This window comes from Alteromonas sp. ABH4_454, assembly GCF_056311775.1.
The window spans coordinates 3,171,926-3,402,611 of record NZ_CM149972.1; the positions used below are offsets into that span (position 1 = coordinate 3,171,926).

General features: G+C 43.5%; 215 protein-coding genes and 3 pseudogenes (2 of these 218 cut by a window edge). 128 read left to right on the forward strand and 90 right to left on the reverse strand.

What is annotated here, in order from left to right; genetic code table 11:
• A protein-coding gene (dapA, locus tag ACYX4W_RS13845; protein ID WP_476073570.1) for a 4-hydroxy-tetrahydrodipicolinate synthase crosses the window boundary here: on the reverse strand, positions 1-781 show its 5' portion. It extends 104 nt beyond the left edge of the window; the window shows 781 of its 885 coding nt (coding positions 1-781); it begins with the start codon at positions 779-781; its stop codon lies beyond the left edge, outside the window.
• A 178-nt stretch (positions 782-959) separates the two neighbouring features.
• Between dapA and ACYX4W_RS13850 the strand changes: the two genes are divergently transcribed.
• Together ACYX4W_RS13850 and bcp are read left to right on the forward strand one after the other, a co-directional pair.
• A complete protein-coding gene (locus ACYX4W_RS13850) occupies positions 960-1,523 on the forward strand; it encodes a glycine cleavage system transcriptional repressor (RefSeq protein WP_474806570.1) in 564 nt (187 codons plus the stop codon).
• Positions 1,501-1,965, forward strand: coding sequence for a thioredoxin-dependent thiol peroxidase (bcp, locus tag ACYX4W_RS13855; RefSeq protein ID WP_476073571.1), 465 nt, complete (start codon positions 1,501-1,503; stop codon positions 1,963-1,965). The genes ACYX4W_RS13850 and bcp overlap by 23 nt, the downstream gene beginning before the upstream one ends.
• A gap of 67 nt (positions 1,966-2,032) precedes the next feature.
• Here the strand turns inward: bcp and ACYX4W_RS13860 are convergent, their stop codons facing one another.
• Complete coding sequence (locus ACYX4W_RS13860) at positions 2,033-3,106, reverse strand: AI-2E family transporter (protein WP_474806566.1); 1,074 nt, start codon at positions 3,104-3,106, stop codon at positions 2,033-2,035.
• A 412-nt stretch (positions 3,107-3,518) separates the two neighbouring features.
• Here ACYX4W_RS13860 and bepA point away from each other — a divergent pair, with 412 nt between their 5' ends.
• Complete coding sequence (gene bepA, locus ACYX4W_RS13865) at positions 3,519-4,982, forward strand: beta-barrel assembly-enhancing protease (RefSeq protein WP_474806564.1); 1,464 nt, start codon at positions 3,519-3,521, stop codon at positions 4,980-4,982.
• A gap of 53 nt (positions 4,983-5,035) precedes the next feature.
• On the opposite strand, the gene ACYX4W_RS13870 is transcribed toward bepA, so the two are convergent.
• The gene (locus ACYX4W_RS13870; RefSeq protein ID WP_474806563.1) at positions 5,036-5,551 is read right to left on the reverse strand and encodes a TlpA family protein disulfide reductase; all 516 of its coding nucleotides are present in this window, start codon (positions 5,549-5,551) and stop codon (positions 5,036-5,038) included.
• A gap of 215 nt (positions 5,552-5,766) precedes the next feature.
• On the opposite strand from ACYX4W_RS13870, the gene arsC reads away from it, so the two are divergent.
• The 3 genes from arsC (at position 5,767) to ACYX4W_RS13885 (ending at position 7,225) form a co-directional block, all read left to right on the forward strand.
• On the forward strand, positions 5,767-6,120 hold the full coding sequence (arsC, locus tag ACYX4W_RS13875) for an arsenate reductase (glutaredoxin) (RefSeq protein ID WP_474806561.1): 354 nt from the start codon (positions 5,767-5,769) through the stop codon (positions 6,118-6,120).
• The gene (gene wrbA / locus ACYX4W_RS13880; RefSeq protein WP_474806559.1) at positions 6,120-6,728 is read left to right on the forward strand and encodes an NAD(P)H:quinone oxidoreductase; all 609 of its coding nucleotides are present in this window, start codon (positions 6,120-6,122) and stop codon (positions 6,726-6,728) included. The genes arsC and wrbA overlap by 1 nt, the downstream gene beginning before the upstream one ends.
• Positions 6,729-6,802: 74 nt before the next feature.
• Positions 6,803-7,225: a DUF2069 domain-containing protein gene (locus ACYX4W_RS13885; RefSeq protein WP_474806558.1), complete on the forward strand. Its 423-nt coding sequence runs from the start codon at positions 6,803-6,805 to the stop codon at positions 7,223-7,225.
• 138 nt (positions 7,226-7,363) lie between these two features.
• Here ACYX4W_RS13885 and hda read toward each other — a convergent pair whose 3' ends face one another.
• A complete protein-coding gene (hda, locus tag ACYX4W_RS13890; RefSeq protein ID WP_476073572.1) occupies positions 7,364-8,152 on the reverse strand; it encodes a DnaA regulatory inactivator Hda in 789 nt (262 codons plus the stop codon).
• Positions 8,109-9,506, reverse strand: a complete 1,398-nt coding sequence (locus ACYX4W_RS13895; protein WP_474806554.1) for a DUF2066 domain-containing protein — start codon at positions 9,504-9,506, stop codon at positions 8,109-8,111. Before ACYX4W_RS13895 ends, hda begins: the two co-directional genes overlap by 44 nt.
• 314 nt (positions 9,507-9,820) lie before the next feature.
• On the opposite strand from ACYX4W_RS13895, the gene purM reads away from it, so the two are divergent.
• From purM to ACYX4W_RS13920, 5 genes are all read left to right on the forward strand, one after another.
• Positions 9,821-10,861: a phosphoribosylformylglycinamidine cyclo-ligase gene (gene purM, locus ACYX4W_RS13900; protein ID WP_474806552.1), complete on the forward strand. Its 1,041-nt coding sequence runs from the start codon at positions 9,821-9,823 to the stop codon at positions 10,859-10,861.
• Positions 10,858-11,508, forward strand: a complete 651-nt coding sequence (purN, locus tag ACYX4W_RS13905; protein WP_474806551.1) for a phosphoribosylglycinamide formyltransferase — start codon at positions 10,858-10,860, stop codon at positions 11,506-11,508. The genes purM and purN overlap by 4 nt, the downstream gene beginning before the upstream one ends.
• Positions 11,468-12,220 (forward strand): DUF3108 domain-containing protein, encoded by a 753-nt coding sequence (locus ACYX4W_RS13910; protein WP_474806549.1) that lies wholly within the window; start codon positions 11,468-11,470, stop codon positions 12,218-12,220. Before purN ends, ACYX4W_RS13910 begins: the two co-directional genes overlap by 41 nt.
• Positions 12,221-12,604: 384 nt before the next feature.
• Positions 12,605-15,067, forward strand: a complete 2,463-nt coding sequence (gene fadE, locus ACYX4W_RS13915; RefSeq protein ID WP_476073573.1) for an acyl-CoA dehydrogenase FadE — start codon at positions 12,605-12,607, stop codon at positions 15,065-15,067.
• Positions 15,051-15,749 carry a CAP domain-containing protein gene (locus ACYX4W_RS13920; protein ID WP_476073574.1) on the forward strand — a complete coding sequence of 233 codons (699 nt, stop codon included), beginning with the start codon at positions 15,051-15,053 and terminating at the stop codon, positions 15,747-15,749. The genes fadE and ACYX4W_RS13920 overlap by 17 nt, the downstream gene beginning before the upstream one ends.
• Positions 15,750-15,798: 49 nt before the next feature.
• Here the strand turns inward: ACYX4W_RS13920 and ACYX4W_RS13925 are convergent, their stop codons facing one another.
• On the reverse strand, positions 15,799-16,434 hold the full coding sequence (locus ACYX4W_RS13925) for a response regulator transcription factor (RefSeq protein WP_179983573.1): 636 nt from the start codon (positions 16,432-16,434) through the stop codon (positions 15,799-15,801).
• 174 nt (positions 16,435-16,608) lie between these two features.
• On the opposite strand from ACYX4W_RS13925, the gene cmoA reads away from it, so the two are divergent.
• From cmoA to ACYX4W_RS13970, 9 genes and pseudogenes are all read left to right on the forward strand, one after another.
• Entirely contained in the window at positions 16,609-17,340 is a 732-nt protein-coding gene (cmoA, locus tag ACYX4W_RS13930; RefSeq protein ID WP_474806543.1) for a carboxy-S-adenosyl-L-methionine synthase CmoA, read from the forward strand.
• A gap of 57 nt (positions 17,341-17,397) precedes the next feature.
• Entirely contained in the window at positions 17,398-18,396 is a 999-nt protein-coding gene (gene cmoB, locus ACYX4W_RS13935; RefSeq protein ID WP_474806541.1) for a tRNA 5-methoxyuridine(34)/uridine 5-oxyacetic acid(34) synthase CmoB, read from the forward strand.
• 94 nt (positions 18,397-18,490) lie between these two features.
• A complete protein-coding gene (locus tag ACYX4W_RS13940) occupies positions 18,491-19,363 on the forward strand; it encodes a kinase (protein ID WP_474806539.1) in 873 nt (290 codons plus the stop codon).
• Positions 19,360-20,169, forward strand: a complete 810-nt coding sequence (locus ACYX4W_RS13945; RefSeq protein WP_474806537.1) for an HAD-IIB family hydrolase — start codon at positions 19,360-19,362, stop codon at positions 20,167-20,169. The genes ACYX4W_RS13940 and ACYX4W_RS13945 overlap by 4 nt, the downstream gene beginning before the upstream one ends.
• 12 nt (positions 20,170-20,181) lie before the next feature.
• Positions 20,182-21,405 carry a glycosyltransferase family protein gene (locus ACYX4W_RS13950; protein ID WP_474806535.1) on the forward strand — a complete coding sequence of 408 codons (1,224 nt, stop codon included), beginning with the start codon at positions 20,182-20,184 and terminating at the stop codon, positions 21,403-21,405.
• Between the two features lie 5 nt (positions 21,406-21,410).
• Positions 21,411-23,166 (forward strand): annotated as a pseudogene (locus ACYX4W_RS13955) (sugar phosphorylase).
• A gap of 94 nt (positions 23,167-23,260) precedes the next feature.
• Positions 23,261-23,932, forward strand: a complete 672-nt coding sequence (locus ACYX4W_RS13960; RefSeq protein WP_476073575.1) for a phosphoglycolate phosphatase — start codon at positions 23,261-23,263, stop codon at positions 23,930-23,932.
• 152 nt (positions 23,933-24,084) lie between these two features.
• Positions 24,085-25,299, forward strand: coding sequence for a molybdopterin molybdotransferase MoeA (moeA, locus tag ACYX4W_RS13965; RefSeq protein WP_476073576.1), 1,215 nt, complete (start codon positions 24,085-24,087; stop codon positions 25,297-25,299).
• Positions 25,300-25,452: 153 nt separating this feature from the next.
• On the forward strand, positions 25,453-26,826 hold the full coding sequence (locus ACYX4W_RS13970; protein WP_476073577.1) for an MATE family efflux transporter: 1,374 nt from the start codon (positions 25,453-25,455) through the stop codon (positions 26,824-26,826).
• 45 nt (positions 26,827-26,871) lie between these two features.
• Here ACYX4W_RS13970 and ACYX4W_RS13975 read toward each other — a convergent pair whose 3' ends face one another.
• The 3 genes from ACYX4W_RS13975 to ACYX4W_RS13985 all read right to left on the reverse strand — a co-directional run bounded on the left by ACYX4W_RS13975 (position 26,872) and on the right by ACYX4W_RS13985 (position 29,829).
• Positions 26,872-27,672 (reverse strand): nucleotidyltransferase family protein, encoded by an 801-nt coding sequence (locus ACYX4W_RS13975; RefSeq protein ID WP_476073578.1) that lies wholly within the window; start codon positions 27,670-27,672, stop codon positions 26,872-26,874.
• Between the two features lie 139 nt (positions 27,673-27,811).
• The gene (locus tag ACYX4W_RS13980; protein ID WP_476073579.1) at positions 27,812-28,993 is read right to left on the reverse strand and encodes a vWA domain-containing protein; all 1,182 of its coding nucleotides are present in this window, start codon (positions 28,991-28,993) and stop codon (positions 27,812-27,814) included.
• A complete protein-coding gene (locus ACYX4W_RS13985) occupies positions 28,993-29,829 on the reverse strand; it encodes an AAA family ATPase (RefSeq protein WP_476073580.1) in 837 nt (278 codons plus the stop codon). The genes ACYX4W_RS13980 and ACYX4W_RS13985 overlap by 1 nt, the downstream gene beginning before the upstream one ends.
• Positions 29,830-30,100: 271 nt before the next feature.
• Between ACYX4W_RS13985 and cysK the strand changes: the two genes are divergently transcribed.
• The 9 genes from cysK to ACYX4W_RS14030 all read left to right on the forward strand — a co-directional run bounded on the left by cysK (position 30,101) and on the right by ACYX4W_RS14030 (position 36,539).
• On the forward strand, positions 30,101-31,066 hold the full coding sequence (gene cysK, locus ACYX4W_RS13990) for a cysteine synthase A (RefSeq protein WP_014949690.1): 966 nt from the start codon (positions 30,101-30,103) through the stop codon (positions 31,064-31,066).
• A 229-nt stretch (positions 31,067-31,295) separates the two neighbouring features.
• Positions 31,296-31,754 carry a nuclear transport factor 2 family protein gene (locus ACYX4W_RS13995; protein WP_476073581.1) on the forward strand — a complete coding sequence of 153 codons (459 nt, stop codon included), beginning with the start codon at positions 31,296-31,298 and terminating at the stop codon, positions 31,752-31,754.
• A gap of 221 nt (positions 31,755-31,975) precedes the next feature.
• Complete coding sequence (locus ACYX4W_RS14000) at positions 31,976-32,392, forward strand: hypothetical protein (RefSeq protein WP_476073582.1); 417 nt, start codon at positions 31,976-31,978, stop codon at positions 32,390-32,392.
• A gap of 281 nt (positions 32,393-32,673) precedes the next feature.
• Positions 32,674-32,916 (forward strand): hypothetical protein, encoded by a 243-nt coding sequence (locus ACYX4W_RS14005; RefSeq protein ID WP_476073583.1) that lies wholly within the window; start codon positions 32,674-32,676, stop codon positions 32,914-32,916.
• A 541-nt stretch (positions 32,917-33,457) separates the two neighbouring features.
• Positions 33,458-33,838, forward strand: coding sequence for a hypothetical protein (locus ACYX4W_RS14010; protein WP_476073584.1), 381 nt, complete (start codon positions 33,458-33,460; stop codon positions 33,836-33,838).
• Between the two features lie 63 nt (positions 33,839-33,901).
• Positions 33,902-34,342, forward strand: a complete 441-nt coding sequence (locus ACYX4W_RS14015) for a hypothetical protein (RefSeq protein WP_476073585.1) — start codon at positions 33,902-33,904, stop codon at positions 34,340-34,342.
• 144 nt (positions 34,343-34,486) lie between these two features.
• Positions 34,487-34,966, forward strand: a complete 480-nt coding sequence (locus ACYX4W_RS14020) for a hypothetical protein (protein WP_474806507.1) — start codon at positions 34,487-34,489, stop codon at positions 34,964-34,966.
• A 304-nt stretch (positions 34,967-35,270) separates the two neighbouring features.
• Positions 35,271-35,858 carry a hypothetical protein gene (locus tag ACYX4W_RS14025; protein WP_474806505.1) on the forward strand — a complete coding sequence of 196 codons (588 nt, stop codon included), beginning with the start codon at positions 35,271-35,273 and terminating at the stop codon, positions 35,856-35,858.
• Between the two features lie 174 nt (positions 35,859-36,032).
• On the forward strand, positions 36,033-36,539 hold the full coding sequence (locus tag ACYX4W_RS14030) for a hypothetical protein (RefSeq protein WP_474806503.1): 507 nt from the start codon (positions 36,033-36,035) through the stop codon (positions 36,537-36,539).
• 430 nt (positions 36,540-36,969) lie between these two features.
• Here the strand turns inward: ACYX4W_RS14030 and ACYX4W_RS14035 are convergent.
• Positions 36,970-38,125: pseudogene (locus tag ACYX4W_RS14035) on the reverse strand (IS110 family RNA-guided transposase).
• A gap of 103 nt (positions 38,126-38,228) precedes the next feature.
• Here ACYX4W_RS14035 and ACYX4W_RS14040 point away from each other — a divergent pair.
• Entirely contained in the window at positions 38,229-38,681 is a 453-nt protein-coding gene (locus tag ACYX4W_RS14040) for a hypothetical protein (RefSeq protein ID WP_476073586.1), read from the forward strand.
• A gap of 970 nt (positions 38,682-39,651) precedes the next feature.
• Here the strand turns inward: ACYX4W_RS14040 and ACYX4W_RS14045 are convergent.
• A complete protein-coding gene (locus ACYX4W_RS14045) occupies positions 39,652-40,806 on the reverse strand; it encodes an IS110 family RNA-guided transposase (protein WP_476073587.1) in 1,155 nt (384 codons plus the stop codon).
• A 132-nt stretch (positions 40,807-40,938) separates the two neighbouring features.
• Here ACYX4W_RS14045 and ACYX4W_RS14050 point away from each other — a divergent pair, with 132 nt between their 5' ends.
• From ACYX4W_RS14050 to ACYX4W_RS14085, 8 genes are all read left to right on the forward strand, one after another.
• A complete protein-coding gene (locus tag ACYX4W_RS14050) occupies positions 40,939-41,346 on the forward strand; it encodes a GNAT family N-acetyltransferase (RefSeq protein WP_474806495.1) in 408 nt (135 codons plus the stop codon).
• Positions 41,347-41,473: 127 nt separating this feature from the next.
• Positions 41,474-41,770 carry a hypothetical protein gene (locus ACYX4W_RS14055; protein ID WP_476073588.1) on the forward strand — a complete coding sequence of 99 codons (297 nt, stop codon included), beginning with the start codon at positions 41,474-41,476 and terminating at the stop codon, positions 41,768-41,770.
• Between the two features lie 132 nt (positions 41,771-41,902).
• Complete coding sequence (locus ACYX4W_RS14060; RefSeq protein WP_474806491.1) at positions 41,903-42,322, forward strand: hypothetical protein; 420 nt, start codon at positions 41,903-41,905, stop codon at positions 42,320-42,322.
• A 358-nt stretch (positions 42,323-42,680) separates the two neighbouring features.
• Positions 42,681-42,989: a hypothetical protein gene (locus ACYX4W_RS14065; RefSeq protein ID WP_474806488.1), complete on the forward strand. Its 309-nt coding sequence runs from the start codon at positions 42,681-42,683 to the stop codon at positions 42,987-42,989.
• A 106-nt stretch (positions 42,990-43,095) separates the two neighbouring features.
• Positions 43,096-44,082 carry a hypothetical protein gene (locus tag ACYX4W_RS14070; RefSeq protein ID WP_474806486.1) on the forward strand — a complete coding sequence of 329 codons (987 nt, stop codon included), beginning with the start codon at positions 43,096-43,098 and terminating at the stop codon, positions 44,080-44,082.
• Positions 44,083-44,764: 682 nt separating this feature from the next.
• On the forward strand, positions 44,765-45,013 hold the full coding sequence (locus ACYX4W_RS14075; protein WP_474806484.1) for a hypothetical protein: 249 nt from the start codon (positions 44,765-44,767) through the stop codon (positions 45,011-45,013).
• Positions 45,014-45,029: 16 nt separating this feature from the next.
• The gene (locus ACYX4W_RS14080) at positions 45,030-45,461 is read left to right on the forward strand and encodes a hypothetical protein (protein ID WP_474806482.1); all 432 of its coding nucleotides are present in this window, start codon (positions 45,030-45,032) and stop codon (positions 45,459-45,461) included.
• A gap of 117 nt (positions 45,462-45,578) precedes the next feature.
• On the forward strand, positions 45,579-45,944 hold the full coding sequence (locus ACYX4W_RS14085; protein ID WP_474806481.1) for a hypothetical protein: 366 nt from the start codon (positions 45,579-45,581) through the stop codon (positions 45,942-45,944).
• 97 nt (positions 45,945-46,041) lie between these two features.
• Here the strand turns inward: ACYX4W_RS14085 and ACYX4W_RS14090 are convergent, their stop codons facing one another.
• Both ACYX4W_RS14090 and ACYX4W_RS14095 read right to left on the reverse strand, forming a co-directional pair.
• Positions 46,042-46,323, reverse strand: a complete 282-nt coding sequence (locus ACYX4W_RS14090; protein ID WP_474806477.1) for a type II toxin-antitoxin system RelE/ParE family toxin — start codon at positions 46,321-46,323, stop codon at positions 46,042-46,044.
• Positions 46,320-46,604, reverse strand: coding sequence for a type II toxin-antitoxin system TacA family antitoxin (locus ACYX4W_RS14095; RefSeq protein WP_013783738.1), 285 nt, complete (start codon positions 46,602-46,604; stop codon positions 46,320-46,322). The genes ACYX4W_RS14090 and ACYX4W_RS14095 overlap by 4 nt, the downstream gene beginning before the upstream one ends.
• A 193-nt stretch (positions 46,605-46,797) precedes the next feature.
• Between ACYX4W_RS14095 and ACYX4W_RS14100 the strand changes: the two genes are divergently transcribed.
• The 20 genes from ACYX4W_RS14100 to ACYX4W_RS14195 all read left to right on the forward strand — a co-directional run bounded on the left by ACYX4W_RS14100 (position 46,798) and on the right by ACYX4W_RS14195 (position 58,983).
• Positions 46,798-47,097: a hypothetical protein gene (locus tag ACYX4W_RS14100; RefSeq protein WP_474806472.1), complete on the forward strand. Its 300-nt coding sequence runs from the start codon at positions 46,798-46,800 to the stop codon at positions 47,095-47,097.
• Between the two features lie 134 nt (positions 47,098-47,231).
• Positions 47,232-47,870 (forward strand): LysE family translocator, encoded by a 639-nt coding sequence (locus ACYX4W_RS14105; RefSeq protein ID WP_474806470.1) that lies wholly within the window; start codon positions 47,232-47,234, stop codon positions 47,868-47,870.
• Positions 47,871-48,058: 188 nt separating this feature from the next.
• A complete protein-coding gene (locus tag ACYX4W_RS14110; RefSeq protein WP_163111832.1) occupies positions 48,059-48,277 on the forward strand; it encodes an addiction module protein in 219 nt (72 codons plus the stop codon).
• Between the two features lie 3 nt (positions 48,278-48,280).
• On the forward strand, positions 48,281-48,577 hold the full coding sequence (locus ACYX4W_RS14115; protein WP_474806467.1) for a type II toxin-antitoxin system RelE/ParE family toxin: 297 nt from the start codon (positions 48,281-48,283) through the stop codon (positions 48,575-48,577).
• 118 nt (positions 48,578-48,695) lie between these two features.
• Positions 48,696-49,052, forward strand: coding sequence for a DUF2750 domain-containing protein (locus tag ACYX4W_RS14120; RefSeq protein WP_474806465.1), 357 nt, complete (start codon positions 48,696-48,698; stop codon positions 49,050-49,052).
• 127 nt (positions 49,053-49,179) lie between these two features.
• The gene (locus ACYX4W_RS14125) at positions 49,180-49,527 is read left to right on the forward strand and encodes a DUF6404 family protein (protein ID WP_474806463.1); all 348 of its coding nucleotides are present in this window, start codon (positions 49,180-49,182) and stop codon (positions 49,525-49,527) included.
• Between the two features lie 110 nt (positions 49,528-49,637).
• Entirely contained in the window at positions 49,638-50,003 is a 366-nt protein-coding gene (locus tag ACYX4W_RS14130; RefSeq protein ID WP_474806461.1) for a DUF7674 family protein, read from the forward strand.
• A gap of 369 nt (positions 50,004-50,372) precedes the next feature.
• A protein-coding gene (locus tag ACYX4W_RS14135; RefSeq protein ID WP_476073589.1) for an IS3 family transposase occupies positions 50,373-51,577 on the forward strand; the annotation gives its coding sequence in 2 pieces (ribosomal slippage) (positions 50,373-50,745 and positions 50,745-51,577; 1,206 coding nt in all).
• 237 nt (positions 51,578-51,814) lie between these two features.
• Complete coding sequence (locus tag ACYX4W_RS14140; RefSeq protein ID WP_476073590.1) at positions 51,815-52,231, forward strand: hypothetical protein; 417 nt, start codon at positions 51,815-51,817, stop codon at positions 52,229-52,231.
• Positions 52,232-52,234: 3 nt separating this feature from the next.
• A complete protein-coding gene (locus tag ACYX4W_RS14145) occupies positions 52,235-52,684 on the forward strand; it encodes a hypothetical protein (RefSeq protein WP_476073591.1) in 450 nt (149 codons plus the stop codon).
• Positions 52,685-52,914: 230 nt separating this feature from the next.
• Positions 52,915-53,151 carry a hypothetical protein gene (locus tag ACYX4W_RS14150; RefSeq protein WP_474806453.1) on the forward strand — a complete coding sequence of 79 codons (237 nt, stop codon included), beginning with the start codon at positions 52,915-52,917 and terminating at the stop codon, positions 53,149-53,151.
• Between the two features lie 211 nt (positions 53,152-53,362).
• Positions 53,363-53,902, forward strand: a complete 540-nt coding sequence (locus ACYX4W_RS14155) for a TlpA family protein disulfide reductase (RefSeq protein ID WP_476073592.1) — start codon at positions 53,363-53,365, stop codon at positions 53,900-53,902.
• 838 nt (positions 53,903-54,740) lie between these two features.
• A complete protein-coding gene (locus tag ACYX4W_RS14160) occupies positions 54,741-55,037 on the forward strand; it encodes a hypothetical protein (RefSeq protein WP_476073593.1) in 297 nt (98 codons plus the stop codon).
• Positions 55,038-55,588: 551 nt separating this feature from the next.
• Positions 55,589-55,903 carry a hypothetical protein gene (locus ACYX4W_RS14165; RefSeq protein WP_476073594.1) on the forward strand — a complete coding sequence of 105 codons (315 nt, stop codon included), beginning with the start codon at positions 55,589-55,591 and terminating at the stop codon, positions 55,901-55,903.
• Positions 55,904-56,103: 200 nt separating this feature from the next.
• Complete coding sequence (locus ACYX4W_RS14170; RefSeq protein ID WP_474856858.1) at positions 56,104-56,373, forward strand: hypothetical protein; 270 nt, start codon at positions 56,104-56,106, stop codon at positions 56,371-56,373.
• 95 nt (positions 56,374-56,468) lie between these two features.
• Positions 56,469-56,783, forward strand: coding sequence for a hypothetical protein (locus tag ACYX4W_RS14175; protein WP_474806445.1), 315 nt, complete (start codon positions 56,469-56,471; stop codon positions 56,781-56,783).
• Between the two features lie 444 nt (positions 56,784-57,227).
• Positions 57,228-57,596 carry an MmcQ/YjbR family DNA-binding protein gene (locus tag ACYX4W_RS14180; protein ID WP_474806443.1) on the forward strand — a complete coding sequence of 123 codons (369 nt, stop codon included), beginning with the start codon at positions 57,228-57,230 and terminating at the stop codon, positions 57,594-57,596.
• A gap of 14 nt (positions 57,597-57,610) precedes the next feature.
• The gene (locus ACYX4W_RS14185; protein WP_476073595.1) at positions 57,611-57,988 is read left to right on the forward strand and encodes a DUF3703 domain-containing protein; all 378 of its coding nucleotides are present in this window, start codon (positions 57,611-57,613) and stop codon (positions 57,986-57,988) included.
• Positions 57,978-58,769, forward strand: a complete 792-nt coding sequence (locus ACYX4W_RS14190; protein WP_476073596.1) for a PhzF family phenazine biosynthesis protein — start codon at positions 57,978-57,980, stop codon at positions 58,767-58,769. Before ACYX4W_RS14185 ends, ACYX4W_RS14190 begins: the two co-directional genes overlap by 11 nt.
• A gap of 37 nt (positions 58,770-58,806) precedes the next feature.
• Positions 58,807-58,983, forward strand: a complete 177-nt coding sequence (locus ACYX4W_RS14195; RefSeq protein WP_476073597.1) for a DUF4177 domain-containing protein — start codon at positions 58,807-58,809, stop codon at positions 58,981-58,983.
• A 146-nt stretch (positions 58,984-59,129) separates the two neighbouring features.
• Here the strand turns inward: ACYX4W_RS14195 and ggt are convergent, their stop codons facing one another.
• Together ggt and ACYX4W_RS14205 are read right to left on the reverse strand one after the other, a co-directional pair.
• Positions 59,130-60,887, reverse strand: a complete 1,758-nt coding sequence (ggt, locus tag ACYX4W_RS14200) for a gamma-glutamyltransferase (protein WP_476073598.1) — start codon at positions 60,885-60,887, stop codon at positions 59,130-59,132.
• Between the two features lie 14 nt (positions 60,888-60,901).
• Entirely contained in the window at positions 60,902-61,666 is a 765-nt protein-coding gene (locus tag ACYX4W_RS14205; protein WP_476073599.1) for an enoyl-CoA hydratase, read from the reverse strand.
• Positions 61,667-61,778: 112 nt separating this feature from the next.
• On the opposite strand from ACYX4W_RS14205, the gene rrtA reads away from it, so the two are divergent.
• Positions 61,779-62,363, forward strand: coding sequence for a rhombosortase (gene rrtA, locus ACYX4W_RS14210; protein WP_476073600.1), 585 nt, complete (start codon positions 61,779-61,781; stop codon positions 62,361-62,363).
• Between the two features lie 208 nt (positions 62,364-62,571).
• Here rrtA and ACYX4W_RS14215 read toward each other — a convergent pair whose 3' ends face one another.
• Positions 62,572-65,067 (reverse strand): S9 family peptidase, encoded by a 2,496-nt coding sequence (locus ACYX4W_RS14215; protein ID WP_476073601.1) that lies wholly within the window; start codon positions 65,065-65,067, stop codon positions 62,572-62,574.
• Positions 65,068-65,246: 179 nt separating this feature from the next.
• Between ACYX4W_RS14215 and ACYX4W_RS14220 the strand changes: the two genes are divergently transcribed.
• Positions 65,247-65,801, forward strand: a complete 555-nt coding sequence (locus ACYX4W_RS14220) for a glutathione peroxidase (protein ID WP_476073602.1) — start codon at positions 65,247-65,249, stop codon at positions 65,799-65,801.
• 167 nt (positions 65,802-65,968) lie between these two features.
• Here ACYX4W_RS14220 and ACYX4W_RS14225 read toward each other — a convergent pair whose 3' ends face one another.
• The gene (locus ACYX4W_RS14225; RefSeq protein ID WP_476073603.1) at positions 65,969-66,571 is read right to left on the reverse strand and encodes an FMN-dependent NADH-azoreductase; all 603 of its coding nucleotides are present in this window, start codon (positions 66,569-66,571) and stop codon (positions 65,969-65,971) included.
• Between the two features lie 239 nt (positions 66,572-66,810).
• Between ACYX4W_RS14225 and ACYX4W_RS14230 the strand changes: the two genes are divergently transcribed.
• The gene (locus tag ACYX4W_RS14230; RefSeq protein WP_476073604.1) at positions 66,811-69,276 is read left to right on the forward strand and encodes a CHRD domain-containing protein; all 2,466 of its coding nucleotides are present in this window, start codon (positions 66,811-66,813) and stop codon (positions 69,274-69,276) included.
• 107 nt (positions 69,277-69,383) lie between these two features.
• Here the strand turns inward: ACYX4W_RS14230 and ACYX4W_RS14235 are convergent, their stop codons facing one another.
• Both ACYX4W_RS14235 and ACYX4W_RS14240 read right to left on the reverse strand, forming a co-directional pair.
• Entirely contained in the window at positions 69,384-70,625 is a 1,242-nt protein-coding gene (locus ACYX4W_RS14235) for a cystathionine gamma-synthase family protein (protein WP_476073605.1), read from the reverse strand.
• A 96-nt stretch (positions 70,626-70,721) separates the two neighbouring features.
• Positions 70,722-71,357 carry a 1-acyl-sn-glycerol-3-phosphate acyltransferase gene (locus ACYX4W_RS14240; RefSeq protein WP_474806422.1) on the reverse strand — a complete coding sequence of 212 codons (636 nt, stop codon included), beginning with the start codon at positions 71,355-71,357 and terminating at the stop codon, positions 70,722-70,724.
• A gap of 312 nt (positions 71,358-71,669) precedes the next feature.
• Here ACYX4W_RS14240 and ACYX4W_RS14245 point away from each other — a divergent pair, with 312 nt between their 5' ends.
• The 4 genes from ACYX4W_RS14245 (at position 71,670) to ACYX4W_RS14260 (ending at position 76,593) form a co-directional block, all read left to right on the forward strand.
• Positions 71,670-72,452, forward strand: a complete 783-nt coding sequence (locus ACYX4W_RS14245) for an NRDE family protein (RefSeq protein WP_476073606.1) — start codon at positions 71,670-71,672, stop codon at positions 72,450-72,452.
• Positions 72,453-72,599: 147 nt separating this feature from the next.
• Positions 72,600-73,790 carry an amino acid aminotransferase gene (locus ACYX4W_RS14250; RefSeq protein ID WP_476073607.1) on the forward strand — a complete coding sequence of 397 codons (1,191 nt, stop codon included), beginning with the start codon at positions 72,600-72,602 and terminating at the stop codon, positions 73,788-73,790.
• 309 nt (positions 73,791-74,099) lie between these two features.
• A complete protein-coding gene (locus ACYX4W_RS14255; protein WP_476073608.1) occupies positions 74,100-76,265 on the forward strand; it encodes a S46 family peptidase in 2,166 nt (721 codons plus the stop codon).
• Positions 76,266-76,335: 70 nt separating this feature from the next.
• Positions 76,336-76,593, forward strand: a complete 258-nt coding sequence (locus ACYX4W_RS14260; protein ID WP_476073609.1) for a hypothetical protein — start codon at positions 76,336-76,338, stop codon at positions 76,591-76,593.
• Positions 76,594-76,748: 155 nt separating this feature from the next.
• Here the strand turns inward: ACYX4W_RS14260 and ACYX4W_RS14265 are convergent, their stop codons facing one another.
• From ACYX4W_RS14265 to ACYX4W_RS14280, 4 genes are all read right to left on the reverse strand, one after another.
• Positions 76,749-77,207 carry a YaiI/YqxD family protein gene (locus tag ACYX4W_RS14265; protein ID WP_118494392.1) on the reverse strand — a complete coding sequence of 153 codons (459 nt, stop codon included), beginning with the start codon at positions 77,205-77,207 and terminating at the stop codon, positions 76,749-76,751.
• A gap of 25 nt (positions 77,208-77,232) precedes the next feature.
• Positions 77,233-77,994, reverse strand: coding sequence for an SDR family oxidoreductase (locus ACYX4W_RS14270; RefSeq protein ID WP_474826012.1), 762 nt, complete (start codon positions 77,992-77,994; stop codon positions 77,233-77,235).
• A gap of 150 nt (positions 77,995-78,144) precedes the next feature.
• Positions 78,145-78,912 carry an SDR family NAD(P)-dependent oxidoreductase gene (locus ACYX4W_RS14275; protein WP_476053968.1) on the reverse strand — a complete coding sequence of 256 codons (768 nt, stop codon included), beginning with the start codon at positions 78,910-78,912 and terminating at the stop codon, positions 78,145-78,147.
• A gap of 78 nt (positions 78,913-78,990) precedes the next feature.
• Complete coding sequence (locus ACYX4W_RS14280; RefSeq protein ID WP_476073610.1) at positions 78,991-80,793, reverse strand: acyl-CoA dehydrogenase; 1,803 nt, start codon at positions 80,791-80,793, stop codon at positions 78,991-78,993.
• A 142-nt stretch (positions 80,794-80,935) separates the two neighbouring features.
• Here ACYX4W_RS14280 and ACYX4W_RS14285 point away from each other — a divergent pair, with 142 nt between their 5' ends.
• Positions 80,936-81,925, forward strand: a complete 990-nt coding sequence (locus tag ACYX4W_RS14285) for a GlxA family transcriptional regulator (protein ID WP_476073611.1) — start codon at positions 80,936-80,938, stop codon at positions 81,923-81,925.
• 260 nt (positions 81,926-82,185) lie between these two features.
• The gene (locus ACYX4W_RS14290; protein ID WP_476073612.1) at positions 82,186-84,462 is read left to right on the forward strand and encodes a TonB-dependent receptor; all 2,277 of its coding nucleotides are present in this window, start codon (positions 82,186-82,188) and stop codon (positions 84,460-84,462) included.
• Between the two features lie 90 nt (positions 84,463-84,552).
• Here ACYX4W_RS14290 and ACYX4W_RS14295 read toward each other — a convergent pair whose 3' ends face one another.
• The 4 genes from ACYX4W_RS14295 to ACYX4W_RS14310 form a co-directional block, all read right to left on the reverse strand.
• On the reverse strand, positions 84,553-84,909 hold the full coding sequence (locus ACYX4W_RS14295; protein WP_476073613.1) for a hypothetical protein: 357 nt from the start codon (positions 84,907-84,909) through the stop codon (positions 84,553-84,555).
• Positions 84,910-85,062: 153 nt separating this feature from the next.
• A complete protein-coding gene (locus ACYX4W_RS14300) occupies positions 85,063-87,225 on the reverse strand; it encodes a prolyl oligopeptidase family serine peptidase (RefSeq protein ID WP_476073614.1) in 2,163 nt (720 codons plus the stop codon).
• Between the two features lie 48 nt (positions 87,226-87,273).
• Positions 87,274-90,408: an efflux RND transporter permease subunit gene (locus ACYX4W_RS14305; RefSeq protein ID WP_476073615.1), complete on the reverse strand. Its 3,135-nt coding sequence runs from the start codon at positions 90,406-90,408 to the stop codon at positions 87,274-87,276.
• Positions 90,408-91,640, reverse strand: coding sequence for an efflux RND transporter periplasmic adaptor subunit (locus ACYX4W_RS14310; protein ID WP_474806398.1), 1,233 nt, complete (start codon positions 91,638-91,640; stop codon positions 90,408-90,410). Before ACYX4W_RS14310 ends, ACYX4W_RS14305 begins: the two co-directional genes overlap by 1 nt.
• Before the next feature lie 381 nt (positions 91,641-92,021).
• Between ACYX4W_RS14310 and ACYX4W_RS14315 the strand changes: the two genes are divergently transcribed.
• On the forward strand, positions 92,022-92,330 hold the full coding sequence (locus tag ACYX4W_RS14315) for an isoamylase early set domain-containing protein (RefSeq protein ID WP_474856886.1): 309 nt from the start codon (positions 92,022-92,024) through the stop codon (positions 92,328-92,330).
• A gap of 105 nt (positions 92,331-92,435) precedes the next feature.
• Here ACYX4W_RS14315 and ACYX4W_RS14320 read toward each other — a convergent pair whose 3' ends face one another.
• A complete protein-coding gene (locus ACYX4W_RS14320) occupies positions 92,436-93,362 on the reverse strand; it encodes an electron transfer flavoprotein subunit alpha/FixB family protein (protein ID WP_476073616.1) in 927 nt (308 codons plus the stop codon).
• Positions 93,359-94,111, reverse strand: coding sequence for an electron transfer flavoprotein subunit beta/FixA family protein (locus ACYX4W_RS14325; RefSeq protein WP_039216447.1), 753 nt, complete (start codon positions 94,109-94,111; stop codon positions 93,359-93,361). Before ACYX4W_RS14325 ends, ACYX4W_RS14320 begins: the two co-directional genes overlap by 4 nt.
• Positions 94,112-94,481: 370 nt before the next feature.
• On the opposite strand from ACYX4W_RS14325, the gene ACYX4W_RS14330 reads away from it, so the two are divergent.
• From ACYX4W_RS14330 to fldA, 5 genes are all read left to right on the forward strand, one after another.
• Positions 94,482-96,131, forward strand: a complete 1,650-nt coding sequence (locus tag ACYX4W_RS14330) for an electron transfer flavoprotein-ubiquinone oxidoreductase (RefSeq protein ID WP_476073617.1) — start codon at positions 94,482-94,484, stop codon at positions 96,129-96,131.
• 122 nt (positions 96,132-96,253) lie between these two features.
• Positions 96,254-96,652 carry an H-NS histone family protein gene (locus ACYX4W_RS14335; protein ID WP_474806390.1) on the forward strand — a complete coding sequence of 133 codons (399 nt, stop codon included), beginning with the start codon at positions 96,254-96,256 and terminating at the stop codon, positions 96,650-96,652.
• A gap of 103 nt (positions 96,653-96,755) precedes the next feature.
• Positions 96,756-97,535 (forward strand): alpha/beta fold hydrolase, encoded by a 780-nt coding sequence (locus tag ACYX4W_RS14340; RefSeq protein ID WP_476073618.1) that lies wholly within the window; start codon positions 96,756-96,758, stop codon positions 97,533-97,535.
• A 124-nt stretch (positions 97,536-97,659) separates the two neighbouring features.
• Positions 97,660-97,878, forward strand: a complete 219-nt coding sequence (locus ACYX4W_RS14345; protein ID WP_012519093.1) for a DUF2788 domain-containing protein — start codon at positions 97,660-97,662, stop codon at positions 97,876-97,878.
• Positions 97,879-97,904: 26 nt separating this feature from the next.
• Positions 97,905-98,429, forward strand: coding sequence for a flavodoxin FldA (fldA, locus tag ACYX4W_RS14350; RefSeq protein WP_014949739.1), 525 nt, complete (start codon positions 97,905-97,907; stop codon positions 98,427-98,429).
• Positions 98,430-98,576: 147 nt separating this feature from the next.
• On the opposite strand, the gene ACYX4W_RS14355 is transcribed toward fldA, so the two are convergent.
• A complete protein-coding gene (locus tag ACYX4W_RS14355; protein ID WP_476073619.1) occupies positions 98,577-100,583 on the reverse strand; it encodes a methyl-accepting chemotaxis protein in 2,007 nt (668 codons plus the stop codon).
• A gap of 312 nt (positions 100,584-100,895) precedes the next feature.
• Here ACYX4W_RS14355 and fur point away from each other — a divergent pair, with 312 nt between their 5' ends.
• Positions 100,896-101,324, forward strand: a complete 429-nt coding sequence (gene fur / locus ACYX4W_RS14360; RefSeq protein ID WP_179983643.1) for a ferric iron uptake transcriptional regulator — start codon at positions 100,896-100,898, stop codon at positions 101,322-101,324.
• Between the two features lie 51 nt (positions 101,325-101,375).
• Here the strand turns inward: fur and ACYX4W_RS14365 are convergent, their stop codons facing one another.
• The 4 genes from ACYX4W_RS14365 to ACYX4W_RS14380 all read right to left on the reverse strand — a co-directional run bounded on the left by ACYX4W_RS14365 (position 101,376) and on the right by ACYX4W_RS14380 (position 104,788).
• Positions 101,376-102,242, reverse strand: coding sequence for a D-amino acid aminotransferase (locus tag ACYX4W_RS14365; protein WP_476073620.1), 867 nt, complete (start codon positions 102,240-102,242; stop codon positions 101,376-101,378).
• Entirely contained in the window at positions 102,239-103,186 is a 948-nt protein-coding gene (locus ACYX4W_RS14370) for a 5-oxoprolinase subunit C family protein (protein WP_476073621.1), read from the reverse strand. The genes ACYX4W_RS14365 and ACYX4W_RS14370 overlap by 4 nt, the downstream gene beginning before the upstream one ends.
• Positions 103,183-103,923 (reverse strand): 5-oxoprolinase subunit B family protein, encoded by a 741-nt coding sequence (locus tag ACYX4W_RS14375; RefSeq protein ID WP_474856895.1) that lies wholly within the window; start codon positions 103,921-103,923, stop codon positions 103,183-103,185. Before ACYX4W_RS14375 ends, ACYX4W_RS14370 begins: the two co-directional genes overlap by 4 nt.
• 127 nt (positions 103,924-104,050) lie before the next feature.
• Positions 104,051-104,788 (reverse strand): 5-oxoprolinase subunit PxpA, encoded by a 738-nt coding sequence (locus ACYX4W_RS14380; RefSeq protein WP_476073622.1) that lies wholly within the window; start codon positions 104,786-104,788, stop codon positions 104,051-104,053.
• A 65-nt stretch (positions 104,789-104,853) separates the two neighbouring features.
• Between ACYX4W_RS14380 and ACYX4W_RS14385 the strand changes: the two genes are divergently transcribed.
• The 5 genes from ACYX4W_RS14385 (at position 104,854) to ACYX4W_RS14405 (ending at position 114,190) form a co-directional block, all read left to right on the forward strand.
• Positions 104,854-105,738, forward strand: a complete 885-nt coding sequence (locus ACYX4W_RS14385) for a CvfB family protein (RefSeq protein ID WP_476073623.1) — start codon at positions 104,854-104,856, stop codon at positions 105,736-105,738.
• A gap of 85 nt (positions 105,739-105,823) precedes the next feature.
• Complete coding sequence (locus tag ACYX4W_RS14390; protein ID WP_476073624.1) at positions 105,824-106,216, forward strand: OsmC family protein; 393 nt, start codon at positions 105,824-105,826, stop codon at positions 106,214-106,216.
• Between the two features lie 213 nt (positions 106,217-106,429).
• Positions 106,430-107,563 carry an efflux RND transporter periplasmic adaptor subunit gene (locus ACYX4W_RS14395; RefSeq protein WP_476053950.1) on the forward strand — a complete coding sequence of 378 codons (1,134 nt, stop codon included), beginning with the start codon at positions 106,430-106,432 and terminating at the stop codon, positions 107,561-107,563.
• 25 nt (positions 107,564-107,588) lie between these two features.
• Entirely contained in the window at positions 107,589-111,014 is a 3,426-nt protein-coding gene (locus ACYX4W_RS14400; RefSeq protein WP_476073625.1) for an efflux RND transporter permease subunit, read from the forward strand.
• A complete protein-coding gene (locus ACYX4W_RS14405; RefSeq protein WP_476073626.1) occupies positions 111,011-114,190 on the forward strand; it encodes an efflux RND transporter permease subunit in 3,180 nt (1,059 codons plus the stop codon). The genes ACYX4W_RS14400 and ACYX4W_RS14405 overlap by 4 nt, the downstream gene beginning before the upstream one ends.
• 125 nt (positions 114,191-114,315) lie before the next feature.
• On the opposite strand, the gene ACYX4W_RS14410 is transcribed toward ACYX4W_RS14405, so the two are convergent.
• Both ACYX4W_RS14410 and ACYX4W_RS14415 read right to left on the reverse strand, forming a co-directional pair.
• The gene (locus ACYX4W_RS14410) at positions 114,316-114,645 is read right to left on the reverse strand and encodes a hypothetical protein (RefSeq protein WP_476073627.1); all 330 of its coding nucleotides are present in this window, start codon (positions 114,643-114,645) and stop codon (positions 114,316-114,318) included.
• A 416-nt stretch (positions 114,646-115,061) separates the two neighbouring features.
• A complete protein-coding gene (locus tag ACYX4W_RS14415) occupies positions 115,062-115,856 on the reverse strand; it encodes a DUF2189 domain-containing protein (protein ID WP_179983653.1) in 795 nt (264 codons plus the stop codon).
• 272 nt (positions 115,857-116,128) lie between these two features.
• Between ACYX4W_RS14415 and ACYX4W_RS14420 the strand changes: the two genes are divergently transcribed.
• From ACYX4W_RS14420 to ACYX4W_RS14430, 3 genes are all read left to right on the forward strand, one after another.
• On the forward strand, positions 116,129-117,349 hold the full coding sequence (locus ACYX4W_RS14420) for a pyridoxal phosphate-dependent aminotransferase (protein ID WP_474806368.1): 1,221 nt from the start codon (positions 116,129-116,131) through the stop codon (positions 117,347-117,349).
• Position 117,350: 1 nt separating this feature from the next.
• Entirely contained in the window at positions 117,351-117,950 is a 600-nt protein-coding gene (gene yfbR, locus ACYX4W_RS14425) for a 5'-deoxynucleotidase (protein WP_012519109.1), read from the forward strand.
• Positions 117,951-118,027: 77 nt separating this feature from the next.
• Positions 118,028-119,371: an anti-phage deoxyguanosine triphosphatase gene (locus tag ACYX4W_RS14430; RefSeq protein WP_476073628.1), complete on the forward strand. Its 1,344-nt coding sequence runs from the start codon at positions 118,028-118,030 to the stop codon at positions 119,369-119,371.
• 64 nt (positions 119,372-119,435) lie between these two features.
• On the opposite strand, the gene ACYX4W_RS14435 is transcribed toward ACYX4W_RS14430, so the two are convergent.
• Positions 119,436-120,263, reverse strand: a complete 828-nt coding sequence (locus tag ACYX4W_RS14435; protein WP_476073629.1) for a hypothetical protein — start codon at positions 120,261-120,263, stop codon at positions 119,436-119,438.
• Between the two features lie 298 nt (positions 120,264-120,561).
• Here ACYX4W_RS14435 and msrP point away from each other — a divergent pair, with 298 nt between their 5' ends.
• Positions 120,562-121,569 (forward strand): protein-methionine-sulfoxide reductase catalytic subunit MsrP, encoded by a 1,008-nt coding sequence (msrP, locus tag ACYX4W_RS14440; protein ID WP_476073630.1) that lies wholly within the window; start codon positions 120,562-120,564, stop codon positions 121,567-121,569.
• 97 nt (positions 121,570-121,666) lie between these two features.
• Positions 121,667-122,326 carry a protein-methionine-sulfoxide reductase heme-binding subunit MsrQ gene (locus ACYX4W_RS14445; protein WP_476073631.1) on the forward strand — a complete coding sequence of 220 codons (660 nt, stop codon included), beginning with the start codon at positions 121,667-121,669 and terminating at the stop codon, positions 122,324-122,326.
• 21 nt (positions 122,327-122,347) lie between these two features.
• On the opposite strand, the gene ACYX4W_RS14450 is transcribed toward ACYX4W_RS14445, so the two are convergent.
• Positions 122,348-122,779, reverse strand: coding sequence for a YqaA family protein (locus ACYX4W_RS14450; RefSeq protein WP_476073632.1), 432 nt, complete (start codon positions 122,777-122,779; stop codon positions 122,348-122,350).
• Between the two features lie 294 nt (positions 122,780-123,073).
• Between ACYX4W_RS14450 and ACYX4W_RS14455 the strand changes: the two genes are divergently transcribed.
• From ACYX4W_RS14455 to ACYX4W_RS14465, 3 genes are all read left to right on the forward strand, one after another.
• Positions 123,074-123,484, forward strand: a complete 411-nt coding sequence (locus ACYX4W_RS14455) for a deoxyguanosinetriphosphate triphosphohydrolase (RefSeq protein ID WP_476073633.1) — start codon at positions 123,074-123,076, stop codon at positions 123,482-123,484.
• A 267-nt stretch (positions 123,485-123,751) separates the two neighbouring features.
• The gene (locus ACYX4W_RS14460; RefSeq protein ID WP_476073634.1) at positions 123,752-124,234 is read left to right on the forward strand and encodes a YchJ family protein; all 483 of its coding nucleotides are present in this window, start codon (positions 123,752-123,754) and stop codon (positions 124,232-124,234) included.
• Between the two features lie 90 nt (positions 124,235-124,324).
• Positions 124,325-125,590, forward strand: coding sequence for a GGDEF domain-containing protein (locus ACYX4W_RS14465; protein WP_476073635.1), 1,266 nt, complete (start codon positions 124,325-124,327; stop codon positions 125,588-125,590).
• 28 nt (positions 125,591-125,618) lie between these two features.
• On the opposite strand, the gene ACYX4W_RS14470 is transcribed toward ACYX4W_RS14465, so the two are convergent.
• Entirely contained in the window at positions 125,619-126,242 is a 624-nt protein-coding gene (locus tag ACYX4W_RS14470; protein WP_476073636.1) for a DUF6515 family protein, read from the reverse strand.
• A gap of 241 nt (positions 126,243-126,483) precedes the next feature.
• Between ACYX4W_RS14470 and ACYX4W_RS14475 the strand changes: the two genes are divergently transcribed.
• Positions 126,484-127,212 carry an SDR family oxidoreductase gene (locus ACYX4W_RS14475; protein WP_476073637.1) on the forward strand — a complete coding sequence of 243 codons (729 nt, stop codon included), beginning with the start codon at positions 126,484-126,486 and terminating at the stop codon, positions 127,210-127,212.
• 361 nt (positions 127,213-127,573) lie between these two features.
• Positions 127,574-128,338: a DUF6174 domain-containing protein gene (locus ACYX4W_RS14480; protein ID WP_476073638.1), complete on the forward strand. Its 765-nt coding sequence runs from the start codon at positions 127,574-127,576 to the stop codon at positions 128,336-128,338.
• An 88-nt stretch (positions 128,339-128,426) separates the two neighbouring features.
• On the opposite strand, the gene ACYX4W_RS14485 is transcribed toward ACYX4W_RS14480, so the two are convergent.
• The 4 genes from ACYX4W_RS14485 to ACYX4W_RS14500 form a co-directional block, all read right to left on the reverse strand.
• Positions 128,427-129,401, reverse strand: a complete 975-nt coding sequence (locus tag ACYX4W_RS14485) for an NADPH:quinone oxidoreductase family protein (protein ID WP_476073639.1) — start codon at positions 129,399-129,401, stop codon at positions 128,427-128,429.
• Between the two features lie 74 nt (positions 129,402-129,475).
• Complete coding sequence (locus tag ACYX4W_RS14490) at positions 129,476-130,534, reverse strand: phosphotransferase family protein (protein ID WP_476073640.1); 1,059 nt, start codon at positions 130,532-130,534, stop codon at positions 129,476-129,478.
• Positions 130,535-130,543: 9 nt separating this feature from the next.
• Positions 130,544-131,773 (reverse strand): acyl-CoA dehydrogenase family protein, encoded by a 1,230-nt coding sequence (locus ACYX4W_RS14495; RefSeq protein ID WP_474856910.1) that lies wholly within the window; start codon positions 131,771-131,773, stop codon positions 130,544-130,546.
• Positions 131,774-131,784: 11 nt separating this feature from the next.
• Entirely contained in the window at positions 131,785-132,471 is a 687-nt protein-coding gene (locus ACYX4W_RS14500; protein WP_474806347.1) for a histidine phosphatase family protein, read from the reverse strand.
• Positions 132,472-132,807: 336 nt separating this feature from the next.
• Here ACYX4W_RS14500 and ACYX4W_RS14505 point away from each other — a divergent pair, with 336 nt between their 5' ends.
• Positions 132,808-135,420, forward strand: coding sequence for a TonB-dependent receptor (locus ACYX4W_RS14505; RefSeq protein WP_476073641.1), 2,613 nt, complete (start codon positions 132,808-132,810; stop codon positions 135,418-135,420).
• Here ACYX4W_RS14505 and ACYX4W_RS14510 read toward each other — a convergent pair.
• From ACYX4W_RS14510 to ACYX4W_RS14520, 3 genes are all read right to left on the reverse strand, one after another.
• Positions 135,417-136,409 (reverse strand): XdhC family protein, encoded by a 993-nt coding sequence (locus tag ACYX4W_RS14510; protein WP_476073642.1) that lies wholly within the window; start codon positions 136,407-136,409, stop codon positions 135,417-135,419. The two genes, ACYX4W_RS14505 and ACYX4W_RS14510, sit on opposite strands and share 4 nt — an antisense overlap.
• A gap of 27 nt (positions 136,410-136,436) precedes the next feature.
• Positions 136,437-137,105, reverse strand: a complete 669-nt coding sequence (locus ACYX4W_RS14515; protein WP_476073643.1) for a DsbA family oxidoreductase — start codon at positions 137,103-137,105, stop codon at positions 136,437-136,439.
• A gap of 107 nt (positions 137,106-137,212) precedes the next feature.
• On the reverse strand, positions 137,213-138,037 hold the full coding sequence (locus tag ACYX4W_RS14520) for an SGNH/GDSL hydrolase family protein (protein WP_476073644.1): 825 nt from the start codon (positions 138,035-138,037) through the stop codon (positions 137,213-137,215).
• Between the two features lie 47 nt (positions 138,038-138,084).
• Between ACYX4W_RS14520 and hemN the strand changes: the two genes are divergently transcribed.
• Positions 138,085-139,458, forward strand: a complete 1,374-nt coding sequence (gene hemN, locus ACYX4W_RS14525) for an oxygen-independent coproporphyrinogen III oxidase (RefSeq protein WP_476073645.1) — start codon at positions 138,085-138,087, stop codon at positions 139,456-139,458.
• Between the two features lie 2 nt (positions 139,459-139,460).
• Here hemN and ACYX4W_RS14530 read toward each other — a convergent pair.
• The 7 genes and pseudogenes from ACYX4W_RS14530 to moaB all read right to left on the reverse strand — a co-directional run bounded on the left by ACYX4W_RS14530 (position 139,461) and on the right by moaB (position 144,500).
• Positions 139,461-140,702, reverse strand: a pseudogene (locus ACYX4W_RS14530) (ATP-binding cassette domain-containing protein).
• A gap of 1 nt (position 140,703) precedes the next feature.
• Positions 140,704-141,399 carry a molybdate ABC transporter permease subunit gene (modB, locus tag ACYX4W_RS14535; protein ID WP_476073646.1) on the reverse strand — a complete coding sequence of 232 codons (696 nt, stop codon included), beginning with the start codon at positions 141,397-141,399 and terminating at the stop codon, positions 140,704-140,706.
• Positions 141,400-141,401: 2 nt separating this feature from the next.
• On the reverse strand, positions 141,402-142,658 hold the full coding sequence (gene modA / locus ACYX4W_RS14540; protein WP_476073647.1) for a molybdate ABC transporter substrate-binding protein: 1,257 nt from the start codon (positions 142,656-142,658) through the stop codon (positions 141,402-141,404).
• Complete coding sequence (locus ACYX4W_RS14545; protein ID WP_476073648.1) at positions 142,640-143,113, reverse strand: molybdenum cofactor biosynthesis protein MoaE; 474 nt, start codon at positions 143,111-143,113, stop codon at positions 142,640-142,642. The genes modA and ACYX4W_RS14545 overlap by 19 nt, the downstream gene beginning before the upstream one ends.
• A 2-nt stretch (positions 143,114-143,115) precedes the next feature.
• Positions 143,116-143,364, reverse strand: a complete 249-nt coding sequence (locus tag ACYX4W_RS14550; RefSeq protein WP_269918022.1) for a MoaD/ThiS family protein — start codon at positions 143,362-143,364, stop codon at positions 143,116-143,118.
• A 153-nt stretch (positions 143,365-143,517) separates the two neighbouring features.
• The gene (moaC, locus tag ACYX4W_RS14555; protein ID WP_474856919.1) at positions 143,518-143,997 is read right to left on the reverse strand and encodes a cyclic pyranopterin monophosphate synthase MoaC; all 480 of its coding nucleotides are present in this window, start codon (positions 143,995-143,997) and stop codon (positions 143,518-143,520) included.
• Positions 143,994-144,500: a molybdenum cofactor biosynthesis protein B gene (gene moaB, locus ACYX4W_RS14560; protein ID WP_476073649.1), complete on the reverse strand. Its 507-nt coding sequence runs from the start codon at positions 144,498-144,500 to the stop codon at positions 143,994-143,996. The genes moaC and moaB overlap by 4 nt, the downstream gene beginning before the upstream one ends.
• 124 nt (positions 144,501-144,624) lie before the next feature.
• On the opposite strand from moaB, the gene ACYX4W_RS14565 reads away from it, so the two are divergent.
• The 4 genes from ACYX4W_RS14565 to ACYX4W_RS14580 all read left to right on the forward strand — a co-directional run bounded on the left by ACYX4W_RS14565 (position 144,625) and on the right by ACYX4W_RS14580 (position 147,911).
• On the forward strand, positions 144,625-145,407 hold the full coding sequence (locus ACYX4W_RS14565; RefSeq protein WP_476073650.1) for a HesA/MoeB/ThiF family protein: 783 nt from the start codon (positions 144,625-144,627) through the stop codon (positions 145,405-145,407).
• A gap of 511 nt (positions 145,408-145,918) precedes the next feature.
• The gene (locus ACYX4W_RS14570; RefSeq protein ID WP_476073651.1) at positions 145,919-147,037 is read left to right on the forward strand and encodes a peptidase M14; all 1,119 of its coding nucleotides are present in this window, start codon (positions 145,919-145,921) and stop codon (positions 147,035-147,037) included.
• Between the two features lie 350 nt (positions 147,038-147,387).
• The gene (locus ACYX4W_RS14575; RefSeq protein ID WP_476053926.1) at positions 147,388-147,618 is read left to right on the forward strand and encodes a type II toxin-antitoxin system ParD family antitoxin; all 231 of its coding nucleotides are present in this window, start codon (positions 147,388-147,390) and stop codon (positions 147,616-147,618) included.
• Complete coding sequence (locus ACYX4W_RS14580; RefSeq protein ID WP_474806320.1) at positions 147,615-147,911, forward strand: type II toxin-antitoxin system RelE/ParE family toxin; 297 nt, start codon at positions 147,615-147,617, stop codon at positions 147,909-147,911. Before ACYX4W_RS14575 ends, ACYX4W_RS14580 begins: the two co-directional genes overlap by 4 nt.
• Before the next feature lie 118 nt (positions 147,912-148,029).
• On the opposite strand, the gene ACYX4W_RS14585 is transcribed toward ACYX4W_RS14580, so the two are convergent.
• Together ACYX4W_RS14585 and ACYX4W_RS14590 are read right to left on the reverse strand one after the other, a co-directional pair.
• Entirely contained in the window at positions 148,030-148,686 is a 657-nt protein-coding gene (locus ACYX4W_RS14585; protein ID WP_476073652.1) for a hypothetical protein, read from the reverse strand.
• A gap of 15 nt (positions 148,687-148,701) precedes the next feature.
• A complete protein-coding gene (locus ACYX4W_RS14590; protein WP_474806316.1) occupies positions 148,702-151,149 on the reverse strand; it encodes a zinc-dependent metalloprotease in 2,448 nt (815 codons plus the stop codon).
• A 222-nt stretch (positions 151,150-151,371) separates the two neighbouring features.
• On the opposite strand from ACYX4W_RS14590, the gene ACYX4W_RS14595 reads away from it, so the two are divergent.
• Complete coding sequence (locus tag ACYX4W_RS14595) at positions 151,372-151,614, forward strand: HP1242/YdcH family protein (RefSeq protein ID WP_474806314.1); 243 nt, start codon at positions 151,372-151,374, stop codon at positions 151,612-151,614.
• A 71-nt stretch (positions 151,615-151,685) separates the two neighbouring features.
• On the opposite strand, the gene ACYX4W_RS14600 is transcribed toward ACYX4W_RS14595, so the two are convergent.
• Positions 151,686-151,931 carry a hypothetical protein gene (locus ACYX4W_RS14600; RefSeq protein ID WP_474806312.1) on the reverse strand — a complete coding sequence of 82 codons (246 nt, stop codon included), beginning with the start codon at positions 151,929-151,931 and terminating at the stop codon, positions 151,686-151,688.
• Between the two features lie 47 nt (positions 151,932-151,978).
• A complete protein-coding gene (locus ACYX4W_RS14605; protein WP_474806310.1) occupies positions 151,979-152,206 on the reverse strand; it encodes a type II toxin-antitoxin system CcdA family antitoxin in 228 nt (75 codons plus the stop codon).
• 160 nt (positions 152,207-152,366) lie between these two features.
• On the opposite strand from ACYX4W_RS14605, the gene ACYX4W_RS14610 reads away from it, so the two are divergent.
• A complete protein-coding gene (locus ACYX4W_RS14610; RefSeq protein WP_476073653.1) occupies positions 152,367-153,590 on the forward strand; it encodes an aminotransferase class I/II-fold pyridoxal phosphate-dependent enzyme in 1,224 nt (407 codons plus the stop codon).
• A 136-nt stretch (positions 153,591-153,726) separates the two neighbouring features.
• Positions 153,727-154,902, forward strand: a complete 1,176-nt coding sequence (locus tag ACYX4W_RS14615) for a saccharopine dehydrogenase family protein (RefSeq protein WP_476073654.1) — start codon at positions 153,727-153,729, stop codon at positions 154,900-154,902.
• Between the two features lie 196 nt (positions 154,903-155,098).
• Here ACYX4W_RS14615 and ACYX4W_RS14620 read toward each other — a convergent pair whose 3' ends face one another.
• Entirely contained in the window at positions 155,099-156,280 is a 1,182-nt protein-coding gene (locus ACYX4W_RS14620) for a pyridoxal phosphate-dependent aminotransferase (protein WP_476073655.1), read from the reverse strand.
• A 374-nt stretch (positions 156,281-156,654) separates the two neighbouring features.
• On the opposite strand from ACYX4W_RS14620, the gene ACYX4W_RS14625 reads away from it, so the two are divergent.
• Complete coding sequence (locus ACYX4W_RS14625; RefSeq protein WP_474856928.1) at positions 156,655-156,918, forward strand: DUF7218 family protein; 264 nt, start codon at positions 156,655-156,657, stop codon at positions 156,916-156,918.
• Between the two features lie 188 nt (positions 156,919-157,106).
• Here the strand turns inward: ACYX4W_RS14625 and ACYX4W_RS14630 are convergent, their stop codons facing one another.
• Positions 157,107-157,649, reverse strand: coding sequence for a hypothetical protein (locus tag ACYX4W_RS14630; protein ID WP_476073656.1), 543 nt, complete (start codon positions 157,647-157,649; stop codon positions 157,107-157,109).
• Positions 157,650-157,916: 267 nt separating this feature from the next.
• Here ACYX4W_RS14630 and ACYX4W_RS14635 point away from each other — a divergent pair, with 267 nt between their 5' ends.
• The 5 genes from ACYX4W_RS14635 (at position 157,917) to ACYX4W_RS14655 (ending at position 166,316) form a co-directional block, all read left to right on the forward strand.
• Positions 157,917-158,432, forward strand: coding sequence for a GrpB family protein (locus ACYX4W_RS14635; RefSeq protein WP_476073657.1), 516 nt, complete (start codon positions 157,917-157,919; stop codon positions 158,430-158,432).
• Between the two features lie 213 nt (positions 158,433-158,645).
• Positions 158,646-159,635, forward strand: coding sequence for a DUF1852 domain-containing protein (locus ACYX4W_RS14640; protein WP_476073658.1), 990 nt, complete (start codon positions 158,646-158,648; stop codon positions 159,633-159,635).
• Between the two features lie 152 nt (positions 159,636-159,787).
• Complete coding sequence (locus ACYX4W_RS14645; RefSeq protein WP_476073659.1) at positions 159,788-160,828, forward strand: methionine synthase; 1,041 nt, start codon at positions 159,788-159,790, stop codon at positions 160,826-160,828.
• A gap of 541 nt (positions 160,829-161,369) precedes the next feature.
• Positions 161,370-162,872 (forward strand): GGDEF domain-containing protein, encoded by a 1,503-nt coding sequence (locus ACYX4W_RS14650; RefSeq protein ID WP_476073660.1) that lies wholly within the window; start codon positions 161,370-161,372, stop codon positions 162,870-162,872.
• A 603-nt stretch (positions 162,873-163,475) separates the two neighbouring features.
• A complete protein-coding gene (locus tag ACYX4W_RS14655; RefSeq protein ID WP_476073661.1) occupies positions 163,476-166,316 on the forward strand; it encodes a TonB-dependent receptor domain-containing protein in 2,841 nt (946 codons plus the stop codon).
• Between the two features lie 16 nt (positions 166,317-166,332).
• Here ACYX4W_RS14655 and ACYX4W_RS14660 read toward each other — a convergent pair whose 3' ends face one another.
• On the reverse strand, positions 166,333-167,208 hold the full coding sequence (locus tag ACYX4W_RS14660) for a hypothetical protein (RefSeq protein WP_476073662.1): 876 nt from the start codon (positions 167,206-167,208) through the stop codon (positions 166,333-166,335).
• 198 nt (positions 167,209-167,406) lie between these two features.
• Positions 167,407-167,856, reverse strand: coding sequence for a GyrI-like domain-containing protein (locus ACYX4W_RS14665; RefSeq protein WP_474826154.1), 450 nt, complete (start codon positions 167,854-167,856; stop codon positions 167,407-167,409).
• 277 nt (positions 167,857-168,133) lie between these two features.
• On the opposite strand from ACYX4W_RS14665, the gene ACYX4W_RS14670 reads away from it, so the two are divergent.
• The 3 genes from ACYX4W_RS14670 (at position 168,134) to ACYX4W_RS14680 (ending at position 170,066) form a co-directional block, all read left to right on the forward strand.
• Positions 168,134-169,018, forward strand: coding sequence for an EamA family transporter (locus ACYX4W_RS14670; protein WP_476073663.1), 885 nt, complete (start codon positions 168,134-168,136; stop codon positions 169,016-169,018).
• A 173-nt stretch (positions 169,019-169,191) separates the two neighbouring features.
• A complete protein-coding gene (locus tag ACYX4W_RS14675; protein WP_334059984.1) occupies positions 169,192-169,416 on the forward strand; it encodes a hypervirulence associated TUDOR domain-containing protein in 225 nt (74 codons plus the stop codon).
• Positions 169,417-169,433: 17 nt separating this feature from the next.
• Positions 169,434-170,066, forward strand: a complete 633-nt coding sequence (locus tag ACYX4W_RS14680) for a DNA-3-methyladenine glycosylase (RefSeq protein ID WP_476073664.1) — start codon at positions 169,434-169,436, stop codon at positions 170,064-170,066.
• A gap of 49 nt (positions 170,067-170,115) precedes the next feature.
• Here ACYX4W_RS14680 and ACYX4W_RS14685 read toward each other — a convergent pair whose 3' ends face one another.
• Positions 170,116-170,451 (reverse strand): hypothetical protein, encoded by a 336-nt coding sequence (locus ACYX4W_RS14685; protein WP_476073665.1) that lies wholly within the window; start codon positions 170,449-170,451, stop codon positions 170,116-170,118.
• 29 nt (positions 170,452-170,480) lie between these two features.
• Positions 170,481-170,861, reverse strand: a complete 381-nt coding sequence (locus tag ACYX4W_RS14690) for a VOC family protein (RefSeq protein ID WP_476073666.1) — start codon at positions 170,859-170,861, stop codon at positions 170,481-170,483.
• Positions 170,862-171,145: 284 nt separating this feature from the next.
• On the opposite strand from ACYX4W_RS14690, the gene ACYX4W_RS14695 reads away from it, so the two are divergent.
• On the forward strand, positions 171,146-171,541 hold the full coding sequence (locus tag ACYX4W_RS14695; RefSeq protein WP_474806277.1) for a hypothetical protein: 396 nt from the start codon (positions 171,146-171,148) through the stop codon (positions 171,539-171,541).
• Between the two features lie 54 nt (positions 171,542-171,595).
• Here the strand turns inward: ACYX4W_RS14695 and recD are convergent, their stop codons facing one another.
• Genes recD through recC form a run of 3 tightly spaced genes read right to left on the reverse strand, consistent with a single transcriptional unit; the run spans position 171,596 to position 181,273 of the window.
• A complete protein-coding gene (recD, locus tag ACYX4W_RS14700; RefSeq protein ID WP_476073667.1) occupies positions 171,596-173,770 on the reverse strand; it encodes an exodeoxyribonuclease V subunit alpha in 2,175 nt (724 codons plus the stop codon).
• Between the two features lie 31 nt (positions 173,771-173,801).
• Positions 173,802-177,659: an exodeoxyribonuclease V subunit beta gene (gene recB / locus ACYX4W_RS14705; RefSeq protein WP_476073668.1), complete on the reverse strand. Its 3,858-nt coding sequence runs from the start codon at positions 177,657-177,659 to the stop codon at positions 173,802-173,804.
• Positions 177,656-181,273 (reverse strand): exodeoxyribonuclease V subunit gamma, encoded by a 3,618-nt coding sequence (recC, locus tag ACYX4W_RS14710; RefSeq protein WP_476073669.1) that lies wholly within the window; start codon positions 181,271-181,273, stop codon positions 177,656-177,658. The genes recB and recC overlap by 4 nt, the downstream gene beginning before the upstream one ends.
• 638 nt (positions 181,274-181,911) lie before the next feature.
• Here recC and ACYX4W_RS14715 point away from each other — a divergent pair.
• Positions 181,912-182,565 carry a dUTP diphosphatase gene (locus ACYX4W_RS14715; RefSeq protein ID WP_474856951.1) on the forward strand — a complete coding sequence of 218 codons (654 nt, stop codon included), beginning with the start codon at positions 181,912-181,914 and terminating at the stop codon, positions 182,563-182,565.
• Positions 182,566-182,776: 211 nt separating this feature from the next.
• Here the strand turns inward: ACYX4W_RS14715 and ACYX4W_RS14720 are convergent, their stop codons facing one another.
• From ACYX4W_RS14720 to ACYX4W_RS14750, 7 genes are all read right to left on the reverse strand, one after another.
• The gene (locus ACYX4W_RS14720; protein ID WP_476073670.1) at positions 182,777-184,456 is read right to left on the reverse strand and encodes an AMP-binding protein; all 1,680 of its coding nucleotides are present in this window, start codon (positions 184,454-184,456) and stop codon (positions 182,777-182,779) included.
• A 217-nt stretch (positions 184,457-184,673) separates the two neighbouring features.
• Positions 184,674-188,846 carry an EAL domain-containing protein gene (locus ACYX4W_RS14725; protein WP_476073671.1) on the reverse strand — a complete coding sequence of 1,391 codons (4,173 nt, stop codon included), beginning with the start codon at positions 188,844-188,846 and terminating at the stop codon, positions 184,674-184,676.
• A 245-nt stretch (positions 188,847-189,091) separates the two neighbouring features.
• On the reverse strand, positions 189,092-190,480 hold the full coding sequence (locus ACYX4W_RS14730; RefSeq protein ID WP_476073672.1) for a ribonuclease J: 1,389 nt from the start codon (positions 190,478-190,480) through the stop codon (positions 189,092-189,094).
• Between the two features lie 68 nt (positions 190,481-190,548).
• Entirely contained in the window at positions 190,549-190,782 is a 234-nt protein-coding gene (locus ACYX4W_RS14735) for a DUF2789 domain-containing protein (protein WP_014949810.1), read from the reverse strand.
• 165 nt (positions 190,783-190,947) lie between these two features.
• Positions 190,948-191,298, reverse strand: coding sequence for a DUF2750 domain-containing protein (locus tag ACYX4W_RS14740; RefSeq protein ID WP_474806266.1), 351 nt, complete (start codon positions 191,296-191,298; stop codon positions 190,948-190,950).
• A gap of 72 nt (positions 191,299-191,370) precedes the next feature.
• Positions 191,371-192,201 carry a LysR family transcriptional regulator gene (locus tag ACYX4W_RS14745; RefSeq protein WP_474856955.1) on the reverse strand — a complete coding sequence of 277 codons (831 nt, stop codon included), beginning with the start codon at positions 192,199-192,201 and terminating at the stop codon, positions 191,371-191,373.
• Between the two features lie 126 nt (positions 192,202-192,327).
• Positions 192,328-192,495 (reverse strand): hypothetical protein, encoded by a 168-nt coding sequence (locus tag ACYX4W_RS14750; RefSeq protein WP_474806263.1) that lies wholly within the window; start codon positions 192,493-192,495, stop codon positions 192,328-192,330.
• A gap of 399 nt (positions 192,496-192,894) precedes the next feature.
• On the opposite strand from ACYX4W_RS14750, the gene ACYX4W_RS14755 reads away from it, so the two are divergent.
• Positions 192,895-193,251: a MaoP family protein gene (locus tag ACYX4W_RS14755; protein WP_474856956.1), complete on the forward strand. Its 357-nt coding sequence runs from the start codon at positions 192,895-192,897 to the stop codon at positions 193,249-193,251.
• A 201-nt stretch (positions 193,252-193,452) separates the two neighbouring features.
• Positions 193,453-194,196, forward strand: a complete 744-nt coding sequence (locus ACYX4W_RS14760; RefSeq protein WP_476053895.1) for a PRC-barrel domain-containing protein — start codon at positions 193,453-193,455, stop codon at positions 194,194-194,196.
• A 103-nt stretch (positions 194,197-194,299) separates the two neighbouring features.
• Here ACYX4W_RS14760 and ACYX4W_RS14765 read toward each other — a convergent pair whose 3' ends face one another.
• On the reverse strand, positions 194,300-194,611 hold the full coding sequence (locus ACYX4W_RS14765; protein WP_474806257.1) for an ArsR/SmtB family transcription factor: 312 nt from the start codon (positions 194,609-194,611) through the stop codon (positions 194,300-194,302).
• 189 nt (positions 194,612-194,800) lie between these two features.
• Between ACYX4W_RS14765 and ACYX4W_RS14770 the strand changes: the two genes are divergently transcribed.
• Together ACYX4W_RS14770 and ACYX4W_RS14775 are read left to right on the forward strand one after the other, a co-directional pair.
• Positions 194,801-195,151, forward strand: a complete 351-nt coding sequence (locus ACYX4W_RS14770; RefSeq protein WP_474856958.1) for a rhodanese-like domain-containing protein — start codon at positions 194,801-194,803, stop codon at positions 195,149-195,151.
• 55 nt (positions 195,152-195,206) lie between these two features.
• Positions 195,207-196,118: a LysR family transcriptional regulator gene (locus ACYX4W_RS14775; RefSeq protein WP_474806254.1), complete on the forward strand. Its 912-nt coding sequence runs from the start codon at positions 195,207-195,209 to the stop codon at positions 196,116-196,118.
• 19 nt (positions 196,119-196,137) lie between these two features.
• Here the strand turns inward: ACYX4W_RS14775 and ACYX4W_RS14780 are convergent, their stop codons facing one another.
• Entirely contained in the window at positions 196,138-196,761 is a 624-nt protein-coding gene (locus ACYX4W_RS14780) for an exopolysaccharide biosynthesis protein (RefSeq protein WP_476073673.1), read from the reverse strand.
• A gap of 468 nt (positions 196,762-197,229) precedes the next feature.
• Between ACYX4W_RS14780 and ACYX4W_RS14785 the strand changes: the two genes are divergently transcribed.
• From ACYX4W_RS14785 to ACYX4W_RS14840, 12 genes are all read left to right on the forward strand, one after another.
• Positions 197,230-198,564 carry a sigma-54-dependent transcriptional regulator gene (locus tag ACYX4W_RS14785; protein ID WP_476073674.1) on the forward strand — a complete coding sequence of 445 codons (1,335 nt, stop codon included), beginning with the start codon at positions 197,230-197,232 and terminating at the stop codon, positions 198,562-198,564.
• A 12-nt stretch (positions 198,565-198,576) separates the two neighbouring features.
• Complete coding sequence (locus ACYX4W_RS14790; protein WP_474806248.1) at positions 198,577-198,801, forward strand: hypothetical protein; 225 nt, start codon at positions 198,577-198,579, stop codon at positions 198,799-198,801.
• Positions 198,802-198,805: 4 nt separating this feature from the next.
• Positions 198,806-200,323, forward strand: coding sequence for a sensor histidine kinase (locus tag ACYX4W_RS14795; RefSeq protein ID WP_476073675.1), 1,518 nt, complete (start codon positions 198,806-198,808; stop codon positions 200,321-200,323).
• Positions 200,313-200,765 carry a response regulator gene (locus ACYX4W_RS14800; RefSeq protein ID WP_039216546.1) on the forward strand — a complete coding sequence of 151 codons (453 nt, stop codon included), beginning with the start codon at positions 200,313-200,315 and terminating at the stop codon, positions 200,763-200,765. Before ACYX4W_RS14795 ends, ACYX4W_RS14800 begins: the two co-directional genes overlap by 11 nt.
• Before the next feature lie 12 nt (positions 200,766-200,777).
• Positions 200,778-202,871 (forward strand): response regulator, encoded by a 2,094-nt coding sequence (locus tag ACYX4W_RS14805; protein ID WP_476073676.1) that lies wholly within the window; start codon positions 200,778-200,780, stop codon positions 202,869-202,871.
• A 180-nt stretch (positions 202,872-203,051) separates the two neighbouring features.
• Entirely contained in the window at positions 203,052-203,381 is a 330-nt protein-coding gene (locus tag ACYX4W_RS14810; protein WP_474856963.1) for a DUF883 domain-containing protein, read from the forward strand.
• A 4-nt stretch (positions 203,382-203,385) separates the two neighbouring features.
• The gene (locus tag ACYX4W_RS14815; RefSeq protein ID WP_476073677.1) at positions 203,386-203,910 is read left to right on the forward strand and encodes a hypothetical protein; all 525 of its coding nucleotides are present in this window, start codon (positions 203,386-203,388) and stop codon (positions 203,908-203,910) included.
• Positions 203,911-204,003: 93 nt separating this feature from the next.
• On the forward strand, positions 204,004-204,261 hold the full coding sequence (locus tag ACYX4W_RS14820) for a hypothetical protein (RefSeq protein WP_476053889.1): 258 nt from the start codon (positions 204,004-204,006) through the stop codon (positions 204,259-204,261).
• Between the two features lie 24 nt (positions 204,262-204,285).
• Positions 204,286-204,864 (forward strand): CC0125/CC1285 family lipoprotein, encoded by a 579-nt coding sequence (locus ACYX4W_RS14825; RefSeq protein WP_474856965.1) that lies wholly within the window; start codon positions 204,286-204,288, stop codon positions 204,862-204,864.
• A 550-nt stretch (positions 204,865-205,414) separates the two neighbouring features.
• Complete coding sequence (locus ACYX4W_RS14830) at positions 205,415-206,059, forward strand: phosphoribosyl-AMP cyclohydrolase (RefSeq protein ID WP_474806234.1); 645 nt, start codon at positions 205,415-205,417, stop codon at positions 206,057-206,059.
• 307 nt (positions 206,060-206,366) lie between these two features.
• Positions 206,367-206,543, forward strand: coding sequence for a DUF1328 domain-containing protein (locus tag ACYX4W_RS14835; protein ID WP_049587611.1), 177 nt, complete (start codon positions 206,367-206,369; stop codon positions 206,541-206,543).
• Positions 206,544-206,573: 30 nt separating this feature from the next.
• The gene (locus tag ACYX4W_RS14840; RefSeq protein ID WP_025255565.1) at positions 206,574-206,768 is read left to right on the forward strand and encodes a hypothetical protein; all 195 of its coding nucleotides are present in this window, start codon (positions 206,574-206,576) and stop codon (positions 206,766-206,768) included.
• An 83-nt stretch (positions 206,769-206,851) separates the two neighbouring features.
• Here the strand turns inward: ACYX4W_RS14840 and ACYX4W_RS14845 are convergent, their stop codons facing one another.
• The 7 genes from ACYX4W_RS14845 to ACYX4W_RS14875 all read right to left on the reverse strand — a co-directional run bounded on the left by ACYX4W_RS14845 (position 206,852) and on the right by ACYX4W_RS14875 (position 215,422).
• Entirely contained in the window at positions 206,852-207,070 is a 219-nt protein-coding gene (locus ACYX4W_RS14845; protein ID WP_049587608.1) for a hypothetical protein, read from the reverse strand.
• Positions 207,071-207,082: 12 nt separating this feature from the next.
• A complete protein-coding gene (locus ACYX4W_RS14850) occupies positions 207,083-210,025 on the reverse strand; it encodes a DUF349 domain-containing protein (RefSeq protein WP_476073678.1) in 2,943 nt (980 codons plus the stop codon).
• The gene (locus ACYX4W_RS14855; protein WP_474856967.1) at positions 210,015-210,308 is read right to left on the reverse strand and encodes a YeaC family protein; all 294 of its coding nucleotides are present in this window, start codon (positions 210,306-210,308) and stop codon (positions 210,015-210,017) included. Before ACYX4W_RS14855 ends, ACYX4W_RS14850 begins: the two co-directional genes overlap by 11 nt.
• A complete protein-coding gene (locus tag ACYX4W_RS14860; protein WP_014949837.1) occupies positions 210,309-210,635 on the reverse strand; it encodes a zinc ribbon domain-containing protein in 327 nt (108 codons plus the stop codon).
• A gap of 265 nt (positions 210,636-210,900) precedes the next feature.
• Entirely contained in the window at positions 210,901-212,559 is a 1,659-nt protein-coding gene (locus ACYX4W_RS14865; RefSeq protein ID WP_476073679.1) for an alanine/glycine:cation symporter family protein, read from the reverse strand.
• A gap of 109 nt (positions 212,560-212,668) precedes the next feature.
• The gene (locus tag ACYX4W_RS14870) at positions 212,669-213,808 is read right to left on the reverse strand and encodes a M14 family metallopeptidase (protein ID WP_476073680.1); all 1,140 of its coding nucleotides are present in this window, start codon (positions 213,806-213,808) and stop codon (positions 212,669-212,671) included.
• Positions 213,809-213,976: 168 nt separating this feature from the next.
• Positions 213,977-215,422, reverse strand: a complete 1,446-nt coding sequence (locus ACYX4W_RS14875) for a glyceraldehyde-3-phosphate dehydrogenase (RefSeq protein WP_476073681.1) — start codon at positions 215,420-215,422, stop codon at positions 213,977-213,979.
• A gap of 192 nt (positions 215,423-215,614) precedes the next feature.
• Here ACYX4W_RS14875 and ACYX4W_RS14880 point away from each other — a divergent pair, with 192 nt between their 5' ends.
• Positions 215,615-216,499 (forward strand): DUF2989 domain-containing protein, encoded by an 885-nt coding sequence (locus ACYX4W_RS14880; protein ID WP_474856972.1) that lies wholly within the window; start codon positions 215,615-215,617, stop codon positions 216,497-216,499.
• A gap of 152 nt (positions 216,500-216,651) precedes the next feature.
• Here the strand turns inward: ACYX4W_RS14880 and msrB are convergent, their stop codons facing one another.
• The 5 genes from msrB to malQ form a co-directional block, all read right to left on the reverse strand.
• Positions 216,652-217,080, reverse strand: coding sequence for a peptide-methionine (R)-S-oxide reductase MsrB (msrB, locus tag ACYX4W_RS14885; RefSeq protein WP_039216559.1), 429 nt, complete (start codon positions 217,078-217,080; stop codon positions 216,652-216,654).
• A gap of 99 nt (positions 217,081-217,179) precedes the next feature.
• A complete protein-coding gene (gene gndA, locus ACYX4W_RS14890) occupies positions 217,180-218,733 on the reverse strand; it encodes an NADP-dependent phosphogluconate dehydrogenase (RefSeq protein WP_476073682.1) in 1,554 nt (517 codons plus the stop codon).
• A gap of 458 nt (positions 218,734-219,191) precedes the next feature.
• Entirely contained in the window at positions 219,192-221,291 is a 2,100-nt protein-coding gene (gene glgX / locus ACYX4W_RS14895) for a glycogen debranching protein GlgX (RefSeq protein ID WP_476073683.1), read from the reverse strand.
• A gap of 48 nt (positions 221,292-221,339) precedes the next feature.
• Positions 221,340-223,514: a 1,4-alpha-glucan branching protein GlgB gene (gene glgB / locus ACYX4W_RS14900; protein WP_476073684.1), complete on the reverse strand. Its 2,175-nt coding sequence runs from the start codon at positions 223,512-223,514 to the stop codon at positions 221,340-221,342.
• Positions 223,515-223,671: 157 nt separating this feature from the next.
• Positions 223,672-225,870: a 4-alpha-glucanotransferase gene (gene malQ, locus ACYX4W_RS14905; protein ID WP_476073685.1), complete on the reverse strand. Its 2,199-nt coding sequence runs from the start codon at positions 225,868-225,870 to the stop codon at positions 223,672-223,674.
• A gap of 236 nt (positions 225,871-226,106) precedes the next feature.
• Here malQ and gap point away from each other — a divergent pair, with 236 nt between their 5' ends.
• Positions 226,107-227,102, forward strand: a complete 996-nt coding sequence (gap, locus tag ACYX4W_RS14910; RefSeq protein WP_179983752.1) for a type I glyceraldehyde-3-phosphate dehydrogenase — start codon at positions 226,107-226,109, stop codon at positions 227,100-227,102.
• Positions 227,103-227,276: 174 nt separating this feature from the next.
• Positions 227,277-228,128 carry a D-hexose-6-phosphate mutarotase gene (locus ACYX4W_RS14915; protein WP_476073686.1) on the forward strand — a complete coding sequence of 284 codons (852 nt, stop codon included), beginning with the start codon at positions 227,277-227,279 and terminating at the stop codon, positions 228,126-228,128.
• 126 nt (positions 228,129-228,254) lie between these two features.
• On the opposite strand, the gene ACYX4W_RS14920 is transcribed toward ACYX4W_RS14915, so the two are convergent.
• The 3 genes in view from ACYX4W_RS14920 to edd are tightly spaced (at most 3 nt apart) and all read right to left on the reverse strand, a layout consistent with a single transcriptional unit that may run on beyond the window.
• Positions 228,255-228,899 carry a bifunctional 4-hydroxy-2-oxoglutarate aldolase/2-dehydro-3-deoxy-phosphogluconate aldolase gene (locus ACYX4W_RS14920; RefSeq protein WP_179983754.1) on the reverse strand — a complete coding sequence of 215 codons (645 nt, stop codon included), beginning with the start codon at positions 228,897-228,899 and terminating at the stop codon, positions 228,255-228,257.
• A 3-nt stretch (positions 228,900-228,902) separates the two neighbouring features.
• Positions 228,903-229,856 (reverse strand): glucokinase, encoded by a 954-nt coding sequence (locus ACYX4W_RS14925; protein ID WP_269918098.1) that lies wholly within the window; start codon positions 229,854-229,856, stop codon positions 228,903-228,905.
• Positions 229,856-230,686 carry the end of a phosphogluconate dehydratase gene (gene edd, locus ACYX4W_RS14930; protein WP_476053868.1) on the reverse strand. It continues 996 nt past the right edge of the window, so the window shows 831 of its 1,827 coding nt (coding positions 997-1,827); its start codon lies beyond the right edge, outside the window; it ends in the stop codon at positions 229,856-229,858. Before edd ends, ACYX4W_RS14925 begins: the two co-directional genes overlap by 1 nt.

Genomic DNA, 230,686 nt, shown 5'->3' on the forward strand with positions numbered 1-230,686 from the left:
TTCCCATTTTGTATAACGCCCACTTAGGCATTACAGGGTTTGGTTCAATGAAAAGCTCACTGTGCAATAGCTTGATTGTTTCGTCGATCTCTCGACATTTATCGAAATCTTTATTGAGGGCAGTTTCGCACATTTGTGCAATAGCTTTAGGTACTATATTAGCGGTAACTGAAATGACACCATGCCCCCCCTCGCACATGAATTCAGCACTTGTGCCATCGTCGCCACTTAAAATAACAAAGTCTTCCGGAACAAGAGGCTGGGTTTCTTTTAATCGAGCAATATCACCAGTTGCATCTTTAAGACCAACAATATTTTTGTGGGTAGATAATTCTGCAACGGTTTCAGGAAGCATATCAGCTACGGTTCGGCCCGGAACATTGTATAGGATCACAGGCAAGTCGCTAGCATCGGCAATGGCGTTGAAGTGGGCAATCATACCCGCCTGTTGCGGCTTATTATAGTAAGGCACCACGCTTAAGAAACCATCAATACCGGTAGCACCTAATTGCTCGGTAAGAAAAATCGCTTCGGCAGTAGAGTTTGCACCACTTCCTGCAATAACGGGAATAGCACCTGATGCCATTGCTACTGTTTCTTTAACCACGTTGATATGTTCATCAAACGGTAGCGTTGCTGACTCACCTGTAGTGCCAACAGACACAATACCATGAGTGCCCTGCTCTACATGAAACTTCACAAGTTTCTCTAAAGACTTGTAATCGATATCGCCGTTTTCGAGCATCGGCGTGACGAGTGCTACGTAACTACCAGTAAACATAATCTCTCCGCAAAATGTGAGCGCACATGGTAATTATGTCAGTGCTTAAACACAAGTAATAGCGCATGTAAAATGACAAGAATTTGACAATATCTTATTCAAAGGCGGGAAAAAGGCGCTGACTTCTAAAAAAACTCTGTGCTAACATCCCGACATTATTACCATTGAAGTGAAGTAGATGTCGAAACAACAACTTATCGTTACCATTTTAGGTACAGACAACACTGGCATCCTAAGCGAAATTGCAACAACGGTATCAGAAGCTCAGTGCAATATTTTAGATAGCAGGCAAGCTATATATGGCAAAGAGTTCTCGTTGACTATGATCATAGAGGGAACGCAAACGGCTATTACAAAAGCTGAGTGCATACTACCAGCGTTATTTCAGCGCCTTGATTTGCTGTCGATGATGAAGCGAACAAGCCACCATGAAAAGCAAAATCTCGCGCACCTCTTTAATGTTGAATTTAGTGGCGAAGACGAAACGGGCCTGATTAAAGCCGTTACCGGCTTTTTCGCAGAGCGAGATGCCATGATTAGTGCGTTTAGACAGCGCACTTACAAAGACAAAGCCACAGGTAAAGACAACATGCGATGCAAATTTATTGTTTCGCTTACTTCAGATGAAAATATCGATGTTTTAGAATCTGATCTAATGTCCCTGTTCGAATCGTTAAACGTGACAGGCAAAGTAGTAGACAAACACAAGAAGGATCCCAATGAAAACGTTACAAGCTGGTGATAAAGCTCCACAATTCTCATTGCAGAACCAAAATGACGAATCCGTATCTTTAACTGATTACGCAGGTAAAAAAGTACTCGTGTACTTTTACCCTAAGGCAATGACGCCAGGCTGTACAACTCAAGCACAGGGATTACGTGATGTTAATGATGAACTTACCGCGAAGAACGTGGTTGTACTAGGCGTGAGCCCAGATGCGGTTAAGCGACTGCCTAAGTTTATAGAAAAAGAAAACCTTAATTTCACCCTGCTTTCTGATGAAGACCACGCTGTCGCCGACGCATTTGGTGTGTGGGGACCTAAAAAGTTCATGGGTAAGGAATATGATGGCATTCACCGTCAAACTTTCTTAATAGATGAGAACGGTGTAATTGAGCATGTTTTCAATAAGTTCAAAACAAAAGAACACCACACAGTTGTTCTTGATTATCTGAACAGCTAAATTTCTTACATAGCAAAAAAGCCCCGATAACGTGCAGTTATCGGGGCTTTTTTATACTTAGCGTTAGCTACTTTGCCTCTTCGGGAATTGCAACAGGATTACTTGACCATGCAGTAACCACAGCTTTTACCAATGTAGCAAGTGGTATAGCGAAAAACACACCCCAAAAGCCCCAAAGACCACCAAAGACTAAAACAGCAACAATTATATAAAGCGGGTGAAGACTAACCGCTTCAGAGAATAATAACGGAACCAATAAATTACCATCTAATGCTTGAATAATGCCGTAGGCAATCATTAGATACCAAAACTCTGGCGATATTCCCCATTGAAACATTGCAACAACTGCCACAGGTATTGTGACCACTGCAGCACCGATATAGGGAATGAGTACAGAAAAGCCGACTAAAACGCCAAGCAAAATGGCGTAGCGCAAGTCCATAAGAACAAAAGTCACACAGCTCACTACGCCTACTATAATAATCTCAATCACCTTGCCGCGAATATAGTTAGCGATTTGAGAATTCATTTCGTGGCCCACTTGGGTAATTAAGCGGCGCTCTTTTGGCAATAACCGAGAAATGCTGTCTAGAAAGAAAAGCTTGTCCTTCAACATGAAAAATACCATCAAAGGTACCAGCACCATATAGACTAGCAGTGCGGCTAAATTGGCGATATTACTGAACGAAGCGGAAATCAGGGTTTCTCCTACTTCTACCAGCTTTTCATTTAACCCTTCCATCATCTGATGGATTTGATACACCTGTACGTAATCTGGGTATTTATCAGGTAGCGTTAAGATCCATTCCTGGGCCTTTTGCCAAATTAACGGCGTTTCTTGAATAAGGTTCACGCTCTGTTTTGAGATAATTGGAACCAATCCAATTAAGGTTAAAATTGTGATAGTGATAAATGCGAGCATTACCACGCCACATGCCAGAGTACGGCTAACTCCCACACCCACCAAACGACTTACCGGCCAGTCAAGCAGATAAGCTATGACCGCAGCAACCAGCACAGGCATAATTAGTTCGCCCCACAACAGCAATACTGTGGTGGTTAAAAGAATCAAAATGAGCAGCATTGCCGCGTCAGGGTCAGAAAATTTGCGTCGGTACCATCGACCAAAAACGCTAATCATAGAAACGCCTAGAAATAACCAAGAATAGGACACGCATCATAGTTGATAGCACTAGCAATTAGCAATAAGTAGTAGTTAAGAATCTTTCAAAATCAAACTGGTATGATGTTTTTACAGTATAACTATTAGCGTGTAGAGTGAGAGTTTAAATAGTTGTTAAACAATGCAGAGCAACTTGTCGTAATATTTGCCCAGCGTGAGGCTAGAGTAGTCAGAAGCGTATTGTGAGAGTAGTCAATTGCTGGAAACTCGGTCAAGTAATTGTCTAACTCTTGTCATTAAGACAACTATGAATTTTAAACTTCGTCTACTGGAAAAGTAGACATAAGAAAATAATAAATTTTGAAACTGTTTAGCAACTTAGTGCTCTAAGCGTTATGCAGTATTAAATATGTATAATAATTGTAGGTTCATGAGAAAACATTTTTCAGCATTCTTGGTTGCCCTTTCCTTCGTGCTCACATCGAGCCTAACGGCTGTTGCACAAGATGCCAATTACAGCAATAAAAATGCACTACCTGAAATAGGTGTGGTTGCTTCAGATGCTATATCACTTGATAAGGAAATGATTGTTGGCGATGCAGTCATGCGCCAAATGCGCGGACAAAGCCCGGTTATCTCAGACCCAGTATTGGATGAGTATTTGCAAGATGTTGGCAACCGTTTAGTCGTCCATGCCGACAACGCAAAGTTCCCCTTCGAGTTTTTCTGGGTTAACAACGATGCCATAAATGCATTCGCATTTTTCGGTGGTCATATCGGCGTACATACGGGCTTAATGCGTAGAGCTAAAAACGAAAGCGAGCTGGCTTCAGTGCTTGCTCACGAAATCTCTCACGTTACCCAACGCCATATTGCGCGACGCATGCAAGCCCAACGGCGCTCATCGCCATTAGCATTGGCTTCGCTTATTGGTGGCGTACTCATAGCTATGGCTAACCCTGAAGCTGGCATTGCAGCCATGCAGGCAGGTTCTGCAGCATCGGCACAACTTCAAATTGACTATACGCGGACAAATGAACAAGAAGCAGACCGAATCGGTATTGCTATGCTTGCAAGAGCAGGTTTCGATCCAAACGCTGCTGCGTCTTTCTTTTCTACAATGGCGGAAGAATACCGTATGGTTTCTAGACCGCCTGCACGACTTCTAACTCACCCCCTAACTGAAACCCGTATTGCTGACGCGAGGAACCGCGCTGGGGATTACCCTAGACGTTACCTTCCTATCAACAAACAGTTTGAATTAGCGAAAGCACGAATAAAGGCGCGGTATTCGTTTAAAGCAGATTACGCAATGGAGTATTTTGAAGCAGCGGTAGACCAAGATGTTCAGCGAAGTAAAGAAGCATCCCTTTACGGTTTAGCTCTCGCCTACATGCGAAACGAACACATTGATAAAGCAAAAAAAATAATGGATAAGCTTATTGCCGGCGATAGCGATAACCTTTTCTATCTCGATGCAATGACTGACATTTACATCTCTTTGGGGCAACCGTTAAAAGCGGTAGAAATGCTAACGCCTCACGTTAATCACAATCCGAGAAATCAGGTTCTTGCGCTAAATCAGGCGAACGCCTACATCAGTGCACAGAAGTACGACGACGCTATTTCGTTGCTTAAAGATTTTCTACTGGTTAGGAAGGATTATCAAATAGCCCACCAATTAATGAGTGAAGCGTATCAAAAAGCTAAGCAGTTCTCGCAAATGCATCAAAGCAAAGCGGAAGTCTATGCCCTTTATGGCGCATACAATCGCGCAGTGGATGAACTTCAATATGCCTACAATTTTGCAGGCGACAACCACCTTGCAAAGCAACGAATTAGGGCGCGTATAAAGCAGTTCCGAGATCAGGAAGAACGCTTGGAACGGCTATAGTGCGTTTATAGTGCGTTAGTGTGCAGCGTTACGGGCGTCTATACACTGTTGACTTAATCTCGCTCAGCGCTTTTTAGTTGTTTAAGGCGCTGACGCAAGCCGTCAGCTGTCACTTCACCCATTATCGTCTCTTTGATGTTTCCATCTGGGCCTACAATGAAAGTGGCAGGTAAATATGGAGGCTTTGCCATGGGTAGCTTAGTATCGGAAGAGCTAACAATAACTGGCACAGCAATGTCGTGCTTCTTTGTCATCGCCTTCAATTCAGCCTTTGTTTTGGGGTCGTAATTAATTGCAAACAGCTGGGTATCACTCGGCAAAGACTGATGAAATAACGCTAATTCAGGCATTTCGCGAAGGCATGGTGCACACCAAGGCGCAAAGTAGTTCACAATTACCCATTGTCCTTTAAGACCGTTCCAGCTATATGCTTGACCATCCAAGGTTTCAAAGTCATTTTGAAGACTCTGATAGGTTAAGAAACCGGCTAAAGCTGCTGTAATAAAAAGGATGATAAGAACAAACGGATTAGTTTTACCCACATTGCTGTTTAATGGTGAGAACGACATGCAACCCTCTAATTACATTTGTTTTTGTCATAGTGCCAGATTCTTCCTCCCTTCTCTAACAGATTTTGAAATACTATTCTAAGCATTTTGCTGATTAGGCACGATGTAGAGGTATATTGCGCACTTTATTAACAACTAAGCGTAAACTGCTTGATATTAAGAAGTAAAAACGCAATAGTTCGCGCCAAAAGTAACAACCTTAAAAAGGGGCTTATATGTCAGATATTACTATTATTCATAATCCGCGCTGTTCTAAGAGCAGACAAACGCTTGCGCTACTTGAAGAAAAAGGCGAAGCGCCAGTAGTGGTTGAATATTTAAAACATCCCCTAGATGCACAAGCGCTTAAAGCGATATTTAAAAAACTTAACCTTGAATCGGTTAGGGATATGATGCGTACAAAAGAGACAGAGTACAAAGACGCTAATTTAGGGGACGATGCATTGTCTGATGAAGCACTTTTTGACGCCATGGCTCAGACGCCTAAGCTAATCGAACGCCCAATTATTATTAAAGGCGAGAACGCACGTATCGGTCGACCGCCTGAATCGGTATTGGACATTTTGTAGTGCAACCCGTTCTTGTACTTTATTACAGCCGACATGGCAGCACCAAGCGTTTAGCTGATGCTATTGCCCAGGGTATTTCGTCACAAAATGTGCCGGTTATAGTGCGCACAGTTAAAAGTATTAACGAATCGAGCAGCACTTCTGAAGATGTCTCAAATGATGCTTCTAGTACAGTCCCTGAGGTTACACTTCAGGAACTTGAGCAATGTAGCGCGTTGGCCCTTGGTAGCCCTACTCGCTTTGGCAATATGGCCGCGCCGGTTAAACACTTTTTAGACTCGACAAGCAGCCAATGGCTGAAGGGTGCATTGATTGACAAGCCGGCCTGCGTGTTCACATCGTCATCGTCCATGCATGGCGGCCAAGAGTCCACGCTGTTGTCTATGATGATACCGCTTATCCATCACGGCATGGTAATTTGCGGTATTCCTTACAGCGAGCCAGAATTGCACAACACAAACATGGGTGGTAGCCCCTATGGCGTAACACATGTCGCGCACCACAGTTTAAGTGCTCCACAACAATTGAGCGCAGATGAAAAAGCGCTGTGTTTTGCTCAAGGTAAGCGCCTGGCTACGTTTGCAAAAAGACTAGCAGATAACGATTGATTCGCGATACGACAAACGCGAATAGAGACAACGTTTAGATAAATATTAAAACCTGATTTCTTCGGAGAATAAACATGGCACCAGATACGCGTTTCTTTCGCTATCTAGCACTTATCAGCCACACTGGGCTAATCATATGGATAACACTTTGGCAATTTACATTTACTAAAGAGCATACTTACTCCCCAGTATTTATTGCCCTGTTTTATATTTTACCCTTGTTGTTACCCTATTGGGGTGTATTGAAAGGCAAGCCATATACTCACGCCTGGGCGAATTTTGTTGTTTTATTTTACCTTATACACGGGTGTACCGTTGCCTACGCCGTGCCTGCTGAGCGCTGGTATGCAGTAGTAGAAATAGTTTTGTGCACCGGCATGTTTGTTGGATGTAGCGCTTTTGCCAGAAAACGTGGTCGCGAATTAGGGTTAGGCCTTAAAAAGCTAAAAGAAGAAATGAAAGAAGAAAAAGCACGTTTTGAGCAAGGACAACAGTAACGCTTAGCTAATCCAGGTTAAACTCACGTTTGGCTAATTCAGGTTAAGCTCACGCTTTAGCTAATTTAGGTTAAGCTCACGCTTTGCTAATTTAGGTTAAGCTCGCGCTTGGCTAATTTAAGTTAAGCTCGCGCTTTGTTAATTTAGGTTAAGCTCGCGCTTAACCATGCCCACCGACAGGCGTTTTTGTTCTTGGAGTGAGCGGGTGTCTAGGCGGGCTAGCAAAGACATGAGGCTTTTTAAATCGCGTTCACTATGGTGCAAAAGGAACTGTAGTGCTTGATTTGAAAGCTTAAGGCCCCGCTCTTCAGCGCGCAGGCGTACCGCCTCCTCACGGCCGCTATCATCAAGCTGATTCACGTGATAAATAACGCCCCATGCTAAACGGGAACGTAAATCAGGTAGCACGAAAGCCGGGTTTGATGGGCCTAAATGGCTGGTGCAAATCACCATCGCTTGTTTAGCTTCCATAACGCGATTAAACAAATCAAACAGCGCTTCTTCCCAGCGTTTATCACCCGCTATGGCGTGTATGTTATCTAGCGCTATCAGCGACAGGTTTTCCAACCCTTCAAAGATATCTAAAGACCAAGCTTTAAAGTCATTAAGATTTAAGTACAGGTGATTGACAGATCGGCCTGCTAACTGATGACAGGTGGCAAATAGCAAATGACTTTTGCCAACCGCACTGCTGCCTAATAAGGTGAGTAATGGAAGTTGCAATGACGCTAAAGCGCTCAATTTCGAGTCATCTCGCCAAAGCGGTAGCGCTTTTGAAATCTGCTCAAGCACTGAAACCACTTCTTCGTTACCCGTAGAAACGAAACTATCGAAGTTTTCATCTACAGGTAACGTTACTGGCAAAGGCAGTCTGCATGCTAATTTAATTGCTCCAATAGAAACTATTTTCGTTAACGGTTTGTCCATAGGCGTCGGTTACTGGGCGTAGTTTATTTTCTAACTTGAAGCTGTTGAGTAAATCGTCAACCGTGCCTATTAACGTTAAAGAATAAGTGGCCACGGTACCTGATTGCTCTACGAGGATCGCGTTTTCAATCACACTTAAGCTGTTCAAATAGTCTGTGGCACTGGCATAGCTTGCAATGGAACCAACGTTGGCGATTGAGACTTTTATCACCTCTCGTTCAGACTTCTCAATACCCACAACCGCATAAAGCGATGACAAATAATTTGAATACGCGTCTACCAGTGCATTACCCAATTCTTCCGGTGAGTCTCCATAGATGCTGCCGTAGCTTACTTTACCACCGCCAATAAAAATCCAATCCAGCGCAAAGTCGCCTTCATCTGCTCTTTTCGCGTAATTCGCAAATTCGTCCATAGTAAATGGTTCAATTGTATTTGCGAGTTGTCCTGCAGGCGATGTTTCTTCGACGTTTTCACTAGGCTGACCAGTAAGAGCATCGTTCTCGTTTACTAAGCTTTCACTATTTCCTAGTAACGGGTTCGATTCAGCGTCAGCTGAGTCGTTTAGTTGGTCATCGTAACGCTTAGTCTGTGCTTCATCATTAAGCACGTTATCTATAGACTCAACGGTACCAGACGGCACAACGTTTTCGGGTAAATCTGGTATTGCATTTGGGTCATTGCGATATACCCTGGCACCGATAATGTTATCAACGCTATAACGCAAAGAAGCCTTACGAAGCGGCTCTGCAAATCGTCCCCACACATCGTAGGTAGATATATTAACGCTGTCTGTTAAGTCCATTAGAGGAAGGCTGAGAGGTACGCCGCGTTCTTTAGCAGTTTGTTTAAGTGCACGCTGTAGTTCAGTATCGAGTGATTCTTCAAGAATGGCACGAGTTTCGTTTTCGTCCTCTTGAGCCAGCCACACTATAGTCTCAGGGCGTCTGTCACCCCAAAGCGGAAGCAGTTCTCGCTGCAAAATTTCATTGAGTTTCGCTTGGTCGAATTCAGCAATGTAATAGGTTCTGTTGTTATCAAACGCAAAGCGATATGAGCGTAATAACGACTGAGGCGATGTTAATGCCGCTCTCACACCCGCATTATCGAGTACACTCTCGCTGCCTGACATTTTAATAAATACTTGCTTTAACGCTTTTTTGAGCGCTGCTTGCTGAGTGCGCTGTGTTTGATCCTCAACTTGAATTTGCGCTTCATTAACAACAACGCGCTGAGCAGCGTGCGTGACTGCACTGTAATTTAGCATTGCAACAAGGGAGACACTCAGTATTCGTTTCAAACCTACTCTCTGCTTATTTGCCTTGTTGGTGTTACCCATTACTGCCGTCAACATTAACACTCCATACACTCTAAAAATCAATTCCTTGCCTACCCTTTCATGAGCAAAACACTTTTCATATAAAGCTTGAAAGCAGCCCCGACATTCACGTTGTTTACGCTTAATATCCGAGCAAGACATTTTATTTGCCAAGATTTAGCAAGATATTCACCAAAAGATAGCGCTCTATTGTCTTTTATATTCAATTTAATTTCACCCTTAAAATAAAAAAGATCAAAAAGCGCATAAAATAGCCGTCACAAATTGGACTTGTGCCGACTTGCTGGTAGAATCCGCGGTTTTCTACCTCTTAGTTTCAGGGCCCAACCGTGAGCGAAAATAAAACCTCTTTAAGTTACAAAGATGCAGGCGTAGATATCGATGCAGGCAATCAACTTGTTGAACGCATCAAATCAGTTACCAAGAAAACCCACAGACCAGAAGTAAAAGGTAATTTGGGTGGTTTTGGTGCACTTTGCGAACTACCTACAAAATACAAAAAGCCGCTACTTGTTTCAGGTACTGACGGCGTAGGTACTAAACTAAGAGTGGCAATGGATGCGAATCGTCATGACGGTGTAGGCATTGACCTTGTAGCAATGTGTGTTAACGACCTAATAGTGCAAGGTGCTGAACCGCTATTTTTCCTAGACTATTACGCAACAGGTAAGCTTGATGTTGACGTTGCGGCTTCAGTTGTTACTGGTATTGGTGCAGGGTGTGAACAGGCAGGATGTGCACTTATAGGCGGTGAAACCGCTGAAATGCCTGGTATGTATCACGATGGCGATTATGACATTGCGGGCTTCTGCGTTGGTGTAGTTGAGGCCGATAACGTTATTGACGGCACGAACGTTAAGCCAGGCCAAAAGCTCATTGCGTTAGGTTCCTCGGGCCCTCACTCAAACGGTTACTCGTTAGTAAGAAAAATTATCGAAGTAAGCGGCGCTGATGTAAATGCAGACCTAAACGGTAAGCCAATCATTGACCAGTTGCTTGAGCCTACTCGCATTTACGTTAAGTCGGTATTGGCTTTGCTTGAAGAGGTTCAAGTTAGTGCAATTTCACACATAACAGGTGGCGGCTTCTGGGAAAACATCCCTCGCGTACTTCCTGAAGATGCGAAAGTGGTAATTGATGAAAGTTCGTGGGAATGGCCTGCTATCTTCTCTTGGCTTCAAGAAAACGGTAACGTAACGCGTCATGAAATGTACCGCACCTTCAACTGTGGTGTTGGCTTAGTTATCGTTGTTGACGAAAGCGATACCGATGCAGCCCTAAACATCCTTAAGCAACAGGGTGAAAATGCGTGGGTTATTGGTGACATCGCTGCAAAAGACGGCGAAGAGCAAGTAGAGATCAACGCGTGAGTAGTAGTGTAACTAAAATATGCGTACTTATTTCTGGTAATGGCAGTAACTTGCAGGCCATTATTGATGAAATAAAAGGCGGGCGTCTTAACGCTAAAATCAGCGGCGTAATTAGCAATCGCCCTAGCGCTTATGGTCTTGAGCGCGCTAAAGAAGCAGGGATCGAAGCCGTGTGCCTCGATCACACTAATTTTGATACTCGCGAGTCTTATGACGAAGCACTTAAAGCACAAATTGATGCTTTTGGCGCTGACTGTGTTGTACTTGCTGGCTTTATGCGCATCTTAACTCCAGAGTTCGTCGATAGCTTTGCTGGAAAATTAGTGAACATTCATCCATCTTTGTTGCCGAAGTACAAAGGTTTGAATACGCATCAGCGAGCCATCGACAATGGAGATAAAGAGCACGGTGTAAGTGTGCACTTTGTTACACCGGAGCTTGATGGTGGTCCGGTTATCATTCAAAGTCGTGTGCCTGTATTTGATGAAGATACAGCTAGCGACTTGGCTGAGCGTGTTCAAGAACAAGAACGCCGCATCTATCCGCTAGTACTATCATGGTTTAGTGCTGGTCGATTAACGATGCGAAACAATAAGGCAGTTTTAGATGAGCAAGAACTACCAGAATCTGGTTATGCAAGCGATTAAGCCTTTTGCTGTTGGTGCACTGTTTGCGATATCCCTCTCCGGAAACGCGCAAACAACGTCCAGTGCAGAGAAAGCTGAGCTTCCGCTTCAGCCTTACAAGGCTACGTATACCGCTTACAAATGGGGTGACGATGTAGGCGAGGCGAATATTGAGCTTTCAAAGTTAGGCAACCAACAATATTCATTAATTTACACCTCCAAGGTCTCGAAGTTTTTCTTATCAGATAAGCGTAGCGAGCACTCGATCTTCACGGTAAGCGAAGATACGGTTGTACCTTCTGAGTATTACTATAACCGCTCGGGAACTGGGCCGGATAAAGAGCTCAAAGTTACGTTTAGTCAACAAGGTCAAGGGAAGATTAAAGTCGAAAATGGCGAGACCTTTGAATGGAACGGTGAATTTGATAATCAAATTTATCGAATAGATTTGGCCAAGCAGCTAGCCGAAGGTAAAACGTCTCTAGACTATAACTTTGTTAACTACCGCGGCGAGCTACGCCACTACGGCGTTCAAGTTGTAGATGAAGAAGTGTTATCGTTACCTTTCGGAAAAATAGAAACGGTAAAAGTGAAGCTTATTCGTGACTCTAAGAAACGTGAAACTTTTGCATGGTTCGCACCTTCGCTTAACTATACGCTAGTCAGACTTCAGCAGTTTAAAGAAGGCGATGAGCAAGGCGATATCAAGCTAAAGTCGTTTGAAACACTGTAAGTGAGCTAAAGCGCTCCAGCTCTCTTTGTAACAACTTATTTAAATATTAAAAAAGCACGCTTTAAATTAGATTTAGGCGTGCTTTTTTTATTAACAAATTGCGACGTAACCTAACTGCGGTAAGCACCATATAGATAACGTAATTCACGTTTCCAATCACGTTATATAAGTAACGTCTATACTTATAAGTAGTGAGGTCCACTACCCTATTATTTATGTCGTTGTTAATAGAATATTCATGTAAAAATCTTGATCTTTGCCCTATTAAATAATAGGTTTACAGCATGCTGGTCAGACCTCGATCGCTAACGACTTTTTTTGAAGCGTTTTTACAGCATCGAGAATATGACAAGCGTAACGTTTAACGCCTTTCAGGAGTGAAGTATGGCAGATTTTATATGGTTTTTACTGGTCGTTCTGACACTAGCGATTGCTAGCTATCAGCGTACCAGCTTGGTAACGGCTGTTGCCATGGGCGCAGGTGTTATGATTTTAGGCACCCTTTTCGGTGATATCGGCCTGCTAGGCTGGGTAGTGTTCCTTGCTTTAACACTGCCGTTCACACTTGCTAATATCAGACAACAGCACATCTCTAAAAAGTTGCTAGCCTTCTATCGCAAGGTTATGCCGGAAATGTCGAGCACAGAACAAGAAGCTATTGATGCGGGTACCGTTTGGTGGGACGGCGATATCTTTAGCGGTAAGCCAGACTGGGACAAGCTTCATCGCATTCCTAAAGGCCGCTTAACCGCAGAAGAGCAAGCGTTCCTAGATGGCCCTTGTGACAAAGTTTGTTCTATGGTCGATGAATGGCAAATAAACCACAAAGATGCAGACCTACCTCCTGAAATCTGGCAGTTCTTAAAAGAACACAAATTCTTCGCCATGATCATCAAGAAAGAATATGGCGGTCTTGAATTTTCAGCCTACGCGCAATCACGTGTCCTACAAAAACTGGCCGGTGTAAGTGCGGTGCTATCAAGCACAGTTGGTGTACCAAATTCACTAGGCCCGGGTGAACTACTGCAGCACTATGGTACTAAAGAGCAGCAAGATCACTATTTACCTCGCCTTGCAGAGGGTGAAGAAATTCCGTGTTTCGCATTAACTGGTCCTGAAGCAGGTTCAGATGCTGGCGCAATTCCAGATGTTGGTGTTGTTTGTAAAGGCGAATGGAACGGTGAAGAAGTACTGGGTATGCGCCTTACTTTTAACAAGCGCTATATCACTCTTGCACCTGTGGCTACAGTAATCGGCCTTGCTTTCAAACTTCAAGATCCTGAAGGCCTTCTTGGCGATAATAAAGAGCCGGGTATTACCTGTGCGCTTATCCCTCGCGACACTAAAGGTCTAGAAATTGGCCGTCGTCATTTCCCTCTTAATACGCCATTCCAAAATGGCCCTATCAAGGGTGAAGAAATCTTTGTACCTATCGATTACATTATCGGTGGTCCAGCGATGGCGGGTCGCGGATGGCGCATGCTTGTAGAATGTTTATCAGTAGGACGTTGTATTACCCTGCCTTCTTCTGCTGCTGGTGGCGCAAAATCTGTTTCACTTGCAACCGGTGCATATGCACGTATTCGTCGTCAGTTCCGTATGCCGGTAGGTCATATGGAAGGTGTTGAAGAAATGCTTGCGCGTATTGGTGGTAATGCTTACTTAATGGATGGCGTAACGCGCTTTTCAACAGTGGGTGTTGACCTAGGCGAGAAACCTTCTGTTATCTCGGCAATCTGTAAGTACCATTTAACTGAGAAAATGCGTCAAGTCATCAACGACTCGATGGATGTTCACGGTGGTAAAGGCGTAATGCTTGGGCCAAACAACTACTTGGGCCGCGGCTATCAAGGCGTACCTGTATCAATTACGGTTGAAGGTGCAAATATCCTTACTCGTAACATGATGATATTTGGTCAAGGCGCAATGCGTTGTCACCCATACGTGCTTAAGGAAATTGAAGCTGCATCTATCGAAGATAAGAAAGAGGCTCTTCAAGCATTTGATAAGGCAGTATTCGGTCATATCGGTTTTGCAGTTGCTAACACAGTGCGCAGTATTTGGTTCTCGTTAACTAATGGTGCGTTTAGCAGTGCGCCATTTACTGATGAAACAGCGCGTTACTATAAACTGCTTCAAGGTTATAGCGCTAACCTTGCACTTCTTACTGATGTTTCTATGGGCGTACTTGGCGGTGACCTTAAGCGTCGCGAGCGCTTGTCTGCGCGTTTAGGTGACATTTTAAGTGGCCTTTACATGGGTAGTACTACTTTGAAGCGCTTTGACGAAGAAGGTCGTTTGAAAGAAGATCTTCCGCTTCTTCATTGGGCGATGCAAACCACATTGCACGACATTGAAACTGCAATTGATGACTTCTTAGCGAACTTCCCTAACCGCGCAATTGCGGCAGCACTTCGCGTTATGGTTATTCCTTTTGGTCGTCGTATTGGCAAGCCTTCTGATAAAACAGAGCACGCTATTGCGCAAATGCTTCAAACGCCTTCAACTGCCCGTAGCCGTTTAGGCTATGGCCAGTATCTAACTCGTGAGGAAGGCAGTTTGTTTGGCGACCTAGAACAAACACTTGACGATGTATTAGCAAGTGAACCTATCTTCGAGCGCATTTGTAAGCACAAGAAAGCCAAGCTACCGTTCACTCGATTAGACGTACTGGCTGATGAGGCATTAGCTGAAGATGTTATTAACGAAGAAGAAGCGAACTTGCTACGCAAGACGGAAGCAGGACGACTTCGCACCATCAACGTTGATGATTTCGATCACGAAGAGTTAGTAGCTAAAGTTAACTCAACGTCAGCTACTAAGAAACGAGGTGGTAAAGCTGCTTAGTTCAAACCCTAGAAAAAAAGGCCGCGAAAGCGGCCTTTTTTGTCAAAAATTCATTATAGCTACGCTGATTGCTCTGACTGCACAAAGTACTAGCTTCGCCAACCCAGCAACCTGCGGTAGTACTGAGCAAGCACAAGCTTTGTCTTTACTTATTGCTAACGATAAAGGTCAAAAACGCAATCTGTTGCAGTGCAACCCTACACTCGTTGAATTAGCTGAAGTTAAAGTCAAAGATATGGCCGATAGAGGCCTAGTTTCACATTTTTTAGGTGGTAGCCCTAACACTCGCATTCGAGATGCGGGGCTCTCTCTACCTGACTATTATGGTAAGGCTATGAGCAACCAAGTTGAAGCGTTAGCGGGCGGGTACACTACGGCTGATGATGTTTGGTATGCGTTAAAAAAATCCACCTCTCATCGACAGCACTTATTAGGCGAACTTCCGTTTTATGAAGAACAAGACCAAATCGGTATCGCGTTTCATAAAGACTATTCAACACCGCATGTTGAATATTGGGCGATTTATGTTACTAAGTTAGCGGACAATGCGACTTCTTTAGAAGACGATAACTCATCAGCGACGTTACTCTTGAAACGCCAAAAGAAGTTTGATCATGTACCTGATAAAGGTTTAGACATAGTGACCAAGAACGGCAACATTACTTTAAAGACAAAATTTTAGAGACAAAAAAACCGGATGAATCATCCGGTTTTTTTAAAGTGAAGTGCGCTTAGCTAAGCTGAAGCTTATCCATTAATAACACAGCCTGCGTACGTGTATTAATCTCTAGTTTACGCAGTATGGCACTGATATGTGCTTTGATAGTTGCTTCAGTAACATTCATTTCATGAGCAATTTGCTTATTCATCAAACCGGCTCTTAAGTACGAAAGCACCTGAATTTGTTTTGGCGTTAGCTCACGGAAGCGCTGAAGTAACACTTTCAATTCATCATCAACTTTTTCAAGCTCTTCTTCCATACCTTCTGGAAGCCATTTCTTACCGCCGATGATATCTACGATAGCTTGTGCAATTTCTCGCGTTTGCGATACTTTAGGGATGAAACCCTGTGCGCCTAAGCTCATCACTTGTGCTACCACTTCTACCGTATCGCTACCTGAGACTACACCGATAGGGATGTTTGGATACTGTTCGCGTAATGTGATAAGGCCGTTAAAATATTCACCGCCTGGCATGTTAAGATCAAGAAGCACTAGTTCAACGCCGTCGAATTCGTTAAGTTTTGCTAATGCATCGTCCAAACTTCCGGCTTGAATTATTTGTGCATTTTCAAAGTAAGGTTCCAACGCGCCGCTCAATGCCTCGCGAAACAATGGGTGATCGTCTGCTACTAGAATTCTCGTCATTAGCGTTACTGCTTCCTTTTTGTATTATGACTATAGATTAATACTTTAGACCAGTAACGAAAAGACCTAAAACCCAAAAATCCTGTAAAAAACTAACAAATTTAGCGTTTTCCATTGGCATTTACGTATCAGACGGTAAAATTGCGCCCCAAATTGGCTAATAGAAGATTCACAGTGAAGAAACACGACAATATTTATGCAAAGGCACTCAATAAAGTAGATGACTTTAAATTTGATGAGTCTGTCGTTGATGTGTTTCCTGATATGATTCAGCGTTCAGTCCCCGGGTACGAAACGATTGTTCACACCATAGGTGAATTGGCTAAAACTGCAGTCACTTCAAATTCTGTGGTTTACGACCTTGGCTGTAGTTTAGGTGCTGCGAGTCTATCTGTAGCTAGGGCGCTGCCTAGCGAAACATGTAAAATCATAGGTGTAGATGCATCTGAAGCCATGGTTGAACGCTGTAAGCGTGTTGTTCAAACGTTTTCACTTCCAAATCCTATTTCTATCCAGCATGGCTTTGCACAAGATATTGAGATAAGTAACGCGTCCATGGTTGTAATGAACTTTACTTTACAGTTTATTCCACCAGCTGACCGCGAAGCACTATTAAAGCGCATTTACGATGGGTTAAACCCAGGCGGTTTTTTAGTATTGTCAGAAAAAATTCGTCACCCTACCCTCAATGGAAACGAATTACTTGTAGACTTACACCACCAATTTAAACGCGACAATGGATACAGCGAGCTAGAAGTAAGTCAAAAACGCGCAGCGCTAGAGAAAGTCATGTTAACCGACACCTTCAGTGAACATGAAACGCGCCTGAAAAAAGTAGGGTTTACAGATGTAGTGATGTGGTACAAGTGCTATAACTTTACGTCCATGGTCGCCATTAAAAGTTAGGCACTAGCGCATTTCAAGCTTCGTGTTATTTCGATTTCAATACATATAAAGAAGACTATGAGTAAACTAGAACAGACTTGGTTTAACGATTGCTACAAATCGTTGATAGACAGCCCTCTTTCGCATTGGCTGCAAACCCTTCCAGCTCAAATGGACGACTGGCAGCGAAACGCAAAGCACGGCGAATTTGATAAATGGTGCCGGATGCTTGGAAAACTGCCATCGACCTCTCCAAGCCATGTTGACCTTTCATCGAGCGTTTCGATAGGCACAAAAGACGACGTTGACGAATATACGCAAAAGCAAATAGAAGGTTTGCTAAAACAATTTATGCCATGGCGTAAGGGCCCTTTCCACCTGCATGGCATTCACATAGATACCGAGTGGCGTTCAGACTGGAAATGGGACCGTGTAGCGCCTCACATTACCTCTTTAGAAGGCCGAAACGTTTTAGACGTAGGTTGTGGTAGTGGCTATCACATGTGGCGTATGCTTGGTGAAGGGGCCGAAAAAGTAGTGGGTATAGATCCTACTCAATTGTTTCTTATCCAGTTTCACGCCATTAAGCAATTTATCAGTAATTCCACAACACCCTGTGACAACATCCACTTTTTGCCATTGGGCATTGAAGAGATGCAGCCATTGAAAGCCTTTGACACTGTATTTTCAATGGGTGTGCTTTATCATCGCAAAGATCCTATTGCCTTTCTACAGCAGCTTAAAGATCAGCTAAGGAAAGGTGGAGAGTTAATACTTGAGACCCTTGTTGTTGATGGTGACGAAAACACTGTACTAATGGCCGGTGAGCGCTATGCGCAAATGCGAAATGTTTGGTTTTTACCCAGTACCGCCGCTCTTTCTGTATGGCTAGGGCGCCTGGGATTTGAAAATATCCGCGTTGTGGATGTTAACCACACTACCCTAGACGAACAACGTGCAACGTCATGGATGGAATCACAATCTTTGAAAGATTTTCTCGATCAAGAAGATATTACTCGCACCATTGAAGGTTATCCTGCACCACAACGGGCCGTAATCGTAGCAAATAAGAAGTAACTCTTCGGGTGCCTACCAAGTTACCCGATTGGCACAAATGTTGTTATCTTAATCAAGAAGAACGTGCGAATTCTGCATTGATTAAGGTGACAACATGGATATACATAGCTTTTTAACGACGCACCAATTGCCAAGTAGCTATGCAGAAACTGCACAAAAATGGTTCACACCATTATGTAAGCAGCTGCTAAAGCACCAAGAAGGTGCAACAAAACCCTTTATTGTTGGTATAAATGGAAGTCAGGGCTCAGGTAAATCTACTCTGACCAGTTTTATCGAATCTTTCCTCTCATCAGTACATAATAAACAAGTTGTTTCACTGTCTATTGATGACTTTTACTACGACCAATCTCAGCGAAACGCGCTAGCAATTAAAGTGCATCCGCTACTCGCAACACGCGGTGTACCGGGTACACATGACGTAACTTTAGCTTTAAATACGCTTCGTAGTTTAGCCAAGGGAACGCGAACATCCCTACCTCGTTTTAACAAGGCAACAGATAACCCATTCCCGCAAGAGCAGTGGCCTGTCATAGAATCTTCACCTGATTTCATCATACTAGAAGGATGGTGTGTAGGTGCGCCTCCTCAGGCGTCGAACGAATTAAAACGACCCGTGAATCACCTTGAAGAAGTTGAAGATCCACTAAGCATTTGGCGTTCGTTCGTTAATACTGAATTAGCGGGTGATTACCAAACACTCTTCGATAAAATTGACTATCGCATCATGCTTAAAGCACCCAGTTTCGATTGTGTTTATCAATGGCGGTTAGAACAAGAACACAAACTTGCCCAAAAAGCTTCCATTGATAGCGACGGCGTCATGTCTGATGAAGAAGTGGCAAACTTTGTGCAACACTATCAGCGCATCACTGAACACGCATTAGCGCATTTGCCTGAAAAGTGCGATACCGTGTTTTATCTTGATGAAACAAGAACGATAACTAAACAGGACGTAAAACGATGACGAAAACGCTTGTTTTCACCGATATGGACGGCACGCTGTTAGACCACCATACCTACTCTTTTGAGGCGGCGAAACCGGCTTTAACGGCATTAGAAGCACAAGACATTCCCGTTATTCCCACCACCAGTAAAACCTTTGCTGAATTACAGCCATTACGTGAACGAATTGGCTTAAATGGGCCGTTTATTATTGAAAATGGTGCTGCTATTTTCATCCCCCATGGCTTTTTTAAACAAAAGCCTAGTGGCACGGTTTGGATAGATGGCTATTGGTGTAAAGCGTTTATATCCAATAAAAATTACTGGATTAAATTATTGGAAAAAATTGGCAGCGAATTTGAGGGAAAATACAAGCAATTCTCAAAAATGTCGAACGCAGAAATTCAAGAATGTACAGGCCTAGACGAGCGTTCTGCATCACTTGCAGCTAAGCGTCAGTTCGGCGAACCCGTTTTATGGTTGGGCAGTGACGAAGAGAAACAGCGATTTTTAAAGGTTGTAAAAGATCGCGGTGCCTTTCCACTAGAGGGCGGCCGTTTTATTCATATTTCAGGTAATTGCGATAAAGGCCAAGCGCTAAAATGGCTGGCTAGTGAATATCAAAAGCAACATACCACTAAAGTAAAGACTATTGCCCTTGGCGATGGTAAAAATGATGTTGCAATGCTTGAAGCAGCGCACGTCCCAATTCGCATTTTATCACCGGTAAATCCTCCGCCAGCTGTAAAAAAAGAAGAGGTCTATACCAGCACCCTAACCGGCCCTGAAGGCTGGAACGAAATGCTTACCCAATTATTATCCCTATGATCAGGAGGACACATGGCTGATTTTTATCAAAATGGTGTGGTTACTACGTTACATAACTTGGCTCGTCGTCCTACCGAAGAGTTAGAAACAGAGCTATTACAGTTTGCACAAAAGCGCCCTATGGCACTTATTCTTCCTTCGCTGTTTTCAGAACTAGAAGGTGATGCACTTCCGCATATTGTCAACGAACTCACTGGCGTTCCCTATTTATCAGAAATTGTTATTGGCTTAGACCGAGCCAATGAAGAACAGTACAAACACGCGCTCAAGTTCTTTGGAAAGCTACCTCAGCATCACAGAGTACTTTGGAACGATGGTCCGCGTCTTAAAGCGCTTGACGAAGAACTTCAAGCACAAGGTCTAGCACCTAAAGAGTTAGGTAAAGGCCGTAATGTTTGGTACTGCATGGGCTATGTATTAGCCTCTAACAGAGCAGAATCTGTAGCATTACACGATTGCGACATTGTTACTTACAACAAAGACTTGCTTGCCAAGCTTATTTACCCTGTCGCTAACCCTATGTTCAACTATGAATTTTGTAAGGGGTATTACGCACGTGTAGCAAACGGCAAAATTAACGGTCGTGTTTCACGTCTTCTGGTCACCCCCCTACTTCGTGCACTAAAACGTATAATGGGTGATAACGAATACTTGGAGTTTATGGACAGCTTCCGCTACCCACTTGCGGGTGAATTTTCGTTTAGAAGAGATGTATTAAACGATATTCGTATACCAAGTGACTGGGGCTTAGAGATTGGCGTGTTGTCGGAAATGCACCGCAACTATTCACACAATCGTCTGTGCCAAGCAGATATATGCGATATTTATGACCATAAACACCAAGACCTTTCGCTTAATAATGACCAGGGTGGTTTGTCTAAAATGTCTATCGACATTACAAAGGCAATTTTCAGAAAGCTCGCTACGCAAGGTTACACGTTTAGCAATGAAATGTTCCGTTCGATTAAAGCGACCTATTTCAGAATTGCGCTAGACTTTATAGAAACTTATCACAATGACGCGGTAATGAATGGACTGAACTTAGACATTCATAGCGAAGAAAAAGCGGTAGAGATGTTCGCCAGCAATATAATGAAAGCGGGGCAAAACTTCTTAGAAAACCCGATGGAAACACCGTTTATACCAAGCTGGAACCGCGTAACCAGTGCGGTGCCAGATATTTTAGAACGATTATTAGAAGCGGTTGAAGCCGATACTGCAGAATATATGGAGTAAGTAATATGGCATGGGATCATCTCCATGACAAAGTAAAGCACCATTTAGAAAGCATTTATGCTGATGTAGCGCTAGACGTCTCTTATGAGACGCTAGCGACGGATTTAATGAATACAATAGGCATTCAGCAGCAAACCGACATTGCGTCACCTAAGTCACACCACAATTATTGGGATGAAGACGACATCATCATGATTACCTATGGTGATAGCGTTATTGACGACGGTGAGCGCCCTCTGGTTACATTAAACAAGTTTCTGCATCGCTACTGTAAGAATACGGTGAACAACGTGCATATCTTGCCATTTTTTCCGTACAGTTCAGACGATGGGTTCTCGGTTATCGATTATTCCACCGTGAACGAATCTTTAGGCTCATGGGACGATATTGAAGCCATAGCCGCTGATTACGGACTGATGACAGATTTAGTAATCAATCATTGTTCTGCAAGAAGCGTGTGGTTCGATAACTTTATCAAAGGTGAAGGTCCGGGATCTGACTTTTTCTTCACCGCCGACCCGAGCGATGACTTATCTATGGTGACGCGCCCTCGCGTGTCGCCATTACTTCGCGAAACAGAAACTGCGAACGGTACTAAACACGTTTGGTGTACCTTTAGTCATGACCAAGTTGACTTTGACTTTAGAAACCCGAAAGTACTGTTGGCCTTTATTGATATTATTAAGCTTTACATCGACAAAGGCGCAAAGATTTTCCGCCTGGATGCCGTTGCATTTCTTTGGAAAATTGTAGGTACAAACTGTATCAACTTATTCCAAACCCACGAGGTTATTCGCTTAATAAGAACCCTTATTGAGCATGTAGACCCATCCATCATCATCATTACCGAGACCAATATTCCTAACAGGGAAAATTTAACGTATTTTGGTAATGCAAACGAAGCTCACGCTATTTACAACTTTTCACTTCCCCCGTTACTTGTTAACACCTTGGTGACTGGTGATTGCTCGTACTTGAAAAGTTGGATGATGAGTATGCCGCCGGCTCAAAACGGCACGGCTTATTTCAACTTTATTGCATCCCACGATGGCATTGGACTTCGCCCAGCAGAAGGCTTGCTTTCTGAAGAAGAAATATCTGACTTAGTGCATGCCATGCAGCATTTTGGTGGAAAAGTATCGTGGCGCGCATCTGAGCACGGGCAACAAAAGCCTTATGAAATAAATATAACGCTGTTCGACGCTCTGCAAGGCACTATTAAGGGCCCGGACAAATATCAGGTTGACCGTTTTATCTGTGCGCATGCCATTATGTTAGGTATGGAGGGTATTCCAGGTATTTACATTCACAGTTTACTTGGTACATCTAACGATTATGAGAAGGTTGCTAATACCGGCCAAAATCGCTCTATAAATAGGAAACGTTGGGACTTCAGTGAACTAGAGGCTCAGTTAGACTCGCCTTTTTCTCAGCACCATAAAGTATTAACGCGAATCTCGCAGCTTATACGCATACGTAAAGCACAGCCTGCATTCCACCCCAATGCTACGCAGTTTACTTTGCAGTCTTGGTGACCAATTATTTGGCTACTGGCGCCAAAGCTTGGACAGAAAACAAAGTATTTTCTGTATTAGTAATATTTCAGATGAAGAACAAACTATTCTGCTGTCTGACATTAATCTTATTGGTACTGATAACTGGATTGACCTTATCACCCGTGATGAAATAGCGCTATCCAGCGGTTTCTTACAAATGAAGCCTTATCAAGTACTTTGGATCAGCAACCAAGATTTTGAGTAAATAGTTGAAAAAAGTCTAGATGGTTAAAAAATCTACCGCGGTATGGATACTGCGGTGTTATGCTTCTTACACTAGTTAGTTAATCAAGTTTGTAATGCAAGAAATTAATACCTTTCTTTTCGACTTAGACGGAACGCTTGTCGATTCTGTGCCTGATTTGGCAACCGCCCTAAATAAGATGCTAAGCGATTATCAACTGCCTACTTATGACGAGCACGTTATACGACACTGGGTGGGAAATGGTGCCCGGGTTTTAGTGGAACGCGGGTTGAGTGGGGGTACGAAAATTAACCACAACCGTGAACAATTAGAGGTTGATACTGCGTTAGATAAATTTCTTTTCTATTATCGAACGTTAGAAACTAAAAGCACTGTGCTTTACGATGGTGTTTTTGACACGCTACATGCGTTAAAACAGCGTGGTTATACGCTAGTATTGATAACTAACAAGCCTTCAGAGTTTATTGAGCCTATTTTGTCTTCGTTCTCGTTGTTGTCTCTGTTTTCACTTACTATCGGCGGTGACAGTTTACCGGAGAAAAAGCCGTCTGCCCTGCCCCTCTTAAACGCCTGTGAACAGCTTAATATTTCACCTTCACAATGTGTGATGGTAGGCGATTCCAAGAATGATATTCTTGCTGCAAAGGCCGCCAACATAAAAAGTATTGGCCTTACCTATGGCTACAATTACGGCGAAAGTATTTCTACCTATCAACCTGACTGGGTGTTCGACAGCTTTAGTGAAATCCCGACACTGCGTTATTGATAAAATTCTATAGATGTCACTTGGGTAGAATCCGTGACTGCGCTTTACACGCATTGCTAGCTACTTTCTTTTATTTCACGCTTTAACCTTTGGTATAAGGATGTTTTTTTCTGTAATATCCGCCTGTTAAATAATTAATTGGAGTTGTTGGTATGTCATCTAAATGGCTTTCACTTGAAGAAGCCCTTACTAAAGCGCTTAACGCTGCAGAAACGATAAGCGACATTGAACATGTGAGTATTTTTGACGCCAACAACCGCATCTTAGCAGAAGATGTTATCGCTCACATCAATGTTCCACCGTGGGACAACTCTGCGATGGACGGCTACGCCGTTAACACCGAAGACCTTTCTAATAGCGCAGAGCTAGAAGTACAAGGTGTTATTACCGCAGGTATGAGCGCTGACGAGCCGCTTGAAAATGGCAAAGCGTTTAAAATCATGACTGGCGCGCCAATTCCGGATAATGCCAATGCCGTCGTGATGGTAGAAAATACTGAAACCCGCGACAAGGCTGTAGTCATAAACAAAGTTCCTTCTGCCAAAGAGAATATTCGCAAGAAAGCCAATGACATTGCCTGTGGCGATACGCTAATTAGTGAAGGCACCCGCCTTCACGCCGAGCATCTTATGTTGCTTTCCTCTCAAGGAAAAAGCACCGTAGCAGTTTACCGAAAGCTCCGCGTTGGTGTGGTAGCAACCGGCTCTGAACTTGCCGGCCCTGGTTACGCCCTTAAACCAACTCAAATTTTTGAGTCGAACCGCGTTGGCGTGAGCAGTATATTACGCAATGAAAACGTAGAACTTGTAGATTTCGGTATTGTGGAAGATGACGAAGCTTCTTTGCGTACGCTATTTTTTGAAGCCAGCGAGCGTGTTGACGTGATGGTAAGTAGCGGTGGTGTTTCAGTTGGTGACGCAGACTACGTAAAAGATATCATCGCTGAACTAGGCACTATCGATTTTTGGAAAGTCGCGGTTAAACCGGGAAAACCTTTCGCTTTAGGCAAAATTAATAACACCTTGTTTTGTGGTTTACCGGGCAACCCCGTATCTTCATTTGTTACCGCCAAGTTATTGGTTGTGCCCGTTATCAAGAAAATGCAAGGCCAAGCACAAAGCCACGAGCCGTTTTTTGTGAACGCGACTATTACCACACCGCTTAAACGCCGTGCGGGTCGACGAGATTTCCAGCGCGCAACAATGGTAAGAAACGGCCAGGGAGATTGGGAAGTCACGCCGTTTAAATCACAAAGTTCTGGCGTGATGACGTCAATCACCTCTGCCAACTGCCTTATGGTAGTGCATGAGGATATAAGTGAGTTAAACATTGGCGACACTGTTCCCGTTATGCCGCTTCATTTTTAAAATGGCTGTAGTTTAAACGCTTTACGTTAGATCACTTTTTTCGCGATTCGGTTTTGTTTCTGTATTTACCAAGAAACAATTATCAAAGCACTACGCGAAACAATTAGCCATTATCCTCGCCGCTCTTGGCGACTTATATAGAGACACATTGCCGTGAATAAGAAACGCTTTCTTGTAGAAGGAAGAGATATTTTAAAGCTTGCGTGGCCATTGCTAGTTGCGCAAATTACACAGATGCTAATGGGCGTAAGCGATACCATTATGGCAGGACGTTACAGTGCTACCGACATGGCAGCGGTGGCCCTAGGGTTTAGCATAACCGTACCACTTCTGTGTTTTATACAAGGCATAGCCCTTGCGCTTCCCCCTATTATTTCGCGGTTACAAGGCAACAAAAGTATTAGCAGCATTGCTGATGCCAGTCAGCAAGCCGGCTACCTGATCTTCTCTGTAGGACTGGTAATAGCAGGGTTAATTCCCTTCACTGAAAATATGGTAGCGCTTTTTCCTATGGCGCCTGAGCTGCACAGCATAACGGTAGACTATGTGCTTTACGTGCTATTTGCCATGCCAGGTTTTGCTTTGTACCAATGGCTTAGAAACTATTGTGAGGGCTTAGGTAAAACCAAACCAACGATGATCATTACTGTAATTGGCTTGATGGCTAATATTGTTGGAAACTACCTATTTATTTACGGTTTTGGCCCGCTGCCTGCCATGGGCGGCGCTGGTTGTGGTATTGCTACTTGCATTGTTATTTACACTATGCTGATTGCAACCTTTATCTATGTGCGCTTCGCACCTGCCCTGCAAAAATACAATTTGTTTAGTCAGCTGTACAAGCCAAACATGGTAACCATAAGCCGAACTTTTAAAATGGGCTTACCTATTGCCATGACAATTTTGTTCGAAGTAACGCTGTTTTCAGTAGTTGCATTGTTATTAGCACCATTTGGCGCTACCACGGTAGCGGCCCACCAAGTAGCCCTGAATTTCTCGGCGCTCATGTTTATGTTTCCTATGAGTATTGGGATGGCTGCCGCGATCCGTATTGGGTATCGCATTGGGCAAAGAAATCAGCGTCAGGCCAAAATAGCAGCCCGTACCGCTATTCTTATCGGCTTTTTCACCTCTGCGTGTACAGCGAGCTTCACTCTGTTGGCTAAAGGTTTCATTATTGGGCTATACACCAGCGACCATGCAGTTTACACACTAGCCAATGCGCTACTTATATACGCTGCACTGTTTCAGCTGTCAGACGCTGTTCAGGTTATCTCTGCCAATGCATTACGCGGATACAAAGACACTACGGCGATGTTTATCATTACCTTTGTGTCGTACTGGTTAATAGGTCTCCCTACGGGTGTAGTTTTAGGAAGAACAGACTGGGTCACGGCTGAGCCGATGGCGGCAGCGGGGTTCTGGATAGGATTCATCGTAGGCTTAAGTGCAGCAGCCGTGATGCTTGGAGCGCGACTTCTTTATATTCAAAGGCCAAGTGCAGCTCATCGCTTAGCGAGTGCTTAAGCAGAATTGTTTGCGAAGACTGCCTAAAACGCGATAGAAAAAGGGCTAATTTCGCTGTTTAAGTTTTTCCCAATCTTGCGGGGTGTCTATATCAATTTGTGCATTGGGTATAGACACAGCCGTTACTTTCCCTAACTTCGCATACTTTTTAATGATTGGCTTAGCACCGGTATCGCCCTGTAGTGCTAATAATTCGCTAAACATTGCCTCTGGGAAAATGGCAGGCACCGTTAACCGACTATTAGGCTTTCCATCCTTCTGGTCGTCTTTCTGCCCATCCCTCTGCCCATGCTTCTGCCACTCGCTACACACTATGTGGTTTGGGTAAGCTTTAGAAGCATCAATAAGGCGGATAAGATCCTGTGTGTTAAGACTTGGCAAGTCTGCAAGGGTAACAAGCACATGTGAAGGATTGGTGCCCGAAGATGTTCCTTCTAATAACGACGATGTTTGTAGAGGCGATTTTGGAAGCGAAGTGGGTGAAAGCGACGTTTTAGGTTGTAATGCCAGGCTTAGTAAATGTGAAAGCCCATTGCGAATACTTGATGCTATCCCCTCTTCCCACTGCGTGTTGTGTATCACCTCAACGGGTGTTTCAGGTAGACCAGAAAAAGCTTCAGCTAACTGCGAACTCACGCTGTCGTGCCATTTGCCTGTAACAACCGTAACTGGATGTTTGCTGATCGACACTATTTTATCGCGAGCGTGAATAACTTCGTTAGCACTGTGCTGAACAAGCGGCAATTTTGTAATCGGATGCTCTGATAAGAGTTTGTTGCCGTTATAGCGGGAACTTTGCCCGCCAGCAAGTAAAACGAAAGCTAAGCGATAAACATCCGAACTCAATGTAACACCTTTTGGTCAACGCGCTTTATCAAGACAAACGCAAAATCATTAACGTCGCAATCTGACCCGTTTGTAGTTAGCAAAGCAAGAGCCAGCGCTGTATTCGCGTGTGCAAAAAAGCCTTTTTCCCTTAAATGACTCAACGGCTTCTGCTAAGCCCTTTTATCGCTTCCGTTAACCCTTCAAGGGTCAGCCCATACATTCTGTCTTCCATTATTTCGCGAATAATTTTAATAGACGAATAATACGGCCAATAATTTTCAGGCTGTGGGTTAAGCCACACCGCGTTATTAAAGTGGTTTAACAAACGCTGCATCCATACACTACCTGGCTCTTCATTCCAATGCTCTACACTGCCCCCTGGGTAGGTAATTTCATACGGCCCCATGGTTGCATCACCTACAAAAATAACTTTATAGTCTTTCCCATAGCGGTGAATGATATCCCAAATAGGAATGCGCTCTTTATTGCGACGAAGGTTATCTTTCCACACTTCTTCATACACGCAGTTATGAAAATAAAAGTACTCAAGGTATTTAAACTCGGTCTGCACGGCTGAAAAAAGCTCTTGGGTGCTTTTTACGTGAGGGTCCATAGAGCCACCCACATCGAAAAACATTAACACTTTAACCGCATTATGACGCTCTGGCGCCATATGAATATCAAGCAAGCCACCTTTTTTTGCGGTTTCGCCTATCGTCGTAGGCACATCTAAATGCTCGCTAGCACCCGTGCGAGCAAACTTGCGCAGCTTCCTTAGCGCCACCTTAATGTTACGCGTACCCAGCTCAACATCTGAACTTAAGTTTTTGAACTCACGCTTATCCCACACTTTAGCCGCCGAGAACTTTCTATTCCCTTTTTGCCCTATTCGCACGCCTTCTGGGTTGTCGCCATACGCGCCAAAGGGCGAGGTGCCGCCCGTGCCAACCCATTTGTTTCCACCCTGGTGGCGCTTTTCTTGTTCTTCTAAGCGCTTCTTCAAGGTTTCCATCAGTTCGTCGAGGCCGCCCGCTTTACGCAGTGCCTCGCGCTCTTCAGGGCTTAAATTTTTCTCGATTTCCTTGCGAAGCCATTCTTCAGGAATGTCTTTACCGAATAAGTCGATAGACTCTACCCCTTCGAAATACTCAGCAAACGCCCTATCGAACTTATCGTACTGGGTTTCGTCTTTCACCATAATGGTACGAGACAAGCTGTAGAAAGCTTCGATGTCGGCGTACACCACGTGATGCTCTAACGCTTTCAGTAAATCAAGCATTTCGCGTAGCGTAGTTTTGACCTGATATTTTCGCAGCGTATAAAAAAACTGAATAAGCATTAGCGACGCGCCATAAAGACCAGTTTTTCAAACAAATGGATGTCTTGCTCATTTTTAAGCAATGCGCCGTATAACGGCGGTATAGCTGCTTTACCGTCTTTTGAATGCAGCGCCTCAGGTGGAATATCTTCAGCAACTAAAAGCTTAAGCCAGTCGATAAGTTCAGAGGTAGAAGGTTTTTTCTTAAGCCCTGGTACATCGCGAATTTCAAAGAAAGCTTTTAACGCTTCATCAAGCAGCTTTTTCTTTAAGTCTGGGAAATGCACATTGACGATTTCTTGCATTTCGTCTGGGTTAGGGAATTGGATGTAGTGGAAGAAGCAGCGGCGCAAGAAAGCATCTGGCAGCTCTTTTTCGTTGTTCGATGTAATAATAACAATCGGACGCTGCTTCGCGACTACGCGTTCTTGAGTTTCGTATACGAAGAACTCCATCTTATCAAGCTCTAACAGCAAGTCGTTGGGAAACTCAATGTCAGCTTTATCAATTTCATCAATTAATAGTACCGGGCGCTTTTCTGCGCTAAGCGCCTCCCACAACTTACCTTTAACGATGTAGTTACTGATATCGTGAACGCGATCATCGCCAAGTTGAGAGTCGCGAAGCCGTGATACTGCATCGTATTCGTACAAACCCTGTTGCGCTTTGGTGGTTGATTTAATGTGCCACTGAATTAATTCGGTGCCTAAACTCTCTGCCAACTCTTCAGCTAGCATGGTTTTACCCGTGCCTGGCTCGCCCTTAATTAGAAGCGGACGCTCTAGCGTGATGGCAGCGTTAACCGCCAGCTGTAAGTCTTTGGTTGCGATATAATTAGACGTGCCACTGAAAGCCATTATTGTTGTACTCCGTATAATTTTTCGTCTTTGCAATTTTAACTATAATATCAAGGCCTTCTCACGATTGCCCATAGATATAACATATAGCTAAAAAGCACTTTGCATTTTACTGATTGGGACCAATGATATAGGGGTATGACGAAATCCCCTAATTCAGGCTGTGAATTATTAACTATCACACGCGTTGAATTATTAACTACTAAAAAGGTCGTACAGATCACGACAGACGGGGTTTCCTATAAAATAAGGAACGAGGTAAGGATTTATAATGAACGTATTTGACGACAATTCCCTATCTATTGGCCGCACGCCACTAGTTAAGCTAAATCGCGTAACATCAGGTAATGTATACGCAAAAATTGAATCGCGTAACCCAAGTTTCAGCGTTAAGTGCCGTATTGGCGCTAACATGATTTGGGATGCTGAAAAGCGCGGCGTCCTTACCGAAGGTAAAGAAATTGTAGAGCCTACCAGTGGTAACACGGGTATTGCTTTAGCGTTTGTTGCTGCTTCTCGCGGTTATAAGCTAACGCTAACCATGCCTAGCAGCATGAGCCTTGAACGCCGTAAGCTATTAAAAGCATTAGGCGCAAACCTTGTTCTTACTGAAGCACCAAAAGGTATGAAAGGTGCCGTTGCTGCTGCACAAGAAATTGTTGCGTCAGACCCAGACAAATATGTATTGCTTCAACAATTCGACAACCCGGCTAACCCCGCTATTCACGAAAAAACAACGGGCCCAGAGATTTGGGAAGATACCGATGGTAAAGTTGATGCATTCGTAGCAGGTGTAGGTACTGGCGGCACTATAACGGGTGTAAGCCGCTACCTTAAGAACACAAAAGGTAAAGCAATTACGTCTATTGCCGTTGAGCCAACAGACTCACCAGTAATTACACAAGCGCTTGCGGGTGAAGAACTAACCCCTGGTCCACACAAAATTCAGGGTATTGGCGCAGGTTTCATTCCAGGTAACCTAGACTTAGACCTAATTGACGAAGTTGAGCAAGTAACCAACGAAGAATGTATGGACATGGCGCGCAAGCTAATGACCGACGAAGGCATTCTTGCGGGTATTTCTTCTGGTGCTGCCGTTGTTGCCGCTAAGCGTTTTGCTGAACGCCCAGAAAATAAAGACAAAGTGGTTGTGGTACTGCTAGCAAGTGGTACAGAACGTTACTTAAGCAGCCCACTATTTGCTGGTGCATTCGACGAGCAAGAAGAAGTGCAATAACTGCCCTTCAATTTCAATAATGCTAAAACGAGGCCCGGTGCCTCGTTTTTTATGCTTCAAATAAAACCTCTTTATAACAACAATTTGTAAAATCCTATCGTCGCTTTGCTTTTATACAGGTTTTTGTGAATAATCCGCTTAGTAAACTTCTTGGCAGTCGTTACATTGACTTAGTTAAGATATGAAACTATCAATAAGAAACGGACCTCTTTATATTAAGGTAACCCAAATGAAAACGCGTATGTGGTACGTCCTATTAGGGCTTTTTACAGTTTTGATTTTATCGGCTTGTGGTGAGAAAAAAGAAGGAATTGGGCGTTATGGCATGCTTGATGAAAGCACACCTGAATACACCACAGTTATGTTCCTAAAAAGTGTTTACGAAGACGACAATCTTGACACAGCAATACGCCTATCCAGTGAAAAAATGTCGCGCATACTGACGCGATACCACACCAATAGTAACGTTCAACGACATCTGCTTAATTTAATGTACGACACTGTGACCGTAACCCCGCAAAGTGCAGGTAAGATTGGCAGAAACGAATTTTCAGAAAAGTCGACCATTACGGTGTTTTTAAGCGGGAACTACAATGGCGACAAGGTAGAAGACCTTCGAAGCCTTGATTTGATTAAAGAAGATGGTGAATGGAAGGTAAACAAAATTCACCCCGATGCTTACTTATAACAAGTAAAGCAGGTACTGTTTTTATATACAGCCCTTGCCAATTTTACGATAAGTAAAAATAAAAAGGATGTTTTCCGGCTTTTGAGCTCGGATACATTTATTTTTGGTTTAATGTGTTGTTTTAAGGTGATAATTTAAAACAACACAAAACTGATATACGGATATTTTCCACTTTGCATAAAGGATTTTTTCCGTACACTAAATTGTTAGGTGCTCTCAGAATGTTTAACCTTCATGGAATGAAATGGCCAAAATCGAAAGAGTTTGTTCAGTCTGAACGGGCTGTTAGTGAGTTAAAGGTTTTAAATTTTTCTTTGGGTGTGCCACTAATTATTCTAACTTTTCTTCTCAAACAACCAGATTTAGCATTGCCGGTAATTGGTAACTTTAAGTTTCTCATTTTCTTTTGTGGCGTCCTATTTTTATTAGCCAGTTGGATGGAGGACTATCCCATGTTTTCTCTAGCTGCTGCGCTTGCATCTTGTTTTGCCACGATCGGCTTCACCTTATTTTGTATACTTAAATTCACTCTGGTTCACGGTTTTACATCTTCAACCGCAGTATCTTGTTTTTTTATTATTTATGCTGGTATCGTTTCATTTATGGTCGTTCGGGCGTTTAAAGCTCAACGCACCTAACAATCGCATAAACTCGCTCGCAAGCTCGCTGGGACAAAAACACGTAGGCTCCCCTCGCTTCGCTCGGTATTATAGCCTACGTATTTTTGCCCGTTATGCGGGCCGTTAGAAGGCGTCAGCCAAACTGCGTTTGCTTAATTAAATAATCAGTTCAACTACCCTCACCTGTTTTCACCAGCATCGCTTTAGCTTTTGGTAGTTTTAATGTCACCGCATTAACTTCAAAGGTTGCGCATTAGGCGCTTTACCGCCAAGTTCTTATTTACCGCTAGTAAGCGCCAATGCGTTTGGCAGTTCAAATGGCGGCTTGCTTCAGTCAAATCAAAAACATCATCGCGCTGTCGTTTTACTTGTTTGTGTTAATAATCAATCGTATGCTGGCATCAGTAGTTTTTAATAAGGCCGAAGGAACAGGCTCTGCTTCTAACAAAGCGCTCAAGTTCACTCCCTTCGGTCGCTGGGACGCTAACATGTGGGCTGACTCACTTCGTTCGGATTTTAGCCCACATGCTAGCGCCCCTTAGCTTAATGTTAGCTATTTTGGTGAACATGCTATTTTCATTTGCTATTTTTTTACTCTATTTGTCGCCAATTGCCTTTGTATTCCTTTACTCAAAATATGAATATCAGCATTCATTAGCGACCAGTTTTAAAAGGTGGAGAAACTCCAAGATTATTGGCATTGTATTCTTCACTGTGTTGACCTTTTTCATAGCTACAACTGAAGGGACTAGCTGGAGATTATCAACTTATTGGTATTTGCTATGGGAACCAGGTTTAAGTATTAGTCTTATCGTGTTTTCCAAACCTGCCAGTGAAATCATTGAAGGCTTTTCGTCACTAGATAATTTCGGCGAGGACTTTGGGCATATTTTAGGGTGGTTCGGCCTTTTATCCGTATCATGTGTATTTGGGATTGAAATTTTAAGACATAGCTAACAAACGCATAAACTCGCTCGCGGGCTCGCTGGGACAAAAACACGTAGGCTCCCTTCGCTTCGCTCAGTATTATAGCCTACGTATTTTTGCCCGTTATGCGGGCCGTTATGCGTCAAGGACACTTCTATGAGTAACCATGCTCAATATGGGTTTATAGCCATCCTACTGGGTTTATTAATGTGTTTCGCGTACCTTTCTTTCATGCCAAAAGAACAAGCACTCGTAGTGAATACAGTTAATCATGACCGGGTTATTTGTGGGTTAGCCACATGTGGTCACCATGCGATCATTTTAAAATCTAACACAGTGGTTAATTTAAACGGCGAAGACATTTTACTAAGCGAATTCATTTCTCGCTTGGGTAAAGGACTAGACCAATGTGAGGCTAGAACGCTATTTATTGCAGCAAATCCGGACTTAGACAGCGGGTTGGTAATCGAGCTTTCTAACTTAATCACCGCTAAGATTCCAGACATCAAAATTGGCTGGGGCAGCAATGACGCATAACAACTCAATAAACTCGCTCACTGCGTTCGCTGGGACGCATACACGCAGGGCGGCTTCGCCATTATGCCCTACGTGCCTGCGCCCGTTATTGAAAAGTTAGCTATTTTGGTGAACATGCTATTTTCATTTGCTATTTTTTTACTCTATTTGTCGCCAATTGCCTTTGTATTCCTTTACTCAAAATATGAATATCAGCATTCATTAGCGACCAGTTTTAAAAGGTGGAGAAACTCCAAGATTATTGGCATTGTATTCTTCACTGTGTTGACCTTTTTCATAGCTACAACTGAAGGGACTAGCTGGAGATTATCAACTTATTGGTATTTGCTATGGGAACCAGGTTTAAGTATTAGTCTTATCGTGTTTTCCAAACCTGCCAGTGAAATCATTGAAGGCTTTTCGTCACTAGATAATTTCGGCGAGGACTTTGGGCATATTTTAGGGTGGTTCGGCCTTTTATCCGTATCATGTGTATTTGGGATTGAAATTTTAAGACATAGCTAACAAACGCATAAACTCGCTCGCGGGCTCGCTGGGACAAAAACACGTAGGCTCCCTTCGCTTCGCTCAGTATTATAGCCTACGTATTTTTGCCCGTTATGCGGGCCGTTAGGTACTAGTGCTAAAGGAAACAACAAGGACGTATCAATGACCTATTATGAAATGTTATCAGTCGGAGTCGCATGTATCGCTGCTTTTATTAGCTTGGTTGTTTGGAATGGACAAAGAAAGCTGCAAAAAGAAAGTAACGAACTTCAAAAAGCCACTTCTGAACTGGCAAAGAAGCAGCTTGAGGTACTAGTTAAAGAAGATAATGCTAAATCATCGGCTAGGCTTAAATTAGACTTAATTTCATCAGGTCGCAGCCATAAATTTGTTGTCACAAATATTAGCTCGGTTGATGCTCTCAACGTAAACTTTCAACTATTATTGTCGCCAAATGATTCCAGTCCTTTAATAGCGTCAGACGTCGATGAAAAGCTTCCAGCACCTAAACTTCCACCTGGAAACAGTATTAGTCTTCTTGCAGCAATACATGATGGAACCCCACTGGCTTATAACGCCAAGTTAATGTGGACAAACCCTGATGGCAAAGTAATGAATGACAGTACGTATGTTTGTTTTTAATTCGCACCTAACAAAAAAATTAAGTTCGCCCGCTGCGCGGGCTGGGACGCAAACATGCGGGGCGGCTTCGCCATTATGCCCCACATGCCTGCGCCCCTTATTTAAAAGTTATAAGGCGTCAGCCTAAACTGCGTTTGGTTTTATACAAATCCTAGTGCAACTGCCCTCTCCTGTTTTCATAAGCATCGCTCTGGCTTGTGGTAGGTTTAAATCCGCCGCTCATAACTCAAAGGTGGTGTAATAGGCGCTTTATCACCAAGTTATTAGTTGAACCTCGCAAGCGCCATTACACTCGATAGCTTAAATGGCGGCTAGATTCGGTCAAATCAAAAACATCACCGCACAGTCGTTTTGCTTGTTTGTGTTAACAATCAATCGTATGCTGGCTTCAACAGTTTTTAAAAAGACCAAAGGAACTGGCTCTGCTTATAACAAGGCGCTCAAGACCACTCCCTTCGGTCGCTCGGACGCATTTACGCGGGGCGGCTTCGCCATTATGCCCCACGCAACTGCGCCGCTTAGCTTAATGTTAGGTACTTCAATGATTGTCAAAGGCTTTCAAATTATCGGCTTACTATTTCCTATCTTTGTAGTCGCGCTTGGTAAGTACTTTTTTAGAGATATATCTGCCGATACGCCTCTTTATACTGGTGCTGCGGTAACTATGGGATTTTTCGGTATGCTTGTTATAGTTTTTGCGGTGTATTCCACTACCGTAATTCCTACTTCATTGATATTGCTTGAAAAGCAGAATAGAGAGCACTTTAGGTTTAAATCTGTCGGTTGGCAGGCAGTACTGTATTTTAATTGGGCCGTTATAGCTATTTGTGGTCTTTGTGTTTTTTTAGTTGCAGTGCTTAGTTTCATTAAAACTCTCATGTGGTTTTATTGAAGGACTCTCAGTCTCCGATGTAGCCAAAACAAATATGGCTCTTTTAGACACGTACCTAACAAAAAAATTATGTCGCCCGCAGGCGGGCTGGGACACAAACAGGCAGGCGGCTTCGCCATTGTACCCTGCCTGTTTGTGCCCCATATTTAAGTGTTATAACCACAAGGAAGGTTCGTGGAAGAATTCTCACCATTTATATCAAGCATCATCGGTTCTGTTTCAACAATCGGTATTATCAGTGGAATCGCATTTTTTTGCCGAAAGTGGCTTTTAGAAAGAGTAAAAGCATCAATAAAGCACGAATATGACTTAAAAATGCTTGAGATAGAAAGTCAAAAGGAAATAAGACTTAAAGGCGAAATCGTTTCAGAGCTTTTAGCTGAGTGGATAAGAAAAGAAGGTAAACTTGACTACAATCTTTTAAACAAGCTTTCCTTTCAGGCATACATTTGGCTTCCAAGAGACTTAGCTGAAGATTTATCTAGTTCCCTCGCACACCAAAAGGGAGCGAAAGACGTTCGATTACTTTTAAAAGATATTCGTACTTACCTTCAAGGCGAAGATGATGGCCTTGAGTCAAAGCATGCTATTGTTTTCGATGAACCTGACATATACAACCGTTCTTTACACAACAGTCAGGTTACAAGTAGTGCGAAAGCAAAACCTAAACCTTTGCGGTAAGTGCTTATAACAAACACATTAAGCCGCTCGCAGGCTCGCTGGGACAGTAACACATGGGCTCTGTCGCTTCGCTCGGATTCTAGCCCATGTGTTACTGCCCCTTATGTGGGTGTTGGTATGACTCCCTTTGTCAACCCTGAGCGAGTGCATCCCTGACATTCTTTCAGTCCATAATTAGCTTTGTTTCTCACTTAAAATAAATGAGCTAACGCACCGGATGAGGCAGTAATGTCGTCGGTTGGTATGCTGGTATTCGTAGATTACTTATTCATTGAATAAGCAGAGCTGACCTTACGTGTTCCGCCGTAGCACCTTCTCATCAGTCTATGCTCGTGGGTCAATCACGAATAAGTGATTGCCATCATAACGCCCTCGTAGGTTGTGCCACATTCCGCGGCCTGATCCGAATGCGTTAGCTCAAACTCGTTTATCATGCAGGTACTCGGCTCAGTCTTAGTTTTGGGTTAACCGGTGTAAGTACCACTTCCTTTGCAATAGCCCAGATGTATGCCGCCATTTCTCTAGCTATTGCGGTAATAATTAAATTGTAGTGTTTTCCCTTTTTACTCATGCGCTGATAGCGTTTGCACAAACGCAATTGTGCTTTCCAGGCAATATCAACGATGTCTTTAGGTAAGCCTTCCTGCCTTAACTGTAATTCGGTAGAGACATTGGCCGGATAACGATAGCTGTGTGCACCTTCAATCAGTAAACGCCTTGCTCTTCCATTTCCCGCTTTAGTAATGGCGCCTAAGTGTCGCTTTCCACCTGATGATTGTTCACTGGGAACTAAGCCCAGATAAGCCATGAGCTTTCTAGGATGGTCGAAGCGGTGTAAATCACCGAGACTCTGCCACCACACCAACAGCAACGAGCAATCGAACGCCTCGCATCGCCTGAACGGCTTTCACTACTGGATAATAACGCCATTGATGTACATGGTGGGTTAACTCATTGTCGAGCCTTTCCAGTCGCAGGATACGTTCCTCAATGGTTTGCAGTTGTTCCTGCAAGACAATTTGCTGGGCTGGATGAGGTAAAATAAGTTCGGTGAGCCAGCGCAGATGCTTCTTCGACCAGTTGGCAGTGCCTTCATAACGTATGTTGTTGCGAAGTAATAAGGCTTTGAGTTGATACTTTGCTTCTTTTAAATCCTTCATTGCGGCTTCTCGAGCTCGAGATAAATCCCGCACAGCTTCATCTTCCGGTTCGGGCACATAGATGGGTGTAAGGTCTTCAGACTTTAGCGACCTAACGAGTTTAAGCGCATCTCGGCGGTCGGTTTTAATTCGCTCTCCTGGCTTTTTGGGAATAAGAGACGGAGCAACTACATAGCAACAATGCCCAAGACTGGTAATGAGACGATAAATCCAATAACCACATGGCCCTGCTTCGTAAACAACGTGAAGTGTTGCACCAGGGTATTTAGATTCAAACTGGCGGAGCAGCTTTTTGACACTGACCTTAGATGAGGGAATGCGCCCATAATGAACCGGGGCTGCACCTCGCTGTTCTTCACAATAAGCAACCTCATGAAACTCTTTATGCGTATCCAACCCTATAAAAATCATGCTATGTTTGTTCATGCTAGCCTCCAAATTGATTTAGTATTGAACAAACTAATTATGGCTCTGGCTGAAAAGTTAACCCACGAAAATGCGGGGGCTAGCACTTTTACAGGGAGTCATTGTGTCTATGCATCAAAGTGAAATTATGAACCGTACCCCTATTCCTTCTGACCCATTTAATAGGCAATATATTTATAAGGGCGTAGTGTTTCATTGGTCACTGGCTACTGGATTCGTTTATCTAATTTGCTTAGCTATCAGCAAAGCCAGCCCCATTAGCATAGTGTTGCTTATTCCATCTAGTGTCGTTCTTTTTTTATGCATCAATGGTATTACTAACGACTTTGAGTTTAAAACCCTTTACAAAAAGCTGGGCTGGTATAGGAAATACACTATTGTTACTTTCTTATTAGGGGTGTTATTTGGTATTTCATGCGTTTTTGAGGCTAGCGCAGATTTCGCGGTCATTATCGCTTTTCCTGTTTTCGCCAATGGATTGTTTTTGTGGCCTTTGGTAACAACTAATACATATGTAAAAAACTACACTAGGTTGTTTGGGGCTTTTGATGCATAACAACCCAATCAACACACTCACTACGTTCGCTGGGACGCAGACATGCGGGGCGGCTTCGCCATTATGCCCCACATGTCTGCGCCCGTTATTGGAAAGTTATGCGTCTCTTTAAGCTCAAAGGATTGAATCATTAAAATATTGATTTCGTTGTTCACTGAAGTTCAAAGCACTCCAATTCTGTTCAAATTTCAGCATCGCTTAAATGCACTAACTAATTTGCTCTTATTGGTATTTGCTTATTTTCCTTGGCCAAACGCGACCTATGAACTGAATGGTAACAAACTTGATTACACAGAGTTCTGGCTATCGGGAATGGCTCCTAGCTTATTGGCATTTAACATTCTTGTTCTTTCAATCTGTTTTGGAACCATGAATCATCGGCGTTGGGCTTTGTGGGGCGTTTTTATATACTGGTCAGCAATCATTGCCTTCCTGTCGTTCTATAGTATTTTAGGTTTTGTAATTGGCGCTTCTATTATCATAATCTGGGCATTGTTTTTATTTCGCAATCAAAAAATACAGTTGTATTTTGCACCGCGTAACGCATAACAAACCGTTGTAGTCGGTCGCAAGCTCCCTGGGACAATAACACGTGGGCTCAGTCGCTTCGCTCCAAATTTTAGCCCACGTGTTATTGCCCCTAAGCGGGGTGTTGGTATGACTCCCTTTGTCAACCCTGAGCGAGTGCATCCCTGACATTCTTTCAGTCCATAATTAGCTTTGTTTCTCACTTAAAATAAATGAGCTAACGCACCGGATGAGGCAGTAATGTCGTCGGTTGGTATGCTGGTATTCGTAGATTACTTATTCATTGAATAAGCAGAGCTGACCTTACGTGTTCCGCCGTAGCACCTTCTCATCAGTCTATGCTCGTGGGTCAATCACGAATAAGTGATTGCCATCATAACGCCCTCGTAGGTTGTGCCACATTCCGCGGCCTGATCCGAATGCGTTAGCTCAAACTCGTTTATCATGCAGGTACTCGGCTCAGTCTTAGTTTTGGGTTAACCGGTGTAAGTACCACTTCCTTTGCAATAGCCCAGATGTATGCCGCCATTTCTCTAGCTATTGCGGTAATAATTAAATTGTAGTGTTTTCCCTTTTTACTCATGCGCTGATAGCGTTTGCACAAACGCAATTGTGCTTTCCAGGCAATATCAACGATGTCTTTAGGTAAGCCTTCCTGCCTTAACTGTAATTCGGTAGAGACATTGGCCGGATAACGATAGCTGTGTGCACCTTCAATCAGTAAACGCCTTGCTCTTCCATTTCCCGCTTTAGTAATGGCGCCTAAGTGTCGCTTTCCACCTGATGATTGTTCACTGGGAACTAAGCCCAGATAAGCCATGAGCTTTCTAGGATGGTCGAAGCGGTGTAAATCACCGAGCTCTGCCACCACACCAACAGCAACGAGCAATCGAACGCCTCGCATCGCCTGAACGGCTTTCACTACTGGATAATAACGCCATTGATGTACATGGTGGGTTAACTCATTGTCGAGCCTTTCCAGTCGCAGGATACGTTCCTCAATGGTTTGCAGTTGTTCCTGCAAGACAATTTGCTGGGCTGGATGAGGTAAAATAAGTTCGGTGAGCCAGCGCAGATGCTTCTTCGACCAGTTGGCAGTGCCTTCATAACGTATGTTGTTGCGAAGTAATAAGGCTTTGAGTTGATACTTTGCTTCTTTTAAATCCTTCATTGCGGCTTCTCGAGCTCGAGATAAATCCCGCACAGCTTCATCTTCCGGTTCGGGCACATAGATGGGTGTAAGGTCTTCAGACTTTAGCGACCTAACGAGTTTAAGCGCATCTCGGCGGTCGGTTTTAATTCGCTCTCCTGGCTTTTTGGGAATAAGAGACGGAGCAACTACATAGCAACAATGCCCAAGACTGGTAATGAGACGATAAATCCAATAACCACATGGCCCTGCTTCGTAAACAACGTGAAGTGTTGCACCAGGGTATTTAGATTCAAACTGGCGGAGCAGCTTTTTGACACTGACCTTAGATGAGGGAATGCGCCCATAATGAACCGGGGCTGCACCTCGCTGTTCTTCACAATAAGCAACCTCATGAAACTCTTTATGCGTATCCAACCCTATAAAAATCATGCTATGTTTGTTCATGCTAGCCTCCAAATTGATTTAGTATTGAACAAACTAATTATGGCTCTGGCTGAAAAGTTAACCCACGAAAATGCGGGGGCTAGCACTTTTACAGGGAGTCATTGTGTCTATAAGCCTTACCAGAGTTGAGTTATGGAAATTGAAATCTCGTCTGATAAAACGAAGCTCAATGTTGAGTTAATTCATCGTTTCTTGTCTCAAGAGTCGTATTGGGCGAAAGGCCGTTCCTTAGAAACAGTGGTTAACACTATCCAAAACTCGTTTTGTATTGCAGCCTATTCAAAGGGACGTCAGGTTGCATTTGCAAGGGTAGTAACAGACTATTGTACTCATGCATACATCATGGACTTCTTTACCTCAGATGGTCTGCGTAATACGGGAATTGGTAGTTCATTGTTAACGGCATTACTTGATGCGCCAGAGTTGTCTGCAGTAAACAAGTTCAGTCTAAGTACAGACTCAGCTTCGCAGTTTTATCGTCGGGCGGGTTTTAAACCAGTTGCGAAATCAATATTAGCTTGGGAGCGGGGCGGCTTATAACAAACGCATTAAATCGCTCGCAAGCTCGCTGGGACGCTAACACATGGGCTGCGTCACTTCGTTCCTATTTTAGCCCATGTGTTATCGCCCTTTATGCGGGTGTTAGAAGTGCCAGAAGGATCTGCAAATGTCTTATTACAACTCCACTATTTTAAAGACCGCTGCAAAAGTCTCTTTTTTACATATTTCTTGGCTTGTTGCCCTAATTGGAATTCCGATTGTATTTTTTAGGGATGGCTTAGACTTAGTAGAGAAGTCATTATTGTTTAGTGGATTATTGTTCTTTTTCTGGTTTGTATATTTACTTTTTTGCATTACATTTCATAGGCTAAGTATGCGAAATGAACATAACAGATTTGGCTACCTTGCAAAGGATGACCTCGAAAAAGGCAGAGAAGTTGGTACACATTTGGAGGGTTGGTAGCATGGCACTTCTAACAAAACGCTCAAGCTCACTCCCTCCGGTCGCTGGGACGCCTATACGCGGGGCGGCTTCGCCATTATGCCCCACGCATTTGCGCCCCTTAGCTTAAAGTTATACATTCGGAGAGTATTCGTGCCAGATATCGCGTCAATTGGTGCCGCTTTAGCGAGCATAAAAACAGCTACAGACATTGCAAAGCTAATTAAAGAAAGTGGTACTTCGCTGGAGCAGGCTGAAGTAAAGCTGCAAATAGCAGATTTAATAAGTAGCCTTGCAGATGCAAAAATTGAGCTCGCGGAACTTCAAACAGAAATGAATCAGCTCAAGGATAAACTGAATCAAAGGGCATCACTCAAATGGGTGAAACCTTATTATATGATTCAAAGTGGCGATGAAGTGGAAGGCCCATTTTGTCCAAGCTGTTACGATAATAATGAAAAAATGATAAGGCTACAGGGATCTGGACGTAATGGATGGTCCTGTCTAACTTGCAAAGGGTTTTACAAAGACTCTGAGTATGTACAACCACCACCAATTAGGGCTAGCAGATAAATGTATAACAAAACGCTCAAGTTCGCTCCCTCCGGTCGCTGGGACGCCTATACGCGGGGCGGCTTCGCCATTATGCCCCACACATTGTATGTCTGTCATTTTATAGACGAAAAGTGGTGTATATTCAGCGCAAATGTATATCAAGGTAGTTTTTAGCAATGCCACATAACAAAAAAATTAAGGCACTCACTTCGTTCGCTGGGACGCATACACGTGGGCTGCTTCGCATTATAGCCCACGCGTCTGCGCCCCTTATTTAAAAGTTAGGAGACAAGGGAATGTTGCAGTATAAAAGGATTTTTATGTTTACCCCTTTATCAATTCTTTTGCCCGCATTGAGTGTGGCGATTTGGTTTTAGTGTTTAGTCGTTTTGGGATCGCTACTACTGCTTTTTCATTCTTGGCTACGTCGTATATTGTAGGTGGCGCTTTAACCTTTGTGGTTTTCTGGTGGTTTGCTACAGGTGTAAATAAAAAGCCATATTTGCATGCGTTTGTGATGTATGTTTGCAGTTTTTTAATATCAACTTTCGTACTTATGTTGTTTGCTGGCGGTGGTTATATTTCTACTGATTTAGCCTTTGACGCTTTAATTTCAATTATGGTTATGTTCGTAGCAACCAAAGTCGGCTATAAAAACAAGGAGGTATCAAGCTATGTCTCCTAACAAAAAAATAATGTCGCCCGCAGGCGGGCTCGGACACAAACAGGCAGGCGGCTTCGCCATTATAGCCTGCCTATTTGTGCCCCATATTTAGGTGTTATCTGCAAGAATGAAAAGCATACTTTATTTCGTTGTTTTAATTGTATCTTTTGGACCATCTGCGATTTTACTAACCCTTGGGGTTATATTTAGTCCCGTTTGGCTCTACCAGCTATTCGAGAGTAAAATGGCAACGCTGATCCCCTTCCTAATAGTATTAGCTGGTCTTTTAGGCTTTTGGGGGATGCTCGCACTTAACAACCTGACACTTTATCCGCATAAAACAGATACTCCGCCTAATCGATTAATTGTTTATCTATCTTTAGGCTGTATAGCGTCATTTACTGCAACTGTTTTTGCGGCATATATAGATTGGCTTTTTGCTATTGCTATGTTTCTACCAATTCCAGTAACCGCTTGTCTTACATATTGCAATAGAGCATATTTCCATAAGCAGGTTTGCAGCAAGGATGTTTCTATGAAAAAGTTTATCTTAATTTTTTTCCTAATTGCACACACAGTAGGGGCCCAAACTCTCTATCCAAGCGAACATGAAACACAAGCCGGCAAAGCCGAGCTAAATTCATTTTTGGTGTATTGCGATGATGATTGTTATTTCACTATGTTCTTAAAGGTCCAAAGACTAGATTTTGAATCGTCAAATGAATCAGGGGCTATGTATCGGGTTTGGAACGAAAATAGAGACCAATATATTCTATTCGGTATCGACGCAAATAAAACAAAAAAAGAACCTCAAATTACCATCGTATCTTCGAAGGATGGTAAAAAGCTCATTCTAGGAACATCAGAATTGGAGGCATTCGAAGGATTTAGGTTTGAATGGAAGGATGGATTTTACGAGTTAAAAAACCTAAGAAGTGTTCCTTATGATAATTACTCAAAAATAGAAGAGAGTGGATTAGGATTCAAAGGGAACTTGGACTTTAAACCACATTCTATCGAATATTTATTTTTAGGAGCCAAGCTTACACAGTTCGTCGATGCTACTTCGCAAAATATTAACCCTGAATGGAAAAAGGTTGGTAGTGGCAGCTAACAAGTCAATAAACCCGTTCGCTGGGACGCATACACGCGGGGCGGCTTCGCCATTATGCCCCACATGTCTGAGCCCGTTATCGAAAAGTTAGGCGTCATTTACTTACAGCATTTAAAAGTAGGTTCAACCGTGACATTTCAGCACCAAGGTTGTTTCGCTAGGTTGTCTTTGCGATTAGCTTTGTCAGTTGTTCAAATGACTTTAGCAACGTGCTTTTCATCAACATCGAAACGCCAACATTCAACGCTACAAGTTGTCTAAACTAGCTCTTTTATCCAGCAATGTCGTTAACATCTGGCATTTCGCACAAGGTTGTTTTATCTTAAATTCAATAATTTAAATAAGTGGTCGTATCGGCTAGTGGTGGCAGCAAAGCTGCGTACTTATCTTTGTACGCCTAACAAAACGCTGTTGGCACTCCCTCCGGTCGCTGGGACGCTAACACGTGGGCTGGCTCGCTTCGCTCGGATTTTAGCCCACGTGCTAGCGCCCCAAAGCTTAGCGTTATAAGGCGTCAGCCTAAACTTCGTTTGGCTTTATAAAAATCCCAGTGCAACTACCCTCACCTGTTTTTACCTGCATCGCTTTGGCTTTTGGTAGTTTTAATGTCGCCGCATTAACTTCAAAGGTTGCGCATTAGGCGCTTTATCACCAAGTTCTTATTTTGAGTCAGTAAGCGCCAATGCGTTTGGCAGTTCAAATGGCGGCTTGCTTCTGCCAAATCAAAAACATTACTGCACAGTCGTTTCGCTTGTTTGTGTTAACAATCAATCGTATGCTGGCTTCAACAGTTTTTAAAAAGACCAAAGGAACTGGCTCTGCTTCTAACAAAGCGCTAAAGACCGCTCCCTTCGGTCGCTCAGACGCATTTACGCGGGGCGGCTTCGCCATTATGCCCCACGCAACTGCGCCGCTTAGCTTAATGTTATAATTTAGGGGTGATTTTAATGAAAAGGACGTTTCTTACAGTTATCTCGGTTAGCCTAATTTTATATAGCAGCTATACGATTGGGAAGACTATCAAGAGTACAGAGTATGAATTTATTGGACACTGGATTTTCAGTAAGGCAGAAACAATTGAAAGCTTTGAAAATTCAGAAATGAGTGAAGAAGAAGTTCATAAATTCTCAAAGATATTAAAAAATCAGGAAATAGTAATATCTGACGGCCTATATTCTGTTTATCCAAGTAGAGGAAACCCCATAAGAACTCATTTCTCGCTAATAACTCCACCGGATGATGAAGGCTGCTTTGTCCTTCAATTTGAAGACACAAGAATACCTCTGGATATACAACAAAATACATTCTGTATCAGAGAGGGGAAACTTCTATTGCCCGCTCCAAAGGGCGCAGAGGAAGTCTATAATAGAAAATTATAACAAACACATTAAGTCGCTTCGCTGGGACAGTAACACGTGGGCTCTGTCGCTTCGCTCGGATTTTAGCCCACGCGTTACTGCCCCGTTATGTGGGTGTTATGTTTTTCAGGGAAACATGTGTACTTAGGTGATTGGGATAAGGCAATAGTAAGGAGCTTGCTGACATCTAGTTTACTATTGCCAGCGATCTTTCTTATCGGCGCAGATAACTTACAAAGTTCCGAAATCCCCGGATTAATAGCAACTTTTTCGCTCTATATTGGAGTTTTCCTACTGGTATCTATAGCAGGCTGGTTAATTATCGGGTTTCCAGTTCACTGGCTGGCTTGTAAGTACAAAAAAACAAACTATTTGTTTTACATGGTTTTGCCAGTAACATTTACACTGGTAAGTGCCACTACTAACGGCCCTTGGATACTTGGCGTAATTGCTTCGGTTCAGGCTTTAATATTTCGGTATGTTGTTTTTAAAAACAAAACATAACAAAAAAATCAAGCTCGCCTGCTGCGCAGGCTGGGACGCAAACACGCGGGGCGGCTTCGCCATTATGCCCCACATGCCTGCGCCCCTTATTTAAAAGTTAGTTGCCTACAGGAAATTTTTGCTTTTGGTGTAAAACTCGAAGAATGTGAATAATGTCGTCTTTTATGAAATATGAAACAATCATTGAAACCTCTGGAATTATTAACAGTCTTCCCGGTATACCCTCTCTCTCCACTCCCATACGAGGTTGCTGGTTCAAGTTTTCAACTTTCTTCTCAATTATTGCATCAGTTTTTTCTGCTGCTAATGGGTTAAATTCGTATAAAAACTCGAAAATAGCCTCACGATCGTCCAACGAACTTTTTTCCCATAAGATCATTTTTTGGCTTTATTCCTAATTTTCATTTTTCGAGCTTCCATGTCCAAGTTCGCTTCTTCATGACTGACAAACTTGCTTTGCCCACTCTCTAATTTACTGAACGCAGCATTAACCTCTTCAGTAAGCCACTGATCATGAGTAATTATTTTTCGTTGCTGTTCAGCGAGTTCTTCCGTAAGCTCTCTACAAGCGTCACTTAAAGTGCGTCCTTGGCTTTCGGCCATTATCTGAGCTAGCCGTTTAGTTTCTTCATCTACTCTAAACTGAATACGGGTATCCATGGTAAACTCCTTATGAAATGTACACACAAATGTTAGCACACCTATTGAATTTACGGCAACTAACAAACGCATTAACTCAGTCGCTGGCGCTCCTTGGGACAAAAACACGTAGGCTCCTTGCGCTTCGCTTTGTATTGTAGCCTACGTATTTTTTTCCGTTATGCGGGTGTTATGTGCTAAAGAGAAAGCTTAGATGGATCTATTTTTTGCAAATCTGGTAACAATTGTATTCTTCATTACAGGGTATAAGCTCATTGAAAAAGCAGTTTTTCCAATGCCCTCCACTCTGCTGAAAATTGCACTCTATTCCCTTTTGATCTTCTGCTGTTTAGGCATTGCTTCGATTCTTTTTGCAATTGCTATCGGACTCTGGTTACCAGATACATACCCAGTCACTTTTTCATACAAAGCGCTGTTTATTTGTCCTATTATTACCATCTACTTTTTATTTAAAATGATGCAAAACAGAAGGCTTGTTTCTGCACGCACATAACAAGCGCATTAACACTCGCTGCGCTCGCTAGGGACAAAAACACGTAGGCTCCCTGCGCTTCGCTTGGTATTGTAGCCTACGTATTTTTGCCCCTTATTTAAAAGTTATGCGGAATTCACATAGGAGTAATATCAATGTTCGATTATAGCTTGGCGCATTGGGCTGCATTTTTTATTTCTGCTCTTGTATTAAATCTCTCGCCAGGTCCTGATATGGCTTATATCGTGGCTCAAACAGCAAAAAGTGGAAAGCGAGCAGGTTTTTTTGCCATGTTCGGTGTCTGGAGTGGTGCATTTATTCATGTCATTTTTTCTGTTATCGGACTATCCGCTATTTTAGCTACGTCAGCTACCGCATTTACTGCCGTAAAGTGGGTGGGCGCTCTCTATCTCATTTGGTTAGGGATTCAGGCTTTGCTTTCTAAAGGAGCCAACTTGGCTACAGGAACATCGGAGCCTGCGATGAGCGACATCAAAATTTTAAAACATGGCCTGCTAGTGTCGGTGTTAAACCCCAAGGTCGCCATATTTTTCCTCGCATTTTTGCCTCAATTTGTTGTTGTGGGCTCTGGCCCAGAAAGCGCGCAACTTCTTTTGCATGGCATACTAATAATCGTAGTGGCCGCGTTTATCGAAATACCGATTGTTTTAATTGGCGCTAGACTAAAGGACTTGCTAAATACTCGCCCTAGTATCGGTAAATGGTTGGACAGAACATTAGGAACTTTGTTTATTTCATTAGGTATCAAGTTAGCCCTGAGCGAAAGAGGTTAAAGCCATTTGGCATAACAAGGCGCTTAACTCGTTCCCTTCGGTCACTGGGACACAAACACTGCGCCGCTTCGCGATTGTCGCGCAGTATTTGTGCCCGTTAGCTTAGCGTTACCCGCTACTTGTAAATCCAGCCTTTCACTTCTCTTTTTTAGTGGTAATATCAAATCATACCCAATGGGAGTTATTTTATGTCTGATGCATTAAAAGTGATGCTTGAAAATATCGAGCAACTCAGTACTAAAGAGAAAGCACTTGCTGCCCACTGTCTTTTAACGGCTATGGATACCAAGATTGATAGCGATGTGGAATCCGAGTGGGTAAAACTTGCAGAATCTCGCAGCGCAGAGCTAGAGTCTGGTGCGGTAAAAAGCATTAGTTGGGAAGAGATAGAAAAGGATCTTAATTAAAAAATGCTACCTGTTTCCTTTCACCCAGAGGTTAAAAGGGAAATAAAAGAGTCGTTTGATTGGTATCAAGAACAGTCATTGGGGTTGGGTCACGAATTTACTCAAGAACTCAAGGAAGCCATCGATTCAGTTAGCTCTTTGCCATCGGCATGGACAAAAATGGGGCAAACTCATCGACGCTTTGTCTTAAGCAGGTTCCCATACTCTATTATTTATAAAATTATCGAAAACAGGGAAGTTAGTGTGGTAGCTATTATGCACAACCACCGAAAACCAGGGTATTGGCACGAACGCGGCTAACAAGACGCTCAAGCCACTCCCTCCGGTCACTGGGACGCTGCCATGTGAGCTGACTCACTTCGTTCGGATTATAGCCCACACGCTAGCGCCCCTTAGCTTAAAGTTAGGAGACAAGGAAATGTCAGCAGGCGTCACACAAGCAAACAAATTTTACGAAGAAGTCGCAGCGACTCAAATAGTTTGGTTTGGTTGCCTCCCAAACGAAATACTCTTAGAGTTTGTTGTTGGTGACAACAAAGTATCTTTGCCCCTATGGTCTTCCAAATCTAGAATCGACAGGCTTAAAAAACTGAATCCTGAACTGCTCGGAGACGTAGAAGCACGAAGTGTTAGCTGGGCACAATTTAAGGAGGACTTCTTACCTATCCTACAGGATGATGAGAAAGTAGTGGGAGTAAATCTTTCTGGGAAAAATCTTACAGGCATCGACATACCCGCATCACTTTTAGTTAAGCAAATAGAGGCATTTGGGTAATGTCTCCTAACAAAAAAATCAAGTTCGCCCGCTGCGCGGGCTGGGACGCATACACGCGGGGCGGCTTCGCCATTATGCCCCGCATGTATGCGTCCGTTATTGGAAAGTTAGCTACAAGGAGTAAAAATTGTCTTTTCAGGATAAATTAAAAAGTGCTCACAAAGAAATGGATGAAGCCGGTATAAAGAAGTCAAACTATAATTCACCTATTTTGGTATTATTTAGAAAGCTAGGGCTTAATATTAAACCATTGCAGTACTATTCATTTTCACAGAGTTTTCTCATCACCGCAGTCTGGTTTGGAATAGTTTGGGGGTTGTTAATGTGGTTTACAACTTGGCAGTCTTCAAATATATCAGGACGGCTTGCACTTGCAGCAAGTATTTGTCCGGGCGTATTGTTTGGTTTATTTATGGCGTTCTATTATCAGCGCTGCTCAAAAAAGCACAATTTAAGCAAATGGGAGCAATTGTAGCTAACAAAGCCATAATGATGGGACGCAAAAAGCTTGGCTGCGCTCATTCTTCGCTAGTATAGCCAAGCTTTTATGCGCCCCATATTGCGGCGTTAGCTACTGGGAAATCAATGGCTAAATCAGAAATAAAACGATTCTTAAAAGAGATCCGCACTAAGTTTCCTGACGTTGTTCCTCTTATGGAAAAACATGAGAGTTGGGCGCTTACATTTCTAATGGAAGAGTTCGCAAATTTGACAACTATTTTGTTAAACCAAGGCGACTTAGAAGAAGCACTAGAACAGTTGCAGTACATGAGCGAGAAACTAGATACTGCAACCAAGGCGGAACTCGAGTACATAGATATATATTATACAGAGCACTTATTCTGGAAAGGTACCAAAGAAGGCATTGAACGTGGCTGGCCTCTCGTACCAGATAATCTCAGAAAATTGTACTTGGACTCTCATGGTAAACCACCTAGGGTAGTCGTTTAAAAATGCACGCACCTAACAAAAAATCAAGTTCGCCCGCTGCGCGGGTTGGGACGCTAACACGCAGGACGGCTTCGCCATTATACTCTAAAGAAAAGCGCTCTTTAGCTTAGTGCTATCACGATAAGGAACATCACTATGCTTGTTACACCGAAAAATATAAAATCAACAACTATAATGTCAGTCGTAATGGCATTAACGCTTTTTTTCATGCGTGGCTTTTATTCAGAAGTCGAGATAACTCCTATTAACTTAATGCCTTACTTGCTATCAGCTTTTTGTGGCGTTGTTTTAGCTTTTTTATACTTATCTCTTTTCCCTGACCCATCCTAAATAGCGTTGACACTTTTCAAACTTAATTTGGAGAGTGTAATGAAATCAAATAGCAAAAGAACTCAACGCGATTATTCCCTCGCTTTTAAACTGGCCGTTGTAGACCAAGTTGAAAAAGGCGAATTCACATATAAACAAGCACAAGACCACTACGGAATTCAGGGGTGTTCAACGGTTTTAGTTTGGCTTCGTAAGCATGGTCGTTTAAATTGGACGGATGGTACACCTGAGTTTCTTAAACGAGGTAACTGCGTGGATAAGTCCAAAGTAGAGTTCACTCCAGAACAGCGTATTAAGGCACTGGAGAAAGAGCTTGCTGATACGAAAATGAAAGCTGATTTCTTTGAAGCCGTCGTGAATGTTCTTGAAACTGATTATGGAGTAAGCGTTGTAAAAAAGCGCAAAAGAAAGTCATCCAGGAAAAAGTGATAGACGGGGTTTCCGTAGCCAAAGCTTGTCGTTATCTGAATATTTCTCGCCAGGCCTATTACCAACATTGTGCTCGTTCAATCAAGCGCGAAGCGCATGAGGCTAGAGTCATTCAATTCGTACGTCATGAGCGAATGATTCAACCTCGCATCGGTGCTAGGAAATTACAGTATCTTCTTGCGCTCGTAAAAATAGATATTGGTAGGGATCATCTCTTTAATTTACTAAGAGAAAGGCGTCTATTAGTGCCTACAAAGCGTGCCTATCACAAAACAACGAACAGTCATCATCGGTTCCGCTGTCATCCCAACCTTATTAAAGCGGGGTTAAAAGCGGATAAACCCAATCAGCTATGGGTAGCGGATATCACGTACTTACCGACGCGAACTGGAGAGAGTTATGTGAGTCTCATTACAGATGCTTATTCGCGGAAGATTGTGGGCTATCAGGTCGACGATAACATGCGAACGCAGTCAGTAAAGCAAGCATTTACTCGAGCGCTTAAACAAAAAAGTACAAACGAAAAACTCGTACATCATTCTGACAGAGGTATACAGTATTGCTCAGAAGAGTATCAAAAACTCCATAGAAAACATGATGTACAGTGCTCAATGACAGATGGCTACGACTGCTATCAAAACGCCCTTGCAGAGCGGATAAACGGTATTCTTAAAAATGAATACTTACTCCATAAGCCAAGAGATTTAGAAGAAGCGAGAAAGATGGTTGCAGAGTCAGTAACAATCTATAATGGTAGGAGGCCACATCTGGCTCTTAAATACAAAACGCCCGATGAAATACATCGGGCGTTTTAACCGAAATAAGTGTCAACCTATTTCAGGACTAGTCACCCAAGTCAAAGGAAAAATAGTTTTCTCACATTTTTCATACCCGGTGTTGCCTTAATAATCGTAATGTTTCTAACGGGATTAGCTAATTTATGGCTAATAGATGAGTTAACGTTTATGTTAGCTTTTATATTTGGTGGACAAGAAATTTCAAAGCCTATTGAAAAATCGTTATAACAAGGTGTTACGTTCAAGGAAAAATTGGTGGACTATCAAGCGAATACAGGACGTTTTAGCGAAATTATAGTTGGCATCGTGAAGACATCTATCTCACTTATCTTCTTTGGATTAGTTTTAATTATTTTTGTTAAAGGTGAAGCTTCTTTTACCGCAGCAATAGGTATTTTAGCTTCAAGCTCTCTAGGCATATGGTTTGCGTTGCTTTCATACAGGCTGCTTTTTCATAAACCTAAAAAATATGGTGGTTTAATATCTCCTTTGGCGCTAAAGTTTTGGTGTGTCGTATTCGGACTATTCTCGTCAGTATTTTTGTTGCTCGGTATTTTAGAGTTAAACACCAAAGCAGTATTTAGCTCTATTATCATGCTTCCTGCATGTTTCTACGGCTGGCAATTAGCGAATAAAAGGCAGCGACGCAGTGGCATAAATATAAGGAAATAAATTATGAAAAATGTTGTTTTAGCGTTTATCTTTTTACTTGCTGGTTGCACTTCCACAACCTCGCTTACTACATCTGCATTCTCAGATACAATGGAAATAATAAAGGCTGCTGCAGATTCAGCGCCTAAAGGTGTACCTGGACAATACACTCTTCAAATAGTCGCAACTGGTAGCCAAGGGCAATATGTCTATTTAAATACTGAAAAAGACTATCGTGATCAGAGAGCAGTAACCGTCGCTTTACACCCAAAAGTAATTGCACAATTAACCGCTAAATATGGAATGCCGCCGCAAGAATATTTTTTAAATAAAGCAATAGTAGTTAATGGTGAAGCACAGCGGGTTGAGATTGCATTTTTATCAGACGGCAGACCTACCGGTAAGTACTATTACCAAACACATGTAAGAGTAATGGACATATCGCAACTGAAGGTTGTGGACGAACATGCCTAACAACAATTAAGCTGGCCTGCTTCCACAGGCTGACACGCATAAATTCGGGGCGGCTAACAGTTGGCTTTATATAAAACCAACTAGGCACGGGACAGCTAGAGCTTTGCTCAATTCCGCGTTGCTTCAGAGTTTAGCCGTTGTGGCCTCGTCATTAGAAAGTTATACGAATAAATGTGAAACATAAGAAAATCATTGGTAACCTAAAAGCTCTATTCAAATAAGGAAGTTCTATGAAAAGCCGTACAAAAATAGTTTTATCAGCATTTGCTTTTACATCTGTAATAAGCTTGCAGTCCTTTATCCTGTATCAGCAAAATCAAGCAAATAGTACTCTACATGGCAAAGTTGACAGACTTCAGAGTCAAATTGAGCAAACAAGCAAAGCTAATCAAGATCTTCTCTTAAAAATAGAAAGCTTAGAAAGTAATTTAGAGCTTAAACCTCGTAGCCTTCTTTCTATGAATTAATTGGCTCTTTGAATAACAACCTAATCAACCTACTGCTTTCTTGCGTTAGGTTGTTATATGCCAGCAATTTTTACAAGTCGCACAATCAAATGGAAATATTTGATTTATCTATTCGCGTTTGTGTTGTTAGAGGCCGCAATTGCTTAGAATATAGCTCGCGAAAGGCGCTCGCTATTAGAAAGTTATATACGGTGACAGTTAGGAGGTCATTATGAAGAAGGGTTTATTACTATTATTGCTTATTTTCTCAAACTGCTCTTGGAGTCAGACATACGAAGAGAAAATTGCTGCATCTAAAGCGTTTATTGGAAAGCCTGTGCAAGAACACACTTTTTATACTTTAGATAAACAACCAATTACCTTCCAAAACCTAAAAGGCGAAGCTGTAGTCGCTTACTTTTTCGCATCTTGGTGTTCTCCGTGTTATGAAGCGCTAGAGAACTTAAACAAAGCAATCGAAACTACCCCACCAACTGTTCACGTTGTTGCAATTTCTTTAGACGGGGATTGGGCTAGCCTAGAAAGAATGTTAGCAAGAACGGGCTACACTGGTGAGGTATGGAAATCTGCTGACGCAGAGTTAGCATTTCGAGAGCGCTTATTTGCTAATTTTACCAGCTCTCTGCCTCATATTATTCGGATAGATGCGCAAGGAATACTTATTGAAGGCGGTTCAAGAGTAAAATCCTTTGACCAATGGACAGCGCTCATCAATCAAGACGCTTCTATAAGTAAAGCCAGTGGTATTTAACAAGTAGGCAAGTTCGTCCACTCCAATATGTCCCCTTTGGTCGTCTTCGCCTTTATACCCACGAACGGGCGCCCATAATTTGAAAGTTATTGGCTATACTGGGAAATTTAACAACGAGACATAGCATGCCAAGTAAATGTAACGCGAATTCAACTTCGAAGTGAAAAACAAAGTTCTAACTATATAAGTTTCTCAGCCTTGAAAAAAAACCAGCAGACCACACTGATATTTCAACGACTAATTCAAGGATGAAGAAATGCCACAAATAAATAGTTTGTTTAAAGAAAAATCGATAGTAGCGGTTCTAGCTTTGTGCATTTTTTCATTTGGGACTTACGTTGTTTATCACCTGTGGCAGTTAACTGAAATACTGAATTCGACAATAAAAAGCCACATTTCAAAGGCATTTACATCCACTGCAATTTCGATTCACATACTTTCGTTACTAGGACTCGCTTACTATTTTCTGTTCCCTGCACCAGCAGCGTTACTCGTTACGGCTAAGGTTCTTCATCTAATATCCGCAGTTTTCCATATTGTATGGATTATCAAAGTTAGAAATAGAATCAACAGGATAAACAAAGCGTCAAAAGGCAATTACTTGTGGCTAGACCCATTTCTTAGCAGCTTTTTTCACGTCATCTACTTTCAATACAAAATAAACCAATCTATAGCTTCTGGTATCTCTGGCAAAACTGCGATATAACAATTAAAACACGTCGCTCGCGGTATCAAAGGGACACAAAAGCGGCGGTTCTAGTGCTTCGCTTTGATTAAAGAAAGAATTAATATATGCGCCCTTTATTTAAGAGTCGTGCGCACAGGAGGTTACAATCACATGGAAAGTTTCATCCCGTTATTTTTAATATCTATACTTATTTTTCTCCAAATAAAAAAATTTAGAGATATGTGTAAATATTTATCTTTCACCTACCCAGAAGAATGGGAAAAATTATCCCGCAACTCTTTAAGCGTTTCTCAATGGCCTGTTACAAGTGCAAATTTAAATGAATCTCTCAAAACAGGTTTTTTTTCAACTGTAGCCGATGAAAAAATAAGCCATTTTAAAAGGTTTAGATTAATAAATATGTGCTTGATGGGAACAGTGATATTGCTACATTTTATTCTCTTTTAACGGCACCAATAACGCATAGCAACCTATTAACAGAACCTTATGCGCTGTTAGAAAGTGAAGGCTGTCAAAAAGCAGTTTTTTATGAATGGATATATACAAAAAAGGGATACTAATCTTTTACATTTTATTTGGCTTAATTCTATTGGTGCTTTCGGCTTTCTTCTATTCCTTTTAATAAGAACTAAAAGCGGAAAAGTATTGTCTGCACAGCTTAACCCGCAAGGAGAGTAATAATGGGTGTTACTAACAATAATTCCTTTAAAGTAGTAATTTTTATAATCTCGGTTTTGTTTTCTGGCTTGCTGTTAGAGCTAGCCGGGCTAAACGCATCTCAAGCCAATATATTATCACTCTCAACGTTTTCACTGCCTGTATTTATCATCTTTGGAATCTGCGTTAACTGGATGTACAACTCTGCTCGTCTGCTTAGCATCCATTATTTGCAAAAACAGACTCGTGAATAACGGCTTCACTGAATTTAATAATAGTGCCGCACTGCCTCAGTCGTTTACTGAAATCGATAGCGCACAGCGAGTTAATGGAAGAAACTTATGATGAAACTAATACCTTACTCTGATTTAAAGCCCAGGAACTTGGGCATAATTCTATTTTTTGCGCGTTTGTTAGCTTATGTCGGTTATTTCTTTATAGGTATAGCCCTTTTAGCTTTCGCTTCCGAAATTTATAATTATGCATTTCCAAGTATACCGGTTGGAGGCCAAGGAGAAACTTATCATGCAGACACGTACAAAATGGGATTAATTTTTCTTGTTTTTGCTTTAGTTATATTTTTCGTATCTGCTCTATTTGCTGCACTTGTTTCTTGGGAGGCTTCACTCACACGCCCAAACGACCGCGAAATATAAAAGTTCAGGTTACTTATAGTTTGATATTGTCGTATAACACACCGTTAAGAATTGCTGTTAAAACTGTATATAAATGATGACAGGGATTATTTATTCATCATTGACGCTATTAAGGCTTAGCAGCTGCAACAAAGCTCAACGCCTGCTTTGTTGTAATATTATGATGAAGCACAGTATTCATACCAACACATGGAAGTATTATGATAAAAAATGAAATACCGGCTAGGATTATTCTCACTTTCTTTGCAATAGCTCCAATATATTTAGCTGCTGGCTATTTTCAATCAGACAAGCCATTTGTTGCTGTGTCTATGCTTCTAATCTCAGTATTGTTTTTGACCGCTCAGGTGAACATCAAACAATTTTTGGTGTCGGAAAAGAAGCCAAAAGCGAAATTAGTTTTTTTACAAATATTTATTGCTGTAATATCGTTGGCACTACTGGCAGCAAAGCTATTAGGTTATACGTGATGCTTTTCAATTTGTACGTGATTTGATAAACAGTTTGTTTAAGCAAGTTTAGAAGAACTATATATCTAATCTTTCAAAGCTTTAAAAGGATTTTCATGAAGTTTTACCCACACTCAAAGATAAAAACGGATAACCTTCCTACCCTACTTTTCGCTGCAAGAGCCACGAGTGTTCTTGGTTATATCTTTTCGTTGCTGACTATTTTGCTTTGGGTTTCTAGTATATTCCTTGGGCCAAGAACTATGTATGGCGATTCAAATAGCCCAATTTTTTCAGCGTATTGGGATGGCGCGAGAAGTATAGCGTGGCTTTTTAGTGCAGGTACAGTATCTACTGCCCTGTTTTGTTTTATTGTCGGCGGATTGTGTGCAGCGGTTGTGTCTTTTGAATATAAATACACTAAGTCGTAGGTCAAACAACACAAGTCCAGGTCTTGATTTTATAAAAGTCCAAATTATGAGAAAAGTACAAACCGTTTTTGCTGCTATTTTACTATTAGGGTTGCTGTCTGGGTGCACTGCACTTGATGTTGAGCCCTGGACTGCTGAGGAGGTTCTAGGTGACGTGATTTCTTCAACAATTACCGGAAATAAAGTGTCTAGTGGTAACCGCTCTAAGTGCAATCAAATAAAAATGCAATGCCCAGCAGCTAATTATAGTGAAAGGTATGTAAATGGTGAAATAAGTTGCTCGTGCAGAAGTTAAATGGAAAGCAGTTGTCTTATTCACACCAAGGTTTGGCATTTGGGCAGAACTTTTATCGCGTTTAGTGTATTGGGTGTTTCTAACAAGAGGTTAAGGTGGATTATGAAGCACAATAACCGCTAGTTAACTTCTTCAATAAATAGAATGATATGACAACCGTTGAATTCAATCTTTTTTGCAAAGCGCTACCCCATACTACCCATGTTGTTCAATGGGGAAACTCAGATGTATGGAAGATAGGTGGGAAAGTTTTTGCTATAGGGAATACTGGTAAAGACGGGCACCCTGCTTTTACCTTTAAAACGTCTGAGCAAAATTATTATTTTCTGGAAGAAAAGCCTGGCTATAGGCCTGCGCCCTATCTTGCTAGTCGTGGAATGAAGTGGATACAGCAGTACAATTGTGAGAGCGATGAAGATGAAGCGTTAGAATATTATTTAAGCGCATCATATAAACTTGTATCGTTAGGGTTAACCAAGAAAATGCAAAAAGAGCTTGGTTTAAATCAACCTCAATAAAAGGTGCTTACACCATGTTCAAAGCAAAAGGCTTTACGCGCAATATTCGCCCATATGTAGAAGCTGAAATAGCGCTAGCTCATAAAAAGCAAAACCAAAACAGCCAACAGTGTGCTTTTTCACACTTAGAAAATGCACACGTTCTTGGTCAAACCTCTACAAGGCTACACGTTAAAGTACACGTTCAAATGCTTTTATGGGCAGTGAAACAAGGTAGTTTACACGAGTTTTTTGGTCAGCTTTTCAGAATAACTGGCGCAGCCACGAAAACTATTTTTGGGCTAGTACCTCATGGAAATACAGGCGGGGCTAACGTTAGCCCATTTAAGGCAATGCCAATCAAACCAAACTTAAATACGATCATAAAAAAAGCGCATTCGAATGAAAATTAAAATTAACGTTGTCGATGCATTTACCAATGTAAGGTTTAAGGGCAATCCTGCTGCTGTAGTTATAACGGGTAAATGGCTTAGCGAAGAAAAAATGCAAGAAATCGCTGCTGAAAATAACCTTTCAGAAACCGCATTTTTGGTAGAAGACGACAACGGTGTATTTGCTATACGCTGGTTCTCTCCCATAACGGAAATCGACTTTTGTGGTCACGCAACGCTGGCATCCGCGTTCGTAATCTTTAGCGAAAATTACCAACTACCGCACATTTTTCTATTCGCCAAATCGGTGGGTATGATGAAAGTCGTTAAGAAAGACGACGGATTCATTCAAATGGACTTCCCTAATAGAATGCCTAGCCCAGTCAGCGACGTACCTGAAGCGTTATTACAAGGGCTTTCCATCAAGCCCAAAAATGTTTTAAAAAATGACCAAGCTTATTTTGCTGTTTATTCCGACGAAGACGACGTTTTAAGTGTAATTCAAGACAGCGAGCAGCTTAAAACACTTGCGCCCTATGATGTGGTAGTGACAGCACCGGGTACGCAATTTGACTTTGTATCCCGTTATTTCTGGCCTGCGAACGGCGGTGATGAAGATCCGGTTACCGGTTCAATCCACACTGGGCTGGCGCCCTATTGGGCAAAAGTGTTTGGACGTTCAAAACTTATGGCTTATCAAGCATCTAAACGAGGTGGTACAGTGAAGTGTGAAGTAGCAGGTGATCGCGTGCTTATTTCTGGCCAAGCAGTGTCTTACCTTGAAGGTTATATTACTATTTAATAATTTAAAGAATAAAGCTGTAGAAGGAACTATATAAATGCAAAAAGTCGTTGAATTTAAAACTCGTAACTTTTGGTCTAGCCAACTCAATTTAGACACCCTTAACGAAGAAATTAAAAAGTACAACAATCAGGGCTGGCGTGTTATTCAAGTAACACCTGCGGCGTCGTTCTCCGCAAATATTCGTTCAGTATTGCTCCTTCTTGAAAAATAGAATAGTTGAAAGTAAAAACTAGAAAGAGCCGACCATTCCATTTACATTTCCTGGCGCAAACAAAAAAGCGGAAGATATTTAATCTTCCGCTTTCACTCACTCAACAACATACTGCTGTATCTTGTTCTATCTACGCAAACTCAGCGTTAGCGCCCTACTGCAATGCCTTCCCTACGAGGGTCTGCACCGCCAATTAGTTTGCCTGACTTAAACTGAATTCCGTGAAGACCACTGTTTAGATCCACTACTTTAACCTTGTGGCCAAGCGCTTTTAATGGCTCTTCAAGTTCAGCTATTGGTGTGCCTTTCTCTAACGCCGTATAGTCGTTTCGATTAGTAATTTTAGGAAGATTGATGGCCTGCTGAATATCCAAGCCAAAGTCTAAAACTCCAATTAGGGTTTGAGCGACGTAGCTTACAATTCTAGAGCCGCCCGGCGAGCCGACAACAACTTCTAGGTTCCCTTCTTTGTCGAAGACCATTGTAGGGCTCATCGCGCTTCTAGGGCGTTTACCAGGCTCTACGCGGTTGGGTACAGGAAAGCGGTTTTTAGTCGGCGAAAATGAAAAGTCGGTAAGCTGGTTGTTAAGCAAGAAGCCTTCTACCATAATTCCAGAACCAAACATAAACTCTATGCTAGTGGTCATTGATACTGCATTGCCTTCTTTGTCTACGATAGAGACGTGAGAGGTATTGGGCAGTTCCATTGAAGTACCAAGTGCAACATTCGCATCGGCATACGGGTTACCAGCGCGCTTACGGCGCCACTCTTTATCAACAGCAATATTCTCAGCCCGACGTTCAAGATAAGCCGTGTTGATCATGGCTGCAAACGGCAAGTTAGTAAAATCACTATCTGCTATAAACTTCTCACGATCAGCATACGAAAGCGCGCTTGCCTGTGTGTACAAATTCGCAAACTCAACTGAATCCGGCGCATACTGGCTAAGGTCAAAACCTTCTAACATTTTAAGAATTTGATAAACGTTCACACCACCAGAGCTAGGTGGCGCCATACCGCAGATACGCTTTTCGTGATATAGCCCACAAACAGGTTCGCGTTTTACAGGCTCGTAGCTTGCTAAATCTTCTAACGTCATCTGACCTGGGTTGATTTCAGCGCTATTTACCGCTTTTACTATTTTTTCAGCGACATCACCCTTCAATAAATAGTCGCTGCCCTTTTCCGCAATACCTTTTAAAGTCTTGGCGAGCTTTTTGTTTTTCTTAACCGTCCCCTCTTTTAACGGCAGTCCTGCCGGGAAGAAGTAAGTAGAGCTTGCAGGAAAAGTTTTAAGGCCTGGGTGGTAATCTAAGGCCACCAGCTTAGCTAAACGCGGCGACACTTTAAAACCATCTTCAGCTGTTTTAATAGTATCGTCGAATAGCGTATTCCAAGGTAGCTTACCAAACTCACTTTGAGCCATTTCTAATGCTTTTACCGCACCAGGCACGCCTACTGACTTACCGCCAACTACGGCATCTAACCAGCGCATTGGCTTGTTAACTTCAATGAACCAATGAGAATTGACGGCTTTGGGAGCGGTTTCACGTCCGTCGAAGGTGTGAAGTACTTTGTTCTTATTATCCCAATAAAGGATAAAGGCACCACCACCGATGCCTGATGATTGCGGTTCAACGAGAGAAAGCATTGATTGAACAGCCACTGCAGCATCTATCGCACTGCCGCCTTTTTCTAGAATATTCTTCCCCGCCCATGACGCATAGGGGTTTGCTGCCACTACCATATAGTCTTTGGCTTCAAAAGCCTTTTTCTCTATGTAGCCTGTAGCCGCTTCAGGCTCACCAACTTCGCGAGCTTGTTTAGCGTTAGCTCCAAAAATGAAGCAACTAGATAATGCAAGAGTAACTACTGAAGCTCTGAACAAAGCACTGCGTCTCAAAATAATACTTCCTCTTATTTAAATTTTTCGGGGTTAATTGGCCGTTTTTTTAGAAACGCATCAAACGCTTCTTGGGCTGCGGTTGTGCCCAACGCTTCCAAAAATATATCAAACTCTTCGTTCATTTGTTGATTTGTTCGCTCCCCGTCACCTTTTAATAGAGCTTTAGTCTGTCTAAGCGAGAACGAAGGCTTGGCGACAAGTTTGTCTACCGTAGTTTGAACGGTTTGATCCATTTCGTGTGCGTCAACAATTTTTGTCAGAATACCAAATTGATAAGCGTCGGTGGAGGTAAAAGGTTCGCCTAGCATTAACCACTCTGCCGCTTTGATATGACCTGCAACCTTAGGCAAAAGATAACTTGATGCATACTCGGGAACAAGCCCTAAGTTGATGAACGGTAGAACAAATCGGGTATCTGGTGTTGCGTATACAAAATCGCAGTGGAGTAAAAGCGTTGTGCCTATCCCCACCGCCAAGCCATGAACTTGCGCAATAACCGGTATGTTACACGCGGCTAGTGCACGCATAAATGCTGCTGTCTCAGGCACTTGGGCGTGATCTTGTTGCTGCGCAAAGTCGCCAATATCGTTACCTGCGGTAAAACAATCACCAGCACCTTTTATCACCACCACTTTCGTTGAGCCATCGTTCTTAACACCTAATATGGCATTCGCCATTTCTTGGTACATATCGCGTGTTAACGCATTTTTCTTGTCAGTCCGGTTGAGCGTAATGGTTAAGCACTGCTGATTATTTTCGGTAATGATGTAAGACATAATCACTCCTTTACTGTCGTCTTTTTTATTTCGGGTGTACTTCAGTTTTCACCCAGTAGGCAATTTCTGTATCATAGCCAGCAAATTCGAAATTCAAAAATAACTAACACTGATGATGTCACTGCCGTTTTCGCTTAAGTATAGCGCGGGTCCCCTTTTTATCGCGCTATGCTCCGTTGTCGCGTTTTTCTTTGAGCCTATGTCTGGCAATTATTTGGCTTACGACAGGTATGCCATTCAAGGTTTAGAAACTTGGCGCATAGTCAGCGGTAATATCGTGCATACGAATGGCTACCACCTACTTTTAAATTTAGCAGGTCTGACGCTGTTGTGGGCGCTACACGGCGAACATTATCGTATTGCCTTGTACTTAAAAGTTTTCGTGTGGTGCTGCCTGGGGACTAGTGTTGGACTTTACTTATTTTCACCCGATCTTATTTGGTACGCAGGTTTGTCTGGTGCGTTACACGGTATTTTCGCATGGGGCGCCTGTGTTGATATAAAAGAGAAAATGAAGTCGGGTTGGTTATTACTTATTGGCTTAGCTTTGAAAGTAGGATACGAACAAATGGACGGTAGCAGCGAACAAGTCGCAAACCTAATTGACGCAAAAGTTGCCGTAGATGCGCATTTGTTCGGCGCACTTACCGGTATCGCAATCTTTCTACTTATGTTTATTACCGCGAAAAGAAAATAGAAACTCGAGCAATATAGCATCACTCTTATTGCGCACCTTGAGTCGTGAAATAGATAAAATACGCTTTAGTAAGAGAATTACGATATTAAAAAAGGCCCGAATTCGTTGAATTTGGGCCTTTTTAGTAAGCTTTTATCCGTCTTAAATAGCTAACGCGCTGTGAGCAACTCAGTGGCTCTTAATCACTGGGTTGCACTCGCATTTCTGCCTATAAGTTTTCTTCGAATATCTTGTAGATACGGCGGTATTCATCAAGCCAAGAGCTTGGCTGTACGAAACCATGTGGCTCTACCGGATAAATAGCCGTTTCAAAATCTTCTTTCTCAAGCTCGATAAGACGCTGTACTAATCGCACGGTATCGTGGAAAAACACATTGTCATCAACCATAGGCGCATTGATAAGCAAAGGCTTTTCTAGTCCATCGGCAAAATAAATTGGCGAGCTACGCTCAAAAGCGATGGGATCGATATCAGGCGTATTCAGTATGTTTGCCGTATATGGCGTGTTGTAATGCGCCCAATCGGTTACCGGACGAAGCGCTGCACCTGCCGCAAATAGATCTGGGGCAGTAAACATAGACATGAAGGTCAAGAAGCCGCCGTATGAACCGCCGTATGTGCCAATACGCTCACGATCTACATTTGCATTTTCAACAAGCCAGTTAACACCATCACGCAAATCTTGCACTTCAGGCGTACCCATTTGACGGTAAATAGCGGTTCGCCAATCACGTCCGTAGCCAGCACTAGCGCGATAGTCCATATCTAGTACGACATAGCCTTGCTGCACAAGCATGCTGTGGAACATGTATTCTCGGAAGTAACCAGACCACCCCATGTGGACGTTTTGCAAATAGCCCGCACCGTGATTAAACACTACCGCTTTATTTGGTGCCGTCTTGTCGTAATTTTCCGGTAAATATACTCGTGCGTAAATAGGTGCATCGGTATGCGACGATTCAATAGCAACGATGTTAGGCACCGCCCATGGAAGTGCATTAAATTCAGCACTGGTACTTTGCGTTATTTGTTTTGCTGCAGCTGTTTCATCGGCAGGCTTAAAATAAAGCTCTTGTGGCTGATTCACTTTGCTATGGCTTAGTAGCAAGTTTTTACCATCAGGGCTAAGTGAATAGTCGGTCATACCATTCAAATCAGTCATGGTATCGATGGTATTGTCACTTAAATCTGCACGATAAACTTCGTAAAGACCCGGGTGCTCCATGTTAGCTTTAAAATAGATATAATTGTCATCACTAGAAAGGGTTAAATCGTCAACGATAAACCGGCCGCTAGTAAGCGCGACAGGTTTTTCGCCTGGCTTTTGAACATATAAGTGAGAGTAACCTGTATGCTCAGACTGATAGTAAAGCGTTTCGCTATCATTTAACCAATCAAACGCGTTGAAACGGTAGTTTACCCACGCATCGTCATGAAGCCTATGTTGGTTTTCTAGCGTTTTATTCGCTAAGTCGACCGTTGCAATCCAGCGGTCTTTGTTGTCCCACGCTTCTAGCATAACGGCAACAGCGTTACCGTTTTTGTGCCAGCGAATCGAAGGTTTAGTCCAGTACCAGCTTTGCAGCAAGGTAATGTCGCGCGGCAAACGGTTCACTTCATAGGTCTCGCCTTTTGCCTTCGCGTTTTCTGCTTTAACGTCTGCAAGTACATCGTCATTGTAACCAGGCAGATTGAAGTATTTAAGTTCGCTTTTCTCGCCAGTTTTAATATTTAGCAGCCAAAGTGTGTGATTTACCGATTCTGCATCAGCCACACGTTGGCGTACTGGTTTCGCGGCGATACGGCTGTCTTCTTGGATATAATGCGGCATGATGTCGCTGTCATCACGAGTCGGCTTACTTTCCGTGGTGGAGACTACTGCGAAGTTACCCGCAGGTGATACGCTGATTCCCGCTAGTCGATGTGACTTATCAAAGTAAAATGGCGTAGGTGCTACACTGCTGTTTTCTTTGGCCAACGCTTTTTGAGCGTCGTCTTTTTCTTGTCTGTTTTTGCGCTGCAGTTTGATATATTCCACTAGCGACTGTTGCTGCTCGGCAATATAATCTTTAGGCTGCTCAACCGCTTTCGGTTCGTCGCTAAACTCCCAGCTCAATAATTCTTCGCGGGTGCCGTTAGATAGGTCTATAGCAATGAACTTGTTACCGCTTAACGCCATTAAGCGACCATCAGTCATAAATGAAAGCGTTGACAGCGCATTCCCGCCACGCGCGATCCGCACGGTTTCACCGTTAGTAAATTGCACATAAACACTGTCTTCAAATGAATAAGCAATTACACCGTCATTTCTTACTACACGTTCGTCAAAACGGTATTTGTGCAAATCGGACAATGGTGCTTTTACGGCGTTTGCTGGATTAGAAAGTTCTGCAATATAAACATCTGTCAGTGCACTATCTTGTCTTTCCTTTTCAAAAACAATTTTATCGCCATTCACCGACCACCCCATACCTTCAGGTAGCGCGCCCATCCATTGAGGATCTGACATTATTTGCTTTAAAGTAATTTCACCTTTTTGCGCGTTCTTCTGAGACGCTACATCTGGTGTAACGGTTTGCTGAACTATGGCAGCCGGAAGCGATGTAGAGGTTGTTTGACTAGAGGGTTCGTAAGTGGTGCTTGCACATCCGCCCAACGCAAAGGTAATACTAGCCGCGATGAGTAAAGAAGAGTATTTTTTCATTATTTTAAGTCGTTGTTATGTAAAAATCGTTAACATTATACGCAGAGCCATAGCTAAAGCGCTAACGTTCATCGAGTGTGATAGTGAACCAAACGTAAACCATTGCCGTTTATGGTCTTGGAATAAGGTCTGATGATCTTCAACAAAATAACAAAAATTAACTGATGAGGTAAAACACGATGAAAGCAAAAGGTATTGTACCGGCGCTTCTTGCGCTCAGCTTTTTCACATCTGCCAGCTTTGCGAACGAATGCCCTAGCGTACTTAAATTTATGAAACGTAAGCTTAACTCGCAAGAAACGGTAAATTTGTGCAGTGAATATGGGGGAAAGACACTACTTGTCGTTAACACAGCCAGCTATTGCGGTTTCACGCCACAATTTGAAGGATTAGAAGCGCTATACAGCGACTATAAAGATAAGGACTTTGTCGTACTTGGTTTCCCTTCTCACGACTTCAACCAAGAAGACAGCGATGAGGGCAAAACGGCAGAGCTATGTGAATTAACCTATGGCGTGAAGTTTCCGATGTTCGAACCAGTATCGGTAAAAGGTGACGACGCAGATCCTATGTATAGAATGCTTAAAACCGCTACCGGGAAAGCACCCTCTTGGAATTTCAATAAATACTTAATTGATAGCACGGGTAAACAAATCACTCATTACCCAAGCTCAACTAAACCTACTGATCCTGCCTTCATTGCCGATGTAGAAGCACTCATTAAAGGTGAATAGGTATTTAATTATTTATTCTTGTTCATTTGAAAGCATAGCCGTAAAAGCTCTGCGCATAAAAAAGCCCCGCCTAACAGGCGGGGCAATCAAGCACACTCAACTTGGAACACACTTTTAGCTGAAAACATACTTCCTACGTTTTAGCTAACTGCATTAATTTAGTGTGTTTAGTTGTTGGTTAGTTCAATAATTTTTTCACTTGCTTCAGCAAAAGCCTTGTTTGCTTGCTCTTCGCCCATGTTAAGTCCTTCAGCATAAACGAATTTTATATCGCTAATACCTATGAAATTTAAAAAGTGTTTTAAGTATGGCGTCTGTGTATCGAAGTCAGACCCAGCATATACACCACCGCGAGCAGCAAAAACCGTGGCTGATTTATTTTCTAGCAAACCGACAGGACCTGTCTCGGTATACTTAAATGTTATGCCCGCTCGTGCAATACGGTCGAAATAGGCTTTCAAGCTCGATGGAATACCAAAATTGTACATTGGAACTGCCAATACAATTTCATCAGCCGCTTTCACTGCTTCAACAATATCGTCAGAGACTTTTGCCAATGCCTGCTGTGATTCATTTCGCTCAGATGCTTCAGTCATCCACGCCTGCATCTCTTCGCCTGTTAGGTGAGGAAGCGCCAGCGAGGCTACATCAACACGCTTAATATGTACTGAGCCATCACTTTCAATTTTTGAAAGATATTCGTTTGCTATTTTTGAAGAATTACCTTGTTCGCCACTAAGGCTGGAAAATATAGCTAAAACTGTTTTCATGCCGCACTCCAATGTTTGTTATCTCGTTAATACACAACTATGTTAGCGGAATAAGTTTGGATGAAAATCTCAAAAATATGAGGTAATCGTTCTAATTTTCAGAACGAAATTAGGCAAAATGAAACTTTTGTAAATTGATTGAAAACATTACATTACTTTAATGTTGCAAGGAGGTTGATCTTCCCTTATTTGCTTCGCGTAATCGAGTTTGCCACAACACAATTAAGAGGATACAAAAAATGAGAAGGACCAAAGCGCTCCTTGCATGTTCAATCTTACCACTATTTTTGATCGGCTGCTCTGACGATGACGACGATGTCGTACAAGAGCCCACACCCGCCCCAGAATACGCAAACGTTCGAGTTGTTCACGCAGCATCAGACGCACCAATGGTAAACATTACTGCTAATGACGCCATACTCAACGATCTTGAAAGCGTTGATTACCAAGTCGCTTCATCGCGTTTTGAGGTGGAAACAGGTACATACGATATTGGTGTTACAGGTATTCTTCCAGGTGAAAACGCTGAAGTGCTGCAAGCTGACGTAACGTTAGAAGCTGACGTGAACTACGATATTTTTGCCGTCGGTAATGTTGGCGATGAAACATTATCGCTTTTAACTGTGACCAGTATGGAAACCGCAGTTGATGCTGGTAACGCTCAAGTACAGATTGTACATGCAGCGTCTATGGCCCCAACGGTTGATATTTACGTTACAGCACCAGACACAGATATCACTGCCGAGCAGCCGCTTGTTACTGCCGAATTTACCGACGCAACAGATTTGATTCAAGTACCTGCGGGCGATTATCAAATCCGCATTACACCGGCAGGTGATACAACGGTTGTATACGACTCGGGTACGGTTAACTTAGCTGACGGTGCTGATTTGCTTATTGCAGCAACTAATAACGTAGGTACAGGTGACTCACCAGTAACATTATTGGCAGCAGACGGTGACAGCAGTTTCAAAATTTGGGATTCAGAGGCAGGTGCCGAAATTCGCGTAGTACATGGTATTAGCGACGCGCCAGCGGTGGACGTTATTGCCAATAACGAGATTGTGCTAGTAGACGGCATTCAGTTCCCACGCACCACCGATTACCTGTCTGTTGCTGCGGGTGATTACTTAATTGATGTTGTAGCCGATAGTGACAACAGTGTTGTGGCTGTTGACGATGCAGAATTGACACTAGATGTAGGTATGTCTTATACCGCTATCGCGAACAATGTACTAGCAGCACCTGAGCTAGATGTATTAGTGGATATGCCTCGCTCAGTCGCGACAGAAGCTAAAGTGCGCATTGTACATGCTTCACCTTCAGCAGGTAACGTAGACATTTACGTAACTGCAGATGGTGAAATTGATGCGGTTGACCCGGCATTTACCGATATTGCCTATGAGACTGGTGAGCTTGTTGAAACAGGTTACGTAAGCTTGGCGGAAGGTGACTACGTAGTGACGGTTACGCCTACTGGTACCAAGACAGCGGCAATTGAAACAGACGTCTTATCATTAGAAAATGGCGAAATTTACACAGCAATTGCACTAGACGGCGCAATGGAAGGTGATTTACCTCAATTAGCATTACTTGATGGCCTAGCACCACCTCCACCTGCTTTTAACGCTGACATGACTTACAACGTTAATTTAAGTGGCTCACAAGAAGTGCCTGCTGTTGATACCATGTCAACTGCAACAGCAGTCGTTGAGATTGACGAAGACTTGCCTGCATTTAGTGTAAGCGTTGACGTTTCAGGCCTAACTGACGTTACGGGTGTACACGTACACGATGGCGGCATCGGCATGAATGGGCCAGTTGCCTTCCCACTAACTGATGCTGGCAATGGTACGTATGTTTTAGCTGAAACTAATATTTCACCTAGCAACTTAGACGCACTTACCAGCGGTGAGTGGTATTTAAATGTTCACACTACCGCTAACCCTAATGGTGAAGTGCGCGGTCAAATTGTACCCGACACAACTGCGGTAGTAACCTTCTCACTAAGCGGCAGCCAAGAGGTGCCAGCGGTTGACACCATGGCAATGGGGTCTGGCTATGCTCTTTTCGATACCACGGACAACAACGTTTCTCTTGTGGCGGTAACCACTATTGAAAATGCGACTATGGCGCACATTCATACCGGGTTTGCTGGTGAAAATGGTGACGTACTTGTAGGACTTGTGGAAAGTGAAAGCACTGCTGGCGTTTGGATGACAGACGGAAGCATAGCGCTAGATGAAGCTACAGCTACTCAACTACTGGCTGGTGGTCATTATGTGAATGTGCATACAGCAGCCAATACTGGTGGCGAAATTCGAGGTCAGATCACGCCTGACAACATTGAAGTGTACGGCATCATTGCCAACGGCCTACAAGAAGTGCCTGCAGTAACTACTACAGCAAGCGGCGCTGGTGCATTTACTTTGAATACATCAACAGGTGCACTGTCAGGAAGCGTAACTATAACTGGTATGACAGCCAACATGGCTCACATTCATGAGGGTGAAATGGGCGTAAATGGAGATGTTCTAATCGGACTTACTGCCGGTACCAGCGGTATGTGGTCTGTACCAGCTAATACTACGTTAACCAATGAGCAAATGGGCGTGATGGCAGACGGAGGTCTTTACACTAACTTCCACTCAGATGCATTCCCAAGCGGTGAAATTCGTGGACAAATTACGCTAGGTTTTGACTAACAGGGTCCGGTCACACGTATTGCTTTAAGTATATTGAAGGCAATTAGTACAAAATAAAAAAGGGGCGAAAGCCCCTTTTTCTTTACTCGAACTCAGCAAAACATTGCCTAGATCGTGTTTAGCGCTGCTTCAAAATCCGCGATCAGATCCTGAGTGTCTTCAATACCTACCGAAATACGTAGCATGGTATCGGAAATCCCCATAAGTTCACGTTCCTCTGCCGTGTTCTCGAAATAAATAGTAGGTGCTACAGGTAGTGCGAGGGTACGATTATCGCCTAAGTGTGTGGCGCAGATTACCAGCTCCATCTCGTTTAAAAACGCAACAGGGTCAGCACCATCAATTAGATCAAAACTCAAAATTGCACCGTAGCCACCGTTAAGGTATTCCCGTGCCATAAAATGCTGAGGGTGATCGGCAAGACCTGGATAAAACACTTTAGAGACTTTCGGGTGATTATCTAGAAAGGTTGCTAGCTGCATAGCATTGTGTTGGCTTCGAGATAAACGCAAATCTAAGGTTTCCATGCCTAAAGCGATAGCCGTGGCTGATTGAGGTGCCAATGTAGCGCCTAAATCACGAAGGCCTTTCTTTTTGATTTGAGTAATGCCCCACTGTGCTGTATCCGCAACCTGATAAGCAGGCTTGAGGTTGTCAAACTTTGTCCAGTCAAAGTTGCCAGTGTCGACTACTGCGCCGCCTAATACATTGCCGTGACCTGCTATATATTTGGTTAATGAGCAAAACACCAATGATGCCTTAACATCTTTTGCGTAGAAAACAGGTGGCGGCGTCATAGTGTTATCAACCATAAACAGCATGTGCTTTTCTTCACAGAATTGACCAATGGCATGAAGATCAGCAACCTGAGTTACAGGGTTTGCCACGGTTTCCGTGTAGACACCTTTTGTGTTTGGCTGATACGCTTCTTTAACTTGTTGAATGTCGGTTACATCAGTGTAAGTAACCTGCACACCGAAGTCTTTAATTGTTTCGAAAAAGCTTCTTGTGTTGCCGAAAAGGTATTGGCTTACGATTAAATGATCGCCCGCCTTTAACAAGGCAAATAATGAGCTGCTAATGGCCGCCATACCGGTTGAGTAGCATAACGTACCTACACCGCCTTCTAAGTCATTTAGAATATTTTGTAATGCAGCCACCGAAGGCGAAGAAGAACGAGAGTATACGTGAGCTGCGCGCTTGCCTTGAAACGCATCTATGATGCCTTGCGCATCCTTAAACTCAAAAAGAACCGAATTAGATGTGCTGCTGTGAACACCACCATGTTCCGGGGTGTTTAGCATGCGATCAGAATGTACCTGACGGGTTGTGAATCCCAATTTTGTCACGGGTGAAGCTCCGAAAATAGATGTTTGCGACCTAGCCAAATACGCACCGTATTAGTCTATTTATGACAGATGCGTACATACCACTTACAAAAATGGTTATGGCTTTATAATGCAGTTTTTAGGATATTTTGCGCAAACATTATCATAAAACGTATAAATAGTTTGCATTTGTTCATCTATATTAGTCACTTTCTGAATAATTGGCCCCAATACAATTCTTTTTCTAGCGTAGTCCAAACCTATGACTTGAACAGGAATTTCAGCTTGTTGTGCAATATGCATAAACCCCATTTTCCATGGATAAATGGGGCTACGAGTACCTTCTGGCGCTAAGGCAAGAATAAGCTGATCAGCCTCTTTAATTTTATTTGCAATAGAGGTGACCACGCCGTGAGCTTTACTTCTTTCAATGGGAATGCCCCCTAGCCTCCTTACAATGGCACCTAATGGTGGCTTAAAGATGGTGTGTTTACCAAAAAAGTTAATATTCAGCTTGAATGAAAAAACCACGAATAAGCCAATAAAAAAGTCCCAGTTTGATGTATGCGGTGCTACCGCTAATATGGCTTTTTTCTGATTAATCAGTTCGCCTTCTACTTGCCAGCCTCTTTTTGTGAGCACCCACGCGGCAAACGAAGACAGCCAGTTTGGCCACTTACGAGGGATACTGCTCCCTACGACGACTTTACTGGCTAATTTAGAGTGGTTATTAGAATGCGAGGGTTTTGTCATTATTATTATGCTCTGCTTTTTGTTCTATTATGGGTTTTATTTAAGATTTGGTTTGGCAATTTATATACTGGTGAGCTATATCACATGGCATTATTGGCAGTTTGCTTTCAATACTTCATTTACCTTCGTGCTTTCTTTTTCTGTTTTGTACCCGCATATTCCTTTATTACGTAACACACTATACTGCACGTAACACATCATACTGCGCGTACATTAACGAAGAGTAATCAAAATAGAAATGTAACGCAATTGTTAACAGAAGCAATTCAGCTATGTGTGGTGGACAAGTTAAGAAAAGGACACTAGTACGCTATGTGTATTTTATTTATCGCAAACAAGATGCGAGATGACTACCCTCTTATCATTGCGGCGAATCGAGACGAGTTTTACGCAAGACCGACTGCACCTTCAACATTTTGGGAAAGCCACCCGCACTTGCTTGCGGGGCAGGATTTAGAAGCTGACGGCACTTGGATGGGTGTTACGCGTAACGGGAAAATTGCAGCGCTTACCAATGTGAGAGACCCACACAACATCAATAAAAATGCAGTATCCCGCGGGGCATTAGCTGCTAATTGGCTTAAACAAAACCCGGCCCAAAAAGATTATGACGAGCAGTCAGCATATTTAGCTACGCTTGAAGAAACTCGTCACCAGTACAACGGATATAACTTAATATTTGGTGATGTAAATGCACTTCGCGTTTACAACAACGTAAACAATTCGACCCATTCAATTGATACCGGTGTATATGGGTTGTCAAATGCTGATATTGCTACTCCTTGGCCAAAAGTCACTCAAGGCGTTACTGCCTTAAATGACTATGTGCAGCATCAAAGCACAATCAATGATGACGATTTATTTGATATTTTACGTCACGAAAATAAGGCAGAGGATGCCCAGCTACCCGACACGGGTATAGGTTATGAATGGGAGAAGGCATTATCTTCCATTTTCATTCAAACCGAAAAATACGGCACGCGTACGTCTACCTTGTTGTTGATTGATAAAAACAATACGCTCACTTGGAAGGAACGTCGGTTCTCAGACAAAGGAAAAGCATTGGAAACTCGTGCCTTTTCTTTTTCAATTTAAGGTATTTTTGAAATGAAACTTTCGTTTACGCTTTATAAAGCAGATTAATTGAAATATTTTCAACCTTTAGGGGTCGTTTTTTCTACCATCGGTGGCATAATGCCTGCCTGCTAATTATTGCACACCAACGTAACGTGAGGACATATCGTGTTTGAAGTATTACCCCATCTCGCCCCAGATCCAATTCTTGGCCTGTCAGCTGCTTTTCGTGAAGACACCAACCCAAATAAAATCGATTTAGGTGTTGGCGTTTATAAAGATGAGCAAGGTAATACCCCTATTCTTTCAAGTGTCGCAAAAGCGCAAAAAGTGCTTTTAGACAAAGAAACCAGCAAAACCTACATTACGCCTCAGGGCAACCAAGGTTTTATCGACGGTATGTTGTCTTTGCTTTTAGGTAAGAATAGCCCTGTACTTCTTGCTGACCGCGTTGCTGCGGTTCAAGCTCCAGGTGGTTGTGGCGCGCTGCGTATTCTTTCAGAGTTGCTAGTGCGTTGTAATGAAAATGGCAAAGTATGGGTAAGTGACCCAACATGGGCTAACCATATTCCACTTATCGGCTCTGCGGGCCTTAAAATTGAAACCTACCCGTACTTCGATAAAGCATCAGCGAGCATTCGTTTCGACGCTATGATGGAAACCCTTCGCAAAACTGAAAAAGGCGATATCGTTCTTCTTCACGGCTGTTGTCACAACCCAACAGGTGCAGATCTTACTAATGCACAATGGGATGAAGTACTAGAAGTAGCGAAAGAGCGTGAATTCTTACCTTTCATCGATGTGGCTTACCTTGGTTTCGGTGAAGGTTTAGACGAAGATGCTTATGGCATGCGTTTGTTGGTCGAAAATCTTCCAGAAGTAATTGTAGCGGCGTCTTGCTCTAAAAACTTCGGCCTTTATCGCGAGCGCGTTGGTCTTGCAGCTATCATCACTGAAGATTCAGCAACCCGTAAAATTGCGCAGGGTCAAATTCAGTCAATCGCACGTGGCATCTACTCGATGCCGCCAAGCTACGGTGGTGCACTAGTAGACATCATTCTTTCTGACGAAGCACTTAATAACGAGTGGGTATCTGAAGTGAACGAAATGCGCGACCGCATGAAGTCTCTACGTGCCATGCTTGTTCAAAACCTTCACGATAATGGCTCACCAAAAGACTTTAGCTTCGTGAACGACCAAAAAGGTATGTTCTCATTCTTGTGTATCACACCTGAGCAAGTGCGCGAAGTACGTGAAAAGCATAGCGTTTACTTTGTAGATTCTAGTCGCGTAAACATTGCGGGCATCAATCAAGAAAACGTGGAAACACTAGCGAAAGCATTGGTGTCAGTGCTGTAACTGAAAACTAGCGGTTTCAAAATTTCAAAAGGCAGAGTTTGATACTCTGCCTTTTTTGTTTTCGTTCGAATTATTCGCCTTTCCCTTCTCCTTTCGCCCTTGCTTCTTGTGCGACAAGTGTATTCATACATGCTTTCAATTGCAGTTAGTCACACTTCCTAACAAATTTACCTTGTGCTTTATATACTTTTTTATGGGGCATACATAACAATATCGTTACACTATAACGATGTTAACGTAGACGTTAACTTTGTATTTATTAATACTGACGTATCACAATGAGATTAACGACAAGAACAAGGATCACTGATGTCTAAAGTAAGTGTATTTTGTATTTCTGCCGCATTGCTAGGCAGTGCTATGCAGGTAGATGCTAAGGAAGGCATGTTCACCCCAGAACAGCTCCCCTCAATTGCAGGAGACTTAAAAGAAACCGGTTTGGCAATTCCTGCCAGCAGCATTAACGATTTAACCGCCTTTCCTATGGGTGCAATTGTATCACTTGGTGGGTGTTCAGCATCCTTTGTGTCTGACAAAGGCTTAGCAGTAACCAATCATCACTGCGCACGCGGTTCAGTGCAATACAACAGCACCCCAGAAAACAACTACTTAAAAGACGGCTTTTTAGCGAAGGAAATTGGTGATGAACTACCCGCAGCACCGGGTACACGCATGTTCGTTACGGTCGATTTTTCTGACGTAACCGACAAAGTTATTGGCGGTATCGGTGATGATGTTCAAGGGCGTGAACGCTACGACCTTATCGAAGCTAATCGTAAAGCACTCATTGCAGAATGTGAGTCTGAAGCAGGATTCCGCTGCTCTGTTCCTTCGTTTTTCCAAGGCCTTGAGTATAAGCTTATTAAACAAATGGAAATCCGTGACGTGCGTATTGCCTATGCGCCTGCTGACTCCATCGGTAAATACGGCGGTGATGTAGATAACTGGATGTGGCCTCGTCACACTGGTGATTTTTCTTTCTATCGTGCTTATGTGGGTAAAGACGGCAAACCAGCTGATTACAGTGAAGACAACGTACCATTTAAACCAGACCATTTCTTAAAAGTTTCAGCTGCTGGCCTTGAAGACGGCGACTTTGTAATGGCGGCGGGTTACCCGGGCTCAACCAATCGTTATGCCCGTTTATCGCAAGTCTCTTACACATTTGATTGGCTATATCCAACCTACCTTGAGCTAGTGGATGCGTGGATTAAAACCATTGAAAATGCGTCTGAAGAAGGCAGTGATGCACGCATTAAGTATGAAGCAACGCTAGCGGGCTTAAACAACTTTCACAAAAACACCTTGGGGCAGCTTTCTGGCGCCAAACGTGTTGGACTCGTTCCCCGTCGCGCAGAGCGTGAAGAGCAGCTGGCAACATGGCTTGATAAAAACGGTAAGAGTGAAATGAAGCAAGCATTGGCTGCTCTTGACGCGGTTAGCGCTGAACAAATGCAAATGAACAAGCAAAACTTCTGGTACAACAACCTAAGTCGCGCACAGCTTTTATCCTCTGCCCAAAACCTCTATCGCAATGCTATTGAGAGAGAAAAGCCAGATGCCGAGCGTGAGCGTGGGTATCAAGAGCGTGATCAAATACGCATTAAAGAAGGCGTAGAACGCATTGAGCGCCGTTTTGATGCGGTTGTTGATCAAGCTGTGTGGCAAAAGATGATCAGCATGTACCTAGAGCAGCCTGAAGAAAACCGCGTTGCGGCTTTCGATAAAGCAGTAGGCATTGATGGTGATACTGACGGAAAAACGCTTCAGAAGAAGTTAAAAGCGTTTTACGACAATACTTCACTTACCAGCACTGAGGAGCGTTTAAAATGGTTAACCGCAAGCCGTGCTGATTTTGAAAACAGCAATGACCCATTCATTAAGCTGGCAGTTGCACTTTTCGATACCGAAATGGCAATCGAAGATGAAAGCAAAACGCTAAGCGGTAAAGCTGCTGCACTTCGTCCTAAATACATGAGTGCGATTATCGAGTGGCAAAAATCTTTAGGCAGCCTTGCTTACCCAGATGCAAACAGCACGCTTCGTGTGACTTACGGTAATGTGATGGGCGGTTCGCCAAAAGATGGCCTTATCTACGAACCCTTCACTCGTCTTGAAGGCATTACGGAAAAAGATACCGGCGAAACACCGTTTGATTCACCGAAAAAGCAGCTAGAGCTTATTGAAGACAAGCAGTACGGTCCGTACAAACTTGAAGACATCAATAGCGTACCGGTTAATTTCCTAACGGATTTAGATTCTACAGGCGGTAATTCGGGTTCAGCAACGCTTAACGCAAAAGCAGAACTAATCGGGTTGCTGTTTGACGGTACATTTGAAAGCGTTAATTCAGATTGGGACTTTGACCCGAAAACAACCCGTACCATCCATGTGGATAGCCGCTACATGCTATGGGTAATGGAATACGTTGACGGTGCTACAAACCTCATCGAAGAAATGACCATCGTAAAATAACGACTGCGCCAATGGTGGGGTCAGAGTCGCGACTCTGACCCTACTACTTTACGATGCAATGGAGAACGTTATGAGAATACTAGTAAGACTTGTGAGTATCGCCGTGGCTGCATATGCATGCTATAGCGGCTTAATAACCGACGAGTGGAAAGCATCTATCGCTATTATTGCTCTGTGTGCATTGGTATTTTTAGTATCGTTTGCCAAAAAGACTGGCGCCAGCAAGTCCAGTTCCCACGGAGACAGTAGCGCTGCCATTTACACGCCAAGTATCAGTTCAAATTCAAACTCATCTTGCGGCAGTGATGCCGGCGGCGGCGACTGCTAAAGCTAATGGGGTCAGAATACTTTTTTCAGTATACAAAGTACGCTGACCCCATATTTTATGTTGACGGTGCAACAAACCTCATCGAAGAAATGACCATCGTAAAATAGCGACAGCGCCAATAGTAGGGTCAGAGTCCCGACTCTGACCCCAATATTTTATTTGAGGTTGCGGAGGCCTTGGGTTAAGAGGCGGTCTAGCGCATTGGCAAAGTTTTGTTTGTCGCGCTGGGAGAACGCCTTTGGACCGCCTGTGTGTTCGCCACTTGAACGCATGGTGTCCATGAAGTCTCGCATACCTAAAATCTGCTTGATAGACGACTTGTCGTATTCCTCACCGCGGTTGTTTAATGCGAACGCGTTTTTTGCCAGAACATCAGCAGCCAATGGGATGTCGTTGGTTATTACCAAATCACCCGCTTCACACTTCTCTACAATGTAATCGTCAGCAGCATCAAAGCCAGAAGGCACTTGCGTTAAGGTGATGTGTTTGTCTGGTGGGACAGACATAAAATGATTAGCCACCAAAGACAAAGGCAGCTTGGTACGTCTAGCTGCCTTAAAAAGAATGTCTTTGATAACCGCAGGGCACGCGTCGGCGTCAACCCATATATGCATGGTCGTATCTCGTAATTGAAACTAATTACGCTAGCATACCACCATCTACTACCACTGTCGTGCCTGTGGTGTAGCTTGATGCATCTGAAACTAAGTATAGTACTGTGCCGGCCATTTCGTCTGGGTCGGCTACGCGGCCTAGCGGAATAACTTTCAGCGCGTGCTTCAAGATTTGCTCGTTGGTTGTTAACGCTGACGCAAACTTGGTGTCGGTCAAACCTGGCAGTAATGCGTTTACGCGAATGTTTAAGCTACCGCACTCTTTAGCGAATGACTTAGTCATACTAATAACGGCTGCTTTGGTAATAGAGTAAATACCTTGCATGTCGCCCGGTGTTACGCCGTTTACTGAAGCGGTATTGAGTATGACGCCACCGCCCTGCTCTTTCATCATTTTGCCTGCTTCAATCGACATGAAGAAGTAGCCACGAATATTCACGTCTACAGTCTTGTTATAAGCGCCTAAATCTGTATCTAAAATATGACCAAAATAAGGATTTGCCGCCGCGTTATTTACAAGAATATCCAGCTTACCGAAATCACGTTTGATGACATTGAAGGTTTCGGTAATTTGCTCCATTTCACCTACGTGGCACGCCAGCGCCGTTGCTTTTCCACCTGCGTCGCGAATTGAAGATGCAACCGCTTCACAGCCGTCAATTTTGCGGCTTGATACAATAACGTGAGCACCATACTGAGCCAGCAACCGAGCAATAGATTCGCCGATACCGCGGCTAGCACCAGTTACTAGTGCAACTTTTCCTGTTAAATCAAATAGGTTGTTCATTAAACATTCCTTCTCTTGCTGTTTTTACGCAAACTACGTAGCACAGTGTCCTATCTACGATAGCTGCATTTGTCGTGTAATAAGTCTTTTAAAGGCTTTAAAAATACGCTCCCCAAAAGCTTATCGTTTTATCTTCGCCACACTTGACTCTTATGCCAACATACCGCCGTCAAGTACCACAGACTGCCCCGTCATAAATGACGATTCATCACTACACAGCCATGCAATAGCATTTGCAATTTCTTCAGGCTTACCCAAGCGTTTCATTGGGTTGGCTGCAATTAACCCTTTTTGACCGCGTTCATCTAATTTAGATAGCACGCCTTGAACCATAGGCGTATCAACAAAACTCGGGCATACCGCGTTGATACGAATATTCGCTCGCGCGTATTCCACCGCTGCCGATTTAGTCAGCCCTATTACCCCGTGTTTAGACGCACTATAAGCACTTATCATGGGCGCTGAGCGTAGCCCTGCTACAGAAGCGATATTGATTATATGACCGCCACCTGTAGTGGTCATATGCTTCAGCGCGTTTTTCATGCAATACCAAACGCCTGCCAAGTTAACCTGAATGTTTTTCATAAACATCGCGTCGTCGACTTCGGTAAGAGGCGCAGGAAAATGGTCGATACCCGCGTTGTTTATGATCACATCTATCTTTTCAAGATGAGAAAGGGCCGTTTCGAACATCGCCTTGACCTGAGCAGGGTCGGTAACATCAACCGCCACTGCATAGGCTTTACCACCTGATGCAATAATTTCTTCAGCCAGTGTTTTGGCGTTCTCTTCGTTTAGATCGGCAATACCTACTATTGCACCACGTGCACTTAAAACGCGAGCTGACGCGGCACCGATCCCCGAGCCACCACCAGTAATAAGAATATGTTTACCTTCAACATTTGCAGCTACATTCATTAGCTGTACTCCAGTTTAATTTATGTGCGCTGCATCTTCTTCTGCAATGTCTTAAGCGCACATAGTAATGATATAAATTTAGAAATAGCTTGCCTTAACGTTGTTGCAAGATGCTTCTCGTGACGTCAGTACTTCTATATCGCGGCTTACTAGCGGTAGTTCCCAATTTAAAAAATACTCTGCTGCGGCAAGTTTTCCTTCGTAGAAGTCAACATCCTGATCCCCTGCACCATTACTTAACGCTTGTTCGGCAACATTAGCTTGGCGCAGCCATATCCAACTCACTACACAGCTTGAAAATATGTTTAAGAAGCAGCTTGCGTTGGTTAACAACACAGACTGTTTGTCAGAACGCAAATCTGCAGCAGCTTGTTGTATAAGTGCGCCAAGCTGGTCTAAATAAGGTTTTAATTTTGCTGCCAGCGCCTGTGCTCTCGGCGTTTCTGCACGCTTCATGTCGCTTGTTACTCGCGCTAGTAAAACTTGCAAACCTTTACCATCGTGCTGCCACAATTTTCTTCCTAGCAGGTCTAACGCCTGAATACCGTTGGTGCCTTCGTGAATTGGGTTTAGGCGGTTATCGCGCCAGCATTGCTCAACCGGGTATTCGCGGGTGTAGCCAGCGCCGCCTAAAATCTGAATCGCCAAGTCGTTAGCTTTAGGGCCAAACTCTGACGGCCACGCCTTAAATACAGGGGTTAAAAGGTCAAGGAGCTGAGAAAGCTCAGTGCGCTTTTCACTGTCTGCTTCGGTTTCCATTTCATCAATCAACATGCTGCCGTATAAGCAAAGGGACATACCGCCTTCACAATACGCTTTCTGCGCTAGCAGCATACGGCGAACATCACCGTGATTAATAATAGGCGTTGGTTCGTCTTCAGGAGCTAAATTTGGCGCTGCGCGCCCTTGTGTGCGGTCTTTAGCATATTCTAGTGAATAGCGATAACCGCGATACCCAATCATTGCCGCACCGTAGCCCACACCAATGCGCGCTTCGTTCATCATCATGAACATATAGCGCAAACCTTGATGGGCTTCTCCGATTAGGTAGCCGTGGCAATCGCCATTTTCACCAAAGGTCAATGCAGTTGAAGTGGTACCTCTATAGCCCATTTTATGAATAAGGCCGGCAAGAGTTACATCATTGCGTACATCTGGGTTACCGTCAGCATCAAGTCGGTACTTAGGTACGGCAAATAGTGAAATGCCTTTAACACCAGCCGGACCGCCAGGAATTTTTGCTAGTACCAAATGAACTATATTATCGGAAAGCTCATGTTCACCGCCAGAGATATAAATTTTGCTACCTTTGATGCGGTACGTACCATCATCTTGTGGCTTCGCAGAGGTTCGAATATCAGCAAGTGACGAGCCCGCATGAGGCTCGGTAAGCGCCATTGTTCCAGTGAAGTCACCTGCTAGCATTTTTGATAGAAAAGCGCTTTTGATATCGTCTGAGGCAAAGTGTTTAATTACATTGGCGGCAACTGCTGTTAAAAAAGGATATGCGGTAGACGACGGATTTGCCGCTAAAAAGTAGCCCGCACAGGCATTCATTACGGTGACGGGAAGCTGCATGCCACCATCTTCAAAGTCGAAATGACCCGCAATAAAGCCTGATTCCCTGTATGTATCGAAAGCGACTTTCACTTCGTCGATCATAGATACTTTGGTGCCATCAAACGTAGGCTCATTTTTGTCAGCTACTGCGTTATGAGGAAGAAACAGTTCTTCTGCCATCTTTTCTGCCATATCTATAACGGCGTTAAAGGTTTCAACATTGTGTTCTTCAAAACGTGGCTTTTCGCACAGTACTGCTGTGTTCAATACCTCGTACAGCTGAAATTGCATTTCACGGCGTGGAATAAGTTGGTCGGCCATGTTGTTCTGTCCTCTACGAATATTTGTTAACGCATTGTGTCATATTCGTTATCATGTCATTATTGTCATTTATGACACAATAATGGCCAATACCGCCAACAATCACTGTGTTTTATTTTGTTTTATAAATTTAATTATTTTTATGAATAGCGCTAAATTTACTGTTACCGTTCTCGGTTTCGATCAAGCCTTGGCATCTGCCATTACAGGCGCACTTGATGTATTTGCGTTTGCTGGTATTAGCTGGCAGCGAATTCACAATTTGCCCACTGCACCACAATTTAAAGTTCAACTGGCGAGTCATCACGGGCAATCTATTCTTTGCTCCAATCAAGTTGTGCTACAGCCGAATATTGCTATTGAAGATGTTTCTCACACCGATGTTTTGCTTATTCCAACTATCGGTGGCGATATTGATGAGGTACTGAATGATACACAACCGCTGCTGGTTCATATAAAGCGCCTTCAAAAAATGGGAGCGGATATAGCAGCTAATTGCACGGGTAATTTTTTATTAGCGCAGACGGGTTTACTTAACGATAAAACCGCTACGACTCACTGGGGTTACGCCGATAAATTCGAAACCATGTTTCCGAGCGTAAACCTGCAGCCAGAGAAAATGGTGACAGAGGACGACACAGTCTATTGCGCGGGCGGCGGTATGGCATGGATTGACCTGTCCATCCTTTTAATAGAGCGTTACTGTGGTCACCAAATTGCCAGCGATACTGCAAAGTCTCATGTGTTGGATGTGTCCAGAACCAGCCAAACGGTTTATGCAAGTAGTCGTCAACGACGATTCCACACCGACAAAGTGATTAAAGCGGTCCAATCTTTTTTGGAACGAAACTTACAAAGCAAATGTACGCTTCATGATTTAGCAGTGCGGCACAATATGACAGAACGTACATTGATACGACGTTTCAAAAGTGCTTGCGATACCACGCCCGGCCAGTATTTACAATCGCTGCGAATTGAACATGCAAGGAAACTACTCGAGACATCCAGCATGCCGCTAGAGCAATTGATCAATTCGGTAGGCTATGAAGACCTGAGTTCTTTCTCTCGGTTGTTTAAAAAGAATACGGGGCTGTCGCCTTCTCAATATCGAACAAAGTTCAAGCGCGCGTGAGGACGCCTAAATCGCTTTGCAAACAAGCACCAAAGAATGTCATTTTCCCTAATGATTGCTCTAAGACCGTGCATCACACTTTTTAGGCCACATTAGCAGTACCTAATATTGTGCACTTTCGACTAACTCACACCTTTTTTTGCACAAATATGAAGTTTTTATTTAAAAGTTTGTGTAAAATGCAACGCCAAGCATAGATTGTTAATTTTTGTGCTAAAAACACTACAAAAGTATAATTTATAAATCATCTTGGTGGAAACATGAGAACACACAAAATCGCCACGCTAGCGTTAGCCGTTAGTGCTGCGTTCAGCTCTTCAGTTCTTGCACAAGAGGCCGCATCGACAGAAAAAAAAGAAGCCTCACTTGAACAGATTACCGTAACTGCGCAAAAGCGTACTCAATCAATACAGGAAGTACCTATTTCTGTTGCGACATTAAGCGGTGAAAAATTCGAAAGCCTTTTCTCAGGCGGTGAAGATATTCTTGCTTTAGCGGTTCGCGTTCCAGGCCTTTATGCCGAGTCTTCAAACGGACGCGTTGCACCACGCTTCTACATTCGTGGTTTAGGTAATACCGATTTTGATCTTGCTGCATCACAACCTGTTTCTATTATCATGGACGAAGTGGTAATGGAAAACGTGGTACTTAAAAGCTTCCCGCTTTTCGACGTTCAGCAAGTTGAAGTACTTCGTGGCCCACAAGGTACTCTTTTCGGTCGAAACACCACAGCAGGTATCATTAAATTTGATACAGTAAAGCCTACACAAGATGTAGAAGGTTACGCGAAAGCTGGCTTTGGCTCTTACGGTACTATGAATTTTGAAGGCGCAATTAGCGGTGGTCTTACTGACGAGCTTTCTGCGCGTTTATCATTGCTATCACAAGAACGCGACGACTACATTGATAATGCCTTTACAGGCGAAAACGATGCAATCGGTGGCTACGACGAAAAAGCTTATCGTCTACAGCTTCTTTGGGAACCATCAGCTGACTTCTCTGCCCTTCTAAATGTACACGGTCGTGAGCTTGAAGGCACAGCCTCTATTTTTCGCGCTAATGTATTTACCAAAGGTAGCAACGAGCTAAACGAAAACTATGATCGCGAAACCGTATACTACGATGGTGATCTAGAAGGCGATGGTATTGATAACAACCCACAAGAATACGACGGTTTTGGTGCTTCACTTAAACTAGAGTACGACATGGATGAGGTTACCTTCACGTCAATCTCAGCGATTGAGACTGCTGAGGGTTCAAGCCTAGGTGATGTTGATGGTGGCTTTAACCGTGCTGACGGCACTTCAGGCCCTGGGTTTATTCCTTTCTCTGCGGTAACGCAAGATAACCTAGACGATCTAGAGCAGTACACCCAAGAATTTAGATTTTCAAGCAACACGCGCGATGCCTTGAACTGGCAGCTAGGTGCTTTCTACTACGATGCATCGTTTAACGTTACCAGTATTGATGGTTTCTTTGGTGCAACAACAGTATTCCATGAAAACCAAACATGGGCAGTATTTGGCCAAACGTCTTATCAAGTAAATGAGAAGCTTAATGTAACGGGCGGGATACGCTATACACATGACTCTAAGAGCCTAGTGGTTGGTGATCAAAACGTTGACGGCTTTGCGTTAGTAATTGGCGCAGCTCAGGTTCAAGACTATGAAGACATTGACGTAGATGACGGTCAAACTAGCTTTGAACTAAGCGCAAACTATCGCGTTACTGATGATATGTCTGTTTTTGCTCGCTATGCTAACGGCTTCCGTGCTCAAACAATTCAAGGTCGTGACGTTGCATTTGAAGGCTCGCCTTCCGTAGCAGACGCTGAAACCATCAACTCTTTTGAACTTGGTATTAAGTCGGACTTGTTCGATGATTCACTACGCCTAAACGCTGCAGCATTCTACTACACGGTAGATGACATGCAGTTCTCAGCAATTGGTGGTGGCAACAACTTTACTGCCCTTGTAAACGCAGACAAAGGCGAAGCATACGGTTTTGAAGTAGACGCACAGTGGCTAGCGACTGATGAGCTTACGTTTACAGCGGGTTACAGCTATAACCACACTGAAATTAAAGATGACTCACTGACTGTTTCACCGTGTGGAACAAGTGCGGCTTCTGATTTTACCGGTAACTGTACAGTAACTGACCCTCGTCCAGACGGTTTTGTAGCCTCTATAGACGGCAACCCATTCCCTCAGGCGCCAGAGTCTATCTTTAACTTCACTGCACGTTACACCATCCCTATGGGTGATGATGGCGAGTTCTTCGTATTTACTGATTGGGCGTTCCAAGGTGAAACCAACATCTTCCTATACGAAGCGGTTGAGTTCACTACTGACGACAACTTTGAAGGCGGTCTACGTATTGGTTACGAAAACTTTGCGCACAATTACACTGTAGCGCTATTTGGTCGTAACATTACTGACGAAGACAATGTTAAAGGTGCAATCGACTTCAACAACCTTACAGGTATCGTAAATGAGCCGCGCGTTTGGGGTGTTGAGTTCAAGTACACTTACTATTAAGCAAAGATAAGTAGCTACTTTCATTTATCGTAGCTATTTGGATTATCAAAAGCGGTGGCGTTGAAAAACGGCACCGCTTTTTTATGTCTTTTACGCCGCCATATGAACATCAGACGTAGGCATTTGCACTAACTGCTGTAGCTTTCTACACACCTGCACCCAGCGCGCGACTTTTTGATAGTAGACTTGCTCTATCAATTGCCCTTTTTCATCAAACAGAAAGCTTGCTAACTTCCCTTTGTTACTCGGCATATAAAAATGGTGCACGGTAAATTGCTTTGATAAAGGGGCGTGTGCAACTTTTTGATACATACAAAAAGGCAGTGCGTTTGCGCGCTCATCGCCCCCTGTAAGGCGAGTACGGCGTTGAAACGTGTCTGAACCGAATTCAGCCAAAATGCCGTGTTTTGAAATAAGCTGATCAATCGCTTTAATGCCTGTTTGCATAATTCTCTCCTAAAGGTTGTTCGAAGTAGCCCAACCGAATAAGACTCAAAATAAACCATACTGATATTTATACAGTATATGGTCATTTGTTTAAAATGCAAACAAAAAAGCCGCTTTTTACAGCGGCTTGTTTTCTTTCGAAATAATGAGAAGTTAATTAAGAGCGGATTCTAAAAACGCCCACTGGTCTGCATACCCCTCAATTCTCATCCACGTAGGCGTGCCTGCGCCGTGACCCGCGCGAGTTTCTACACGAAGCAGTACTGGGTTATCACACCCTTGATCTGCCTGTAATTGCGCCGCGAACTTATAGCTATGCCACGGTACTACTCTGTCGTCGTGATCACCTGTTGTTACCAATGTGGCCGGATAGCACGTGCCAGGTTGAGTATTGTGAAGTGGCGAATAAGCATAAAGCGCTTCAAATTCGTCTTTGTTTTCACTTAACCCGTAATCAGAAGACCATGCTCGCGCATTTGCACTTGGCGTGTGGTAGCGAAGCATATCTAACACGCCCACTGCTGGTAGTGCTGCAGAAAAGAGGTCAGGTCGCTGGGTTAGTGTTGCGCCCACAAGTAACCCGCCGTTAGATCCACCTTGAATACCCATTTTGTCTGGGTTGGCATAGCCACTTTCAACTAAATACTCACCTGCCGCAATAAAGTCATCAAAAACGTTTTGCTTGTTAAGCTTAGTACCAGCCTTGTGCCACTGCTGTCCATATTCACCACCACCTCGTAAGTTTGCGATAGCCAGCACGTTGCCCTGCTCTACCCAAACCATGCGTGACACTGAATACCGTGGAAGCAGTGAGATATTAAAACCACCATAACCGTACAATAGGGTTTTGTTGTTTCCGTCTAGCTTCAAGCCTTTCTTGTGCACAATAAACATGGGAACTTTAGTGCCATCTTTACTGGTATAAAACACCTGCTTGGTTTCGTAGTCATCATAATTAATACCTGTATCAATGGTTTTAAATAGCGATGACTCACCACTTTCAACGTCATAGGCATAGACCTGACCTGGGTTAGTAAACCCAGTAAGTTTATAAAAAGTGGTACCTGCATTTTTACCGCCATAGAAACCGCTCACGCTCCCGATATCGGAAAACGCAATCTCATCGACTTTTTTGCCGCTTAAATCAAATACACTCACCTGCCCTTTAACGTCTTTTAGATACTGAGCAAAAAGCTTTTCACCTAAAAGTGACACGCTGGACAAGGTATCAGGTGTACTTTCAATTACGGTTTCCGTTGCTTTAACGCCACCATCGAAATCAACCTTAATAACCTTACCTGTTGGCGCGCCTGCAGTAGACTTAAAAAATAGCGCATCTTTGTGTTCGCCAATTAGATCGTATCGCCCATCCCATTGGTCGAAAACGGCAACAAGCTCACTGTTTTCTTTTTCAAGAGATTTAGCGTAGACACCGTTAGCCTGGTACCCCTCGAAAACGGATATAAGCAAAGTATTTCCGTCTTGCACAACTGATGGGTACGGGTTCCAAGTGGGTTTATTTTCAAATGCAAAGATCTTTTTATCTGCACTTTGCTCTGTACCTAACGCGTGAAAATAGATAGATACAGTTTTGCTATCATCGTATTTACCCGCCTCATTTTTTGGATAACGAGAATAGAAAAAACCACTTTCATCGGGAAGCCATGCAATATTTGAAAACTTAATGCCTTCAATGGTATCGGTTAAGTCTTTTTTATTGTTGGTGTTACGAACGTGAATGGTCTTCCAGTCGGTGCCGCCGTCTGACAGCATATAGGCAAGATAAGACGCTTTAGGGCTGAGTTCAGTCGACGCCATTGACACGGTGCCGTCGTCACTCAGTGTATTCGGATCGATAAGTACTTCAGGTTCACCATTCACGCCGTCGGCCATATAAAGTACATACTGATTTTGTAGGCCGTCGTTATAAGAATAAAACAACTTGCCGTTCACCATATAAGGTGTCGAATACTTTTCATAATCCCACAGCGCGGTTAAACGCTCTTTATAAAGCTCTCTAGAGGGTAAATTCGCTAGATAAGGACGAGCCAAAGTGTTTTGCGAATCGACCCAAGCTTTAACTTCTTCGCTCTTTTCGTCTTCTAACCAACGATAGGGGTCGCTTACCATAGTGCCGTGATAATTATCTTGCTGCGCAACGGTTTTGGTTGATGGATAGCCAAGAACTTTCGGCATAGCAAGGCTTTGGGTTTCAGTTTCAGCCAAATTAGTTTCAGGGGTATTTGAACTTGTGCAGGCAAAAGTTAAGCCTGCAGATGCTGCAACCACCGCAGCGTATATTAGCTTTTTCTTCATGTTTTATTCCTTAAAAGAAAAATGCCGGTGTTACCCGGCATTATCTATTTAGCTTTCTGTCGTAAGTTCTACGTGTTTTCGACCTTTAAACACATTTTTAATGTCGTTTAAAATTAAGTACAGTGCAGGAACAAGCAGCAAGGTGATCACTGTGGCAAATAAAATACCGAAGGCCAGAGAAACCGCCATTGGAATAACAACCTGAGCCTGTAGGCTGCGTTCAAATACTATCGGCATTAGACCCATAAAGGTTGTTAATGATGTCAATATGATAGCTCTAAAACGCTGTGTACCAGCGCTAATAGCCGCGTCCATAAGCGACATACCTTCTTTACGCGCGCGATTTACAAAGTCCACCATAATCAAGCTATCGTTCACTACAACACCTGACAAGGCGATGATGCCGCAGACAGACAAAACGCTAACCGCCATGCCCAGTACCAAATGTCCGACTATGGCGCCAACAATACCAAAAGGGATCACCGACATGATAATCAAGGGTTGGCTATAAGATTTAAGCGGTATGGCTAGTAAGGCATAAATAGCAAACAGTGCAAACAAAAGCCCCTGCATTAGGCTAAACATAGCATCAGCCTGCTCCTTTGAATTTCCTTGAAGCTGAAACTCAACATTTGGGTAGCGGGCCAGTAGGTCTGGCATAAAGTTTTCAATGACATCGTTAGTCACTTCTGATGGGTCAAGCAATGCTTTATCCACCACACCCGTTACGGTGACTGAACGTTTTCCATCTACACGAATGATTGAATCGAACCCTTGCCCTACGGTGAATGTAGCCACCTGCTCGAATGGAATCTCTTGACCATTTGGCGCACGAATACGCATATTTTCAAGGTGTTCTATAGAGCTGCGTTCGGCTTTCGGGTAGCGCACCATAACTTTTATTTCTTCATCGTCGCGCTGAATACGCTGCACTTCTGCACCGTAAAAACCAAAGCGAACTTGCTGACCTAAATCGCGAAGTGAAATGCCTAACGCATCGGCCTGAGGTTTCAGCGCTAGCTGAATTTCTTCGCTACCGCCAGAGAAGGTATCGTTAATATCGGTAACGCCTTCGTATTTATCTAAAGCCTCTTTTATATCGTCACTAATAGCGCGCAACGCTTGAATATCGCTGGAACTAAATTCAAAGCTAAGGTCAGCGCCGCCGCCAGGGCCACCCGGTGAGCTAATATTAAATGACTTCACGCCAGGAATTTCAGGGACCTCTTGACGCCACATATCCTGAATCTCAAAGTCTGTAAGCGTGCGGGTTTCACCTTTCGTTAGCTCAGCAAATATTTCACCACCTAAGTTACCATTGTCAAAAGCAATCGCGTGCTTAATGACATTTTCGCCCGACTCTTCTGCGACTTTGTCATCCATGCGGTGCATAGCTTCGCGAAGTGTAGTGAGTACCTTGTCTCGCTGCTCTAGTGACGAACCGGGCTCTAATTCAAAGCTGGCCATCATGAAGTCACTTGGAATATTCGGGAAGAATACAAAGCGCACGATGCCACCACCGAATAGCCCCACGGTAAGGATCAGCATCGCCAAAAATACGGCCACTGTTGTATAGCGATTGCGTATTGCTTTTGCTAAAAACGGCGCGTACTTATTATTAATAAATGTCTTTATTCCTTCACTGAAGAAGTCTCGGAACTTTTGGAACGCGTTGGCTTTTTCCGGATCATAAGGCTTAAGCTTCATGTGCACTAAGTGCGCCGGCAGGATTAACTTCGATTCAATAAGCGAGAAAATAAGACAAACAATAACCACCATACCGATGGTTTTCCAAATTATGCCGAACGGCCCAGATACCATAAGCATGGGTGAAAAAGCGGCAATGGTGGTTAAGACACCAAAAGTTGCCGGCATAGCAACTTTTTTAACGCCCGCAATAACGTTATCAGCACTGTGCCCCTTTTTGTCTATTTCTGAATAAGCTGATTCACCCATGATAATTGCGTCATCTACCACAATCCCTAGTACAAGAATGAATGCGAACAGGCTCAGCATGTTGATGGAAACACCAACCATATCTAACGGCATTACAAGCAAGGTGCCAAGGAAGCAGACTGGCAAGCCAACAATAACCCAGAATGCGAGTTTAATTTTCAAAAACAAAGAAAGAACTAAAAATACCAGCAGCGCACCGAAGAACATGTTCTCAAGCATCATGTTAAGTCGGTCAGCTAGATAGAATGAGCTATCGCCCCACGTATCCGCAGTAATATGCGCAGGAAACTCAGACTTTTTACTGTCAACGTAATTATTAACCTGCTCAGAGATCTCTAGGGCATTTTGATCGCCTACAGCCTGCACGCGCAAGCTAACCGCTGGTTTATCATCAAACAGCGCGTATTGATTGTTTTCAATAAAGCCATCGTTGATATAGGCAACATCACCCAGAGTAACGCGGGTACCGTTTGAATTTGTAACTAATACTATCTGGGAGAAGTCCCAACCGGTATAAGCCTGCCCTTTTGTTCTTAGCAGTATGTCGCCATTTTCCGTTCGGATTGAACCACCTGGTAAGTCAACACTGGTTTGGCTTAAACGCGCCACTACATCAGCAAACGTCAGGTTATACTTCTGCAAATCAACTTCAGAAAGTTCTACAGAAATTTCATAATCTCTTGCACCTACAACCTGAACACTTGATATACCCGGCAAGTTAGCAATGTCGTCGCGTAAGTCTTTAGCAAACTCTTTTAACTCTCTTTCAGATGCGTCTCCGTAAACCGATAGCCATATCACATCCTGTTGAATTTTTTGACGATAAATAACGGGCTTTTCAGTATCCGCAGGAAAACTTGGAATGGCATCAACTTGAACCTTTACTTCATCAAGTAGAGACTGAACATCGTAGTCTTCCTCAACTTGAATACTTACCGTACCCATGCCTTCTACGGCCGTTGAGTTTAGCTGTTTGATGCCTTCTAAATCTTTTATGGCCTCTTCAATTTTAAGAAGCACACCTTCTTCTACTTCCTGAGGTGCAGCACCTAAATAAGGTACGCGGACGCTGATAACATCTATTTCAAAGCTTGGGAATACCTGCTTTTGTATACTGAACGCACTGAACAGCCCGCCAACGATAAGCAAGATCATTAATAAGTTTGCCGCTACATTATTACGCGCAAACCAAGCAATTAAGCCTTTGTTGGTATCGATGCGACTCATTAGTTGTCACCTTCCGATGATTCGCTTTCCACGATGTCTGCGCTATCGGTAGTGTCTGCTTCCGCTGTGTCAGCAAGTACCGGCTCGTCACCTGGCAGGCGTACTTTCATGCCGTCGTAAGGGTTAGGCACGGCACTGGTTACCACCAAACTTCCTTCTGCAATACCTGAGCGAATAAAAACATCTTTTGCTGTAGTACGGGCTACTTCGACGGGTTTAATTTCAATTTCGCGATTGTCGTTCACCGTCAGCACGGTGTTGTCTAAACGCAAAATGCTGCGAGGTAATACTAAAAGTTCTTCGTCTTGACGTGAGGTAATTTCTGCTTCAACAAATTGCCCAAAACGCAGTGGGGCTTTGTGTGAAGACTTCAAGTTATAAGGGTCTTTCACTTCGACAATGGCGTACACTACTCTGCTACCTGTATCCAAGATGCCCTCTGAACGCACCAGCGAACCTTCCCACGTAGTTTTCACACCGCCAACCGAGGCTGTTAAGGATACTGGCGCACCATCGCTTGACTGCCCCGCAATATTAATAAACATCAAATCGCTGTCGGTAATAGGTAACCTAACTTCAGCGGTATCGGTGGAGTAAATGGTGCCAAGTACAGAACCCATCGCCACAAACTGACCAAGGTCTATATTTCTTTCAACCACAATTCCATTGTACGGCGCAGTAATTTGGGTTCTTGCTAGGTTGCGTTTAGCGCGCTCTAATTTAGCTTCTGCCGCTTTTACATTAGCCTGTTCTTTTGCCAATTGAGGCTTTCTTAAGCCTAACTCGGGCGGCGCTACGCTGCTTACCGAACGCCATTCTTGCTCGGCCACTTTACCGCGAGCTATTTCTTCTTGAAGTGCCGCTTGCGCCTGTGCTAATTCAGCTTCAGCTAGTTTGAGGTCTGTGCGGTAATCATCTTGTTCTAACGTGGCAAGTACATCGCCTTTTTTAAAAGTTCCACCAGCAACAAAAACTTTCGACAGGCTTATAACCTGACCACTGACCTGTGCACTTAACGATGTTTTATTTTGTGGCACCACATTGCCTTGAGATTTAACAACAAAATTTACGGGTTCTGCTGTTACTTCCTTAGCATCAACAAGAAAAGCGGGGATTTCCACGGGCACCTGCTCTGGCGGCTTACGTGACTTGATCATAACCGTCGCGGCGATAAAGGCGACTAGCACGATGACTAATGGAAGACCACTTTTCATTAACATGGAGTTTTTCATTTACTATCCCTGGAAGAGAAGGCATCCGAGTTAGTGAAGCTTCAACAGTAAACTACTGCGCTAATCACTTACCACCTGATTACCCACTAAATTCTATTATTATTGTTTCAACACTAGTGTACTGATTTTGCGTTTTGTATGCTCAGTTAAGATTGTTAAATTTTGTGTCTGATTATTGTTTTTAATATATACGCAAAAATCTGAAGCCCTAATATAGAAAATTCTTAAAAGAATACAAAGTAAGATTGATAATTATCAGGTTTTCGTTGATTATTTAAGCACTCATTGGTTATGAGTTAACCGACGGCTGTTGTTTAAGCTAAGTCTTTAATAAGAAATAGCCTCGGGAATGATTTCGCTACGTTGAAGGGAAAACACATTATGAGTCTTAAGAAACAATACCTTAAATCAAAACCTCTGTGCAAAGTGACATTTCGACTGAATGCGGAAGCAGCAAAAGATGCGAAAGAAGCTGCACTATGTGGAGATTTCACTGATTGGAAAACACAGCCACTGACGATGAAAAAGCTTAAAAGCGGTGATTTCACATTAACCGTGGATTTGGAAAAGGATAACGAATACCAGTTTCGTTACCTTATCGATGGCGAAAAATGGGAAAACGACTGGGAAGCCGACGCTTATATCCCCTCACCTGTTAGCATAGAAGATAATTCGGTTGTGCGTGTTTGAGTTGTTAACCCAATATCATGCAAATTTTGCTTGGCGCAAAATATGTACAGTAAAAAAAAGGCTGCAAAACTGCAGCCTTTGTCTTATCTAGCTTCAAGACTCCAATTAAAGAGAGCCTTCCAGCTCTGGAAGTACTTCAAACAAGTCGCCCACTAAACCATAGTCAGCAACTTGGAAAATTGGCGCTTCTTCATCTTTGTTGATAGCAACAATAACTTTAGAGTCCTTCATACCTGCAAGGTGCTGAATAGCGCCCGAGATGCCTACTGCAATATAAAGTTGAGGCGCAACAATTTTACCTGTTTGGCCAACCTGCATATCATTTGGAACAAAGCCAGCATCTACCGCTGCACGCGATGCACCAATAGCAGCACCAAGTTTGTCAGCAATACCTTCAAGAAGCTTGAAGTTATCACCATTTTGCATACCGCGGCCACCTGAAATAACGACTTCTGCAGCAGTAAGTTCAGGACGCTCAGATTCGGTAAGCTCTGCTGAAACGAAATCAGACTTCTCACTGCGTTTGACCACATCAATTGTGGTTAATTCAGCGCTACCACCAGTTGTTGCTGCATCGAATGATGCTGCACGAACCGTAATCACCTTTTTTGCATCAGATGATTGAACGGTAGCAATCGCGTTACCTGCATAAATAGGACGAACAAAAGTATCTTCGCTCTCTACACCAATGATGTCTGAAATTTGCGCTACGTCTAGCAGTGCAGCTACACGAGGCATAAAGTTTTTGCCTGTTGTGGTCGCGGCAGCAACAATGTGGCTGTAGTCGCCTGCAAGCTCTACCACTAGGTCAGCCGTATTTTCTGCAAGCTGATTTTTATAAGCAGCATTATCAGCAACAAGCACTTTTGCGACGCCGTCGATTTGCGATGCAGCTTCAGCAACTGCTTGGCAACCTTCACCCGCTACTAATACATGGATATCGCCACCCATCTTTTGTGCGGCGTTAACAAGCTTATGCGTTTCCGTCTTTAAGCTTGCATTGTCGTGTTCTGCATATACGAGTACGCTCATGAGATCACCTTTGCTTCATTCTTTAACTTGTCTACCAACTCAGCAACGTCTGCTACTTTAATGCCACCCTCACGCTGAGGCGGAGGCGTAACTTTCAGTACCTTAACGTTTGATTCTAGCGCGACACCAAAATCTGCCGCAGCTTTAACATCTAACGGTTTACGCTTTGCTTTCATAATATTTGGAAGCGATGCATAACGCGGTTCGTTCAAACGAAGATCTGTCGTTACAACAGCTGGAAGCGAGAGTGCAACCGTTTGAAGGCCACCGTCAATTTCACGTGTTACATTCACCTTCTCGCCATCTACAACCACCTCTGATGCGAAGGTACCTTGAGGCATACCTGTTAGCGCTGCCAACATTTGACCAGTTTGGTTGTTGTCAGAGTCAATGCTCTGCTTTCCAAGAATAACAAGTTGAGGTTGTTCTTCTTCAACCACTTTCGCTAAAAGCTTTGCCACTTGAAGTGAATCAAGATTTTGGTCGGTATCTATTTGGATACCACGATCAGCGCCTAGGGCTAGTGCTGTACGTATTTGTTCTTGGCAGCTTTTGTCACCAATTGAAACAACAACGATTTCAGTGGCCACGCCTTTTTCTTTTAATCGAACGGCTTCTTCAACAGCAATTTCGCAAAAAGGATTAATCGCCATTTTCGCGTTTGTAAGATCTACGCCTGATTCATCAGCCTTCACTCTTACCTTAACGTTGTAGTCGATCGCGCGTTTGACCGGTACGAGTATTTTCATATTTACCTCAATTGTTGAGTTCGTCAGTGCTAATTACGTTTCATTAATAATTAACTATTAATAATTAAAAACGTATTACTTCACCACGCTTTTTGAAACTTTAACAATGCTTATACGTTAAAAAAGAAACTGTGGAACGTACGTTTTTTAAAGGCTAGCCTTAAAACGACGTTAACACCACGTTTACGAGCAGGTATAATACGCTGCCAGTTAACGTTAACGTAAACTGCTTTGCAATGTACTTACTGTTGACGTAAACGTCAACCTGCATTACCTTGCAAAACGACAATTAATTTACATGTTTTTGACACAAAGCATTATTTGTTTCATCAATAGTGCACTATAAAAATACAAACATAAGGAGCCTCCCGTGGAACGAGAATCGATGGAGTTTGACGTAGTCATCGTCGGTGCCGGCCCAGCTGGATTATCAACTGCTTGTAAGCTGATGCAGCTTGCAAATGAAAAAGACCAAGAACTTATGGTTTGTGTGGTCGAAAAGGGCTCCGAGGTAGGTGCACATATTCTCTCAGGCGCGGTATTTGAGCCCCGTTCGCTAAACGAACTATTTCCCGATTGGAAAGAAAAAGGTGCGCCACTTAATACGCCGGTAACTGAAGACCACATTTATTTGCTTAACGATGAAACGTCAGCGAAAAAGTTACCAAACGCCATTACGCCCAAAACTATGCACAACGATGGTAACTATATCGTATCTATGGGGAACGTTAGCCGTTGGCTAGCAGAACAAGCCGAACAGCTAGGCGTTGAGGTATTCCCTGGCTTTGCAGCTTCTGAGGTTATTTATAACGAAGATGGTAGTGTTGGCGGCGTGCTTACCGGCGACATGGGTGTGGGTGAAGACGGCGAGCCAAAAGACGGTTACATGCCGGGAATGGAGCTTCGTGCTAAATACACTGTGTTTGCCGAAGGCTGTCGTGGTCATTTGGGTAAAGAGCTCATTTCTCACTTCAATTTAGATGAAGACAGCTCACCTCAGCATTACGCTATTGGCTTTAAAGAGATTTGGGATATAGATCCAGCGAAACACCAGCCAGGCTTAGTGGTTCATAGCGCAGGCTGGCCACTGAATGACGCCACAGGCGGCAGCTATCTGTATCACGCCGAAGATAATCAGGTGTTTGTAGGGTTAATTGTTGACCTTAACTACGACAACCCTTATCTGAGCCCGTTTGACGAATTTCAACGCTTAAAACACCACCCTGTTTTTAAGCAGTACCTTGAAGGCGGTAAACGTGTATCTTATGGCGCACGTGCAATTGCCAAAGGTGGGTTTAACTCGTTACCTAAGATGACTTTCCCAGGTGGCCTATTGGTAGGTTGTGAAGCAGGTACCCTAAATTTTGCCAAAATTAAGGGTAACCACACAGCAATGAAGTCAGGTATGTTAGCCGCTGAAAGCATTTTTGAAGCGATTTCAGAAAATGCAGAAGCGCCAGTAAAAGAGCTAACGAGTTTTACTGAGAAATTTAAGTCTTCATGGTTATATGACGAGTTGTTCCGTTCTCGTAACTTCGGCCCTGCTATTCATAAGCTAGGTAATTTCTGGGGCGGTGCGTTTAACACGGTAGAACAAAATTTCTTTAACGGTAATTTGTTCTTCACTATGAAAGACGAACACAAAGATTACGCGCAGCTGAAAGAGGCAAAAGACGCGGAAGAAATTTCTTATCCAAAGCCTGATGGTGTGCTCAGCTTTGACAAATTATCTTCCGTATTTTTGTCGAATACAAATCATGAAGAAGATCAGCCTTGTCACTTAAAATTAAAAGACTCGTCTATTCCTTTACAGGTCAATTTACCCAAATTCGCAGAACCTGCACAACGCTATTGCCCTGCTGGCGTTTATGAGGTTATTGAAGAAGAAGGTGAAAAACGCTTCCAAATTAATGCGCAAAACTGTGTTCACTGTAAAACTTGCGACATCAAAGACCCTAGTCAGAATATTAAGTGGGTTGTACCTGAAGGTGCTGGAGGTCCGAATTACCCAAATATGTAATTTAATGCGTTATTTGGTTGTTTAACTGATATTTTTTAAAAGCGAGCCTAGCTCGCTTTTTTTTTGTGCTACTTTTAATTATTATCTTATAGAAATTTAGTACAACGTATTAAGGTTAATTAATGAGCGAATTTTTAGATATTTTAACCCATGGAAGACGTTTACAAGGTGCTGTTAAGGAATTAAGCATAGAAGAACTTGAACAAGTTCAGGAAAAACTTAACGGTATAATAGAAAAAAGAAAAGAAAAATTATTAGAACAAGAACAACTAAAAAAAGAAAAATTAGAAAAACTTGCTGCTATTAAACAGCAAATGGAAGAAGCTGGGCTTAACGTAGAAGATTTACAAGCTTTGGATACCGGCACAAATAAAAACGTAGGTAAGAAGCGCCCCGTTAAATACAAACTTGTCGATAGCGATGGCGAAGAGCACTTGTGGACGGGCATTGGTCGTATGCCTCGCGTTTACAAAGATGCACTAGATAGCGGCAAATCACTCAACGATTACGCTATTAATTAATATTACTATTCAACCTGCTAATAAGGTCTGTTTTTACAGGCCTTATTTTGTTTTTAAGACTCAAGCTATGTCTATCAGACAATTATTCATGGGTAAATAAGTCGTGAAGTTAAATTATAAACTTTCAAAGCGAGATTCATCATCACCATGGTTAATTTTAATCCATGGTCTTTTTGGCAATGCGGATAATTTAGCCGTTGTTAAACGACACTTTGAATCAGCTTTTAATATTATAAGTGTAGACCTTCCGGATCACGGTGAGTCTCCGTGGACTGATAGTTTTTCTATGTCAGCTGCCGCAGATGCAATTTACGACATCATGCAATCTTTAAATATTGAAAAAAGCGCTGTATTGGGCCATTCCCTTGGCGGAAAGGTTGCAATGAAGCTGGCCTTAAATCACAGCGAAAATATCACACATTTAATCGTAGCTGATATTGCCCCAGTCAGTTATGACCACAGCCACCAAGCGGTATTTGATGGGTTGAATTCTGTTTCTTTGGATACCATTGAAAGTAGAAAGGACGCTGAAAAACAAATGGCTGCCCACGTTAAAGAAATGGGCGTCAGACAGTTTCTGTTAAAAAGCCTGTATCAAGATGAAAACGGAGCATGGAAGTGGCGCTTCAATGTGAACGGACTAATCAAAAGTTACTCGCACATTATTGATTGGGAACAAACAAATCAAACGTTCGATGGCGTAACCTTATTTATTAAGGGCAGCGAGTCCGACTACATTACACCGGCCTATCGCGATGCGATAGTTCACTACTTTCCAAATGCGAAAGCGCATATTATTGAAGGTACGGGGCATTGGTTACACGCTGAAAAGCCAACTGCATTTAACGGAATTGTAGAGAGAACGCTCAACAAATCGTCATAAAGTGGAATATTTCTCATTCAACAGGATGAGAATGACTATTATTACATATTTTTGAACGTTTTAGGCTCTTACAGGCGTATATACTGTGATATAGTTGCGCCAGAAATTTTTAAGTAACAACACTATGCTTGCAGAAAATTACGAACTCATTGAGTCCATTATGCTGTATGGCGGCTTGTCTATTCTTTTTGGATTGATGGGTTTTGCTGTACACGATGTATTACGTAAGAACGATGTTCCTCTTATTGGAAGAGTGGTAACGTACGGTGTGCTAGGTTTAGGCGCATTGGGATTTCTTGCGAAAGGCATTATTGAATGGTTTTGGCTAAGCACAGGCGTTTAATTAGTAACGATTAATAGAGGTTAGATATGGCAAGCGTTGGCCTATTTTTCGGAAGTGACACGGGTAATACCGAACATGTTGCGAAAATGATCCAGAAGGAATTGGGTAAACAGCTAATTGATGTAAAAGATATTGCCAAGAGCAGTAAAGAAGACATCGCTGAGTTTGATTTGCTTATCTTCGGTATCCCTACGTGGTACTACGGTGAAGCACAATGTGACTGGGATGACTTCTTTCCTGAATTAGAGCAGATAGACTTTAACGACAAGCTAGTTGCTATTTTTGGTTGTGGCGACCAAGAAGACTATGCGGAATACTTCCTAGACGCTATGGGCATGGTACGCGACATTGTAGAAGCCAAAGGCGCTATTTTAGTAGGTCAATGGTCTACGGAAGGCTATGACTTTGAAGCATCTAAAGGCATGGCAGACGACAACCACTTTGTGGGTCTTGGTATTGACGAAGACCGTCAACCAGAGCTAACAGACTCTCGCGTTAAAGCCTGGTGTAAGCAAATTCATGACGAGCTTTGCTTGGCAGAATTGGCTTAGACATAGCTGAGTCAGCCATAAATTGGCTATCAAGAAGCTATAAAGTAAATACAAACTAGTTAGCAATTGAAAAAAACCGCTCTAATAGAGCGGTTTTTTGTTATATAGAAGTACTCGTTGAATAATTAGCTTAGCCGATTGAACTAACTAAAGCTGAAACCGCTCTACGGCCTTCCTTAAGCTCTCTGTTTGCGCATCTAGCATCATTGTCGATTCGTTCGACTGCCTTGTGCTTTGCGCACTTGAATCTGCCAGCGCTACAATGCGGTTTAAACTTGTGGCCACATCACCGAGCAACACATCTTGCTGCTCTGTATCTTCAACAATATGTTCGTTAATGTCGCTCAGACGCTCAATAATTTCTCTAATACTTTCCACTTGTTGAGAAACCTGTTGGGTTATTTCCACCCCTTCTTGTGCTTGCTCACGACCTGCATTAATAGCTTTTACAGCCTGTGCTGCATCTTTTTGTAAGTTGCCAATCATTTGCTCGATTTCTTCCGTGGAATCGTGCGTACGGTTGGCTAATGTTCGCACTTCATCGGCAACTACTGCAAACCCCCTTCCCTGCTCGCCTGCCCGAGCAGCCTCAATAGCGGCGTTTAGCGCCAACAAATTAGTTTGCTCTGCGATGGTTTTGATAACGTCCAAAATACTACCAATACTTCTAGAGTTATCATCTAAGCGCGCAATAACCTGGGCTGAAGACTCAGCCTGATCGGCTTGATTGCTAACTTGCTCACTACTTCTTTGAACCAGCAGCCCAATGTCAGTACTTTGTCTTGTGATAGTACGTAATGCCTCCATCGCTTCATTGATTTGCGCAAGATTACTACGACTTTTGTCTTGAACATTCTTAGTGTTGGTGGAGGTAACAGTGACCTGCTCTCGCTGTTTGTCCACTTCAGACAAGCTCTTGTTACCAAGCTCAACACTTTCTTTTGTTATTTCAATTAAGCGCTTTTCCTGCTCTAAGATATTACCCACCAGTTCTCGCAGGCTAGCGGTCAAGCTGTTAACTTTGGCTGAAAGAGCAGAAAATTCATCGTTGCCCTCTTCGGGTAGTTTAGTACTCAAATCCCCATGGCTTAACTGATTTAGCCCTTTGTTTATATGCTTAAGTGGCTTTGAAATGCTGCGCGTTACTATTACCGCTAAAAAAATGGCAGCCGTAAGTCCTAAAATTGCAACAACAGTATTGCGAACTAAATTTTCCTGTACCGATTCGAGTATAGCGTTTTGCCCTTCGAGGGATTGCGCTTGAACGGTATCAAACAGAGTATTTATATCAGCAAGCGCGGTTTCTAATGCTTGCTTTGCTTGTTTTTGTGCTTGCGCCGCTTTGTCTACTTCAGCAAGTTTTTGTCGTTGCAACGCTATTAACCCGTTTGAACCGTTTACGGCGTCTATTAGTAACTCGTATTGTTCATTAAACGCCTCTATTGTGCCCCCATCATCCACGCTTGTAGCCAAACGGTTCACATAATCCTTATCTACCTGTAAATTGCTTAGCTGGTATTCAAGGTCTTCAATGATATTTGCACTTTGGGTTTCATCGATAGATTCAGCTAACTCAATGAAAGAGTCGTTCATGGTAAGCAACTTATTATCAATGGCGGTGCCAGCGCCAATAAGCGTATCTAGACTAGGGTCATTACTTTCCAAATAAGAAAGGTCCAGCATCAATGCGCTTGCTTCGTCTGCCGCCATAAGTACTTTTTCAAGCTGCGTAGCAAGCGCGTTTTCAATATTCATTCTTTCATCAATTGCAATGTACATTTCATTACTGTCGCTCACATAGCTCGAACTTACTTCAACAGCATTTTTAGCTATCGAGTTTTCTGGCATGAGAGATTTCAGTCGCGACAAATCGTTAGAAAAGGTGGATGACAGCGAATCAAATGTTTGCTTATTTTTTTCTAATTCGTCTCTACTTTCTACGTGATAACCATTGGCCGTTATTACCGATAAAGACAATATTTCAGTTTTTACTTTTACCATACTGGTCTGTACTGGCATTTTTTGCTCTACAACGTCTTGTGCAGAGTCCTTAATACCGCTTAAACCGAAATAGGAAAGGATACTCGTGAGCAATAGCAGGCAGCCAAATAAGCCGAAGCCTAAAGTGATTTTATTTATAATTGTTAACCGCATGAACACTTCCACTTAAATACGTGCAAAAAACTATCAAATGAACGCAACTCTTTAAGTTTAGTTTAACAGGATGTTAAATCAATGCATTAAAAGTTCTATTTATTTTACTTATTTGTTAGATAAATCGTACACTTACATTCTGGTCAGGCCACACAGCTCAAAGCCCACACTTAAGTACAATATTTTTTGCAACAAGTGTCTTGGGTAATTTTTCGGCGAGAAGACAAAGATTCCACGGTTTTGCTTTTAAATTGTTTCAACTTACCTATAATAACCACCAAATACTTATTCACTCGTTCTTAGTAGGCTGTAATGGATCAAAATAAAGAATTGAAAAAAGCAGGGCTTAAAGTCACTCTGCCTCGCCTTAAAATTTTACAAATTCTGCAAGAGCCAGAAAACCAACATATCAGCGCTGAAGACGTCTATAAAATCCTTATCGAACAGGGTGAAGAAATCGGTCTTGCTACTGTATACCGCGTATTAAACCAATTTGATGATGCAGGTATTCTTAACCGCCACCACTTTGAAGGTGGAAAGTCAGTATTTGAAATCAGTCATAAAGATCACCACGACCACCTTGTATGCCTTAAGTGTGGCAAAGTGATCGAGTTTGAAGACGAAATTATCGAAGAACGCCAAGAGATGATTGCTAAGCAGCATAAAATGAAGCTTACCCATCACAGCCTTTACCTATATGGCGAATGTACAGACGGTAACTGCGACAACGCTCCTGAATAAGTTGGAATATTAATTAGTAAGAAGCCCGCTTGAGCGGGCTTTTTCAATTTATTAGGCTTTGAATTTGTATGCATGGTAGGCGTTGATTGCCTTTTCCCATACATCGCCTACCTCTCCTGAGCCTATCTGCCTGCCCTCTACTTCAACTACTGGGGCAACCTCTTTGCTTGACGACGTTAACCACACTTCATCAGCCTCTAGCAAATCATCCTTACTGAACCAGGTTTCCGTTACCACCAGCCCTGCTTGTTTGAATGCCTCAATAGCAATGGCACGAGTAATACCGGGGAGCAGTTCATGGTTTAATGGAGGCGTAAAAATACACCCATTTTTCACCATAAAGACGTTACATGAGCTTGCCTCAGTTATCATACCTTCGCTGTTATACAAAATCGTTTCGTTAACACCAGCTTCGACACCCGCTTGATAGTGCATTACGTTGCCTAAAAGAGAAGTAGATTTGATATGGCAGCGTTGCCATCTTTTATCCTGCTGAAGCGCAACTTTGAAAGGTTTTGCATCAGCTTTTGTAGTGGGCTGAGGCGGTGCTATTTCAAAAGCGAACCCAAATACGGTTGGTGCTATATTCTTGGGGTATGCATGAAAACGCTTTGAATCGGTGCCTCGACTCACATGGAAATAAACACCTATGTTTCCGCTTTCAATAAATGCTTTATTTTTCTCAACCAAGCTAGACAAAATGTCTTGCCATTCTTCTACCGTATACGGGTTAGCGATTTCTATAGATTTAAGGCCTTGCGACATGCGAGACGTGTGCCCTTTAAACCCTACCGCTTTGCCTGAATAAGTAGGTATGACTTCATAAATACCGTCGCCAAAGAGGAAGCCTCTGTCCATCGGAGAAATCTTGGCCTCAGAAAGAGGCATATACTCACCATTTAAAAACGCAATTGTCACAATATTTCTCCTTGTAATCGACGACGTCTACTTGTCATTAGTAGCCAATCCGCCCTTGCTTCTTCTTCGTTTTGAAATACGAAATTCACTTTTTCACCTGGCACCGCTTGGGCCAAGCGACTTATATCACAGGGGCTTACACAGCCGAGTTTAGGGTAGCCTCCCAGTGTTTGCCTATCGCGCATCATCACAATAGGCTGCCCGTCACCAGGCACTTGAATGGCCCCTAAATGAATTGCTTCTGAGCGCATGTTTTCTATATCGGCGGTAACTGATTCGCCGGTCAACCTAAAGCCCATGCGATCGATAGCTGATGAAACCGTATAGCTGCTTGTTTCAAACGTGCGTAACGCAACTTTGCTAAAGCTTGAAAATTGATAACCAGGGATCACACGAATAGACTCTATGAAGCCATACTCATCAATGTGCTGGTGTGGAAGCCTGCGCATTTTAGCCTTGTCTTGGTTTCTGGTGTTAGCTAAAACCTCGATTAAATCGCCGTCTTTTAAGGCGCTGCCTTGACCATCTAACCCACCTAGCTGCTCACGCACTACTGTACAAGCACTCCCTACGGCTTTTGGTACTTGCCAGTTTCCGCCTATGGCTAAATAAGCTTTGCTCCCAAGTAACCCACTTGAAAATGTGATTACAGACCCTGCGATTGCCTTATGGCTATGATAAGGCTCTCTAAGACTGCCATCTATATTAAGGGTCGGCTCCCTACCAGTAACGGCAACTATGCAATCTTCATCAACCTGCAATCGCATTTCGCCAATGGCCTCTATGCAGGGCGTACCATCAAGGTTAAAGGCGAGAAAATTAGCCCAGTCATAGGCATTGCCGTCCATAGGGCCTGATTCACAAAAACCATCTCGTTGTCGCCCTACTCTTCCGCTATCAATAATAAGGCTAAATAACCCTTTACTGAGCACTTCAATTTTCATAGTTTAACCTGCAATCCTGCTTTGTATTCCTGTTCAGTAACCGAAACAAATTTAACGGCGTCACCCGCTTTTAACCGCGACTCACTGTGCTCATCGCTATGTAAAAGCATGTCGAATGCCGTAAGCCCCAATAAATTCCATCCCCCCGGTGATTCACTGGGGTAAACGGCAGTTTGCCTGTCAGCGATTGCGACCGCGCCTTTGGGAACGCGTTTACGCGGTGTACCAAGCCGCGCACAGCTGAGCGCTTCTGGAATATCCCCCATATAGGCGAAGCCTGGAGAGAATCCCACTGCGTATACTTTATAAGTTGTGCTAGTGTGCAATTCGATAACTTCTTCAATCGACAGCGACGTTTTCTTACTCACTACACTCAAATCACTGGCATTTGGCGCGCCATACCACACAGGGATTTCAATCACTGCGCTACTTTCGTTTCTGTTAAATTGTATTGATTCGGTTTGCTGATTTATGCCTTCAGCGTCTAAATTGCTCAAGGCACGGTATACACCGTGGCTGTCAATTAATGCCATATCAAAAACGATTAACAAACTGTCGTAAGAAGGCACGCATTCGCGTAACCAACACCACGAATTTTTACTCTTGTTACTATCGATAGCTGCCAGCATGTTGTGGCAGGCATTATTCGCGTCATCCAAATTTGCGCCGTCAAAATACAAGATGATGGCGTCTGCACTTGCTGTAACTATTCGTTTAATACGACCGAAAGCTTGCATCTACTGTCCTTGCTGTCTTACTAGCCATAACGAGTTGTGATGTGCATTATGTATTCGACGCTCGGCACAACAAAGGTTAATAGCCTTGTGTATTGTTCTTTTAAATTGTGTTTTTTATATGGCAGGTTTATAGAAATGTTCTGATTTTACTCGCAATACTTACCGCCCCTTTAGTATCGCCATGTACACATAAAGAGTCAGCTTCTACTGCAAGTGTATTTCCCGATGACGTAGTTACCGTTCCCGATGAAATAAGCTGTTTAGCTTGAAGCAGAGCGTCGCTTTCGTTCAACACGGCACCTTCTATAGTTCGAGATTGCAGTAAGCCTTCATCGGTATACCGTCTGTCAGAAAACGCTTCAAAATACAAAGGCAGACCCCAATTTTGCGCTGCTTCTTTAAGCGCCGCATTTTGCGACGTAGCCTGCACCATTAACGCTAGGGGAGCGTGTGAAGACTGTTCGTTTATTTCACTTATGCTTTGCATTACTGTTCGCATGATAGCAGTATCTTTCATCATGTCGTTGTACAAGGCACCATGGGGCTTCACATAGCTGACTTTAGCACCACAAATCTTCGCCATACCGCTTAAGGCACTGACCTGATATTGAATCATAGCCTTAAGTTCGTCAGCGGCAATCGCCATACTTCTGCGGCCAAAGCCTTGTAGATCGGGATAAGCCGGATGGGCACCAATGGCTACATCATGCTTTTTGGCTAACAAAATAGCCTGCTTCATGACTAATGGATCGCCAGCGTGAAAACCGCACGCAATGTTCGCCTGATCGATTTCCGCCATTATGGCCGCTTCCACTGGCATTGACCACGCGCCAAAACTTTCACCTAAATCGCAATTTAACTTCATAATGGTTTAGCTCTTACCTTCATTCCAGTATCATGTTACCTGTTCTTTTTAAAAAGTCAGTGCTGATGATAAATATTGGAAAAATTAATACATTACGCGTGGTAGCCCAATACCCTTTTGGCTACGCTTTAGCGCCACTTGTCGAAAACAATGACGAGAACGACAGCGTAATAGAAATAGATGATGCAGATGAGCAGCAAACCGTTACACTTGCGATTGACGAAGTAGAGACGCCGTTAACCGAAGGGCAACAGGTTGAAGTATTTGTGGCTACGGATCAGCGCGGTGACCTTTATGCCACCATGAAGAAACCACTTATTCAAGTGGGCGAAACCAAGGTACTTAAAGCGGTGTCTGCCACTAATTTTGGGGCATTCTTCGATTGGGGCTTAGAGAACGATCTTTTAATGCCTAACGACTACCAAGCCCAACCTGTAAATCCAGGTATGTACTACGTAGTTCACACCTTTTTTGATGATAAAACCCAGCGTATTTTAGGGGCCACCAAGCTTCACTATTTCTTAAAGGAAAGTAGCGCCTATCTCAACGAAGGCGATACAGTTGATTGCTTAGTCTACGCCAAAACTGATTTAGGTTTTAAGGTGGTTATCAATGAAAAAAGCTTAGGGCTAATTTTCCACAGCGATGCCTTTAAGCCGCTTAAAGTCGGGCAAGCCACTGAGGGTGTAATAAAAACGATTCGCGAAGATGGTAAGGTTGATGTTGCCCTTCAGCGCATAGATAAAGGTGGCCGAGATGCACTTCAACAAGCCATTTTGGATGATTTGGAAGCCCACGGCGGCATTTCTACCCTGACAGATAAGAGTGCACCAGAAGCCATTTACTCTCATTTTAACGTAAGTAAAGCGGCGTATAAAAAAGCGTTAGGCGCGTTATATAAGCAAAAGAAAATCTCGCTTAGCCCAGATGCAGTCCGCCTTAACAAATAAACGCACATGTCACAGCTGCATTGAAGCGCTAAATTAGCCTGTATTGCAGCTTCTTTTTTTTATTCTTATGACATTAGGACAAACAATGAAAGCACGTGTTTCTTGGGATCAAGATTTAACTTTTACAGGTACAACAGACAGCGGCTACAAAACAGTGATGGACGGAAGCGGCAAGGCCGTGTCACCAATGGAGTCAGTATTATTAGCGGTTGGTGCGTGCTCAAGTATCGACGTGGTAGACATTCTTAAAAAAGGCCGCTTTAACATTGAAGCCTGTAATTGTGAGTTGGAAGCTGAGCGTGCTGAAGAGCCACCTCGAGTATTTACTAAAATTTACGCACATTACACGGTGTCAGGTGAAGGCATTAGCGAAAAGGCCCTTGCCCGTTCTGTGCAGTTGTCGGCAGAAAAATACTGCTCTGTCATGCTGATGTTAACGGGTAATGTTGAGATCACCACAAGCTATACTTTGGTTTAATAGACTATTGTAGAACTCACCGCTTATTAGCAATTCTCGCTAAGCATTAGCGTAAAAAGCCAACCAATTAGGTTGGCTTTTTTATTTAAACTGCATTTTTCACTTGTAACACATTGAAATGTCTAAGATTTAACATATGTTAACGTCTTTGGCACATTAGCTGCTGTATACGGTCATTATTATATAACGATAATTACGTTAGGGTTATTGACCATGGAATCTACAACACACAGCAACACCATTCTTTCATCAGTACAATCTTCAATTCCGTTTTCACCAACATCGCTCAAACTGCTCGTTGGAAGCGGGGTCATCGCCCTTACTCTCTCGATGTCAGCCTGTTCCGATGCTGATGCCATTAACGACCAAGCTAACGCCACCGAAGTTGAAGAAACCGTTTTTGCTATCCCTGTTGAAACCCAAACCATTGTTACCGGAGACATTACGTCTACTTACGATACAACCGCTATTTTAGAAGCACGTGAAGAAGCATTTGTGGTTGCGAGAGCATCTGGAATTATCGAAGAAATCTTCGTAGAAGAAGGTGATTACGTTGAGAAAGGCCAAGTTCTTGCGCAGCTAGATAAACGCCGCTACGAACTTAACTTATCAAAAGCTCTGGCTGATTTAGCCGGCATTGAAAGCGAACTAGAAAAGGTTAATAAAGTTTATTCGAAAAAGCTTATCAGCGATGACACTTACGACAAACTTACCTCGCAATTTGAATCAGCTAAAGCGTCTGTACGCTTAGCTGAGCTTGATTTGAAAGAAGCCACTATCACAGCCCCAATTGATGGATACATTGCAGAAAGAAACGCAAAAGTAGGCAACCTGACTGAATCGTTCCAACGGGAGAGAATGTTCCATATTGTTCAGCAGCGCAATCTTCAAGGTATTGTTTACCTGCCTGAAAATGAGCTACCTAACGTAGTGATTGGACAAGGTGCAATGCTTACCGTAACGGCTTTAGGCGATAGAAGTATCACGGCGAGCGTTGAGCGCATAAGCCCAGTCATCGATGCGACCACCGGCACGTTCAAAGTAACCTTGAAAGTACCAAACGAAGACAATCAGCTCAAAGCCGGCATGTTTACCGATGTATCACTTGAATATGCTACCCATGCTAACGCCACATTGTTGCCCCGCAGAGCGCTGGTTACTATCGATAACAGCCACAGCGTATTCGTTGTAGATAACGGCAAAGTTAAGAAAGTTGATATTTCTACTGGCTTTGAAAACAACGAAGTAATCGAAGTTACCAATGGTTTAAGCGGCAATGAAGAAGTAGTGACTGCAGGCCACCAGAATTTGAAAGACAGCGCTCCCGTTGAAGTTGTAAACAGCTAATTCGGCCTAACAAGGAATTCACACAATGCGTATTGTAGATATTGCTGTAAAGCGCCCTGTTGCCGTTAGTATGTTCACTTTTGCGGTATTGCTATTTGGTATGGTGTCGTTAGGCAGACTGTCTGTTAACTTACTGCCAGACTTATCTTACCCTACTCTCACTATTCGCACCGACTACGACGGTGCCGCTCCAGGCGAAGTAGAACAACTGGTTTCAAAACCTATTGAAGAAGCCATCGGCGTAGTAAAAGGTGTACGTAAAGTCACGTCCACATCGCGGGCTGGCCAGTCTGACGTGGTCCTTTCTTTTTCGTGGGGTACTGACATGGATTTCGCGAGCTTAGAAGTACGCGAAAAACTTGATGTGTTGCAGCTTCCCCTGGATATTGAAAAGCCAAGACTCCTTCGGTTTAACCCAAGTTTAGACCCTGTTATTAAACTGGGCCTCACCACTCAAAGCGACACATCAACGCTAAGCGTGGCGCAAATGAAGCGCTTACGTTTATATGGCGAACAGCAGGTTAAACGTGCGCTTGAATCGGTAGAAGGCGTAGTTGCCGTGCGTGTTGGCGGTGGTTTAGAAAACGAAATTCATATACTTATTGACCAGCAAAAAGCCAGTCAACTGTCGATTCCTATTACTAGAATTATCGACCGGGTGAAAGCTGAAAATATTAACGCGGCGGGCGGTCGAATTGATAACGCAGCCCAGGCATTTTTAGTCAGAACTTTGAATCAATTTGAAACGCTCAGTGATATTGAAAACCTCTTTATTGGACGTTTTGAAGGCAGAAACATTCAACTTAAAGACGTGGCTACGGTAGAAAATGCGTACAAAGACCGTGATGTGGTAACACGCTTTAATGGTAGTGAAGGCATTGAGATTGCCATCTATAAAGAAGGCGACGCTAACGCAGTTGACGTAGCACAAAAAGTGGCAAGCCGGTTAAATGAGGTCAACAACAACTTGCCTTCTAACTACACGCTTAGCGAAATTTATGACCAAAGCGTGTTCATCAAGCAAGCTATAGACAACGTGAAGTCAGCGGCAGTGATGGGCGGTATTTTAGCCATGTTGGTGCTGTACCTTTTTCTTAAAGACTTCTGGGCCACTGTAATTATATCGGTTTCCATTCCGGTGTCAGTAATTGCTACCTTCAACTTGATGTATGCCAACGACATAAGCTTAAACATGATGAGCTTAGGTGGTATCGCGCTGGCTGTTGGACTATTGGTAGATAACAGCATTGTTGTGCTTGAAAATATCGATCGTCATAAGAAGTTAAAAATGGTTGGAAGTGATAACGCTACAGCCAATGAAAAGACAACGGCAGAAGCTACAGAAGCTGAAGCATCTGCCGCTAGCGAAGGAACAAAAGAAGTGTCTGGCGCAATTGTGGCTTCGACACTCACCACTATGGCCGTGTTTGTGCCGCTAATATTTGTAGAAGGTATTGCAGGTCAGCTGTTTAAAGACCAAGCGTTGACCGTGTCGTTTGCTTTGGCCGCGTCGCTTGTTGTCGCGCTTACACTAATCCCTGCGATGGCGCACAAGAAGAAAAAGCAACAGCTCGACCATGAAGATGTGTTCACTACACCAGCACCTACTCCTCCTACGTCGACGTTTGGCAAAGTTATGTATTACTTTACCCTGCCAGTTCGTTGGGTATTCAGGCTTATCTTTGTATTTTTACCTGCAGCCTTGGTTACCTTGGTGATAGGTGCATGGCATATCGTCAGCAAGTTATTAAGTGTTGCGTTTAAACCACTTATCTGGGTATTTAACAAAGGGTTTGACCTTCTCGCTTCTGCTTATGAAAAACTGCTGCGCGTAAGCCTTAAAGCCAAAGCGCTGGTGTTAGCTACTGCTTTTATTCTTGCTGCTGGCGCGATAATGCTTGTACCAAAACTAGGTATGGAACTTATTCCTACCCTGTCACAAGGAGAATTTTCGGTAGAAGTGACCCTCCCTGCGGGCTCTCCATTAGCGCGTACCGACGCTATTATCAGCGAGCTTGCTGCGGTTGCAGTAAATAACAATAATGGCGTCGAAACCAAGGCGGCTCGCAGCGATACTAACGTGCTTCGCAGCAACTCTAAGGTGCTTCGCACCTATGCCATGTCTGGTACAGGAAGCCTTATCAGCGCAGCGCCTAATCAGGGTGGGGATCATTGGGGACGCTTAAACATTGTCATGCAGCCTTCGGCGACAGCTGGCGATATGGACGATGTGAAGCGTGCGCTTCGTGATTACCTAGCCTTTAAACCTCAGGTTCAGGCAACGTTTTCAGAGCCAGAGCTATTTAGCTTTGCCTCGCCTATTCAAATTGAAATTGCGGGTTACGACCTAAATCAGTTACAACAATATGGCGACGCCATTTCGACAAAACTTGCCAGTTACAGTAATTTTGCAGACGTAACGACCAGCATTCGTGACGGAAACCCAGAGCTTAAAATAGCCTTCCATCACGCCAAACTTGCTCGCCTTGAGCTTGATGCATCAACCGTTTCTCAACTTATTGCGGCCAAAGTGGGCGGCCGCGTCGCTACACAGTATAGCGTGGAAGACAGAAAGGTAGATGTGCTGGTAAGAACCCAAGAGAACCAACGTGATGATATTGCAAGCATACGCGCCATTGTTGTTAACCCAGGCTCTGCGCAACCTATTCCTTTAAGTGCCGTGGCAGACGTGTACATGAGTGTAGGCCCTAGCGAAATTACCCGCGTTGGACAGCAACGTGTAGCATTGGTATCGGCAAACTTAGCCAAGGGTAAGCTTGATGAAGCCGTTGGCGTTGCTAATAAAGTCATTGATGAAACCCAACTTCCTCTATCTTTAAGTGCAACAGTAACCGGGCAAAGTGAAGACATGCAAAGCAGCTTCCGTTCGCTACAGTTTGCCTTGGCACTTGCGGTGTTTATGGTGTATTTGGTTATGGCGTCACAATTTGAGTCGTTGCTGCACCCACTGCTTATTCTATTCGCAGTACCGCTAGCCGGTGCGGGCTCAGTATATGGCCTGTGGATTACCAATACGCCGCTAAACGTGGTGGTATTTATCGGTTTAATCATGCTGTGCGGTATTGTTGTGAATAACGCTATTGTATTAGTTGACCGTATAAATCAGTTACGCAGTCAAGGCGTAGAGAAAGAGACCGCTATTCTAGAGGCTGCAAAGACCCGCCTACGCCCTATTGTGATGACTACGCTCACTACTGTGTTGGGTCTATTGCCAATGGCATTTGGTTTTGGCGAGGGAGCTGAAATTCGCACGCCCATGGCCATCACCGTTATTTACGGCCTTCTGTTTGCAAGCTTGCTCACCCTTATTTTACTGCCAGTGCTTTACAGCCTGTTCGACGTTAAGAAGAAAGCGCCTGTGAAAGATAATTTTCGTGAAAACGTAGGCTTTGGTGACGAAGAAGCAATGCCAAAAGGAGGTGTACTATGAGTACACCTTCTCACAACGCTAGTAACAGTTCTGAAACCCATACTGAAAAGCGCCAAACACGTGAACCGATGCAACGCGAGACAGATATAGCTTCACAGCCGCACCTTTCGAAAATTGCAGGTATAGGCGCTTGGCTTGCACGCTTTGCGCTGAATAAGCCGGTTACCATCGGTATGTTGTTTTTGTCTATGCTGCTGTTCGGTATTGTATCTGGCCGCTTACTGCCTTTAGAGAAGTTCCCCGGCATTGATATTCCAGAAATGGTAGTGCAGATCCCCTACCCTGATGCGACACCCGTTGAAATTGAGACCATGATCACTCGTCCGGTTGAAGAGGCCGTTGCTACCATGTCGGGGATAAAGCGCTTAAGGGCCCGCTCTTACGACAATATGGCGGAGGTCATTGTAGAGTTCGATTGGGATGAAAACCTTAAAGCCAAAAGTATTGAAGCGCGGGAGAAGATTGACGCTATTCGCCATGAACTCCCTGACGATATAGAGCGGATCATGGTGTATAAATTTAACACCAATGATATGCCTATATTCCAACTGCGCGTATCGAGCGACCGCGACTTATCGAACGCTTATGACCTCTTAGAGCGCAACCTTAAGCGTCCGCTAGAGCGTGTTCCGGGCGTATCTAAAGTTGAGCTATACGGCACCATGAAACGCCAAATTACTATTCGCTTAGATGCCAAGAAAATGGCGGCTTACCAAATAGACGGTACACGCTTAGAGCAGCAGCTTCAAAACGCAAACTTCTCGCTAACCGCGGGCTATATGTACAACAACGGTGAAAAAGTTCTGGTTAACCCCACTGGCGAATTTACCGATGTAAACGACTTCAAAAACATGTGGGTTACTCGAAGCGTGCGTTTATCTGATGTTGCCAGCGTGACCTACGAGCTTCCTCAGCGCAACGAAGGACGACACCTAGATCGCACCTTCGCGGTGGGCTTTAACGTATTTCGCGAATCGGGCAGCAATCTTGTAGAAGTTTCCGACGCGGTAATGAAGGTTATCGAAAAGGCTAAAGAAGACCCTGAATTTACAGGCATTAGTTTATTTGTAATGGACGACACCGCGAAAAGCGTGACTTCGTCGCTGAGCGATTTGCTAAACGCAGGTCTTTTAGGTGCGTTGCTTTCAGTTATTGTGCTGTACTTGTTCTTGCGCCAGCTTACCACCACCTTGATTGTGGTGTTGTCGGTGCCGTTTTCTATCTGTATCGCCTTAGGCGTAATGTATCTTTTGGGTTATACCCTTAATATTTTATCGTTGATGGGCCTCATGCTAGCTGTAGGTATGCTAGTAGACAACGCCGTTGTGATCACCGAAAGCGTATTCCAAGAACGCCAACAAGAGAGCGATGCTAAACTTGCAACCCAAGTTGGGGTCAATAAAGTTAGCCTTGCCGTTATTGCTGGTACAGCTACCACGGCCATTGTATTTTTACCCAATATTATTGGAGTAAAAATAGACGTAACTATCTTCTTAGAGCACGTTGCTGTAGCTATCTGTATATCTCTTTTCGCGTCGCTTTTCATTGCTAAAACCCTTATTCCCTTACTGACAACCAAGGTAAAGATCCCAGTTGTAAGAACGCCTAAAACACCGTCTTACATAAAAGGCTATGGTCGTGCACTTAACTGGATGTTAAAACACCAGGGAATAACTTGTGTTATTGCTCTATTGCTGCTTGCGTCGGCCATTGTGCCCATGCAGGTGGTTACTTCAGATGATGAGGGCAATAATAACCAAGAGCGTATTTGGCTTAACTATCACGTAACGCAGAATTTTACGCTTGATGAGGTGGAAAAAACTGTCGATAGAATGGAAGCTTACCTTTATGAAAACCAAGAACGCTTTCACATTAAACAGGTGTATACCTATTTTACTGCCGGACATGCTGTAAGCGGTATAACGCTTAATGACGAACTGCCCGTAAGTGTGGGTAAAATTAAAGAGGATATACGTAAAGACATGCCCTCTTTTGTGCGTGCCCGTCCCTCGTTTCAATGGGATAGCGGCAACGGTGGTGGCGTAAGGGTTACGCTATTGGGTGAATCATCAGAAACCTTGCTAAATATTTCAGAGCAAATAGTTCCTATTCTTTCAACTATAGAAGGATTGGAAGATGTGAAAGCCGACACTGGCTCTACCCGAGATGAGGTACAAATCCGCATTGACAGAGAGAAAGCAAATCGCTTCGGCATACAAGTAAACGATGTGGCTAAACTTATCTCTACGGCACTACGGGGCAGTAATTTACGGACATTCCGCTATGGTGACGCCGGAGAAGTAGCAGTTCAGCTTAAATTCGGTAGCGATATACAAGCTTCGCTTAACGCCCTTAAAAACATCAATATCGGATTTACGCAAGGTCAATCGGTAACGCTGAATATGATTGCAGATTTCTCTGTGGTGCCACAGCTATCGCAAATTAATCGAAACTATCGTCAGACCGCGCTCGCTATTGGCGCAAACCTAGAAGGGGAAACCACCACAGAACAAGCCCGAGAACGTATCGAGAACGCATTAGCTAATATTGAATTGCCTACAGGGTATAAGTGGACACTAGATGGCAGCTTCTCTCGCCAGGATGAAGCCAATGCGGTCATGCAAATGAACATGCTACTAGCACTTTGTATGATATACGTTGTGATGGCTGCACTGTTTGAATCGCTGATACTACCTACGTCTGTGATCACATCGTTACTGTTTTCTTTCACCGGTGTGTTTTGGGCATTCATGGTAACAGGTACCTCTATGTCTATTATGGGGATGATCGGCATGCTGATATTGATGGGCATTGTGGTTAACAATGGCATTGTATTGGTAGACAGAATCAATCAGTTAATTAACGAAGGCTTGTCGCTGTATGACGCAGTAATTAAAGGATGTTTAACGCGTATAAGGCCTATTCTGATGACAGTAGCCACAACGGTCTTGGGGCTTATTCCACTCGCTATGGGAAGTACTCGAATTGGTGGCGACGGCCCTCCCTACTCTCCGATGGCCATAGCAATCATTGGCGGGCTGGTATTCTCTACCCTAACCAGCTTGTTTTTAGTACCTCTTGCTTACGTGCTGCTGCTAAAACTTAGGTTTAAAACCCAACGTCTGTTCAAAACCAGTAAAGCGCGTGTAGCCACGTATATAAAAATCGTTAATTAAGACGCATATTTGCACGAGCAAAAAGACAAAAAGCGGGTCTAGTTTTCAACATTTACGTCACGTGATTGACGAAAAGTGTAAGCTAGCCCGCTTTTTCTGGATTTGTAGTAACCGCAAGCAAGGCCTTAGCTACGCGACGTTAAGTATTCGTGTACCGCATCTGCGTGACGCTCTTCAGAAAACTTAATAAGGCTACTTCCATTACATGTTAGGCCTTCTTCAGACGTTACCATGCGCAATACTTCACGTTGGCTAGCGCCAATACGACCCACGTTACGTGAGAGGCTAGAACGAAGAACTCTTACATCGTCGTTGATTATCGCTTTACAAAACCCTGCGAACTGGGTTTCACCAACGAAGCGAATGTCTTTTGACTCTTCTGCTGCATTTGCATTGATGCTAAAAGCGACAGTCGCTGTAGCTGCAAAAACTTTAAGTAAGTTAGATAATTTCATTTTAAAATCCTCAATGTGTGGTTAAGGGTGCTGTGCAAGTTTGTGGCAAACTCTCTAGTTAAGTTGAGCAAAGTTGAATGAATCAACAATTTGCTCAACGCCCTTTATTTATGCATCAAGAATAAAAATTTTTCTGTTGAATGATTGTGTAACCTGGGTAAATGCTTGGTAAATCAAGTTGTTACGTTGTTGTTACGGCACTAACCCCTTGAATTAATTGGAATAATATAAATTGCATATTACTAATATATCTAGCGATAGCACTTGTAGGAAGAAAGAAGTATAAGACTTAAGTATAAAAAAGCCCCTTTCGGGGCTTTAAAAGTGTAATTTTAACAAAATTATAGATATTAACGCTTACTTATTGTACAAATTAAAGCCACTTTACGTAATTTAATTACATAAAGTGGAGTGAACTATTCGTATTTACGCTCTCGCTTAGTCTCAATTGCATCAATGTAAGCATGCCACGATGCATAGCCGATAATCGGCATGAGCACGATGAAACCCACGAAACCGGTCACGTAACCAATTGCTACTGTAGTGAAAATGATAGCCCCCCAAATGAGCATGGGTACCTTATTTAACCATACCGCATTCACACTGGTAAGCACTGCAGTTGCAAGATCTACCTTACGTTCCATTAAAATCGGTTGGGTAAACGCCGTAATAAATAGCATTGCCAGGGTAAAACCCGCTCCAACGATAGTGCCTAACGCTAAAAACGGTAACAAGCTTTCTAAGTCGTTCTCTATATAAGGTGGATAAAGTGCATGAATCAGCGATGCCACACGCAACCAAAATATCATCATTACCATAAGCAGTATGGCAAAGCCCCACTCGTTAAATGCGTTTCTTCGCATTGCGCGCAGCGAATGACGAAGTGAAGGCTTATGACCTTTCTCCATCTCCCAGCTTACATCGTAAAGGCCCGCCGCTAAAAATGGCCCTACCAACATAAAGCAAACAATGGCGGGTAGAATGACCAAGTGCCAACCCGTCATTTCAACTAAATACATAATGAACCACGGGATAACCGCGAAAAGTACGCCATAAAATAAGGTGAGTCCCGGTGCGCGCATGGCGTCTCGTAATGCCAATGACAACCACTTTATTGGATCGCCGACGTCTAATTCTTTACAGGGAATAACGCGTGCTATACCACTTTGCGTGATCGCATTCTCTGGTGTTTCTTTGAAATGGTGGGACATATTCTTATCACCTCTGCTTGTTAGCCTGTTTGTTACTAACGCGTTTTTTATACACGCCTTACTACTACGATAGGCGCAGAATGAAAAGTTCACAAGTCATTAACATAAATTTTATACTTAAGTGACAAGCGGATCATTTATCTCGTTATATGTTTAATAATTAGCCACTTGATGAAAAAAGTAGTGCTTAAAGCAGAAATACTGCAAAAAGGCCATCGCATATGACTTTGTATTGCGATAATCTCAGGGTATGTAAATCAACCAGATAGACCATGAAAACTGTATCTCGCTCACATAAATTAGATAACGTTTGTTACGACATTAGAGGCCCAATCGCTGCGCAAGCACGCAAAATGGAAGACGAAGGACACCGTATATTAAAGCTGAATATCGGTAACCCCGCCCCATTTGGATTTGAAGCCCCTGACGATATCGTAAAAGACGTTATTCATAACCTGCCTACGTCTCAAGGATATTCAGACTCGACAGGAATTTATGCTGCCCGCGTGGCCGTGATGCAGTATTACCAACAGCGTAATATTAAAGACATTCGTGTTGACGATGTTTATATAGGTAATGGTGTATCTGAGCTAATCATGATGGCAATGCAGGCGCTACTTAATCATGGTGATGAAGTGCTCATTCCAAGCCCTGACTACCCGCTTTGGACGGCCGCAGTAAGTTTGTCATCAGGCTCACCGGTACATTATCGCTGCGATGAGCAAGCTGGCTGGTTCCCCGATATTGACGACATAAAAAGTAAAATCACCAGCAAAACACGCGCGATTGTACTTATCAACCCCAATAACCCTACTGGTGCAGTTTACGACAAAGCCCTATTGCAAGAGGTAGTAGAAGTCGCCCGCGAGCACGGCTTAGTAGTGTTTAGCGACGAGATTTACGACAAAATTTTATACGATGAAGCCCAACATACAAGTATTGCGTCACTCGCTGATGACGTCTTTTTTGTTACTTTTGGTGGTTTAAGCAAAAACTATCGCGTGGCAGGCTTTCGCTCTGGTTGGTTAGTTGTCAGCGGGAATAAACGTCTTGCTACCGATTATATCGATGGGCTTAATATTTTATCTTCTATGCGTATGTGCGCGAATGTACCGTGTCAAAGCGCCATTCAAACAGCATTGGGCGGTTATCAGAGTATTAACGACCTAGTCAATGAGAATGGCCGACTACGCATTCAGCGCGACGTCACCACAGATATGCTAAACGGCATTGACGGTATTTCTTGCGTTAAGCCTAAAGGTGCCATGTATTGTTTCGCCAAAGTAGATGAAAAGAAATTCAACATTCAAAACGATGAACAAATGGTGCTGGATTTATTAAGCTCTGAAAAAATTCTGTTGGTACACGGTCGAGCCTTTAACCTGACCGAAGGCACCTACTTCCGGTTAGTATTTTTACCGCACAGCGATGTATTAGTGCCTGCACTGCATCGTATTGGCAACTTCTTTAGAACCTATAAGCAAGGGGCCTAACGTGAGTGATAAGAGCCACTTTTTTGCCCATCTAGCCCGTTTAAAGCTTATTAATCGTTGGCCGCTAATGCACAATGTGCGTACAGAAAATGTGCAAGAGCACAGTTTGCAGGTGGCTATGGTCGCCCACGCGCTAGCCTTGATTAAAAATAAATTTTTTGGCGGTACACTAAATCCAGATCGCATTGCAACCATGGCGATTTTTCACGACGTGTCGGAGGTACTTACCGGCGACCTCCCTACCCCAGTAAAATACTTTAACCCTGCGATTAAAGAAGAATATAAAAAAATTGAGAAGATTGCAGAGAACAAGCTCATTGAAATGGCACCAGAGGCATTTCGAGAAGACTATGCTGCACTGATTGATCATCACTACCATAGTGAAGAAGAAGCTTTTATTGTGAAAGCAGCAGACGTACTTTGCGCTTACCTAAAAACGCTTGAAGAATTAGCTGCTGGTAACCAAGAGTTTAAGCTGGCTAAGAAACGATTAGATAAAACCCTTAAAGAGTATCATTCTGAAGAGGTGGACTACTTCTTAACGCGTTACGTACCAAGCTTTTCTTTAAGTCTTGATGAAATTACGCAAGACGATATGTAAGCAAGGCGATTAACCGCCCCCAAATTACTATACTGATGTAGCAGAAGTACCAAACACAGCATGGCAGCGAGGTTTTTTTGGCAACAAGCGAATGGGAATTAGCATTACACGAGCGTCGTTTACCCCGAAGCGAAACACGAGACGGCGATCACCGTAATCCGTATCAACGTGATAAGGCACGCGTTCTTCACAGCGCAGCCTTTCGCAGGTTGCAGGCAAAGACCCAAGTGCTGGGTGTGGGCCTAAGCGATTTCTATCGCACGCGACTAACCCACTCTCTAGAAGCCGCCCAAATTGGTACGGGAATAACGGCGCAGCTTTGGGTAAAATTTCCAGATATTGCCAACACGTTGGCGCTTGACCCTACGTTAATCGAAACACTGTGTTTGGCTCACGATATTGGTCACCCACCTTTCGGCCACGGTGGTGAAATTGCCCTTAATTACATGATGCACCAATACGGCGGGTTTGAAGGAAACGGACAAACCTTTAGGATCATCACTCAGCTAGAGCCCTATACCGCCGAACACGGCATGAATTTATGCAGAAGAAGCGTGTTAGGCTTGGTTAAATACCCAAACTTTATTGATGCCCTTCATAGTAAAGAACCAACGCCCGAGCGCCCTGCTTCACTTCGTCAGGTAAAGGCCCACGACTGGCATCCGCCGAAGGGACTGTTTCGCTGCGACGAGCCCCTATTCGACTGGCTACTTGCGCCATTTAGCAATGAAGATAAAGATGCGTTTATGCAGTTTACTGCAAAACCGAATACCCACAGCAAAACGCAGTTTAAATCGTTCGACTGCTCAATTATGGAGCTGTCTGACGATATCGCCTATGGCATTCACGACTTAGAAGATGCCATTGTAATGGATATGGTAGACAAGCATCATTTTGTCGAGGATGTAACTACCCCGCTAAAAGCCCTTAATGTACCCTGGCTGTCAGACAATATAGAAGTGTTAACCAACAAACTATTTAGCGCAGTACATCACGAACGGAAAAATGCTATAGGTGCACTGGTAAATAGCTTTATCACAGCCATTGAAATAAAAGGCGTTGAGGGTTTCGCTCATCCATTACTTGCGTTTAACGCCGTGATGCCCGAACAATTTGCACAAGCCCTAGAGCTTTTTAAACGCTTTGTGTTTAACAAAGTAATCCGCCGTCCCGATGTGCAGCTTCTTGAATATAAAGGGCAGCTGGTAGTTATGGAGCTTTTTGAAGCTTTTGCATCGGATCCCGACCGCCTTCTACCTGAAAACACCCAAGAGCGCTGGCGTAAGGCCTGTGAGGACGACAATGGTATGCGCGTTCTCGCCGACTATATATCTGGCATGACAGACGAATTCGCCTCTCGCTTATACAGCAATATCTTTTCACCAAAACAAGGCGGCATTCAAGATAGTTTGCATATGTAAACTAAGCGACTAATTCTCCAATCATGCAGCAATATTTGTTTCTAGAAATAGCGTTGGACTTAATTTACAAATGAGTAGACGTACTTGCTAACCAAGGAAGGTTCTCAATTTCAATATAGCTGTACACTCTGTTGGTTAGCGATGCTGCTGGTATTACACCTTCATTTTCAAGTTGTTTGATCAAGCGCTTCGTACTTAACTCAAGGGATTGTGCGCGCATTTGATTATAGCCCACTGCCAAGTTTCTCAATAGCATCGCAATATCAATGCGCTCATCTAATACGCTTTCGGGATAGCGTTCGTGAAAGTTGAGAATTGCGCGATGCGTTTTTGCCATGAAAATTGTTTCTCTGGTAACCATCCCGTACATTTGAGCAGCTAAACTTCGCGTTGGCTGGTCTGTATCTCTAAAATGCCTCATTTGGACTTGATTAAAATATTCATCATTTGCATCAACCAAAGTGTCCAACGCTTTAAGGGTGTATTTAACTTTTTTATTTCCATAAAGCATACAGCTTAAAAAGTTTCGACGCTGCAACCTATCGTTCTTTAAATTTGCTTTGGCTTTTTCATACAGGTCGGATATATCTTCCAGAAAAAGTGGAGAAGTACCGTTAGCGATGTTCGCAGATAAAAATTGAAGAGCGAGTGAAGCGACTACCATATCGGGCAATTGCACGTTGGGGTCAGTTAATATGTTTTCAATTGCGCTAAGCGTAGAAGCTTCGCTCTGATTTGGGGTGCCCGAAATAATGGAGTGATATAGGGCTGAACTTTTATCTGAACTACGCTCGATAAAAGGAAATGCATCGATGTTGGATAATTCGTTAGCCCAACTGGTATTTGCCACATGGGCACACAAGACAACCACGGTTGCCAAGAGTATTTTCATAGGGTCCTTCCTTTGCTACTAACATCAACTTTCCTGTCTGATTTAAACCCTACTGCCATTATTACAGCATGTCAAAATCGAAGAGTTGTAACAGGGCTAAACTTTCTTGAAATTTTAATCCGAGTTCTAAGGTCTATTTTTATACGCATCTAAAACTTAATTACTGTGCGCTCGTATAAAAAGAAGTGGTAATACATCAATTACAGCTTAGTGCGCGCTAGAACATTCTCAAGTGTTAAACATACACAGAGAACCCATTTAGAAATGGCGTTTATTAACGGCAGATAAAGGTAGAGTAATGGCAAAACCATTTAAACCCTCGGTAAAATTAACTGATAATGACGTAACCAATGAAAGCGTTTATATGAATCGTCGATCATTGCTCAAATCCATGGGCTTTGTGGGAGCGTCTACGCTGTTAGCGAAATCGGCAGGCGCTGCCGGTTGGTTTTGGGAAGATGAGGAAGAAAAGGCTGCCTTTAAGGGAAAAGCACTGGAGTTTAGTCAGCCCCCTAAGTTTCAAATAGCGGAAACCCGAACGCCTGAAGATAAAGTCACCAGCTACAACAATTTTTACGAGTTTGGCACCTCGAAAGATGCGCCAGCCAAAAATGCGACTGAATTTCAAACTAATCCATGGACGTTGAAAATTGACGGTATGGTAAAAAAGCCCATTGAGCTTGATCACGATGCCTTAACCAAACGCTTTCCCTTAGAAGAGCGCATTTACCGTTTGCGCTGCGTTGAAGCATGGTCGATGGTGGTGCCTTGGATTGGGTTTGAGTTAGGGGCGTTGTTAAAACAAGCGGATCCGTTGATGTCAGCCAAATATGTAGCATTCGAAACCCTATACGACCCTGAGCAAATGCCTGGCCAACGAAGTCGCTTTACCGGTGGCGGTATTGATTACCCATATGTAGAAGGCTTGCGACTTGATGAAGCCATGCATCCGTTAACGCTTATGTCGGTTGGCCTTTACGGGACAACCTTGCCACCTCAAAACGGCGCACCTATCAGGCTTGTCGTACCGTGGAAATACGGCTTTAAGAGTATTAAGTCTATTGTACGAATTCGTCTTACCGATAAGAAGCCGCCTACCACATGGAATCGTCTGGCCGCTAACGAGTATGGCTTTTACGCCAACGTGAATCCAAACGTGTCACACCCAAGGTGGAGCCAAGCCAGCGAGCGTAGAATAACCACAGGTGGGCTACTCGCCAGAAATCGCATCGATACTCAAATGTTCAACGGTTATACCGAAGTCGCGCCATTATACAAAGATATGGACTTATCCCGTTACTACTAGCTGCTACTTTTTATAGGGCTACGAGCAAATAGCTAGCCCTTCTAACCAATATCTTATAACCGAAGCTATTAAACATTATTATTAAGTTGTTCATTTAATGCCGTTAAGAAAAAAACCATTTCGATTATCTATTTGGCAGCGTCGCAGTTTGAAGGGCCTTATTCACCTTTTCGCATTAGGCTACGTCGCTTGGTTGTTCTTTGCCGGGATCAACGACCAGCTTGGACCAGACCCCGTAAACACGCTCATTAATGAGACTGGAACTTGGGCAATTCACTTTCTTTTACTAACGCTTACTCTTAGCCCACTTGCAAAATGGCTACCAAGCCCAGAACCGATGCAATTCAGACGTATGATTGGCGTATACACCTTTGTGTACGCCTTTGCACACCTACTCACTTACATTGTGTTTGAACTCCAGCTTGATATGGCACTGGTGGCTAGCGAGATAGTAAGCAGGCCCTACATATTCGTTGGCATGGCTGCGTTACTTCTTCTTTTTGCTCTCACTGCAACGTCGTTTAAGCGCATCCAGCGCAACATGGGTAGAAAATGGCAAAAGCTTCATAACAGCATTTACTTGATACTGCCCCTTGCACTGCTGCATTTCAGCTGGTCGCAGAAAACGTTTTGGCAAGAGCCGGTTTGGTATTGGATGATTGGACTGATATTAATGAGCCCAAGAATGAAGCAGTGGTATGTGACGCACCAAAAGAAAAGCCAAAAAAAGTCGAGAGACAAAAACACAGTGGCGTGAGAAAACTAAGCCGAAAACCTTTTAAACAAGTACGTAAAGCAGCGCAGCATAACGCGCTGTTTTGCTAAGAGTTACCGCAAGAATAAAAAACCAAAGCGGACTTCTAAACACACCTGCCACTAGCGTAATAGGGTCGCCAATAATAGGTACCCAACATAAAAACAAGCTCCACTTACCCCACTTCGTAAATGTGTGGCTTGCTCGGTTAAACGCCGCTTCGCTCACTTTTAACTTATGTGTCGCAATTTCTTTTCCGAACTTGAAGCCCAACGCATAATTAACCACCGAGCCGAGTACATTTCCTAATGAAGCAACAATAAGCAACAACACCCAGCTCAACCCACTACTGTATAAAGCACTAAGCACAATTTCAGAACTAAAAGGAAATATAGTGGCAGCCAAAAATGCCGATAAGAACATCCCCAAGTAGCCTAAATGTATTAATGCGCTCAACGCTCCTCCAGCTTTATACAGTAGTGTTCTACATAAGATTCGCGCGCATCTTACCTCAATCCGCAACTGAATACCTGCTTCAGAACACAACAGCATAAAAAAACCATTATCTTTTATATAATTACTGAAAAACTCTCAAGCTGCGCAAAAAAAGTACAATTAAATGCTTGCCAAAGCCCTCTTTTTTAAATACTGTATACACATACATACTGTATATCTAATCAGCATTTATAAATAATCGTTTTCCATAAGTTTCTATTTGAACTTCAGAGCAAATACATAAAGGGTTTTACTATGAACACATCTTCAGTTTCACGATTCAATGCTTTGCGCGCTTCGGTTTCAAATGTTGTTCAACTACCTTTGCCTATAGAAGGGTTTCCTAGCGAAAAACAAGGTAATGGAAAAGGAAGTAAAGACAAAGGTTGGAACTATCTGCTTTCAAATACAGTGTCATTTTCGAAAACTGTAGATCACGCTATCCGTATCCAAAAGCCTGAAAAAGAAAAAATGCCAGAATGGATCAGTAAGCTTATTACGGGTGGCCAGTGTAAAACGCTTTATGTAGAAAACATTGATTTGGATTTGCAGCCAACGGATAGTGAGATGATCAGAAAGCTATGTGAACTTTACTCGGTCAGTCTGGTGAATGTGCGCGTTAACAGCATTAATGACGAGCAAAACGTTGCATTAGGCCCTTGGTAAAGTGTCGCCTCTTTATGCCTAAATTCCGCTTTTGCCGAAATCTTGCTTTTGTCGAAATATAGACACATAAGTAAAGTATATACATTTATTGTCCTACTCGCTTTTGTATGAACTCTTTGACATAGCTTTTTGGGCATAGCTTTTTTGGTATAGACCGCCATGGAAACATCGAGCATCGACAACATTTACGTTTAAAAAAGTTGGGGCTCACGCCACTTATATTTATACTGTAGCGCTTTGTTATACTCTTAAACCGCGAGTTGTCTTATGCGCTGTTACTGTTGCTCATCAAAACCCTTCAACGAATGCTGCGAGCCTTTTATTAAGGGTGTTAAATACCCTAATTCTGCCGAGCAACTTATGCGCTCGCGATTTTCAGCCTACGCTACAGCGCACTATCAATATATTCTGGAAACCTATACCAAAGAAAAGCAGCAGGGTCTTTCCGTAGAAGATTTGGCTCAAAGTGCGCAAGGTGCGACGTGGTTTGCGCTGAAAGTACACCCCACTCTAGCGGCTAACTCCAAGTCCAATACTGCCATCGTTGAATTCACTGCTTACTACTTTGAAAATAAAAGCATGTATCAGCTTCACGAAACGTCAAATTTCAATATTGAAGACGGTAAGTGGCGTTATCACGACGGTGTGTTACACGATGACTGCGGAAAAATTAAGTACGGAAGAAATCTCCCATGCGTTTGTGGTAGCAGCAAGAAATTCAAACAATGCTGCAGCCTTAAAAACCATTAATGTTTTAGTACATTGAAAAAGTTACTCTAGTAAGTTAATTGCTCTACACTAAAACGAGATGATGAGCACGTTGAGGAAAATAGCTAAAACATGATCAACACATTGTCGCTTCCGCTTTTTGTGACATCTAGCATCTGCTTGCTGATGAGCTTTTTCTTCGCTTTGCTTTATTATCGCTTAACTTTCCACCACCAAGAGCCTGTTAAGTACTATTCTCTATTTGCTCTTTCGGCTTTCATAAGCTCAATTTTCTTCGGGGCTTTTGGTGTACTGATCAATGCAGGTGAGAATCTTTTTGCTCTTAGTGTTTCAAATAGGCTTACCATTATTGGGGCTATGTTCACCTTAGTCACCAGCCTGCATTTTTATCTTGCTTTTTATAAGTACAAAGCTCCGTATTTATTGAAATGGTGTTATGTCGTTTGCGGAATATTTTCTCTTTTAACTGCTATACCTAGCCCCTATTTTTTAGGCAACGCCTTTTATGCTACGTCTAAATACTATACTGGGCTAAAGTACGGGCTACTTTTCGAAATCTGGGGTCTTTGGATCTTAGTATTGGGGTCATACTGCATATATATACTCGTTCGAGTTTTTGTCCGGCAGCGCTCAAGACTTGAGGACAGTGGTCCTATACTACTGTTACTTCTAGCTAACACTCTATGGCTTATCACCGGTATTGGCGATACCTTAACCGGTATCGAAATTATCGACCTTCCACCGCTCACATGGCTTGGCTCCTTTGTAGTTACCAGCTCCATTGCATGGGTTCTAGTGCTTCACATTGATGGGCTTTATAAAGAAAGACGTACGCTCAACAATCAATTGATGCACGATCATTTAACTCAGGCACTTTCTCGTAGCTTTATGGAAGTAAAGCTCAATGAGGCTATTTGTCAGATTAAAAATAGCGCTAAAAATCGATTAGCCGTATGCATATTTGATGTTGATAATTTTAAGAATATCAATGATAGCTACGGTCATTCCAGTGGTGATGTATTGTTGAAGAACATCACTCAGATTGTGAAAAAACATCTGAGTCCGAGTGACTGTATCGCCCGTTTGGGCGGCGATGAATTTGTAATCTTGTTTACCAGTGAGTACGCTTCTCTTAATGCTGATAATATTGTAGAGAGAATTCGCCAAGAAATTTCGTCTACAAAATTTGTTTCAAAAGAGCAAACATTTAGTACAACTTGCTCATTTGGGATAGTAAACATCTTATCTGGCATCGAAGTAACTGAAGACCCTGCACATGATATATTATCCATCGCTGACGAAGCGCTATACGCCGCGAAATTTAACGGCAAAGATACTATGAAAACATCGACTATAACTAGTTTTACTCGTGTTTAAAATGTGAGGGCTTAATCGGCTTTCAATTTTATAATTCAACCACCAAGTAACGAATTTGGCCGTTTACAGCCTGTGGCAGAAAAAACTGCCCATTGTATGTAAAATACTGAATTCCATTAATTTTCACCGTTTGCGCTTCATTCGGTAATTGGCTGTAGAAGTAGCCTGACACATATTGATTGTCATTATTCTGCTTTTTCAGTATGGGTTCACTTACCACCACATATCCATCGCCCGATTGAAAGTAATAAACGCCCTCCGCCGTAAAATATTTATCTCCCTCAAGGATAATTACATCAGGCTTTGATGGCAGTGTCTTAACCGTTATACCTATAGGAGGTTTAACTACTTGATAATGCCCGTCGAATTTACGATAGAACACCCCCTGATGGTAGCGATAAGCCACCCCGTGATAATGAATAACTTGAGCACTTTGGGGAACGTTGTTAGGTATGTGTCCCGGCTTGTAATTAGGTTTAGTTAGTACATTGGTGATAAGTGCTCCGATTCCAATTCCTGCTGCCACTGCTACCACGGCACCGCTGCCATGCCCACCAACCCGAATGTGCCCTCTCGCACCACCAGGTGAATGTGCACATGCTGTGATAAGTGATACCGACAAAACAGATACTATCGCTAATTTTAATTTCATATTGAAATCCCATTAGAATTGAAGTTGAACGGGTGCAAGACTATCGCTACTTTCTGTTCTGTTTGATTTCATTCGTTTGAGAAAATTCGTCAGTGACTTATCAAGTAATGTATAAATTGAGTAAAGCGTATGCCTTTGATTTAGTGTCTTCATGTCTAATCTTGTCTCGTGAACAATGTGATCCTTTACCTTTATTCCGGGGAAAGAATCTACTACTGTAACTAAATGGAGATTGAACATTATGGACTTACAAGGTAAGACAGCGCTTATTACAGGTGCAAACCGTGGGATTGGAGAAGCAACTTTACAAGCCCTTTTCGATAAAGGCGTAAGCAAGGTCTATCTGGCAGTACGCGATACTGAATCAACTACCCATCTTCATGACAAATACGCAGATAAAGTGGAAACCCTGCAAGTCGACGTTACTGACAAAGCGTCAGTAAAAAGCCTCGCTGACAAAGCAACTGATACTCACATTGTTATCAATAACGCAGGGATTATGAAGCATGAATCACCGTTAAGCGAGAATGCTGAAGACGCACTTCGTAGTGAGTTTGAAGTAAATGTGTTTGGCTTACTTCACGTTGCACAAGCATTTGAATCGACATTGGTTGCAAACAAAGGTGCCATTGTTCAACTTAATTCAATTGCATCAGTGAAAACGTTTGGCGACATATCAACGTACTGCGCATCTAAAGCAGCAACCTATTCGTTGACCCAAGGCTTACGTGAAAAACTATCTGAAAAAGGGGTAGCGGTCATTAGTATCCACCCAGGTCCTATTGGCACTGACATGGGTAAAAATGCGGGCTTTGATGATGCTCCGGGACCTGAAGTCGTAGCGAACGCGATAGCAGAAGCGCTAGAAAGTGAAGATTTTCATACTTTCCCTGATGACACAGCCAAACAAATTGGCGATGCATACGCAAATTTCGCGGAAAATATTATTTTAGGCGACATGTCTCTCTAATATCTAAAAATACGCCCCTTTCACGGGGCGTCGTTTTTGTGTGCTGCTATACCTTCCACATCTTTGGTCGTTTATATTCTTACTACACCAAAGCTGTCTTAGAACTTTAGGTAAAAAACCACTCAGTACATAAATTGCATCTGCCAGGAAGAAGCGCCCGCATGTGGCTTGAGGAATAACGCAGCGTCGCAACGTTCCTGAGTGAAACTGTTTACTTTTGCATCAATTACACTAATATAAATTTCAAAGCGGTTTTGTATTACGTGAAGTGCAAAGCCGCTTTTTTATTTCTAATTGTCACAACATTGCTGCGAAACCTATTATCGTGGCTAATTATGAAAAATAAAAAACAAGGAAGGTTATGACTAATATTTTACGTATTGCTGCGATGATTTCTGCTACTACGCTTTTGTTAGGTTGTGGTGGTAGCGATTCAAACGATGCACTCGACGACCTCAACGCTAATCGCGCAAAGTGGGAAAACGCGAACATCGACACTTATCAGTTTGAATATCAAGTTTCATGTTTTTGCACCGAAGAAACCACGCAACCTCGCTTAGTCTTGGTAGAAGGTAGTCAGGTCACCTCTCAAACTATTATTGAAGGCAATATTGCCTTACCCTTAGATGATGAAACTACAGAAAGCATTGATAGCTTGTTTCAACTTATTGCATTAGAAGAAAGCCGCGCAGAATCGCTAACGGTAAAATACGACCCTGAACTCGGCTACCCGACCGAAATTAGCGTTGATATCAACGAGCAAACAGCTGACGACGAATATACCCTAACAATTAGTAACCTTGTTGCCGAGGGCGATGTGGCCTGTACAGCAACGGTAGAAGATGGCCTCTTGCTTTCGGTAACAGATCAAACAACGCAAATGTCGATTGCATGTGGCGTTACGGCTACTGCAATGGAAGGCGCATATTCTGAAACTGTTATGGTTGATGATACGGATTGTGCAGATGACGGTTTGATTGCAATGCTTGACGAACGTCCTGGTTTTTACACCCTCACAGTACAAAAACAGGGTTATCAAGATTATCAGGTAGATAATTTAGGCATTGGTAAAGACTTGTGCCATGTGTTGACCAGAGAGTTCAACGTAGAGCTAGTTGCTGAATAACTATTGCTCAAAGATTCACGAAAAAAGCCTGAACCATAGAAGGGTCAGGCTTTTCTCGTTAAGTTGTCTTTTTATCAGACGTGTAGGATCAGGGCACAAGCACCATTTTGCCTTTCACCTCTCGGTTCATAACCTTCGCCATGGCTTTTGTGGCCTGTTCTAATGGCAACGCTTCATCAACTACTACTTTAACTTTGCCTTGCACGTACCAAGTAAGCAACTCTTGCATGTTCTCAGCAAAGCCTTTTGGATCGTGCTGAGTGAATGAGCCCCAAAATACGCCCATGACCGAATAACCTTTGACTAGGGCAAGATTGACTGGAAATTTAGGAATTTCACCGCCTGCAAAGCCAACCACAAGTAAACGCCCTTCCCACGCCATACTGCGACTACATGCGTGGAAGGTATCGCCACCAACGCATTCATAAACTACGTCAACACCTTTGCCGCCAGTCACTTCTTTCAGCGTCTCTTTTAGGTCTTTTTCTTTGTAGTTAATTAAAACGTCAGCACCATACTCTTTGGCAAGCGCCAGCTTTTCTTCAGTTGAACAAACGGCAATAACCTTGGCACCCATTATTTTGCCTATCTGCACAGCTGCTAAGCCAGTACCACCAGCAGCACCCGTTACAACCAAAGTTTCACCAGGCTGCAGCTTTGCCCGCTGTTTTAACGCATGATGGGCAGTCGCATGTGCAGTTACAAGGGCAGCCCCTTCGTTTACGTGAATGGGGTCGGGTAACGGCATGACATGCGTGGCTGGGATTAGCGCTTTTTCTGCATACCCACCTAAGTTAGAGAGCGCGATAACTCGCTGCCCTTCTTTTAGATGGCTTACTCCCTCACCTACTTCGCTTATAGTACCCGCCACTTCGTTACCTGGCACAAACGGGAAGTCTGGCTGCATTTGATACAGACCTTGCACCAACAACCCATCGGGAAAATTCACCCCAGCCGCTTCCACGTTTACGACTACATGCCCTTTTTTAACTTCCGGGTCTGCAACCTCCTTGAATTGAAGTTCATCAAGTGGCCCGAAAGATTCGCATACAATTGCTTTCATACTGTCTCCAGTTAACTTGTTCGACGTGCCCACCGTAAATAGCATGGCAAGTCATTAAATATGTTGTGTGGCGTTTATTCGCTTTGGTGTATGGTTTGGTTTGCAATTTGAGCGAGCGGTCGCACCATTGCGCCTAACTGCATTGCCTTTTCACTTGATGCATTGCCATCGTGAGCGCGCTTCACTACACCTTGTAAGATAGCCGCTAGACGGAAAAAGCTAAACGCTAAATAGAATGTCCAATTATTGATCGCGCCAATTCCCCTGCGTTTGCAATAGGCATCGATATACTCTTTTTCTGAAGGTATTCCTAACTGCTTTCTATCAAGCCCACCTAGACCAGCGGCGTGTGCAATGTCAGAAGGCAAACGCAGTTGCATACACTGGTAAGCCAAATCGGCGTAAGGATGCCCCAAGGTTGAAAGCTCCCAGTCTAATACTGCAGCCACCTGCGGTTTATCTGTATTAGACATATCGAACATCATATTGTCTAAGCGAAAATCGCCGTGAACTAAGGACACCTGGCCATCGTCTTCAGGCAAATTAGTTTCAAGATACTGAATAAGACGCTCAATCTCTTCGATATGCTCAAGTTCAGATGCTCTGTACTGCTTTGTCCACCTACTCAATTGTCGCTCAAAGTAGCTGCCAGGCTTGCCGTAATCACTTAAGCCAGCATATTCAATATCAACGCTGTGAAGCGCAGCAAGAACTCGATTCATTTCATCGTACATTGCACCGCGTGTTGCAGAAGACTCTACTTCCGGTAACGCGCTGTTCCAGAAAATGTCCCCCTCCACAAACGCCATAATGTAAAACATACTGCCGATAATGCTAGTATCTTCACATAAATGGTACGCTTTAGGCACTGGCACTTCTGAGCGCTGCAAGGCGTTAATAACGCGGAACTCTCTGTCTACTGCATGCGCAGATTTCAGTAACTTACCCGGCGGTTGGCGACGTAATACATAAACGCCGTTATCCGTAGTTAGCTTAAACGTAGGATTCGATTGTCCGCCTGCAAATTTATCAGCGCTTTCAACGTGCCCTACGCTCGGGCACGCAGTAGATAAGTATTCGTTAAGCACCGTTAAGTCTATTGCATGTGGAGCATTAGCTTTGTCGTTTGGCACACTTACTCCTTACGCGTTTTTTTCAGCAATTAAATTGCGTCCAAGCTGCATCATATGAACTTCATCTGGGCCATCGGCCAGCTTAATGGTGCGTGCATACGCATACATCGCAGATAGAACAAAGTCTTGACTGGTTCCGGCAGCGCCATGCATTTGAATGGCTTGGTCGATAACTTTACATGCCATTGTGGGCGCTACAATCTTGATAGCTGCAATCAAGTCTCTTGATACCTTATTGCCGTAGCGATCCATTTTGTCTGCCGCCTTCAATGTAAGCAAACGAGCCTGTTCAATATCGCAGTGCATTTGCGCTATGTTTTCTCTTATCGACTGCTGTTTTGATAAGGGCTTACCAAAGGCGACACGCTGTTCAACACGCTCACATGCCATGTCTAAAGCACGCTGTGCACAGCCGATAAGACGCATGCAGTGGTGAATACGACCCGGCCCTAAGCGACCTTGGGCAATTTCAAAACCACGCCCCTCTCCTAGCAATAAGTTCTCAGCCGGTACGCGTACGTCTTCAAACAAGACCTCAGCGTGGCCTACTGGCTCATCGTAGTAGCCCATCGCTGCCATGGGGCGCACAATAGTTACGCCTTTTGTATCCATTGGTACCAAAATTTGAGACTGCTGTTGGTGGCGAGGGGCATCAAAATCAGTTTTGCCCATTACCACCATTATCTTGCAGTTTTCGTTCATTGCGCCACTGGTATACCATTTACGACCATTTATTACGTACTCGTCACCATCGCGTTTAATAGATGTTTCTATGTTAGTCGCATCGCTAGACGCAACTGCAGGTTCAGTCATAGCAAAAGCTGAGCGTATTTCTCCGTTTAAAAGCGGCTCTAACCATTGCTTTTTATGCTCTTCGTTACCGTACTTGGCTAACACTTCCATATTGCCTGTATCTGGAGCGCTACAATTGAATATCTCCGCACTGAATAATACACGGCCCATTTCTTCGCAAAGCGGCGCGTACTCAGCATTTGTTAGACCTGCACCGTAAGGCTTGTATTCTTCAGGTAAAAACAAATTCCAAAGCCCCGCTTCTTTGGCACGTTGCTTTAGCGTGTGCATCATTTGCGGGGTTTTCCAACGACCTTCACCGTCATTGGCTGAGCCATTTTCTACGGCGTGAATGTACTCTTTCTCAATCGGATACACTTCTTCTTTCATAAACGCTTTTAGCTTTTCTAAAAGCGCTTGGGTCTTTTCATTATATTCAAAGTTCATAACTGCCCCATTTAGCTGTAGGTAATGGCGTGTAACCTGTCAATCACATCCAGGTGAGGTACGCTGTTGAAGTTATTTAGGTGAACACCTCGCGCATTGGCGAAGCATTGCGAAAAACTGGCATTGCGAATTTGTAAGTTCATATTCACAACGGTTTTAGAATCGTAGCCAAGGATGTGTTTGAGCATCATGGCAATAGCACCACCAGAACTAACGACCAGCACTCTTTTAGCATCTGTCGTTTTAAGATGAGCAAGCATAGAGTGAACTCGGTCTTCAAATTGCTTCCAAGTTTCATCTAGCAACTCGTGAGCAAGTTGATCTTCAGACCAGGCAATCATTGCTTTTTTAAGCAGGCGATAATATTCAGAGGGCGATGCCCCTTCTGGTACTTTTGCTTCAGGAAATCTTGTTAGATACGCTTTAGCTACCGCTTGAAAATTAAATTCATTAAGCGCGCTATGCACTGTTGCATCAGGCAATGAGTATTCGCTAGATGCTATACCTTTCGCAATGCCCTCTTTAGTTTCGTGATGGCGAACCATATCGCCAGAAAATACCGAATCGAACTGAATGTTTCGATGCTTAAAATAATCACCAAGCCAGATAGCTTGTTGCCCACCTAACTCACTAAGTTTGTCATAGTTCGCTTGCCCAAAAGATGCTTGGCCATGGCGTACTAAATAGATGTCTGTCATACCGCTGCCTGATGTTATGAATATGTTAACCAATTCAAATCACATACTAAGTAAAACAGCAGTATAAGTTTAATTAATATTTTGAATGAGTATGCATCATGTGAAACTATGAACCGGCCTTTTGTGATCATGAGGCAAACGTTTTGAACAAAACTTGACTTATTCGCCGCAATTGCGTGGAATATGCTCGATTAATTTGTCTACATAACAGGCAATCAAAACGTCTTATTGGAGTAAAGACGACAAAATGTAAAGGACTGCGCGCACATGGACGCGACTTTGTCGTGATAAGTTTGGCTGGAGGCGCTTAGCTTCTAAACGATAAAAAGAACTAAAATGAAGTCATTTACATACGCCTTGCCCTGCCATCCTGAAAATGTAAGAGCAACAGTAAACCCTATCACTTATTGCCTTTTAACTACGCTTATATTTTCTGCTAGCTCTGTTAGTGCCCACGCTAGCGCCGACGATGGCACAAAAATACAAATTGCGAACAAGAAACTTGAACACATAATAGTTCAGGCACAGAAGACATCACAAAATTTGCAGGACGTTCCCGTGGCTGTCACAGCCCTAAGTGGTCAAGATATGGTAGAAACCGTTAGTCGTGACATGTTCGACCTGCAAAACTACGTACCTGCATTTGGCGCGTTTCAAAACCAAAGTGTGACTAATTCAGGCTTTTCTATTCGCGGTATCGGTACTTCTTCTCAAAACTTTGGCTTCGAGTCATCGGTAGGTCTGTATGTAGACGGCGTCTACCGCTCCAGACAAAATGCACTAATTAGCGATCTAGTTGATATTGAATCTATCGAGGTATTACGCGGGCCCCAAGGTACCTTATTTGGTAAGAATACCGCCGCTGGCGCGGTGACGGTATCAACCGTAGCGCCTTCACACGGCGAACGTAATGGCTTTGCTGAGGCTATTATTGGCAATGACAATTTGGTTCGCTTGAGTGCAGGATCGTCGTTTTCACTTATCGACGATATTCTTGCCATGCGAGTATCTGGATTTAGTTCCCATGGCGATGGCTTTATTACCGATGAGGCCAGCGGGCAAACCCTAAACAACCGTAATCGGTCTGCGGTAAAAGCGCAGTTGCTTTATACACCGACAGAAAACATTAGCGTAAGATTGATAGCCGATTACGGCGAGCTAGACGAGCGGTGCTGCGGCGCACTGACGTTTCAAAATAACATTCAGGCCAATGACATAGCGGGTAAATTCGGCACTGATGCGCTGCTGCTTCAACCGCCATTCAACGCAACTATTTATGGGCGCGATAGCTTTTACGACTATAGAACATCGCTGTCGCAAACTCCCCTTTCAAAAATGGAAGACAAAGGGCTATCAGTTCAAGTAGATGTGGCTTTAAACAAAGCATGGAATTTAGTGAGCATAAGCGCGTACCGCGCGTTTGACAGCTTAGATACGGTAGATACCGACTTTTCTGATGCGGACCTTCTCACTGCCACTAACGACGCCAGGCAGCAGTCGTTTTCTCAAGAAGTTAGATTGCATTACACCAGCGAGAATGTGCGTGGATTAATAGGTGTTTACTATTACAGCCAAAACTTAGACCTAACCTTTGATACTACCACGCAAGATGATTTTAGTGCGTTCTTTAATGCCGCCGCGCCCGATCTGCTGCCTTTGGCTAACGCCATCAACGAGCTATCTGCAGTTACATCAGGCTTTATTGCGCCTGCTGCAGCCCCAGCGCCGTCCGGTACTGCTTTTGTACACTCGGCTAATCAAGAACAAGACAGCATTGCTGTATTTTCTCAGTTCGATTGGCTGTTAAACCGCAATTTTACGCTAACCACAGGCTTACGCTATACACGCGAAGAAAAGTCGATCGTCGGTGCGTATGACGAGCAAGGGCCTGGTATTGACGGACTAAGTCAAAATCCTGCACAATGGCCTAATATCGGGCGTGCGGTACAAGGTTTACAAGACATCTCTGCAGCCTTGACTACTATCCAAGCGCCCTCTGCTGAATCACTTAATGCCATTGCGCCTTTTCAGCAGGCAGGCTGGGGGTACTTTTTCTTAGGCTCGGCAGCGGTTATGCCTCGCCCTGATTTAAACGAACAGATTGATGATTCACAGTTAACCGGCACAGTGAAACTGGCTTATCACCCCAACGACAACACGTTAACCTACGCCAGTTTTGCCACAGGTTACAAAGCAGGCGGTACGAATACTGACAGGATCTTACCTTCACTTAGCCCGCTTTTTGATGCTGAAAAATCAAGAAGTGCCGAAATAGGCATTAAACACGATTTTGAAGGATACGGCGTTCGCGTAAATGCCGCGGCGCACTACACACAAATTAGCGACTTTCAGGCGACGACCTTTACCGGAACAGGTTTCAACTTGCAAAATGCGGGCGATATCATAGTCAGAGGTGTAGAGCTTGAAGCAACGTGGTTGGTAACAAAAAACACCGAATTACATGCCGCCGCCTCGCGCACTTTAGCGAGCTTTGATGAGTTTAAACGCGGTACCTGTTGGGTAGCGTACACGTGGCATACTGGCATCGACGACCCGGGCCGTGTGGAGCCAAACGACCCGTTCTGTTCAAGAGACGGAGACCGCGTGGGCTTCGAACCACAAAATTCACTGTCACTTATGCTGAATCACTATTTCGAAGTTGGGAATTATCCTGCCTCCGCCAGTATTGACTACCAATACACGGGGGACGTATTCCTTGATGATGCGAACGACCCGTACAAATACGCTGACGACTTTTCATTATTTAACGTTCGCGTAAGTTTCACTATTCCACAATGGGATAGTGAAGTTATTGCATGGTCGCGCAACGTATTCGACGAAGAGTACGTTGCACGAAGCGGGTTTGATGTGCCAGTACAAACCGGAAAGATCATGGCCTACCCGGGTGCACCTAGAAGCTTTGGCGTTACCTTCAGAAAGTCTTTCTAACGCTTTAAATGCGTAGGTTTGGTATGAAACACCGCATGACACTGTGCAATAACAGACAGTGCAATATGCTCAGGTAGTTCACCGCCTATATCAAAGCCAGCAGGGCTCGCGAAATACTGAGTAAAGTTGGTATCTCCAAGCCCGGCTAAATCCATAATTTCCTGCTTGCGGTGCAACGGCCCAAGCATTGCCGTATAGGTTAACGACTGCTTACTTAGCACCTGCAGCGCCTTTGCATCAATTTCGCGATGATGGGACATAAGCACCGCCGCTTGAATATTATGTTCGCCCATGTGAAGACGTAAGCCTTCAGTAGACGGGTCTTCAATCAAGTAATTTACCTCGGGAAAGTGTTCAAGTCTTGCTTGTGCGGGCCTTGGATCCCAAAGGCTTACTAAATAACCCTGTAAACTAGCCAGTTTGGTCATAAAGGTAGCGTCGTACCCACCTCCTACAACAAGTAGGTGGATAGGCGGCAGCATCAAAACCGACAACATGCGCTTGCCATTAACAGTATCTAGCTCGGCCTTTCTAGGTGTAGCAGTATGGTCTTCCAATTCCGTACACTCACCCAAGGTACCGTCTACAGCGCAGTGCCACTCACACGCCTTTCCGCTTGATAAGGTTTTACTAACCACATCCAAAGATAGATAACTATTATTTTCATTAACTGGCACGAGTGCTAGATGCACTACACCGCCGCATCCAACACCTAGCTTAAACGCAATATCTTCTTCATCTTCATCGTCATAAACTGCAGTACGGCTAACGCCGTCAGTCATTACGCGCTGGGCTTTTTTAACGATGTCACTTTCTAAGCAGCCGCCGCTTAATATTCCTAGCTGATGCCCTGCATCACTAAACAGCATCATGGCGCCTGCTTTGCGATAGCATGAGCCTTCCGTTTTAAAAGTAAAACCTAACACCCATTTGTGTTTGTTTTTAAGTGGAAGCCACTGGGCCAACAAATGGTTAACGTGATTACTCATAACTACCTCTGATCCCGTCTGACCTGCTTATTGCTGCGATGCTGCTTTAGCAATAAATGCAGCCAATGTTTCAGGCTCCTGCGCACCAGCCACACCCTGATTACCAATCACAAACGTAGGTACGCTTTGAATACCGCGCTGCATCCAAAGGGTTTCTTCCTCACGCACTACTTGCGCGTATTTTTCACTTTTAAGCACTTGTGCTGCATCAGATTTATTAAGACCTACAGCCTCGGCCAGTTCTACTAGAACACCAAGATCGTTCACGTCTTTACCCTCAGTGAAGTAGGCGTTAAACAAGCTGAGCTTCATTTCTTCTTCAAGGTCGTTTTGTGCTGCAAAGTGAATAAGCTGATGGGCTTTAAAAGTATTCTGCATACGGGAGTCGTCAGTGAAATTAAATGCAAAACCTAACTCTTCACCAGCTTGTACAAGCCTCGCTCGATTCTCCACACTTTGCTGCTCGCTAATGCCGTACTTTTCCATAATGTGTTCACGAAGGTTTTGTCCTTCAGCAGGCATATTAGGGTTTAGTTCGAACGGATGAAACTTGATATCTACTTCAATGTTATCAAGGGTTTTAATCGCTTCTTGCAACCGCTGATACCCCACGATACACCATGGGCATACCACATCAGATACCATATTAACCGTTACTTTCTGTACATCTTGTGTACCTTGCTCACTAGCTGCCATGATAGGACTCGCTTTATTGAAGTCATGAATTTATAAGGGCTTAGATAAGGTTACAAAAAGAAACTTCAACCCCATTTAGCAATTATTTTCGTTGTCGCCTGTCAGTTTTAAAACGTCTTTTTTGAACCGTTTATATCGGCATGGTGAATGGGTGTGATTTTATCTAAAGCCAGGCGCGCCCAAATCTCATAGCCCTTAGAAGACGGATGAAAGCCATCTTCAGCCATTAAGCCGCTTCGCTGAATATCGGCAACAGTACCACCTAAGTTAAGCGCGGTAACATACAATATTTCTGCGTTAGAACATGCTGTTACGGATTTAACCAAAGCTTGGTTTAAAAGTAATGCTCGCCAGCCTAACAGTGCCCGTAGGGGCTGTGGTAGCGCAGGAAAACAATGAATAGGCGGTAACGCTGTAAAAAGTATTCTTTTGCAACCAAATTTGTGCGTTAAAAGTGTACTGATGGCATCAATATTTTGCTGCCATCGCTTTAGTGACACAAATTTAGTGACATCGTTAACACCTATAGAAATAAGCGCAGATGAGAAGCTTTCGCAGGGAAGATCTCGCAGAAGACTAAGCACATCTTCGCTTTTAAACCCCGTTTTGGCATGCAGCGATACACGGGCTGGGCCGTGCTTAACAAGCTCTGCATACAGCAGACCTGTGAGTGCCCCCATTTGCGTCGTTGCACCAACACCAGCGGCGGCAGAATCGCCTATAACCAAAACGTTATTAGTTAGTAGCAATTTACTATCGGCAGAGGTTAATACCCGCTCGCCGTCGGGCTCTGGCAGTACAGCGGTCTTTCTTCGCACCCACAGTGCCTGCATCAATACAACAGGAAGAAGTAAAACAATAATCAGGTTTAATACCAAAACCTTGAAGTAGATCAAATCAGCCTCCCAAGTGATACGGTAAGCTTTAATCATCGAATTGAATTCGCGCCTAGATATCTACATTAAAGTGCAGAGCCAAGATGACTATAATTGCCTTACAACAACGCCCCGTATCAACCATTACCAAATATGCGCTGAATGCGCCTCGCTATACCTCTTACCCTACTGCACTTAAATTTGAACCGCTACAAGATGACATACTTCCAAAAGCACTTGCAGTGTCAAAAGCGCCGGCTGTAAGTCTCTACGTGCACATCCCATTTTGTAAAACGCTGTGCTACTACTGTGGCTGCAACAAAATGGTAACCCGTCACAACGAAAAAGCAGACGAATATTTAGACTATCTAGAAAAAGAAATTTTGTCTAAACGTTATTTAACAGAAGGTAGGCGTGTGGTTTCACTCCATTTAGGAGGCGGCTCTCCGAGCTTTCTAAGCAAGACTCAACATACCTATTTAATGTATCTGCTTAAAAAACATTTCACGTTTGAGGCAGGGGCTGAGCTATCTATTGAATTAGACCCCAGAAATATAGATAAACGCTACCTTCAAAATTTAAAATGCTTAGGTTACACGCGCATCAGCTTTGGCTTGCAAGACACCGACTACAACGTACAGAAAACGATTAATCGCGTGCAAAGCACATCGCACATTGCCGACTTAGTGTTTGAAGCACGCTCGCTTGGTTTTGACTCCGTCAATTTAGACCTAATTTATGGGTTACCACATCAGTCAATTGAAACATTCTCATCGACCATCGCTTCCACGAAAGCCATGATGCCAGACCGCATCTCGCTTTTTAGCTACGCACACCTGCCTGAACGGTTTGCCGCGCAGCGCAAATTTGCGGAAGAAACACTACCAAGCAGTGAAGAAAAAGCGTCGTTATACGACCTTGCCGTTAAAAGCTTTACGAGCATAGGTTATGAAATGATTGGCCTTGACCATTTTGCCCTAAGCAAGGACTCTTTAGCCATTGCCAAGAATAAAGGTGAGCTTCACCGTAACTTTCAAGGGTATACCTTACGTGGCGACGCTGACCTTATAGGGTTCGGCGTATCAGCCATTAGCACCGTAGGTAATGCCTTTGCGCAAAATGCTAAGGAGCTAAAAGAATATTACCATCGCTTAGACAACCACCTGCCCAATGCGAAGGTTGGGCTGTCATTAAGTGTCGACGACCTTATTCGCAGAGACGTGATTTCTAGCTTAATGTGCAATTTAGCGGTAGACAAACAAGCAATTGCTGATAAGCACCACATCATATTTGATGAATACTTTGCTTCAGCCTTAAACAACCTTGAAGAACTTAAAGAAGACGGGCTTATCGAAATGACATCTCGGTATATTCGAGTGCCAGAGTCTGCTCGCATTTACATTCGGGCTATATGTGCGCGTTTCGACGCTTATTTGAACGCAAGGGAAATACTCAGTAGCTACTCCAAAGCCATTTAAATCTAGGGCAGTTTAAACCGCGCAATCACTTGCATCCCTACATCAAGCTTAAGACGCGATAGAGAGATACAGCTAATGCTGGCATAAAGGGTTTGGTTACTGTTCAGTACATCAAGTTTTAACAACACTTTCGCGGTGTTTACGGTCGCTAGCTTTTTAGAAATTAGCTTTGCATCTGCGAGTTTTGTGTCGGCGTTATTTTCTGGCACGTTCAGGGGGCTGAGTGAATTCGCCACGGGTTCGATGCTAGATATAACACATGGCAGCGCATTTAAAATACTGATTGTGCTGGCATTGCCAAAGTCAGCAGTATTGGTATCGATACTTACATCACAAGCTTTAACTGCAAAACGAACAGATACTTGGTCACCACTTTGCTTAGGCAAATAGGAGACCGATTCTGCAGTGACGAATATCTCTTGCCCCGCTACCTTAACGCGCTCAATTCCGTTTTCCGACTGGCACTGCTCATTGCCTTGTAAGGGCAAAACACTTTGACTTTGTTGCGTTTCGCTACCGTGTTTATAGCTGACAACGGCGTTTTGTGACCGGTTGCTGTCGTGTGCTTCGCATTGCTCAGTAACTTTAACCCCTTCAAGTACGCTAGACGGCGTTCCCCCCCTTCTTTTTCGAATACTTGAGTCAACACATCGCGCGTTTTTCCACAAAGCTCGGTGCGGCCTTTATCAATATAAATTAGTTCGTCACTGAACAAGGCAAGGTCGTCTAAATCGTGAGAAATAACAAAGCAGGTAAGCTGCCCTGTCATACATAGATTATTTAAAAATTGATAAATTTTACGGCGGGTAAAAATATCGATTGCACTTAATGATTCATCTAGCAATAACACATCAGGGCCATTTACCAAGGCTCTCGCGATCGCTACCCGCTGAGCTTCTCCACCAGAAAGCGCCTGAACTGGCTTATCGATTAAATGCTCGCAATAGCATCCGAGCATGCTCTTCTCAATAGACAGCGCAGTCGAGGTTGCGTGGCGCTGTGCTAAGGCCAAGTTGCCACGAACATCGGTATGGGGAAATAACATGGGCTGCTGAAATACGATACCGACTTTTTTATCAGCCCACGGTGTTTGAACTGTTGCGTTTTTTTCTACGCCAGCTTAGGGCGCGAAACAAGCTGCTTTTTCCTGCACCTGATGGACCGGTAACCCCAATGAAGCGGCTTTGATGCTGCAATGAGATTTTTGCGTTAATGCGATTAGAAAGTCGTGCTGATATTTGCATATTAACGCGCCTCATCACTTCGGGTGATACCGTTAAAACGATAGAGCGCCGCGAGCATCACGAATGAGAATATCAGAAGGGCCAACGCAAGGTTGTGTGCGCTGTTATATTCCAACGCTTCTACCTGTTCATATAACGCGATAGACAGCACCTGAGTTTCCCCAGGGATATTGCCGCCTATCATTAGCACCACGCCAAACTCGCCTATGGTATGGGCAAAGCTTAAGCCTAATGCCACCACGATGGGCGCTTTGCTTAAGGGCAGCACTATTTTTATAAAAGCTTCGGAGGCCGAAAAGCCTAGTGTTTTTGCCACATCTAAATAACGGTTATCCAATTGTGAAAAGCCGCTATACAGTGGCTGTAAGGCAAATGGAAGTGAGTAGATAACAGAGCCCAATACCAAACCTTCAAAGCTAAATGCTAAATTGCTCCCTGTTAGGCTTTGCCACCCCTGCCCCAATGCACTTTGCGGCGAAAAAGCAATAAGGAGATAGAACCCCAGCACAGTTGGTGGTAACACTAAAGGCAATGCAAGCACAGACATAACCAAGGGCTTAGCTTTGCTCTGCCAGTTAGCTAAAAACCACGCTAGTGGCAATGCAATTAACAGCAACAAACCACTTGTAATAAAGGCCAGCTTTAAGGTAAGTAATATGGCCTCAAGTGTCGATGCTCCGAAAAATTCTGTGAGCATACTTAGTTACCAACGCCATGTGTTATAGCAGGTTCGTAACCCCATTCAATTAAGCTATGCTGTACCCCTTGCGACATTAAATATTGAACAAAAAGGCTGGGCGATGACACGCCATCAGCGTCAACTAAATTAAATGCTCTGGTTGTCTCTACGTCGTTTTTGTGAGCAGGCTCGTCAACTTGCCTTGTCGCATTTTTAATTGGAAGTGGTTCGAACAGATTCGGTGATAGTGTAGCTACCGTTTTACTGTTAACCACCAACGACTGAACAATGGGTTGATACAAGGTTTCTGGTACTGGAACGATAACCGTAACAGCATCGGCGCTTTTGGTATTAACAACACTGTTAAAATTAGAAGGCAAATTATGGGATAAGTCTGCGGGCAAATCTAAGGCCAATGAGTAAGCAACGAACGCCCCTTTCACGCTACCGGTAGTATAAAATTGCAAAGTTTGTAGCACGTTTTTACCCATTACTCTGTGGGGTAAAAACTGTCGCCATAGAGACAAGTTCTGCAGCGTCTGCTTTGCTGCGTCACCATAGGGAGCCAGTTTAGGATTTGCGATAGCTATCTTGTTTCGTGGATTTTCCATTAATTGAACAAGCTGCTTCGACAAGCAATCGGTAAGCTGAACGTTTATTTGTGCAGTCGTCTCTCCAGTAGATGGGCCCGCGATTTCCCTGCAATTTGTTTCGCTAGATGTCTTACTAGAAATTTCACTAAATTCCTCACTTGATAAGTCGCCAGCATAGACAAACGCCAGCTTGCCTTTAGCATAATCCACCAGATTACTGTGGTGCACTAAATCATTATTAACCAAGGCTTGCGGCCTAGCGTGATCTGCAGATAGAAAAACGTCAAAGCTAGCACCATGTTGTATTTGTGCATATAAAGTACCGCTAGAAGATACGGTTACCGCGACTTCTATACCGGTAAGCTCAGTAAACTGCTCGGCAATACTCTTTAGTGGTTTTGCAAAGTTTGCCGCAACGGCTACGTTGATTTTTTCGTCGCGCTTGAAATTTACTGACTGGTTTTGTTTGTCGGCACTAATAACGCTCTCTTCATTTACAGTATTATTCGCCGTTTCAAAACTGCTCGCCCGTGCCACAGAACTGGCAAAAGTCGTAATGCCTGCGGCTACACTTGGGCTTGCACTTGCGCTTGCAATAACACTTACCAAAATAAGCATGGCCAAGTTAACAAAGCTTGAAAGTCGCATTGCCAAAGAAAAAACCATTACTTTTTGCGCATCCACTTAAGTGCCGCTTTATCGTCAGACGCTTTTGCCGCAACCCATTCAGATTTATCGCCCTTGAACTCTTTTTTCCAAAGGGGTACAGATTGCTTAAGCATGTCCATCAAATAGCTGGCCGCGTCAAACGCCGCCTGGCGATGGGGAGCAGCGGCCCCCACCCATACAATTTGTTCGTTATTATATATGCGCCCTACTCTGTGCAGTGCACCAGCGCTATTAAGTTCAAAACGCTCTACTGCTTGTTCAAGGAGCAGCATCAACGCTTTTTCGGTCATACCGGGATAATGCTCTAATTCGATACCGTCTATGTCGCCAGAATTATTATAATCCCGCACTAACCCAGTAAAAGTAACAATCGCGCCTGTATTGCCGCACGCCTTTTCGTCTGCCGACTGTTTTAACCTAGCGTAAAGCTCGCCTTGGTCGAAATCTTCTACTTGAACTAGTGCAAACATACCTAGCCCCCTGTCACAGGTGGAAACAGCGCCAGCTCATCGCCGTCGCTAAGTACGGTTTGCAGGTCGCAGAGCTCTTGGTTGCAGGCAGTTAGTACACTGCCCTCTAGGGCTAATGCCCACTTGTCACTGCGCGTCTTAAGCTGAGATATTACGGCTTCAATCGTGCTGTTATCACTTAAATTAAGCGCGATATTGTCCTCTCCCGTAATCTCTCGGGTTTGTGCGAATGTTTTTACCGTTACCTGCATGCTTTGCCTGTTATTTACTTTGTTAACGTCGCTTTGTGCGCTCGCTGATCAATCTTTTCAAGCCTCGGAAATGCATTGAACCTAGAGTAGGTTACTCATTAGGCGGGCATGCACTTTCTGTACGTTACTTTAAAGATCGCTACTTTGTGTGAACTAGGTGTCAGACTGCCAGTGGCCTGTCTTACCGCCCTTTTTCTCCAGTACCCGTACCCCTTCCATATGCATGCCAGGGTCGATGGCTTTGCACATATCAAACAAGGTTAACAGCGCCACATTTACACCAGTGAGCGCTTCCATTTCAACGCCGGTTTTACCGCTTAGCTTACAATAGCAGGTGGCTTTAATTCGGTTTTGGTCGGCCTGAATGTCGAAGTTTATATCAACCTTTGACAGTGCCAATGGGTGACAAAGAGGAATAAGATCGGCGCAGCGTTTCGCCCCTTGGATACCAGCTACTCGGGCAACGGCGAAGACATCCCCTTTTGCAATTTTTGCTTCAGAAATTTGGCGAATAACGTCTTCGCTTACGTACAAGAAGCCTTCTGCTGTGGCTTCTCGCTTGGTAACATCTTTGTCACTAACGTCTACCATGTTGGCTTCGCCGCCAGCATTTAGATGGCTAAACGTACTCATGCTTCCACCAAATGCTTTACGAAGTTACACGGTCTGAAGTCGGCATCTAGCTGGCTAGAGATAATCTTTTCCCACGCTGTGCGACACGCGCCTGTTGAGCCCGGCAGGCAAAAAACAACCGTATTATTGGCGAAACCCGCTACCGCGCGAGACTGAATGGTTGATGTACCAATCTCTTCATAGCTAATTTGGCGAAATAGCTCACCAAAGCCGTCCACTTCTTTGTCGAACAATACACTAATGGCCTCTGGCGTTGAATCACGATGCGTAAAGCCTGTACCACCAGTAATTAATACCGCGTGAATGTTCTTGTCGGCAATCCACTTCGAGACCACGGCGCGCTGCTGATAAATATCGTCTTTCACCAAATCGCGATCGTAAAGGTTATGGCCAACCGAGGTAAGCGCCTCTTTCAAATAGTCTCCCGACTTGTCGTTTTCGAGGGTGCGCGTATCTGAAATAGTAAGAACGGCAATATTAAGGGGTTGGCTGACAACTGACATATGAAATCCTAATTTGATATGCGACATTTTGGCGGTTTTTGATAAAGTACCAGCCAAAATACTATTTGGTAATCACTTTATAAGGGTGCATGCCATGAATTCAACAACTAAGTTGCCATAAACTATGTCTAAAAGCCTAACTAATCAGCAGGCTATGCGCTATAACCGCCATATTGTGCTTCCTAAAATAGACCTAGACGGTCAAGAATCGCTACTAAACGCCAACATTTGTATTATTGGTATTGGGGGGCTTGGCACTGCGGCCGCCACTAGCCTTTGCGCCAGTGGCGTGGGCTCCCTCACGCTTATCGACCACGACACAGTCGAGGCCACTAACCTGCCAAGGCAAACCTTGTTTAGCGAACAAGATGTTGGCACAAGTAAAGTAGAGGCAGCTAAAGCGCGGCTTAGTGCAATCAACAGCGACTGCGACATTACCGTAATGGCAGAACCGTTTGCGGCGCCCGGCAGAACTAAGGGCCCTACTCAGCTGTCAGCAGCGTTAAAACAGGCCATAGAGCGTGCTGACGTTGTGCTAGATTGCACGGACAATACAGACTCGCGAGATTTAATAAACCTATTGTGTTTTAAACTAAATACTCCACTGGTGTCGGGCGCAGCCATTCGCTTTGAAGGCCAGCTTTTTGTAGCTATACCCGGTGAGAGCCGTTGCTATGCATGTTTGCGGACGCTTTTTGAATCGCCTGATTTAAGCTGTGTAGAGGCAGGTATATTCTCGCCTGTAGTAAATATTGTTGGTACTTACCAAGCCATGCTAGCTATGCAAGTATTGATGGATTTCGATAATATCCCAAAAAACACGTTAATGACCTTTGATGCGCTTTCGCATGAATGGCGAAATTGGAAGCTACCAAAAGGCGTGGACTGCGAGCTTTGTGCTTGCTGAATGCAATTAAACAAACCATAAAATTTAAGATGGCAGGTAACTATTAAACGTAATTGTTGCTAACCATTTCGGTATAGAGACCTGCCCTTTAACATTCGCAAAATCACTTTTTATCGTTTAAGACTTCTTGGCGTTCACGTTCGTACGTTTCATAATCTTTTTGATACCGTGCTTCGCACTCATTTCGTTGCGCTCCCTGCAATTCGCTGCAGTTTTGTAACCGGTTTTGTTGCGCTGCGTTATACAACTGTTTCGACGTACACCCAGAAGCCAAAACCAGCAGTATAATTAAGGGAATTATTTTTGTTAGTTTCATCACAGTTTCATTCTGAAAATAGATAGTTTTTGAGACGGCGCTATTTGGAAATAGTTTCACTGAACAATCATCAAAATGTTACGATTTATGTATTTTGAGCAATCATCTGAAAACGCTTGGGTCGTTACAAATACTCCTATCAATATGATTGCCGCGTTTTCGTTAGAAAAATAGACAGAAAATAGGTTGATTTAAATGACAACCCAAGTAGTAAAAAAACACATGGTAGTGGCGCAAAACGCGTCTGGACGTAATATGAACGTGCCAATTTATCGAATGAAGGGCGCCCGCCCTGGCCCCACCGTGTATATTCAAAGCTCTATTCACGGTGCTGAAGTTCAAGGTAATGTAGTTATTTACCATCTTATTCAGCGCCTTAAAGACATGGATATTTGTGGCGAAATTATTTTAGTGCCCAACTGTAATCCCATTGGTACTAACATTAAAGCCGGTGAGTACACATTAGGCCGGTTCGACCCTGTGAACGGCACAAACTGGAACCGCGGCTATTTCTTCGATAAAGATGCGGTTGAGCATTTCGCCAAAACCGTTACACGCGAAGAGTCTATTGAAGGCATAAAACAACGTTTTCGTGCGCACCTTTCTAATGCTATCGACAACAAACTGGCCGAACCCTGGGGGTTAGGCTTGGCACAACAGTTAAACCTGAAACTACAACAAATGGCGGTGAACGCCGACTTTGTACTAGACCTTCATAACGGCCCTGTGTCTACCCGTCACGTTTATATTCCCGAATATGCCAAAGACAGCGCCAAGCTATTTAACATCCCCCACTGTATTTTTATTCCAAACGTATTTGCAGGTGCATTAGATGAAGCGACGTTCTGCCCGTGGTGGACACTGCAAGAAAGCATAAAAACTAATTTAGAGCGCGAGATTAGCTTTAATGTAGAGGCTTTCACGCTAGAAATGGGTAGCCAGGAAGTGATCGACTTTAACGAAGGTAACATAGATGCCACCAGCATTCTTAGCTACCTAAACGCCAAAGGCGTGCTGCACGAATGCGATATTAAACCGAAAGCAATGCAGCGTTTAGGCGTATATTTAAAAGACTATAAAACGTTATTCACAAACTGGGGTGGCATGGTTGAATACATGGCAAAACCAGGCCAAACCGTGAAAAAAGGCGAACCGCTAGCGCAGATTTTAAATATTGATGATCTCGACACCGACAATGGCAGCAGAACGCTAGAAGCGCCTTGCGATTTGATCCCAATTCTCCACTTCCCTTCTGCTTCGGTATTGAGCGGAACGCAGTTGTATAAGGTGTTTACGAATTATAAGGAGTTGTAGGTTTTTGTATGCACGTTGATGGAATGAAACTTCAATTACAACATGGTTGATTAGAGTACGTAGATAGTCTCTCGCAAATTACGAACTTATTCTTCAAAGTGCGCCCTGCCGTTCAATTTATTGTATTGAACGGCGGCGTTGTACCTTAAGGTGCCTATGAACTCGTAGGACTTCTGTTTGCAAAGCAAAAGGACGAATTTTTATAAAGCGCAGTGTTTCGAGCGACGCCAAATTGGTCGTTTAGCGAAGTGCTTCGGGGACACCGGTTAAACCAAACCCTCACTGCCCCATTGGCAATCTTTGTCAATATTTGCCATAATTTCTGAATGGTGAACATTCGGAAATAGACAATGGCAACTTTAAACGTGTCACTTCCTGACGAAATGCGTACGTGGATTGATGAGCAAGTAAAAACTGGCAAATTTGCTAATGCTAGTGATTATATTCGCGATCTAGTACGTCGCAATCAGAGTGAGCGTGAGGCAATTAGCTTAGTCCTCATAGAAGGTGAGTTGAGTGGGAAAAGTGACAAGAATGTTTTGGATATTATTCAAGCTAAGAAAGCTCGAGCCTCTGAATGAACGAATACATCCTCTCTAACAAAGCAGAGGAAGATATCTCCCGCATTTACGATTATTCAGCCAATGTTCACGGCGTAACTCAAGCTGAAGCCTATCTTGTTGCCCTACATGAAGCTCTAGTTGTTCTGGCGGAAACCCCGAATGTAGGTACTTCAGCGGAGGACATTAGAAAGAATTACTTACAATTCCCCGTTCATAGGCACATGGTCTTCTATAAAAAAGTCGATGACGGCATTTTCGTCATTAGGGTGCTTCATCAACAAATGAAATACGCTATGCATCTATCTGATTGAAACACACAGGAAGGACCAAGTATTGTGACGAAAGTGCCAAATCAAATAGAGAAACAAACTACTCACTAAATCGTACCAGCTCAGACTTGATCTGACAGTTACCCTACTTTCAAGGTAACTAACCACACCCTACTTCACCCAAACTAACGCGATATTTAAACTCACCACGCTGATTAAATACGTCAAAACCATTATCAGAAGCTTTAAGCTCTAGCTCCCGTACCCAATTTGTTTTTTCAATAAACTTTAATTCATAGCGGTTTAAAGGTAGTGGGCATTTTAAATAGAAATAATGGTAGGCCGTACCCATTGCACCTGGATCTGCGGTAAACACGTAAATAGTGTTATTTTCTATTGCAAATTCTTTATGAAAGTAGTCTCGGTTAGCTCCTAGTGTTGCATCAATCAGAACACCTAATAGACCTATCGCAATCTGAATGAGTGCCACTATTGCTAAAACACTGCTCAAAGCAACAGTTAACCATTTACTTTTAACAAGATATCTCAATGTACCGTGCTGCGTAAAGAGCAGGTAAACACCTGCACAAAGCGCTATAAGTTTAACTAAGGCTAACGCGTCGCCGACCTGTGACATGAACCTGGGGGAATGGTAGTTCAAGTCCCACAGCACACCGCCATACAGACTTTCTGCTAATGGAACTATTATTAGAAGTAGTACAGCGAGTAAAGGAGTGATCAAGGCCGCAAAGGTTCCTTGCGGCACTTGCTTATTACTCGGGCTATGGTTTTGCTCTAAACGCGTTGTCCCTAACATTAATTATCAGCTTCCTTAAATCGGCGATCCTGGCGGCAGTGGCTCTACCTCAAAGCTACTTGGCCATGCCTTACTCGCCCAATAGGTATCAAACTGCTCTTTCAGTATTTCATACTGATTGTTGTCTGCTTCATCGTCTAACCATTCGCTAAATTCAAGCAAGGCGAGTTCAGCTTCCAATCTTACTTCGGGTGCTAGCTTGTCGTTAGTTACTGCTTTCATCACTGCATTTAACGCCACTAACTGTAAGCGCTTGGCTAGCGGGCTTTGCGACTTGTTTTTATACCAATGTACGCTAAGTATTTGCTTCACTAGCATTGAAACGCCCACTTTTTTGCGTCTATCGTTAGTGCTTCTTGTTTGCCACTCTAGGCGGTTCAAGCGCTCTGGGTGTAATAACAACTCAAAAGCAAAGTTGGATGCCGAAGCAGCGGCAGAAACAGGGTCTAACATTAAGCCCATTTTGCCCTTAAAGTGCTCGCGAGTAATGTCGTCACCGTATGCTGTGGGTGGAATGAGCGCGAGGACCGACTCAGGAATAGTTAAGTAATCGGCAGTAGTGGCGGTAATCAACTGCTGCATTGCGCGTTGCTGCACCGCGGGTGCTACAAACTGCTGGCCCTGCGCTTGGGTATAGTCACCTTTACGTTCATATTCATACACCAAGCCGCCCACTTGCTTTGCTACAGCTTCTAGCTGATAGCGATGTAGCAAGTAAATAGGTACTAAAGCATTTTCAAGAGACGATAAACTACTGTTTGGGCTTAAGGTGTCCAAACCTAAATTGGCTAGTGCCTGTTCGCGCACTTGTGAAATTTGATCAAAGGCATCTAGCGGGTTGCTGCCGTTTTCCCACATATGGCCGTTTGCCGATGCATGGCGACTGCTGCGGGTATCTGGGTCTGATTTAAAGCTTAAGCCCTCGTTGCGACCTTTTACGATAATTTTTGCCAAAGCTTCGGCTTCTTCTACGTCGCTGGCAAAGTCTTGGTAACCATACGCTACGGCGTGTATATCCCATGCGCCTATACCTTTCTCATAGGCACCTTCTAAGCTAATTTTGCCATTTTTAATGCTAATTTTGGGATGAGGATAATCCATCACCGACGCACGGTTGTTTTCACTTGCGGCAAAATTGTGTGCTATGCCTAACGTATGCCCTACTTCGTGAGCAGACAGCTGCCTAATGCGATCCAAAGCCATTTCTTGCTGAGCAGTAGTGTCGGTGTTGCCTTCTTTAAACGGGCTGGTGAGGCCAAGGGCGATTAGATAATCTTGTCTTACACGCAGCGAACCAAGTGTAACGTGACCTTTAATAATTTCACCTGTACGTGGGTCGACAACCGACGAACCGTATGACCAACCGCGCGTTGCGCGGTGCACCCAGTTAATGACGTTGTAGCGCACGTCCATGGGGTCTGCACCTTCAGGCAGTACTTTTACCTGAAACGCGTCCTTGTAGCCTGCAGCTTCATAGGCTTGATTCCACCAGCTCGCACCTTCTTTAAGCGCTGTCATTACTGGCTCGGGGATACCAGGGTCAAGGTAGTACACAATAGGCTCAACAGCTTCGCTCTTCGCCGCATGCGGGGTTTTCTTGTTTAAACGGTGGCGGGTAATAAATCGCTGTTCGGTAGGTTCACTAATAGGGGTTGAATAATCAAAGTAGCTGAATTTCCAGTAGCCAGAATATGGGTGGTATTCTCTGGGTGTGTAGTTGTCGTCAGGCAGTGCCACAAACGAGTGATGCAAGTGAACCGTCACACTTTCTGGGTCGGGCGTAACTTGCTGCACGTATTCGCCCGGCTTTTTGCCAGCAAAAGTGACTAGAGCCTCTAATTCAGTATTCTTTTCAAAGCCTTTGGTTTTTGGTAAGTACACGCCACTTCGCATTTTATCTACGCTGAAGCTACCTTGCTTGGTGCGTGCCATACGGTTGCCGATACCGTGAATATCACTTAACAGAAAAGGCGTATAGTCGATAAGGCTAGTGTTATCGCTTTTAGCTACCAACGTAAAACCAGCAATGACCGAATCTGCGAAAGCTTCATCAATACTCTGCTTTTCGGCGTCGCTGCCGTGGGTCGCGCGGTATTTGGTATTGTGCTGCTTTAATAAAACCTTGTTACCAAATTTTTCAAAGCTGACCAAACGCGTATCGCCAAGTTGTCCGCGATCAAGGCCAATATCGTTTGAACCTACACCATACGGCAAGCTGCTTTGGAACAAATATTCAGCATCGCTTGTAGGCACGGCCAAGTAAACTTTGTCGCTTTCATCGTCATAGTAAACAGGAATTAAACCATCTTTTTTGGTCATGTCGCTGGTGAATTCACCAATGCTTGGTAACGCTGCCCAAGCTGAAGAGGCAGACACGACAAACAATACCGAAAACGCAATAGTTGATTTACCTAATGCATTAACCTGTCGCGCGGCTTTGTGAAAAATGTTCAATTGCAGCATGCAGTTAGTCCTTATTATTGTGAATTTCTAGCCTACCCTATGTGGTGGGCTTTGCCCATGGTAATTCGTCGTTTTAACGCTACTCCTCGCCCGACTCTAACATTGACCGCCATTATCAATAATTTTTTGAAACTGATTGCTGTACTCGGAGCATTATATCTTGATAAAAGTATTGATAATCTAGCTTTGCTGTTATGAAACAAGACAATCAGGAGAACGATTATGTTAGGCGAAAACCACTCACTACTAAGCGACTTTCCAGAACACGAGGATACGATTAACCGTTTAAATGCGACTTGCACTGACTTTGCCGAAAAAGCAAAACGCTATCACAGTTTAGATGATGAAATTAGAAACCTTGAAGAGCTTGGCTCACCCGCAAGCGATGAAACATTACACCAGTTGAAACACGACCGCGCCGAGTTGAAAGATGAGCTTTATCAGGTGTTGATAAACGTTAAGTAGACATCCATATAGTATGCGAAGCTGCTGGTTTAATGGGTGATTCGTTTAGTCGAGCATTTTAGAACCAATCTCTAAAAACCATCGATAAGTAAATCAATGCCAGCTTTAATTTCGTTTCTCATATTTTTAAGAGGCTGTTCGGCTAGGTGCTTCAAGCCGCGCTTTGAAACAGTAGCAATATCAAGTAAGTCGATGTAGTAAAGGACGCCATTCACCTCACAGGGTATTTGTAAGTCTTTCACGTATGGTTGTCCATCCAGTATCTTTAATGGCGCTACTAACAAGCTTTCCACTTCGTTAAAAACTGTGTTAGTCAAGACGATAACTATAGAGGATGAATATCTACATACTGAAAACTGACTTATCACGATAGCTGACCGATTGACTCCGAAAACGTTCCATTCTTAATTACTTTGTCATTATGAGCTTTAAGGGCGCCATCATTCTGCTTGAACCATTCTGCTTTTTTTTTCTCGTTTACTGCCCTAATTAAAGCGGCTTCAAAAACCTCAGAAAGCTTTATATCGAGAGACTTTGCCTCATTGAGAAGGTCACTATTTATCGATGTATTACAAGAAACTTTTTGACGCATAACTACCTCAAGCTAATCTACTAAAAATATTATGCGCAAAAGTTGTGCGCATAGCAAACGCAGCCCCTTTCCTTTTTCAAAGATTTACTTGAATCACAGTCAAGAGTAAGCCCTAATTGCGTTATCGATTCAACCAGCTCAAACTATGAAGGGTTTTATTTTGAAGTTTGCCTCTCGCGCTACCGCTATTTCTCCGTTTCTTGCCATGGCCTATGGCGAAAAAGCCACCGCACTGGAACTGCAAGGTAAAGATGTTATTAGGCTTAATCTAGGCGAGCCTGATTTCGGCGCCCCCGCGCCCGTACTTGCGGCAATGAAAGAAAGCTTGGACACCCCAGATTTTCCCTATACCTCCGCATTGGGTATTCCAGAACTACGTCAATCAATCGCTAGTTTTTATGAAACTAAACATTATGTAAAAGTAAGCCCATCACGAGTCGTAGTTACCGCTGGTGCTTCAGGCGCGCTACTTTTAGCAAGCGCCGCTTTAGTAGAGCCTGGCGACAACGTGATATTGGGCGACCCATCTTACCCGTGCAATCGACGATTTTTAAACGCGTTTGGCGCAGAAGTAACGCTAGTACCAACACGTAGTGAGGATAACTTTCAGCTAACCGCCGAAAGTGTTGCCGATAATTGGAAACACAATACGAAAGGCGTGCTTATCGCCACACCTGCCAACCCTACAGGCACGGCAATAGATACAGACGAGCTGATTAAGATTGGACAATACTGCAAAGCCAAAGGTGGCTTTTTAATAGTTGATGAAATTTATTTAGACCTAGCGCTTTCATTGGATGTTCAAGTGGATGCTGGCGCGTTTCAATCAAATGAGAACAAAGGCGCAACACTCCAAACTGTGCTTGCCAACGCAGAACTGCAGGACACTGTGGTAGTTATAAACAGCTTTTCAAAATATTTCGGTATGACGGGTTGGCGTCTCGGCTGGTGCGTAGTGCCTGAGACTATGACCCCAATAGTCGAAAAGCTCGCGCAGAATTTGTTTATTTGCCCCTCTACCCTTTCTCAAAAAGCCGCACTTTCTTGTTTTACCCCTGAAACGTTGGCGCAGTGCGAGCAAAACCGCAATACGCTAATAGAGCGTGCATCGCTTGTTTTTAAAGCACTTCAAAATATGGGGCTTAACTTGGATGCTCAACCCGACGGCGCGTTTTACGCTTACATCAACATTAAGCATACAGGCTTAAGTGCTATCGAGTTCTGTGATGCCCTGCTCGAGCAGTATCAAGTGGCGCTGACACCAGGCAATGATTTTGGCGAGCACAATGCTGATCATTATGTAAGGCTTTCTTTCGCTACCAGTATAGAGCGCTTGAATGAGGGACTGGCTCGACTAGCTACTTTTGTTAAATCATTGCGCTAGTTGTTTTTTATCCTCTGTTTAATTTCGTGAATAGACAAATATTACCTAAAAAAATGATATATATGGGCGCTTGTGCGTATATTGGGAAGTGCATATTGATGACACGTGTCGAAACGGAATAAAACAGGACAAAACAATGAGTAACGAACGCGAATTTGATGTAGTTATCTTCGGTGCTACAGGTTTTACGGGCAAACTAGTGGCTGAGTATTTTCAGGCGCAGTATGGCAGTGACAGCAATGTTAAATGGGCAGTGGCTGGTCGTAACGAAGCTAAACTTAATGACGTAAAACAAGAACTAGGCATTAGCGATAGCGTTGCTAGTATTGTAGCCGACGGCGATGATGCCGACGCACTTGATGCCATGACAAAGCGCACAGCCGTTGTACTGACTACCGTAGGGCCTTATCAAATTTACGGCGAAAAGTTACTTTCTGCGTGTGTTGATAATGGTACAGGCTATACAGATTTATGTGGTGAACCAGCGTGGATGCACCAAATGATCAACAAGTACGAAGCAAAAGCTAAGGAAACCGGTGCAAACATTGTGTTCTCTTGTGGCTTCGATTCTGTGCCCTTCGATTTAGGTGTTCACTATTTACAAGAACATGCGAAGAAACAGACCGGAGAAGTAATCGAATATGTAAAAGGTCGCGTTCGCAAAATGCAGGGCACGTTCTCTGGTGGTACAGTTGCTAGCCTAAAAGCAACCATGGCTGCAGCGCATAAAGACAAGTCAGTAATGGCAGCGCTTATCAACCCTCTTTCGCTAACCGATGGTTCGACTAACCAACAACAGCCAGATGGCAACAAACCTTATTTTGACGAACAGTTAGGTACGTGGGTAGCGCCATTTATTATGGCGGCAATTAATACTAAGAACGTTCACCGCTCTAACTACCTAGCAGGCTATGCTTACGGTAAGAACTTTCAGTACGATGAAATGATGATGACCGGCCCTGGCGAGAAAGGTGAAGCCATGGCAAACCACGTCGCTAAAGATAAGTCGCTAGCTAGCGATGATGGCCCTAAACCTGGAGAAGGCCCAAGTAAAGAAGAGCGTGAGAACGGTTTTTACGATGTAATGTTTGTAGGTACCGCCACCAATGGCGACATGCTAGCCGTTTCGGTTAAAGGTGATAAAGATCCTGGCTATGGTTCTACTAGCAAGATGATTTCAGAATCGGCGCTTTGCCTGTGTAAAGACGTAAACCTATCTGGCGGCTTTTTCACACCAGCAGCAGCTCTTGGTGATAAGCTAATAAGCCGCCTAGAAGAGAAAGCAGGCTTAACGTTTGCTATCGAAAAATAACGGCCCAAATAAGGGCTGAAATAAGGCCAAAAATAGAGGCTTAAGTAAGAGCTAAAGCAAGGACTAAAGTAAAGTTTAAACTTAGTCTAACCTATAAAAAACTAGCGTGCATTTTCGCACAACGAATATGAAAAAGGCTGAACGCAACTAGTGTTCAGCCTTTTCTTTCTTCGCTAGGTGTTATTATTGTTTTTTTCTAAGCAAGTACTGCTTTTAGTGCTTTAACGCAGGCATCGGTTTCTGCTGGCGTACCAACACTAATACGTGACCATGAGTCGTAACCGGGCCAGGTACGCCCTACTACCTTAATACCCTGTGCTCTCATCTTCTGCGCAAACTTGTCGTGCGGCATACCCGTATCCATGTAAATGAAATTCCCTTGTGGATTCGGTGCATAGGGCTGTTTTAATTCTTTGGCGACTTTTACTAACTTGTCACGTTCAGTCTTAATCCGTGAGCGCATGGTGTTTAGGTTCGCGTGGTCATCCATGCTAGCCATACCCGCAACAAGTGCCAAGTAGTTTACGCCACCCATGCGCAACATTCCGCCCAGGGTTTTAGCTTGCTCAGCTGGCATAATGGCGTAACCTAAACGCTGGCCTGCCATGGCGTGAATTTTAGAAAATGTCCGGCAAATTACTACATTGTGCCCTTCTGAAATAAGCTTCGACTGAACGTTGGCCGGGTAAGCGTCAGACATTTCAATGTAAGCTTCATCAATAAATACCTGTGCTTTTTTCGACACACGTTTCGCAAAAGCGGTCAGTTTGGCCGCATCTACCATGCTACCCGTTGGGTTATTTGGGTTACACACATAAACGGCGGTTGTATCTTCAGTTACTGCTGCTTCAATGGCGTCTAGGTCGAATGTCATATCATCAGCGAGCGGCACGTAAGTTACATCTGCCCCCATAAACTCAGCGCCTCTCGGCACACCTTCATAGGTTGCCATAGAGGTAACTAGCTTATTACCATTTTTCGTGATCCAGTCGGCATAGCCGAAAAGAATAGGTGAAGAGCCGTTTGTGATAACGATTTGATCGGCAGAAACGCCCTCTTGCTTAGCAATTTTTTGCGCTAAAACTTCAACCGTAGCATCGGTATAGCGTGCTAGGTTTAAAAGCTCGCTTTGCATCGCTTTTGCCGCTTTTTTCGAAGGTCCAAAGGCGTTCTCATTTGACGATAAGCGAATAAGACCATCGTTCACGTTAGGTGTAGCCGACGGAAAATGTTCAGTGGGCATTCCCGCCGCATGCAGGTCGCCCATTATACTGTCGACACTCGTGGTTAGTGCCACGGCACCAGCCCCTAAACCTACCGATTTTAACCAATTACGACGTGAAGAATTTATCGTGGTTTGTTGTACGTTTTTATTCATATTTCGCTCAGCCTTCCATCTACAATGTCTTTAGACTAAAGGCTCGGTTTTAAACGCGCAATAGCCTAAAAGCGCTAAACCATTGACACAAATGCACTTTTCCCGTGCACAAAACGCACTAAAATTGACAATGTAAGTAGTTTTAATGTGTTAAGGGGTTACATTGCGGTGCAGCGCCCTTTTACCCATTTAGACGTTTGCGATGAATGACATTTTTTCTCGTATTAGCAGCAAAACTATTACTGACTAAACCCATTGTTCTCTGGATTGAATCACCAAGTCGCTCACCTAACCTAAACCATCTAGGCGAATACCAAGTATGAAATACTATAAACATCTCAGCTTCTCTCACCATTCACAACAGGAGTTTTAAAATGGCTAAGGACCACGGTAACCAAATTAAGAACGACGATACCTATGAGGCCCTTCGCGAGGAAGGCTATAGCAAGGAGAAGTCAGCGCGCATTGCCAATGCACAAGCCAATAGTAAACAAACTCCGTCAAAAGACGGCGGCAAAGCAAATAAGTACGAAGATCGCACTAAAGATGAGCTCTATCAAAAAGCCAAAGAAGTGGGCATTGATGGGCGTTCAAACATGAGTAAAAACGAGTTAATTGATGCGCTGCGTAATCACTGAGGGGGCTTTGGCCGTTACAACGCAGCGTTAAAGGAACGCATATACGGCCATTATTAAGTGTCAGCGCACAGTTATTATTGAACCCTAATTAAAAGTCCGAGGGATTGGCCGAACTTTCAGGGCACAGCGAAAGTATCTGTGGCACAAAATCCAGCAGATACAATTAAAAGAACGATACAATTGCGCAACTATTGCGACTTCCACTCTTTGTATTCAAGTTGGGCTTTGCGCATATTTATTAATAACTTAGTTAGTTCAGGATCTTTCTTAATGACTGTTTCCATATAGGCAAAAGACTCTTCTCTGTCGCTAACTGTTAAGTCTTCGATACCTTTCATCGTCGGTCTAGGCATGTTTTGCCTAAGTGCCTGCTGAGTTTCCTTGTACATCCGATCAAGCGCATACTGGGGATAGCAGACAGTCTTTTTAATTCGGCTGTTTACGGATGATTCTTTTCTACATCTTACTTTGAACTTTTTGTTGTCCGCTAATGCGTTAAATCGTCTGTAAAAATCCAGCTCCGTTCGCTGAATTTTACGTAGGAAAAAACCACTATTTTTATTAACTTTACCTTTTACTTCAACGACTTCTATATCTTTGGGTTCAACGAACTCTTCTTTGTCGCTAGTTTGTGGTGTTGCATTAGCCATACAGCTAATAAATAACCCAGAAGCTAAAAGTAATGAAAAGCGCGAGGGCGAAACAAAATTAATACGTTTGATGAGATTCACTGGGTGCCTCCTTGCGGTCCTATCAGACAAAAATAAAAAAACTAGACTTAATAACTTCTAGTATTAAATGACTGGTTTCAAGTATTAAGTTGTAAATTAAGTAAGTCAAGGCATCTAATTTATTCAATGTAAGTATTTGTTAACCCAATGCGTTTTTGTTTGCATTAAAGCCGTTATTGATACCAGCGAAATGGTTTAAGTTGCTACCTTTTTCTTCTTGAATGAAAAACGAGCCGAGTTTGTTAATTAACGCAGAAAGGTTGCACTATGAAACGCCAAGAGCGAGATAAAGTTGAAATTGTGCCTTATAAAAAAGTGTGGCTTGAGCAGTTTGAAATTGCTAAGCGCTGTTTATTAACTGCGCTAGGCGATATTTGCGTTTGTATTGACCATATTGGCTCTACTTCTATTCATAACATGCCAGCGAAAGATCGTATCGATATTCAAATTGGGGTTAGTGAAATATCTCCTGCTATTTGCGACACGATAAACCAGCGAATAAGTCAATTAAACTTGCCTAACGCTCACATGAGTCAAGATCATTTACCGCCTGACGAATCATGCCTTGCGGACTGGCGTAAAATTTACCTGCAAGGGGTCACAGACCAATGGTCGTTTAAAGCGAATATTCATATACGAAAAGTAGGCGCAAAAAACTTTAAGTATGCTCTTTTATTCAGAGATTATCTTAGAATTGATGACGATACCGCAAGTCTTACGCGTTCTTCAAGCAAACCCTCGCCTCTCGAATTCCTAACGATAGAGACTTATATTCACAACTGAAAGATCCGGTCTGTGACCTAATCATGATCAGTGCTAGGCGTTGGGAGGATAAAACCACGAAACCTTCTCTCCCCAATAAAACATGAGGATATTTCATGTAAAAATGAAATTAAGTCATTTTTATTCATACATAAAACCGCGTATAAATTTATCCATAGCTTTTTACAGCATTTACATTACTCGGTTTAATCTTAGGAATAGAAGCGCATTCTCATGAACAATAACGTGGATACAAATTTCTCTTTTACTATTAACAGCGTTCAGTTTAATGAAGATTATCGCCCTTCAGACAACACGCGCATTACCACTAACTTTGCTAATTTAGCGCGAGGCGAGCGCCGAAAAGAAAACTTACGCGATGCGTTAGGTATGATTAACAATCGGTTTAATGCTCTAGCTAGTTGGGACAATGAGCGTGGCGATCGCTATGCTGTTGAATTAGAAATAGTATCGGTAGATATTGATGTTGAGGGTAACGGCAAAACCTTCCCTACGATTGAGATTTTGCAAACTAACATTATCGATAAAAAAACGGGGAAGCGCACCCAAGGTATTGTGGGCAACAATTTCTCGTCTTATGTTCGAGATTATGATTTTAGCGTTCGTCTTTCTAATCATAATCGTGGCCAATCGTCATTCAGCGTTCCTAACGATTTTGGCGATTTACACGGTAAACTGTTTCAGTATTTCGTTAACTCTGAAGCCTATAAAGCGCACTTTTCGAAACTCCCTGTTATTTGCTTGAGCGTTTCCGATAGCAAAACCTATCGCAGAACCGAAAACCAGCACCCTGTTTTAGGCGTTGAATATCAACCTAACGAGTCCTCGTTGACCGAGCAGTATTTCAAAAAGATGGGCTTAAACGTTCGCTATTTTATGCCGCCTAACAGTGCCGCCCCCTTCGCCTTTTACTTCTTTGGCGACTTACTAAACGACTACACAAACTTAGAGCTTATAAGCACTATCGCGACAATGGAAACGTTTCAGAAAATCTATCGTCCTGAAATTTATAACGCTAACGCGCAAGCAGGTTTAAGCTACAAACCAAATTTGAAAAATAGCGATCACTCGTTAACACGCATTGTGTACGACCGCGACGAACGCAGTCACCTCGCCGTAGAGCAAGGCAAGTTCGTGGAAGAGAACTTTATTAAGCCTTATCAACATAAGCTACAGCAATTTACAGCAAGTTACGCTAGATAAATCCTCTGGAACTGGCGGTTGGAAACTTGTGAATTGCAGTTTACCAGATGCAATCGACATCTCGATTAGGCGAGCCTCTAAATTTTAATGGGGCGCTCCAGCCTGCCCCACAGGCATTCACAATAACTACTGACTTAAAGAATACGAATCACATGAAAAAATTACTCCCCACCTCTATTGCTGGCAGTCTTCCAAAACCTTCATGGCTTGCTGAGCCTGAAACGTTATGGTCGCCATGGAAACTAAAAGATAATGCCTTAGAAGAAGGTAAAAAAGATGCGCTTCGCGTTACGCTTCAAGAGCAAGCTGCATCTGGCATCGATATTGTTTGTGACGGTGAGCAAACCCGACAACACTTTGTAACCACGTTTATTGAACACTTCGACGGTGTTGATTTTGAGAATCGTAAAACTGTACGAATTCGCAATCGTTACGACGCGAGCGTACCTGTTGTAACGCAAGCAGTTAAACGACCAAAATCGGTATTCGTTGAAGATGCCACGTTTTTACGAAGCCAAACTGATCAACCTATTAAGTGGGCGTTACCAGGTCCAATGACTATGGTTGATACCCTGTATGATGATCACTATAAAAGCCGCGAAAAGCTCGCGTGGGAATTCGCCAAGATTCTAAACCAAGAAGCGAAAGAACTAGAGGCTGCTGGCGTTGATATTATTCAGTTCGACGAACCCTCGTTTAACGTATTCTTTGATGAAGTGAACGAATGGGGAATTGCTGCGCTAGAGCGCGCTATTGAAGGGCTAAAATGTGAAACTGCGGTACACATTTGCTACGGTTACGGCATTAAAGCAAATACCGACTGGAAGAAAACGCTAGGCTCAGAATGGCGTCAATATGAAGAAAGCTTCCCTAAGCTAGCGAAGTCGAACATCGATATGGTGTCATTGGAATGCCACAACTCCCACGTACCCATTGAACTCATTTCCTTGCTAAAAGGAAAGAAAGTGATGGTAGGTGCCATTGATGTTGCCACTGATACCATAGAAACGCCAGAAGAAGTCGCCGCTACTTTGCGTGAAGCATTGAAGTACGTAGACGCAGATAAGCTCTACCCTTGTACTAATTGTGGTATGGCTCCCCTTTCACGAGATGTTGCAAGAGGGAAACTTGAAGCCCTTAGCGCTGGTGCTGCGATAGTAAGACGAGAATTAACCCTTAAGCGCTCTGCTTAACGCTAGTTTTATTATTTTCCTTCATATCGTTAAAGCAAGTTTGTAAAAAGGCAAACTTGCTCCCCTTTACTTTCATAAGCTAGCTAAACACTGCTCCCCCGTTTTTTTGCAGACCAATGTCTAATCGGTTAACGTTTATATAATTTTTATTAGGCATCAGAAGCATTTATTCATTTTTTGTCTAAACTAAAACAATAGCCTCGCTCCCGATATCAGAAGACGCATTTATGTAACGTCAATTTTGACAGAAAGGGAGTTGCAGATTACATGTTGTAGCTAACTCCACTGTTCAAAGCGATAATGACGTTAAAACTATTAATAAAAAGCCAAGTTAAATTAGTAACCTTTAGCATCTTAACAGTACTTTTTTCAATTTCCTCTTCTCTTTCGTTTGCAGCTTGAGAGTGGTAATAGCATTTTAGAAGAAGCCTATGAGATACGAAGTTCAAACCCCCAGAAATCGAAAGAGCTGTTTCAAAGCTTAGATAAATCAAGCTTAAGCGAAGATGATAAGGAGCTTTATGATTTTACTGCAGCTTATATGGAGCTTGTAGCTGGAGACCTATTGGGTGCCTCAGAAGCGTATCAACACATTGCAAACGGTGATTATTCGTTTCGCTATCAGTTTCAATCATACGCAGCGCTTGCTGCGCTCAATGCTGCAACCCAAAATTGGGCTGAGGCATTCTCTGCTATGGATTTTTTAACTGAGAATTTAGACAAGGTCACTGATCCCTTAGTTAAGGAACAAGCCCACAATGCGATAATCAACTTTTACAACTCTATTGACGAGAAAGAAACGGTGATTAGTTATGGAAACTCGTTGATTAACGGGCAACACTCTCCCCGATTCACATGCTTTTTACACATGCAGCTTATCGTTGCTTTAGTCTCTACACAGAATGATTCACTCTCTGAAGACAGTTTTACTAAGGCGCTAAACTACTGTGAAAATGCAGAAGAAAAGATAGCGCTTATTGCTATTTACACACACTACGCTACTTATCTGTACAACAAAAACGAAATTGAAGCTTCATTAGCGGTGTTAAATTCGCATCTAAACGAAGTTGAAAGTACTAAATATCCACCATTGTTAGAAGAGTATTACGCATTATTAAGCAAAATCTATTTTTTACGCGAAGAGTATGAGAAAGCACAAGAATACGCTTACAAAGTACTAGGCGAGGAAGAAGATACGGGTTATGCAGTCATCTCTGACATAGATGCTTATGAAGTCTTATATCAAATCGCAGAAAAACAGAAAAATTATGAAAAGGCGTTGCAGTTACATAAAGACTATGCAAAAGCGCGATCGCTTAATTTATCTAGTATGAGCAATAAAATGTTAAGCATTCATAAAGCACAACAAGATAGTTTAATAAAATCGAACAAAATTACTCTACTCGATGCGGAAAACTCCCTGTTAAAAGCCAAGGCACAGCTGGCGCAGGAGGAAAGCAATATACGCAGGCTTATTTATCTTGTGCTATTTATGGCGTTTTTAGTAATAGCTTTTTGGCTGTACAAAAAACGAAGCCATTACATTGCACTTGAAAAAATCTCGCAAAGAGATGGACTTACGGGTATAGCCAACCGCACCTACTTTACTAAAATATCAGCTGAGCTTATAAATTATGCTGATCAGCATGCAAGGCCTGTTAGTCTAATTATTTTTGACTTAGATGATTTTAAAAAAATAAACGACACCTATGGACACCAGGTAGGCGATCAAGCGCTTCTGAGTGCGGTTACTGCTGCATTAAAAGGTTGCAGGCCAGATGACTACATCGGGCGCTTGGGTGGTGAAGAATTTGGCATTATTTTACCTAACTGTGATTTAGAACAAGCTATGACAGTTGCCCAGCGCTGCCGGAAACAAATAGAACTCACGAACCAATCAAGTTCACAACACTTCAAACTTACAGCAAGCTTTGGCGTAGCGAGCGCTCCTAAGGTCGCTTACGACTTTGAAGCTTTGTTTGAAAACGCAGATAAAGCACTTTACCAATCGAAAAACTCGGGCAAAAACCGAGTTAATATTTAGTCTGATTGTTTATCCTCAATTAATAGCACGACGGTGAGCAACACATTTCCCTCGCGTGTAATTAGGGTGGTAGTGAGTGATCAAAATTAAGAAGAAGCCGCCCATAATTAACCTATTCGCAACAATTTAATTAACACTCTCAGCGCGTCGATAAAAGCACAAATTAATACGCTGAAATGCAAAACTAATTTTCATATGACCAATAGTTGACCTGCCAAACCAGATCCCCCAAATTTCGGTTGCAATATCTGTATTTTTATTGGAGTGAGCTCAAGGTGAAATTAGGTTAATAAGCGCTCATTCACACCACAATTTGAACAATTGGTTATGAAAGAAACTAGATCTGCTCACGTTTAAAACAATACCCGCAATACATAGCGAAACCCTACTATTTAATCAGAAATTAATTAAATGTTAACCACCTAAAGGGAGTGCGTTGTTTCATCGAAAAAAATTGATTTCGCTTGTTCCTGCTCATTAGAATGCGCGCCCTCTTAGACATAAGTATAAATCCGAATACAAATCGACATGGTAAGGCTTGCCTACAATTTTGGGCCTTATTTAACAACAAGCATATACATTCTAATTCATTAGGAACAATCCATGAAAAACATTGCAACTGCTGTTCGGTTAGCATTGGCTGGTAGTGTCGCTCTGACATCTGGCAACGTAATAGCGCAAGATTCAACGACAGCTAGCGCTGATGTTGAAAAAATTCAAGTTACAGGTTCACGTATTTCTCGTCAGGGCGCAATCGCTCCTTCGCCTGTTACCGCTATTTCTGGCGAGTCACTACTTAACTCTGGCGCGATGAACATTGGAGAGGTGCTTAACGAACTGCCTTCATTGGCGAATACGTTCTCGCTAGGTAACTCAAGTCAATTCATCGGTACTGCGGGTTTAAACATTCTAGACCTTCGCGGTATGGGCACCGACCGCACGCTTGTTTTGGTTGACGGTAAGCGCCACGTGTCTTCATCAGCGGGTACTGCTGCTGTCGATACCAACACTATTCCAACGTCATGGATTGAGCGCGTAGAAATCGTAACAGGCGGTGCATCTGCCGTATACGGTGCCGACGCTGTAACCGGTGTAGTTAACTTCATTCTTAAAAAGAATATTGAAGGGTTTGATATCAGCGCAACGCAAGGCTTTGCGCAGGAAAATGGCTATAAAAACGATAAGTACCAAGCGTCTTATGGTTTTAACTTTGACAACGACCGCGGCAATATCGCTTTTGCTGCTGAATACAGCTCTCAAGGGTCACTAGATGCTTTAGACAACCCTTGGACTGCTACACCCTATCGCAACATGAGCTTTGAAAGCATCATGGGTTACGAGCGCAGTGAAGATCAGCTAGATTCAACGGCCTACCCGGATGATATTTACACCGCTAACGCGGGTTACTACGTAATAAACAATGCGGGTGTATTCGGCGATGGCACTAAAACCTTCAACGCCGACGGTTCAATTAAAGACATTTACATTGGCGACCAAGTAGATGGTGTTTTCTGCGCAAACTGTGACTCTTTCAACCTTCGCCAGTTCACACAGCTACAGCCAGAATTTGACCGTACTAACCTAAACGTTAAAGGTAACTACGAACTTAATGACGACACTACGGTATATGCGCAAGCTAAATACGCACGCACACGTGCTATTTCTATGGCGCAACCAGCGTTCTTTTTCTACAGCGACGAAACAACTATAACGCGCAACAATGCATTCTTGGATGACAGTGTTGCTGAGTACATGGACGCAAACGGTCTTGATAGCATTGTACTAAACCGCATGATGACCGATTTAGGTGTTCGTACGGAAGCTGATGAGCGTGAAACCTATCGCTACGTGTTAGGTGTAGAAGGCTATATCAATGATGAATGGAACTACGAAGCGTTTGTAAACTACGGTAAAACAGAGCTGGAGCGTGAAAACCGCAATAACCTGATTTTGCAAAACTTCTACAACGCAATAGATGCAGACGAAGATGACAATGGTAACATTGTTTGTGCATCAGGTAGCGAAGATGGCTGTGTACCTCTAAATATTATGGGATACGGTCAAGCCTCACAAGCAGCTATCGACTATGTAAATACCACGTCTGTAGGTACTAGCAAAATTGAGCAGTACAACGCAGGTGCAACAATCGCAAATTCAGGTATCTACGAGCTGCCAGCAGGCTATGTAGGTTTCGCAGCAGGTGTTGAATACCGCAAAGAAAAAAGTGAAATTGATGAGCCAGACAACGCTGCAGGCACCTTCTTCAATGCGCTAGGCGAAGACAAGGGCGAATACGACGTCTCTGAGGTATTTACTGAAGTTACTATCCCGCTTCTTGAAGGTTTACCAGGCGTAGATATGCTTACGTTCGACACAGCGGCGCGCATTGCTAATTACTCATCTATTGGCAACGCGAAAAGCTGGAAGCTTGGTTTAGATTGGCAGGTTTTTGAAGACTTACGTGTTAGAGCAACTAAATCATCTGCCCTTCGCGCACCGAACATTAGCGAGCTTTACGGTGAAGCCAGCCAGACGTTCTTCAATGTTGACGATCCATGCCGTACAGATAACCTAGAAAACCTAGCTAATGCCGACCAACGTATTGCTAACTGCGCAGCACTTGGCGTTCCGGCAGACTTCAACTCTGACTATGATGCGGCAACGTTGGAAGGCGTAAACGGTGGTAACATCGACCTTCAAGCAGAACAGTCTATCTCTAAAACCCTAGGTTTAGTTTATACTCCAGCTTGGTTTGAAGGCTTTACTGCGACAGTCGATTACTGGGAAATTGAACTTACAGACGCCATCACCAACATTGATGGTCAAACTATTCTAGACCGTTGTGTAGACTCTGAAACAGGCATCGATAATCCGTACTGTGGTCTTATCGACCGTGATTCAGAATCAGGCGAAATTACACAAATTCGCAGCTACGCACTAAACATTGCGGGTCAAGAAGCCAAAGGTGTAGATTTCGAATTAGGCTATGACTTTGATGCACTTGAAGGTGCGTTTCGTACAAGCCTAATTGCGACTTACCTTAAAGATCGTAAAGAGTTTCCATTCCAAGACAACCCAGAGCTATTTTATCAAAACGCCGGCACTGCTGGTGAGTCTGACTGGCAAGGTGTATTCACGGTTAACTACAGCCGAGGCGATTGGGAAGCAAGCTGGAAAACGCGCTACATTGAGCGCGCAAGCATTTACGACAATCAAGAGCTAGCACGTAACCCTAACCCAAGTAACCGTATGGAACTGCCTTCATACGCAGTAACTGATGTAACTGCGGGTTACAACTTTAAGAATGGTGTAAGCCTAACCGTGGGTATTGATAACCTGTTTAACCGTGCACTACCTACGGGTACAACCGGTACTGGCTCAACCGATGCTGCCTATGACAACATCGGTCGCTTTGGCTATGTAACCGTAGCGTACAAGATGTAATTTGCGATTTAGTTCGTCACTCAAAAACCGGCGTTTTTACGCCGGTTTTTTTAAGCATATCAGACAACGGCATCAGCTTTACCTCTGCACAGAACAGCGGAGATTCACTACTCACCCACCCTGCGCAGGTAAGATGGTTGGGATCTGTATCAACAGGCGTAACCAATATATTTAGACAGTCGTTGCTTTTAAGTTGTGCTAACTGCTGGTTGTCGATGCACATGTTTTGCGAAACATAGATCATGGGGTTTTTGATTAAGTCGTAATCAAGGGCCTGCGCCCTTTCTAACATCGCCGATGACATCAAAGAAAGCGGGTAAAATTTGGGGAAATGGACCTTATTCGCAAACTCATCTACATACTGTGCTTGGTCAGCGAAAGCGCTTAATAGATAATTTTTAACGTTGCCAACAATCATCCACTTTCGTTTTAAAAAAACGCCTTCATCTAACAGCGTTCGGTCAGCCTTTTTTGAAACTTGGTCTTTGCTATATTTCAATAACGAAGAAGTAATCGACTGGTAGTCGGACTGACGATAAAAGCCCATTAAACAAGTTTTGCCCGAGGCTTTTAAAATTAAACGCTGCGATTCTTGATCACCCTTTTCCGTTTGAGTAACACGGGCGCGTTTTAATACTAGATTGAGTTCGTCTCCCACTTTCGCTGGGTTAACGAAAGTAAACTCGTAAACTGAATATTGTCTTTGCTCGATGGCAGGGGCACTTTGATTAATTTGAGTTTCTACATAAAGGCCAAGTTGAAACCCTAGCGCTATGGTGCCTTGAAAGGGGTTACCCGAAATGCACTGCCAACGCATAGGGTCGTGAAATAAATTGAAATCGTCCGTGGCATTTCGAGCGATGTCTATGTGTAATTGGGTAAGCTTATGCAATTGCTTTCCTTAAAAGAGGAACATCAACTGATTATTTAGTAATTAGACACAAACCTCGTGTATTTAAAATCATTGAAATTAAGTGGATATCGACGACTTCACGCCGTAATCTACATTCCAGTATAGAGCACGCTAGCGATAGCAACTAGTTTTCTACTTCCAATTTCATGCCGATTATTACAAGTTCGCTAAAAAGCATTACTTTATCGCTATATATACATCAATGTGATTGCCGTTTACATAGTGCTCGAAATCTACCGTGAACGTCCTTTCATACTTCGCGTTTTCTTGGGTAAAGTATTTCCAAACATCGGTCCATGCATCAATAGCGATTTGCGGCATTTCTCCTTGCTTCGTGAAAACAAGATACTTCCCCGGTGGAATAGTGATGTTTTCGACTTCTATATTTTCTGGCTCTTTCTCACCATCATAGCCTGCTAACACTGAAAAATTGCCAGCATGATCACTTTCATAGTTAAAGTACACCCCATACACGCGCTCACCGCCCACATAATCCACAGGTATGGTGTTGTCAAAGCGTTGCCATAGTGCGGGAATTTTTCCGTCTTGAGAAAACTCAGCTTCGTTATTCGTTACCACCGAAAAACCGCTTATGTATAATGGAGCAGAAAGGTGTCTTATTTCCATATCAATATTCCTTGATAATTTGCTTAGGTAATACAATGATGTTACTTGCATAATAAACGTATATTAAGCCACTACTTTGCTTTGTCGAAAATAAACAACTCGTTTATCACGCTGAAAGTGAAATAAGTTGTTTTTCAAGAAGATATAAACGCCTTGGTAAAGCTGTAGTTTAAGCTGTTATAAAACCTAGTTTTTCGAATTTTCCCGCTTATCAACGAGCATTTCGACTTCAAAACAAATATAATCCTGTTTTAACTCTTTGAAACTGCAATACATTGTGAATCGACGTTTTTTACTTGCCATACTCGCAGTGCTTTTGGCCATGATAACTATCCAATCGGGAGCATCATTTGCCAAACAACTCTTTCCTATCGTGGGGCCTGAAGGTACAAGCGCCCTGCGCGCATTCTTCGCGGCCCTAGTGTTAACAGTAATTTTCAAACCTTGGAAAGCAAGCTTAAGTGCAAGAGGATGGCGAAACGTCATTATTTATGGCGCCTGTTTGGGGGCAATGAATATCATCTTCTACCTTGCCATTGCGCGTATTCCATTAGGTATAGGCGTTGCGCTTGAATTCACAGGCCCATTGGCGGTGGCCTTTTTTAGCGCAAGAAAAAAACGTGATTTTGCGTGGGCCATTTTGGCCGTTGTTGGCGTTTGTTTACTGCTTCCGGATATTTTCGGTGCATCAGCAGAAAGCCTAGATCCTATCGGCGTAATGCTAGCGCTAACCGCAGGAGCTTTTTGGGCCGGCTACATTGTGTTTGGTAATAAAACAGGCAATGAAGGTTCAGGCGGCGTTACGGTTACCTTAGGTATGCTAGTAGCCGCCATCTGTGTGGTACCCATTGGTATAGCGAGTCAAGGCAGTGCTTTATTATCTTCAGAGGCGGTCCTCATAGGCTGCGCCGTAGGGATTTTTTCATCCGCTATTCCCTACACCTTAGAAATGAGTGCAATGCGCAATATGCCCAAGCAAACTTTTAGCATAATGATGAGTGTAGAGCCGGCTGTTGCAGCTGTAGCAGCATTTGTCATTATTGATGAAACCCTTACACTGACTCAGTGGCTTGCAGTAGCTTTAGTGGTCATAGCTACCGCTGGAAGTTCTGCTACTCAGAAACAAGTGCCCAAACAAAAGCAGCTTGAAACGCTTTCTTAGGGTTTCAAGCTTTGTTTATTAGCTCTTTTTACCTTAGTCACCATGCCTTAGTTCCCTGTACCTTACTCGGCTTTACCTTTACGTTTCTTCTTTTTTGCCGTGTTGCTTTATGAACTAAGCAGCTATTTTCACCGTTTAACACTGTGTAAGTAGTAAAACTATCGCAACAGGGAATGATGATGAAGCACTACGCGGTAAATACAGAAGTTGAATGGGAATGGGGTAATGGCAGTGCCACAGGCAATATAAGAGAGAAATTCACTAGCGATGTTGAACGCACTATTAAAGGTTCATCTGTAAAGCGTGAAGCGAGCGATAGTGACCCTGCCTATCTTATTGAACAAGACGACGGCAGTAAGGTTTTAAAATCTCACAGCGAAATTAAAAAATCGTCTTAACTTATTTTCAATCTACTTTGAAAAAGATACAGCTTTCTTTTTTCACTGAGAGTGATGTGGTCAATATAGCGAGGCTACTCGTTGGCAATTTTCTCTTTAGTAAGGTCGGTGGTAAACTCACCGGAGGAATGATCACAGAAACTGAAGCTTATTGCGGTGAACGGGATCTCGCCATGCAAAAGCACTTATTGCGCCGGCCTTCATCTATGGCAACGCTAGAACAAAGGGGCGGCATCGCTTACATCTACACGGTTTACGGTTACCACAGCATGTTCAATATTGTCACTAACGAGGTGGGCTATACTGATTCTGTGCTTATCCGAGCAATCAGTCCTACCGTGGGCTTAGATATAATGCAGAAACGACGAGGGTCAAACGTTGCCGTGCGTAACTTGTGCTCTGGCCCAGCGAGGCTATCGCAAGCTTTAGCGTTAACACCAGCTCTAAATGGCGAACCCGTGGTAAACAACAATACTATCTGGTTTGAGAGCAACGCCGAATTTAACGCCGCCAAAAGTATTACCAGCGCACCCCGCATAGGCATAGATTACGCCAGAGAAGATAAAAACGAAGATAGAAAAGACGATAAAAGCGAAGCGCATGCCACACGGGATGATACAAGCCTACCTTGGCGCTTCACACTGAAATAGAGTGTATGAAAAGGCTTAATACCGCACTTCGCACTATCTTTACTCAAGCCTAGTTAGTTAGGGCATATGTAAGCTTACAGTCTATATACTTCAACAGTTTGTTTACTACCCTTGGTACGGCGATATCTCCAGTAGCATCTTTGGCTTCTACAAAAATATCACAGTCATCGTACTGAATTTGCTGGCGTATAACATAGTCGTTGAGTTCGTCGAACAGCGTTTCTTTTAAAGGTACCATGCCGACAAAAACATCAATCTCTTGATCATCAGCATTTCCTTCGCGCTTGATAAAATAAGCGCCATTAATTTCTCTTTTTAGCGTATAGGCCTGCATGGCATCTAACTTTGTTAAGCGAAAGTACACGCTTATTTGTTTTTTTGTCACTGGTTATCTCGGGTTTTTAATTTTAACGGTTACCGCTTAATTTCTACTTTCCAAGGCGGGTTTACTCTGTTTTCCCCCGCCCAATAAAGCTTTATTTTATTGCCAGATGGGTCTTTTAAAATAGCTTCTTTCCACAGATAGCGTTGTTCAGTAGGCGGTTGCTCAAAATGAATCCCCTTTTCTACGAGCGATGTATATAGCTCGTCTAACGCTTCATGCTCAAAGTAAATCACGCTGTGATTTTGTACGCTTTCGCTTTCTAAAGAGAGTGAAAACGTAGAGTTGCCTTCAGGGCAAGTAAACCTTGCGTAATGTGGTGTATCAACAATTTGGGTGAACCCAAGTGTAAGATAAAACTCAACCGCTTCAGTCATATTTGTAACAGGCAGTGTAACTTGATTCAATTCCATGAGCACTTGCTCCTTATGTAAGATATCTAAACTGCGTTAGCATAGTCGCGATTACCTCAAGCTACCGCTAGGTCGTCACAAGCCAAAGCTAATAATACCTTAGAAAACCTCATTGAGTCTGCTGTCTTGTGAACAATCACTTGTTCATACCTCTATATTGGCGCAGTTGTAAACGCTTTAGACTAGCATTGCTTCCGCTTGATCCACATCAACGCAGGAAAAACGTAACTCCTCCACAATAAAGTCATCAGAATTACCTCGTGAAACTTTGTATGCTAACGCTAGTGAATAATACAGATGCAAATGATGATATTGTGCCGGAGTCACATGGGCTATATCGGCTGCATATAAAGCCGAATACGCAGATGGCGATAGAAAACAAACCTGTTTTCGGTGCGAACATTACATTACACAGCAGCTTTTTAAAGCACGACCATTTTGTTGCGACACCCAATAATATATTGGGTTGGCTAGATCACTTCGGCTTGTCGCACTTCTCCATAAAAGCCGAAACTAACCGCCTAGAAAATGACGACATTTCTGTGCTTTTTCCTTCACAGTTTTTAAACGCTGAAGGCGGCATTTTGCGCGTAACCGCCCCAACCCGCATTTACCTAATTAGCAAGACCCCTATCGAAATCAACAAACACGGCCTGTGTCTTTTTACGCCTGTGAAATAACAATGCAGAAATGTACTCTGACCCCACAATTTTGGAGTCAGAGTACATTTTCATCTACTCGATTTCTGCGGTGGCGTTTGATGTGCTCTTTAAGTGCAGGCTGATTGCTTCTGACAACCCTGAATAGCGCTTATCTACTCGCTGAACCATGTGGCTAAATGTCGTATTGTCTGAAATGATCAAACAACCATCTTTGGCTCGGGTTAAGCCGGTATACACTAGCCCCCGATGAAATAGGTTGGCGGCTTTCTCACTATCGGGCTTAGGCAGTATAAGTACAACGTGGTTAAATTCAGAGCCCTGGGACTTGTGAATGGTCATGGCATATACGGTTTCAAACTGCGGCACTCTAGATAACGATATGCTGCGTAGCGCTTGTTTTTGCATTTGGTTTTGTACGCCAGTAGCATTCTCGACCGTACCTGACGAGGTTTGTTGGTCTGCACCTTTGGCGTCTTGATAAAACCATGCATACAGCTTACCCGTGCTATCAGGCCAGATTACGCCTACTTCACCGTTAGATAGCCGCTGTGGATGATGATTCTTTACAATCATTATGGGCTGACCTTGATAGAAGTGCCCTTCTCGCTTTTTAATTTTGTGCTTGATGGCATCGAACACTAAGCTATTTAGGCCCTCTACTCCCATTGCGCCCTTGCGAACCGGTGTGAGCCACCTGACATAGTTCAGGCGGTTAAGCGCTTCTTCGGCACTATCGGCATCAAAAATGGGAAAGAAGCTTTCTTTAGCCAATTCATGTAAATCACGACTATCAACTTCACCTTCTGACAATAGATGCACGCCTTCTTTTAAGCGTGACTTAGTGGTGGCAGCTAGGTTTGCGGTTTTACTACTTCCATCGCCCCCTTCGGCGATGGCAGCGATCGCTCCACCAGCATCCCCTTTCTGAATGGCCGTCGCCACTTTTGCTACTTGGCCTTTGAAACGCTGCGGTGCCTGCAATGTTGCCACATAGCTTTTAGCTTGCTCATTTACAGGTAACATAGGAAGATGAGGACACATCGTGGCAATATGCTGGCGCATTAACGAAGGTACGCCCCCCAATGAAAGCGGGCCGTTATCACTGTGTGAGCGATTTTCGCCACTCGGTGATTCATTTTCTTGTACGTCAAAGCGTGTGGTGTCACTAACCAGCTGTTCTAACACATTGCCAAGCTCAACGGCTGGAAGCTGGTCGGCATCACCGATAAAATAGAGACGTGCATGGTCTGGCAATGCGCGAACAATGCGCGTCATTAACGCTAAGTCGACCATACTTGCCTCATCGACGATGAGCACATCGGCGGCTAATTGGTTGTGCTGGTTGTACTTGGTCGATACACCGTATTCCCGCAAACCTAACAGTCTATGCAGCGTTACAGCATCAGTAGGCACGTTATCAAGCGCAGCATCTTCCACCTTGCCGCGAAGCCCTTCAATGCTGTTAACGATAGACTCGGTCATACGTTGCTGCGCTTTACCGGTGGGGGCAGCCAATACAATATTTAGGTCTTTGTCACACGCCTGTAGCGCCAGTAATAGACGTAACACGGTATAGGTTTTACCCGTTCCAGGCCCACCGTTTACGACACAAAACCCCTGCATCAAGCTTTTAGCAACAGCAATTTGCTGCCAATCTTGTTTATCTGTAGTTTCGGTAGGGAATATAGCGGGCCACAACTGCTTTACTTTTTCATTTGCGTCTTCTGTTAACGGCGTAAGCGCCGCTCGCTTCACTATGTCTCGCGCTACCTCTTGTTCAAACTCATAATAGCGACGGCTATACAGCCTGCCGTTTTCATAAACAAATAGCTGAGCAACTTGTTCGTTCTCCAAAGCGCTTTTTACAATTTTTAGTAAAGGCGTAAGTTGAGGTAGTACTAAACCTGTCTTAAGGGCTTGTTCTGGCTCTTGTTGATATATGCCCCCTTGGGAATTGTGAATAGATGATGCACTTTCGCGTTCTTGCGCTTCGGTCATCGAACCAACGGTTTGCCCGGTGTCGTCTTCCTTAAATAGGGTTGTTCCAGCTACTTCTTTAAGATAGATACAGCTATGCCCATTACGCTGCATATATGACAAATACGCCAGTACTCCAGCCCAGATAAACCTCTCTTCTTGTGCGAGTTCATCAATAAAGCCAAATTCTTTTGCGACAAATTTGTCGATAGCTTCGATGCCAAACAAGTTATCGAAAAACGACGATACAGAATGTTGATTGTTGTTCATTATTTTCCTAACTATATTGTCCTTGATGCCACTACTTGTCATCGAAACTAAACTGCTGCTGTTCTGAAGGCTGTTGAGTAGTGCCCGCACTTTTCAAATTGTCGCTTTGCTGACTATTGGCACCACTTTCAAATATTGAATCTATTTGCGTGAGCAAAGACGAAGGAATATCGGTATAAAACACCCCTTCACCCCGTTCGTTCTCTGGGTGCATGCCGCGTAAGTAAAGGTAATACACACCGCCGAAATGAACATCAGGGTCGTAATCGGGCAAAGTATTTTTTAAATAGCGATGTAAGGCCAAGCAGTAAATTAAGTATTGAAGATCGTAAAGGTGATGCTGGTTGTTGTGAAACAGCGCAGCGGGCATATAACTATCTAACGTATCTCCCAGCCAGGTTGATTTGTAATCCGCCACAAAAAACTGACCATCATGTTCAAAAATCAAGTCGATGAAACCGTGCATCATTCCCTGTAATTTCGTAGTAATTAGCTGAGGAGCGGCCTCGGCCTTACCGCCAATGGCGTCAGCTACCACTTGGCGGTGGCGAGCAAGAACATCGCGAAGCTGAGCCCATTGCGTATCGTTCATGGGAAAGTAGAACTCTGCTTCGCGCAGGGTTTGTGCTAACGGTAAATCACTCATGCTTAGTTGCATTTTAGGATACAAGGGCGTCTGTAACGTTTCTTCAAGCCACTCGTAAAGTAGTGGCGTGCGCTTTTCATCTAGGCCAAAGCGCTTAACGAGTTCTTTGCCAGCTTCTTCCCATTCGGGCGCACTAAAATCACTGTTCTCAAGAATATCGTGAAGCAAGTTACCTGCGCTTGCACCTTTTTCCAACGTAAAACGCAAGTCACTTTTACTGATTGTAGTTATAGTGCTTAAAGAAGGATCTACATTGCTTGAGCCTAACAGCTCTTCTCCCCCCACAAGTGAATCCGCCGCGTACACCTCTTCGTCACGAATGGTTTGAAGTACGGGCACACTTGGAAGTACTTGACCTGAAGCTTCTACTGGTGTTGTGTTTACGCTCGTACTCACCGTAGTTAAACGGCTAAGCGCTGAAAATGAATACAGCCGCCATTCTTCACTCGCTGTGCCGGTAAATTGTAATGCGCTAAGCTGTGGCAGCTCGTCTTCTTGCTCAAAGCCTGAATACACTTCTTCGAAATCGTCGCCATCGATGTGGCTTGCATGTGACGCATCTTCTGCGGAAACCCTGCTTAACACACTTGGCCAATCGTTGTTGCCGCTATCCCCACTTACGCCTAAGGCTCGTGCCAGTGCGCTTTTTTCATTGTTGGCAAGAGGTACAACCCCCATATAACAGCGGTGCGCTGCACGGGTTACTGCCACATAGGCCAAGCGCATATCTTCCGCTTCGCTTTCGCGTTGAACCCGAGCTATCGCTTGTGGCGTTTGCCCCAACTGCATCTGCAAGTCTTGCTTCTCTTCGTCGTAATAGGTAAAGATTTGCGATGTCGCCTTTCCATTTTTCGACGCGTCTTTATAACCCGTGGCATAGGGTACAAAAACTATTGGATACTCAAGGCCTTTTGAGCCATGCTGAGTAATAAGACGAATAAGCTGACTATCACTCTCAAGGCGAAGCGTTAGCTCTTCGTCACTTTCCGGCTTGTGGATTTGCTTATTCAACCAATCCAGCAGTTGTTCAGGGCGCTGATGTGTAGTGCTAGCTTTTTCCAGTACTTCCGCTAAATGCTGATAGTTAGTTAATGCCCGCTCTACACTGTCGGCATGGGGTTGATAACTGTCTTGCATTAAGTGCAGCAGTACACTCATACAACCTTTTTGCAGCCACATCTCGCGCAGCGACAGTACTTTATCGATAGCGGCATCCCACTGCGCGTCATCTTCGTGATAAAGCAGTTCGATAAGGGTGTTTGCGCTATAGCCCCAAAGCGGAGATGCCAAACTGGACGCTACTTTACTGGTGTCATTCGCATGCCAAATGCCATTAAGCAGCCTAAGCACGTCTTTCGCCTCAGCACTGGCAAATAGATTACTGCGATCGCTTAAATAAACGCAGGCCAGCCCTTTTTGCTGTAATACATTTTTGATAGCGCCTGCTTCGGTCCTGTCTTTGACCAGAATGGCGATATCTTGAGGTTTTACTGGTGTAGTGTGACCGTCCGCCGCTTTAAAATGCGCTTCATTCAACAAGCGATAAATTTCTTGTGCAATCCACTGCGCCATTTTACGCCGCATAATGTTAGTGTTTTCTTTCTCCTCTAAACACATGCTCACGTAATTCATTGCACTGCGTTTCGGTACACTATGCTCTTCAGCAGGGTCTACCAAGGGGGTCTTAGCCGCAGCGGCTTTAGGAGTAAATTCAACAGGGTTGTAGTTAATGCCAAAGCCAAATACATCAGTGGGCGCGCCTGATGCCACTGGCGCACCATAGAATAGTCGATTGTAGGCCCTTACCATACCTTCCACTGAACGCCAGTTGGTGTTCATCACCCAGCGGTAATCAGCCTGTCTACCCGCTTTTAAATAGGTAAAAATATCGCCTCCACGAAAGCGATAAATAGCCTGTTTCGGGTCCCCTATCATTAGAAGCGCACTTTCATCAGCTTCGGCTAAATTTGGATATACCGAATCTAGAATAGCGTATTGCTTAGCATCGGTGTCTTGAAACTCATCGATGAGCGCGACTGGAAACTTCTTGCGAAGTTCTGGCACAAGGGTATTGTTTGGTTTTATAACCTCATCAGCTAACATGCGAATAAGGTCATCAAAGTCGATAACACCCAGCTGCTTTTTCTGCTTTTCAACTCGCTCTTTAATAAAGGCAATAGCTTCGATAACCAACTTGAAAACAGGTACTTTACCGAGTGCTTTATCTTTCTCGACAAAGGCTTTTTTAAGCGCGCCAGCAAATTCCTTAATTGGCGTTAAAATTTCCTTTACGCCTGAAGAATTCCGAGCATATCGATTCCCCTTAACAAAAGCCTCTGCTTCTGGCGGTGCGAGATAATACTGCTGCTCACTTACGCAAGAACTTAACCACGCTTTAAGCGCAGCCAATTCTTGGGGCCTTTCTTTTTTATGCGCCGGCGTTTTAATAAGTTGCTCTACGATTAACCCTTCGTTTTCTTCCACACTTTGCAGTAAAGATTTCGCATAGGTCAAAGACGTGTTTGGCGCGTCATCCAGCTGTTTGTTAAAAGCAGCTTCAATGTCGTCCTCAGTTAGCATTAATGGGGTCAGAGTACTTTTTATGCTGGCGTTAAATTCACGCAGCAGGTTTTCAGGTGTGTGCCAACCAGACTCTGCCAACAGCCTGAAATCGTCCTCGCTTTTACTTATTTTTCGAATGAAATCTTCGGCAGCTTGAAGATATAAGTCACTAGTATCGTTACCTAAGTTGAGCGACATAGCAAAGCCACTGTTGAACGCCAGCTGAGTAATAACGTGCTGACAAAAACCGTGGATAGTGAACACCGACGCCTCATCGAGCTCCAGCTGCGCTGCTTTTAATAGGGCTAAACTCTCATCAGGATCGCAACTATTAAACAAGCTCTGATAAACCGGGTCGCAGCTAGCGTCTATTTCGTTGCCGTTGTCTTTGGCTTGCTGCCAAATAAGCAATGCCTCTCTTAGCGTGGCTGCAATCCGCCCCTTAATCTCTTCGGTAGCGGCTTTGGTGAAGGTCATCACCAATATTTCTTTAACGTTAAGCTTTTTTTCTAACAGCAAGCGTAAGTACAAACGCGTAATGTTAAAGGTTTTGCCTGTACCTGCGCTTGCTTCGATAAGGTGTCGCCCTTTTAGCGGCATAGCTACCACGTCAAGTAATTGCGCCTCGGCATGGGGTCGCTCGTTCTTGTAATTTTCAGAGGATACAGAATTCTGGCTCATAACTTCTCCTCCTGAGACGCATTATTGACCATGGAAAAAATTACAAAGGCACTCAAGTGCGGGACATCGTTCCAGCTTACACCTTGCGGGAATAGCCAGTTGAGGTAAGGATTGCTTGCCATATCCGCACTGTACTGACCGTTACTTTGCTGCCAATCGGTTAGCGCACGCTGTAGTTCAATGGCGTTAAAAAGTGCGGCAGATTGACCAACTATCTGTTTCGCTTTTTCGTTTCTGTCATTTACTATTTCGCTAGTAGTGTCGCTGTCTTTCTCAGCAAACGGGCAGACTTCGTCAATTACTTGTCGAATTTGCTCAAGAATGGCTTTGTCAGTTTCACAAGTAATGTCTGTACTATGCAGTAGTGCATACAGGATATGGTTAAACTTATCCGGTTTTATGCTTTCAACTACTGGCTTAGTCTCTGAGTTTCTTGTGCCGGGCATAAAGGTACCAAACAAGCTTAAATGCACTGGCGTTGGCGCCGTATAAACAGCCATATAAAGCTGCTCTATAAACAAGAGTAACCGCACCGCAGTTTCTCGGTCATAGGAAGGGAAACGCTGCTTTTTCAATACAGTTTCGCCCTTTTCCCATGAACACGAATAAATATCCAATGGATAACTGCTGTATTTTCTTGCTTCATCACTGCATGAAAACATCAATTGAGAGATGAAAAAGCTTAACGCGCGGTGGGCGTCTATTTTACCGGCACAAAGCTCTACTAACGCGTCGCTACCAACTAGGGCAGTTGTAGTAAAGGTGATGAATTTACCTTGGAACTGCGCCTTTACAGGTTCAGCATCGTGAGGTCCCATAGCCTGACTTAATGCCAACGCCCCTTCTTTCCACGTTTCAACTTCATCTCTGGCAACGGGGTTATTGGGAATATCGCCCCTAAGCGACGCAAAAGTGATCACCTGTTCACCGTATGACATTGATTCGTGTTCTTGTGACATTTTGCGTTCAGGTGATGAGAAGATGGCATCAAGCACCTGGTAGCGCAGCAAGGCATTAGTTTCAAATGGCTCGCTGTTTTCCAGTAGCGTAAAAGACTGTGATAAATTTACACCTAGCCTTTGTATAGAAAAGTGCTCTAGAGGGTCTTTAAAGGCTCTTGCGATTTGGCTATTTGATAGTCGAAGTTCCTGTGTTGAAAGCGCATTGGATGACTCTTCAGGCATCGCTAGTTGGTCAGAACCGTTGCTATCAACACTTGTCTTATCAGACTGTGACTTTGTATGCTGTAGCGCATCGGCCAGTCTAAGCCAACCGGTTTCGTAGCTTGGCAATTGGCCAGTAAATCCCTCTTCACTAAAGGGGTGAAGCGGCGCATGTACTCGATATCTAGACAAGGCCAGAGCGTAGCTATTTTCAAGCATGTCCATAAACTCAGCCAGTACCAGGCTAGGCTGGCGCTCACTGTTATTGGTAACATCGTTGCCTTGGTAGCTTAAGTACAGGCTTTCCCGCGTTGAAATAATGGCTTCAAGGAATAAATATCTGTCTTCTAGACGCCTTGAACGATCACCAACCCTACGGTTCGCACCTGCCATTAAGTCTAGGCCTAACGGGCTTGATTTTCTTGGGAACTCACTGTCGTTTAGGCCAAGAATACACACTTTTTTAAACGGTATACTTCGCATTGGCAACATTGAACATACAGTGACCTGACCAGTCATGAAGTGGTTACCTGCGTCTGGTGATGAGAATCGATTCAGTAAAAGGTCGCGGACTTGGCGCAAGGATAATTCATGCTGGTAATCTGCTTCTTCGCATCGTGCTGCAAGATCGGCTGCAACGTTAGCAATAAGATCCCAGCTTTGCTGCTGCTCTTTTATAGGCATAAAGCACGCATCGCGAAGGTCGATTAACGCTTTAGACCACTGCTCTGGTGTTCTTGGAGCGGTTAACTCTTGTGCGAATTCTCCAAGCATTGCCACTATATCAATAAGTTTACCCAGGGTTAGCGCACTTTGCCCTTCAACGTCCGGAATAGTAAGTAGGTCACTCACAACCACTTCGGCGTCTTGCGCCAACATGCCCATCAGCAGCCTACGAATGCCCCACCACCAGCTGTACGTTTCATCTAGTTTAACGCCCTCTGATACGGCGGTTTTATGGGTACTATTAAGACCCCAATGGATATGGGCTTGTTTTAGCCACACCACCATTTGCTCTATGTCGTCTTGGGACACTGAAAATCGTTTTTGTACAGAATCCAGCTGCAGGTAATCCATAATATCCGATACGCCAAAGCGGCTATCAGGTAGCTGCAAAAGCGCCATAAACGCCGCGATAAGAGGCTCCGCGTCCATAGGGCTTCTATCTGCAATGGTACAGGGGAGTCTAACTTGCCCGGTGCCAGCTAAGGTTTTAGTACCAACCCTGTGAAATACGGCATCAACAAATGGCGCATAGTTTTCAATCGCCGGGCACATCACAAGAATATCTGAAGGGGTACGCGTTTTATCTTGGGATAACCAATGAAGCAGGTGGTCGTGCAACACTTGCACCTCGCGAAGCGCGGAATGGGTGCACATGATAGTAACGCTATCATCATTTTGTTTTAGTTCGCTAGTGAATGGCGCAGGTTGAGCGGCTTGTAAAATATCTCTGTGGATATAGTCCAGCAGACCGCGGGTAGGCTCTATCTCACCGTTTCCAACCTCTTCGTCAAATTCTGGCGAATCAAAAGCGCTTATCTCAAACGTGTCTAGTTCGGTAAGCAAATTAAATAGCTCTCTGCCCTGCTTACCTAAGTTGCCAAGTAATGGGTTGGACTGGTCTTCTTCCATCCATTTTTTAAGCCCTTCTAGGCGTAATAGCTTGGCTTGTTCGCTACTACTTTTCGCTTCCCCCCAATAATTTACGCTGGGGTTTAGGTGGAATATATGAATATCAATATGCTGTGCGAGGGCGTCAAAAAATGCTATTAGTTGCGGTGCCATGGTGTTAATGGCAAAAACAATAACGCGCTTGGGTAAATGACTGACGGGATCATTTGGTATGTCACCTGCCTCTAACGCTTCTATAGTCATTTGATGCAAACGGGCAGGATGCAACGGTTCCTCTTTGGCAAGAATACGCCAAATTTCGCTTTGCCATAATTCCATATCATCGAATACAGCCCTTTCATTCGCTTCCCACTTAAACAGCCAGTCGGGGCGGTATAAGAGGTATTGTTCGTACACGTCAGCTAAAGCAGTAGCGAGCTGGAGACGCTGAAGGCCCTGCTCTTGCTCACTACCAGCATTTTTCCAATATCTATTTACTTGCTCAAAAGCTTCACCGTTCATCAGTGAGTCATCTTGAAGAATATTGTCAATGCGCCAAGTCAGTACTTCACGACGATAAGGAGACTGCTTAGGTACTTTACCCTGCCCTAGTACAGAGCGTGCCGTATTCCACATAAAGCGTACAGGCAGCGGGTAGTCAATATTCATCGCCACGCCATGTTCGGTGGCTAATTGCATACTAACCCAATGCTGCATACCCGGGCTTTCAACCAGAATAGTTTCTGGCGTAAATACCCCCAAGGGTTGCTGACGTAAAAGCGTGGTGAGAAGAAAACTCAAGTGTTCTAATTTGTTAGAGGGATATAACGCAAGCAATCGAAAAATCCTTTGTAAAACGTGCAATTAGGTTCTGTATAAAGACTATGCACGCACCGTCGAACTTATCAATTAAGTGTATCGCATTAGGCCAAGTAGTTAAGTTATTTCTCAAAAAAAATAGATAAGCAAATGTCTTATGAAGATAAAAATAAGGACTAAAGCATTGGTATAAACAACCGTATCCAAACAACTCAGTGACAAGTAATGGAGAAAGCTAGGTATCGGATATACGAGAAAACTAAGAGTATCGTTTTTTAGACAAAAAAAACCCATACAGACCTCAGGACACGAAAAATCTGTATGGGTAAGGTTTACGGTCTACTCAGTAACAACGTGAATAAGCGTTGCCTGGCACTCATTCACGTTAGCGCTACTGGGCAGCACTGTTAACCCTCTAGGTTTTGCAGGTAGAATGCCAACTTTATAATGCATACAATTCAATAAGTTAGAGTTATTTCGAAAATATGACTAATCAGTCATGGTTTTACTCTGGTGCAAGTGCACCACAAGCAAGCACTTAGTAAAGAAGATGCTTCACTATTATTGGCTAAAATTTAGCAGTTTCTCCTTCATCGTCATTCAAGTACAATTTCGCCTTTAAAAGATGCATTACACATTCACGGTCAGGAGCAACAATGTTAACCGCCCAACAACTCGCCACCATGCTTTCTCTTCAAGATAAAATGAACGCCAAAGTAAACCCAGACTGGCTAAATGCAGGATATGGATACTTGCGTGCAGCTATGGTTGAGTCAGTTGAAGCCATTGAACATCACGGCTGGAAATGGTGGAAAGCACAGAAGAAAGACTTGCCGCAGCTTCAAATGGAGCTGGTTGATATTTGGCATTTTGCGCTGAGTGCCTGCATTATTGAATATAGAGGTGATATCACTGAGTCTGCCAAAAGCATTGCGTCTGAGCTGGCAAGTGGCAATACCCAAGTAACCTTCGATGGCAAAGACTACGACGCATCTAACCAGTCCCTTCTTGATAATTTAGAATTAATGACAGGTCTGTGCGCTGCTAAACGATTCAGCGTTCCACTATTTATGTTTATCGTAAGCCAATGCGAAATGACCGCTGACGAGTTGTATCGGCAATATGTTGGCAAAAATGTTCTTAATTTCTTCCGTCAAGATAACGGTTACAAAGAAGGAACATACGTTAAAGTATGGGAAGGCCGCGAAGACAATGAGCACCTAGTAGAAGTTATGGATGCCCTTGACTTAACGAAACCTGATTTTAGCGACTTAGTCTACGAAGGTTTACGCGCTCGCTACCCTTCTTAAACTTCCTATAGCCCGATAATGCTTAACCCCAGTAGTGTATTAGGCATTGGCGTGTGGCGCTTACAATAGAGAGTGCTGTGTCGAGGCTAGAGGTGCGAAAGGAATAGCCTGTTTAACGCCTGACTGTTTTTATAAGGCTACTACAAAAAAGCTCTGTCTAAGGACAGAGCTTTTTTTAATCTAGTCAGAAAAATATAGCTAAACGGGCGATTTACGCGTCAACCCACACCAATTTATCGCTGTAATTACCTTGTATAATGTCAACAAATCGCTCTTCTAGCACGTGGCGCTTAACCTTTAGCGTTGGGGTAAGTAAATCGTTCTCAATACTCCATTCGTTTTTCATTACTACAACGCGATCCATTACCTGATGGCTCTCTAATTTAGCGTTAATAGCTTCAAAGGTTTTCTTAAGGCTCGCTTCAATGCTTGCTTTATCTTTCTTCTGCGCTTCTTCGCTTAATACCAAAAGCGCAACCGGTTGAGGTAAGTTAGTCCCCGTTACACACACCTGTTCAACGACAGGGTTTTCCATAAATTTAGCTTCAATGGGTGCAGGCGTTACGTATTTACCCTTCGCCGTTTTAAAGATGTCCTTCAAACGTCCGGTAATTTTGACGTAGCCATCGTTATCTATGACGCCTTTGTCGCCAGTGCGCAAGTAACCGTCTTCGGTGAAAACTTCAGCGGTTTTATCAGGCTCTAGATAATATTCCAGCATGTTGCATGGCGACTTAACCTGAATTTCGCCTTCCTCTGATGTGCGAATATCAACACCGTCATAAGGCTTACCGATACAACCAATTTTGTCGTGTCGGAAAGGTACACTACCAGTACCGTAGGCACTGTTTTCAGTCATCCCCCACCCTTCGGAAATGTAGATACCGATTTTCGCAAACCATTCGATAACAGTTGGCGCCAATGGTGCAGAACCGCTCGCCCATAAGCGCGCATTATTTATACCCAAGCCATTTCGGATTTTCTTGGCTACGATTTTGTTTAAGAAGGGTATTTTGAGCAAGGTATCTAGCTTTTTCTGTGGCATTTTCGCTAATACGCCCATTTGGAACTTCGTCCATAGGCGAGGCACAGAAATAAACAGCGTAGGCTGGCAATGACCTACATCTCGTTGGAAGGTCGCTAAGTCTTCCACAAAATGAATTTTTCCACCGCTATAGTAGCTTGAAAGTTCTACAAGCACGCGCTCTGTAATATGTGCAAGGGGCAGATAACTCATAGTGCGATCGTTTTCGTTGATGCCTAACTGATCCAGTGAACGTCGCGCTGCCCAACAAGCCGTATTATAGCTATGGACTACCCCTTTAGGCTGCCCCGTACTACCTGATGTGTAGATAATTGTCATCATGTCGTTCATGTCAGGTACAGGCAAATCAGAAATTGGCGCTATATCCATGAACTCTTTCCACTGCTGTTTGGTAGCAATGTTTGGATAAGGGAAGGCAACAGTAAGATACTCTGAAGGAATTGAAGCTACCTGTTCAGCAGTATTATCAAGCTTTCCTACGAACAGCAACTGTACATCAGCGTGTTTCAGCACATACTGAACCGTATCAGGGCCGGCTGTAGAGAAAATAGGTACCGACACGTGACCTGCCATCATTATGCCCAGGTCGACAATAAACCACTCTGCACAGTTTTTAGAAAAGATACCAATACGGCTGCCTTGTGGGAAATCTAGCTCACGTAAACGTGCCGCCACCTTTCGGGCTTGCTCCGCAACTTGTTTCCAAGTGTAGTCGTGATATTCACCGTTAATTGGCTGCGTAAGAAATACGTCGTTGCCACGTTCTTTTTCCCAGTGGTACAACATACTTAATGGCGATGTTATTACTTCCGTGGTATTTGCGTTTACTGTCATGTCTAGCGGCATAAGTCACTCATATGTTGTTATAATGTAGCTCATTTTTACAATGATTTCACAGACTTCTAATAAGCCTTATTTTTTATTGAAAAACAAGCTTTTTAAACAAGCGTTTACATTATTTGCGATGAATAACAACAATTTGAGCGCTAAATTTAGTTTTTTTATACATTCGGCTTTTCACTCTTTATGATTGTTTAACGCTAAAAGCCGAAACTAGATACGGTCACTCAGCCCAGTTTTTAAACAGAATGGGCACTATTTCATCTGCCGTGCATGGCTTTGCGTAAAAATACCCTTGATGGAAGTAACAGGCCTTTTCGATAAGTTCGTCAACCTGCGCCTGTGTTTCAACGCCTTCTGCAACACAACTCATCTTTAAGTTCGTTGCAAGCGCGATAGTCGTTGTTACTAAGGCTTCGTTGGCATTACCCGGTGCCATCTCATTAACGAAGCTTTTATCAATTTTTAGTACCGATAACGGATAGCGTTTTAAATAGCTTAGCGATGAATATCCTGTTCCGAAGTCGTCTAACGCTAAAACAAAGCCTTCTTTTACGAACCGCTCAATCTGCCGTAAAGCATTGTCGCTATCGTCCATCAATACGCCTTCCGTGATCTCAAATCTAAATGCCTCTTTAGGTAAACCAAACTCGCTCAACAGGCTTAGTACCCCGCTTAAGTCGAACTCAGTTTTAAAGTGCAGGGCAGATAGGTTTATTGACACATAACCGTCAAAGCCTTTTTCATACCACAAAGACAAATCTTGAGCCGCGCGGCGCATTGCTTGCCTTGTCACTTCAATGATGTATTTAAGCTCTTCTAAAACAGGAATGAACTGATCGGGGTATAGCGGCTCCTCGTCTAATCTTCCTCGAAGCAGTAGTTCTACCCCAATTGTTTTATTAGTTCTTGCATCTATGATGGGCTGGTAGTGATTAAAGAAGCAGTCATCTGAATAAGCGCGTTTTACTTTGTTTTCTATCTGCAAGCGTGTTTTTGCTCGCTCATTCATATCACTTGTAAAATAAGTAAAACCGCTCAACGCATCTTTTTTAGCGCTGTACATAGCAACATCAGCTTGCTTGATAAGCTCGGCAGGTTCAGACGCATCTTCTGGGTAAAAAGCAACGCCAATACTACAAGATACACGAAGCACTTCTTCAGCCAATGAAATAGGTGTTTCTACCGATTCAATAATTTGCGCTACAAATGAACTTAAATCATCGTCGGCGCCCACCTCTTCAATAACAATCACGAACTCATCGCCACCAAGACGCGCAACCGTACCCGACTCTGCCACCAGGTTTCGCATTCTATTAGCAACAATGCGCAAAAGTTTGTCACCATAATCGTGACCAAGGCTATCATTAATGCCTTTAAATCTGTCTAGGTCGACAAACATCACAGCTACACGATGCCCATGATGACGCGCAAGCCCTATGGCGTGCTCAAGTCTATCGAGTAATAACGTCCTGTTGACCAAACCAGTAAGGCTGTCGTAGGTGGCAATTTTAAGCAGCTTGCGTTCTGCATTTTTTTGCTCGGTGATGTCAGATATAACAATCAGATAGTGTTCTGCGTCATTAGTTTCGCCACTTACCGCTGTTATATCTATCAAAACGTCGTAACGCTTACCGTCAGCACCATCAATAACAGTTTCATCTTTCCAAAAATCACCGCCTTGCATTTCCGGCAACTTGCCCGAAAGGTGACGATTAAGGTTGGGATAACGCAGGTATAGACGAGATAACTGTTTAGGTAGTGGCTCCCTGCTATTAAATCCAAACACTTGCTCGAAGGCGGGATTCGCGGCAACTAAACGCTTATTTTTATCAAAAATAAGTACCCAGTCCCGAGTTTGTCTAAACGCATCGCTAAATAAGGTAACCTGTTGTTGCGCCTTTTGAAGCCTAAACAAGTGACGTTGTCTAGAGAGTAAATAAGCCACTAAAAGGCCAACAACAAGCGTGGCATATAAGGAGTAAGCCAGTGGTGAACGAAGTGGAGCATAAGGCATGGAGAGCGTTATTTCTGCTGGCAATACGTTAAATTCGAAGCTACCTGGCGTCGGCGCCACGGTGAATACATAATCTCCAGGCTCAATATTAGTAAAGGTTATTTTCGCATCGTCGGTAACACCTTCTGTTACTACCCGATCACCATTGAGAAGCTTATAGTAATATTTAACTTTACCTATTCCAGACATCGCGAGCGAAGAAAAGTGAATGGTTAATCCATAGTCTTCATAATCTAGATTAAAATGGTGACCACTTAAGTTTTTTAAGGGCTGGCTAAGAACGCGATTGTCTACGGCAACTTCAGTTATAGCCGTTTGTTTGCTAAGTAAACTCCTCTCTGTATCTAAACTTTCAAGCTGGGAGGCCGAAAATACTACGGCACCACTTGTTGAGCCATAGGCGAGCCTTCCGTCATTAAGCTTCAATGAAGCACCTTGATTAAATTCAGAAACACTTAACTCACGACCGTATATAAAATTCTTGATTTGTGCAGTGGAAGGATCGTACCGGTGAAGGCCTTTATGCGAGCTAAACCAGATGTTCCCAAACTCATCTTTTTGAAGCCCGTAAACTATGTTTGATAACAGAATATTGGTGTCGTTTAAATTGTATAGGGGTTCGAATGTATCGGCATCGACGCCAATTAAACCGACCCCACTATAGGCAAGCCATAGTACGCCCATATCGTCAATGACCCAAGATGATATTGAGCGCTCGTTTCCGCGCTGCGACTCTGGGAAACGATAAACAAGTTCATGTTGCGAAGTCTCAGGATCTATTAACCACAAGCCTCCCTTGGTAGCCAAGAACAACCTATTATTGTGATAGGTAGACTGCCCTATAAAGCCGTAAGAGAAATTGATATCGAAAACTCGTGAGTCTAAATTAAGTGGAGAGATTGCTTTATTATTTACGTCATACTTAAAAAAGCCCTCATATCCAATAAAGTATAAAACATCGTTATTAGATAGAACCATGCCGGAGCCATAAGTATCAAAGACAGCATTATCTCCTCCACTAAGTACTTCTGGGCGAGACAATTCCTCTGTTTTCGGGTTGAAGAGTCGGATGCCGTCATAAGTACTTACAAATAACTTTCCGTTTTGCAGCGGAATAAGTTTATCTACCGCTCCCTTACCATAAACTTTGTTGTCAGAATAAAGAAATTTGTCAGATGTTTTTGTTGTGAAGTCATAATGATTTAGCCCATTGTCAGTACCTATCCATACTTTATTGGGCTCGGTTTCTGCGAAGGTCCACACTATATGACTGGTTAATGTGCTGTCTGCTGCCGCTCGCTCGTTCTGAATAGTAAACATGTCAGCACTTTTAACGCCAAAATATAACGCGCCTGCGTAGACGGAACTCATCCACAAATTATCAGCTTCATCTTTCGCTATTGCTGAAATTTTTTTATTTGAGATTTCAGTGAACCCGTTGTTAGGCTCTAAAATGTGTTCGCTCTCCCAACCTTTTGAAGATTTGACTAGTTGATACAGGCCTTTATTAGTTCCCAGCCAGAACGCATTGTCTTTGTGCTGAACCATAGTCCACACATTCCTATCAGGAACTACCTGCTCAAATACATTCCTTTTAACGCCATTCACTTGCGCTAAAAAGTCTTCTTTCTGTGTGACGAATACGCCAAGCACCGTCGAAATCCATACTCTATTTTGCTTATCCAACAGCAGAAATTTTGCGTTAATATTGTCAATATTCTGTGGTGTTTCACCTAAGTAATCTAGGCTAACCAGCGGCTGTTCTGTATCGTGTATATTTTTTATATAAGCGCCTTTGGATGTTGCTATCAACAAAATGTCGTCGATAGTAATAGCAGCGCGAATGATATGGTTATTTTCTAAAAGCTCGGTAGGTAGCTTAGCAATACTCGTTAATTTATTTTTTTCAGTATCGAAAAGCTGAACTTCTTCGTGAAGCGCAATGACCAATTTATTTTTGGTGTACCAATGAAATGTCTGGGCGTGTTGAACCACACCTTCAATATCGTAGTAACTCGTAGGCTCTATTTGAACGATTTTTTGAGTAGCTAAATCTAGATAGTAATTGCCTTTTCCGAAAATGCTAAACCAAAGTCCTTCAGAGCCTTGCAGCGCTAATCTGTAAACTGACGAATCAAGTAGCGTGTTAGATGAATCTGTTATCCGTTTTGTTCTAACGCCGTCCCAGCGCACTAACCCACCTTCTGTGGCAATCCATACAAACCCATCATCACTTATTGCAATGTCGTTAACGACATCTTGTGGCAGACCATTTTTTGTCGAGAGCGATTGGAAAACTGGGTTGGTAAGCCGTGGAGAAGCTTCTGCATAAGTACAAAAAGTAAAAACCAAAAGAATCAGGTAGGATAAAAACTTCATCACAAGTTGTTCGCATAATTTAAATTTTTATTATGCAATTAAGTGTACCAGAATGTTCGAAACATGGGCAATTTCAAAAGAAGGTTTTTACACTTCCTTAAGATACTGGTATCGCATTGATATTAATAAACTAATTACACTAGCGACAAGAAGTTTAATAACGCAAAAAGTAAGTCTTAAAAGGATTAAAGAATGATTAAATTATGCAAATACTTTTTCTTTCTACCCTACTTTTTTCGAAAAGTTTAGTCTTGTTGAACTGGCACCCGCCCCACTGGAACAACTTGGCGGCGAATGCTGGGCTGAGGAGATAACCGATATAAATCGCCATTTTGTCCCACGTAGTGTTTCTTAACCCCGCACGCCTTAGCAATATCTGCATGTGCCTGTAAATGCTCATGCTCACCATGCACCGGTATAGCAATTTTAGGTTTTACCCAGTGATACATAAGTTTTAGCTCTTCTGCGCAAGGGTGGCCACTGGCATGAATAGGCAAGGAACTGTCCTCGCTATGAATCACCGCAACGCCTTTTGCCGACAACGCCTTACTCAGACGCCCTACACTCTCTTCGTTACCAGGGATAATTATGGATGAAAATATAACAGCATCGCCTTTGTCCAAACTTAAATGGGGATGGTTGTCGCGAGCCAAGCGGGCTAAGGCTGTATTTTTCTCACCTTGACTTCCCGTTGCTACTGCTAAAACCTCATGAGGGGGCAAATAACCCAAGTGTTGAGGGTCGGTTATCGGTAAATCATAGGGCCAGATACCCTGCTGTTTTGCAATGCCGTACATGTTTAACAGTGAACGTCCATAAAGCGCCATGTAGCGCTTAGTTTTTTTAGCAACCCTAGCCAATGAAACAAGTCTTGCAATGTTACTGCCGAAGCACCCCACAACCACCCTGCCTTTGAGCGGGGAAATAGTACTGAGTAAGCCGTCATAACAATTTCGTTCAGAGATAGAAAACCCAGGCTTAGGTGCATTAGTAGAGTCGCCGACTAACGCAAGGATATTTTCATTACCTAACTGCTTGTAAAGGTCTACATCAAAGGGCAATCCAGTGATTGGGTTAGCGTCGATTTTCCAATCAGCAGTGTGTAAAACAGTGCCTGCGGATGTCTCAATTTTAAGTGCGAAGGGCTCAGGCAAAGAATGTGTAATAGCCAACCAGTTCACGCTGAAAGGGCCTATTTGCCGAGTGTCACCAGCGTCTACTTCAACGATGGGGATACGATTCGCAAGCTTGCTCCGAGCAAGCTTGCGTCTTAAGACCTCAGCAGTAAATGAGGTAGTGTAAATCGGCGCTTGAAATCGCTCCCAAAGGTAAGGGATAGCGCCCACATGATCCTCGTGAGCGTGAGTGATCACAATACCGGCCAATGAATCTTTTTGCTTAGCTATGAAAGCTGGGTCAGGTGCCACTACTCGATGCGTAACACCCTTAGGCGAAGACACGCCGCCTACTGAAGTGTCACTTTTGTATTTCGGAACAAGGGGCTCGTCAAATGACACCCCGCAGTCCACCATCAACCATTGACCATTGTGTCCGTATAAATTCAGATTCATACCAATTTCGCCTGTCCCCCCTAAGGGGACAAACCACAAATCATCAATGTTTGGGTGTAACAAAGCGTATACTGCCTTTTTTAAAAAATTAGAAATAAGCTATGAATGCGATAGATGCCTGCTAAATAGTGTTATTCGTGTAGTTCTGCGTTGAGCTGGTCAATAACCTCAGCCCATGCTGCATCTTCTACGATAGCATCTTTGAGAAATGCGGACTGGCTTTCATTCCAGTACGGCGCCTCGTGTAAGTGCTGGCTTTTATTTAGCCCTCTATGAGTTTCGAAAAACTCTGCGATCTCTTCATCTGAACTTCCTAGACCGAGTTGACTAAATAAGCTGTTCATTGTGGGTTGTTCAGTAAACATAACGCCTCCCTTGGGTTATCTAATAACAAGAGCTGTAGAGACAACGAGTGGCGTGTTGATTACACTACCGCTCAATTGTTTCTACCTAGTTACTAAATGACTACCCCAAGCTCTGTGCTTAAGATCACCCGGAACTTTTGAACTTGCAGCGCCCTGAATAATACATTAAAGGTACTCAGCAAACTCTTGTGGTGAAATTACCTCACCTTCTTCAGCTGGAACTGGACAAACAATAACCATGAGTTCGTCTTGCGTCATACCTGGAACCCACTTAGTTAAAAATTCTTCTGTAGTGAGTTCCATTGCTTCACAGTGTGCCCAATCTTCTGTGGCCCACAAAAGCGCAAGTTCAGCGTCTGGCCAAACCGGCACACCATCTTCTTCGTCAGTGGTTAGCATGACACAACCATGTTCATCTTTAAGGATAAACAATTTTTTTTCGGATTTAATCGTCTCCAAGCTAGCTTCTAAGCGCTGAAATGCGTTTTTCTCTAGTAAAGGATGTATTTGGGACATAGTACTCTCTTTTTAATTCTGTCATTTATGTGCCATATATAGTGGCACTCGCGCAAAACCTATTGGTTGCATTTAACTTACTGTAGATACGCTGTCTATAATCTCGTCAAGGCCAACACGCCGTATTTGCTTCATACTGTGTATGTATAATTTCAATGATACGTTTTCAAGGGTCGCAATTTTAGTCACGTTAACATTGGCTGGTATCTGTTTTTCTATATTAGTGGGTAGCACGGCTACCCCACCTTCGCTAAGTAAGTTGTTAAGAGCAAGATTTAACGAATTGGTCCTTAATTTTGCATCGCGAAGCTGCGGGTAGGCGGTAAGAAGCCAGTCCCTAGCCTTAGTACCCCAGTCAATTGCTACAAAATCAGCGGCATTAACAGCATCCGAATTCTTTCCAACACGATAGAGTGCAATTTCATGTTCCATCAAAACTGTGCTATTTACTTCCTCAGATTTGAGTGGCTCTGTAGAAAAAGCGAGGTCTGTAACTCTTTCGTGCAGTTGGCGGGAAAGAGTATCTAGGGTCAAGACTTCTGCCTTTACAGACCAATCAGGAAATGAGTTGTGAAGATGGCTTAGCATTGTAGGCAATAGCAATTCACTGGCGAGCTGTGTCGCTCCACAAACTACATACTCAGATGACTGTATTTGCAGCTCTTGTTTGGCTTCGTTGAGTGTGGCGCATAATTGCTTAGCGTAGGGAAGCAACTTTTCTCCGGACTGGGTAAGTTGGATACTGTTGCGCTGCCTAATAAAAAGCGTCGTGTGAAAATACTCTTCAAGTAACTTTATCCTAGCACTAACGGCAGATTGAGTAAGGTAGAGATTTTCAGCGGCTTTACCGAAGTGACGTGTTTTTGTCACCTCTATAAAAGTGGTGAGAAAGCGTATATCCATGCTTAATTTACAACCGAATTGATATGACTCTAAACTGACATAGATAATACGGTAAGTAAATACAAATGCACAGAAGCGCACCGCTATAACCGGTGCGCTTAATTAAAAATTCATCAACTCGCTTAATTAATACTCTTCTTGATGCAAACGTCGTTGCTTTTCACGACGTTGCAAGTCACGCTTCTGTTTTACTTTTACAGAGCTATGACGTTTAGAATTTGTTTTCTTTGCGTGAAGATCTTCCTCTTCTACCGAGTCCCATTCATCACGCTGGTAACGATAGTCTTTACTCATTGACTTCTCTGGATTGTTAACACTTTTTCATTATCATCCTAAGCCGAAAAATAGAAAACGAATTTTAATCATCGTAGCGACAAGAATTTTTGATGATATCTTTGCTGTATTCTCACATGCGTGTTTTGCTATTCCATATGACATTTTTGTGACAATACGCCCACAACAGCAACCCTCTAAAAAAATCCGGATATACTCTTATATTTCAGAAGGTTAAAGAACAAAAACCTTTTGCAAACAGTTTCTAAAAAGCCCCATTTGCAAGAATATTCCTCTGAGTCTCCGTTACTTTTTAACCCGTTAAAAAATTTTTTATTGATAAGAGAAAAATCTTTTGTTTTATCTTCATTTTTATTTATTTTAAAAGTGCGCTGAACAAAACAATACGTTGGGTACAACATGAAAAGTTTAGCTATTCGACTATCTCCAAAACCATATATTGACCGTCAAAAGTTTCCCTATGGCTTTCGTAAATCAGGTGACTTCAGTATCACTGAAGCAGATCTTTTAACTAATTATGGCAAGACCTTATTAGGCCTTGAAAGCGGTGAACTTTCGCCAGAAAGTGAAGATGAGCAACATTTCGTTGCATTCATCAATGGCAAAGTTGAAGCAGTGAATAACCTTGAAAAAGCGTGGGCAAAATATGTCAGGCTGGCAAGAGGGAAAAAACACTTTTATACCCTCCACAGCAGCGCTAGCAATCAATCAGAATACGATGATGATTACTCTGAAGAAGAATTTGATGTTGCTTAAGTTAAAATCATACCAGTTCACATTATAAAGCTCGCTCAGGCGAGCTTTTTTGTTTTAGATGATAAATGATCTCAATCAAGGCTATGCAAGAAGAAAATGAAGAAAGGTTAAGGACTGTCTACACTTAGAGTATTAAAGAGTGACATTAACTAATGGTAACTGTCACTCTATACAAAGAGCCCTAGCAAAGGAGGCGCAACGATGATCATTAGTTCAAAACAGCTTACTCACTTTTCTATTCACGCCGTTGATGACAAGGTAGGCGGTGTTCGCGATATTCTCTTTGACGATGAGACGTTTACCGTACGTTATTTGGTTGCAGATACAAATACGTGGCTTCCCCTTAGCAGAAAAGTTGTTATTTCTCCTATCGCTGTTACAGAGCTAGATAGCAGTGATGACACTGTTCACGTAAATATGACTGTTGAAAAGTTAAAGAATAGTCCGTCAATTGATGAACATAAGCCCGTTTCTAGAGAGTATGAAGAAAATCTCTTCAAGTACTTTGGTTACGGCTACTACTGGATTGGGCCAGGGGCATGGGGAGAATTTGCACATCCCAATGAGCTTGTTGAATTACAGCAAGCAGAAGAATCCGAAACACTTCACCCTGAAAAAACGAGTAATCATTTGAGGGCTGTTGGCGAAGTGGGAGGTTATGAGGTTGCTACGACTACCGACAACGTTGGACACATAAGCAATTTTATAATCGACACGCGAAGTTGGAAAATTGTGATGCTAGTGGTTGATACCAATAACTGGCTTCCAGGCGGTAAACATCTTGCGCTATTACCGAGAGACATTGAAAATATCGATTGGGCGGCACACTGTGTTGCGGTCAACCTGAGTCATGACGAATTGGTCAATAGACCAGAGGTTGATAGTGATAGGATTGCAGAAGAGGACTACATTGCCCTTTTGAGAAAGCAACTGGATAGCGAGTAAACAACTGGATAGATCGTCTAAGATTTGAATTTGAATAAATGTTAAACGATATAATGTCCGTGTTGGCACGGACATTGTCGTTGTAATAATGGATACGAAAAAGTTACTTGCAGAAGAATTCGTCCATAAGCGCAATAAGTCGTTTGACACGTTCATCCGCTAGTCGATAGTAAATTGTTTGCCCTTCCCTTCTCGTAGCCACCATTTTCGACTCTCGCAATAGCGCAAGGTGTTGAGAAATCACGGGCTGTGAAACATTGACTACTTCTAAAAGCTCGGTTACCGACTTTTCCTCTTTCAACAATGAACAAAGCACCATAAGACGTGTTTTATTCGCAAATTGCTTAAGGAAGATCTCAGCTTCCACCGCATGTTCCATTATATCCTCTGAACCTATTACCATATCTTCAGACATAAGCACTTCCTTTCTTTAACATTTCTGGCAATAATTTAGCTATTAATTATACTAAAGTATAAGACATTTTGCCGACTTGCCATTATATGCGACGAATTCCGGTAATTCATATTGTTTTAGTGAGATTCGGTCCTTACATTAGATTAACCTTATTCTAATTACATAAAGTCGTTATCAATTGGAAGTATTATGCTAATAGATATTAAAACTCGGATTGAGAACATCAGTTTCGATATTCGATGCGTCACTGCAGAAAAAGCTTCAGAAGAGCTAGTGCACAATAATGGCGCTCTCATCGATGTCAGGGAAAGCAATGAAGCAGCGAGCCAGCCAGTCCCCTCTGCCCACAACATTCCACGAGGCGTGCTCGAGATGAAAGCACTGGAGAAATTCAAAGATGCCTCTACACCGCTTTACATTCATTGTGCATCTGGCGTTCGTGCCAAATTAGCCGCTGAGCAATTAATGCTTATGGGATACGAGAACGTATCAGTAGTAACGTGCCCTGTATCATCTATTAACCTCGCTCTTGAAAAGTGACTTGTATAATCAGTCTATGCTATAAGTAGCCCATAAAGCGGGTTAAGGGCGTCGTATGCTTAAATCTACACTCGAACAATGGCGTATGTTTAAAGCCGTTGTTGATGCTGGTGGTTTCAATCAAGCAGCTGCAGAAGTACATAAAAGTCAATCTAGTGTTCATCACGCTGTTCAAAAACTTGAGAATGCCATTGGTGTAACACTATTTGAAAATATTGGCCGTAAAGTACAGCTTTCTCCGCAGGGTGAGCTCATGTATCGCCGCGCTTCGTTTTTGCTTAACGAAGCTCACAAGCTTGAAGCGGTAGCAAGTAGCCTAAAAGTAGGAACAGAAACAACACTACGTATAGCTGTGGATATTATTTTCCCTTCTGAGTTATTGTATAACGTGCTTGCCAAAGTCTCTGCAGAGTTTCCTCTCTTACGTATAGAAATAGAGGAAACCGTCCTTAGCGGAGCTAACGCGTTATTAAGTAGCGGAAAAGTAGATTTGGGCATTTCTCCCTTTGTCTTTCCGAATGGTTTTAGCGAAGACTTATGTGAAATCGAGTTCGCCGCGGTGGCTCATGCTAAACATCCTTTGCATCAATTAAATAGAACTCTTACCTTAGAAGATCTTAAAACTCATCGTCAGATTGTCGTTCGCGACTCATCTGCAGAGCGCAAGGCGGATGTGGGTTGGCTGGGTGCAGAACAGCGCTGGACAGTGAGTCACGTGAGAACATCTTTAGATATCATCGCTCAAGGATTAGGATTTGCATGGCTACCTATAGCCATTATCAAGGATGAATTAGAAAATGGTACGTTAGTACCGCTTCCTTTGGATAACAATGCGGCGTTGAGAAAAGCCCTTCTCTATCTTTCTTTCGAAGATGGAGACACGTTAGGCCCAGCGGCACGCGCATTTATGGGAGAACTGAGGTACCAAACAATGAACTTGCCTACCTCTGAGTTTATGCTTGATTGATGTATAAGTAGCTCGCGCATTAGCTCACCACTGCAGGCAGGTGCTGAAAGCCTAACACAAAACCAAACAGCGAGATTGTTACACCTATCAAGGCTACTGCGCCGTCGTCTGTAGCCATACCAACCGCCATAATGAACACTGCTAATGCGGGAATAAGACCCATAAAGGGAATAAGCTCTAACGGAACCATTACCAAGCCGCAGCCAACACAATTCAATGCAATTAAAGAGCGAAACACGGGCTGTCTCATAAAAAAACAACGGGGAACGAGAAATCGGTCAACACTAGCCGCATAGGGTTTTATTTTTTCCACTATATGGCGTAGTTGATCAGCATCGCAATGTATATCCATAACTTTTTGAGGTAACCATGGATGTCTGCTACCGAGTAATATTTGCAATGCAATAAGTAAAATCGTCACACCGGTTAAAGAAGGTACACCGGGAATAGCGCCTATAGGGGTGCAGGCGATAAAGGAAGGAAGCGCTAGCATCGGGCCAAAGCCCCGTTTTTCCATTACTTCCCAAAAGTCTGCAAAATAAAATAAATTTTGACTAGCCCGAGGCTGCATTTTTGTCAGCAGCTCGGTTAAGGTCATTGATCTCTCAGCTGTTTTTGCCCACATTTTCAATTCCTTTGACATAAATTTAGCTGTAATCCCCTAATTTCAGAGAGCAAATGCGGACCTACTATGCGCAAACCTTCGGTATATTTTATCTACTCTTTCCACCAATTATAAAATTGCTCCCCCAACAAATTGTGCGAAAAATGTGCCATAGCTCTATGCACACACAATTTATAAGGCAATGGGAATACTTTTTGCAGTCGTTTGTAAATAGGTAACACTCAGTCTGTATTTGATAGATCGAAACCCGATTAGAGCAAATGGTGGAACCGAAGTATTAAACAGTCGTTCGCTGAATTAAGCTTACATGCTTGAGGTGAGTTACTTAGATGCTAATGTAGTGTTACATGACCTATACAACATAACACTTGGAAATAAACGCTCAAAACTAGGTATCTAGTTATTTTTCCTTGCTGTTTATGATAAAACTATAACATTGATTTTATTCCATATTTTAAATGGAAAGTAATAGAGAGGGACATCCACGTGCTAACCGTACTTTTAGTTGATGATGACGCCGAGTTTACAGAAGTAGCTTGTACTATTATTGAATTTTTAGGCCACGACGTTCTAACCGCTGCTACATTAGCTGAAGCCCGTGATTGGCTTGAGAAAGAAACATTCGATCACGTACTGTTAGATTTTATGCTGCCTGATGGTAGTGGCGCTCATCTATTTAATGAACTTGATGCGCTTCCCAAGCGCCCTCGTGTTACCTTAATTACCGGCCACCCTTCGGTTAAAAGCGTGATTAAAGGCTTATGTGGCCCTACAGTGGACTACCTTGTAAAGCCAATACAGCGCGAAGAAATTGAGGCTGTTCTAAGTAAAAAACAAAAAGACACAACACCTAAAGAAGAAACAATTGAAAAACACTTCGATTTGCTGATAGGCGAGTCTCCCGTGATGAAAGAGTTATACAAACTCATTTCAAGAGTCAGTAAAACAAGTGCTAACGTCATGCTGTTAGGCGAAAGTGGCGTTGGTAAAGAAGTGGTTGCAGTTGCAATTCACCGAGCTTCTGAAAGTGAAGGTCCTTATATCGCCACAAACTGTGGTGCCTTTTCTAAAGAATTGATTGGTAGTGAACTGTTTGGCCATGAAAAAGGTGCCTTCACTGGTGCGGTAGGTCGTAAAGAAGGTGTGTTTGAGCAGGCGGAAGGTGGCACCCTTTTCTTAGATGAAATCACAGAAATGCCCATCGATATGCAGCCCAACCTTTTGCGCGTACTTGAAAATAAAGTAGTGCTTCGCGTAGGTGGCACAAAATCTATACCGGTAAATTGTCGCGTAGTATCTGCAACAAACAGAACAATGGAAGAAATAGCGCAAAGCAAAGTGTTGCGCGAAGATATCTATTTTAGATTGGCCGTTTTCCCAATCACTATCCCACCATTACGTGAACGAAAAGAAGATATTCCGCTGCTAGCGAAAACCTTTATTGCAGAATTTAACAAAGATAACGGTTCTAATTTTAAATGGGAAGATAATCAACTTGAAACGCTTCAAGCCTATGATTGGCCAGGAAACGTTCGTGAGTTAAGACACTTCGTTCACCGTGCAGCAATTATGAGTGACCCTGAGAAGAGTGAGATTGAACTACCTAAAACTATTGAATCTCCTTTTGCACAGAAGCAGAGTACGACACCTGCCCTTCAAGCTGGAAGAACGATTGAAGATGTAGAAAAAGAGCTTATCTACGCCACGTTAGAAAAAGTAAGTGGCAATAAAACCACGGCCGCAGAAATGTTAGGGATAAGTACTAAAACGCTGTACAACCGCCTTCATGCCTACGGCGATCTAAGCAAAGATGAACAATAAGGGGTGCTCGATATGACGAGCGAGGAATTCTCACGTCTAAGTGTTTTCGTACATGATGCTCGCAAGCCTTTAAATAGAATATCTATGCAGGCGGAGCTAGTAAAAATGGCACTAAATGGTGATGTTGCGCCCGAAAAAGCATTAGCGGCGTTAGATAAAATAATAAGCAGTGCAAAAGACTGCAGCGAGACCCTTTCTGAAATGACGTCAGAACTGGGTAAGAACGATGCGGAATAAATAAATGATCTCTAAAGTTCTGTCTTCCATTTACAGCTGGATAATTTTGGTTGTAGTCATCATTGTCGTTATGACTGCAAACTCTTTTTATGTAGTAAGTACTCTTAACGACCTATCAGCACTTGAAGCGCGACTATTTACAACTAATCGTGTTATCAATGCAGTGAATAGGCTTCATGTAGCGGTGCTGCGGGTGGAATCTGGTCAACGCGGCTACATGCTTACAGACGATGAAGAGTATTTAACTGACTATGCTGAAACCCTTGGTGTCATCGGTGAGTTGATGGACGAGGTAGAAGTGAGCTCTTTTTCGTCTGATATTGATGAGCAATCTGCAAGAATTGAGGAATTGCTAAAGCTAACTAAGGCAAAGGTCAACGAGGTTATTCAAGTAGTAGAACTTGTTAAGGAAGGGAAAAAGCAAGAGGCTATTAATCTAGTTAAAAGCGACAAAGGTATACTGCTATATAAACGTTTTGAAGGGCTTTTTCGCGAAATCGATGGGTCCGAACGCGGTATGCAAGGTACGCATTTAGCAAATTTGATGAGCTTGCGAAGAGACTCAGTAAACACATTAATCATCTCATCAGCTACTACCCTACTACTCGTTATTGCAGTTTTCCTTTTATTGAAAATTAACTCGCGAGAGCACGAGAAGTATCAGGCCGATCTTGAATCTGTCAATGAGGATTTAGAAAATCGCATAGATGAACGGACACAAGAGCTCAGTATTTACTCCGATGAATTAGCACGAAGCAATCGAGAGTTGGAAGATTTTGCATTTGTCGCTTCACACGATTTACAAGAACCCCTTCGCAAAATTCGGGCATTTGGAAACCGACTAGAGTCAGGATACAAGGATGTTATTGATGATAGAGGCAAGGATTATTTAGCGCGAATGCTAAACGCAGCTGAGCGCATGTCGATGCTCATATCTGATCTTCTCGCTTTTTCTCGTGTTTCAACCCGAGGAAAAGACTTTGATGATGTAGACTTAAATAAAGTTATACAAAGCGTTTTAGGCGATTTAGAGATCGCCATTGATGAAAAATCAGCACAGATAGAAGTAAGCGAAAATATGCCTTCCATTCGAGGGGATAAGACACAGCTTGAACAATTATTTCTAAATTTAATCTCTAACGCGCTTAAATTTCAAACTGAAGGTGTAACGCCGGTTGTCAAAGTCAATTTGCAAGAAGCCAGCGAAGAAGATACTCAGGATATACTTATGTCCGAAGAGTATAACTGGATAAAAATTGCAATTACCGACAACGGCATTGGTTTTGACCAGTCATTCGCAGAGAAAATATTCGCTCCGTTCCAACGCCTTCATGGTAGAAGTGAATATAAAGGTACGGGTATAGGGCTTGCGGTATGCCGACGCATAGTAGAAAGGCATAACGGTCAAATTACTGCTATGAGCGCACCAGGACACGGGGCTACTTTTACAATAATAGTGCCGGTAGATAGCGAGCCGTTTGGTTCTAACAACAATAATGGAGAGACACACAATGACGCGTAAACAAACCCAGCCAATAAATATCTTGATGGCCGATGATGATGAGGATGATCGCCTATTAACCGTTGACGCGCTGCAAGAAAGTCGCGTCCTCAACAATCTGTTTTGCGTTGAAGACGGTGTGGAATTGTTAGAGTTTCTTCGTCACGAGGGGAAATATTCTGATCCAGCATCGGCGCCTCGCCCTAGCCTTATATTGCTTGACTTAAACATGCCAAGAAAAGATGGTCGCGAAGCACTTCAGGAACTTAAAAACGACCCCAAACTACGCAGTATTCCGGTTGTAATCCTAACAACGTCGAAAGAAGAAGAAGATATGCTCCGTGGTTACGACCTCGGCTGCGCTTCTTACATTACTAAACCCGTTAATTTTGAAGGATTAGTTGAATTAATGCGTGCTTTAGGTCGTTATTGGATCGAGTTTGTAGAGTTACCACACGAGTAAAAGAGGTACTAGATGTCAGAGGTTATTAAAATTCTATTGGTAGAAGACGATGAAGATGATTACTTCTTAACTTCTGACTATCTAGAACAGTGTGAGTCACCTAAGTTTGAGTTAACGTGGGTGACAAACAGTCTTGACGCCATAGAAGCGCTTAAGACGGAAGACTTTGATTTATGCTTGCTTGACTATTTGTTGGGCGCTGAGAATGCCATAGACGTTCTGGGTGTTCTTAAATCGAACCAATTTAGTCTGCCAGTGGTTATTTTAACAGGTCAGTCAGACGCTACTGTAGATGAAATGGTGATGCGCGCGGGAGCCGCAGATTATCTTCAAAAGTCCGAGATAGAATCGCCACGTTTTATGCGTACTATCCGTTATGCCATGGTTCGTCGCGATATAGAAAACGAGCGGATTGAGCGCAATAAGGTTGAACAAAAAAACAAAGCAAAAGACAAGTTTCTAGCCCACCTTGGCCATGAATTGCGCACGCCTCTCACCTCTATTTTGGGCTATACAGAACTTCTCATTGATGACGCAAGGAATAGCCCGTTTCAGCAGGAGCTATCGATAATTCATTCAAACGGCAAACACTTATTGAGCTTGCTCAATGATTTACTTGATATGTCGCGCATAATGGCTGAGAAGCTAGAATTAAACATTAAAGATGTAAACTTATCTGCTTTTCTTACCGATATTCACTCCTTAATGCGCTTGAACGCCAAAGATAAAGGGCTAAGTTTGAATGTGGTGTCTAACACCAAAATCCCTGAATTTATTAAGACAGATCCCACCCGACTTCGCCAAGTGCTGCTTAACCTCATTTCTAATGCGGTTAAGTTCACCGATAAGGGCAGTATTACACTTACTATAACCCTTGATGAAAACCCAACAGATAGTGAAAAACCTCAGCTACTTAGATTTTCCGTAGACGATACTGGCATAGGTATGCCACCAGACAAGTTGATCAACATCTTCCAACCTTTCGAGCAAATTGAAGATGTAATGCGCGCTAATCACGGTGGTGCTGGTTTAGGTTTAGCTATTTGTAAAGAGCTTGTCACCAAGCTTGGCGGCGATATAGACGTGTCATCTCGACTTGGAGAAGGTAGTACGTTCACATTCGATATTGACCCTGGCGATATTTCCAAGCAACCTCTCGTCGACCTAGAACTCGGTCAGATACAAACCGTCGAATCTAGCAGTATCGATTTAAATGTTACCGGCAGAGTGCTGATTGTCGATGACTTAAGAGAAATTCGGCGCCTTACCGGCCACCTTGTAAGTCAGTCTCAGGCAGATATTAGTTACGCGGAAAACGGTGTAAAGGCACTAGAAGCTGTATTACAGGCCGATGAACACAATCAACCATTTGACCTCGTTCTCATGGATATTCACATGCCTGTGATGAATGGCATTGAAGCGTTACACGCTATTCGTCGCCATGGTAAAGATATTCCCGTTATTGCGGTCACCGCAGCCAGTCGTAAAGGATTAAGAGAGTCGCTAATACGCGAAGGTTTTAATGACGTTATAGGTAAACCAATAGACCGCTTTGCACTCGCTCAACTTCTCTCACAATACCTTCCTCCTGGCGATCACGTTACTTTTACCAATGTGGAAGCACAGGTTGCTGACATGCCGATACAGAAACCTTACGCACCAGAGGAAAACATGCCATCAAGCGATGGATTTGGATCCAATACGAATATAGACATTGCAGTTGAAGAACCCCCTCAGAAAAAAGGTGACGGAAGCCCTTCTAGTAAACGTATTTTAGTAATTGAAGATGATGAAGATGCTGCAGAGCTATTGCAGTTGTTTTTAGTTCATTTAGGTCATGAAGTCACCACCGAGTACTGTGGTGTTGATGCGCTTAGCACCGCACAAGACAATGACTTTGATCACGTGTTAATGGATTTGACGTTACCCGATTACAATGGTTATGACTTGGCTGGCGAACTTAAAGAAAAATTGCCTAATGCATTGCTTACCATAGTTAGTGGACACGAAGCCGAAGAAGAAGCAATGGAATCGATAGGAATAGATAGCGCGCTGCTTAAGCCGGTTTCAAAAGATGACCTCGCATCTGTCGTAGGTGGAAGCTAAGCTTTCGTTTTAGCGACTAAGAAAATATTACAGGGGTTTGCAAGGATAACGCATTTCTCTTGCAAACCTTTCACTCTCCCAAATAATTCAACCCCCTATCTAATTGTAAATAAAGGATTTATTCGATTGGTACAGCCGTTGCAACAGTTATTGTGAACCCAAAATATTAAGGAGAGTATTATGGCTACACAAGCTTCAGCAAAACCACAAACCGTTAAAACTAATAGCACTAACGGTGTGGCTGAACCGAGTCACCCAGTAACGGATCAACTAAAAGATACCCTTCATGCGTCAGTAGACAAGCTTGCTGACAGTGCGGGCGTGGCGGAAGAAAATATTCGTCGCACAGCATCATCATCTGCTGAAAACATGTCTGAAAGAAAGCGTTTAGCAGAACAGAAATGGCAGGCATCAAAAGTACGCAAATTTGCAATTGAAAATCCTGTTCAAACTGCGGGTATCGCTTTTGCGGCAGGTATGCTAGTAACGTCACTTCTCCGTAAGAAGTAGATTCATGAAAGCGCTAGATTTTCACAAAGCACGGTTTCGCACGTGCAATGAAAATCCATTTCGCCTGACGCCGCCTTCGGCGCAGGCGAAGTTCCATGAAAACGCGACAGGAGAAAGTACACCCAAAGAAACGCCACCTGACGAGCAGTCAACCCAGCAACAATACCCCGACCCGTCTTTCTCCGATGTATTCAACGCATTTAAAGAAGCATTCTCTCAGAGAAAAGAACAAGGCTTTGCATTTCTTGAGCTTACTAATAGTGAACTCATGCTTGTCAAAAAGAGTTTTTTCGTCACTGTTTTTGCATGCCTCGCAGCATTTGCGGTTGGTACAGTTTGTTGGCTTATTTTAAATATTGCTATAGGCGCTATACTTCACAATGTTGGCGTGCACTACGTTGTGGTACCACTTGTGTTATTAGTACTTAATAGTCTTGCGGCGTTCGGTTTCTTTAAGCTTGCTCAAAATGCGTTTAACTATCTAAGTTTAAGCAGATTAATTCAAACATGGCGTAGGGTCTTTGGGTAAGGCATAGATTTAAAGGCGCATTAACCCTTTTGATTAAGTTCATTTGATCAAATCCATGGACAGTGCCCTGTCAACAATAATGAGGTGAGTACTATGAACATCTTTTTGAAAGCGAATATAAAAGATATTGCGCAAAAGGAACATGCCTATTTTTCTCAAAAACATCACGCAGATGTTGCACTTACACAAGCAAAAAGGCAATGTTCGTTAATGATGGGTAAGCCAGAGACCCTACTTGGCATAGCTTCTGTTGGCGCATATAAAGGTGCAGTAGATGCTAAGCCTAAAGCAAAGCGTAACCGAGCGTTAATGGCATTAGGTAGAACCGCGCTGTTCTCTTTGTTTCAGTAATCACAGTATTAAGGAATTTGTGAGATGAACATCAAAAGTAAAATTAAAAGTGGCCGCGTACTTCTTGCCACCGCAGGTGCGGCACTAAGCTTTGCGATAGCAGGGTGTTCATCGACACCAGTAGCTGCCCCTACCCCATACAAATCAGCGAACTCTAAAGCCTCATATGGTTATTCGAGCGAAAAAGTATCTGCAAATCAGTATCAGGTTCTTTTTAAAGCGACTGATAAAACTCCGGCCGACAAAGTACAGCAGTACGCTCTATATCGCGCCGCTGAAGTCGCACAAGAGCAAGGCTTTACTTATCTAGAGGTGATTAATACAAATATTGATAAAAAGCCTGTCATTGCGCGGGAAGTAACGGCTGGCAAAAATGAGCCAGCAATATTTCAAACAGATAGGCAATGCACTATGTCAGGCTGTGAGGAAGTTGCTCAACCGATGGCCGCCCCGAGCTCAAACGATGTTGTAAATACTCAGATTAACGACATTTACTTTACTATTGATGTAAAAATGGCGAATGATAAAACTCGTTTAGGTAAAAACGCCTTTACTGTCTTAGAAGTGCTGTCACAGCCTCTAGAGCCAAAGAATACAAATTAGCTGAACGTCATTCTGTACATCTATACACTGCATCATCAGTGTTCTGACAAAATGCTTTTCGGTACGCAATCAGTGTTACTGAAAAGCATAGCTTAATTGCACGAGCAAGTCTGTGGAACGCCCTAAAACCCACTACCTTAAATTCATAGCTACCACCCATTCCCTGAAATACATCCTATAAAGCAGACTAAGGGCCTGCAAAATCGAGTAAATCCGGTCCTTCGTATATAAGTAGACGAATAAGCTTGCGTATAAATTACGTAATATCGATGAAGTAAAGCGACATTAAAACACACTAATCAACATGATAGATGAGACATTCATTCGTTCAGAACCGATACATGTCTTAACATCTTTATTCTTAATGACCCATTAATCTTCTATTAATGTTGTACAAAAGTCTCCGTCACCCAATCTAGCTATCATTAAACCTATGAACTGCAGAGCAGATTTGTAGACCGCTTTTTACAACGTTATACAACTTCTGCTCCCAGCAATTTAATTAGGTAATAACACGTATTTATTTTGCAAATGACTGAGGAGTCACGCGATGAAAAAGCTAAACTCGTTAATGACAAAAACAACGCTTCTTGCAGCTTCGATTATGCTAGTAACAGGCTGCAGTGCAGTGGCCAAACCGCAAATGAATGAGACCGCCACTTCGAACGTTGGTGTATTGAAGGCTAAGGCGCTAGATAATGCATTACTGTATTCGGATGAATGTATTACTGAGCGTGAAGTTGTAGCAGCACAAAAGATGTGGGGTGAAGGCATTGTACGTATTGGCGCAGTGTTTAGTAACGACGGTGACTACTCTGGCGAGGCGGCTGATTTTATCCAGGACATGTACGGATATGATTTAAGTAGTGTACTGTTTAAACCAACCCTTGCAGCAAATGATCAGTTCCGTTCAAGCTTTGATGCAGCGCTTTCTTACTTTGTCGGTGGAAATGACGCTTATCAGGAAGATAAGGGTTTTGCGATTAAGCCTTATACAAACGTGAAATTCGACAATGTAGGAATTATTAATAACAGTTGTCGGATGGCGGTGGCGATGGGTAACTACTTCTTTACTGACACTAAGGGCGGAGAAACAAAAGTAGAGTACACCTTTGCCTATGTGAAAGACAGTGATGGCGACCTGCGTATTGTCGCTCACCAATCTTCGTTACCTTACAACCCAAATGGTAACTAGGTAACGCTCAGCCCCCAATCTTCTCAGATTATGTGGGGCGTCACCACCTCCCTTTTATAGGCAAAGCGTTTTTCCCTTTCGCTTTGCCTCTTTTTTCATCTTGAATTAAATGATGAGAAAAGGGCTTCTGCTCTATCATGTAAAAAATGCATTCGCTTGTGTAATCGTGACTCCTGCCACTGAAAATTACGTTTCAAAATTGCAATCTGAAACAAACTTAATCTATATAATTCATGCACTTAAAAAATAGGCATAAAGATAGCATTAGTTATTGTGAAAGTAACGGAAGCAATACGAGGATCTAGTTATGTTAGGTTGGGCAATCACATTTTTTATCATCGCCATTATTGCAGCAGTTTTTGGTTTTGGAGGCATCGCAGGTGCAGCAACAGGTATCGCACAGTTTCTTTTCTTTGTGTTTATCGCGTTGTTGGTAATTTCACTTATCGCTAATGCGTTACGTGGAAAGGCACCAAAGGCCTAAGAATATCTAATAGGAAAAAGGAGTAAGGATATGTTTTCATTTAAAAATCTATCAAAGGTACTAGTAGCATCAGCATTTGCACTATCACTAGCAGCGTGCGGTGACGGTGAGGCAGAAGACGCAGGCGAAGAGCTAGACGAGATGGTTACCGATGCAGGTAACGCCGTTGAAGACGCTTGTGAAGATGTGAAAGAAGGCGCAAACGCTGAAGATAAAGACTGTTAATCACGTCTTTATAAAAGAAGGGCCAGACAATGTCTGGCCCTTTTTGTTTGTACTGATTTAATCTGCCCAGACTTACGTTCTCGTTAAGAAACTTCTTCACCACCTAACTCTCGAGCAAGGTCATCCAGTGTAGAAAGCGTAGAATCAAACTCCCCTACACCATAACGATACTGTACGCTTACGTGATGGTCGGTACGCCCAAACTTCACTCTTAACCCTTCAGCATCAACATGCTTTACGGTATTTAAAAAACGATACGCAGACATTTCTGTTTCAAATTGAAACTCTACACTGTTTTCCATTTATTTTCCCGATTAAGCCACAATTTCTGGGTGAGCGTGAATTACTGCCACAACACGTTGAAGCAGATTATTGTCCGCTTTATCTATAGAGTCGTAGGATAACCAGTCGGCAAGAATGTCGGGGGCGGTCGCCGCCTCTCCTTGTTCCAACTTAGACGTCATCATTTGTAGCTGTACACTAGAGCGTATAGATGCATCTGCATCCGGGCTTGGCATACCAGTTGCAACTTCTAATGCTACCGTTAACCATTGTCTGTCGTGCTGAGTTGTTTCATTTCCAGTAGACTGACACAATACGTTCGCCCAACGCTTCCCTAACGTTTCCGCTAGAGCCTGCTCGTCACCACTTCCCTCACCTACACTTAGCTGTAGTAAAGAAACCAGAGCCTGAGCCCGCGCCAATCGGGCTTGAGATTGTGCGTTTTTCGCTTGCGCAGCACGCTTACTTTCAAGTGTATCTATCTTTTTATCTACTTTCGTACGTTGCGCTTTAGGCAAGTCGGTTAACTGAGCGCGAACGTCGCTCATTGATTGACTAAACGTGACATCATCGCTGTTGATATCAACCGCTTCCACTTGCTTGAGTAGCGAATCTACTAACGCGTTAAATGCATTATTCTGTACTTTCCGCTCGGCTTTTAAACGTTCAAATACGGTGTCATTGGCAGCTTTAAATTCTGCCCACAACTTACTCTCTTCACGTTTACCTGCATGGCCTACTTGCTTCCACTGGCTTTGCAATTGCTGAGCTTTGTCGGCAGCGCCAGCGACATCTTCTTCCGTGGCAAGTTGACAAGCTTGAGTGACTAATGCACGCTTTTGAGCTTGATTATCGCTTTGCCACTGAGTCACTTTAGCCTGGATGGGCGATGATACCGCCTTCCATTCTTGCTTCAGCTGTTCATAAATTTCACGTTCAACCTGACCTGCAGCATGCCACTGTTTAGACGCTCTATCAAAAACCTTCACTAACTCGGCTTCTGGCGTGTTAATGTCCATTGTCTTAACGGTAGCGATAATCGACATGCGCTGTTCACGGGCAGCTGCCCGCTGTGCATCTAACTTCGCGTAATGCGCTCTACAAGGCTCGAAGGCCTTTTCAAGTGCATCATCGAATTGCTGCTGTAATAACGCGTCTTCGCTGCTTTCTTCGTTACTAGACGATGAAGGCGTTAATGATAACCACTGCTTGCGCAGATACTTAATAGCTTCGCTTCTTTGCTTAATATTTTCTGCATCAGCACTGGCTAACGCTTTTGCTTCTTCTAAAAGAGCGGGTTTGCGCGGCGCCGCAAGATAATCCTGCCACCCTTCTAAGCGTGACACTTCGCCAGCCGTTTTTTCAAAACGCTTCTCTACATATTTCTTAGCTGAATCAGGAAGCGCAGCATAACTTTCTTGAAGCTTTGCAAACTTTGAAATAGCAACGCGAAACTTGCCCTGATCAATTAAGTTGTCGATAACGCTAATGTGCTTTCTAATGTGTTTTACTTGCTCATTTTCTTTGGATTTTTGAGCACGCTCTTTGGCATTTACACTGTTTGTGGCAGCGTTAAAACGTTTAGACAACGCCTTAGGAATGGCATCGATTTCGCGGCTAAGCGCTTTATACGCTTGACGTGCTTCGTCAAACTCCGCTTTGAGAGCCACTACACTACTGCTTTGTACTGCGTCGCCACCGTTTACTTGACTCAAATCTTCAGCTGATGCGCTAGCTTCTTCAGTGCTTACATCACGAGTATCTTTATCTGACAAGTTATCAGCCGCTGAAACGATCTTAGCGGCGATATCTTCGAGCGACTGAAGTTTTATCAGTAGCTTTTGGCCGTATTGCTGCTGCATAGAGAAACGATCAAGTTGCTCGTTTAGTTCGTCGACAGAGTGCTTAATCTGTGTGATACGCTTATCAGCGGCCGACTCATCATCGAGACGCGCTAGCTGTTCGAGCGTTGCTTCGACACCGCGTACACTTTCATTAACGGTTGCAACATCAGCAAGCGTAGCTTCACAAAGCCTGTTATTGTACAACCAAGCTACCTGCTCCTTGGCATAAGTAAGCTGCTGTTCGCACAATGCTTTGGTATTGGCACGTTGCGACGCTTGTTGCTTCTCTTCCCATGCTGGGCGGATACGGCTTAAATATCGCTCGAGCTGCTCACCTATACGCGCGCGCTTTTCTACATAATCAGCGCGTTCTTCTGAAGTGAGTAAGTCAATTTGAGCAAACAGCCCTGTCAATTCGCTCTCAAGCTCATTGCGCTTTTCATCAATGGTTTCTACATCTGATTTGTCGAGTAAAGCCTGATATTTTGAAAGCCCCAAAGTAAGCTGCTTTTTAAGCTCTACGGGGCGCTTTGCAGCCTCTTTAATAACATCGATCCGCGCATTAATTTGCGTTACAAGCGCATCATCTGACACTTTCTTAGCAAGCTTTTGCAAATCTGACACGTCTGAATGTGCGTTGACTAGTTGAGTCTGCAGTTGGGGACTTGCTCCTTCTAGAAAGACAAACTGGGTGAAAGATGGCTTCGCTACTTTTTCGATTAGCGCGTTAGCTAGGGCATCATCTTGCAGAAGCGTAGGCTCTTTCTTCAACATTTGCGGAACTAACTGCACTACCAGATCAGCGTTGGCTGTTTCAGTTAAAAAAGAGAATATCTCTTGGCGGGAAAGTGGGACATCGCCCTCGCCTAGCAAAGCAGCGTTTACCTTTTTCTCGGCGGCTTTTTTAACGCGAGACTGCTTGGCAATTTGTGACATTTTAAGCCACAGCACAAAGCTATTAAGCTTTTCGAGTGCTGCTAAACTGACATTTGCATCTTCGTCATTAAATGCCAGTTCGTGAAGAATTGTTTTTTCCTGTGCCTTTTCGGGAGAAAGATTCTCTATTGCCTGCATCCGTTTCTCAGGCTTAGGGCTTTGGTGTGAAGGCGCAAATATACGACTAAATATCATCCTGTTTAAACCGCGCTATTGTATTATTATCATCCTGCTCATCGCGTAACGAGCGTTTAAAGTCGGCTTTACTTTTATGAACAATTTCGCCGCTTTCACCCACTGTCATATGCTCAGAGGACTTTTCTATTTTTGCTTGATACAGCATAACAGCCTGTATGCTGCTTGCTTTTTGCTCTTCATTTAAAGGCGTGCCATCAGGCCACTTGCCTGTCTCAACCGCCTGACGCAGACGCTCGTAAATCTCCGGCGTCATGCTGGCTAATAGTGCTTCTATATTCATTTAGGAAAAACGCTTTATGTAAACAATACGCGCGCGGTTTACTAAGTACCAAACAAAGCCAACCACAGCGCCCAAAATAGCTAAATTGTGTTGCAAATCACCTGGGCGTGTTCCGCCCCAATACATGAAGCCAAAACTCGCAACAAATATCAGCATAGCAAGAAGGGACTGGTTCTGGATACTGGCTAACTTTTTAAATCTTTGTAAGCTTTGCTTGCGTTCTATATCTTCAGAGGTCGCATCACCGATTTTAAAATCGCAGTGAGGACACGTCTTCGCTTTATCTGACGTTTTCTTATTACATGAAGGACAGTCAACTAATGCCATATGTTGCTCCTGTTTATTGAGTGCGAATTCGAAATGCACTGTACGCTTTTAAGCGAATGAGCATTTATACGCGGACGGGTATCATACTGAAGTTCAACACAACAATGAAGTCGATTCTGTTGAATACCCTCTTTGTTACAAAACAAAAATGCGCAGGGTGTTAACTTTTGTACAAAGTTCACCACTGCGCATTTTTACTGGCTAGCTTTCCGTACTCTCTTTCTTCTAAATACCCGAAGAAAAAGTACTAAAGGTAGCTTAAATACTATTTTTTGTGTCGAGACCAGTAGTCGTTAACGGTCTCTTTCATCTCTTTACAAAGCAGCATGATGCCGAACAGGTTTGGCAAGGTCATTACTACAATTGCTACGGCAGAAAGCGCCCAAACAAGTGTAGTATCAGAGAATGCCGCCCAAACAAACCCTGCTACGTAGATAACGCGATACGGCATTACAGAGCGTGGACCAAACAGGTAGGTCATAGCGCGGTCACCATAATAAGACCACGCGATAGCAGTTGAGAACGCAAATAACATTAAGCCAATGGATACAATATACTGCCCCGCATCGCCAAAGAAACCGCGAGTAAAGGCAATGGTTGTAAGTGCTGCCGAGTGAACCAGTGACTTACCGCTTACTTCAAGGTTCTCTTTAACCGGCTTTCCGTCGACAATCTTAAGCGTGCCAGTAAACAAGTCTTCACTACCTACTGCATACTTCACGTCTTCTGCTACAGACCTAGCGTTAAGCAGTGTAAAACCATCGCTTACAGCCGTGCCGTTAACAACGGTAATTGAGCCAGTATAAGGCTGTACATTGTTACCTTCAATTTCATTCAAGTAACCATATAGTTTGTTTACGTCATCCTGATTCGAGTCGTCGTATTGACCTGCAACAAAGTACATGTCTGAACGATCGAAAACATTTTCGTGTTTTTCTTTCCACACGCCTGACGACAAAATAACTAAACCCGTTACGGTACAAATTAGAATAGTGTCGATGAAAGGTTCAAGCAGTGACACCATACCTTCTGACGCAGGCTCTTTTGTTTTTGCTGCGGCGTGAGCGATAGGTGCAGAACCCTGACCCGCTTCGTTTGAAAATAGGCCTCGGTTAACACCACGGTTAAAGGCATAAGCTAACGACGCTCCTAAGAAGCCTCCTGCGGCGGCTGAACCGGTAAACGCATCACCAATAACTGCGGCAAATGATGGACCGATATTTTCTAGATTTGCGAAAATAACAGCAAGAGCACCAATAAGATAAATTACAGCCATAACGGGAACAACACGCGCCGTAAACGCGGCAATGCGTTGGATACCACCAAGAATGACCAAGGCTAGAAGAATACCCAGTACACTACCTACCATCCAAGGTTCGAAGCCAAATGTTGCTTCGATACTTTGTGCGATACCATTACTTTGAGGAAGGTTTCCGGTACCAAATGAGCTGACTACCGTTGCAACAGCAAATGCAACCGCTAACCACTTCATGTTTAGGCGACGGTCCATGTAATACATAGGGCCACCGGCCATGGTGCCGTCTTCTGTCTTTACGCGATATTTGTGCGACAGAGTAACTTCAACGAATTTTGTAGTCATACCTAGAAAGGCGGTTACCCACATCCAAAATAATGCAGCGGGGCCACCAAGGAAAATAGCGAATGCAACACCTGAGATGTTACCTGTACCTACGGTACCAGACAGTGCGGTAGTTAGCGCGCGAAAATGTGTGGTGTCGCCTGGATCGCTTTCTTTATCAAACTTACCGGTAACAACCTGCCAGGCGTGTTTAAAGAAACGAATTTGTGGAAACTTAAGATAAACCGTAAAGAAAAGACCTACGCCTAACAGTACATAAGGAAACCAGAACGCGCCTCCTAAGAATCCATCGAGCATAGTTAGAAAACCATATAACCCTTCCAACGTTATTCCCCTTTTTTATTATGTTTAATTGTTGTTTTATTTTAATAATTAAAAGGCCTCTTTTTGTCGAGGCCTTTTTTGCGGAAGCTTTTGCTTCCTTATTTTTATATTATTGCTCTGGTGCTTTTAGCTTTTTAACAACTGCATTCACACCAATAAGCAAATCTTCACCTAATTGACGGCTGCGCTGTACCGACCAACCGTATATGTCGTCTGGTACATCTGCGTTGTCTTTAAATGGCATCTCTACCGTATATGCCATGCACTTGAACTTCTCGCCAACCGCGTTTGAAGCCACGGTTAAATTAGCCTTGCCTGGCTCATCTTTATCGTAGCCAAACTCGTCTTGAAATTCTGGCGTTGCATTTAACAACGCATCTTTAAAGGTGTTTTCTAGCATCTTTATAGTGTCATTGTAGCTAGGGTTACCTTCACTTCCTGCAACAAAGTTGTACGGCAATGCCTCATCACCGTGCAAATCAAGATACATATCTACACCAATTTCGCTCATTGCATTCAGTACGTAAAGTACTTCCGGGCTTTTTTCTTGCGAAGGTGTCGCCCACTCGCGATTAAGATTGGTTCCTACAGCATTAGTGCGCAGGTGACCGCGTGCACTTCCATCAGGGTTCATGTTAGGCACAATGTAGAACACAGCGTTATCAAGCAACTGTCGAGCCAAACCATCTTGCTCGTCGAGCAGACGGTAAATAATACCTTCTGCACACCACTCGGCCATAGTTTCACCAGGGTGTTGTCGTGCGGTGATCCAGACTTTTTTCTTTTCTGGCGTTTCTTCACCGATAACCAGCATAGACATATCGCGGCCATCAAGGGTAAGGCCTAAGAATTTATGCTCGCAAAGTAACGACATTTGCGCATCGTGCACAAGATCAAGATGACGTTCATAGCTATACGGAATGAAATACGCAAAGTAAACACTAGGCTGTTCTAGCGTTAGTGAAAATGTAAGGTTGTCACCATCAAATTCACTAGGGATTCTAAACCAAGTTTGACGGTCGTAAGACGCTAAAACGTTGTATCCCTTCCAACCTTCTGGATATGCTGACTTAGCCAGATTGCCAATGGTCATTGTGTGCGTAACGAAAGTTTCGCCTACTAAACGGAAATGAAACCACTGCGCAAATTCAGATTGGTTGTCGTTGGGAATGGTTAGACGAATGTCGTCTGGTGATTGTGCGCTAACAACTTCGATGTTACCGCTGTCGAATTGACTGGAAATATGCATAGACTGTCGTTTTCCTCATTATTTGAGCGCTAATTTAGCATAGACGTAAACACAAATTCCACGCACACAGCGGGTTTTGTACTATCGAGAGTATACAAAATGTTTACACCATTAAAAAACCGACCACTTAGGTCGGTTTTTTGTACAGTTTCTTGTAATGCGTCTTACTTACAGCGGCAACGTAGGAAAGCTTAGTCCTGCCATGTCACGAACTACGCGCAGTACCTGACAGCTGTAACCAAATTCATTGTCGTACCATACATATAGCGTTAGGCGGTTATCGGCGGCGATAGTTGCCTGAGAGTCAACCACAGATGCAGCGCGAGAGCCGACTAAGTCTGTAGATACAATCTCTTTACTAGCTGTGTAATCAATTTGGTGTTGAAGCTTTGAAAACAGTGCGGTATCGCGCAAAAATTCGTTAACGGCAATGCGATCCACCGGCGTCTTAAGATTTAGGTTTAAAATCGCTAGCGATACGTTTGGCGTAGGTACACGTATAGCGTTACCGGTAAGCTTACCTGCCAACTTCGGGTAGGCTTTTGCGACGGCTTTTGCTGCGCCTGTTTCGGTAATAACCATGTTAAGTGGCGCGCTACGCCCGCGACGGTCGCCCTTGTGGTAGTTGTCGATAAGGTTTTGATCGTTAGTGTAAGAGTGAACCGTTTCAACGTGACCGTTTTCAATACCGTACTCTTCGTCAAGCGCCTTAAGTACTGGCGTAATAGCGTTAGTCGTACAGCTAGCAGCAGAAACAATAGTGTCTTCTGGCGTCACCTCTTCATCGTTCACACCGTGTACAATATTCTTGATGTCACCTTTACCTGGTGCGGTAAGAACTGCCTTCGCCGCGCCTTTCGCTTTAAGGTGAAGGCCAAGACCATCGCGGTCGCGCCAAATACCTGTGTTATCTACGATGATAGCGTTATCGATACCATATTGGGTGTAATCCACTTCATCAGGGCTATTGGCATAAATCACTTGAATGTACGAACCATTTGCTTTTAATGCATTGCGTTCATGGTCAACTGTGATGCTGCCGTTGAACGGCCCATGCACTGAATCGCGGCGCAGTAAGCTTGCGCGTTTTTCTAGGTCGCCATCGCGCCCGCCACGAACCACAATGGCACGCAAGCGAAGCTTATTGTTTTTACCTTGGCGCTCAATAAGCAAGCGAGCAAGTAAACGACCTATACGGCCAAAACCATATAGTACAACGTCCTGAGGTTTCTGATCGTCCTCTTTGTCGGCAACGTCGTTTAGTTTTTCGTTAAGGTAGGCCGTAAGGTCGTTGTTGTCGACCGCAGAACCGTAGTGAAAATCAAAAGCCAATTTACCTATATCAATTTGTGCAGGAGCAAGCTTCATGTTGCTCAAGGTTTCTAAAATTGGATAGCTCTCGCGTAGGCGTAGCTTAATACCTTCGTGCAGACGCACTTTGCGGTGCGCTTTGATAACATCAATAGCACTGGCGTTCAGTAACGAGCGTCCATAAACCGAAATTTCAACTGCCTTATTGCGGTATAACTTACCAATAAGGGGCAACATCATTTCTGCGTATTCCTGACGCTCTTGCCAGCTGCTTTGTAATTCCTGCTCAAACTGTTGATTCATGCTTCTGCCTTCATCGATATTAAATTAACGGTGTTGTCATTGTTGTCTGCGCAACCAATTTATTATTGGCCCAAACGCTTCTAACTAATCCTAATTACGCGTCAGCTTTTTATTATTTTTAGGGTACACTAGGTGAGTTTTCGCCTGACGGTGACGAGCAGTATCTTAAATAAACAAGCAAGGAAGACCAAATTGTTGATAAGTTTCAAAACCTCTATGAAAACTCGTACAACAACGAATTTATTTAGTAAGTTTCCAACAAAAAAGCATCTAGCGACAGTGTGGCTGGCAGCAGCGACAACACTCACCGGTTGCGGCGATCTTTTTGAACCTACTATTAGTGAAATTTGTGAATCTCACAGCGAGATTTGCTTAGATTTGAGTTTGGATGCCCGTTGTCGCGGCGAGCGAGCTGAGATTATTCGCTTACGTTACTACAATCAAGATTCAAAAGACGACGCTTACAAGTACCCGCTCCTTCTGAACTTCGAAGAGTATCTCACCTGCGTTGAAGAAGTGCAGCATATCGAACACGTTAAACGCAAAGGCAAGGAAGCGACACGGCTAAAAGGCGTTATTACTGCTCAGCGTGAAATTAAACGCCTAAGCCGCGAAACGAAAGATTCCCTTGATCCTTACCTTTCTTACTATCATTGGACACGATATAACGACAAAGAGGCTTTTCATCGCTTTGAGCGCTACGCTGCCAGCAACCGCGTAAGCGACCCAAAGCTACTGGTCGCACTGGCCTCTGTTCAGATTAAAACAGACCAAAAGCGTACTATTGAAACCTTATATCGCGCGCTAAGTTTATATACAGACAGCGACGACATTGACGTCAGCATTTTCTACTCGCTTGCTTCAATGGGAATGGATATGGACAACTATCGCCTTGCCTATGTTTGGTATGGTGTGGCTGAAGCCTTCGATGAGAGAATTAACGACACTCAGCGTGTTCAACTTGGACAACGCTATGCCCTTCCAGTAGGCATTCTAGATAACATTGTTGATGAAATAGTCAGTAATTTGAATAGCGCGACCTTCAACGCAGATTCATTGAAACTGGATAAGCTCTGATTTTTTGAAACTCAATTACACAATTTCATTGGTAAATAATTAAAAAAACCGCCGTTTATGGGCGGTTTTTTTTGATTGGATCTCTCGACTTCCCACATGAGGTCAAAATTTAATCAGATGTTTACCTTAATCAAGCGCTCACCTAGGGCTTTTTAACCTTTAATTTGTGTATCATCTTCGCCTTTAAAGGTCATAGATAGCGAATTTACGCAGTAGCGTTGACCCGTTGGCGCAGGACCATCTGGAAATACATGGCCTAAGTGGGAGCCACACTGCTTACAAAAAATCTCAACTCTACGCATACCGTGACTCAAGTCTTCTCTGTAATCTACATTACCGTCATCTAGCTGCTTATAGAAAGAAGGCCATCCACAACCAGCATCAAATTTAGTATCTGAGGGGAAAAGTGGCGCTTCGCAGCACTTACACACGTACAATCCATCTCGCTGCTCGTCTAGCAATACTCCAGTGAAAGGTCGCTCAGTACCCGCTTCGCGGCATACATAATATTCCTCGTCAGTGAGCTCAGTTTTCCAGTCTTTTTTAGCTATTGATGCGTTTGCTTTTTCATCTGTCGACATAACTTACCTCTTAAAACAAAAAAGGTGTATTTGAAAACAAATACACCTTTCGATAGTTTACGCTCAATTATGAGCGCGTGTAACACTATTTAGTTCATACTATTTTTTGATAGTGGTTTGCGGACGTGCAGGATCACTCCACTCAATGTGATACTTTTTACCTGCTGGCTTATCTACACGCTGATAAGTATGTGCGCCAAAATAATCGCGCTGGCCTTGCAGCAAATTAGCAGGTAATACAGCTGTGCGATATGAATCGTAATAGCTTAGCGCCGACATCATGGCAGGGCAAGGCACGCCAGCCAGTGTAGCTTGGGCGATAGACTCGCGCCAATCAGATTGGTACTGCGTAATTTGTTCCGCAAAGAATGGGTCCATAAGCAAGTTGGCTAAGTCTTCGTTATTCTCGTAGGCCTGAGAAATAGACTGAAGAAATACGGCGCGAATAATACAGCCTGCACGCCATATTTTAGCTATTTCACCAAACTCCAGTGTCCAGCCGTGTTCTTTGCCTGCCATTGCCATTAACTGGAAGCCCTGTGCGTATGCACAGATTTTAGAGCAATAAAGCGCTTGCTCTAGCTTGTTGATGATCGACATTTTCTCATCATCGCTGAATGATGGCGCATCAGGCCCTGCAAGAACCTTGCTCGCTGCTACACGCTCGTCTTTCAAACTAGAAATACTGCGCGCGAATACCGCAGAAGTGATGGTCTGTGCCGGACTACCTACCTGTAATGCGCTTACTGCAGTCCAAAGGCCTGTTCCTTTTTGACCTGCTCTGTCTAAGATCACGTCAACTAACGGCTGCTGTGTTTCTGGATCCATTTGTTCAAGAACTTCAGCACTAATTTCCATCAGGTAGCTATTCAGCTTGCCTTCGTTCCAGCGACGAAACACCTCTGCTATTTCAGCAGGCGCCATATTTAGCGCTTCGCGCATAACATGGTAAGTTTCGCAGATAAGCTGCATGTCGGCGTATTCGATACCGTTGTGCACCATTTTTACATAGTGCCCGGCTCCAACCGGACCGATGTAGGTCGCACATGGTTCGCCTTCTAACACTGGTTGACCGGGCGTATGGCTTTCTAATGGTTTACCTGTTTCAGGGTCAACCTTTGCAGCAATAGCTTTAAGCACTGGCTCAATGCGTGTCCATGCATAAGGGTTGCCTGAAGGCATAAGAGATGGCCCGAAACGCGCGCCTACTTCACCACCTGACACGGCGGTAGAGAAGAAGATAAATTTACCTTTGTACTGCTCTTCACGTGCAACAGAGTCTGTCCACAAACTGTTGCCAGTATCAACCACGATATCGTCAGCGTGAATTCCGGCGTCAATAAGATGATTGCAAACGTGGTCAACAGGATCGCCAGCAGGCACAGAGATAATAATAAGATGCGGGGCTTTTAACTTGCTTAAAAGCTCGGTGTAAGAACTGCAGCCTTCAACACGAGGCTCAGTATTTTCAGCTCTTTCGCTTGCGTCTTTGGCTAGAATAGACTCAACTTTATTTTGGTCTAAATCGAAACACGCGACACGATAGCCATGGTCCACTAGGTTCATGGTTAGGTTACTACCCATCACCCCTAAACCGATAAAACCAATATCACACGACTTGTCTTCGTGCGAATTACCACCTTTCTTTTGCATAGGAACACCCTCACATTTCAGATGGCTGCGAATGATACCACCTGAAAGAATAAAGAACAGTCTAAGCTAACAAATTAGTACGCGCTGGTGTAAATGTCACCAGCGGTAAACATTAACAGGTTTTTAAGGCCAGTTTGAACGAGAAATTTGTTTTTATTTAATACCGAATAACACACGCACCACCACGACGAACAAAATTCGTACAACTGTAAAGACACGGCAGCATTCTCCTACTTAGCATGCTGTTAGACGGTGGCTGAGCGCTGCTTTTATCCAATTAGATTTATCTCGCTGGCTGTATTTCGCCTAGCGCAGAGTAATTAGGTTCGTGCCCGCTAGCGATCGCTGTGAGCTTTGGTAAAGCAAGTGGCAGGTAATTAAGACCCTATATACCGCGTTGTCGTTTTAAACCTTTCTGAACATTTAACCACAACTTTTATCCCGAAAGTCGGCAACTTCTATTCGGAAAATTGGGAAAAACTAAACAGCGTTAGAGATTTACTGGCTTGTAAAAACACCTTTTGGATACAAATAGAAGGTTGTTCTTCTAGTGAACTATAGCGTGTATCTAAATGCATGGTCCACCCGCCTTTCGGCATCACAGTTGGCAAGTGAAAACGCACGTCGCTATCGCTAGCGTTTACACACAAGAACCAGTGCTCGGGCTTTTGGTCGGGCTCTCTCTGGCTCATGGCACAACCCTTTATTTCAACACCAAACGCTTTGTTGTGGTGTGCATTCCAATCTTCAGACGCTTTGTCCGACCCATCCGGTTTGTACCAATTAATCTCTTTAACGTTTCTCGATAATGTAAAAGTGTCGTCATGCAACTTGAGTTCACTAAGCAGCGATGATGATTGACGTAAACGCACCACATACTGACAGAAGCTTAAAAAGTCCTGTTTACGCTTGTTTAGTTCCCAATTCATCCAGCTAATCGGATTATCCTGGCAGTAGGCATTATTGTTGCCGTTTTGGGTACGACTTAACTCATCACCACCAAGTATATGGGGTGTCCCTTGGGAAAAAATCAAAGTAGCGAACAGATTACGCTTTTGACGCTCTCGCATAGCGAGTATCTGCTCGTCATTCGTTTCCCCTTCAATACCATAATTGGCAGACAGGTTGTGTCCATGGCCATCTCGATTTTCTTCTAAGTTATCGAGATTGTGACGTTCGGCGTAGGTCACCATATCGTGCAGCGTGAAACCGTCGTGATAAGTCACATTATTGACTGACGTACTAATATGTCGCCGGCCTTTATGAAAAATATCTCGTGAGCCCATCAAGCGAGTAGCAAAGTCTGCTGTTACACCACCATCTCCCCGCCAAAACGCGCGCACTGTATCGCGGTATTTGTCGTTTACCTCTAACCATGGTGACGGGAAGTTGCCGACTTGGTAACCGTTTGGCCCAATATCCCAAGGCTCAGCGAGCAGCACCTTGTCTTTTAAAACTGGGTCGCTACTGATGGCTCTTAGTAAGCCTGATTTCTTATTGTATTCCTGCGGCTCTCTTCCTAAACAAACTGCCAAATCGAAGCGAAAACCGTCAACGCCAATTGCGGATACCCAATGACGCATGGCATCCAAGATAAGTCCCATCATAAATGGCTGGGCAGTATTCACTGTGTTACCACAGCCAGAGTGGTTGGAATAAACTAACTCTCCGTTTTTCGTTTGTTCTAGCAAATAAGCTTGGTAAGGGCAAAAACCCTTATAGGATAGAATTGGACCGCCAACACCGGCCTCTGCTGTATGGTTAAATACCACATCAACTATCACTTCTAGGCCTGCACTGTGATAAGCGTCAACCATAGACTTGAGTTCAGCGAGCGCATCAGAAACACCATAGCGAGGTTCGGGCGCAAAGAAGTTAACTGGGTTATATCCCCAATAGTTTGTTAAACCCTTATCGGTGATAAAAGGCTCTGGCATAAATGAACACAAAGGCATAAATTGAACTGTCGTTACGCCTAATGCTTTAATGTGTTTAATGACGCTGGGGTGAGCTGCACCAATAAACTTTCCCCTGTGTTCTTTTGGTACATCAGGGTGAAGTTTTGTTAACCCTTTTACGTGAGCTTCATACACCACGCGCTTGTGTTTAGGTATATTGGGCGAACTAACATGATTAGTTGCATAGTCATTATGATCTATGACTATGCACTTTGGGATCATAAACTGAGAGTCGTGCTTGTATTGCCTTGCATCCCACTTTATTGCACGGCTGATTTTTCTAGCGTACGGGTCTATAAGCAATTTGTCAGTAGGGACAGCATGTAGACCACCTTCTCCACGCTCTACACGATACCCATAGTACTGACCCGCACTTACGCCGCTAAAATGACCGTGCCAAACATCGCCAGTTTTTTCTGGCAGTGGATGTTCACTTATTGCCTCTTCAGTATCGCAATTGAAAAAGCACAATACGACCGCTTTAGCATCAGGGGCATAAACGGCAAAATTACATCCATCGTGAGTCAGTGTGGCGCCCAGTGGATGTGCATTACCCACCCCACTTTCAACAATTTGCGCTATATCTGAAATTTCGTTCACTGCGTTCTCAATCTACTTATACGCTAAGGCTATAATGCCTAAGACGGATTAACCTACATTAGCAACGTAAAAAACGGTGGCTAACGGCGGTAAAGTTATCTCTACCGAGTGACCGCGGTCATGGAAAGGAGTGTTTTGCGTGGAAACTTCACGTAAAACCTCATAGTTGCTCCCCCAGTACGCACTGTCATCGGTATTAAGTGCAAGCGATAACGTACATGCATCATCTACGCCTATTCTAAAGTTTTCACGTGGCACGGGCGTAAAATTAGACACCACATACACTTTCTGCTTTGCATCTTTTGACGTACGCACAAATGATACTATGCTTTGGTCTGCGTTACTGTGATCTAGCCATGCGAAACCACTAGGTTCGTGATCTTGCTCGTATAGCGCTGGTGTTGATGTATAAAGGTTATTGAGCGCTTTATAAAGTGTTTGAACACCCTTGTGTTTATCATAATCGAGCAGATGCCAGTCTAGGCTGCTGTCATGGTTCCACTCACGGGCCTGTGCAAGTTCATTACCCATAAAGTTAAGTTTTTTACCGGGGTGGCCATACATAAAACCGGCATAGCAACGCAGATTAGCAGTTTGCTGCCATTCATCGCCTGGCATTTTGTGCAGCATACTGCCTTTGCCATGCACAACTTCATCGTGTGAAATAGGCAGCACAAAGTTTTCATCAAATGCGTAGACCATGCTAAACGTGATATCACCATGATGATAGTTGCGATACGCTGGGTCTTTAGCGATGTAATGTAATGAGTCGTGCATCCACCCCATGTTCCACTTAAAGCCAAAGCCTAAGCCACCGTCAAAAACAGGTCGAGAAACCTTTGGAAATGACGTTGACTCTTCCGCAATGGTCATAGCGTCGGGGAAGTGCTTGTACACTTCTTCATTCATCCATTTGAGTAAACTTATAGCTTCATAGTTTTCGTTGCCACCATCCACATTCGGTATCCACTCACCATCATTGCGTGAATAGTCGAGATAAAGCATGGATGCCACTGCATCAACCCTGAGTCCATCAACGTGAAATTTGTCTAGCCAAAACAATGCGTTTGCAACTAAAAATTGACGAACTGTGTCTTTGCCGAAATCGTAAATGCAAGAATTCCAATCCGGATGCCAACCTTTTCTCGGATCTTCATATTCATAAACACAAGAACCATCAAATCGCGCCAAGCCATGGCCGTCTTCCGGAAAATGCGCAGGTACCCAATCGATAATTACGCCTATACCTGCTTGGTGGGCTTTATCGACAAAATATTTGAAGTCGTCTGGGTTTCCAAATCTACTGGTTGGTGCGAACATTCCTACGGGCTGATAGCCCCACGAACCGTCGAAAGGAAACTCGGAAATGGGCAGCAATTCAACGTGAGTGTAGCCCATATCGCTGACATAGCTTATTAAGTCATCGGCCAATGCTTTATAAGTCAGATAGCGCGCGTCCGTTTCAATGCCGGGGCGCTTCCAAGACCCTAGATGTACTTCGTAAATGCTCATCGGGCGGTTGTATTTATTGCCCTTTCGCTTTTCCATCCAAGCGCTATCATTCCACTTGTAGATGTTGTGGTCATAAATTTTCGACGCGTGCGATGGGTATTGCTCTGCGCTGAAACCTAGGGGGTCAGCTTTGTGCGGCAGGTCATGGCCGTACGCATCTTTAAGCTGATACTTGTAGCGCTCCCCATCGCTGAGTTCTGGAACGAACAGCACCCAGTAACCCATAGACGTTTTTTCCATAGGATGTAAACGGCCATCCCATTGATTGAAATCGCCAATAAGTGACACCGTACTGGCATTAGGGGCGAATACGCAGAACCTTACACCACTTACAGCTTCACCTTCTGGTGAAGCCAATGTAATCAGTTGCGCGCCAGCTTGCTCATATAAGTTCGCAGGCGAGCTGTCGATGTAATGTACAGCGTGATAAGCCTGGTCGGTAAATTGATAAGGATCGATATAAGCGCTTTCGCCTTTAGCGAGAACGCGATAAATTTCGCCTTGATACTTTTCTGGCAGTGGTGTCTCGAACAAACCATTACTGGAAGTAACGGTTGTTTCCTTTAGCGCAGGATTGCCCCATTTAATCGTTATCTCACTTGCGTTTGGGTTCCAAACACGAAGTATAGAACTTTGCTCATTTGACACTATACCTAAGTGGGAAAACGGTTGAGAACATAATACCTGTTCAAACTGCTGCGCTAATTGCATTCGCTACTCCTAGTAAAAACCCGCATTACAGCGGGTTGAATTGTGAGCTTAAATGCGTTTTAACATTTAAGCTCTATCCAGTACCGTCATGGTACTTTATCTTACTCGTTTAAGTTGCCTAGGCAACTGTCTGTTATCAATTCTTTGATAATGACAATTAACCTTGGCTTGCTTGTTTTCTAGCATGAGTAAGTTTAGACGCTAACTCATTTATATCATGTCTATCAAACATCGACTCAATATTCTCAGTTAGCTTTCTGCGCCAATTGGGGTATTCATCGAATGTACCAGGAATGTTCACCGGCTTATCCATTTCTAACCAGTCTTCTAACTGAAGGCTTAATAGCGCACTTGACCCCCCTGCCATATGCACCTGCATACCGTTATTTAAATCGCGATTCATTCCCGTGTGATTTACATCGCGACCTACATTGTCGCCAATTGAACCGTGTCCATGCAGCGTATCAAGTATCGCTTGTTTATTTTCATGGCGATCTGCATAAAGCGTTTGAAGAATTTCTTCTGTCGGATACAGCCCTATTTCTTTACCCAACTCTAAATCTAAACAGTGCCAGTAACCAATCAACGTCGGCATATCGTGAGTAGTCAAGGTTGACATCGACTGAACTGGATAATGACTAGGCGAGAAGAAACCACCGTCTTCTGCTTGTTCGAAGAAAAATACGCGGTATGAGTACACACCGTTGTCGGCGAGTTTGCTGCGAATTTCTTCGGGTACGGTGCCTAAGTCTTCACCTATAACCAAACTTTCATTACGGTGACTTTCTAGCGCTAGAATACCGAGCAAGTCATCGACAGGATAATAAACATAGCCTCCGTCTTTTGCGTGGTCGCCTTTTACTACCCACCACAAGCGAAGTAACGCCATAACGTGGTCGATTCGCAACGACCCAGAAGATGCCATGTTCGAAGAAAACAAGTCAATAATTGGCTGATAGGCTTGTTCATAAAGTTTGCGAGGGTCCATTGGAGGTAAGCCCCAGTTCTGACCAAGCGGCCCCAAGATATCCGGTGGAGCACCTACACTTGCACCTGTGCAGTAAAGGTCCTTATTACCCCAAATCTCGGCACTGCCTTCGCTCACACCTACAGCAAGATCGCGATAAAGACCTATAGTCATGCCTGCACCTGTTGCTTTATCACTTGCTACTTCAAGTTGCTGGGCAGCAATCCATTGAAGGAACAGATAGAACTTAACTTCATGCTGATTAGCGCTCTTAAACTTAGCCACTGCTGGGTTGTGGTAGTCTTTGTATTCCTGTGGAAAAACTGGCCAACCCCAGCTTTCCTTACCATCGGCTTTTAGGTGTGACTGCAGCGCATCGTACACCGCTAACATATCTAAACTCTCGCCGCCTGCTTCAACAAAAGCATTAAACGCCTTATTTTGTTTGGTGCTTTTACGAAGGTATTTAGCATCGTAAACATCAAACACCGCTTTAAGCGCTGCTAACTTCACATGGGCTACTGCTTCGTAGTCTACATGCTCAACATTACGGGCATGTTCTAGCGTAGCTCTAAACTCATCACTGTTAACTACCGTTTGCACTGATGCATCGTCGTAACCGTCAATAGCAGTTACATCGATATATAAATAGTTTAACCAGCGACGTGAGCTCGGCCCATAAGGAGAGCACGCGTTAGGGTTAGCTGGGTAAAGCGCGTGAATTGGGTTAAGCCCGATAAAATCTGCGCCAACGCCCGCGGCTTTTTCGATAAGTAGTGCAAGGTCTGAGAAGTCACCAATGCCCCAGTTCTTTTCGCTGCGAACGCAGTAAAGCTGAACACTTAGGCCCCAGATTTTTTTGCCTTCTTTAATCTCTTTCGGTGTATAGCATGCCTCTGGAGCCACAATTAAGCGAGAGCGTGCGAATTCATCATCATCTGCACTTAATGCTACATCGTGATATCCAAGTGGTAAATCCAAAGGTAGGGTTACTACGTATTCATGGAATTCAACATCATCAATGTGCGCCATTGTCGTCATTTCTTGATCAACAGGCGTAAATTGATGGGTCTGTACGTCACCATTTTCACACGTAACCGTAAGTGTATGGTCGTCGTTGACCAACTCGATGGGTAAGCGAACGGCTAAATTTATTTCTTGGGTGTTTCGTACAACTTGAACAGGATTTAAAGGCGACAACCATACCGATTTAATATCTTGTGTAATTTGTGACTGAATTTTTTCATCACTGCTGGTGTCATAGCCAAGCGTGTTTAGCAATTTCGCTTTGCTTGATTCTGCGATGGTTGCTGGTTTTCCCCATGCGTCGACGTATTGGGTTTCAATTCCGCGCATTTCAACCAGTTGTTGCAGAAGTTGTTGTGTCATGGTGTGTCATTCCTGTTATTCGGTGAAAGACGCATAGGCCAAAGGTGCAAAGTGCGTCTGCAAACAAATTTTTAACATTATTCTAGAAACAAAGGCTTCGCGATATGTGAATACGATTGCAATAGCACTTATTCGTAATTTTGCAACACTTTAGCTTTTTATTTTGCTAATTATGGCATTTTGATCCATACTTTACGTAATTTATTTTCATTTTATTTGAACAATCGGGGTACGTTATGACAATCCGCATCGGTATCAATGGTTTTGGCCGTATTGGTCGCCTAGTAATGCGTGCAGCAGCTGAGCGCAACGACATTGAAGTTGTAGCTATTAACGACTTGCTAGACACAGACTACATTGCTTATCTTTTGAAATACGACTCGACGCACGGTTTATTTGACGGTGAAGTATCAGTTGATAACAACAGTCTAGTTGTAAACGGCAAAACTATCCGTATTACTTCTGAAAGAGACCCAGCAGCGCTTAAGTGGGATGAAGTAAACGTAGATGTTGTTGTTGAATCAACAGGTCTATTCCTAACTAAAGAAACTGCAGCGAAGCACATTGAAGCTGGCGCGAAGAAAGTGGTTATGTCTGCGCCGTCTAAAGACGACACGCCAATGTTCGTAATGGGCGTTAACCAAGAAAGCTATGCTGGCGAAACTATCGTTTCAAATGCATCTTGTACCACTAACTGTCTTGCTCCACTTGCAAAAGTGCTTAACGACAAGTTTGGTATTGTAGACGGTCTAATGACAACCGTTCACGCTACAACTGCTACACAGAAAACTGTAGATGGTCCTTCAATGAAAGACTGGCGTGGCGGCCGCGGCGCGGGTCAAAACATCATTCCATCATCAACGGGTGCTGCCAAAGCAGTAGGTAAAGTAATCCCTGAGCTTAACGGTAAACTAACAGGTATGGCTTTCCGTGTACCTACTCCTAACGTTTCAGTTGTTGACCTTACGGTTAACCTAGCGAAGGCTGCTAGCTACGACGAAATCTGTGCTGCAATGAAAGAAGCTTCAGAAGGCGAGCTAAAAGGTATCATGGGTTACACTGAAGATGCAGTTGTATCAAACGATTTCTTAGGCGATGCACGCACTTCAGTCTTTGACGCTACTGCAGGTATCGCACTTACTGACACATTCGTTAAGCTTGTATCTTGGTACGACAACGAATGGGGTTACTCAAACAAGGTTCTTGACTTAGTAGCTCATATTTCTAAGTAATAAAAAAATATAGAACAAATAGTTAAACTATTTGTTCTAAAGTTGAGTTAATCTAAAGGTGCAAACATTATGTTTGCACCTTTTTTGTTGTCTCAAAAATAAAGACGGTTTTTCAGCGACACACATTTTCCCGTCGCCTATTTGTAAGTTTAGTATTCAGTCCAAGGGGGACGTATGCCATCTGTGAATTCAGTTACCGTTAGCGAGTCTAATGGTCTTACCTTTTTAGACGTAAATAACGCTTTCGCCACAGCGCGCATAAGCTTATTTGGCGGCCATATTTTATCATTTGTTCCTAAAAGTGATAACAAAGAGCGACTATGGGTGAGTCCACACGCATACTTAAATGGCGAGCGTCCAATTCGCGGGGGTATTCCAGTATGCTGGCCGTGGTTTAGTGATGACCATGGTCGCGAAAAAGGAGCCCTTCCCTCTCACGGCTTTTTAAGAACACAGGTGTGGAAGCTGGTTAACTCTGAAGAATCAGCAAACTGCACCACTATAACCCTTTCACCAAGCTTTACTCGGGCTGAGGGGTTTGAAAATGACTGCACTGTAACCATGGTTGTCGCTATCGGTGAAACTATGGAGGTATCTTTGGTCACTGAAAACACAGGGGTGGTAGCATTCGACTTTAACTGTGCTCTGCACACTTATTTTCATGTTGATGATATTCAGCAAGCAGTTATAAAAGGAATTAAGGGCGAATATAAAGACAAGCTTGACGATTGGGCGATAAAGCCTACGCCAACGCCTTACACCATTACCGGAGAAACCGACCGAATCCATCTTGCGCCCATTAAAAACGTTGATATTGAAGTAGGCGGCAATTCATTTACGGAAGTTGTCTCACAGGGCAATGATTCACTTGTTGTGTGGAACCCGTGGCAAGGTGCTGCGTCCATTTCAGATATGGACCCATTTGGCTATAAGCACATGCTATGCGTGGAGACGTCGTTAACACAAGGCAGAACATTAGCACCTGGTGAAAGTCACACTCTTAAACAGACTATTGCTCCCAAGTAAACGTGTGGCTGTATCGATGGTCTTTCGCGATGAGTGGTGCTTGCTAGCAATATCGAGTAGCGAAAGTATCTTATAAAAAAAACCTGCCAATTGGCAGGTTTTTTAAAACGTAGAGCTTAGCGACTTTTACTGCTTAGCACCTGCAACGGCTTCTTTAGCCAGCTGCGTGATGCGCGCCCAATCACCTGACTCAATCGCGTCATCTGGCGCTAACCACGAACCACCTACGCACTTAACGTTCTTAAGCGCTAAGTAGTCGTTATAGTTATTTGGACCAATACCGCCTGTTGGACAGAAGGTTACATCAGGGAAAGGACCGCTGATAGACTTGATAGCTTTAACGCCACCCGAGGCTTCCGCTGGGAAGAATTTCATGTGGGTGTAACCCGCATCTTTACCCTTCATAAGATCTGACGTTGAAGAAATACCTGGGATAAGTGGAATATCAGCATCCATACCCGCTTTAAGCAAGTCAGCCGTCATGCCTGGGCTAATAGCAAACTTAGCGCCGGCTTCAACAACCGCCTTTAGCTGTTGTGCGTTGGTTACCGTTCCTGCCCCGATCAAAGAATCAGGTACTTCTTCTGCAATTCGCTTAATTACGTCAATTGCTGCAGGTGTACGTAAAGTTACTTCTAAAACTTTAATTCCACCTTCCATTAGCGCTTTTGCCAGAGGTACCGCTTTTTCTACGTCGTTGATAACCAACACAGGTACAACTGGGCCCGCCGCAAAAATTTCCTCTGGAGAGGTTTTCCATTTTGATGTCATAATTTAGCTCGCTGTATTTTGATTCAGATATGCAGCCGCACCCAATAAACCGTGATCAGGTTCTGCAATAAGATAGGTGGGAATGTCTTTAACGTAATGCTTCATTTGCCCTTTCGCTTCAAAACGCGCTCTGAAGTCGCTGTTTTGAATAAACTCAGGGAAACGATTTGCAATACCTCCACCAATAAAGATACCGCCAGTAGTCGCCATATTCAGCGCTATATTACCCGCGAAGCTCCCCATAATTCGACAAAACTGAGTCAGTGTTGCTTCAGCTAACTCACACGTTCCGTTTAACGCCGCTTCAGTAATTTGCGCTGGCTCAGTAAAGGCTACAGGGGCAGACGCATCGTTAGCTAACGCAGTGTAGATATTGTGCAAGCCACGTCCGGACATCACTTCTTCAGCAGAAGCACGCCCCAATGTTGATTGCAAATGACGCCAAACCACAACATCGGTTTCATCAACAGGAGCGAAGTCAACATGACCACCCTCACCGTCTAATGTTTGCCAACCTGTCGAAGTCATAGTGATATGCTCAACGCCAAGGCCCGTACCTGGGCCAAAAACAGCAATATTGCCGTTCTCTTTTGGTGTGCCCTCTCCAATTTGAACAACTTGGTCTTCACTTAGCACAGGTAATGAATGTGCCACTGCAGTGAAGTCGTTAATGACAAACAGCGCATCTAGCTTGAGCTGCGAACGCAAAGCGTTTTGAGAAAAAGCCCAGCTGTGGTTAGTCATTACAACTTGGTCACCTAGCACTGGGCAGGCAATTGCAATACAACCTTGGGTAAAGTTGTGCTCTGGCATATCAGTAAAATACTGTGTAATAGCTAAATCGATGCTAGCAAAGTCATTACACATGTATTTTTTGATGTCAGTGACGCCCGACTCGGTTACTCTCGCAACGCGAATGTTGGTACCGCCGACATCAGCCACAAACTTTTGGCTCATTATGCTTGCTCCTGCGTATAAAACAGTGAACACGCTCCTTCCTCTGCACCAGTAAGGATGGCACGCATACCCGCAAACATTTCACGTCCCATTCCCACATGATGCTTCGCCAAACTTGCCGGCGCAGCTTCACGAGCAGCAAGGGTTTCGTCATCAACGTGCAAAGTTAGGGCACCGGTTTCGGTGTTGAGCTCAATAATGTCGCCTTCCTGTACCTTTGCAAGCAGGCCACCTTTATAAGCTTCTGGCGTCACGTGGATAGCAGCAGGTACTTTACCTGATGCACCCGACATACGACCGTCAGTAACAAGGGCTACTTTAAAGCCACGGTCTTGAATTACACCAAGCGGCGGCGTTAGGCGGTGAAGCTCTGGCATACCAATGGCCGATGGCCCTTGGAAGCGAACAACCACGATACAGTCTTTATCTAGCTTGCCAGATTTAAACGCGTCATCTAGTTCAAACTGATCTTCAAATACAACCGCTGGCGCTTTAATAGTGCAATGTGGAGTACGAAGCGCAGACGTTTTGATTACGCCGCGGCCTAAGTTCCCGTCAAGCACGCTCAAACCACCATCAGGTTTAAATGGTGCATCAACTGTTGCTAGTACCTCTTTATCCAGAGATTCTGTTGGGCCGTCGCGCCACTCTAGCTCGCCGTCTTTTAGCACAGGCTCTTTGGTGTATAGCTCTAAGCCATCGCCAACAATAGTTTTCACATCGTTGTGCAGTAATCCTGCGTCAAGCAGTTGCTTGATAAGCAATGACATACCGCCAGCGGCAACAAAGTGGTTAATGTCTGCTGAACCGTTAGGGTAAATACGGGTAAG

What these genes read in the sequence shown, in the direction of transcription:
- ACYX4W_RS14245 (WP_476073606.1), top strand. Translation starts at nt 71,670, where the DNA reads ATGTGTATTTTATTTATCGCAAACAAGATGCGAGATGACTACCCTCTT.
- ACYX4W_RS14475 (WP_476073637.1), top strand. Translation starts at nt 126,484, where the DNA reads ATGGACTTACAAGGTAAGACAGCGCTTATTACAGGTGCAAACCGTGGG.
- ACYX4W_RS14675 (WP_334059984.1), top strand. Translation starts at nt 169,192, where the DNA reads ATGATGATGAAGCACTACGCGGTAAATACAGAAGTTGAATGGGAATGG.
- ACYX4W_RS14170 (WP_474856858.1), top strand. Translation starts at nt 56,104, where the DNA reads ATGATAAAAAATGAAATACCGGCTAGGATTATTCTCACTTTCTTTGCA.
- ACYX4W_RS14010 (WP_476073584.1), top strand. Translation starts at nt 33,458, where the DNA reads ATGAGTAACCATGCTCAATATGGGTTTATAGCCATCCTACTGGGTTTA.
- ACYX4W_RS14405 (WP_476073626.1), top strand. Translation starts at nt 111,011, where the DNA reads ATGAGTACACCTTCTCACAACGCTAGTAACAGTTCTGAAACCCATACT.
- ACYX4W_RS14585 (WP_476073652.1), bottom strand. Translation starts at nt 148,686, where the DNA reads ATGTTAGGGACAACGCGTTTAGAGCAAAACCATAGCCCGAGTAATAAG.
- ACYX4W_RS14635 (WP_476073657.1), top strand. Translation starts at nt 157,917, where the DNA reads ATGAAACGCCAAGAGCGAGATAAAGTTGAAATTGTGCCTTATAAAAAA.
- ACYX4W_RS14855 (WP_474856967.1), bottom strand. Translation starts at nt 210,308, where the DNA reads ATGAATATAGAAGCACTATTAGCCAGCATGACGCCGGAGATTTACGAG.
- ACYX4W_RS14485 (WP_476073639.1), bottom strand. Translation starts at nt 129,401, where the DNA reads ATGAAAGCAATTGTATGCGAATCTTTCGGGCCACTTGATGAACTTCAA.
- ACYX4W_RS14515 (WP_476073643.1), bottom strand. Translation starts at nt 137,105, where the DNA reads ATGGCAGCTAGTGAGCAAGGTACACAAGATGTACAGAAAGTAACGGTT.
- ACYX4W_RS14435 (WP_476073629.1), bottom strand. Translation starts at nt 120,263, where the DNA reads ATGAAAATACTCTTGGCAACCGTGGTTGTCTTGTGTGCCCATGTGGCA.
- ACYX4W_RS14180 (WP_474806443.1), top strand. Translation starts at nt 57,228, where the DNA reads ATGACAACCGTTGAATTCAATCTTTTTTGCAAAGCGCTACCCCATACT.
- ACYX4W_RS14835 (WP_049587611.1), top strand. Translation starts at nt 206,367, where the DNA reads ATGTTAGGTTGGGCAATCACATTTTTTATCATCGCCATTATTGCAGCA.
- fadE (WP_476073573.1), top strand. Translation starts at nt 12,605, where the DNA reads ATGGCAGATTTTATATGGTTTTTACTGGTCGTTCTGACACTAGCGATT.
- ACYX4W_RS14875 (WP_476073681.1), bottom strand. Translation starts at nt 215,422, where the DNA reads ATGAATCAACAGTTTGAGCAGGAATTACAAAGCAGCTGGCAAGAGCGT.
- ACYX4W_RS14755 (WP_474856956.1), top strand. Translation starts at nt 192,895, where the DNA reads ATGAAAAGTTTAGCTATTCGACTATCTCCAAAACCATATATTGACCGT.
- ACYX4W_RS14000 (WP_476073582.1), top strand. Translation starts at nt 31,976, where the DNA reads ATGTTTAACCTTCATGGAATGAAATGGCCAAAATCGAAAGAGTTTGTT.
- ACYX4W_RS14080 (WP_474806482.1), top strand. Translation starts at nt 45,030, where the DNA reads ATGAAAAGGACGTTTCTTACAGTTATCTCGGTTAGCCTAATTTTATAT.
- hda (WP_476073572.1), bottom strand. Translation starts at nt 8,152, where the DNA reads ATGGACAAACCGTTAACGAAAATAGTTTCTATTGGAGCAATTAAATTA.
- ACYX4W_RS14260 (WP_476073609.1), top strand. Translation starts at nt 76,336, where the DNA reads ATGAGAATACTAGTAAGACTTGTGAGTATCGCCGTGGCTGCATATGCA.
- ACYX4W_RS14375 (WP_474856895.1), bottom strand. Translation starts at nt 103,923, where the DNA reads ATGCAAGCTTTCGGTCGTATTAAACGAATAGTTACAGCAAGTGCAGAC.
- ACYX4W_RS14390 (WP_476073624.1), top strand. Translation starts at nt 105,824, where the DNA reads ATGAAAGCACGTGTTTCTTGGGATCAAGATTTAACTTTTACAGGTACA.
- ACYX4W_RS14750 (WP_474806263.1), bottom strand. Translation starts at nt 192,495, where the DNA reads ATGAGTAAAGACTATCGTTACCAGCGTGATGAATGGGACTCGGTAGAA.
- ACYX4W_RS14575 (WP_476053926.1), top strand. Translation starts at nt 147,388, where the DNA reads ATGGCAACTTTAAACGTGTCACTTCCTGACGAAATGCGTACGTGGATT.
- ACYX4W_RS13980 (WP_476073579.1), bottom strand. Translation starts at nt 28,993, where the DNA reads ATGCTTATTCAGTTTTTTTATACGCTGCGAAAATATCAGGTCAAAACT.
- ACYX4W_RS13885 (WP_474806558.1), top strand. Translation starts at nt 6,803, where the DNA reads ATGGCACCAGATACGCGTTTCTTTCGCTATCTAGCACTTATCAGCCAC.
- ACYX4W_RS14305 (WP_476073615.1), bottom strand. Translation starts at nt 90,408, where the DNA reads ATGAGTCGCATCGATACCAACAAAGGCTTAATTGCTTGGTTTGCGCGT.
- ACYX4W_RS14820 (WP_476053889.1), top strand. Translation starts at nt 204,004, where the DNA reads ATGAACATCTTTTTGAAAGCGAATATAAAAGATATTGCGCAAAAGGAA.
- ACYX4W_RS14270 (WP_474826012.1), bottom strand. Translation starts at nt 77,994, where the DNA reads ATGAACAACCTATTTGATTTAACAGGAAAAGTTGCACTAGTAACTGGT.
- ACYX4W_RS14265 (WP_118494392.1), bottom strand. Translation starts at nt 77,207, where the DNA reads ATGCATATATGGGTTGACGCCGACGCGTGCCCTGCGGTTATCAAAGAC.
- hemN (WP_476073645.1), top strand. Translation starts at nt 138,085, where the DNA reads ATGACTATAATTGCCTTACAACAACGCCCCGTATCAACCATTACCAAA.
- ACYX4W_RS14915 (WP_476073686.1), top strand. Translation starts at nt 227,277, where the DNA reads ATGCCATCTGTGAATTCAGTTACCGTTAGCGAGTCTAATGGTCTTACC.
- ACYX4W_RS13940 (WP_474806539.1), top strand. Translation starts at nt 18,491, where the DNA reads ATGGATATACATAGCTTTTTAACGACGCACCAATTGCCAAGTAGCTAT.
- ACYX4W_RS14925 (WP_269918098.1), bottom strand. Translation starts at nt 229,856, where the DNA reads ATGAGCCAAAAGTTTGTGGCTGATGTCGGCGGTACCAACATTCGCGTT.
- ACYX4W_RS14280 (WP_476073610.1), bottom strand. Translation starts at nt 80,793, where the DNA reads ATGGCCGACCAACTTATTCCACGCCGTGAAATGCAATTTCAGCTGTAC.
- gap (WP_179983752.1), top strand. Translation starts at nt 226,107, where the DNA reads ATGACAATCCGCATCGGTATCAATGGTTTTGGCCGTATTGGTCGCCTA.
- ACYX4W_RS14625 (WP_474856928.1), top strand. Translation starts at nt 156,655, where the DNA reads ATGGCTAAGGACCACGGTAACCAAATTAAGAACGACGATACCTATGAG.
- ACYX4W_RS13925 (WP_179983573.1), bottom strand. Translation starts at nt 16,434, where the DNA reads ATGACGAGAATTCTAGTAGCAGACGATCACCCATTGTTTCGCGAGGCA.
- bcp (WP_476073571.1), top strand. Translation starts at nt 1,501, where the DNA reads ATGAAAACGTTACAAGCTGGTGATAAAGCTCCACAATTCTCATTGCAG.
- ACYX4W_RS14315 (WP_474856886.1), top strand. Translation starts at nt 92,022, where the DNA reads ATGAGTCTTAAGAAACAATACCTTAAATCAAAACCTCTGTGCAAAGTG.
- ACYX4W_RS14830 (WP_474806234.1), top strand. Translation starts at nt 205,415, where the DNA reads ATGAAAAAGCTAAACTCGTTAATGACAAAAACAACGCTTCTTGCAGCT.
- ACYX4W_RS14460 (WP_476073634.1), top strand. Translation starts at nt 123,752, where the DNA reads ATGCGCTGTTACTGTTGCTCATCAAAACCCTTCAACGAATGCTGCGAG.
- ACYX4W_RS14725 (WP_476073671.1), bottom strand. Translation starts at nt 188,846, where the DNA reads ATGAAGTTTTTATCCTACCTGATTCTTTTGGTTTTTACTTTTTGTACT.
- ACYX4W_RS14120 (WP_474806465.1), top strand. Translation starts at nt 48,696, where the DNA reads ATGTCAGCAGGCGTCACACAAGCAAACAAATTTTACGAAGAAGTCGCA.
- ACYX4W_RS14395 (WP_476053950.1), top strand. Translation starts at nt 106,430, where the DNA reads ATGGAATCTACAACACACAGCAACACCATTCTTTCATCAGTACAATCT.
- ACYX4W_RS14185 (WP_476073595.1), top strand. Translation starts at nt 57,611, where the DNA reads ATGTTCAAAGCAAAAGGCTTTACGCGCAATATTCGCCCATATGTAGAA.
- ACYX4W_RS14355 (WP_476073619.1), bottom strand. Translation starts at nt 100,583, where the DNA reads ATGCGGTTAACAATTATAAATAAAATCACTTTAGGCTTCGGCTTATTT.
- ACYX4W_RS14320 (WP_476073616.1), bottom strand. Translation starts at nt 93,362, where the DNA reads ATGAGCGTACTCGTATATGCAGAACACGACAATGCAAGCTTAAAGACG.
- bepA (WP_474806564.1), top strand. Translation starts at nt 3,519, where the DNA reads ATGAGAAAACATTTTTCAGCATTCTTGGTTGCCCTTTCCTTCGTGCTC.
- ACYX4W_RS14095 (WP_013783738.1), bottom strand. Translation starts at nt 46,604, where the DNA reads ATGGATACCCGTATTCAGTTTAGAGTAGATGAAGAAACTAAACGGCTA.
- ACYX4W_RS14470 (WP_476073636.1), bottom strand. Translation starts at nt 126,242, where the DNA reads ATGAAATTAAAATTAGCGATAGTATCTGTTTTGTCGGTATCACTTATC.
- ACYX4W_RS14495 (WP_474856910.1), bottom strand. Translation starts at nt 131,773, where the DNA reads ATGAACTTTGAATATAATGAAAAGACCCAAGCGCTTTTAGAAAAGCTA.
- ACYX4W_RS14720 (WP_476073670.1), bottom strand. Translation starts at nt 184,456, where the DNA reads ATGCCGCTAGACATGACAGTAAACGCAAATACCACGGAAGTAATAACA.
- ACYX4W_RS13870 (WP_474806563.1), bottom strand. Translation starts at nt 5,551, where the DNA reads ATGTCGTTCTCACCATTAAACAGCAATGTGGGTAAAACTAATCCGTTT.
- ACYX4W_RS14740 (WP_474806266.1), bottom strand. Translation starts at nt 191,298, where the DNA reads ATGTCCCAAATACATCCTTTACTAGAGAAAAACGCATTTCAGCGCTTA.
- ACYX4W_RS13995 (WP_476073581.1), top strand. Translation starts at nt 31,296, where the DNA reads ATGAAAACGCGTATGTGGTACGTCCTATTAGGGCTTTTTACAGTTTTG.
- fur (WP_179983643.1), top strand. Translation starts at nt 100,896, where the DNA reads ATGGATCAAAATAAAGAATTGAAAAAAGCAGGGCTTAAAGTCACTCTG.
- ACYX4W_RS14920 (WP_179983754.1), bottom strand. Translation starts at nt 228,899, where the DNA reads ATGACATCAAAATGGAAAACCTCTCCAGAGGAAATTTTTGCGGCGGGC.
- ACYX4W_RS14640 (WP_476073658.1), top strand. Translation starts at nt 158,646, where the DNA reads ATGAACAATAACGTGGATACAAATTTCTCTTTTACTATTAACAGCGTT.
- glgB (WP_476073684.1), bottom strand. Translation starts at nt 223,514, where the DNA reads ATGCAATTAGCGCAGCAGTTTGAACAGGTATTATGTTCTCAACCGTTT.
- malQ (WP_476073685.1), bottom strand. Translation starts at nt 225,870, where the DNA reads ATGACACAACAACTTCTGCAACAACTGGTTGAAATGCGCGGAATTGAA.
- ACYX4W_RS14765 (WP_474806257.1), bottom strand. Translation starts at nt 194,611, where the DNA reads ATGTCTGAAGATATGGTAATAGGTTCAGAGGATATAATGGAACATGCG.
- modB (WP_476073646.1), bottom strand. Translation starts at nt 141,399, where the DNA reads ATGCTCACAGAATTTTTCGGAGCATCGACACTTGAGGCCATATTACTT.
- ACYX4W_RS14385 (WP_476073623.1), top strand. Translation starts at nt 104,854, where the DNA reads ATGATAAATATTGGAAAAATTAATACATTACGCGTGGTAGCCCAATAC.
- ACYX4W_RS14410 (WP_476073627.1), bottom strand. Translation starts at nt 114,645, where the DNA reads ATGAAATTATCTAACTTACTTAAAGTTTTTGCAGCTACAGCGACTGTC.
- ACYX4W_RS14415 (WP_179983653.1), bottom strand. Translation starts at nt 115,856, where the DNA reads ATGTCCCACCATTTCAAAGAAACACCAGAGAATGCGATCACGCAAAGT.
- msrP (WP_476073630.1), top strand. Translation starts at nt 120,562, where the DNA reads ATGGCAAAACCATTTAAACCCTCGGTAAAATTAACTGATAATGACGTA.
- ACYX4W_RS13985 (WP_476073580.1), bottom strand. Translation starts at nt 29,829, where the DNA reads ATGGCTTTCAGTGGCACGTCTAATTATATCGCAACCAAAGACTTACAG.
- ACYX4W_RS14645 (WP_476073659.1), top strand. Translation starts at nt 159,788, where the DNA reads ATGAAAAAATTACTCCCCACCTCTATTGCTGGCAGTCTTCCAAAACCT.
- ACYX4W_RS14215 (WP_476073601.1), bottom strand. Translation starts at nt 65,067, where the DNA reads ATGAAAAAATACTCTTCTTTACTCATCGCGGCTAGTATTACCTTTGCG.
- ACYX4W_RS14005 (WP_476073583.1), top strand. Translation starts at nt 32,674, where the DNA reads ATGCGTTTGGCAGTTCAAATGGCGGCTTGCTTCAGTCAAATCAAAAAC.
- ACYX4W_RS14015 (WP_476073585.1), top strand. Translation starts at nt 33,902, where the DNA reads ATGCCCTACGTGCCTGCGCCCGTTATTGAAAAGTTAGCTATTTTGGTG.
- ACYX4W_RS14055 (WP_476073588.1), top strand. Translation starts at nt 41,474, where the DNA reads ATGTCTTATTACAACTCCACTATTTTAAAGACCGCTGCAAAAGTCTCT.
- recD (WP_476073667.1), bottom strand. Translation starts at nt 173,770, where the DNA reads ATGAACAACAATCAACATTCTGTATCGTCGTTTTTCGATAACTTGTTT.
- ACYX4W_RS14075 (WP_474806484.1), top strand. Translation starts at nt 44,765, where the DNA reads ATGCGTTTGGCAGTTCAAATGGCGGCTTGCTTCTGCCAAATCAAAAAC.
- ACYX4W_RS14775 (WP_474806254.1), top strand. Translation starts at nt 195,207, where the DNA reads ATGCTTAAATCTACACTCGAACAATGGCGTATGTTTAAAGCCGTTGTT.
- ACYX4W_RS14145 (WP_476073591.1), top strand. Translation starts at nt 52,235, where the DNA reads ATGAAAAATGTTGTTTTAGCGTTTATCTTTTTACTTGCTGGTTGCACT.
- ACYX4W_RS14220 (WP_476073602.1), top strand. Translation starts at nt 65,247, where the DNA reads ATGAAAGCAAAAGGTATTGTACCGGCGCTTCTTGCGCTCAGCTTTTTC.
- ACYX4W_RS14165 (WP_476073594.1), top strand. Translation starts at nt 55,589, where the DNA reads ATGATGAAACTAATACCTTACTCTGATTTAAAGCCCAGGAACTTGGGC.
- ACYX4W_RS14650 (WP_476073660.1), top strand. Translation starts at nt 161,370, where the DNA reads ATGGAGCTTGTAGCTGGAGACCTATTGGGTGCCTCAGAAGCGTATCAA.
- moaC (WP_474856919.1), bottom strand. Translation starts at nt 143,997, where the DNA reads ATGAGTACGTTTAGCCATCTAAATGCTGGCGGCGAAGCCAACATGGTA.
- ACYX4W_RS14325 (WP_039216447.1), bottom strand. Translation starts at nt 94,111, where the DNA reads ATGAAAATACTCGTACCGGTCAAACGCGCGATCGACTACAACGTTAAG.
- ACYX4W_RS14070 (WP_474806486.1), top strand. Translation starts at nt 43,096, where the DNA reads ATGAAAAGCATACTTTATTTCGTTGTTTTAATTGTATCTTTTGGACCA.
- ACYX4W_RS13945 (WP_474806537.1), top strand. Translation starts at nt 19,360, where the DNA reads ATGACGAAAACGCTTGTTTTCACCGATATGGACGGCACGCTGTTAGAC.
- ACYX4W_RS14825 (WP_474856965.1), top strand. Translation starts at nt 204,286, where the DNA reads ATGAACATCAAAAGTAAAATTAAAAGTGGCCGCGTACTTCTTGCCACC.
- ACYX4W_RS14150 (WP_474806453.1), top strand. Translation starts at nt 52,915, where the DNA reads ATGAAAAGCCGTACAAAAATAGTTTTATCAGCATTTGCTTTTACATCT.
- ACYX4W_RS13895 (WP_474806554.1), bottom strand. Translation starts at nt 9,506, where the DNA reads ATGTTGACGGCAGTAATGGGTAACACCAACAAGGCAAATAAGCAGAGA.
- ACYX4W_RS14205 (WP_476073599.1), bottom strand. Translation starts at nt 61,666, where the DNA reads ATGTCTTACATCATTACCGAAAATAATCAGCAGTGCTTAACCATTACG.
- ACYX4W_RS14130 (WP_474806461.1), top strand. Translation starts at nt 49,638, where the DNA reads ATGGCTAAATCAGAAATAAAACGATTCTTAAAAGAGATCCGCACTAAG.
- ACYX4W_RS14255 (WP_476073608.1), top strand. Translation starts at nt 74,100, where the DNA reads ATGTCTAAAGTAAGTGTATTTTGTATTTCTGCCGCATTGCTAGGCAGT.
- ACYX4W_RS14545 (WP_476073648.1), bottom strand. Translation starts at nt 143,113, where the DNA reads ATGTTTGCACTAGTTCAAGTAGAAGATTTCGACCAAGGCGAGCTTTAC.
- ACYX4W_RS14230 (WP_476073604.1), top strand. Translation starts at nt 66,811, where the DNA reads ATGAGAAGGACCAAAGCGCTCCTTGCATGTTCAATCTTACCACTATTT.
- moaB (WP_476073649.1), bottom strand. Translation starts at nt 144,500, where the DNA reads ATGTCAGTTGTCAGCCAACCCCTTAATATTGCCGTTCTTACTATTTCA.
- ACYX4W_RS13910 (WP_474806549.1), top strand. Translation starts at nt 11,468, where the DNA reads ATGAGCAAGAACTACCAGAATCTGGTTATGCAAGCGATTAAGCCTTTT.
- cysK (WP_014949690.1), top strand. Translation starts at nt 30,101, where the DNA reads ATGAACGTATTTGACGACAATTCCCTATCTATTGGCCGCACGCCACTA.
- recB (WP_476073668.1), bottom strand. Translation starts at nt 177,659, where the DNA reads ATGAGCCAGAATTCTGTATCCTCTGAAAATTACAAGAACGAGCGACCC.
- ACYX4W_RS14845 (WP_049587608.1), bottom strand. Translation starts at nt 207,070, where the DNA reads ATGGAAAACAGTGTAGAGTTTCAATTTGAAACAGAAATGTCTGCGTAT.
- ACYX4W_RS14800 (WP_039216546.1), top strand. Translation starts at nt 200,313, where the DNA reads ATGACGCGTAAACAAACCCAGCCAATAAATATCTTGATGGCCGATGAT.
- ACYX4W_RS14735 (WP_014949810.1), bottom strand. Translation starts at nt 190,782, where the DNA reads ATGTTTACTGAACAACCCACAATGAACAGCTTATTTAGTCAACTCGGT.
- ACYX4W_RS14300 (WP_476073614.1), bottom strand. Translation starts at nt 87,225, where the DNA reads ATGAAGAAAAAGCTAATATACGCTGCGGTGGTTGCAGCATCTGCAGGC.
- ACYX4W_RS14595 (WP_474806314.1), top strand. Translation starts at nt 151,372, where the DNA reads ATGTTAGGCGAAAACCACTCACTACTAAGCGACTTTCCAGAACACGAG.
- ACYX4W_RS14760 (WP_476053895.1), top strand. Translation starts at nt 193,453, where the DNA reads ATGATCATTAGTTCAAAACAGCTTACTCACTTTTCTATTCACGCCGTT.
- ACYX4W_RS14770 (WP_474856958.1), top strand. Translation starts at nt 194,801, where the DNA reads ATGCTAATAGATATTAAAACTCGGATTGAGAACATCAGTTTCGATATT.
- rrtA (WP_476073600.1), top strand. Translation starts at nt 61,779, where the DNA reads ATGATGTCACTGCCGTTTTCGCTTAAGTATAGCGCGGGTCCCCTTTTT.
- moeA (WP_476073576.1), top strand. Translation starts at nt 24,085, where the DNA reads ATGTCATCTAAATGGCTTTCACTTGAAGAAGCCCTTACTAAAGCGCTT.
- cmoB (WP_474806541.1), top strand. Translation starts at nt 17,398, where the DNA reads ATGAGTAAACTAGAACAGACTTGGTTTAACGATTGCTACAAATCGTTG.
- ACYX4W_RS14110 (WP_163111832.1), top strand. Translation starts at nt 48,059, where the DNA reads ATGTCTGATGCATTAAAAGTGATGCTTGAAAATATCGAGCAACTCAGT.
- ACYX4W_RS14690 (WP_476073666.1), bottom strand. Translation starts at nt 170,861, where the DNA reads ATGGAATTGAATCAAGTTACACTGCCTGTTACAAATATGACTGAAGCG.
- ACYX4W_RS14565 (WP_476073650.1), top strand. Translation starts at nt 144,625, where the DNA reads ATGTCTAAAAGCCTAACTAATCAGCAGGCTATGCGCTATAACCGCCAT.
- ACYX4W_RS14290 (WP_476073612.1), top strand. Translation starts at nt 82,186, where the DNA reads ATGAGAACACACAAAATCGCCACGCTAGCGTTAGCCGTTAGTGCTGCG.
- ACYX4W_RS14090 (WP_474806477.1), bottom strand. Translation starts at nt 46,323, where the DNA reads ATGATCTTATGGGAAAAAAGTTCGTTGGACGATCGTGAGGCTATTTTC.
- ACYX4W_RS13960 (WP_476073575.1), top strand. Translation starts at nt 23,261, where the DNA reads ATGCAAGAAATTAATACCTTTCTTTTCGACTTAGACGGAACGCTTGTC.
- ACYX4W_RS14790 (WP_474806248.1), top strand. Translation starts at nt 198,577, where the DNA reads ATGACGAGCGAGGAATTCTCACGTCTAAGTGTTTTCGTACATGATGCT.
- ACYX4W_RS14550 (WP_269918022.1), bottom strand. Translation starts at nt 143,364, where the DNA reads ATGCAGGTAACGGTAAAAACATTCGCACAAACCCGAGAGATTACGGGA.
- arsC (WP_474806561.1), top strand. Translation starts at nt 5,767, where the DNA reads ATGTCAGATATTACTATTATTCATAATCCGCGCTGTTCTAAGAGCAGA.
- ACYX4W_RS14605 (WP_474806310.1), bottom strand. Translation starts at nt 152,206, where the DNA reads ATGCGTCAAAAAGTTTCTTGTAATACATCGATAAATAGTGACCTTCTC.
- ACYX4W_RS14615 (WP_476073654.1), top strand. Translation starts at nt 153,727, where the DNA reads ATGAGTAACGAACGCGAATTTGATGTAGTTATCTTCGGTGCTACAGGT.
- ACYX4W_RS14400 (WP_476073625.1), top strand. Translation starts at nt 107,589, where the DNA reads ATGCGTATTGTAGATATTGCTGTAAAGCGCCCTGTTGCCGTTAGTATG.
- fldA (WP_014949739.1), top strand. Translation starts at nt 97,905, where the DNA reads ATGGCAAGCGTTGGCCTATTTTTCGGAAGTGACACGGGTAATACCGAA.
- msrB (WP_039216559.1), bottom strand. Translation starts at nt 217,080, where the DNA reads ATGTCGACAGATGAAAAAGCAAACGCATCAATAGCTAAAAAAGACTGG.
- ACYX4W_RS14420 (WP_474806368.1), top strand. Translation starts at nt 116,129, where the DNA reads ATGAAAACTGTATCTCGCTCACATAAATTAGATAACGTTTGTTACGAC.
- ACYX4W_RS14840 (WP_025255565.1), top strand. Translation starts at nt 206,574, where the DNA reads ATGTTTTCATTTAAAAATCTATCAAAGGTACTAGTAGCATCAGCATTT.
- ACYX4W_RS14860 (WP_014949837.1), bottom strand. Translation starts at nt 210,635, where the DNA reads ATGGCATTAGTTGACTGTCCTTCATGTAATAAGAAAACGTCAGATAAA.
- ACYX4W_RS14160 (WP_476073593.1), top strand. Translation starts at nt 54,741, where the DNA reads ATGGAAAGTTTCATCCCGTTATTTTTAATATCTATACTTATTTTTCTC.
- ACYX4W_RS14500 (WP_474806347.1), bottom strand. Translation starts at nt 132,471, where the DNA reads ATGACAGACATCTATTTAGTACGCCATGGCCAAGCATCTTTTGGGCAA.
- ACYX4W_RS14020 (WP_474806507.1), top strand. Translation starts at nt 34,487, where the DNA reads ATGACCTATTATGAAATGTTATCAGTCGGAGTCGCATGTATCGCTGCT.
- ACYX4W_RS14295 (WP_476073613.1), bottom strand. Translation starts at nt 84,909, where the DNA reads ATGCAAACAGGCATTAAAGCGATTGATCAGCTTATTTCAAAACACGGC.
- ACYX4W_RS14715 (WP_474856951.1), top strand. Translation starts at nt 181,912, where the DNA reads ATGTTAACCGCCCAACAACTCGCCACCATGCTTTCTCTTCAAGATAAA.
- ACYX4W_RS14190 (WP_476073596.1), top strand. Translation starts at nt 57,978, where the DNA reads ATGAAAATTAAAATTAACGTTGTCGATGCATTTACCAATGTAAGGTTT.
- ACYX4W_RS14745 (WP_474856955.1), bottom strand. Translation starts at nt 192,201, where the DNA reads ATGGATATACGCTTTCTCACCACTTTTATAGAGGTGACAAAAACACGT.
- ACYX4W_RS13850 (WP_474806570.1), top strand. Translation starts at nt 960, where the DNA reads ATGTCGAAACAACAACTTATCGTTACCATTTTAGGTACAGACAACACT.
- ACYX4W_RS14345 (WP_012519093.1), top strand. Translation starts at nt 97,660, where the DNA reads ATGCTTGCAGAAAATTACGAACTCATTGAGTCCATTATGCTGTATGGC.
- ACYX4W_RS14370 (WP_476073621.1), bottom strand. Translation starts at nt 103,186, where the DNA reads ATGAAAATTGAAGTGCTCAGTAAAGGGTTATTTAGCCTTATTATTGAT.
- ACYX4W_RS13860 (WP_474806566.1), bottom strand. Translation starts at nt 3,106, where the DNA reads ATGATTAGCGTTTTTGGTCGATGGTACCGACGCAAATTTTCTGACCCT.
- ACYX4W_RS14570 (WP_476073651.1), top strand. Translation starts at nt 145,919, where the DNA reads ATGACAACCCAAGTAGTAAAAAAACACATGGTAGTGGCGCAAAACGCG.
- ACYX4W_RS13950 (WP_474806535.1), top strand. Translation starts at nt 20,182, where the DNA reads ATGGCTGATTTTTATCAAAATGGTGTGGTTACTACGTTACATAACTTG.
- ACYX4W_RS14050 (WP_474806495.1), top strand. Translation starts at nt 40,939, where the DNA reads ATGGAAATTGAAATCTCGTCTGATAAAACGAAGCTCAATGTTGAGTTA.
- ACYX4W_RS14335 (WP_474806390.1), top strand. Translation starts at nt 96,254, where the DNA reads ATGAGCGAATTTTTAGATATTTTAACCCATGGAAGACGTTTACAAGGT.
- ACYX4W_RS14580 (WP_474806320.1), top strand. Translation starts at nt 147,615, where the DNA reads ATGAACGAATACATCCTCTCTAACAAAGCAGAGGAAGATATCTCCCGC.
- ACYX4W_RS14285 (WP_476073611.1), top strand. Translation starts at nt 80,936, where the DNA reads ATGAATAGCGCTAAATTTACTGTTACCGTTCTCGGTTTCGATCAAGCC.
- ACYX4W_RS14815 (WP_476073677.1), top strand. Translation starts at nt 203,386, where the DNA reads ATGAAAGCGCTAGATTTTCACAAAGCACGGTTTCGCACGTGCAATGAA.
- ACYX4W_RS14655 (WP_476073661.1), top strand. Translation starts at nt 163,476, where the DNA reads ATGAAAAACATTGCAACTGCTGTTCGGTTAGCATTGGCTGGTAGTGTC.
- ACYX4W_RS14310 (WP_474806398.1), bottom strand. Translation starts at nt 91,640, where the DNA reads ATGAAAAACTCCATGTTAATGAAAAGTGGTCTTCCATTAGTCATCGTG.
- ACYX4W_RS14505 (WP_476073641.1), top strand. Translation starts at nt 132,808, where the DNA reads ATGAAGTCATTTACATACGCCTTGCCCTGCCATCCTGAAAATGTAAGA.
- ACYX4W_RS14520 (WP_476073644.1), bottom strand. Translation starts at nt 138,037, where the DNA reads ATGATTAAAGCTTACCGTATCACTTGGGAGGCTGATTTGATCTACTTC.
- ACYX4W_RS14620 (WP_476073655.1), bottom strand. Translation starts at nt 156,280, where the DNA reads ATGAATAAAAACGTACAACAAACCACGATAAATTCTTCACGTCGTAAT.
- ACYX4W_RS14025 (WP_474806505.1), top strand. Translation starts at nt 35,271, where the DNA reads ATGGCGGCTAGATTCGGTCAAATCAAAAACATCACCGCACAGTCGTTT.
- ACYX4W_RS14455 (WP_476073633.1), top strand. Translation starts at nt 123,074, where the DNA reads ATGAACACATCTTCAGTTTCACGATTCAATGCTTTGCGCGCTTCGGTT.
- ACYX4W_RS14510 (WP_476073642.1), bottom strand. Translation starts at nt 136,409, where the DNA reads ATGAGTAATCACGTTAACCATTTGTTGGCCCAGTGGCTTCCACTTAAA.
- ACYX4W_RS14795 (WP_476073675.1), top strand. Translation starts at nt 198,806, where the DNA reads ATGATCTCTAAAGTTCTGTCTTCCATTTACAGCTGGATAATTTTGGTT.
- ACYX4W_RS14115 (WP_474806467.1), top strand. Translation starts at nt 48,281, where the DNA reads ATGCTACCTGTTTCCTTTCACCCAGAGGTTAAAAGGGAAATAAAAGAG.
- ACYX4W_RS14225 (WP_476073603.1), bottom strand. Translation starts at nt 66,571, where the DNA reads ATGAAAACAGTTTTAGCTATATTTTCCAGCCTTAGTGGCGAACAAGGT.
- ACYX4W_RS14465 (WP_476073635.1), top strand. Translation starts at nt 124,325, where the DNA reads ATGATCAACACATTGTCGCTTCCGCTTTTTGTGACATCTAGCATCTGC.
- ACYX4W_RS14105 (WP_474806470.1), top strand. Translation starts at nt 47,232, where the DNA reads ATGTTCGATTATAGCTTGGCGCATTGGGCTGCATTTTTTATTTCTGCT.
- ACYX4W_RS14045 (WP_476073587.1), bottom strand. Translation starts at nt 40,806, where the DNA reads ATGAACAAACATAGCATGATTTTTATAGGGTTGGATACGCATAAAGAG.
- ACYX4W_RS14850 (WP_476073678.1), bottom strand. Translation starts at nt 210,025, where the DNA reads ATGATATTTAGTCGTATATTTGCGCCTTCACACCAAAGCCCTAAGCCT.
- ACYX4W_RS14380 (WP_476073622.1), bottom strand. Translation starts at nt 104,788, where the DNA reads ATGAAGTTAAATTGCGATTTAGGTGAAAGTTTTGGCGCGTGGTCAATG.
- gndA (WP_476073682.1), bottom strand. Translation starts at nt 218,733, where the DNA reads ATGCAAAAGAAAGGTGGTAATTCGCACGAAGACAAGTCGTGTGATATT.
- ACYX4W_RS14195 (WP_476073597.1), top strand. Translation starts at nt 58,807, where the DNA reads ATGCAAAAAGTCGTTGAATTTAAAACTCGTAACTTTTGGTCTAGCCAA.
- ACYX4W_RS14275 (WP_476053968.1), bottom strand. Translation starts at nt 78,912, where the DNA reads ATGAATGTAGCTGCAAATGTTGAAGGTAAACATATTCTTATTACTGGT.
- ACYX4W_RS14665 (WP_474826154.1), bottom strand. Translation starts at nt 167,856, where the DNA reads ATGGAAATAAGACACCTTTCTGCTCCATTATACATAAGCGGTTTTTCG.
- ACYX4W_RS14805 (WP_476073676.1), top strand. Translation starts at nt 200,778, where the DNA reads ATGTCAGAGGTTATTAAAATTCTATTGGTAGAAGACGATGAAGATGAT.
- ACYX4W_RS14590 (WP_474806316.1), bottom strand. Translation starts at nt 151,149, where the DNA reads ATGCTGCAATTGAACATTTTTCACAAAGCCGCGCGACAGGTTAATGCA.
- ACYX4W_RS14480 (WP_476073638.1), top strand. Translation starts at nt 127,574, where the DNA reads ATGACTAATATTTTACGTATTGCTGCGATGATTTCTGCTACTACGCTT.
- ACYX4W_RS14155 (WP_476073592.1), top strand. Translation starts at nt 53,363, where the DNA reads ATGAAGAAGGGTTTATTACTATTATTGCTTATTTTCTCAAACTGCTCT.
- ACYX4W_RS14175 (WP_474806445.1), top strand. Translation starts at nt 56,469, where the DNA reads ATGAAGTTTTACCCACACTCAAAGATAAAAACGGATAACCTTCCTACC.
- ACYX4W_RS14780 (WP_476073673.1), bottom strand. Translation starts at nt 196,761, where the DNA reads ATGTCAAAGGAATTGAAAATGTGGGCAAAAACAGCTGAGAGATCAATG.
- ACYX4W_RS14810 (WP_474856963.1), top strand. Translation starts at nt 203,052, where the DNA reads ATGGCTACACAAGCTTCAGCAAAACCACAAACCGTTAAAACTAATAGC.
- ACYX4W_RS14240 (WP_474806422.1), bottom strand. Translation starts at nt 71,357, where the DNA reads ATGACAAAACCCTCGCATTCTAATAACCACTCTAAATTAGCCAGTAAA.
- ACYX4W_RS14445 (WP_476073631.1), top strand. Translation starts at nt 121,667, where the DNA reads ATGCCGTTAAGAAAAAAACCATTTCGATTATCTATTTGGCAGCGTCGC.
- ACYX4W_RS14100 (WP_474806472.1), top strand. Translation starts at nt 46,798, where the DNA reads ATGGATCTATTTTTTGCAAATCTGGTAACAATTGTATTCTTCATTACA.
- ACYX4W_RS14870 (WP_476073680.1), bottom strand. Translation starts at nt 213,808, where the DNA reads ATGCATATTTCCAGTCAATTCGACAGCGGTAACATCGAAGTTGTTAGC.